The organism is Dictyobacter formicarum (genome assembly GCF_016587435.1).
This window is the reverse complement of the sequence record NZ_BNJJ01000010.1, coordinates 1-230,686: the sequence shown is the minus strand read 5'-3', so window position 1 is coordinate 230,686 and position 230,686 is coordinate 1. Positions and strand designations below refer to the sequence as shown.

Genomic DNA, 230,686 nt, shown 5'->3' with positions numbered 1-230,686 from the left:
TTCGTTCGTGCTGCTGGCCGACCATACCGTTATCTGCCACGTGGCGGTCCCCTGGAAGATCATTCAGCATGAGGGCGAAAGCTACAAAGTGTTTGGCCTGAACGAGGTCATGACGCGTCCCGCCTATCGTCATCAGGGTCTTGGTCTGCGTCTGGTTAAGGGGGCGGCCGACTTTATCGAACAGAGTGAGGCGGACCTGAGTATCTTCACCTGTCAACCACCACTGGTGTCGTTCTACCACCAGGGCGGCTGGGAACAGGCCAGCCACACCAACCTCATCGGTGGCACGCGTGAGAAGCCGTTTCGCAGCAATACGCTGGGACTGGCTACCATGATCCGCTTCTTTTCACCCAGGGCCCGACAACACCGTTCAGACTTTACCCGAGCGGACGTTTATCTTGAGCTGGGCGAAAATATGCTCTGGTGATTCCTCCTACTTGTTCCTGCCTGCGTTTAGAATAGGGATGCTCCGCCGGATCTCGAAGCGCAAACACTGGTGGGATTGCCGAATGGCGGCTTCGACGTCCGCTGATGTAGCGCCGCGTGCGAAGATGAATCCCAGGTAGCTAGCCCCTTCCGGTAAAGGAGTGAGCTGGTTATTGAGCTGCGCAGTAATTTCGACACCGGTGATCAAGGGAACAGCCATGGCCGCTTCGACTCCATGCACGCCTTTGAGGATACCTGCCTCTGGTATGGGGATCATCATAACGCCGGCGGCTTGTTCTTCGCGCTCCAGGGTCGCGACCTCTTCTCCGATCGCGTGGCGCAGAATAAGCTCTTCCAGGCACATGCCCGACCCAAATTCCAGAATCGTTGAGCAGAGTCCGCCAATTGAGCGGCCCGCAATCTCCAGCATCCATGGTCCTTGCTCATTGACGCGCAGTTCGGCGTGGATGGGTCCGGTACGCAGACCCAGTGCCGCGGCGGCGGTCGAGACACAATCGGCAATGGTCTGCTGCGTCTCAGTTGCTAGCCTGGAGGGCGTAACATAGATCGTTTCTTCAAAAAAAGGACCGTCCAGCGGGTCCGGCTTGTCGAACAACGTCAGGACTTTGAGCTGACCATCGGTGAGCAGTCCCTCAAGCGCGACTTCGAAGCCGGGAATGAAATCTTCGACCAGGATGGAGGTTTCGTGCTCGGAGGCTCCTTCAGAGAGCAGCAGGCGCTTGAGGCGCGCAAATGCGACCTTGAATTCAGCGGCGTTGTCGGCCCGTATCACGCCTCGGCTCCCCGAGAGTCGGCGTGGCTTGAGCACGCAGGGATAGCTGACCTGGCTGGCGATGCTGTCTGGATCTTCATGCAGCCAGAAGCTGCGAAAAATGGGACAGGGCGCGCCGCCTGCTGACATGAGCTGGCGCATCAGTAATTTGTCGCGCGCGGCTTCGCTGGCCTGCGGCGAGTTGCTAGCCAGGCCGAGGGCAAGGTTAGCATAGGCAGCCAGTTCGGTCGCACTATCATCTACCGAGAGGATGGCCGCAAACGCTTTCTCCTGCGCATATTCCACAATGGTCTGTACGGAAACCGCAATATTTGAGAAGTCCAGGCCCAGCGGCACATGCCACAACTCCGCCAGCGTTTGCGGCAGATCCAGGCCAACCACTGTGTCCAAGCCCAGTTGCTGCGCAGCCTGTACAAAAGCCCCTGCCCGATAGGTCGCTGGTGACATCAATAACAAAACTCTTTTAGCGTGCTTTTCTACAAGCATAAATACACAAATCCTCCTGCCTCTACTGACCCACATTATATCATGCATACGTGAAGCCCTGCGCTAATCCCAAGCGACCTGACATAAAAAAAAGCAGGGCCAGCGATTATGCAGGCCCTGCCGTACAACCTACAGAATGTATAAAAACCTGAGATGGCGTCGCTTAGAAATTGTGACGCTTCCATTTTTTTGCGAGCTGCACCCTGGCGCGCTTCCATTGTATCGAGACCAGGCTATTTCCAAAGTAGAGCGTAGATACAATGGCAGCCCGTGGCGGCACAAAATCTGGCGGCTCAGGTGGAAGTGGTTCGTAACCAGGATAGAGAGGCTCCTCGTCCTCGGTCTCTTCAAGACGCCCGGCCATCATGGCATTGGCTAGCACGGTAGCGCATCGTGGTACATACTCTGCCCTGTCCTCCAGCTCCCGCAGATGCTGAATACCTTTGGGTAGGATAGCCGCATGACCATCTTTGAGCTGTAGAATGTACGCACTGAAATGCTTACCATTCCCCTGCTTTATAACCTGATGTGACTCATCTTCAATGTATGCCATGCCACACACACTCCTTCAAACGAATAAAACTCTCTTATCTTATATATAAGTGCCTGTGTCAAGCTCATAACTAGAAACCTTGACGGCGCGCAACCTGCGCATCAAATGTCGGTTATCTCCTGGCTGCGCGCTCGTTTTTGCTACTATGATAGCAGCGACCTTGCCAAACAGCTTCCAGTGTCCAACCCTTCCCATGCAGGTCTGCCATCACATACAGCGACTGCATCATCCACCATCTCCTTTCGACTACAACGCCCGGGAACCAGTTACTATCTCCAATTGGCCCCGGACAGGCCATTCATATTGACATGATACAAGAATAAGACAACTTATATCAAGTAGATCATTTCATTAAAAGTTCATGAAAATTTTGAGGTTTTTTAAAATTAAAATGATACATATTGAAACATACTAGCACTCAATACCATTTTTTCATAAAGAAACGCCGGTTTCGCTACTACCAACAATATGATATTGTATACCCATCGGCCTATTACGGCATTTGCTTGTGTTAAGATATGCTTCTAGTTGAAGTAAAAAATAAAGAAAAAGCAGGTGATTGAAACGTATGTTACATATTAGCTACGAGGAACTTTTGAGGCTGGCGGTGTCCTATAAATATTCTGGCATATTTCATGCTGACATCATCATTAACGGACAACCGGGTTTCGTTGAGGTCCTTATTCAGGACGGCCAGACCTTCGATATCCTGACCTCTCCAGCTCCTCGGCAGGGCGAAAACTGGACCACGATGCTTGCCCCTCTTGGACGCCTCCACTGGAAACTCATTGCGCCCGAAACCTCTAATATCGCGGCTCGCAATGCATATCACGCCGCGCTACTTCAGGCCAATCACGCCAGCCGCCAGCTACCGGCGCGCACCCAGGAAGCCCAATTTCACGATGAAGCCATTCCGCACCAAAAAGTACAGCTCCCACCTGAGCAGATTCGTCAGATCCCCCATCGCTACCGCACCATCTACATGCTTATCGATGGGCACCGCACACCCTGGGAGATTGCCAACCTCCTCAACAAAACAATCGAAGAAACCACCCAGGCTCTCGAATTCCTCCACCAACAGGGCATCATCGCTTGAAGCGGGCCGCTCTATTTCCCTCGCCCTATGGTCGAGTCTCCCCAAACACGCAACACAACCCCTTGCCTTATGACTCGGCTTCATCAAACACCCTACGGTTTGATCATGCCCCCGGCATGCTCGCCGTCCACACGCGCACGCCTCATAAACACGATACGTATCCCCCATCATGTGGTCCGGTATCAATAAACACGATACGTATCCCCTGTAGGCGGCATAGAATTGCGGCTTTCTTAACACGTTTATCACACGAAACGAAGCAATTCGGCCTTGTGCATGCCGCCCTGCTGGCGTACGCAATGTTCCTAAAAATCGTTTGTAATATGGCACATTGAAAATGTGGTAGCGAGCATTTCTTACGCGAAGAGGGCGGCACACGCAAAGCCGCCCTGCTGGCGTACGCAATGTTCCTAAAAATCGTTTGTAATATGGCACATTGAAAATGTGGTAGCGAGCATTTCTTACGCGAAGAGAGCGGCACACGCAAGGCCGCACTGCTGCGTTTACATGGAGTAGGCGTGATTAAATAGCCGCAGTGCTGTGCCGCCTACAAGGGTTACGTTTCGTGTTTAAGAGGCATGCTCGCCGTTCATACGCGCATGCCGGGGGCATGATCAAACCGTAGCGTGTTTATTGATACCGGGCCACATAATGCTGGTTGCGTTGCGTGTTTATGGATGCCTCGTGGTGTGGCATGTGATTCTGCTCTGGTCCTTTTATGTTGGGCCGGACCATGTATTTTTACGTTGGTTTGTTTTTCTTACGGGCGTTGATTTTCTTTCGTTTAGCCTTAAAGACGGCCGGGTTATTCAAGATGTATGCCGTTTGCGCGTCGAAGTCTCGTTGGTCTCTGATAATGTGGTCGTAGAAACGTTTTTGCCATAATTTCATCGGGTAGTGTCCGTTGCATTCTTTAACGTAGGCGTACCATGCGTTTGAGACGATGGATTTATAGCCACCAATGATTTCGATAACGCTTTTGACTTCTGGCTGATTGCTCTCAATTATCAAGATGCAATGGAGGTGGTTATGCATAATCATGATGACGCCGGGAATAATGCCTATATAATGCTGTTGGAGATTCTTCCATTCTTTATATAAAATGGCTCGCAAGACGGGATGCTGAAATAGCCAGCGCCGTTTCCATGCGCATATGGTAATCGCATAGGCTCCGGGTTGGCGGTAATCGTAATCGGCCAGGTGTAACGTTTTCGCTCGCTGCATTTCAGCATTATTATTGTTGAGGTTTTCCACAATTCCTCCCTTATCTATCTTCCCCTTCATTTTTCGCTTTCATAAAAACGATACAGTGTGGCTTGTCGAATGCGGAAACTTTCTGGCTTTGTTGTGTGGGGAGGTCGTTAGTTTTTGGGGTGTGGTTTGCAGGAAGGGATGCGTTCTTCCTTGCCTTTCTCCTATAACAATGAAATAATTGCTTATGTTCTATATAGTTACTTCAAATGAACGTGAGCGGCAAATCAGTTGCGGCAGCTAAATCATTGCTCAAACAACAAATTGGGATCGCCAATGTGTTTATTCATATGCAGGGGGATAGTTCAAGCGCTTTACCAGTTAATCCAAACCAGATAAGTATCCAAATTCAAGTTATCCAGAACTTGCTACCAATCAAAGCATAAACCGTTGATACTGAATGCTTGACGAACTACCCTCATTCTTGAGATAAATAAGATAGCAAATCTTTTATCCTGAAAAGGATAACAATCATAAAGGAAATTGAGAAGAAAAACGTGCGAGGATAGAGGGGCAGATCCCTATCCAATTAGGGTGAAACTTCTGCACTACATATACGACATGCCATAGCTAATCGTATAACCTGAATATACGACAAAAATAATCAGCCAGAACAACTCTAGCAACACATATTTATGAGAATACTTTAACTTTGCATAAGCAAACTTATTCTTCTCTTTCCGAATTGATTGGTATAGTGTAAAATGAACGCCATAGGCGAGGAACGCAAATTTATGGCATAGAGGGATGATGGACTATGAGACAGGGTAACGGCACGGATCTGCTGGGAATGAATGACCCTCGAAGTGCAACTATTGGTGTCATCTATGTTTCTCCCACTGACGACCGCAAAAGCGTGCTTCAGGGCATCCTGACGCAGGATAAATTAAATCGCCAACAAATTGTTATTGTTCTTCCCAATCCAAATAAAGCTTTTCAACGTCCACAGGACTTCGACGATTTAAAGAGCGTCCGACGTAAGTTGCAGCGTGAGATGATCTTTATTGCCCCCAGCGGCCCGGGGCCGGCAGAATTTGCGCGCCAGCGGCGCTTCCCTGTCTATGAGTCTCTGGAGGCTTATACACAGGCGTTGCGCGAGGGCGGCGAGGTCGAGCTTCCTGAGGAGGCACCCGCTCCTGAGAAAAAAAGTCGCTTTTTTGGTGGCCGGGGCAAATCACTTGCCACCGGGGCCGTTGCTGGCGCCGCCGCCGGAGCCGCGGCCAGTCGCATGACGCCGCACGATCCACAGTCAACCATGAAATTCGAGGAGCCAGCTGATCCGCAGACGGGCGCTCCTATCGCCAATACGCCTTCGCCACAGGTTCCTTCTACTCCTCGCATGCCAGATACACCTAATCGCGGTACGCTTGATGATGATGATGATCTGGGACCAACAACTGGTCCTGGCGTCGCCGGTGCCGCTGCCCTGGGAGCTGGAGCGGGCATGGCCGCTGATCGTATGCGCCGCCCCGCTCGCTCAACTCCGTTGTCTCACGATCTGGATGATGATGATCTGGACAATGACGCGTCATCGGATCCCTCTACGCGCAATCCTAAAGGTTCGACACAGAATCCCAACGCGACTCAGCAGGGTGGCACGGCTGCAGGGGCCAGCCCCGGCATTATCGATTTGCAGCCCGTCAATCAGCGCACACCAGGGAGCGCCAACGCGAATCGAACGCCAACGCGCAATCCGGGCCGGTCAAACGAGCCGCCAGTCATTGTGCCGACCGAACTGGATGATTCTGATGTGCCACCTCCCACCCATGGTGCGGGACGTCGGCGCTCGGGCGGCATCGGTGCAGCGGCAGGAGCAGCCGGACTGGCAGGAGCAGGCGCAGGCACGGCGGCTGCCGCTGGCAGTACCGGTTCCATCGCCGCGCAACGTCCACCCACTGGAGGACTACCACCACAGCGACCAGGCCAGCGCGGCCAGCGTCCACGCCGGGGCGCGAGCCGGCTGCTGCTACTCTTACTATTGCTCCTCCTCCTGCTGGCTATGGGCTTGATTTCCTATGGCTACATAAATCCCAGCAGCTTCCAGAGCACGATTGTCCAACCAATCTCGAACCTGCTTTCTAATGCAGGCCAGACCACGGCCGCAACTGTGACCATCACGCCGGACAGCCATGTGGTGACGGATAGCTATGTCATGCAGGCCGTGACCAATAATCCTAATCCCCAGCAGCTACAGGTCAGCCTGCATAATTTAAAGGCTACGCCCAACCCGCAGACGCGCCAGGTCACCGCCACCGGACATACTCAGACCGATCCCAAAGCAGCTACCGGAACGCTGACCTTTATTAATGGCTCCAACACATCTGTGACCATCGCCGCGAATACTCCTATCTCGGCACCCAATGGCGTTTCATATGAAGCAAATGGCTCAGTGACCGTGCCAGCAGCTAACCCTGGCGTGAACTTTGGACAAAAGACTGTCGCTGCCCATGCGCTAACGCCTGGTACGCAGGGGAACCTGGGCGCCAGTGCCTTCAAAAAGCCTTGTTGTGTAGCTGGCGTCATCACCGTAACCAATGGCAGCTTCACTGGTGGACAGGACCCGCAGAATTATACGTTTGTGCAACAGAGTGATGTGGATGCGGTGGTCAACCCGTTGATAGCGTCGCTATCGAAGCAGGCTCAGACCGATTTCAGCAAGCAACTGGCTCCCAATGAGCAGTTGATCGGGGAGCCAGATTGTACGAAGGATGTGGCTACTAACAAGGGAGAGATCGGTGATCAGGGCCATAACGTTACGTCGACGTCGGTGACGGTGTCGGCAACCTGTACTGGTATGGCTTATGATCAGAAAGGGACGCAGCAGGTGGCACAGGATCGGCTGCAGAAGAAGGCGGCCAGCGATCCCGGTACCGGATATGCCCTGGTGGGCAACGTTACGTCCCGCGTGGTCAATATTAATCGGCAGAAACAGAATATCTTCTTGCTGGTCAGTGCGCAGGGGACCTGGGTCTATCAGATTGGGGAGGCGCAGAAGGCGCAGCTGGCCCACAATCTGGCGGGCAAGAAGCTGTCGGATGCGCAGGCGTTCTTGAATGCTCAGAAGGGCTTCAAGAGTGCGACGATCAAGCTGAGTGATGATAGCACAACCTTGCCTACTGATCCAGCTCAGATTAAAATTGATGTGGTCGCGATTCCTGGCTCAAAAGGTACACCGGTAGGTAACAATCCTCCGGTCAATGGGCCGGATATCACACCGACACCATCAGGCGCGCGGGGCTTGATTTCGTTTGCTTCATTGAAAGGATAAACGTGCGTAATGCTGTCTCTTGAGGGCAAGCAGCTCGGCAACTATGATATTATCCGCCGCATTCGCGTCGGTGGGATGGGAGCCGTCTATGAAGGGCGGCAGCGCACGGCCTTCGATCGCCGTGTTGCCATTAAGGTGATCCTGGGCGATTATGCCGCTGATCCCGATATGCGGCGACGCTTCGCTCGTGAGGCCAGGACAGTCGCTCGTCTCCAGCATCCCCATATCTTGCCGTTGATCGAGTTTGGGGATGAACAGGGCATTCTGTATCTTGTGATGCCTTTTATCGAGGGTGGGACGCTCACCAGCTATTTACGCCATTATCTCCCCGGACTAGGCGAGGTGTCGGCGATGTATCAACAGTTATTGGATGCAGTCGAGTGCGCGCATGAACATAATTTAATCCATCGCGATATTAAATCCTCGAATGTGCTACTCGAGCTGCGGCGCAACATGCCTCCCTATGCTTATCTGGCCGACTTTGGCCTGGTGCGGGCGATGCGCCCGGGCGATGCCAGCCAGGTAGGCAAACCGATCCCTCTTGAGCAGGTGCCGGGTACACCACATTATATGGCCCCGAGCAAACGATGGGCATCGTGACGCATCTAACCGATATTTATGCCCTGGGTGTGCTGCTGTATCAAATGCTGACCGGTAATCTGCCCTATAATGATCCCGATGAGGTGCGAGTTATCGAGATGCATCTGCATGATCCCATTCCGTCTCCGTGCGAACATGATGCCTCGATTCCAGCCGAGCTGGATACGGTGGTGAAGACAGCAATGGCAAAACAGCCGGAGGAGCGTTATCCGACCGTGGCAGCCTTACGAACGGCCTTTCTGGCCGCGGTGCAGGGACTACCAGCACCACAGGCAATAGCGGAAGAAGTTAAGCCCGTCCGCACACTCAAGTCAACCATTCAGCTGGAACCGGAAGAGCAGCCTCCCCATCCAGCGCAGGCGTCTCCTGCTGAGCCTCGTCCTAAGAAGTATACGGGCCACTTGCGTCGTCCACCCGCTGATCCACCCCGGCCTATCATTATGCATCAGCGACCCCGTGGCGCCGATGGTCCCTCGCCAGTCGCGGTCAGCGATAAAAGCGAGCGACCAGAACAGCTCGAACGTATCACCGGCGAGCGCGCAGACAAGACTGAGCGCCCCTATTCCACAGAGCGTGGTCGTCAACGTGTGCGCATCACTGAAGAACCGTTGAGTACACCTCCGCCCAGGCAGCGCAAGCGCTTCCTCGTGCTCTTGTCCCTGGTTGCCCTACTTTTGCTGGCCATGCTCCTGGTCTCACGCGTGCTGGGAGCCAGTATCTTTCCCGCCGGCGTGCCCTTGCTTGGCGCCTCCAATACGGCGACGGTACGCATCACCCCCAAATCCAGCGCCCTGGAGAATGCTTTCTTGCTGACCGCCTCACCCCAGGTTAAGTCAACCGATCTGAATGCGCGCACTATTCCTGATCGCGTGCTCACCGTCTCGGATAGCAGCGAGACCGTCATTACGACCACCGGCGTCAATAAGACTCAGGGTCAGCAGGCCCGTGGAAACATCCTTTTTGTCAATACTTCTCTCAACCCGATTCCGATCTCAAAAAGCCTCATCCTGAATGCCAGCAATGGTGTCCAGATCCAATTGGCTCAGGATGCCACCGTTCCACCCAAGAAGGATAACCAGCCTGGCCGCATTAGCGTTCCAGCTGTCGCTGTTCAGACGGGTCAGGTGGGCAATATTGCCGCGAATGCGATCAGCGGCACCTGCTGCCGACCCACCCTCTATACCAGCAATCCAGAGCCTTTTGTGGGGGGCGTGAACGATACTACCACCCACTTCTTCTCGCAATCTGACCTGGATGGCGCTAAGAATAATCTGCTCAACAAACTCGAGCAGCAACTCAAAAGCGAACTGCAGAAGCAGCTCAAAGCGGGCGAGATCATGGCAGGCCCTGCCGACTATAAGATAATCGACGTGACCACCAATAATCCAGTTAATGCTAACGCCGACAAAGTACAGATCAGCATCAAAGCCCAGGGGCAGGTGCCGGCATATCAAAAGAGCGTCGCGGAGGCGGCGGCCCTTTCTTTGCTCAACAGCTATGCACAGAAAAAACTTGGCTCCGGCTACCAGCTACAGGGTCAGGCCACCGTCTCCGGGCCCGACAACACCGAAGCTGGCAAGGGAGGAGTAGTCTATCTTACGCTCAAAGCCCGGGGCACCTGGACCTACGTCTTCAGCGACGACCAGATCAAGAAATTACGCCTGCCCATCAAAGGAGCGACCGCCGACGTCGCCAAAACGTACCTGGCTACCCAGCCCGGCGTGGATAGCGTCGACATCCGGCTCCCATTCGGCACCGATCACCTCCCCACCAACACCGACGACATCGACATCCTCCTCACGCCCCGCACCGACTAAATTCCGGCGAGGAGACATGGTCTCTTCGCCAATTGCGGGGTTGCTCTACCTGCCGACCAGGCTCACGACTTCATTCAGGAACCGGCTTCCTCCAACGCCTGTGCATGTTCATTGCTGTGATTGATTGAAGCCAACATCCAATCATGAACCAGCCCTCCATCATTAAAATGGCGCGCATCCAATGCATCCAGCAAACTGATCAAACGCTGATGGGACTGCCTGAGCGCAGCCTCCAGTTGCTCAAACATCTGTCCCTGTGCCTGTGCCAACGCATTGGCGTTAAACTCCGTGGTATCATAATCTTTGCTACTGGCACCGGCCAGCAACGCTGGGATACGCTGTGATCCCTCAACTTCCCAGGCAGCTATGTGCGCGATCACCTCCCATGCGCCCCAGCCGTTGGGCAGGACCACACTGCGCGCAAACGCGTCTTGCGCTGCCCGCAACATTCGATTGTGTGCCCGCTCAAAATCTTGCAGCATCTGCTGTTTCATCGCCGACAATTCCTTTGCTTTGGAATTCTCCGTATCTATACGGAAGGAGAAAAATAATAGCCCTATTATAACGGATCACCAATCAATAGTCTCTACTTACAAGCACGTATTTACCTATGTCGCAAATAACACAACCAATTCTCAATGCGCCTCTCATCCCCCAAAAAAAGAAATTCGTAGGTTTTCCCCTTGTGGGCAATATAATCCATTTATGCAAATGGGAAACAAACCCATCAATAAAAGGGGAACCGAACCTTAAATCCACCGCCCCAACGTCAAAAGAAGAGCTCCACATCTACGTATACGTAGACGTGGAGCTCCTCCATCCCTCACCCGCAAACATCACGCCCGCATTATTTATGGTCGTGGTTGGAAGGTTATGGGCAGCGATTGAATGACGTAGACGATACCGGCGCGTACGACGATGGGCACATCGGGAACGCGCTTGATGTCTTTGAGTTGTTCGAGCATCATCGGTAGCAGGATGCGTGCCTCTAGCCGGGCCAGTGGTGCTCCGATACAGAAATGGATACCGTGACCGAAGGTGAGGTGGCGGTTAGGTTCACGCTTGAGATCAAAGCGGCCAGGCTCGGGAAACTGCTCGGGATCGCGGTTGCCGGAGGCGTTCCAGACCAGGACGAGGGAGTTGGCTGGAATGGTTTTACCACCCAGTTCGACGTCACTGGCAGTGCGGCGGAAGGTAAACCAGACCGGTGGCAGGTAGCGCAGCACTTCTTCGATGGTGGTCGGCATCAGGGCTGGATCTTGCCGCAGGCGTTCCTGTAGCTCTGGATATTCGGTGAAGCAGTACAGGGCGTTGGCAATCAGATTTTTGGTGGTCTCCTGCCCGGCGGCCAGCAGCAGAATACAGAAGCTGACCAGTTCGTTCTCGTTCAAACGCTCGCCGTCGATTTCGGCCACGCTCAAGCTGCTGATCAGGTCCTCGCGCGGCGCGCGGCGACGCTCCTCCAGCAGGTGGGAGAAATAGTCATACATCTGATTTTCCATGGTCTGACGCATCTTCATAGCCTGCTGGGGAGAGTGCGGCTGTTGATCTTGACCATCCTCTGCACCGGCCCAGCGACGGAAAATATCCCAGTCGTTGGCGGGTACACCGAGCAGTTCAGCAATCACTTTCGCCGGAAACGGGAAGGCGATATCCCTGACCACATCCATCTTGCCGGTCGGGAGTACGTCGTCCAGCAGTTCTTGCGCAATCTGCGTCACGCGGCCGGAAAGATGGTTGACGGCGCGTGGTGTGAAGGCCTGGTTGATCAGGTTGCGTAGCTTGCGATGGGCCGGCGGATCTTTCGCGACGATAGTTCCCTTCAAGAAGGTTCCCTCCGAGAAGCCCGGCACGTTCTCAGAAGAAAAATGGGCCGTATCGGTAAGCGCCTGCTTGATATCTTCATAGCGGAAGATATGCCAGGTATGTGACTGCTCATCATGATAAACTGGCTGACTGCTCCTCATCGCATCAAACCAGTTGAAAGCTTGTAGCGTCTGCTCGATTGGCAGCACCTGGAATGGAGAGAACCCCCGGTTCTGGCTTTGCTGTTGCATAGATCGGACCTTTCTATCTACTATTAGCTACTTCTTTGTTTACGAAGAAGGTTATACAAAAGTTCTTCTATCACTATCATAAATTGTTGGCATGGAACACATGAAAGAGATAGAAGTACTCTTCCTGCCGATACCGTCAAATTTGTCATTATTCAAAATAATGTTCTAATTCAGGACCAATTCTTGCCGCAATTCTTGCTATACTCATTTTAGTCAGCAACAGCAATAGAACGCTATCTCAGATGCGTGTGTTGCACAGTAAATCCGTTACAAAGAGACTGATTTTGGAGGAATACGGAAGTATGAAGCATGGTTTTGGTTTGCTCGGCATTTATGTACAGGATATAGAAAAGGCAAAAGCTTTCTATACTGATTTTCTGGGAATGCAAGTGGTGCCAGAGAACTCAAGCTCGACATTTGTCTATCTGAATCCTGTCAAGGGGACCCCGATAGCTCTGCAGGCGGCCTCGACCCTCCCCGAGGGCTTTCCCGCCCGCGCGGGCGCCTACGAGCTTAATCTAGAGGTCGATGATCTGGAGGCTGCCCGGAAGGCATGGGAGGCACAGAACGTAGAAATGCTGACCGACATCCAGGATATGGGGATCGGGCGCTGGTTCCGCGCGAAAGGTCCAGAGGACCAGCTCATCAGTGTCTACCAGATGTATTCCTGAGCGCGCCTTCCATTGATCCATTCTTGATTCATGGGAACCTTTTGCTCATGCCTTGCCGTACTATTGCTACAGAAGCGTTGATTACCAGTGTTTTCTACTGGCACTCTTTAATCTACAATAGCACACGGAAAGGATGAGCACATGACGGTTTATAGAGTATCGTTCTCGATTGCGCAGTTGTTCAAGCAGTTGATCGCCCATCGGGGACATCATCATCATTCCCTTGATGAGTATGGTCAGGACAGGTTTAAGCGATTTACCAGGCGCGCCCGCACGGTACTGAGCCTGGCTCAGGAAGAGGCACAGAGAGCGCGCCAGCGATCGATTGCCACGGGCCATCTTTTGCTTGGACTACTGCGTGAAGGAGATGGCGTGGCGGCCCTTGTGCTCGCCAGTTTCGATGTCGATCTCCAGCGCGCCCGCCAGGTGGTCGAGGAGCGTAGCGGGCACGGCGAAAAACCCATCATCGGCGAAATTGGATTAACCCCAGACGCGAAACACGTGATCGGACTGGCGGTAGCTGAAGCGCAACAACTCAACCACGCCTATCTTGGTACCGAACACCTGCTACTCGGCACCTTGAACGAGCCCGAAGGCATAGCTATCCTTGAACGTCTGGGTCTCAACCCCCAGGAGGTACGCGCGCGCATCCTCTCGAAAATCGCCCCGTAACCGTAGGTTCGACCCTTGCGATCGATTTCTCGCGTCCGATTTAACGTTCATGAAGATGTTTCTTCTCTTCATGAACGCTCGGAGGCCAAAGGAAGCGTGAACCAGAATGTGGATCCCTCACCTTTGATGCTGTGGACTCCCACCTGTCCCCCGTGCCGTTCAATGATCATGCGGCAAAGATAAAGGCCCAGGCCCAGACCTCCTCCTGAGCCATCTTGGACTTCAATGCCCTTAACACGATAGAAGCGTTTCCACACCGCCCGCTGTTCTTGCGTGGTTAGCCCTGGTCCTTGATCCTTCACCGAAACGCGAACTATCTTCCCTTCTTTTGTAATCCAGAGCTCCACCGGTTGATCCGGGACTGAGTACTTCAAGGCATTGCTCAGATAATTGCTCACCACCTGTCCAATACGGTCAGCGTCTGCTGTGATGACAATGATCTTCCTGGGAGGTTCATGAAGCTTGATAGCACGCTCTGGAGCAAGGTATTGGATATCCTGCACCGCATGGTGGACAATCTCCCTAAGATTCGTAGGATGCAGGGTCATCTCTAGCCGGTCTGCGCGGATACGCGAGACATCCAACAAGTCCGAGATCATCCGGTCCTGAGCGGTCGCTCGTGAGATGGCTTCCTCAAGGGGGTGGCGCAAGCGTCGCAGCGTTGTCTCTGTCATCTGTGGTGTGGCCTTCTGCTGAGCGAGTTTCTCCAGGCGACGCAGCACCAGCTGGATGCTGCCACGGATCCCGGTCAGGGGCGTTCTCAGTTCATGGCTGGCCAGACTCAGGAAAGCATCAAAGCGGCAATTGGCTTCGTGCAATGCTAGTTCGCTGGCACGCGTCTGCGCCCAGGCATGCAGCAAGCGCACTCGTTCAAGCACCAGGGCCGCCAATTGGGCCAGCGCCTTCACCAGCTCGATTTCTTCCTTGATGTATTCCTGCTCTGGTAGTCGGTCAATGCCAAATGTTCCAACGAGCTGCCCCTCTAGCAGCATCGGAGCAAGCAGAAAGTTGCGTATGCCGTAGGTGGAACGGCGTACAAATGGCTGCGTGACCAGATCACGGATAACCACTTGATTTGCCCGCAACTGAGCAATGGATGCCTCGTCAAGATAATCGGAGAGGGTGGAGTGCTCCATATCTTGCTGTATATGGGCGGCCATTTCTTGCGAGCACCCACTGATCCCAACAAGGTGCATGTGAGCCTTGGGGCCTTCCACCGCAGCCAGGCCCACCATAGTACAATCCAGCATCTGACAGAGCACCTTAGTGAGATGCTGACCAACAACCGAGAGCGAGACAGCTGCGAAGCCCTCTTCTGTCGTGTGCTGATCTGCTTGCAGAGGGAGAGAGACCATTGTCTCCATCACATGAGACAACGTGTGAAATGCCTTTCGGATGCGGCTCTCCTGGTCATGGCATGCGGTGACATCCCGCAAGATCGAGACCAGACCCGTGAGGTCTCCCTGGTGATCATGCAAGGGCGTAATTGTCAGGTCGAGGTAGCGCTCTCGTCCGGAGGGGAAACGCAGGAGCTGACTGGTCATGCGGTTCTTTGATACCGTTTCTCCCCGCTGCATACGGAGTATGGGAAGTTGCTCCAAGGGAATACGCTGCACAGCTTCATTGTCGACCTGATAGATCTGGTAATCACGGAAAAGTTCAGCAAAAGGCTTGCCAAGGCAATTTTCCTCAGCGCCTAGCTCCAGGAGGGTACGGGCCGCCTCATTGATCTGCAGCACCGTCCCATCAGCGTTATATATGATGATGCCATCCATCACCGTATCGAACACGGTATGCAGGAGACTGCCGAGCGCTAAGGCCTCCTGCTGTGCCTGCTGTAATGCTTTCTGCGCAGCCTGTTCGCGGGCCACAAGCGTAACCCGTTCTTGTTCGAGTTGTCGCTGGAGGGTGAGATCCTCTATCCAGGCGAAGAAATACAGCGGGAATCCCTGGGCGTGCCACACCAACGTGGCGGTCACTTTGAGCCAGAGGATCTGTCCATCAGGGCGTGGATGGGCGATTTCATAAATCACATGCTGCATGTTGCCCGTCAGCATCTGACCCTGGTTCAAGTTGACCATCGTTTGCAGATTGGCCGGTAACACATAATGTAGCCGTCGCCCGATGAGTTCGCTGCGTGAGTAACCTGTGATCTGACAATAGCGCTCGTTGACCTCGATGATGTGTTGATCAAGGGAGAGACAGACTATGCCTAGGGGGGATTGCGTAGCAGCCCCATTGGACAAGAGCAGCTCTGGCGCGATGGAAAGCTCAGCAAGGAACATCGGCTCCCGCTCTCTGCTTACCCAGCTCACCCATCCTTCAAGCTGCCCTGCGTCTTTGAGCAGAGGAACGCAGAGGAGCGTAACGACCTGCTCTTGGTGCTCTGCGGTTCGCAGTCGATACCGAATGGTGAACATCCTGATACTGGTCACTGCCTCCCTCCACGCGCGTTTCACCCGCTCGTGGTCATCAGGATGAACAGCTATCAGCCACCCCCACAGTTGCTCCATCCCCTCGCCCCGCCTGGTAAAGCTCGACCAGAGTGATCGGCTCTCTGGAGCCAGAGCACTTCCGTCATGTGACCAGAGGAGCTGTAGGACCCTGCCTTTCTCCACCTGTGTCATCAATTCCATCGCGTTGTCCCCCTGTTCTCTCGCACACAGCACCTTCTTTTTCTGCAAGTGAACTATGGGTAAATATTTACGTATCGCTGGAAGATCCCACAACAAACTATTAACTGCTGCAGCAACCTGATGACGAGCAAGATCAGGAGATGAAGCAGCAGCTACGTTTCTTGAGGCAGATAATTGCTAGCTACCATTGTTAGACGGCCGCTATAATAGAAAACAGGTAAGTTTTTCATCGGTTCTTTCTTCAAGAGTATGCACCAGTTGAGTATACTCTTAAAGAAAGCCCGTAGCTATTGCAGATTGCTTCACTGCACATTTTGGTCAGAATTTTAGTTCTGTCCGACCTTTTTTTAAAGAGAGGATGATAAGGTAATGACCTACCTTTTCAGAGATACCGATCGGGCGGCCAGGCGCCTGCAGGTGCTGGCCGAGGTCTACACGCCTTCCAGCGAGGCCTTTCTACAAGATATCGTCCATACACAACCCCAATTGGCCCTGGATCTGGGCTGTGGCCCCGGCTATACGACCCACCTGCTGGCCAAAACCACTCGGAGCGCGCAGACCATCGGGCTCGATAGCTCCACGCACTTTATCGAGCTGGCCACAAAGAGCGCCACCGGGCAGATCTCGTTCCTCCAGCACGATGTCACGCAGACACCGTTTCCTGTTGGACCGGCCGATCTGATCTTCTGTCGCATGCTGCTGACCCACCTGCAAGATCCCCAGGCCACCATCGAGCGCTGGCTAACACAGCTAAAGCCCGGTGGCCTTCTGCTGATCGAAGAGGTAGATTGGATCAATACTGATAAGCCTATCCTTCGTGACTACCTGGCGATTGTGGCCGCCATGCTCAAGCAGCAGCACAACCAGCTCTATATCGGCGAGCAGCTCGACGCCCATCAACCCACCGCCAGCGGCATCCAGCGTCCCTTGAGTCGCGTCTACCAGCTCCCGGTCACTACTGCCAATGCCGCCACCATGTTCTATCTGAACATCCAGACCTGGAAAAACCACCCTTTCATCCAACAAAACTATCCCATCACTCAGATCGAACAGATGGAAGATGAGCTCGGCACCTTAACAACCAGTACCTCCACCCACAACGAGATCACCTGGGGCATGCGCCAGATCGCCTACCAGAAGACCTGATCCACGAACCAGGAACATGTCCGCTTTGCCACCTGGGTCCTGCGGCAACGCCCACTCGATGATCCAGAGGTCATGGCAACACTTCAGGCTCTGCATTAGCGCGAGGCGCGCAACATCATTTTTGGACCGTGTGTGTATGTTATGCTTATATCAAAATATGGAAACCCATCAATAGAAAGGAAGCACATGACACGTCGAGGCTGGTTGTTATTCGCGGCCATTTCAATCTTCTGGGGTATCCCCTATTTCTTCATCAAGATCGCAGTCCTGGAACTCGATCCGGCCTTTGTGGTCTTTGCTCGCGTGGGCATTGCGTCTCTCTTGCTGCTGCCGATCGCCATTCACCAACAGGTGCTGAGACCACTGCGCCAGCGCTGGCGTATCCTTTTGCTGCTCACCTGCCTGCAGATCGTGGCCCCGTTCCTCTTGATCAGCTATGGTGAGCAGCATATCGCCTCCTCGCTGACCAGTCTGATTATCGCGGCAGAACCGCTGCTGGTGGCCCTGCTGGCGCTGCTCTTTGATGCGAGCGAACGGGTGGGCGGCCTGCGCCTGGTGGGACTGCTGATCGGGCTCTGGGGCGTGGCGATACTGCTGGGCTTTAATGCCACAGGCGATGAGCAGCGGCTGCTGGGAGTCGCTTTTGTGTTGCTGGCCACGACCTGCTATGCGGCCAGTGCCCTGCTGATGAAGCGGCCGGGCATCGCCTCACTACCCGGTCTGGGCGTCGTCACCTTTGAGTGCGTGGGAGCCACCATCCTGATGATTCCACTGGCCGCGACCCACCTCCCCACCCATCTACCCGACCTGAAGGTGCTGGTCAGCCTGCTCATTCTCGGCCTTATCTGTACCGCCACGGCCTACCTGACGCTCTTCGCCCTGATTGCCGAGGCCGGAGCCAGTCGCGGCACGGTCTTCACATACATCAACCCGGTCGTCTCGGTCATCCTTGGTACTGCCTTGCTCTCCGAGCAGATCAATGTCGCCACCATCGCTGGCTTCCTGCTCATCATTCTTGGCGCCTGGCTCTCCACCGGAGGCAACCCGGCAAAGCTCACAAAATACCTGCGCTCCGTACCAAAAAAACCATAAATACCGTGTTTCTTCTGGCATATATGAAATGGTGCCCCACAAAGGCCCACCTTTTTCTGTAATAAGGTGGGCCTGGCACTATTTCTTTAGCTTAGAGTTGGCCGATTAGCTGGGCCAGTTGCGCGCGCTCGCTGGCGGCATCTTTGACAGGGACCTGCAGCACCAGCAGTTCGTCCAGGCCGCTGGATAGGAGTTCATTAAAGCGGGCGACAATGGCATCGGGAGTGCCAGAGATAACCAGGCTATTGATCAGGTCTTCCGACATCACCCCACCAGGTCCAACCGGGAAGCCAGCATCGGCAAACATATTGGCGTAAAATGGGAGCTTGCCGTAGCGCTCGATCTGTTTGCGCGTGGCGCTCAAGGCTGCCTGGCGGTCATCACTCATGGCAACCAGTACATGGGCCACCACGGGCGGGGCGCTACGGCCATGCCTGGCCGCTGATTGCCGCAGCGCTGGTATCGCTGTCTTCAGTAAGTAGGGCACCGGACACAGCCAGGGAAGCGCGCCGTCGGCGATCTCTCCGGCAAGCTGGAAGGCTCCTACGCGCAGGGTTGAAATCAGGATCGGGATCTCGGCCGTGCGTGGCAGGGTCGCGTTGACGTGGAAAAAGTTGCCCTGGTGCTCGATCTTGCCTTGCCATAAGCCTGCGCGCACGATCTCAACGTACTCACGCAAGTGCTCTAGTGGCTTCACCACCGGGATACCATACATGCCTTCAATGGTTGGTCGGTGGCTGGGACCAATGCCCAGGCGCAGACGGCCGGGCGCCAGGTCATTGATGGCCAGGGCCTGGAGCGCCATCGTCAGCGGGTGGCGTGGGTAGGTCGGGATAATGGCGGTCCCCAGCCGGATACTCGTGGTTGGAATGGCCGCCGCCGCCAGGATTGACAGGGTGTCAGGATTGAGTGGACTCTGTGTCATCCAGATCTGCCGCACCCCTACCTTTTCGGCGGCCACGATGGTCTGAACCGCCTGGGCGGCATTTGAGCCATCGACCACCAGGCCAACGCGCTCGCGTGCCGGCTTCGAGGCAAATGGCGACCCGGAGGGCTGCATTACATGTTCATTTTGCATAGACATTCCACCTTTACGCGCGGAATCGCGTTGTTATACGCCTCCACGCCTCTATTTTTGCTAACGAAAAGCCATGTATCACTACTCACTCTATAACACGTCTCATTAGATGTTTGATTCCCACAATATCAATGCTATAGGTTCGGGCCTTGCGCCCGATTTCCCCCTCCACGCTCGAAAACCTTCCCTCGTAGATTCGGGCCTTGCCCCCGATTTCCCCCCCACGCTGGTGCACGACACCATCCCGGCAGGGATATGTTAGTATTGCGCCGGGGGCAGTCTACGCGACGCACGGAAGAGTTCAAAAAATTGATCTCCTCTAACTACAGTATAATTGGGGCCCAGGTGGTCGGCCACATATTTAATGTCGGTCGGGCTGAGGTTCCAGGAAATGGCCAGGGCCGACAGGAACAGCGGCGAGCGCCCATTCCAGTGGCGAGCGCTCAGGCGAATAGCGTTGAGCATATCCCTGCGATTAGTGGCGGTTACCTGTTTAGAGAGGGGAATCCTCCCTGCCGAGACCGTCGTGTAACTGATGGGATTCCACCAGTTGTAGAGGATGCCGCTGGCATGAGCGTACTCACTATAGGCATTTGAGACATATCTGGGGATGGTGCGTTGATCATCGATGACGAAGATTACATGCAAACCAGCCTTCTGCATGTAGTTGTAGGATTGGTGCATAAAGCTGTTGACGTTGCGAAACAACCAGCTCGAGGGATATGCATAGCCGGCGCCAGAGGGACCCGCTACCAGGTAATCATTGGTGCTGGCGGTCAATTGATAGTAGTTGAGCATGGTGGGAGCGGCATCGTATAACAAAGGGTTGATCGACCAGTTTAAGGGCACCTGCCCGCGCTGCGGGTCCTCCCATAAGTGGCGCATGGCATGCTGGATGTACTGAAAGTTATCGCCCTCGCTCATGGTGAATGTGACATAGATCTTGTTGCGTAGCGGCGGCGTAGGCGCCGTTCTCTGAATCAACGATGGCGCTCGCACGCCAGAAAAAACCGTCAGGTTGGAGAAGAAGTCGGCCGCGATAGTATAGACACCATAACTGGAGGTCAGGCGGACGCCGCGAAACTCTTTGTCATACCAGCCCAGGTAAGGCGTTCCAGGTTTAACGGTCGAGAGTACCTGTCGGAACAGATTAACCTCAGTCGGATTCAACAGTGAAAACCAGAAGACCATGGCGCGATTGGCAACGGCGTAGTCCCGCAGATAACCATAGGTGGTCGCGTGTCCGACCAATCGGCTGGGTGTGGTGGCACGAATCCCGATCAACATGCGGTGCGAGACGTATGGCCAGAGGTGCTGCACCTGCCAGATGTTGGCCTGGAGGTTGCTGGCAAATTTTCCACGCAGATCCGCCAGGACGGGAAGATTATATGGAGCGGCCGTCAACTTCTTCATCAATTGTGGACTGGCCACTACGCCGTCATACAGCCCGGCCATCGTGGTCGCGACATTGACGGTATCGATGATACGTGGATCGTAAACGATGACACCACGCGCCGTGTTAATGTATTTATCAACCACCTCCCAGGGATCGCTATGCAGTATATAGGGAATGTTGAGGCTTTGTAGCCAGGTGTTGGCTCCTTCGGCTGGCATTCCTTCCTGCAAATAGATCTGTGGTCGGCTACGATTCACCAGACCCTGCAGCGTGCCCAGCAACAAGCTCAAGTCGCCCGGCAGATTCGTCACACGGGCCACATCCAATTCCTCTGGACTGGCAAAATTTGGCAGCGCCTGGCCCTGCGGCCAGTAAATTCCATCCATTTCGCTGGTATAGTGCGCGTGGGCAGCCGCGGAGCGCACCGAAGATTGAAAAATGCTATGGTCGACAACGGAGGAGTGGAAAGCAAACAGGTCAATGATAATAATGCAAAAACACAGCAAGAAGCGCGCCAGGTGTTGTATGGGCATAGTACGAGTTCTAGACATCGGGGACTCTCCTCATCGCGGCAAACAGACCCTACAACCTTACATCCGGTCTACCGATACTCCGTCTATGCATACCACTCGGGTCTCCCTGCTGCCAAAAATGGAAATAAGGGTACGAAACAGATATTCATTCCGAACATCGTCATACTTCGTAATCTGGCACGACCATCACGAGCAAACAGCGGAGAAGCTCCCTGACACCTTCATCCCACCCCCCGCATTTGTAGATTCCAGGCACCGTTGAACCGGTATAGCTAGAGTATATATTATTTTAAACCCTTCAATATATTTTTTAGCCTCACCCATAGCCATAAAACACGACCATATCCGTTTTTTGCGCACACCAAAAAACTCATAGAAAATCACAAATTAACCCATAACAAATAGTATTACCGCACTCAAAAATCCTCTCAAACACGCGTCAACACTTTCTTCATATTCTCCCCGTTCTCTACTTTTTAAACAAAAGCATAAAAAGGTGCTATAGTTGGCAAAAATGGCACAGGCATGTTATAAACTAATGCATAAATATATGAAATTAAAGCACATTACTCTAGATGCTTGAGGATTTTCCATGATAGCCCATAACTATCTGCGTACCATAGATCTGGCACAGGCTGGCCAGATAAGCGTGCAACAGGTGCGCAACTATGAAGCCAGTGGCTTTATCCCGCCCGTGGAGCGCAGTCCAAGCGGCTACCGACTCTACACACAGAAGCATCTGGTTGCGCTCCAGACCGCCCGCAGCATGGTCTGCGGCTACACGTGGCAGCAGGCGCGAGCGATCATGCAGGCGGTTCACCAGGGCCAACTATCAGCGGCGCTCGCCCTGATCGATGAGTGCCACGCTGATCTCGCCCGCAAGCGCCTCCAACTTGATCAGACGCTGGCCGCCTTGAGCACGTTGGCCGCGCAATCCCCTCCTCTGGCCAGTACGCGCCATTCACAGCAACTACGCGTGGGAGAGGCGGCAAAGCAAGTAGGGGTACGTGTCTCGGCGCTCCATTTCTGGGAGCAGCAAGGTCTGTTGCATCCTATACGCGACAAGAGCAGCCAGTATCGCCTCTATGACGAGCAGCAAATGCGTCGCCTGCGCGTAGTAGTCCTGCTCAGGGACGCTGGCTACGACTTCAAGGCCATCCACACGGCGCTGGACGAACTGGCGGCCGGGCGGACCGAAAAGGCTATCTCGGCTGTGGAGAAGAGGCGCAGCGAGCTCGCCAAAACAAGCTGGGCCCGGCTCGTAGCCATGTCTTCTTTCCAGGAGTATGTCAGCGAGTTCTGGGCGGAACAGTATGCTTCTTTATAACCTTCGCGGTCCGCAATATTCAACAATGTGCATCCCAACACCATACATAAACAGGTTTTGAGAAACTCACTGCTGATCTCCCAGCGTTCGGTCGACAGCTACCAGGGGTTCGGAAACACGATCATCTGCCAGGGTAATAGGTTCATGTTGCGTCTGGCGTTCTCGTTGCTGGAACCACTTGTCGAGATATGATTTAAGGCCATCCAGGTCCTGCGCCCGGCCACGGTAGGCGAGGTGGCCATCTGGCCGGACCAGGAACAGGCCCGGCTCCTCCACCCCATACAACTTGTGCAGACTCAAATTAGCCACTGATACGGTGTGCAGGTGAACAGGTACCTCGTACGTGGCGAGCAGGGAACGCAGTTGCTCCTCCAGTCCACGCAGGTCAGAGAACGCGGTGTCTGGCTTGCTGCCCGCGAAGAGGAACAGGTGATGATCCATGCCCCTGAGTATGGTAAAGGTGCTCTTTCCGGCGTCTGGCCCGGCCTCGAAGAAACCATAGGGAGCGCGGTCGCCAGCCCTGGGTCCCTGCTTGTCCGACACTGACTGCGTGACCGCCGGACTGCTGCGATAGCTGGTCCAGAGTTGGGAAAAGAGCCAGAAGACGCGCCGCTTGAAAGAAGGTAGCCACGACACGAGGCGGAAGAGTTGGGGCAACACGTACAGCTTGAGCCACCGCAAGATCGGGTTGGTCGCGGCCTGGACTTGAAAACCCCAGTCGGAGCCGCGCAAGATGGCGCGGGCGAACGGGATACGCTCGGCTTCGTAGGAGTCGAGCAGCGTCTCGTGGGCCTGTCCCTTGACGATGAGGGCTAGCTTCCAGGCCAGGTTATAGGCATCACCGATACCGGTGTTCATCCCCTGACCGCCTGCGGGACTATGAATGTGGGCAGCATCCCCCGCCAGGAAGACGCGCCCGACGCGGAAACGCTCAGACATGCGCTGGTGCGTGCGATAGACCGAGATCCAGTTCGCCTTCAGAATATTGACGTGCAGGCCGCTTTGCGTGTCGAGCACGCGCCGCACGTCGTCGAGGATCAGGGTATCCCTGTCGGTCAGGTCCGGAGGAAGTGTCCCGAACAGGCGGAAACGCCCTTCGCCGCGCATTGGCACGAAAAAGAAGAAGCCATGCCACTCCAGGTCCATACCACCCCGATGTGGCCCCAGATCCCACTCCATCTCTAAATCCGCCACGAACAAGGTCATCATATAGGTCTGGCCCGCAAAGCCCAATGACAGAGCGTGCCTTACGGAACTATGCGAGCCGTCGGCGCCAACGATCCACTGCGCCTCAATGGTTTCCTCACTGCCATCGCTAGCGCGAACACGCGCCCGTGCGCTGCCCGGCGTCTGCTCCAGGCTCAGCAGTTCCGTATTCCACTCGACGCGGCCCCCAGCCTCCGCAAAGCTCTGGATCAGAAGATGCTCGGTCTGGTCCTGCCCGTAGATCAGGCCAAAGGGATAGGGCGTGTTCCGCTCCTCTTCATTGTTCAGAAAAGCCAGTTTCCCGAAACGCTTGCCCCGGCTGAGAAGCTGAGCGTTCAGCAGCGGCTCGCCATTCTCAACGGCCTTGTCGGCCAGGTCAAGCCTGTCCAGCAGTTCCAGCGTCTTCGCATGAACCACAACCGCGCGGGTCTCCTCGGTGGGACCGTCCTTTTTGTCCACAATCCTGACCTTCACCCCGCTGCGTGTCAGCAGGTTCGCCATCGTCAGGCCCGTGGGTCCCGCACCCACCACAAGCACATCGGTCATCGTCATTTTCCGCTCCTTTCAGATGCAGGCTGCTCATTCTTCATAATCGCTCGCATAAACAGGTCCACTATCTCCTCGAGCTTCTCCATGCCGGGAAGCTGTGGCCGGCTCGCTGGCCGCAACAAGCCATCGAGCAGGGCATAGCTGAGGAGCGGACCAATGAACAGGCGCGTCATGACCTCTGTGTCGCCTTGCCGGATCGCCACCCCGTTCTCTCGCGCCCGCTCAAGCATAAGAGATACTTCTCCGGCAGCACGCTCAGGAACGGTCGAGCGGAGGGTCTCAGTTAGCTGGGGAAAGCGGTGGGAATCAGCGATAATCGCGCGCATTAGCGCCAGATGCTCGGTCCTCATCATAATGCCTGATATCTTTTCCGCCAGCGTAAGCAGAGCTTTGCGTAACTCCTCCGCGGTACGCGGCTGCAGCCCCCGCACAAAATCAAGCACCCGCGTCTGTGGATTCTCAATCGTCAGCCTGCGCACAACATCGACAAACAGCTCCTCCTTGCCTGGATAATAAGCGTACAACGTGCGCTTGGAGACTCTGGCCTCCTTAGCAAGAGCGTCAGTGCTCGCCGCCGCGAACCCCTCGCGCAAGAACACACGCTGCGCCCCATCCAGTATCTGATCCCGCTTGGCCCGCGCCCGCGCCTCCTCCAATGTCATTTCCATACCCCACCTCGCAAGTAAACTAAACCGTACCGTATACTTAATAAAAGGATAGCGCCACGCCCTGGTGTTGTCAAGAGGCTGGCAAGTTTGCACGATGGAAACGTGCCAGTCTTCAACATGACCATTTAATGACAACATAGGTGGCTTCAATTCACCCTTCTGTCATGTCCTCGCATTAAAGTGTTCAAAGATGTTCCAATTCTCATTGCATGGGTCACCCGGCCGAAGAACCGAGCACCACATAATATTAAAAGAAGCAGAAGGAAGATATATATCATGAAAACTTCATCTCTCTTGCCAGGCGGCAAGAGATTAGCGCCTGGTACGCCTCGCGGCAATCGTTCAATGGTAATGTGGAGCACGGGATTCTGCATGTTGCTCCTGGCTCTTCTGTTCACAATCACAAGCTATACCTTATATGCAACGCTCAACTATCCAGCACTCCTTCTTAGCCAGACACCTTTGGCGAATTCGCTCCCCCTACCGGGAACAATTCTTGCTCTATCAGGCTTTCTTGGTCTGGCGGGAAATGCCATGTTGCTCTTCATAGTCTCACGCCGTCTGGCATCGTCCTTAGAGGAAAAGCCACGCAGACGCGTAATCATTCTCGGAACTATTGCCGGCTCTTTCTGGATCATAGGCTCTGGCCTCGGAATGGTGCTGCTCCTCCTCTGGAATATTGCCATAACAACGGCGGCAGCACCTCTTGCATGGCTCCTGTTCCTTTTGACCGAAATCGGTACGCCACTGGTACTGGCGCTTTGGACGCTGAACGTGGCCTGGCACAACCAGATGCGCCGTGTGCTGGCAACCGTGAGTGCAATTGGCCTCTTCCTGGTCTGTTTACGCTCACTGGTCTGGGGCCTCAATGCACTCTTGCCGATGACAAGTGGCTTCTATACCATGGCAGGGATACTGAACCTCCTCGCCGTGGTGGGAAGTTCCCTCTGGCTGGTCTGGCTCGGAATCGCTGGTATCCAACTCCATTCTCGAGGCAAAAAAAAGAGCGGTCGGGCCCAACCGCTCTCTACCAACAGAGACGTGCTGGTTCCCAAATCCAACCAGCGGCGTAACTTCTTGCGCCTGGGCGTAAAAGTGGGCGTGGGTGTTGCCGGAAGCGGTTTGGTACTGGCGCGCACTGGCCTGGTAACTGCCAATGCGCCGGTAATTGAAAGCGACGATGTGCCTGCGGAGCCCAGTCTGATGGGCACGCTTCTCTATCTAATGGCAGTGATCTTTCAACGGCTGAACTCAAGCAGTGGTGCGGCACCACAACGTCCATCAACACCAGCTAGACCCTCCCTTCCGCCCGGTTTCTCTGTTGAGCGCGTCAATGCGGCAGGGGTATCGGCACTGCTCATTTGCGCTCCAGGAGCAACGAAAAGCCGTGCATTGCTGTATATCCATGGCGGAGCTTTCAGGTTACCAGCCATTGAGGCGCATTATCCATTCGTCGCGCAACTCTCGCGAGAGATCGGGGCATGTGTGCTTATGCCAGACTATCGGCTGGCACCTGAAAATCCCTTTCCAGCTGCTCTCCAGGATTGTGTGGCGGCATACCAATGGTTGCGTTCTCAAGGAATTGCAGCCTCGCGACTCGCGATAGCAGGAGACTCTTCCGGCGGAAATCTGACACTGGCCACAGCGCTCGCGCTACGAGAACAGGGCGAGGCGTTGCCGGCTGCGTTGGTGGCACTCTCACCCGCACTTGACCTGACAACGACCGGCGCGGACCCCATCCTGGGGGAAAATGGGTTAAAAAATGCTTATGCAGCTTATACCAATAATGGTGCGATAGATGCACACCAACCGCTCGTCTCCCCCCTGTATGCAGATGTACATAGATTACCTCCAACTTTCTTGCTTGTTGGAACGCAGGAAGCCTTGCGCAGGGACTCGCTACGTATGGCAGATAAGCTACGCAAGGCAGGAGTCGAAGTCAAGCTGGAGATCTGGCCGGGAATGTGGCATGTCTGGCCCATTTCCTATTTTGGCGATGTGTTCCCTGAAGCACCTCTAACCAGAAAGCATATGACGAAATTTATTCGCCAACGGCTGCAATAACAAGAGGCCTGGAGCGCATAAACATTCACCGATGGATAGCCACGATATTAGATAGGGAAGAGATATCTCTCGCTTGATATTGGTGTTTAGACTAATTTTGCATGAAGCGGCCTGGGAAGAGGACTGAAGCCATTTTGCTATGAATCGTATGAAACCGCTTCCCGCCTGGCTTCACAAGAATTTAGTCTAAACGCCAATTAGAAAGAGAGCGTCCGCGCATGTCCGAGGGAGAACGTTATTGCTCGGAACTTACGCTCCAGCCTTCTAGAAATGGCCCCACCCGTTGTATGCCGTTGTATCCAGGACAGCGAACCAATCGAAATCGGTGAAGCTTTGGGCGCCCAGTGGTTCCGCATAGCTCCTGTTCTTCTTACTGCCAGAGCGAATCGGAAGTGCCGCAATTTCCTCTGCCGGAAGCCCTTGCCCTTGATGGGTGGGAATGAACCGCACCGGCCCGGGAGCGGATGTGAACCGCGCCTCAAGCGTCCCGGCTTCTGGCTGGCCGATCCCGTTGGCTGGCGAGAAGCCTACGGCTGAGCCGATGACGGCATAGCGGCGACCGAACCGTTCATGAAGATGAGATCCAACGGGCCACCAGATCACCGTCTCATTCCCCCATTGCCATTGCACCTTTCCACGCTTGAGATGGCTATTGTGGGCAAAAACCAGGACGTTACCTCGCCCCTGTTCCCGGGAGACGATGTACGCCAGATTCTCTGCCATCATTGCGGCACGTATGCCGAGCAGGATGGCCTGGCGTTTAGCGGACGTTTGCGCTAACGCTGCATGATAGTGCAGGAGCTGCCGAGCTCCCACAGCGTAGTGGATGGCTTCCCGATAGCGGCTCTCGTCGCTCTTTGCGACCAATTCGGGACGGCGCACACACAGCTCTGCAATCAGTTCCTCGGTCTCGATCCGCAATGCGGTTGCCTCTGGTGATCGACCTATCGCTTGCGTCGGGTCGAGCGCGGCAGCCGGATTCTCCCAGGCAGCGTCCTGCCCGAGCAGCGGGTCGATGCGCTTGCGATACTCCTGGCCGAGGGTCTCATCAACTGAGCTAAGGTAATCAAGCGCAACGTGGAGTGTCTGGCGGGGACTATCTGCGGCCACATCGGTCGGGCTATCGAACCCATAGAACTGGAGTTTTCTCTGGTGCGCTGGATCAGCATTGTAGTGCCTCATCCACTCGACCAGTTCTCGATTCGCTTCGAACTTTCCGAAACCGTGGCTCCATCCCGTCTCCTGCACCGCCTCATAGGATGCCGGACCGTGGCCAAGCACGTACTCGTTGATGATGGGTCCCCGAGGAAAACTGCTCTCAACGGCAATGGCGCTGTAGCCATGGGCTTCTACCAGGCGTTGGAAGAGCTGGTTGCGAAGGACCAGCAGTTCTTCCCCTCCATGGAGTGCTTCTCCAAAGCCAAGCAATGCTACCGAATCGCCAAGTGAGTCGATCACCGTATCAACGGCGGCGTCGAAGTCCGGGCCAGAATCGAGCGAGCATGGGATCGCCTCGTATGCCATCCAGTCGTCAAGTGTCGCATATTCTCTTGCTGCGTGCGTCATGAGTCTAACCTCCGTTGTTTTCACTGTAATATTCATCCAATGAGAAATCTTCTCCTTCTGCTGAATCTCACTCCCATGCTCTCGTCTACTGCTCTCGAGAGCATGGGAGCCTGGACAAGTGAGAACACTCTCCTGGCTCAAGCAGATCTCGCAGGAGGCTGCATGCATGCATCTCCGATCCAAGCTGGCCGGGCTTTTCTGGATCACGTCTCTACTGTACAACACAGATGCAATATTAGAGGGTAAAAAGAGAGTCACGAGCGTGTGTATGGACAGAAATGGATCTGATCCTGCTCAATCTACTTGGATTTCTGTGATAAAACGAGGAGTGTATCGCAAAAAGCCTCAACCACGAACTTGGGAGTTTTACATGAAGCTTGGCAATACTTTACGCACTATTGAGTCTTCCCAGGGCTTCTGGAATGAGCGTTGGGTACCCCCCTTTTATTTACAACATTTCCTACTGATACCCTGGATATGGAGTGGCTTCTCAAATGGCGAATGGTTGTGTTGCTCACTCTTCGCGCTGATTGATCACTCGTCACCTCAAAACCTGCCAACTCTTCACCTTATTTACCACAGTGTTTCGAAACCATTGGACTTTTCTCAGGTTCGCCTCAAAACTCGTGCAGATTTGACCTTATTTACTGGTGCAGGTTCAAGAAAGCTCTTGTGCAAAGAGAAAGAAAACATACTTGCTCCAGTAGTAGGCATGCCGACAATAGGTATCACGTGAAGTCCTGAGCGATAGAAGAGATCGGTTTTAGTAAACCCTTCTCTTTATCTCATCGACTGCCGTGAGAAAAGCAAGATGGGAGAAGTTTTTTCTCATCGCGTGTGCTATGTTGAGGCAGCAGACGCGCGCGTGGACGCTCCTGTGCAGGAGACATGCGATCAGTGCTGGGAAGACAACTGCCGAGATGTTCGCGCAGGTACGTCAAGTCAGAAACATGAGGAGCAGTAGTATGAGCATTATCGCTGAGGAAAGAGGGTCGGACTCGCCTTATGTAGAAACGATTACACATGGTCGAACGACGAGTGCTGGTTCTCCTCTCCGTCCCGCCGAGATCTGTTGGCACATGGTTTTGCGCAGACTCAATGGCACGACTTCCCTCCTAGTCGTCGGACCATGGACGAGTGCTGGCGTGATCTCTTACCCCGAAGGCGCTGAGCTTCTTTGGATCAAGTTCAAGCTTGGGACCTTTCTGCCCCATCTGCCCACAAGGCACTTGTTGGATAGAGAGACGATCCTGCCCGCAGCGGCAGGGAAATCCTTCTGGCTCAACGGTTCCACATGGCAATTCCCCGAGTATGAAAATGCGGACACGTTTGTCAATAGGTTGGTGCGCGCTGGTGTGCTGGCATGTGATCCTGTCGTGGACGCGGTGTTACAAGATCACCAGCATGACGTGCCATCCCGCACGGTGCGGCATCGGTTCAGGCAGGCGACAGGCTTGACACAAAGCCACATTCGGCAACTGAAACGCGCCCACCATGCCCAGGCCCTCTTACAGCAAGGGGTTTCTATCCTGGACACCGTTTATGAAGCTGGCTATTTCGATCAGCCACACCTGACCAGATCGCTCAAGCAATTTTTCGGGTACACACCTACCCAGATCATAGGCATGAATAAGCATGAGTAGCTTGCCGTTTCATACAAGGCAGCCTCCTTTTGCCATGGTATCATGCGAATGTCCTCGCAAATATTCAAGAACCAAAGCTAGCAAAAAGGAGCAAAAGCAAGATGGATATGAAACTTGAGCTCGTGCCAATCCCGGTTTCTGATGTTGATCGCGCTAAGGCATTTTACGTTGAGCAGATCGGATTTCACGCTGACCATGATGTACAGCCCGGTAATGGAATGAGAGTTGTCCAGCTCACTCCACCCGGGTCGGCTTGTTCAATCGTCATTGGAACTGGTATGGGCGAAATGTCTGAAATGCGTCCTGGAACGGTCAAGGCGCTGCATTTGGTGGTAGCGGACATCCACAAGGCCCGCGAAGCGCTCGCAGGTCGGGGGGTTAAAGTGGGTGAGGTGGTCGATCTGGGGGGCATAAAGTATGTCCACTTCAGTGATCCTGATGGGAACAGCTGGGCATTGCAGGAAATGCCAGTTCATCGGTAATGGCGGGTTTCAAGCCACCAAAACCGGACAGAGTCCCAGCCTGAAAAGGCAGACGTTCTCCCGGTGGGATGTGCCTCATCCTCCGGATTCGCTACACAGAGGACAGGACGCATTATTGGTGCAACAAAGCGCTGGTTTGTTGCACCAAATTTGTTTTTGATCTCTTACTTTGAGAAGATGCACAACAGAATACTTGATCCTCTTCGCTGATTACAATAGGCTGCTTGCTGTTCTCATCTACATGGCGGCCCATGGTGGATGCGCTGGCAAGCTGCGCCAGAACATGCGCATCAGCATAGGTACCTGTCGTCGGGACATCCAGTCCAAATTTCATGTCTTCCTCCAATATATGTTCGTTCATCGCAAGATACAGATCAGCTCGCTGCAATATAGCACTGCATCTATGACATCTCCTGTCATATTGGCAGCGATCTCTGCTTTCGAAGGAATGCCGACGTGGGGCCTCGTGGAAGTGAAACCAGCTGGGCCCATGGGAGAGGTCCAGCTGGCAGCGCGCTTGCATACGCGAATGAGACTACAATAAAGGCGTTAATAATGCGCGCCTTTAGAAGAACCGATATGACCCAACCACCGTCAACTGTTCAGGGATTGGTGGCTCGGCCATCCAGTTCTTGAGGTTCTCCTGGAACTCTCTAAACTCCGGCAAGGAGGGCAGAGGATTCTCTACTCCCTCGTCGAGTTCCAACAACGCCATATAGGTCACGCCGTCGGAGAGGCGGCATGACGAGTAACGGATGCCATCCGGCTGCGCCTGTTGCAGCGCCGCGAATACGCGCCTGGCCGCCGCTTCGACTTCTGTGACATGTTCAGCTTTAACTTTGGAGCGGATCATTAGAATGCTCATATGGAAATCACCTTTCACTATTACAATTGTTTTCCACCACACTGACGGAACACAACGAAGAAATGTGACCGGCTGAACCCGTTCGTCTTATGCTTTTTTCAGCATATGGTATGATTTATGGCATTGATATAGAAAGTGCCCGTTGCTTGAACGAAAGGATATCGGATGCGCATTGCACTGCTAGCAGATATACATGGTAATCTGGTTGCGCTTGAAACAGTGTTACAGGAACTGGCGCGGGAGCCCATTGATCAGTTTATTTGCCTGGGAGATGTGGCGGCCCTTGGACCGCAGCCACACGAAGTCATTGAACGCTTGCGGCGGCTCGACTGTCCGGTCGTGCTTGGCAATACGGATGCCTGGCTATTAGGGTCCAAAGCATCGGATACGGAGACGCTGCGCATCATCACGTCGTGGTGTGTGGAACAATTGACGCCTGAAGATCGCAGTTACCTCCAATCATTTGTTCCCCGGCTCGAACTTCCTCTCGATGAGGGCAGATCGCTCCTCTGCTATCATGGATCGCCGCGCTCATTTGACGATGTGATTGCTGCGGTTACACCTGATGCGGCGATAGAAGAGATGCTGGCAGGCTACTCGGCGACGGTGATGGTGGGCGGCCATACCCATATCCAGATGATTCGCCGCTATCGAGATGCTCATCTCGTCAACGTCGGCAGTATTGGACTGCCCGGGGTCAATGCTGGCAGTCCAGAGTTGCCAGACAACCATCATGTGCGCTGGTCCGAATATGGCGTGCTGAGCATCGAGCAGGGACGCCTGAGCATTGACCTGCGCCGCACACCACTGAACCTGGCAGCACTACTAGAAGCTTGTAGAAACTCCACAATGCCCTGCCAGGAGTGGTGGATACAAAAGTGGGACAGTAGCAACGAATGTGGTTCTTGACATATTCCTGGCATAAGGCTCCAGAGATTGACCGACAGATAAAGATCATGATAGACTGGCTCTCCCTTAATCGATCTAGAAGAAAGACAGCAGGAGAAAACAATGACAGAAGTCACTAACTCTGATGTGATCAATGCTTATGCTAAATATCCTCAGGATCTCATCGAAAGTTTCGGCGATGAAGGGGACCTGACGCGCCAGCACCTTCTGAATCCCGCCATTTTCTCACTGCTTGGCGATGTGAGGGGCAAAACCATTCTCGATGCAGGCTGCGGTCAGGGCTATCTCTGCCGACTCCTTGCCAGAGCCGGAGCCAGCGTCACCGGCGTCGAGCCGTCGGAAGCCTTCCACACGTATGCTCTGCACCGAGAACAAACAGAACAGCTAGGCATCCACTACGTGCAGGCGGATCTCTCAACCTGGACTCCACCACAGACCTTTGACTTTGTGATTGCCAACATGGTCTTAATGGATATCCCCGACTATGAGCCCGCCCTCAAGAACTGTGTTGCAGCACTGGGAAACCAGGGAGGATTCATCTTTTCCCTCTTGCATCCTTGTTTTGAAGAAGCAGGATCACAGTGGCAGGAAAAAGGCTACGTTGAGGTACGAGACTACTTTCGTGAACGAGCAGTCAAGCAAACGTACGGATATTTCATCCATCGTCCACTCAGCACCTACCTGAACAGCGTCATTGAAGCGGGCTGCACACTCCAAAGGATCATTGAGCCTCAGCTAGAGAAGACAATAGCCGAACTCCACCACGCCGAACGATATTGGTCTGTCCCTGGTTACATCATCATCTTTGCCACAAAGTTTTGTGGCATCGAGTAGAGTACAAGAAGAGCGAAAACCCGTAGGTGCGGCCCTCTGCGGCCGCTTGCCGCCCGCCCATAGGTTCGGGCCTTGCGCCCAATACTTTCAACTTAAGCACTTTTGGGATGTGGTTTGGATGGCACCTTGGATCGTTGTGCGGATTCCTGTTGTTCAGCCAAGTCTCGAACAACAGGAACCACAAACGTGAGATAGGTGTCCGTCTTCTCAAATGGCCGGGGCGCTGGCGTCCCTCGCTTTTTGGGTTTGTGTTTGTGGTAAACTTGCTTGATTTCCCGCCGATTGCTGCGCAAACGCGGGGGAGGCAAGACATGGTCGCCAATCGCTTGCACCATCCGTGTGAGAATGAGCTCTCGGTCTTCCAGACTCCGGGTCGCGACCCGCTCGATGCGGCGGCGCAGGTGCTCAAAGGCGTTCACACAACTCAAGGCCCGAGGATCGTGGCCTGTCCGCTCCCCGGCTTGTACCATCCAAAAACGTAGCGCGTAATGCGCCAGCATCAACCCATACATCTCTTGTTTGACTCCTTCCGGGGTCTGCGATCGCAAGACTTTGATCTGCTCATGCAGCACACATTTGAGCTCCCGGATCATCAGTTCCACCTCCCAGCGTTGCTGATAGAGCTCGATGAGCTCGCTGGCGGGATAGCGCTTTTCGTCGAGCAAGGTGGTGACCAGTCGGTAGACCCGTCCTGGCGTTCCCAATCGGGCATCGGTGATCGTGTACTCAATCACGCGCAGTGTCTGCTTGTCTTTGGCACGAAAGGTGGCGGTGCGGCACGGCTTCAACACCGCCAGGTAGCTGCCATCAGTCAGTCGGGTATAGCCCCGGCGCAGCATATGGCTCGACAAACCACACAGCACATGGGCACCCCGCTCGCGGGCCTCTTGGGTCAGCACCCCGCTGAAGATCCCGCAATCTCCCAGCACCAGCATGCCCTGCTGCAGCCAGCGCACCACCTCTCGCACCCCCTGGGCCTCGGCCCAGCGGTAGCCCCCGAGGGCAGCGGCAATGATGGCATGGCTGGCACATTCCATCAGCATCACCGCTCGCACCTGCGGATAGGCTCCTTTGCCGTGCTGGTTGCTTGATCGACCAAACGCCTGATCATTGGCTGGGGTATCGGGCACATTGAACACCGATCCATCGATGGCCATCACGCGCCAGCCATGAAAAAAAGCAGTTGGGGTGTGCGCTCGATCACACAGGGGGCGGCAACCGCGCTCCAGCAACTGACGAAAGGGGTCGGCACCCATACGGGCGCGTTGCGCTCCCAAGGCCTGGGCAGACATGGTTTCCCGTGACTGTTGCGGATGCAGATCGATCAACCCATCGGTGATCTGCTGCCAGACCTGCTCCTGGGAGAGGCGACGCCACCAGGAGCAACACAATTGAAACAGGATGATGCTGTGTGGGGTACAGTTGCGGATGCGGGCTTGTTGCTGCTGGCCTGCCTTGTTGCACCGGGGAGCTCGCGCAGCGAGAATCTCATCGACGAGCGAAGCGGGAAAACAGGCCTCGAACACATTCATGTCAATCAGGCGGCAGATCTTGTCATTTGGGCTCAGGTGGCGTAAGCTAGGCATGAAGAAGTTCCTTTCATCACAACGAAGAAATCGGTTTGTATTCAGTGTGACGAACAGCGAACTTCTTTTGCTCATTCATCCCTCTTTTGTCTCATTGCTCTTCAAACAACATGCTTAAGTTGAAAGTATTGGGCCTTGCGCCCGATTGGCGGCCCTGTGTCCCCACAAGCATGTACCTTGTGGAATGACCGTTGACATGGGTAACAACCGACTACGAAACTATCCACCCATTAGCGCGCTTCGTTGAAGGCATGCGCCTCGCTCAACACCATGAAGTGGTCACTGTTGAGGAAGCAACGAAGTGGATTGCCTATCTGGAAGAGGCGATGCATACAGGACGCTTCTTCCATTCAGTGACCTATTTTATCACGGCAGGTCGCAAGCCTCTCTAACCAACAAGATGAATGGAATACGACCTTTTTCCCATTTGACATATTTCATAGAAGATGCAGCTTAATCTTTGACGAAGCCATAATAGCTGTGGTAGACTCAGTTTGGTGCAATCAGAAGCAACTTTGTAAGAAAGGAAAGGTATCCAGAGACCCCTGGCCTCGGATGCGGAAAGCGTGCCATGAAAACAAGCGGGTGTCGTGTCATCACACTGCCTAACCAGCTTTTCGCCCAAGGCCGCATTGTGCCCTTTTTGAGGTACCTGCAAACGAGCTTCTGAGTTGAGAGGCTGGAAAAGCACAACCAGACAATGACAGGCTGTGGGCGAGAGATCATGAACGCTCACAGCCTGTTCCTTTTTCCCGTCAGTACAGGCCGTGAGTGCTCGCTCACGGCCTTTTTGTGTTCTGGATAAGGCAGTCACAACACCATATAGAAAGAAAGAAGGAGAACATCGCATGAGTGAAAAAGCTGACCAGACCCTTTTTGATTTCCTCACCAAGGAGTATAATCATCCCTTCAGTGGTTGGGATTTCTCGTATCTGGACGGAAGAAAGACAAGCATCAGGACAACTCCTGCCTGGGATTACACGCACACTGTGACTGCGGCAATGAAACAGGCTCATATCCTGCTTGATATGCACACGGGTGGTGGGGAAGCACTCGCGCAGTTGCTTTCGCACCAACCAGTCCATGAAGTGTATGCCACCGAGTTGTATGCTCCTAACATCATTGCAGCACGGCAACGACTCACGCCGCTTGGCGTCACCGTCTACACGGCTCGCGATGAGTCTTTGCCCTTTCCAGATCATACGCTCGATCTTGTCATTAACCGTCATGGAAGCTACAACCCGGCGGAAGTGTTGCGTGTTCTCAAGCCAGAACACACATTTATTACACAGCAAGTCGGCGATCAGACCAATGCCAGGTTGCATGAGTTGCTTGGGCGTAAAAAGCAATTGGAACACCCATGGAACATCGCCTACGCAGCACGGGAGATGGAAGATGCTGGCGGTCATGTCATCGAGCGCAAAGAAGAATTCTCCATCACGCGCTTTCACGATGTGGGAGCCATTGTCTACTACCTCAAGGCCGTTCCCTGGGAAGTACCCAATTTCTCGATTGAGAAGTATTGGCATCAACTCGTAGAAATCCATCATCTCCTCCAACAGGAAGGATATGTTGATATTCCCTTCCACTCGTTCTTGCTCGTTGCAAAAAAACCTTAGTGCTACCAGGAGGGCTGTGAGCTGCAAGCAACTTCCCATTTCGCAGCCCTCTCAACAATTCTACTGACAAGAAACAAAACAGTGGTCAGCAGATCACAAACAACTTGCCAAAGTAGATCGACTTATTGTAGAGTACCAAAAGATTCAAGTAGATCTCTACAGGAAGAATAACCAATACTGGATAAGTAAAAATATGCCTATAAATGCAGGATAAACGATATGAGTAAAACGAATATGAGTAACATGGATAAACTGTTTCAATCGCTTCATCAGAGAAGAAGGCCAGAAGATGTTGCTCAGTTGATCCTGGAACAGTTGACCGGGCGGCTCAATGGACAGCAGAAAGCAATCCTCCAAAATGCAGCTCAAGGGTCACTCAAACAACGCTTCCTGACCTATACCTCCATGCTAGAAGATTTTGCGAAACCTGTTGGTCTTGCTCGCCAGGTCGCAGTTGCTGGAAACTTATTCAATATTCCTCCCCTTGCCGCGGATCAATGTGATAATCCCACGTTGGTCGAAAATTACATTCATCAGGTAAACCAGCAGATCAAAAAAGATTTTGGGCGGAACGACTTTAAAGCGCATCGATTGAATCATGAGGCGCGTGAAGCTGCGGGCATGGACATTTCGCGACGCCGGTACAACAAGCTCTTCCGTATACTCACGCGCATGGAAGCCAAGCTTCAGACGCTGATTAACGAGTGGAAAAAACTGGAATTAACGAAAATTGGAAAATCTGGCTTTAGCTCCAGGATTACCTGGGAGATGTTCTCCGCAGATAAGAACAGCGCTTGCTTCATTGCCTATTATGTGGCTCGCTGTAACTTGCGAAGTGAGTTCACGATTGCTGGTCAGCAGAGACCATATGATGAGATAGCAGATATGTTATTCTCCCGCTGCCAAAATAGCTCTACAACCAACTGGTGGGCTATCGCACATGTCTATCCAGATCAGAATGTACTGCTGCACCTGAGTGATGAGCAGAAGGGAAATCTCCTCGGGAAATGGTTTTCTGTGTTGCAAGAAATAGCCGGACTGCTTAAGGAGACATGGGAGAAATCAAAGATCAAGAGAGAAACGATGGTTGTTCGGCCCGGGAATGACTCCAGTACCTGGAACACTATGGCAAGTGCATGGAACAGGGCGAGAGACCACTGGGTTGCTTTGATATATGCGCTGGGTATGGAAGAGATACTAGACAAGGTCTGGCCGGGGAAAGTACTCAGGCTTATGGCCGCTGACGTTGTGGCCTGGCATTATAGGTCAGGGGGAAAACTTGATCCCAATACTGACGTCTGGAAAGAGCTCCCCCTCTCCTGGGAAGTGCTGGCGGGAACAAGTACGTGTACACGCCAGATGGTAGAAGAGGTATGCCATAAACATGGCCTCGATCCAGAAAAATCAGGGTGGACAACACCAAGGCCACGAAAAATAGTGGCAAAATTTCGACCTACGCCTGAACTCGTGCATGGGGTTACCATTGAGAATCCCTACCTTGCCACCTTCTTACGGAAAGCAGGGGTCTTTTCAGGAAAACATATCAAAAACCCTCATTTCCATTGACGAGATCTTTGCATAGGAATATAATTGCAATGGTTTCTGGGGTAGCTCAGTGGTAGAGCGGTTGGCTCTGGTTCCGACTGGACGCAGGTTCGAGCCCTGTCCCCAGATTGTTTTAAGGACTGGATAGATATGCCGCTAGCGATATTGCGCCAGATCAAAGTACGGACCAATCTGGAGCCGACCTTTCACGCGCAGCTCATGAGTAGCCCATTGAAGTTTTTGCAGACATTTGATCTGACCGAAGATGAGATGAGGCAGATTATCCTGCCCAACTTTAGCTGGCTAGTTGCCGATAGGCTGGCGGCCATGTCCATCCACACCTCGCACTAAGCCACCACGACACTTCCTACATGCTTACCTGACAGGCAAACTCTACCTCGCCTGACAATCGCCGCGAGCAAGTCCTTACCCCACGATCATTCTGACCTTTTGGACAGGAAAACCCAGTTCTTCTGTACAAAGACGCACGTGCTCTGACCACCTATACTGAGGGAAATGCAGAACTGCTCCTTTACGCGCAATGTAATCGCACGTCGACAGAGCATGAACACAAAAAATCATTTTCGATATAAACAGGAGTATTGATCGATGGCAATGAAATTTGGCCTGGCGCTCCCGCAGGGAACGTTGATGGAGATGGCGGGCATCCAAGATCCGGTGGAGGCGTATGAGACGATGACACAGGCCGCTCTGACGGCCGAGGAGGGGGGCTTCAATTCGCTGTGGCTCTCTGATGCTTTCTGGCCTGCCGATAGCTCTCAGTTCCTCTTCGAATGCTGGACCACGACGGCGGCGCTGGCGCGTGACACGAAGCGCGTGCGCATCGGCCAGATGGTTACCTATAGTGGACTACGCCAGCCGGCGCTGCTGGCCAAGATGGCCAGTACGGTGGATGTGATGAGCCATGGGCGCCTGACGGTGGGCATCGGATCGGGCTATCCTGGCCTCGCGGATCAATTTCGTGCCTATGGCTACGATTTTCCTGACACGCCTGTGCGCTCACAGCAACTGCGTGAAGCGGTACAGGTCCTGCGCGCCATGTGGACGCAGGAGCAGGCCAAATTCGATGGCAAATATTATCAGCCGCATGGCGCGATCAATCAGCCCAAAGGGGTGCAGCAGCCCCATATCCCCTTAATGATCGGCGGCAACGGTGAGCAGGTCACGCTCAAACTGGTAGCTCAGTACGGCGACGCCTGCCACGTCTTTGGCGATCCCACCACCATCGCGCACAAGTTCGCGGTCCTCAAACAGCATTGTGAAACCTTTGGCCGCGACTATGAGAGTATCCGACGGGCAACCATCGCGATCTGCCTGCTGGCCGATAGCGATGAGCAGGCCCAGGCACGCCTGCCCGAAGCCGCCAGAGCCTTCGGTGGCGGCTTGGTTGGAAGTCCCGACACGATTCGCAAGGGGATCGCGGCACTAGAGCAGGCGGGCGTGCAGGAACTGGTGCTCAGATTCCCCATCGTCCGCGACCTGGATGGTTTGCGACGCTTCGCACGGGAATTTATCGCGTAGATTATTGGAATATGCTGAATATTAAGACTATAGGAAACAAAATAATGATGACTCAACAAACCATGCAGGCGATTCGCGTCCATAGCTATGGTGAACCTGAACAGCTTATGCTCGAACAGATAGAGCGTCCACAGCCGCAGGCGGGCCAGGTGCTCTTGCGTGTTCATGCGGCCGGTGTCAATCCGATCGATTGGAAGATCCGGCAGGGTCTGCTAAAAGATTTTATGCCGACGACGTTTCCCTATACCCCTGGTCTTGACGTGGCGGGAGTAGTGGAAGAGATTGGTCCAGGGGTGACAGCATTCGAGATTGGGCAGGCCGTCTTCGGACAGGCCACAAGCGGCTCTTACGCCGAGTATGCTACGGCCTCCATCGATGTCCTCGCGCCCATGCCGCGGACCCTGAACTTTACTGAGGCCGCCAGCGTGCCGGTCGGTGCGGCCACAGCCTGGGCAGCACTCTTTGAATATGGCGGCCTGACCGCTAGCCAGCGAGTATTGATCCAGGGAGCCGCTGGCGGAGTCGGCCTGTTCGCGGTCCAGTTGGCGAAGTGGAAAGGAGCACAGGTAATCGGCACGTCCTCCACGGCGAACCTCGATTTTGTACGTGGGCTGGGCGCGGATACGGTCGTGGACTACACCACAACCCCGGTCGAGAGCGCCGTTCAGGATGTAGACCTCGTACTTGATGGAGTGGGAGAAAAGACACTTACTAGTTCTCTGGCCACCGTCCGACGCGGAGGAACGCTCATCTCGATCGCCACCCCACCATCCCAGGAACACGCTCAGGAGCGCGGTGTACACGCCATGATGATCCACTCCCAACCATCGAGCCTCCTGCTACAGACACTGGCACAACTCATCGACGAAGGCCAGCTCAAAGTACCTGCCATCCCAACATTTCCCTTGAATCAAGCCCAGCAAGCCCAGAATATCAGCCAGAGCGGCCACGGCCGAGGCAGAATCGTGCTCCGCCTCACCACCGAACCCACCCATCACCGCTGAGGATGCCGGGGCATGCTCGCCATGCCCCTCGCATCCTCGCTGGTAAACACGGGAGTTTCGATGCCCTCCTGATCGCGGGCTCGTAGTCGTGGACGAACCCGGTATGCTCGATGGCATTATGACCCCGAGATTGGCGACGGTTCACGCTGCACGACGTACGGGAAGTTCTTGTCTCGGAGCTGCTGGGAGACGGATGGCTTCAGCCCCGAGGGCACAGCCGTGTTCACCACGAGGGACAGCATCGCTTCGGGTGCGTTGTCGGCCAGCGTCCGGCCGTTGCGGGCAGCGAAGCTGTATGTCGCGGGCGTTCCGACCACGTAGTACAGGACGTCGGGGAACAGTAGTTCCAGGGCCACAATCTGGCCGTAGCCCTGGGGGTCATCTGAGGTCCCACTGGCCGACACAACGGCGGCGACCTTGTCGCCAATGTACTTGCCGTCGGCATTGAAGTCTGCGGACGGGTGCCGGGCGTTGGCGGGATTGGTGAACTGGGTGTCGTCAAACCAGAAGATCGGCCACATCATGGGGTGCCCGGCGCGGTTGATCTGCCGCCAGCCGCCGGAGTCCGTGGCAAGTTTCGTGGCGCACCAGACGCCGATGCGGGCACCGGGCCGCAGTTGCGGATGCTGGTGAGAGACCTCCAGCACGATGGATTCGACGGTCGTGCCGGCGAAGCTGTTCTTCGCGTTCTCGGGGCGCCATCCCGACAGGTCGAGTGCGGTCCCGTTTCTCACTGCCGAGTTGACCATACCGAGTAGCGACAGATCGATGTAGAACGGGTCGCCGATGCGCCCTGCCCACAGCCGGGTGTCGGGCCTGGTAGCCGTCTCGCCGGTCCGGCCCTCCAGCACGAGCTCGCCGGCTGCGGAGTCCTCGCGCGCGTCGCCGCCAGTGAGAGCGTGCAACTGCAGGGCCTGTCGTCCGTCTGAGTCCACTTTGCCGAAGGACACCCGGTAAGTCAGGGCTTCGAAATCGGCTCCGTCGAAGTGCACCTTGAACTCGTAGCGCGCCTCCGGATGGAAGCCCCGTTGTACATCGGGTCCGGTGATGGTGGAGTTGACGTCCATGACGAACACAGTGCTGCGGTTGCCGGAAAAGACGTACAGGTCGTTGATATAAAGTTGGCCGTTCTGGCGTGCGAGAGGCGTATCAAGATGATGGGACATGTCAAGGTCCTCCTTGATGGATTGGGTCGAATTAAACCAACAGGGGCAAATAGCTCACTGTTGCCATATGAACAATCATACTTTCGTTTAATATGGACCACAGACGTTTCCCATTCTATGCTTGAGTGTCAAACTGCGCATTGCCTGTTTTATCTTCCAGTGCTTTCTCGTCGCGATGGTCCACCATAGCCGGTAGAACCCATAAGGTATGGACCTGGATTATTCCTCTCAACAACGAATGCCCAAGCCCGCCGCCTGGCTTATCACCTGTAACTGATGCATATCAAGGACTTCGAAGAAGGTCAGCGTTGAACCAGCGAGGCGGTTCACCAATTGGATGCCATGCCGGCCGGCATGGCATCCAGCACTAAAGATTTCAAAATGTGACGTTTTTGTTGCATACTCTTCCCGAGCAAGAACGGCGACGTGCTCGTCGTATGCCGCTTGATCCCGAAAGCATGAGAACTAGACAAACACCTGCTCACACAACAGGTGACTAGCTCTTTGTGCAGAACAGCTCTAGGGGCTGTTCTGTCAGGTGACTTGAGATGCTCTTCATTCTTTGCGACGCGCATCCAGAAAAAGCAGCCATTGCTTGAGGCTGTTGAGGGCAAAAATATCATGCTCCACAAACGGGTCGTGCGCAAACAAGTCAGCCACTTCTTGCTCGTTCTCTGCTTCAACGATCACTAGTGATCCCGTCGCATCGGCAAAGGGGCCACCCAGGACCACCATTCCGTTTTCAAAAAGCGAGTCCATGAAGGTGGCATGTTCCGCCCAATACGGCTGTTCGCGTACGGTCTTGTCCGGAACCCAGGCCGGACCTGGTGCCCAAAGAATTACGAAAGTCTTTTTCATCCTGTTTCCTTTCCGGTGCGATTCCATTGCTGAAACCACGTCCTGCGGTGAAACCAATCGTTGCGTGACTTCCCAGTAATGGATTGGTTGCAACGCGTCTGTTGCATCTTGCTCGTGTGTGCGTATTTCACGTACAATACTCTAGCGAAAATGTGGCTTTATTAAAAGGGCCACTTCTTGCAAAATTGAAATAGCCACATAACGCTTGCTCCTATCGCACATCTCGCACAGTTACGCGGACTGGAAGCAGGTCTACACGTCTATCTTGAACTGGGAGCCTCAGTCTCCGCCACACACGTTGCGCTTCTGGCACAGAAGCGCAATGTCATCGTCACTCCTCTTGATACCTACTATCTTGGTCCCCCTGATCGCTCTGGTCTGCTTTTAGGCTATTCAAGCCTGGAGATCCCTGACATCATCCGAGGCGTCACAGTACTGATGGAAATCATTGAGCAAGTTGCGGCTCTGTCCCATTCTTCTTGAGAGAGGAATCAACAGAACAGAACACTCTAGCTTGATCATGACCCCGGCATGCTCGCTCAGCGTACGAAACGCCACCTTAAAATGCCCAGTCTCCGGTGCTGGAGACAAGTTGTCCCACCCACAACAAAACATAGTTGCGGTTGCGCAGGAGCGCGCTCACACTCTATCGGCTTTCCAGTCAGCGGGACGTCTGGCCGACAGCAGGCGGGCCGAATGCGGTGGCATTTGCTTGAGCGTGATCTCGCCATCGTGCAGGCCGAGGTCAGCACCGCTCCATATGTCGGTCAGCTGCCAGCTACTGCTCAGGGGAACCTGTAAGTCGCGCGGATCATCGTCCCAGTTGAAGAGGTAGAGCCGCAGCTCGCCATTCACCTGGGTGCGCCCGATACACTGGCTCAGATCATCGAAACGGGCAGGCCGGCCAGTGGGCGGCAACAGCTGCCCCAACATGTTCCACTGCTCGTCTGAAAGATTCTCTACCCGATCTCCGGATAGCACCATGCCACCAGAGGCTGCGATGGCGGTGGCATGAAAAAGGATCTCGTCTGGCGTCAGCGTGCTTCCATTCTGGTTGGTCAGGACTACGCAATCTGGATCGTTGATCCATAGTCGTCCGTGCTGCCAGTTGCGCCAGAAGGTTTCTCGCGCGACCGTCTCGACGGTCGACCAGCGGCGGGCGATGTCCCCTGAAACGCGCATAGCGTGGACGGTGCCGAGCGAGGCCCATAGCGGTGCGTTGCAGCCCAGGATCAGGCTGTCATCGCCTGCGCCCCGCTGGAGCGCGGCCATACCCTGCCGGTATGCCTCGATGCGCGTGGCGGCCTGATCGTAGCGTCGTCCGCCCGGCAAGGCGCCCCAGGTGAGGGCGTCGAGCTTGAAGTAGCGGCAGCCCCATTCCTCGCGCATGGTGCGAAACACACGCTCTAGATATGCCTGAGCGCCTGGATGCGTGCCGTCCAGCATATACCAGGGAGGCTTGCGCCAGCCTCCAAACGAAATAGCGGCTGAAGAAAGGGGCTGGCCCGCGTCGTCCTGGACGAACCAGTCGGGATGCTCTTTGAGCACCTGGGACTCCTGTTCGGCGATAAAGGGAGCAACCCAGATGGCCGGCTCAAACCCATGGGCATGTATCCCGCGACATAGCGCTTTGACGCCGCGTGGGAAACGCGTGCCCGGCGTCAGCCAGTCACCCATGTAGCGCTGGTAGCCATCATCAATCTGGATGTATTGTAGATCGGGCAGCGCGGTCCCAATCGCGCGCATAGCCGCCTGGATATTCTGCTCACTGACTTCTGGACCATAACCGTACCAGGAGCACCAGCCGGTGGGTATCCCAGGCCACGTCAGGCGAGGATGGTACTGCTGGATACGCTCCGCCAATCTAGACAATAGCTGCTCCCGATCGGCGCCCATGCCGCACATAAACTCTTCCAGGTTCCAGCGCTGGCCAGGGGCCAGGACCAGCCCTTCAGTCTCCATCACCACTTCAATAGAGCCGGGATTGACACGGAAGAGGCCGCTAAAGCGGCGACAGGAGGTGAAGGCCAGCAGCAGGTGACGCGCAGGCTCAATCTGGAACGTCACCAGGTTATAGGCAGTGAAGAACTCTGGAAGTTGCTCGAGTTTATAGTGCTCGTGGTCGCGATAGCTACCAATGGAACGTGGTTGTTCCAGGCTCCCATTGGTCTGAGACAACATCTGGTACCCTTCGCCATACCATGCGCAGTCCGGGCTCAGGTCGAAGTCGCCATGAAATAAGACCACTTCCCGCACGCGCACGGGGCTTGCATTCTTATTTGTCAGGGTAACCTGGCAGATGTCTTGCTGCCAGCTACGAGACAACTGCATGTTAGCCGCCAGCTCTTCACTGCTCCCAGGCTCAAGGCGTACACTACCCTGCATACCGCGAAGGAATGTATTCTCCATCGTCACTCCTTTGTCCCGTAACTGTCATCTCTCTACAAACAATGCTACATTATATGGCTACGCCGACGCGTTCTTTGATCTCTAGCAGATGCTCCCACTGGTGTTCCAGCATGCGCCGCATCACCTTGCTGGCAGTCTTGATCTGCTGACCATGTGTCGACTGCCGGGCCTGCTCCTCCGCTGGCCATGTGCGAATCTTCTCCAGCTCACGCGCACGCACATATTCCATCCAGTCCAGCAACTCAGCGCGCTGCATCGTCTCCACCGACCCCGGTCCCTTCACCCCATCCAGCTTGCCAAAATAGCCTCGGATGTACGCATACTCGGCCCCAAAGATATGCTGCAGAATCGACCGGATGCTGCGACCCTTCGCTGGCTGCTCAGTCCATTGCTCATCGCTCAACCCATTCACCACGTTTAGCAGCTCCGCACGGATACATTCAGCGCATCGGATATATCTCTCGCGCTTCTCGGCCGTCAATGGCTCCAGATCCGATGGAAACAGCAAACCTGGATCACCGTTGCCCAGCCAGGAACCCTCAGTGATATGCTGAGCAACCTCGATCTGGATATCTTCAGGGCTATCAACTGCTATGTCATGGCGTTGGAGCAGGCGCAGATAACCCTGGATAATAGAGGGCGTACGCTGCAAAGCGTCGGCAGTCGTCGGGCCGGTCACAACACAACCAGGCAGGTCAAGCACATGGACCATAGTCTTCTTCTTCTGCGGCCCCGACTCCAGGTAGAGCGGATAGATCATCGCGACACTCTCTTCTAAACGGCTAAAACGTGATCAATACATATGTTCACACTGTACCTGTATGGCCGACCTGTGTCAAGCTATTGCGGAGAAATACGCCCAAAAATGATCGAGCATCTTACACTCCTCGATGACAAACGCCCCCTATAGGTTCGGAGCTTGCCTCCGATTAGCCCCACCGTTTGTGGGGCCCTGTATCCCTATGACGGAGCTCCTCTCTTGTCAACCATCTTCCACCACGCGGTGCCCAAAAGCGATCTTCGCTTTTGGGCACCGTGTCACGCCACAAGCGACCGAACGACGAACGAGCATGCCGGGGGCATGATCATAACACCGGGCCACCAATCGGGCGCAAGGCCCGAACCTATGGGCGGGCGGCAAGCGGGCGCTGAGGCCCGCACCTACGATATGAACTCTATTTGATGGCTTCAAAGGTCACGGGGCGGATCGGTTTGAGGTTCGCCTCGATCTCTTTGCGATACGGCTCCAGGAATGGCGGCAGGGCCAGCAACTCGCCCAGGTGCTCGGGATCTTCATCGCTGGTGAAGCCTGGTCCGTCGGTCGAGACCTCGAAGAGGACGCCGTTGGGCTCCCTGAAGTAGATGGCGTGGAAGTAGTAGCGCTCGATGACCGGGGTTACGTTGCGTACGACTTCGGCGATGCGGGCGCGCCACTGCTCGTGCTCTTCGTTGTTGGGAGTGCGGAAAGCGACGTGATGGACACCACCGATGCCCGGGTTGCCCCGGTACAGGGTCGGGCGCACATCCAGGTGTACTTCGGCGCCAGGACCACCAGGGCCGACCTCAAAGACGGCGACGGTGTTCTGCTCTTCGGACTGATAGCTATAAGCTGGTCGAAAACCCATGGTTTCGGTCAGTAATCTGGCGGTTGGGGCCAGGTCGCGGATCATCAAGCGTACGCCGTACAGTCCGTGGATGCCCATTTCGGTGGGCACCGGACTCTTGGCCCAGGGCTTACCACCCATGCGACCCTCGTCGTCAACCAACTCCAGTCGCTGTCCCTCGGGATCACGGAAGGCCAGGTAGGCTTTGGCCTGTTCACCGCGCTCCTGAATGCCGTCATGAGACACGCCGAACTCATCGAGACGTTTGACCCACCACTCTAGCGCCTCGCGCCCGGTCACGCCCAGCATGATGGCCGAAATGGTGCCAACTCCCGGACGATTCGGGCCGGACTGCGGCCAATCGAAAAAGGTTAGCTCGGTACCGGCGTGCCCGATCTCGTCGCCATAGAATAGATGATAGGCCGATACATCGTCCTGGTTAACGGTTTTCTTGACGAGGCGCATACCCAACACCTGCGTATAAAAAGCAATATTCTGCGAAACGTTGCCAGTAATGGCGCTGATATGATGGAGTCCACCTAATTGCATAGTCATTATCCTTGAGAATACCTGTAATTGACTGACTACTCTATATTGAGTTTACTTCTAAACTTACAAACAAAAAAAAGAGTGCTTTTAATCCAACGAGTGATCCAACTTACGCAAGAGCAACAACAGCTCGTTCACTTCGTCGGGGGTAAGGCCGTGAAACTGGCGCGCTATCAGTTCTTCCTGGGCGGGCACGACACGCTCATAGAGCTCCTGTCCCTTTGCGGTCAGACTCAAAATATTGCTGCGCCGTTCCTGGCTGCGCGTCAGCAGTCCCTGTTTCTCCATGCGATCCAGCAACTGCGAAACGTTCCCCTTGGTGACCAGCAGGCGATCCGCCAGCTCCTGCTGCGTAATTCCTCTGGCCGCCCCCACCTGGGCCAGAATATCAAACTGGGCCGTACTCAATCCCCACGACCGCAGAAACACATCTGACGCCCGTCCCACCTTCTGAAAGATACGCGAAAGTCGTAGCCAGGCGAACACTGCCGATCGAAGCATCTAGCGTAGCCTCCTTTCATCACTACTCATAGTTTAGCACTAAACTTACCTGGCGTCAAGACCACACCAGGTAAAAGCCGAACAAGATAAGTATACGCTTTTGGCTTCTATGACCCACTTCTGCTATACATGGGCTGTTTTGTTGCCAGTGCGGGAAGACTCTGTTACAGTTTTCTTGTTCCGGGTGGATAGGTCGCGGTGAGCAATAGCTTTTTATAGCATGCACGAGAGATTCATGTAGTGCAAAACCTGGAAGGAATGGTTATGTTAATCAGGCGCCTTTTTTCTCTGGTTGTCGTCTCGCCGGTCTTGTCTGTAGCCGCCGGGCCGCAAACGTGGGTCCCAAAAGTACAGTGGACTTTTAAGGCTGGCATCAGTACTTTCTTGCTTGCCGGTCTACTTACATTATTGACGACCTCCCTGGTCGGGGCGCGACAGTCGTATCGCTCGTGGCGCTTACAGGAGTTGCGGCGTATTCGCACCAGTGGCCTGGTAGCAGCGACCAGTGCGGGACCCGTCGAGTACCAGGTCAGTGGTCAGGGGGTGCCGGTAATCTATGCCCATGGGACGCCCGGGGGCTACGACCAGGGACTCGCCTTTGCACAATTTTTCGATCCGGAACAGTGCATGATGATTTCGCCTTCGCGACCCGGTTACCTGGGTACTCCACAGAGCTCTGGCGCCTCACCAGAGCAGCAGGCTGATATGTATGCGGCCCTGCTCGATGAGCTAGGGATTGAGCAGGCCAGCGTGATCGGTTTCTCAGGCGGTGGACCTTCCGCGATCCAGTTTGCCCTGCGCCATCCTGAGCGCTGCCGCAGCCTGGTGATGATCGGCGCCATCGTGCAACGCTATTGTCCCGCCGAGAGCCTGCTACTGCTGCCCGCATGGAAACGCTATCTGCTGCAGCGGGTCGAACACCTGCTGGTCTCCGACCTCTTCCTCTACTGCATCCTCCCCTTTATCCGCCTCCTGCCAATGGGACACGTCATGGCGGGCATGCTCTGCTCGGGCACCATCTACCATCTGCGCGAGGCTGGCTATCTTAACGATCAGCACTACTTCGCGGCCATCGAGCAATATCCACTCACACAAATCAAGGTCCCCACGCTGATCGTCCACGGCACCGACGATGAAGATGTGCCCTTCGAGGATGCCCGACTGATGGCACGCTCCATCTCTCGCGTCACGCTGGTCGCGCTCAGCAAAGGCAACCATGCCTCCTTCTTCATCCGCGCCCGAACCATCATCCCGATCATCCAGCGCTTTCTCACCCAATCCCACGCAAATACGCTTGAGACGGAATCCATAGTGCTGACGTCGCAAAATAGATGAGAATAGAAAAAGTCGGCGCAACCTCCCATAGGTTCGGGCCTTGCGCCCGATTTCCCTTTTCACGCATGAACACCTTCCCTCGTAGGTTCGAGCCATGCGCCCAATTTCCCTTTTCACGCACGAACACCTTCCCTCGTAGGTTCGAGCCATACGCCCAATTTCCCTTTTCACGCACGAACACCTTCCCCCGTAGCTTCGGGCCTTGCGCCCAATTTCCCCCTATGGCCAACCAGCTCCTGGCGCGGGCGCATGGGTGATGAGTACCTGGCCCGTGTGTGCCTGGTCCATCATGTGTTCAAAACCATGCCACTCGGCGGCCACCATAAACAGCGCTTGCCTATCTCCCCCGCCGAGCATGCAGGCGAAACAGCCACGATCGAGTTGGATCGTCTGTACTACCTCTCCACCTTCTCTCACGCGCGCACAACACTTACCAGGAACAGACGCATACCAGACAGCCCCTTCAACATCGAGACAGATGCCATCCGGAGCAAGGCCCTGGAGGTCGGCCCATACGCGTCGATTCGACAGGCGACCATCCGCGTCGATATCGAAAGCTGTCAGCCTGGTGGCGTAGGACTCAGCAACGATCAGTGTCCTGTTATCGGGCATCACGACCATACCATTTGGAAACGCGAGGCCATCGGCCACCTGGCGCACCGTCCCATCGGGTGTAACCAGTGCGATGACTCCGGGAGCGTCAAAGGCGCCACCGTTGACGTAGATGTTGCCGCGCCCATCCACGACGATCTCGTTCCAGATGGAGGCAAGGCTCGAGAGGGTAGCATGGGTCACCAGTTCCCCATCGGGCTCCCGGCGCAAAAGAAGTCCCTCGCGTCCCGAGACCACGAGCAGGCGCCCATCGGGCAGCCAATCGATGCAAAAAGGAAGCGTGGTCGGCACGCGCACGACTACCTCGCTCTTGCCTTCCAGATCAACGGCAACAACCTCATTCGTACCCCAGTGGGAAAACCACAGACGGCCCTCGTGCCAGCGCGGCGACTCACCAAACGCGAGCCCACTCAACAGGGTTTGCACCTCAGACATGTTGAAGTTCCCTTTCATTACGCGTTTTTCTGCAGGTTCAATTGCCATGAAACGCCATATTTATCGGCAAGCCAGGCAAACTTGCCGATACCTGGATATTCGCCCAGCGGCATAAGCACCTGCCCCCCTTGCGATAACTTCTCGAAGTAGCGCTCGATTTCATCATCAGTTGTACACGTGACATACAATGAGATGGCTGGAGTAAAGGTAAATTCGTGCTTCGTGCTACTATCGATACACATAAACACCTGCCCATAGAGTGAAAATGTAGCGTGCAGCACGCTCCCCTCAGCGCCCCCTTCGTTGGCTCCATAGCGCCGGATACTCAGTATTTCAGCCTGGTCAAAGGTAGCAACATAATAATTCATGGCCTCTTCAGCCTTACCATCGAACATCAAAAATGTGGTAATCTTTTGCTGCGCATTTTCCATCAAGAGCACTCCTTTGCGTATGCTCGATCCGCCAATAGATTATTTGTAGCGTCTACGCATCGCTTCGCTACCAGCGTGTTGTCCATTCATACTCCTTATAATGGACAAACCGAAACGCTACAGATAGCATAACATGCAGAAGCGGAGCAAAACTTCTTCCATCTTGCTCTTTTCCAGGGTGAATACATATTATTGGCAAATGAATAAGTGCTAGCAGCCAGCACGCGCCTTCCATTTGTTGGTCCAGCGGCGCGCGGGGGCAAGTTCGTGTGGCTGCTGCTTGTAGCGCGGCGCCAGGTCATGCTGCATGATAGTTCCGGCCCAGGCATAGAAGGCGGCCATCTCATGTAAACTTCCGCCTGCGCGCTGATAGCCGATGCGCCAGGCCAGGGCGAAGATGCTCAGGGCCAGCCACTGAATCAGAGGTTTGCGCACCAGGGGATCGACGCGCAGGATAGAGATGGTGCGCGCGGCATCGGCCCGTGGATCACCGGCGCGCGCGTTCGTCCAATCGACAATTCCAGTAATCTGCTTGCCGTCGGTCAGGACGTTGCGCAGATGATAGTCCAGGTGCAACAATGCCTGCCTGCCAGAGGATAGCTGACGCAGACGATCTTGCAGGACCGGTTCGTCTGCGCCATGCCAGGCAAGCCATGCCTCCGACTGCTGGCGATGCAGAGCGGGAGCTGGCACCGCGTTGATGGCGGCTTGCGTGCGGCCAAACGCGATGCCCAGCGACCACAGCCGCCAGGGTCGCGCACGTAACTCGTCCTCCAGCGTGCGTCCGGACAGCCAGCTAATCAGCAATGCTGGTCGATCCTGCCAGATACCTGCCCTATGCACCTCGGGCACCGGCAGACCCGCCGCATGGGCAGCCTCCATCACTATCCGCTCGTGCTCACAATCCTCATGCGCCCCGCTCCGAAACACCCGCAACGCATACGTCTGACCCTCATGCTCCACCCTCCACATCGCCATATCGAACCCGCCCCGCAAAGCGCTCACCGTAGGCGTCCCACTCACCCCCAGCGCACGCAGAACCTCCAACACCGGCAACTCAGATAGCATCATGCCCGACTCCTAACAATAGCTTATAGCTCAGGGGACTGTGACCTGAGACTTTGTCCCCTACACCAAATGCAATAATAAATAAAAACAACGAAGCAAGCGTAAGCAACAAGAAACACGAGATCCATAGGTTCGGACCTTGCGTCCGATTTCTCCCTCCTCACACGGAACGTTCCCTACCGGATGCGATCTTCGAGGTGAAAAACCAGATGTATGAAATGTATTGCTCCTTGCGGGAGATTTTATCTCTCATGCTTGAAAAAGAAACAATAATAACGATAGACTCGGACTAAATCGCTCCACAATTTAAAGTATTGGGCCTTGCTCTGGGCGCCAGGAGAGAGGATAGCGCACGGCGCGGCCCGCTGGCAGACGGTGCCGGGCGAGGCGCTGCAACTCTTTGATGGCGTCCTCGGCCATTGTAGCTATAGGAATTTGCAGGGAGGCAATGCCCAGGGCGGGATCTTCGGTCATGGGCAGGCCATCAAAGCTGACCAGCGGGCTCTGCTCTAAAGGAATGCCTTTACCCAGCAGGCCGGTGCGCACACCCAGAGCCAGCCAGTCGTTGGTGACGATGATCCCTCTCCGGGCACTGGTCTGCGTCTCCGCCAGTTCGCGACCCATCTGCAAGCCTGCCTGATAGTTGAGCGAGCAGCTGCGGAAAGCGATCTCGCTACCGGCTTGCTGTGCGGCCTGCTGCGCTCCCTGCCAGCGTTCCCACGAGGCGCTGACCTCCTGCTTACCAATGAAGAGTAGTTGCTGGCAACCAGCGCGCAGCAGAGACGCGGCGGACTCCGCCCCGGCTTCGCGGTCGGCGGTTTGCAAGATGCTGACGCGCGCATGGGACGTTACTTCGCTGGTCAACAGCATGCAGACTATAGGAATTCCAGGCGCGCTGATGCGTTGGATAAGCGCCTGCCCGGCCTGCCCGATCAGGATTGCTCCGTCTCGCAGGCGCAGCGGAGCTTGACCGCTGCTACTGATGCGCTCAATGCTGCACTGCATGTGCTCGGCCTGGATGCTGGCCAGCAACTGGTCCACCAGCAGTGAGATGAAAGGGTCGTCGCCCAGCTTGAGGCTGGCGTCGATCAGCAATGAGATTGAGCGCAACGCTGGTCCCGCCTGCACATTGACCGCATAGGTGCCGCTACCCTGGCGCCGTTGGACGCTGCCCTCTTGCTCCAGAATATCCAGCCAGGCGCGCAATGTTGGTCGCGAAACCTGGAGTTGCTCGGCCAGCTCGCGCTCGCCAGGCAGACGCTGCCCCGCCATGCGGCCGACAAGTTCCCGTAATGCGCTGAATTTCTCTTCCATATGTCTTGACATGCCTCAATTATACATGGTAAGTAATTACCATAGCAAGCATATTGGATAAATTGGTAAACAATTGGTAAACAAGGAGAGGACAACAATGGAGACAGTGCAGCGCCTGGTGCTTCTGCCGGAGGAGCCCATCGGACAGGTCAGCCCCTACATTCACGGTCAGTTCTCTGAACATCTGGGGGATTGTATTTATCCGGGAACGTTTGTGGGCACAGAGAGTCCGCTTCCTAATACGCGCGGCATTCGCCAGGATGTGCTGGAGGCACTACGACCGCTGGAGATTCCGGTCTTGCGCTGGCCCGGTGGCTGTTTCGCGGATAACTATCACTGGCGCGATGGCATTGGTCCGCGCGAGCAACGCCCGACACGTGTCAATACCTACTGGGGCATGGCCGAGGAGTCGAATGCTTTTGGGACGCATGAGTTTATAGACTTCAGTCGTCAGCTGGGAGCCGAGCCGTATTTCGCGGGCAATGTTGGCTCGGCCGCTCCCTCTGAGCTGCGCGATTGGGTGGAATACTGTAATTTCGCGGGCAACTCGTCGCTAGCGGACGAGCGGCGTGCCAATGGCTCGGCGGATCCATTCAAGGTGCAGTTCTGGGGCATCGGCAACGAGAACTGGGGCTGCGGCGGCAACATGAGTCCTGAGGAGTATGCGGCGGCCTTTGCGCGCTATCGCACCTATGTCTTCAACTATCCTGGTAGCGAGGTTCAGGCTATTGCCTGCGGACCCAACAGCCACGATTTTGCCTGGACGCGCCGCTTCTTTGATGCGATGAAGAACCACCATACCTCGTGCCGCCTCAAGCAGGTGCAGGGCTTTGCGGCCCACTACTACTGTGGTACCACCGGTTCCTCAACTGAATACACCGATTCGCAGTGGCTGGAGCTGCTGGCCCGTGGCTATGCCATCGAGGGCATCGTGAGCGGCCATCGCGCGATCATGGATGAGTTCGATAAAAATCGGCGCGTCAAACTGATTGTGGATGAATGGGGTACCTGGCATCCTAGCGGACCCGGAGGAACCTCGCTGGAGGGCTTCCATGGTATCTATATGCAGCAGAATACGCTGCGCGATGCCTGCGTGGCCGCGCTGACGCTGGATGTCTTCAACAACCATGCCGATATCCTGTATATGGCGAATATCGCCCAGCTGATCAATGTACTGCAGTCGCTGCTGCTGGTCGAGGATGATAAGTGTATCAAGACGCCAACCTACCATGTCTTCGACCTCTACAAGCCGCATCGCAACGGACAGGCCATTCGCGTGATCTCGGAGGCCGAGACCATCAGCCACGGAGAGGCTTCCGAGGAGCATTGCCGCTCCTGCTATACCGATCAGCGCACCCTCGATCTGCAGGCGGTCCATAGCTCGGCCACCATCAAGGATGGCGTGCTGTGCATGACGGTCGTCAATACCCACCCGACCCAGCAGGTCGAGCTGGATGTGGAACTGCGGCAGGCCAACTGGTCGGAGCTAGAGATGGTGACACTGACCGCCGATGACATTCATGCCTGCAATACCTTTGCGCAGCCCGAGCGCGTCAAGTTGTCGGCCCCACAGCGTAGCAGCAACGGTGGCAAACATACCCGTATCCAGCTACCAGCCGCCAGCGTGGTCCGCGTCATGGGCACCCTGCACGCATAAAAATCGTTATAGGTGCTGGGCTTGCCCCAGCTTGCCCCACCGTTTGTGGGGCCCTGTTGATCATGTCCCCGACATGCTCGTCGTCGCCGCTCGGTACCTCGTAACATCACACCTCTGCCCACGCGGTGCCCAAAAGCGAACCATCCTTTTGGGCACCGCGTGGGGCGACATGATAATGAAAAGCGGAGCCGCGTCGCAGGGACACAGGGCCGCCACTCTGCGGAGGGCGGCAAGCGGGCGCTGAGGCCCGCACCTACGGCAGATCGAGCTCTTTGGCCATCACGATATTGGTGGCCACATAGCCAAGTTTCTTGTACATTTCCAGGGCGGCGTGATTGTGTCCGAAGACGTGTAAGCCGATCCTGTTGAGTCCGAGCTCGCGCACATTCTTCTCCATCTCGCGGAAGGCTTGCGAGCCATAGCCCTGGTGACGGTAAATCTCTTCGATGCGTATGTCATAAACAAAGGCGCTGCGCCGACCTGCGCGCTCCTCAACCGCAAACCAGAGCATGCCCACCTTGCGTTGCTGGTCGGGGTCAATGATGGTAAAAAGGTATTGATTCGACGAAGCGACCCCGGCGGGCAACAGCTCGACATACTGCTTTTTGGCCTCCGTCAGCGCCTCCTCCTGTGACCAGCGCCCGCTCTTCACGTGCTCCTGCGCATAATCGGCCACCGAGAAATCCAGGTAGCGCTGAAAATCTTCCTCGTTCATCGGCTCTAAAATAATCATCGATGCCATCCTTTCTTGTTGTCTGTGCGGACCTCGCGGCCCGCTTTTCCCTCCGCGATGCGGCGCATTATTTCAGCAGGAATTGCAGGCCATTGGCCAGGGAGCCGCGCCAGCACGCATAATCATGACCACCAGCGAACTCGGCATACTGCAGGTCGTAAGCTTTGTCCTGCAAGACGTTGCGCATATGCCGGTTGGAGAGTACCATAGCTTCATATGGCTCAAACAGGCCGACCTCCAGGTAGAAGCGCAGTGGCAAGCGTTCGCTCGTGAGAAACTGCTGTACCAGCCACTCAGGCATGGGATCTTCTGGATGATCTTTACCCCACCAGTAAGAACCGGATTGCGATAGGACGTTGCCAAAGACCTGGGGCGCCTGCAAGGCGGCGTAGGCCGAGGCCAGACCACCGTAGCTGGATCCTGCGACGATGGTACGAGCGGGGTCGCTGGTGACATGATAGTGCTCGCGCACCCAGAGCAATAACTCCTGCGTCAGAAAATCAACGTGTGGCGCATAGCAGGGCAATTCGCGGTTGCGAGTCTCCTGATTCAAGCTATCGGGTAGCACCACGACCAGCGGTGGGATCTTGCCGGCATGCAGCAAGTTGTCGATGATCGTGGGGGTCGGCACCAGGTCAATATAGGCCGGACCATCAAAACATACCATCAGCGCGTAAGGCTCGTGCTCCACGCAGTAGCCCGGCGGCGTATACACCCAGACGCGGCGCTCATTGTTGAGGATGGCGCTCTCAAAACGCCACATCTTCACTTTACCGGCCGGCACATCATCATGTTGAACAATCCAGGGCTGGGCAGGTGCATCCGGCAACTCGAGCAACGACAAGATCTGTAGAAAATCGTCTGGATCTTCTTCGTCTTTGAAAGACGTCAACTGCCGCGCATTGAGCGGATCTGGCTGAAAGCCGCGAATGCGCGCCCGGTAATCGGTCACATCCTTAAACGGCACCAGTGAGTCATTGGGAGAAAACTGGTATACTGAGCGTAGATCTGAACGCAGTCGATAGGTTTTATACCAGAGATCGCTCTCCAGTAGACGCTCCAATCGATGACCCTCGATCTCGGAGTCCGCTGTGTATCTCGCAAACAAAACGACATTGCGTGTCTCCGCCGTGCCACGCCACACGAAAGTCACCAGGCGCTGAGTGGGATCATCATCGTGGGCAGGCTCGATCAGTGGTGTTTGCTGTTCCTCGGCTTCTCTCCAAAACGCAGCCAGGGCTTCACTGTTGCCAGCTTCCAGCTCGCTCTGCAATTGAGTAATACGCGGACTTCTATCTTCAGGCATCATGCCACCTTTTCTACTAAGGCGCTCAACCATAAGCGCCATACAGCACCTATCTATAATCGAAAGCTCTTCCATTATTTTACCACATCCGTTATCGGGGGCTTACATCAGCGTGGGCCCGCGTCAAGCGAGTGCAGGCTCTTTTTCTGGCATCGCCACTGTCGATAGACCAGCGCCACCGTGGCGATGATCAGTGGGATGGCAATGGAGGTACCGGCGAAGAAGAAGATAGCGAGACACAATAGACAACTGCCGGCCGCAAGCCAGCGGGATAGTCCTGCCAGCAGCCACGCGCCGGCGGCGGTTCCAATAACATAGGTGGCGATGCCCAGCGAGTTCGGAATAATCAGCAGGCTGCTGGCGCTCCAGCCCACCAGGTAGGTCAGGATCAGTCCAAGCAGCGCAACCACTCCAATAAAGAGCAGCGAGCGCCTGGGAATTCCCTGACGATCGAGTTGCTCTAACCAGCCAGGCAAGGCTCGATCACGAGCCAATGCATAACCCAGGCGCGAGCTTGCCGCCACATAGGCGTTCACGGTCCCCAGCGAGATCACCAACGCCATGACAGCGGCGACCGCGCCCGCGCCAATACCCAGTGCATCGCTCAGGAGCCGGGCCACTGAAACGCGATCGAGGGCAGCAGTACCATAGGTGCCGGTCCCAATAGTGGCGATGGCAACACCCAGATAGAGGATCGTCACCAGGCCCACGCTCCATAGTGTGCTGCGCGGCACGTCCCGCTCCGGATGAATAAATTCAGCGGAAAGCTGGGCAATCGCTTCCCAGCCAAAGAAGGCAAAAAAGATCAGCACACCTGCCTGACCGATCGCAGGCAGTCCATGAGGTGCAAAGGGGGTCCAATGAACAGCATGCATGCGTGGAATGGAGACCAGTGTAGCGATCAACAATAGCAGGGCCACACTGGCGCTCAGGAGTAAGGCCAGACGTCCGCTTACGCGCAGACCATAGAGATTGGGGACAATGGCTGCGATCAAGATGGCCGCGGCGATCAGAAAGGTGGCGTCCCGACCCAGGTACAGGGCATCGGCGATATAATACGCTCCCGTCAACGGCACAATAATCTGTCCAACAATCGAGGCGATAAAGTAAAACCAGCCAGTTACCGCCCCCACGGCTGGACCAAAGGCTCGCGTGGTGAAGGTGGCCACGCCACCGGCATCAGGATAGCGACTGGCCAGGGCAGCAAAGGTCAGAGCCAGCGGGATGCCCAGGCAACAGTCAAAGATCCAGGCGAGTATCGAAGCCGGACCAGCCGTGGTCGCGGCCAGTCCGGGCAGTAACAGGACGCCCGCGCCGATAACGGCCGCTACATACAGCGCAATCGCCTGGGGGAGACGGATGGTGCGCACAACGTTTTGCTTCATGCTGACACCTCATCGCCTGACTCGCGTGCGCTCAGGGTTGAGAGGGCCAGCGTTGTCATGGTCGCCTGAACGTCAGGCACGGCACGAATACGATCGATCAGTTCCTGCAACGTCAGCGGCAGGGCCACCCTGACCTTCAGCAGCATACACCATTCGCCGGTAACACGGTGACATTCCTCAATCATACTCTCCTGATTCCCTAACTGCATCAAGATATGACCGATCTCATTGCACTGCGTACCCGAGGTGCGCACCCAGATAAAAGCCGTAATCGGTAATCCCAGCGCCTCCCAATCAATCAATGCCTGGTAGCCACGCAATATGCCCTGTTCCTCCAGGCGCTTGATACGCTCATGCACCGCCGGCCGAGATAAATGCACCTGCTGCGCCAGCGCCTCCTGACTCAATCGCCCGTTACCCTGAAGAAGAGAAACAATCTTCCTGTCAATCGCATCCATTGTATATCCCCGTTTCATTGATCAACACAAACATTCTGTCAATCAAAGTAGACTATGGCATGCGATAAGTCAACAATTTCCAAAAATACCGACGAAACGTCGTATGTTCGGCCCTTGCGGCCGATTTTACCCTTCCCGAACGAAAACGAAACGTCACCCGTTGGTAGCTTTGGTTAAGAATGAGAGGACAGCCTGGTTGAGCTGCTCGGGCTGCTCCATGTTGACCATGTGCGCTACACCTGGGATCACCACCAGCTGGGCGTCAGCGATCTGGTCGGTGAGCTGCTGGCTCAGTTCCAGTTTGTCGGGGATGTCATAGTCGCCGACGACAACCAGTGTCGGCACACGGACCTCTGACAGGCGCGTGATGGCCGGAGGCTGCAATGCCAGATTCTCCGCGCCCTCTGGCACAGGAACGGTGAAGGCATGGCGCTGCATAACGCGTACGCGCTCGCGCACCTGCGCATCGACCTGCTCCGGCGTTCGCTGCGGACCATCTACCCACATGCGCAGATTTAGCTCGGTCGCGGCGTCGAGGTCGCCGCGCTCAAGATAAGCTTCTTCTTCCTCTGCAAACTTCTTCACCAGTTCCGAGGGCTGAGTGCCGCCCACGCTTGGCGCAACCAGCACCAGCGATTTTACCATTTCAGGATGAGTCAGCGTAAAGTCGAGCGCGATCCGGCCGCCGAACGAGATGCCAACGACGTGTGCCTTCTCGATGCCGAGGGATTTGAGGAGCTCTGTAGGATCCTCATAATAGGCAAAAGGCCCGGCGGGATACGGCGACTGGCCAGAGCCGCGCAGGTCGTAGCGTATGGTGCGATAGTGCTGTGCGAATGCGGAAAACTGCTCATCCCACATCCTGTGATCCGCGACCCCGGCATGGATCAGCAGCAATGGCTCGCCCTGACCGGCAACTTCATAGTACAGCGGGGCCCCCTGGGCCTGCAAAAAGCCTGTCTGTGAATGTAATTCTGCCACAAAAATCTCCTTGATAGTATTGTCATGTTGTAGACTGTAGAGCAAAAAAGCAGCGCAAATTTGAGGGCTGAAGCGATACAGTCTCTCAAAAAAGTGGAATCTGAATAGGCTGGTTGGTGGGATTTAAAGAGGCAGAACGTAATTCACTGGCGTGCAGGTGCACAGTTCTGTCTCATCCCCTGTTTGTTGATCAAAATCATCACTGTACACCTCCTTTCTGTTCTTGCGGTAGGTGAACAGTATACCCCAATTGAACAGCTTATGCAACTGGCAAATCTCTCCTGGATGTCATTCAAATTTTTGCAAAAAAGAAACGAGACAAGAAGAGAGAACAAGCCATCGTATTGCAATTGTCCTCTTTTTGTCGTATCTTGTTCATGTTTCGGGATATGCACCTGATGTTGAATGGATGCAATAGTAAGGAAATCAGACATGCAAGTCAAGCGAAAACATGTTTATGTCGGCTGCCGAGCTAATATCAACCGCAGCTTTATATTGGAGCAAATCTTACGCGATAAGATCAACAAAGCATCATTGCCCATAGACATCCGTTCAGGAGGCGTCATGCTGGCAGAAGGATTGCCCAATATGGCTTATTATCCTCAGGGTATTATCGAATTCATTCTGGCTCTGCAAAAGATGGAACTCGATTTTATCATTCCAAGCATCCGTCAACACCGGGCACATGCTTTTACCATTGCAGATATTCAGAATGCCCATCTCATTATGACAATGACACGGAAGCAACGCGACCACCTTAAACAATATGCCCCGCCGACGACTAAGATCATTATGCTCTCGCAACTGCATGATATGGCCCATGAGGAAGATATCTTCGACGCGATGCAGGAACGTAGAATCAGTGTCGAGGCATTTGTGCGGCAAATCGCTCAGATCCAATTTTACCTGGACCTCGAAAAGCTCAAGACATTGCTAGAGATTGCTGACTGAATGTGCTTCCGATTGCTCTTTAAACGATGCCATTCTGGAGTTGTTTCAGAACATCATCTATGCTATACTTGCGGTAATTCTTCAATGTTGCCTCCCGAAGAGAGATTTATAGAAACGAGAAACGTTGTTGGCACAGACGGTAGCAGGTTCAACTGCTAAGCAGTGGACCCCTGAGGCGCAACGCATCTGCATTATCCGGCAGGTCGCCCATGGCCGTACTCTGCCCTTTTTCAGCCCCCATCCATGCTAGAAAATGTCCGCTGAGATATACACAAATCCACCAGCCATGAGCGATCTGTCCGCTGATCCCTCTGGCTTTTTTGTTGTGTTTTCAGCATAAGGAGTTTTCAGCATGCGTTTTTCTGGACGCCTGTCGCCGTCGCGCCATGTGCTGGCCATTGCTAGCATTCGCTGGTTGCTGCTCTCACGCCTGTGCGCGGATCTCTTCTTTTATTCAACGACCATTGTACGCTTCCAGCAGGAACGGGGCCTGAACTTCACGGCTATGTTTGTGATGGAGTCGTTTTTGTCGGCATCGATCTGGTTGGCGGACCTGCCGACCAGCATATGGGCGGATCGCTTTGGCTATCGGCGCATGATTATCCTGGGTCATTTTTGTAGCTTGCTGGGCTTACTCTGTTTCCTGTTTGCCCACGGATTCTGGTGGTTTGCTCTCTCAAATGTCATAGGAGGCCTGGCCATCGCCTGTACCTCTGGCTGCGAGGGTGCGCTGCTCTATCAGAGCTTGCCAGCTGAGCGGCGCGAAACGCTGGGAGGTGCAGCTTTTACGTTGCTGCGCCTGGCCTCCACCTGCGGCTTCTTCCTGGGACTGCTGCCCAGCAGTTGGATCGGCGCCTACAGTCCCGCGCTGGCGGTGGCTCTGAGTTTGATTCCTACGCTCTGCTCGCTGCTGGCCGCCTGGCGCGTTCAGGAGCCTTCGACCCAGGCTGCAACCGCGGATCAGGATCATCATGCGACACCTGTACGGACCAGCATGCTGGAGATCATCAAGCTGGCGCTGAAAACGATTCGCCAGCAGCCTGCGCTGGTCAGCATGAAAATCTTCAGTTCGGCCACCTTTGCCCTGGTCAATGCCGTTTTCTGGTACAATCAGCCCTACTTTAGCCGCGCTGGTCTGCCCGTGGCCTGGTTCGGTCCGGCCATGGCGCTGGCGTTGGCCTGTCAGTTTCTGGTATTGTTCCGCCTTCCCTGGCTCCAACAACGGATCAGTACGCGCATCCTGCTCGCCATCTCATGTGGCGTGCCCGGCCTGGCCTACATCCTGCTGGTTCTGGCCCACCAGCCCCTGCTGGCCATCCTGCTGATTGCCTGTATCGTCGCCTTCTCTGTCTGGCAAGATCCGCTGATCAACCACCAGCTCAACCAGCGCATCCCCGATCAGTCGCGGGCCACCACCCTCTCAGGCCTCTCCCTGATTGGCTCGCTGACCGCCACCTGGCTCAATCCCTGGATCGGTCTGCTGGGCGACCAGGGCCTCAACATTACCGGCCCCGGCCTGGGTGCCAGCCTTCTTCTCCTCGCCGCATTGATACCCCTGCTCATCCAAAGAAACAAGAAAAACGACCCGTAGATTCGACCCTTGCGGTCGATTTTTCGTTCATGAGCGGAGACGCGACATCAGGCTTACGAGCTTACGATTACGTTCCGTTTGAGGGCCATTGAGATATGCTGCAAAGGCTACCTGTTGCAGCCCTGTTCCCAATGTAGGATAGGGATGGATCGTCTTCAGGATGTCGTTAACGGTCAGGTGGTGCTGCATCGCCAGAGCGATTTCGCCCAATAGCTCGCCCGCGCCGGAGCCTACAATATGGGCACCCACAATCTCTTCTTTTTTTTTCCCGGCCATGACCAGCTTGATAAAGCCTCTCCGCTCGCCCGACGTTTGTGCGCGATCAATCGCAGCCCATGGTAACTTGCTGACATGTACATATTTATACTGTCGCAGTGCATCGCTGACTGTCAGTCCCACTCTCGCAACCTCGGGATCGGTGAAAGTACACCAGGGCACGACGCGATAATCCACTTTCTGTTTGAAGATTGGCACCAGCGCATTGCGCACTGCCACACCAGCTTGATATGAGGCAACATGCGTAAACTGGTAGTTACCAATCACATCACCCAGCGCAAAAATATGCGCCGCCGATGTTTGCAGATATTCGTCGACCATAATCCCTTTCTTACTGTAGCGCACGCCGGCTGCCTCCAGGTTCAACCCTCGATATTCTGATCCTGACCGCGCTCCAGTTCCTTGCCGGCTCGTATCGCTATGACCGCCATCAATATTGGGCTCACGACCAAGGGCCAGCAGCAGTTCGTCAGCCTCAAGCCATAACATCTGCTTTTCCTGGTTGGCCACAACAACCTTCTTCGTGCCAGCGCCACGATACGTTTTCACCACGCGCGCATTCGTGATGATCTCAATGCCTTCAGATTTAAGGATGCCTGCAATCGCCTCAGACACCTCAGGATCTTCGCGTGGTAGCAGCCGGCCTGGTCCCTGTATAATCATCACTTTTGTGCCCAGGTGTCCAAATGCCTGCGCCAGTTCTACGCCCACAGGTCCTCCGCCTGCGACAATCATTGAAGCTGGAAGGGCCGTTAGATCAAAAACATCTTCATTGGTCATATAACCCGTTGCCTGCAAACCATCTATCGCTGGTACCGCGGGATGTGAGCCGGTAGCAATCAACACCTTGTCGCTACTGAACTCCTCATCGTTTAAGCGCAGCCTTGTCGGCGAAATGAACGAGACATCCCCATAGCGTACTGTAACCCCTTCTGTATACGCCTTCTCCTCGTCGGCCACACGCGCAATTACATGCTGGATATACGCGCTCACCCTGGCCATATCCACGCCCTCATAGGGCGGGATTAGTCCCAGCCGTACATCCTCTTGCCTCTGCCAGGCCATCCGCGCCACATGGATCAGGCTCTTACTCGGCACACACCCATAATGCAAGCAATCACCACCCAGCCGTTCCTTATCGATCAGTAAAACCTTGCTACCTAGAGCCTGAGCGAGGTGGGCTGCCGTAAGCCCGGCCGATCCACCACCAATAATTGTCAAATCATATTGTGCTCTTACCATCACTTTTAGTTTCCTTTATGCACAACCTTTGGCGACATCCTGCGCGGCAGCATCCTGAGAGCATTCTTTTTCCGATTTACAGCGATTACTGGCACTATTGATCTTCACCCGGCACGCATACGGTCCCAGGTAGGTATCGGGAGAACAACCAACAATACGATCGCACCAGCACTGGAGCGAATGGATCAACTCCGCGTTAAAATCACGTTTTAGCAATTCATCCCAAAACAGCTGATAAGCTGCCTGGATGCTATGCGCCACACCAAGCGCGAAGGTCAAACTCTCTCCTTCGTGCAATAAAAACTGAGCCTGGACAATCGGATGCCATTCCTCAGGATCCTGTACGATCTCCATTGTGAAGGACGGCACCGGGTAGCTATCGGCAAGCGCCAACACTACATGCTGTAACCCGCCGGAAATGAGCGCCCCCATATTATCAGGATAGAGCAAGACCTCGGCTGGCACGGTTGCATAATGCGGAGTCGCTTTGAGTCGCATAGTAACTGACATACTACCGTACGTACATTCAATCATCCGTACCAGGCAACTGCGAGAGCTATGCTTGCTTGCCAGGTTAGCAGCACGCGACCACCCACGTAAGGTCTCGACAGGCATAAAATCGGTCAGTGCTATGACACCTTCCTCGCGCACAAAACGTGTTTGCAGAATGTTTGTCCTGTGCAGATAGCACTGCGAGCCACGCGACGGGCCATCCGTTGGCGCAATCTGGAAGTATCCTCCATGTTCCGCATCCAACAAACGGCACAAGATGGCCGGGCTATCAAAGTCCGGCAGACAGGCCCAGTTTACCGACCCATCTGGCGCTATCAGCACTACCGAATGATAATCTCCAATGGCGCCATACGCATTGATAGATGAATATATTTGGTGAAGTTCGTTCTCCCGCTCCATGTTGTATCTTCTTTCTTCCTGTTCTATAGCCGCTCTATTCCTACCCGGACATGCGATATCACGTACTTCCTTTTTGGCCCACAGCTCTACCAATAACAAGTATCAAGAAGGCACCGAGCAGAATCAGTATCGCTTGCGGAGCAGCCGCGCCAACGTGGACAATCGGGGGCTGCCCCGTGAAAACGGAGCGTACGCCATAGATGAAGGGTATCAGCATCATGACATAGAGCAGTTTATCCAGTACGCGATACCAGAGATCGGCACTCCTATGCTCAAAAGCCAGTTTGAAGGTTCCTCGTACCCCTACTAACAGAAGTGCCGCGATCATCCACAGCGTAAAGCCGGTCGCGTTCCCTTTTATTCCTACCTGGTAGCCATTCGCACCTGACGTCAGATTGGTGTAGCTTCCATACAACATGATGGATAGCCCGATAATCAGAAGAACATCTATTATGAGTTGACACGGGACCCTGCTCAAACCCTGGACGCCCTCAAAGCGTTCTTTCAAACCTTCACGGCCAACAAGGATAAGCATGCCAGGAATGGTAATGCCCAGACAACTGATCCAGTTCCACTGAGGAACCTTGAGCTCGGCCGCCGCTAATTGTGACACGCCAATTCCTAGCAAGAAGGTACCTGTAATCAACTGAACTCCATCGCGCACCATGTCGGGAAACTTGACCACTCCTTGCGGACGCGCAGCTTTGACAGAGCCAGCTAAGGCCAGCGCTCCACAACCAGAGATCAGCCCGACCAGCGCCGTAACGAACTGAGCCAGGGCAATGGTTGGGGTAGCGTAGCCCTGATGAAATGCTGATATAGCGACGCCCAGATAGAGAAATACCGCAGCCAGGGCGACCTCACCCGCCAGCAATACCACCCCTGGCGACTGCCGCGGTGTGAGCATAAGCTCACTCCACATCATCCCGCTGGCCGCCAGCATTGACAGGCTCAAAAAGACTTCAATCCCTTTGATAAGCACACTACTGGACGTCAAAAAGAGCAGTGTCAGCATAGTAATCCCAAGCAAGGTATGTGTGCCCGCACTCACAAAGCCGTATCCCCTCGCTAATCTTTGCTTTGAGGAAGCAATCGGAGTATACTCAGCCGCATCAACCTGAAATGTATTATCCATCGAATATCACCTTCTTCAAGCAAAGTGATCGTATCTAGCCTCCTGGTTGAAAACTGCACTATGACAAACTGAACGGGCTTCACCAGCACTCTGGCTCTAGCATATATCTCGGTTTCTTTTTCCTTCACCTCTCCAGACTGCTTTTTAGCAAAAATATTCCCGAAATCTATTCCATATCGAGACATCAAAGATAAAAGCTCTACATTATAAATAGAAACAAAAATGAGTATAGTGTATGATAATGGCAAAGAGACTCCGAAAACGGAGCAATCTAACAATAGTTCATCTAGAATAGGAGAGACCACCGCTCATAGGAATAAAACAAAGCCAAAGCAAGTCTTTCCTATCAGGAATAAAACTAGTCTCGCCTACGGGAATAAAAGCAGAGAGAAATTAGTCTCTTTTAGAGGAAGGTAAAAAGGCGCGTAAGTGCAACAGCATGACCAACGCTTACGTTTCGAGCAGCTCATCTTACCGCACCTGGATGCAGCATACAATCTAGCGCGCTGGCTCACCCATAATGACCAGGATGCGCAAGATATGGTGCAGGAAGCATGCTTACGAGCCTTTAGATTTTTTCAAGGGTTTCGCGGTGGCGATAGCCGCGTCTGGTTGCTGACAATTGTACGCAATACCTGTTATACCTGGCTACAACAGCGGCGCTTATATGAGCAGACAACGCCGTTTGATGAGGAGCTGCATGATAGAGAAAGTGAAGAGTTTAATCCGGAAGTGTTGCATCTGCGCCGCATCAATCAGCAGAGACTCAGAGAAGCGCTTGAAGCCTTACCCATAGAGTTTCGCGAGGTCATGGTTTTACGGGAATTGGAAGAAATGTCGTACCGGGATATCAGCATTATCGCGCATATCCCTTTAGGCACTGTAATGTCGCGCCTGGCACGGGCCCGCAAACAGCTTCAACACTATCTTGCAAAGCAAACGAATGAAGAAGGAATACGATGAATTGTACAGAAGCGCACCGTTTTTTACACGCCTATATAGATAACGAATTAGATATCGCTCATACTCTCGATATCGAGCGTCATCTAGAAACGTGTGCAGCATGTCTGGAAAATTACAACGAGTATCAGGCGCTGCGAGACGCTATGAGGAGTGACTCTCTGTATTTTACTGCGCCTGAGAAGTTACAAAAAAGTGTGTCGTCAGCGATACGACAGCGAAATCGCGCGACATTCATTGCTCGTGCCGCATCCTGGCGTGGGCTCGGCGTCGCAGCTGCTGCATGCCTTATTGTGGTAGCTCTGGCTGTACTTATGAGCGGTTTCCTGCGTACCACACCTGCCAGCCCACCAGGGCCAGGTACGGCTATACAGCAGCAAGTGTTTGACAGTCATATGCGCTCATTAATGGCCGATCACCTGGTGGATATACGATCTTCTAGTCCCAATAGCATCAAGCCATGGTTCAAGGGCAAACTTGATTACACACCCTATGTCTATGATCTCACCTCTAATGGCTACTCGCTGGTTGGAGGCCGTCTGGATTACCTGGACAATAGAGCCGTGGCCGCGATCGTCTACCAGCGTCAAGGGCATACTATTAACTTCTACCTCTGGCCCACACAGCAAGGCACCACCACTATAGCTATGAGCACCATCCGGGGCTATCACCTGGCTAACTGGAGAGAAGAAAATATGAACTGCTGGGCTATTTCTGACTTAAATCAGAGTGAGATACAAAAATTTGCCAGCTTGCAGTAATCAAAAAGTGACCATTCAGTCGCCTGCATGTACCCACAAGCGCACATGCAGGCGATTGCTGCTATTTCCTGGCAGCTGCGAGAGCCGCGCTGGCGCCATAGAAAGCGGGCTCGAGCCTGGATGGATGAAGCTTGCCGCTCAGCCCAAAAAATTCGCAGAAGCTCATAATCAAAGGATTCCATTTCTCGGGATCGATATAGTGGCCTGTGCCGGGTATCAGTAGCTGCTCATCGATGTGGACGCGCACGATGCGCATTTCAATCGCTTTGATGCTACTGTCTTGCTCATCAAAGCCATGCACCCGTTCAACTAACGCTTCCAGCTGCAGCGGACACTCCGCGACCAGCGGGGCGTTGACCAGGTCCGCTGGCTGTGGCGTGAGTCCGGCCACACCAAATTTATCTGCCTCATAGCGATAGCCAATGCGCTGCTTGTTTTCCGGCACCGGATCGCGCCCGGTAGTCAGAGCCAACCGATCAACGGCGGCCACCAGATCTGCTGAGGGCAGATTGAGTACGCCCTGGCGCTCGCGCAACAAATTCTCAACCGTCTTCGACCTGCCACTCATACCCAGCATGCACGATTGGTTCAGCCACCAGGCCGACGACATCGGGGCCAGATTCGGCGAACCATCTGCATTGCGCGTACTTATCAACACCACCGGAGTCCCAAAGTAGAAGATATGAGGTTCAATCACTTTATGCATCTATGCGCTCCATTCATGCTAGCTGTTCACGCCTAAGCCCGCCATCCTCTCATCATCATCTCCCACTTCATTAGCACAGGCGCGTTGTTTCCCAACAAGACAAGCATAATGCACAAATCGCCAGATAAATATCCGCTTCTTGCTCTCTAAATTAACCTGCCTATCCATTGGCGGTTGACTCATTGAGCAGACCTTTTGAGCTCTTGAATGTGGTGTAAGTTGGTACGCAACCGTTCAAGTACATGCACCATGGCTTCCTGCTCCTCGCGGCTAATGCCATCCAGGAGCTGCGCTTGAAAATCGCCGTGGGCCGCGCTGAGATCAGCAACAATTGAACGCCCGGAATCCGTCAAAGAGACGAGTGTGTAGCGATTATCCCGGGGATCGAGGCGCCGACTAAGCATTCCCTGGGCCTCGAACTGCTTGACCAGCCGGGTGATCATAGCTCCATCAAGCGAAAGCTGCCGCTGCAAAGCAGCATGGCTGATCTCGCCTTTTTGTGCCACCAGTAACAGCAATTGCCGCCGCGTCTGGCTCATTCCAATGGATCGGGTAAAAGATTGTTTGATTTCAGAACAAGCGTACGTCAATTGCTGAAAGAAGGTATCTTCCAAAGCGTTCATAACTGGCTTTGCCTCCTCGTCCCTGTTTGATTTACATGCCTCATGAAGAGGTGGTGGGCACATTTATTTTTACTATCCACTCTTGACAATGTCAATAGATGAAGAGATCAAGAAACCTGAGAATGGATATACCCGATCCTGTTTTATGTGTTGGTGCAACCTGTGCGCAAAGCGCACAGGTTGCACCAACACATAAAAAGATCTATTGAGCGCCATAGGCGCGTAGCGTCCGGGGCCGAAGGCGCGAACCCTCTGGCTTTCAGACATGCTCTTCCAAGAAATAGTGGCATTATAGCATGTATTATGCCAGTATCCCTGATCTTACTAGTGTGTGTATTCAGTCTACGTAACACGATCAGTATTTCCTGTCCTAGTTTGCCGGAGCGCTCGTAGCGCGGAAATGGCGTAATACCCTCAACAGGTCAGATTCTCTCGATCTGACGGTCATGCATGATAATCACCACATATTCTCCCCATTTCAAAATCTAATTCCCGAAGAGATATACACATATTCTAAATGCATAGTTCCTTAAATGCAATATCCAACCATATAAACGTTTCAAGAAAACATTTTGAACGCATATATTCATATAATATATTGGTTAGGAATATACAGTACATTTCACTTAATATCTTTATATGCTACAATTTACAGAATAGAGGTAGACTTTTGCTCAATCAGGAGAACAATAGATAGCAAGCCATGGATACATAGAAGAAAAAACCATGTCCGAAGCACCGACACAATTTAGCCGTTCAAATCACTTTAGGATTGCATTTTCTCTTCAATTGCCGTATGCTTCTTTGAACAGGAAGCATCCCTGAGCATCATTCAACGCGCATGCATAATCACTTTTGAGCTGTCATATCCAGAAGAAACATATGGGCAAGAGCAGGGCCGCTACAGTTTATTTTATATTGACCGCTGTGACGTCGTTGTCGTATTCGATGATCTTTGCCATCGATCTGCCTTATCAGATCGAGACGGTCGGCTTAAATCCACTGCAGTTGACGCTGGTCGCGACGGTGCTGCAGGCTGTGACGTTTTGCTGCCAGGCCCCAACGGGCGTGCTTGCCGATATGTATAGCCGCCGCTGGGCGGTCGTGGCGGGTTGCCTGCTGGTCGGCGTAAACTTTCTGGTTGAGGGACTCTTCCCGTCCTTCCTGGCCATACTGATTGCCCAGATTCTACGCGGTATCGGCGCCACCATGATGAATGGGGCCGACTCCGCCTGGATCGCCGATGAACTGGGGGAGGAGCGTGTAAGTCAGGTCTACATGCGGGCCGCTCAGGTTGGTTCGATTGCATCGCTGCTCGGTATTGTGCTCAGTACGGCGCTGGCGCAGATCAGCCTCAATCTACCCGTGGTGCTGGGTGGCGGCATCTTTGCGGGCCTGAGCATCTTCCTGGCGCTCTTTATGACCGAGCATCATTTTACGCCCGCGCCACGTGGCAAGCGTAGCTCCTGGCAACACCTTGGCTACACGCTGCGGACCAGCCTTCAATTGGTGCGCTCACGCCCCATTTTGCTCACCATCCTGGGCATCGGAGCCTTCTATGGGATTTTCAGCGTCGGCTTTGATCGGCTCTGGCCCTACCACCTGCTGCACCACTTCACTTTCCCGGCGCTGCCAGGAGGACTCAAAGCAGTCGCCTGGTTCGGTATCATCGAAGCCGGTATCGTGGTCACCAACCTCTGTGGAACCGAAATCGTGCGCCGCAGTATCAATACCAACCGCCCACGCGCCGTGGCCTGGACCATGTTTGCCATCGATGGCCTGACGATCGCGGGCATCATCGCCTTCGCCCTGGCTGGCCAGTTCGCCCTGGCCCTGACCGCCTTCTGGCTCATCACCACCGTCCTGGGTCCGCGCATGCCTCTCGAACGCATCTGGCTCAACCAGCACCTCGCCTCCAACGTACGCGCTACCGTCTTCTCCCTGCGTGGCCAGGTTGACGCCCTCGGCCAGATCATCGGTGGCCCCATCCTCGGCGCCATCGCCACGGCCACCACCAGCAGCAACGCCCTGATCAGCGCCAGCCTCATCCTCGTCCCTGCCCTCTTCCTCTACCTCCTCTCGCTGCGCGCCCCCACCCAACAAGCAAACGCCACAATGAACAATCAACAATATATACGATCCCCATAGGTTCGGAGCTTGCCTCCGATTAGCCCCACCGTTTGTGGGGCCCCGTATCCCAGCGTTGAGGTCCCTTCTTGCCCATCACCTCGGCCCACGCGGTGCCCAAAAGGAACCTTCACTTTTGGGCACCGTGTCCACGCCACAAGCGGCCGAACGACGAACGAGCATGCCGGGGGCATGACGAGCATGCCGGGGGCATGACGAGCATGCCGGGGGCATGACGAGCATGCCGGGGGCATGATCATAACACAGGGCCGCCTCGCTGCGGCTCGCGGCAAGCTGGGACAAGCCCAGCACCTACGAATTCGTTTCTCTTGCTGCTTTCGCTTGACGAGCGCGATGGCCTGGGGACCAATGTGTACGATTAAGGTACACATCAGGCCACCGGAGCTTCTACATTGGCATCAGGCGCGGAGCCAGCGGTCGTACCAGCGACGGACGCGCTGGAGCAGGTCGAGCTGGTGGGCGCGCTCTTTGATACCGTGCGGCTCGCGTGGGTAGAGGACCATTTCGGTCGGGACCTGGTAGTGGCGCAGAGCACGGTGGAAGCCGATGGCTTGACTGACAGGTACGCGGGCATCGTTCTCGCCGTGCAGGATCAACACGGGTGTCTTGACCCGGCTGGCGAAGGTGATCGGGCTCAGTTCGCGATGGCGCTGGGCCTCCAGGCCATCCCACGGCGCGGTCCGACCCAGTTCTTGCTCGAAGGCGGGCAGGTCGCTGGTCTGGACCATCAGGCCCCAGTCGGAGACGCCCGCACCCATGATGGCGGCTTTAAAGCAGCTGCTCTGGGTGACGGCCCAGGCCGACATGAAACCTCCCTGGCTCCAGCCTCCGATGCCCAGGCGGTCGGGATCGGCGATGCCACGCTCGATGGCGGCGTCCACGGCCGCCATGACATCTCCGTAGTCGGCCCCTCCGACATCTCCCAGGGCCGCGGCGGCAAATTCTTCGCCGTGTCCGGCTCCGCCACGTGGATTGGGCATCAGGACGGCGTAGCCTGCCAGGACCAGCCATTGGGCCCAGTTGCCCCAGGAGAGATTAAAACCGGCCCCCCAGTTTCCGTACGGACCACCATGCACCAGGACCACCGTGGGGAGCCGCTCGCCCTCGCCAGTTGTGGGGGGTCGCAACAGGAGGCCATCCAGCTTCCAGCCGTCGGGGGCGGTCCAGTAGAAGGCTTCTTGCTGAACAAAGGGGATGCCCGCTAGCTCTTCGTGGTGCGTGGAAAGCTGCCGCAGGTCGCTCAGTGGCTCGTTGGCGCTACCGGTGCCGGCCCATACGTCGGCTGGCTGGAGGCTGCTGGGGCGAGCGAGGACCAGGACGATGCGACCATCCTCCAGGCGACGCGCATCCACCGCGCCAAAGGTCGATTCTTGCTGCCGGGCCTGCTCCTCGGATGGATATATCCTGCTCAGCTCGCCGCTCTGCCCATCCAGGCGATACAGGTGCAACGAGAGCCTCTCGGCGACGGCGATCGCTACCTGCTGCTGATAGTGCAGCGAGAGCAATTGGAGGACACAGTTGGTCTCGCCACCGGCCAGTCTCCGGGGCTCTCCACCTTCGGCGTCGACACAGTAGACAACCATAGAGGACTGCGCTTTTCACCATACACCTGGGCATCATCGCGCTCTTTCTCGCGCCGCTCATCTTCCTCGCTCGGCTCGTCGGCGCTGCTGAAGGCGATCTGACCACCACCTGGCGACCAGGCAAATTGCTTTACCTCCTGCTTGCTCTCTTTATTACCCAGCAGGCGTGCCTCACCACCATCGACCGGCAATGCATACAACTGGGCCGTGCCTCGTCTGGCGCGATCCGAGAGAAAGGCCAGCTGGCGCCCATCGGGCGACCACTGTGGACTGCTATCCTTGCTCTCGCCATTGGTAAACTGCCGGGGCGGAGTAGAGCCATCAACGGGCGCGACCCACAGCGCGCTGACACCATGCTCGTCCTTTTTGCCGCCAGTTTGTAGTACATAGGCGACCCGGCTACCATTGGCAGAAAGTTGTAGCTCTCCAGGAATGGCTATATCGACAACTTGCTCGGCACTCAATTCAGACATGCAACAATCCTTATCTATTATTGATTCCTTGTATTAGTAGCAATCGAAACAATAAAGGCAGCACGACCAGACAAAATCCGATGATTAAAAAGAGCGCACCCATGCCGCCAAAGATCAGCGGAAACAACCAGAGGGAGACAAAATCCGCGATACGCGCATCGCCTGGATGATTGGGATGATAGAGAACCGGCACATTATCTCCTTTATTATATGTGCTAGACGAAATAGAGGAGGTAAAAGTAATTTCCTGACCTGATTGGGTAGTAAAACGGACGTCTGGCCGGCAGGTACTGTTAGCCGTAGCCACATGATTAGAACTGCTATTCGTAGAATATCGACATGACACGATCTGTCCGGTTGCCGAAACGGTACCCCCCAGAAAACTCTGGCTGCTAAACCAGAAAACGATCGCTACGATGCCGAAAATCAGGCCCACCAAAAAGAAAATCAGGCCCACCAGCAGCGGGTTAGCCCGGCGGTAGTAGCGCCTTCTATATGAGAACTGCATCTGCTCGCTTCCTTTCTATGCTATGCCCTGGCCAAGCCAACCAGCACAATGAGCGTTTTGTCGCTTCTCTATAGAAGACGTTGCGTTCGGGCTTTTTTAACTGCCAGCACCTCCCCTGTGCTGATTGCCACGTTTGATATGATAGTGTTGTTGCGTTACGCTGAACACGAACACACTCTCTCACTTCCCGGGAAATAACGATAAAGGATTTTTCTATGTTTGAAGGCAAGAGGCGAGGCCTCCTATTTCTCTTAACTCCTGCGAGCACAGTGATGCAGACCCTGCTGGCGCGCTGGCTGGAGGCACTACCATCCCTGGTGCCGGCGTCGCTGGACGTGGCCACTACCGAGCAGGCTATGCTGGCAGGACAGGATATGCTGGCCCTCTGTGATCCGCGCACGGGTGCCCGCTGGCGCAAAAATTATCCCGACAATGTACGGCTCCTCGCACTGGCGAAGGACACTGAAGAGGCGGCCATTGGCAATTATGTCGATTATCTGCTGGATGCTGACAACCTCTTCGCGCAGGTGCAGGGCATTATCCTGGCCGAACAGAGTCGCCGCCGCGTCATCAATACCCAGAGCAGCGGCCGTCTACGCCATAGCTTTGATTATACGGCGACAGCTTATGTACTGAGTGATGACTATAAGAGTGTGCTGATGATTCTCAAAGCAGATGGGCGCTGGTTCCCGCCCGGTGGCCATATCGACGAGGGCGAGTTTCCACACGAGGCGGTGGCGCGCGAGGTGTTTGAGGAAACTGGCTACCATGTACGCTTTATCCATCAGCCCAATGGCGTGGGCACGAAGCTAGGGGAGGCCGAGATGCTGCCCGTTCCCTACCAGGTTCTGCTGGAAAATATCGACACCCACTACCATCATGACTTTATCTATCTCTGCCATACCGAGGGTGAACGCCAGCATGGCGCGGAGTTTGAGGGCCAATGGATCGAGCTCGCCAGCATCCTGGACCTGCCAGCTCCCGATGACATTCATTTCACCATTCAACAACTGGTTCATCTAGCGGCTTCCCACACCTGAACATATAGAGTGGCTTTTTCGAATAGGAAGCAAGCGCCCGCAAGGAGCGCACCTACGAGTGATTTTTCTGATTGTAGCAGCGCTGATCCTACAAAAAACGTGCCAAAGAGAGGATGATCCTCTCTTCGGCACGTTTTGCCCCCCTCAAACTTTATCGCCACTTGACCGTCTCGTGAATCGCTGAACGGCTTGCTGCGCGTTGCTGACTGAAAAATATTGCTACCAACTTAACCAGGATTCCACAACCTGATCGGTCGGTCGCGTCCCCACGCGCAAAAACCACTCTCTGCGTCGGCGCAAACAGGCATGAATGTCAATTCCCCAATACGCTCCAGAGGCTGAGCACGATTTAAAAAACCAGCCCGCTTCGATGGTCGATAATATTGGGCAAAACGCAGGCGCAGATCTTTATTGCGCTCATACGCCTCCGCCAGCAATGCTCGCGCGCACTGGCCACCTTCAATCGTGGCGTAGCTATTGTACAGCAGAACTCCATGCTCGACGGCACTTGAGTCTAATACAGTCTGCACAGCATTGCGTGCCTCATCCAGACTATCAGCTTGCAAAACGATCATGGTCGATTTGATGTTCAGGACAGGGATCAAATCCTCGTCACCCTTGATCGAGGCCAGACTTATCTCCACTGATGCACGAACAAGTTCTAGAAGCTCAGCACTGACGTCTTCTAATTTAACCAGGTGTTCTCCCATTGATGTTGTCCTTTATTACATTTGTGCTGCATACATTGAACAAAGTTAGTGAAATGTACTATTTTACACCAATAGTAACCATAAATACTCACACCATCCAGGCTCTGAGGGTTTAACAAACAGGAAATGAATATGTATCCAGCAACATATCTCGCAAAGAACGGATATTGTATATGCGGGAAACGCCCTCTCCTTGCCACCCCATTTCATTTCTACACGTTCGAACCCGCCTTTTGGTTGAATACATAGATAGAGGAAAATCTTCCTTCGGGTACATCCCGGTTAAACCTTTTCTTTATCTCATCAGTAGTTATGACGAGATACAATCCCAAAGCATAACACATCATGACCTTTGGCTCACCCAAACGAGATACTTTTTTATAATACTCGCGGCCTTTCAGGTACTATTAGTATTTGTGCGGCCACATGAGTGGCTGGTGGAGATAACATATATGACACTGCATACCCGGACGATGTGCAGCTATGGTGCATACAGCAGATATGAATTGTCAATAGTATAACATCAGTTTTGCTTTATTTTCTCGCCGGTTGGCCGCTACCATAGGGCAGCTCACACTGTAAATGCGCTATAGCGCTTGCGTCTATGCTGGCTCTATAATTAGACTATCTGATATTTATTGAAAAGGACCAAAAAAGCCAATGAGTCTGATACTAACCTGGCTGGTGCGTTTTGTACACGTGACCTGTGCGGTGGCATGGATCGGGGGCTATGCGATGATTGTGCTGGTGATCGTGCCATATATTCGCAAGTGGCCACATGAAAAATTGATCCAGATGACAAACACCATGCTGCGTATTATGACCTATACGGGAACCGTCGCACTGGTGGCCGGGGCCATTCTGGTGGGATTGACGCGGGGCTATGGCGCGATCCTGCATGGCGAATGGGGCGGCCTCGTTATTGTTGGCCTGGTGGTCGCCGTCGCCTTGCTCGGCATCGGTGATAGTGCCCTGCGTCCGGCTCTGCGTCGACTCAAGGAACCCGATAGCAAAGAGGCCAGAAAGCTTCAGATCTGGGCCACCATTGGCCTGGTGCTGGGCCTGATCGCCATTGCCGCCATGACGCGCGCCATCTATGCTTCAGGCTAGCATGATATCACCCACCCACTATTCCATCTATCATAGCCAGAGAGCGACATCCTCTAGATAATGATTGAGGATGTCGCTCTCTGGCACGCCTGTAACCATTATTCTACCAGCACAGCTCCAGCGTCTGGACTCAGCCGTTAGCATCGGGCGCAGCCTGCTGCCACTGACCCTCGAAGACAAAGTCGTTCAGGGGCTTGCGGCTACGGGGCGCCAGTTCGCGCTCACGCAGGACTGGATGCAAAGTGTCAGGAGAACCTGGATAGCCGAGGGCAATCACGGCGACAGGATGCCTACATCCTCCTTGCGGGTAGTCTGGTGGGTAGGTATGCCTATGTTATTTGTGCAAAGGAATGGGGCGCAGGCCGGCCAGCAGTAACTGAATGGATGTCTCCGCCTGGGCGGCCCACTGGAATGCCTGCATATCCACAAAATGCAACAGGGCCAGTCCCTCGTACAGCGCCGCGATCGTGACCGCTGTCGCCTGCGCATCGACGGGCTGGAACTCGCCACGCTCAATGCCGCGCTCGATCAGGCGCGCCAGATCACGTCGATACTCCTGGAAGTACTCCTGCAGAAATTGACGTATCTCACCGTCACGTCCAGCGAGCGCATAGAACTCAAAGGAAATCGGCATCAGATCGATCATTGACTGCATGGTGGCGGAAAACTGGCGCGTGAGCAGCAGCAGTTGTTCAGCCACCGCTTCATCGCGGTTGGCTTCAACGAAGGCGCGCAGATGCTTCATCTCCTGGGTAAAGAAATATTTGAGAAGGGCCACGATCAGCGCATCTTTATTTTTGTAATACAGGTACAGAGCCCCTTTCGAGAGCCCGGCCTGGGTCGCAATATCATCCATTCGGCTCGCATGGAAGCCCAGCCGGGCAAACACCGCGATCGCCGCTTCAAGAATCTGCTGTTTGCGCTCCTCACTCACATCGGGACGGGGAGACATGCCTTACCTCATCATTCTAGTGCGTTCTTTATTATTTATGGACGAAACGCCACTCCTTGCAGACACTGGCTGAGGGCGCGCAATCCTTCCGGGGTACTATCATAAGTATATCCTATCACGCGCATCAGCCCGCGAAATAACCGGGGATGACGCTGCTGGTACTCATCAAGCAGATGTAAGGTCTCTTCAAACGAGAGAATGCGCTGCCGCGGCGCATAGCGCTGCCTCCCAACCTGCACCTCAACGGCTGGCTGGACCTGAATGTTGCGGTACCAATCACTCTTCACTCCATAGCCCGCGATCACGATGCACTCCCGCGTCAAGGGATCATAGCGAACCACTTCAAGCACAGTCTGCCGCCTGTGTCCAGTCTTGCGCCCGATATGCGTAATCATCAGCATTCGATGCCCCAGCAGCCAGCCCATATGCCAGCGGTACAGATACCGTGGTAGCCTGAACCCCAGATACAACAATCCCGTTGGTTTGGATGGTGCATTGATAGTCATAATCTTTCTCCTCCATATCAATGATCTTTGCGCAAAATTTCTGGTGGCACAATAATAACTGACCGGTCAGTTATTATTGTGCCACCAGAAACCCCATCCTGTCAAGAATCTAGTAATGGTGACACTCCGCAGGGGCTAAAGCCCCTGCGGAGTGTCACATGCGATCCTTTTAGCCAAACGCACAGCATACCCAACACACCCAACACACCCACCCATCGATGAATATACCAGAGCCATTGCCAGGATGCAAATAATAGGTTCGGGCCTTGCGCCCGATTTTTTGCTCAACGCACGAAAACGCTCAATCACATGTGATATTCCGGTCCATTGATTCGGGCCTTGCGCCCAATTTTTCATTCGATACACGAGAATCTCTCAATCACATGTGATATTCCGGTCCATTGATTCGGGCCTTGCGCCCGATTTTTTACTCAACGCACGAAAAACTCTCAATTTTGGTGGAACATTCAGGCGACACGGCGTGTTTCAATAAGTGAGACAAAGTAAGCTCACAAGTCAGTATAGAGCACTGCTATTGCACTATAAGAAATGGAGAAGCATAGATGGCACAGCTTGAAACAGCAACATTGGCGAATGGCTGCTTCTGGTGTTCGGAGGCGATCTTTAAACGATTGCGAGGCATCGAGGCGGTCAAGTCTGGTTATACAGCCTCTAAGGTGCCTAATCCGTCATACGAGGCAGTCTGTACCGGGCGCACGGGAGCGGCCGAAGCCGTTCAGATCACCTATGATCCAGACGTCATCTCTTTCGATAAAATCCTGGACATTTTCTGGCATATGCACGATCCAACGACCCTGAATCGCCAGGGCAACGACATCGGCACCCAGTATCGCTCAGGCATCTACTATCAGAACGAAGAGCAGAAACGTGTAGCGGATGCCTCCAAACAAGCACTGGAGGCATCAGGAGCCTATAAAGATCCGATTGTGACCGAGATTCTACCGTTTACCAACTTCTATCCGGCCGAGGACTACCACGACGACTATTACGACCGCAATCCTAATCAGGGCTATTGCCGCCTGATCATTGATCCCAAAGTACAGAAACTTCTGAAGGAGTATCGCAACGATCTCAAACACTCTGTTTGAGATCGTTGTTCCCCCTTGCGGGCGGGCGCGTGTGCGCCCGCCCCTTTTTTATTTGTTGGGGCAAAATCGCGCCGGGCGCGATTTTGCCCCAACAAATGGAAGGGCTTACGACTATATGAATTTTATATGATATTCTTTGAGCCAGGTTTCCAGTTGAATGAGGCGTTCCAGCGGTCCGATGGCAAAGTCCTGTGATAGCACCGGATTGTTCTTGTCGGCGAAAGCTCGATAGGTGTCTACGTTGATGTATGGGCGTACGGCAGCGTTGGGATCGTTGATGATCTGGAGCGCCCAGTCACAGACTCCTTTGATGTAGCTGGGATGCTGGGTCGAGGGGTAGGCGCTCTTGCGGCGCATCCTGGCGTCATCAGGCAAGGTGTCCTGGAATGCCCGGCGCAGAATGCCTTTCTCGATGTTGTCGATGGTCTTCATCTGCCAGGGGATGTTCCAGACATAATCGACCAGGCGATAATCACAGAATGGGACCCGTACTTCGAAGCCGACGGCCATACTCATGCGGTCCTTGCGATCAAGCAAGATGGGCAGCCAGCGCGTCAGGCCCATGTACATGATCTCGCGCCGTTTGGCGGCCTCGGCGTCTTCTCCCTCCAGACGGGGTACCTCCGCCAGGGCCTCCTGGTAGCGGCGCGCGATATATTCCTGTGGATTGGCCTGCCGCATGACGTCATTTGAGAGTAACGACGGCAGCGATCGCATGCTGCCGTTGCGCCCAAACATGGTCAGCCAGGGAAAAGTATTGGTCGTGAGCACCTCGTCATAGTAGTACCAGGGATAGCCGCCAAAGACCTCGTCGGCCGATTCGCCCGAGAGGGCAACGGTCGCCTGCTCTTTCATGGCTTTGAAGATCAGGTAGAGCGAGGTTTCGATCTGCCCCATTGTGGGCACGTCGTGGGCGTAGAGCGGAACCAACAGGTTCTCAAGCAGTTCAGGTGTGTCGACGGTAACCGTATGGTGGCGCGTCATGGCGTGCTCGGACACGCGCGTCACCCATGGTCCATCCAGGCTGGGACGCATATCGTTGCCGGTAAAGTACGCGGCGCTGTCAACAAAGTCAATGGAATACGTGTTGAGCTGCTTGCCCTCGCTCCTGAATTCGCTGGCCGCCAGCGCGGTCAGGCCGCTGGAATCCAGACCGCCCGACAGCATGGACACAACGGGCACGTCGGCGATCAGTTGTCTTTTGACGGTATCTTTGAGCAGAGCTCGAATACGTTGCGCGGTGGTTTCCAGGTCATCGGGATGGGGAGCGCTGCGCAGCGACCAGTACTGGCTGGCGCGCGTGCGTTCACGCTCAAACACTAGCTGATACCCTGGTCGCACTTCATGCACATCATGAAAGTAGCCAAAGCCAGGCGTGTGGATTACGCCAGCCCCGAAAATGTCGGCGATTCCGTCGCGATCTATCTCTGGCTGCACCCGAGGATGAGCGAACAGGGCCTTGAGCTCCGATCCGAAGATGACGGCGCTCCCGCGCTGCGCGTAAAACAGTGGCTTGACGCCCAGGTGATCGCGGGCCAGCAGGAGGCGCTGTCGCTGCTCATCCCACAAACCAAAGGCAAAGATGCCATTCAAATGGCGCGTGAATTCCTCACCCCACTCCACATAGGCATGCAGAATCACCTCGGTATCTGATTTAGTGCCAAACGTATGGCCGCGTGACTCCAGCTCGCTACGTAGCTCGCGAAAGTTATATATTTCTCCATTGTATGTAATAGCATACGTACGCGACCCCGACGTATACACCATCGGCTGCGCCCCACCGGCGGGATCGATAACCATCAGGCGCCGATGGGCAAACGCGGCTCGCGGCGAGAGCCAGATCCCTTTGGCATCTGGCCCTCGATAGCGCAACGTTGCGGCCATCGCTTCAATTACAGCGCTCTGCCGGGTAACATCTTCCTCCCAATCGATCCAACCTGTAATTCCACACATAGGGATACCTACCTTCTACACTAGAATCAAGCACCTGCGCTCGCTTCCTCACACTGATACTATATACTATCAGCGCACCAACGATGCCTCTATATATAAAGCAGCTGTTTCTACTTTACAGCGCCCTGACGAATCTGGAGCGCGATACGATCCAGCTCTGCGCGTGAGGGCTTGACGCTCCAATCGGCGCTGATCGTAAAGTTGTCCCCGCTGAAGCGTGGGAAGACATGCATATGGACATGAAAGATCTCTTGAAAGGCGGCCTCCCTATCGGCCAGAAAGAGGTTGATGCCCTCGCAGCGCAAACCCGACTGACGCAAAACCCTGGCCAGCCGCGTGCTGATGGTAAAGAGATGGGCCCCCGTCTCCTCATCCATGTCGGACAGAAAAGCCGCGTGCTGGTTGGGAATCACCAGCAAATGGCCCGGATTGACAGGACCAATGGTCAGAAAGGCCGATACTATCTCATCCTGGTACACCAGGCTGGCCGGCTCCGTTCCAGCCACAATTGCACAAAAGAGACACTCCTTCGTCATCTATAACTTCCGTTCCTTTTAACTCTGCAACATCCACATAAATATATTATCACACCACACGACCTCAGGCAAAAGCGACATTAACAGCAGCGGCCCCGTTCGTCGTATTGAACGGGGCCGCTGCTGTTTTCGATGATAAGCTATAAGAAAATCAGATCAAAGAGGAAACGCTGTTTCGACGGTTGGCTGCAAGAATGCGTGCAGCGGCAGGGTGAACCAGAAGGTCGAGCCCTCGCCAAGACTGCTGTCAACGCCGACCTCGCCGTGATGCTGCTCAATGATTCCTTTGCAGATGTGCAGGCCGACACCCAGGCTGACGTGAGGTACGCCTGAATTTTGCTGGCTATGGATGCCGGAGACGCGGTAGAAGCGGGTCCAGATGTGCTTTTGTTCTGCTGCGGGCAGGCCGGGGCCCTCGTCGCGCACCAGTAGTTTGACCTTTTCACCATCCTGTTCCAGACGCACAAACACCGGCCGATCGGCCGGGGAATACTTCAAGGCATTAGAGAGATAGTTGGCAATTACCTGCCCGATGCGGTCCGCATCGACACACACAATCAGCCGCTTATCTTCGTCTTCATCCAGCTCAATAACCCGATTGGGAGCGATAGTGCGCAGGTTTTCGACCGCCTGGCGTACAATCTGGTTTAGCTCACATGGCTTCTGTAGCAGGCGCAACTTTTGTCCATGGATACGCGAGGCGTCCAGCAAATCGTTTACCAGCCGGGTCTGGACGGTGGTCTGATCATGCGCGTTGGCCAGCGCTTGCAAGACAGACCTGATGATCTGGTTATTGCGCTCCTGCTGCTCAGGTTGGGAGGGATCGGACTCATAGCGATACAATTTACGCTTCGCCAGTTGTACGCTGCCCTGGGTCCCTGCCAGTGGAGTTTTCAGTTCATGGCTGACCAATCCAATAAAGTCCTCTAGCTTGTGCTGCGCCTCCCTGGCTTCGTCAGCCATCATCTGCGCATGCACGCGGGCCGCTGTGCCTGATTCTGGCGCAGAGGCGACTAAACCGACGGCTTCAGCATATTTGAGATAGGTTTCGACAGATGCAGCGACGACCCTGGCTTCAATAGTCAGAATTTCAATACCTATTAACGAGACCCTGACCCAGGCATCGATGACGATCCCTTTATCAAGAATGCGATCAAGTACGTCTACCAGACTGGATGTTGCTCCAACTTTTTCTACCGGCATCTTTTCCTCCTCTACCACATAAGCATATAACTTTTTAAGTGTCTAATTCTTTTTATCTACACTAGACCTGATGTGTTGTTCAAACTAAAGTTTGAGATTCTATTTGTAAAACCTCAAACTTTCTTGAAATTTTTTATGCATACAACCGCCACTTGGTAATGTCGATGAATGTTGGTTCTTACACACTCTCGGTGAAAGATGAGCTTATCTGGACGAGTGCTCTCTTTTTTTCGAGCACGATACCTATAAGATCCTCCTATTATTGATGTACTTATCACCGAGAGTGTGTAAGAACCGAATGTTGAACACTTTTTAGCGCGAATGTTAGGATTTTGGCTCAACATTCACGCAAACTACCAGGTACTTGACAAGAGAAGCATACTCTAGAAAGAGGACCTCTTCCAGGGTCATTTTTGGAGGTAGTATGGATCCATTTTGGAAAGGTAATTTCTTTCGTCATGACTAAGAGACTCCATCGCGTACCGCAAATTGCGGCAGATATTGCACTTAACCGGGCAGTAAGCATGCCGTTTCCGAAGTTTCTCGCTCGCAGAGGGATTACAAGTAGGCTGGATTAGGGTTAAATATGTTATCCTTAAAGGGCCACAACTTCTAAGTTCAGTGCATCGGCCTGCTACCTTTAGGGACACCTACAGCGCTCAATCTGATCGTAAACTATAACAACCAGGCAGCACAAATATCATCTCTCCAGTCAAAGGTACTATTGATTATTCATTTCGAACTGCTATGTATGGTGAAACCAGCATGCCCCTTGCGCCGTGTTGGTTGATGCAGGTAGCTCCATGCAGCACTGAACAATTCCTTCACATGAAAGGGAGTCAGCCGTTATGGTCGAAGGTACACTTGTCAACAGTAAAGGCAGTCCAGCTCTGGGGCATGGCTTCTTATTTGGACTTATACAAGGAGCTATCCAGATCGTCCTGGGGCTACTGATTACCAATCTCCATCAGCCAGCTTTGACGTTGCCCCTGAGTCTGGTGGGGATACTTCTCGCTTTCTTCTTCTATTTCCTGGCTGGCTTTCAGGCAGCCCAGAGCACTGGTCGTGTGGGTACCGGCGCCTTTGCGGGCCTGTGGACCGCGATCATCAGTGCTCTCATTAGCCTGATCGGGGCGTACGCGCTGGCAACGGTCAATATCGATACGTTTCGACAAGTGGGGCGCGCGGTGCTGGAGGATGCGTCCAGGCGACTCAATCAACCGATGCCCACTACCGCCGATCAGTTTCTGCTGGGGGCCGTCACGATATCGGGCCTGGGTGGCTTCGCCCTTTCTATGATAATTGGCTTGTTGATTGGTGCCCTGGGCGGCCTGCTTGGGCGCGGCAAAACCTCGCGCTATAGTTGCATCTATGATGCCGCGCAACACGATATTCCGGGCATTCCCAAGCACAGTTAATCAGCCATTGTGCCGACGATGCGGCTCGCCTCAGAATTCGAGCGGCAGGTGCCTGACACCGTAGACGGTGCCCCCTTCTACCCATTGCAGTGGTACTCTGCACACCCGCCGCAGGGCAGGCAGCTGGTGTAACAGCAGCGGCAGGGCGATACTCACCTCTAGCCGGGCCAGGGGCGCGCCTAAACAATTGTGTATGCCCTGCCCGAAGGTGAGATGAGGATTGGGGTCGCGCTCGATATTAAAGCGATCGGGACGAAAAAAAATCTCGGCATCGCGATTGGCCGAGGCGATCCAGACGCGAATGTGCTGACCGGCCTCGATGTGCTTCCCACCTACGACGACCTCTCTAGTAGTGCAGCGGGTCACGCCTAGCAGGGGTGGACTATAGCGCAGGATCTCTTCGATAGCCCCGGGCAGCAAAGCGAAATCGTGTCGCAGTCGTTCGGCTTCCTCAGGATGATCATCCAGGCAGAGCACGGCGTTGCCCAGCAGGTTGACGGCCGTCTCATGACCGGCAGCCCAGAACAGGAAGCAGACCCCCACCAGCTGTTGCTCGCTCAGCCGCTTCCCATCGACCTCAGCAACCAGGAGCTGGCTGATCAAATCATCCCGCGGCTTCTGCCGCCGCTGCTGGAGCAGTCGCAGCAGGCTTTCACTCATTGCCTGCCGGGCAGCCAGCGCCTGCTGGTATGGTTCATCCTGCTCGCTCTGACTCTCGGAACGCTCCTGCTGGCGAAAGAACATACAATCGGACCAGCGCCGAAAGGCCGGCCGTTGCTCGAGCGGAATACCCAGCAGTTCACTGATGATCGTCATCGGCAGCGGATAGGCGAAATCTTGAATGGCATCCATATAGCCAGCCGATCGCACTATGTCCAGTAAATTCTGCGCAATCACCCTGATCCTTGGCGCCAACCGGGTAAACGTCTGCTCGGTAAATACCTGCGACACCAGCGCGCGCAGCCACTGATGCTCGGGCGGGTCCTGCGCAATCATCGTTGAGGCCAGCAGGGCCGTCCCGATCGGACCGCCACGCTCCAATGCCGACGAGAAACTGGCCGCATCGTTCAAAACCTGTACAGCGTCCCGGTAGCCGAAGACATGCCACTTATTAGTGGTTGGCTCATACATCACCGGATCAACTGCACGACTGTATTGGAACCAGGCAAATATTTCTTGCGTACCATGCAATGAAGCAGGTAGGATCAAAGAACGCATCGTTTCAGCCTTTCGTATCAACAGGATTTCCCTGCGACAGATTTTCTTCGAATGGCCAGAAATAACTGCATACACAATGACACACATAGATATGTACGCACATCGCAGTGTCAAACGTCAACATGCGCTCTACGAATATGCCTGCTGAAATAGCCATTGTATATTACTTTATTTTTATCTAAAATAAAGTAATATATGCATATATGTAAGAGAGCATCTGACTCCCACACCCATCGTGGTCTCTCTGCCTCACACTACGCTCCTGCGGAGCTCAAAAGAGGTTTTTATATTGGTGCAAAATATGCGCAAAGCGCATATTTTGCACCAATATAAAAAAAGAGATTGAGGGGCGTCAGCGCCCCCAGGCTGGCACATAACGTGAATACCATGATCATGGCGACCAGACGCTCTCTAGTAGAAAGTGATGATCACTATGCTACCATTGAGCATACTACCGTTATTTCTGGCGGCCTCGTGGACGATAAATATTGCCCCCGGCCCCGACATGCTCTATGTCTTGACTCGCAGTGCGGGTATGGGTCGGTTGGCGGGCATCGTTTCGGCCCTGGGAATCGCGGTAGGATGTCTGATCCAGACCGGCATCGTGGCGCTTGGCCTGGCCAGTTTACTGACGGCAGTGCCACTGGTCTACGATTTTATCAAGTATGCTGGCGCCGCCTATCTGATCTATCTGGGTCTGCGCACCCTGCTCACTTCGCGCCATACTTTGATTACACCAACCGTTAAGCCAGCAAGCCTCTGGCGTATCTTTCTCCAGGGAGTTATCACGAACGTGCTCAATCCAAAGGTGGCTCTCTTCTTTCTGGCCTTCCTGCCCCAGTTTACCGATCCCGCCCGTGGGCCGATCCCGCTGCAATTGATCCTGCTAGGTACGCTCTTCAATATTTCGGGCACACTGATCAATAGTGTGGTAGCACTGCTGGCCAGCACGTTCGGCAGCTGGCTCAAACGCAACGCGCGTGCAACAACACTATTAAATTGGCTGAGCGGCGGCATCTTCATCGGCCTCGGGGTGCGCCTGGCCCTGCTGAAGCGCCAGTAAGCATGCTGTAAAAAGCAAGCGGATATCCACAGCCACCACCAGGCATGTAAGCCGCTGACAAGCAGAAAAGACACGCACTCAGCAACAATACCTGAGTGCGTGTCTTTTCTGCTTGTCAAAGTTATGCCAGATGGACTTCAAATGGGAACCGCACCAGCACTGACCACATTGTCTGACAATTATCTACAACTTTTGGCTTTAAGCAGCAAACGCAGCATGGTTAGTCGCGCGCGTCAAATCTGAGAGACAATGCATCGATATGATATATGGGACCCGAGCCCATGTTGAGCGAGTCGTTTGACATACGCTGTATACTTTTGAATTGGTTAAACATCATCGAGAATATGATACGTGCTTCCAGGCGCGCCAGTGGAGCTCCCACGCAAAAGTGAATACCATGGCCAAAGGTCAGATGACGATTGGGGTCACGTAGAATATCGAAATGATCCGGATTGGAAAAGTACGCGCTATCGCGGTTGGCGGAAGCGTTCCAGGCCTGAACAATGGTGTTAGCAGGAATAGACTGGCCCCTCAGCACTGTATCGGTGGTCGTGCGGCGGACACTGATCCAGAACGATGGCAGATAGCGTAGCACTTCTTCGAGCGCGCTGGGAATACTTTCGTGGTGCTGCATAAGGTAGTCCAGCGATGAGGGAAACCTGGTAAAACAATAGAGGGAGTTAACCAGAAGGTTTTGCACCGTCTCCTGACCGGCTACCACTAACAACACGCAAAATTTCAGAATCTCATCGTCGGTCAGGCGGTCGCCATTGACTTCTGCGGTGACCAGGTCGGAAAGAAGATCTTCACGTGGCTCGCGGCGGCGCTCGGCCAGCAGATCCGTGAAGTAAGCGTAGATCTGCTGGCCCATACGATTCTGGGCTTCAATAGATTCCTGACGCGTTCGCGGTGGAGTATCCGCATCCGTGCCTTTGGCCCAGTTACTGACGAGATGCCAATCTTGCTCCGGTACAGAAAGCATGACAGCAATCGCGCGCATCGTTAAAGGGAAGGCGAAATCAGAGACCACCTCGATCTCCTTCTGCTCGCGCATCTGGTCAAACAATGTTTGTGTTAACGGAATAGCATTATTGGCGATGCGAGTAATAGCGGCCCTGGTAAAGGCCTGATTGGCCAGGTAACGCAGCCTGCGGTGAGCGGGTGGATCCAGGGCAACAATTGTCTCACGCAGAAAGGTGTTATGGGAGAAATTTGGGACATTCTCCGAGGAGAAGGTGGTAGGATCGGTAATGATCTGATACACATCCTCATAGCAGAATACATTCCAACTACCTCCCTGCTCATCATAGACAACAGGGTAATTGGCTCTCATATGCGCGAACCATCCAAATCCCTGCCTCATCTCATCCGGTTGAGCCTCGACAGGAGTCTTGAGACTTGTTTTTTTATTCCGTTGTTGCATTAGTCAACCTTTCAGCTTTCAGCTTTTTAAAACTTTTCCTCTTCAAACTACCCATTGATGAGCTTGCCATGTTTGCACTGACAGGCTCACCTGACAACTGAGCAAGGGAAACATCTTGAAAACATGAGTACGAATCACAGTCTGTAGTTCCCCTGGCTAACCCATCCTTATATCATTCTACTAATAGATGCCCTTTTTACAAAATATGTGATAATTTAGTCCTCTAGCTTATCGTTTGCATGAAATATATTTTATACAACACAATACCTATTACCTCTTCCACTTAGAAAGCGCGAGCAGCTAGATAGCGCCTGTAACTTTATGCATAACAACAGTGAGCGCGCTTTGTATCTGCGGAATGCTTGCGGATAATACATTTAAGAACGGAAAAGGAAGCGAAAGCACCAAAAGAAACGAATTCGTAGGTGCGACCCTCGCGGTCGCTTGCCGCCCGCCGCAGCGTGGCGGCCCCGTGCCCTCGTCGTTCGGCCGCTCGTAGCGTGACACGGTGCCCAAAAGGAAGGTTCCTTTTGGGCACCGTGTGGGCCGAGGTGATGGGCAAAAAGGGACCTCAACGCTGGGATACGGGGCCCCACAAACGGTGGGGCAAGCGACCGCGAGGGTCGCACCTACGGGTTTCGTGTTCCTTCTCGCCTAAATGAAATGTGTTGGGCCTTGCGTATGCCGCGTTGCTCTCCGTGCGAAACATCAAATTCTACGCGCCTTCACATGAAGTGCCGCAATCCGGCGCGCCTACAATATGGGTTCAGTAGCCGGCGTGGGTTGCTCGGGTTTGTTGCGACGACGACCACGCTGCGTGAGCAAGAAGATGATCAGGCCATACAGAGGGATCAAACCAATCGTCCAGCCGAGCCACTCTGGCAAAGGGGGTGGGGCGGTGGCTTCGATTGGCACGCTGGCTTCGCCACGGCCCGCCGGACCATTGACAATAATATCCAGGTCCCAGAGACCCTGGACGGTAATCTCGGCGGTTCCCTGGATGCCATTGCGGATCTTCGCGTCGGGGCTCAGGCCGGCGCGTACGGGGGTGGCCGCTACGTCGCCGGGATCAGGCACCGACGAGACATCATAGGAGAGGGTGCCGTTGACGGCTTGCTGCGGCTCGATCGAGAAAGGCAGCGCGTAACTGGCATGGGCAGGATAGGTATACAGGTTGACCGTTAAAGGATAGGGGCCAGCATTGACCTTGACGACCTTGACCGGCGTGCTACCATGCGTGGTAGCGGCGATGGAGTACGCGAGCTCCCCCAGTACCGCCAGCAAGGCCAGCACACCCACGCCGAGCAGCACAAATTGTAATGGTTTGGGCATCTTTATACTTACCTTTCCAGATTGGAGATCGATTCGCCAATATTACGCCCCAGCCGCATCCCTGCATAGGTTGCCAGTACCCCCGGCACAAACGAGACAATCGTGCCCGCCACACCTAATGCAACCAGCAATATCACAAAAAAGGTGGGCCGCAACGCCATGATTGGTAGCATGCTGACCAGGGACGCCAGGGTCAGGAAAAGGGCCTGCTTGCCTGATAACCATTGTTTACGCCGGGCCCGACGCATCACGAGATCGATCAAGATGGCAGCCAGCAGCGGAGCAATGAACCACTCCATCGCAACGACGGCGGTAAGTGGATGGGCCCGGCGATAGGTCAGGCGCTCCACACCGACCAGCCAGTCCGTAGCAGGCTGCACATAGAGTGCCATAATGCCGGCCAGCAGCATGTAAACGCCCGCCACCGCCGTAGCCGACCAGCGCCAGGGCAGCGCATAGGCCGCCGCCACCAGCACAAAGGTGGTCAGCAATCCCGCCAGCAGGGGGAAGAAGTCGAGGAACGCAAAGCCCAGATTGATCGACCGCTGCTCTGAGAGGGAATCAAACAAGAGCAGGGTAAAGATAGCCAGCATGGTGGCCAGCGCGATCACCACTCCGCTGCGCGCGGCAAGCCTGAGACGGATACTGGACGTCACATTGGAGGCCGACGCCAGCATATAGGCCGCGCCAAGCGCGACAATCCCCATGCCCGCCACAAACATCACATGGAAAGGGGCCCAGATTGCCACGTCGATACCATACAAAGCATGCCAGTAGGCATCCAACGGAAAAGCGACCGCCGCATCCAGGGCCGCAAAGCCGACCACGTAGGCGCCCAATGAGCCAGAGAAGATGCTGGCAAAAGAGGTACCGTTCTGAGCCATCTGCGAATTGCGGCGTGCCCATACACTCTCTAATACCACTGCGAGCAGGCCTGAGACGCCACTGATTGCCACACCGCTCAACATCATAATATGTGGAGGAATCAATGTCCGATCGCGTCCCAGAAACGTATGCCACTGAATATCCCAGCTGGTCCCTTCCAGAAAAATGATCGCGCCCAACAACGCGGTAAGCCCGAGTGCCAGGCGGACCACCCCGACCATTTGCAACGAGCGCCCCTGAGATGAAGTACGACCAAAGATGGCGTCCCCATCAAGTGTTTTGGCCATAAGAGTATTCCTTTTCTCTTATATTTGCTGATGTACCTGATCATTGTACGATAAATGCCCCAGAAAAATGGTTTGCTTCTGACATGTCCAAATGAAGCATATCCATAACATGTTACGATACTATGACGGATTTGTTACAGATTAACCATATGTATTACTTGTATCATTTAAGCATCTGCATGTTATAATGTACTCAACTTGATTTGTCTCTGTTATAGTAAATATAGGAATTTCTGGCATGAATCCTGCTCCTATTCTCAATTCTCTTTACCATCTTCCTGTTCGCCTTTTATATCTTCCTCTATAGCGCCGTGATTCCTATCATCTGGATACTCGAGACCCTGCTTCAACGTTATCCGGCTCTTCCACACTGAAGGCCTATCTAAATATCCGAATAGGGAACAACAAGAAAAAGTAAGGAGGAAACAGTATGACAGAAACCAGTGAAATTTGGACTGGCAAAGCCAGCAGCTATGATCGGGCGCGCCCTACGCCGCCATCGGCTTTGCTCGATCTGCTGACACAGTTGATTGACATGCCGCATCCCGCCCTGGTAGTGGATTTGGGCAGCGGGACCGGACTGTCAACCGCGATCTGGGGTGAGCTGGCACAGCAGGTGATTGGGATCGAACCCAATGCCGACATGCGGAAAGAGGCCGTCCACAAAGTCGAGGGCCATCCCTACGCGGCACATATCGAGTATCGAGAGGGAGTTGCTCATCAGACGGGCCTGCCTGATGGGTGCGCTGATATCGTCACTGCTGCCCAATCGTTCCACTGGATGGAACCGACTGCGACCCTGGCCGAGATCGCTCGGATTCTACGACCCGGAGGACTCTTTGCTGCGTATGACTATGATTCACCACCAGCAATCCATTGGGAGCTTGATCGGCTCGCTCAGGAGGGAAGTTTGCGCTTAGTGGAACTTGTCCGGGAGCGCGGGCTGGCTCAGAGCCTCAAGATCTGGCCGAAGAACAAATCTCTCGACCCCCTGCGCGAGAGCTCTCACTTCCGCTTCACCCGCGAGGTGTTCCTTCATCATATCGAGCAAGGAGACGCTGCACGGTTTCTTGAGATGATGCAGAGCAGTGCGCTCAACAGCCAGTTCCAGTTCACCGAACAAGAGATCGGTTTGGATCGCCTCAGACAGGCCGCGCTCCAACATATCGGGTCCAAACCCATTCCCTGGTATTTTAGTTACCGAGTCCGGATCGGGATCAAGTGAATGCGGGGATGTGAAAAAGAAAGCCCATCGTGCTTTGCCCGCATGATGGGCTTTTCTCTCTTCTTTCTTTGAGTTTATCTCGTTGCGCATCCCGTGGGCAGATCGACTCGTCTACCTGAAAACCTGCTCATTTGTCACGCCTATTACCACTAGCTCTCATGCATATTCAATAGCGCAGGCCGGATACGTACCATCAGATCGTGTTGCGTTTACCTCTCTACAAGCCATGTTGACAGTCCTGTACCATTCCAGGTAATCTCTTCCTTAAAACAGACTACTCTTTAATTGTGCGCAATTAAATACCACACAACTCAACGAGGAAATATAGCAACATGACAGCACTGCTGGAAGATAACAAGTTTGCCCGGGTAGTTCAAAAGATTGATCCTCAGGCCACGTTGCTGCGCAGCTGGGAGCTAAAGGGAGGCGTCTCGGCCCAGGTGACGGCGCTTGAGGTGCAGCTTGCTTCAGGCGACAAGAAAATGATGATTGTGCGTCGGCATGGCGAGAATGATCTCCGGCGTAACCCGCAGATAGCGGCTGATGAGTTCAAGCTACTGCAAATCTTACACGCAGGGGGACTGGCGACGCCGGCACCATACTATCTGGATCAATCTGGCGCGATTTTCGCTACCCCCTACGTGGTCATCGAATACATCGAGGGGGAGACGATCTTCGCGCCCGCGCTGGCACCGGTGCTCATTCCCCAGCTCGCGACCCACCTGGCCAGCATTCATGCGCTTGATTGCACACAGCTGGACCTCTCTTTTCTGCCAGATATACAGCAGGCCTATAGCGACAGGTTGCGCGTCCGCCCAGCGACGCCCGATGCCTCACTGAGCGAAGGACGTATTCGAGATGCGCTGGAGGCCTCCTGGCCGCCTCACCAACGTAATACATCGGCATTGCTGCATGGCGATTTCTGGCCCGGCAATATCCTGTGGAAAGATAGACAGCTCGCTGCCATCGTCGACTGGGAGGACGCCGCCCTGGGAGATCCCCTGGCCGATCTCGCCAATAGCCGCCTGGAGATCCTGTGGGCCTTCGGTCGCGAGGCCATGGAGGACTTTACACAGCATTACCAGTCGCTGAATGCCATCGACTACGACAACCTCCCTTACTGGGACCTCTGCGCCGCCCTGCGACCCGCCGGACAACTCTCTACCTGGATCGCCGATATCGATAAAGAACGAGCCCTGTGCGCCAGTCACCACTGGTTTATTACCCAGGCCCTCGCCCAGCTTTGAAGCCCATTTTCAACGTCGTAGATGCAGGAAGCAAGCGGCCGCGAGGGCCGCGCCTACGGTTTTTTGCTTTTCTTATCACTTTTCTTTGAAATCGGGCCGCTATTTGGGAGTTGAATGGCGGCGTATATTCTGGGCTTCAGCCAGAATATCTTCTGTCCCTTCACGGATGCGGGCCACGGTGCGCCGAGACTGCATTTGGGCAACGCCTATGATCAGCGAGAGCCGCTCTTGCATGGTGTCCAATGCTGCTTCGGCTTTTTCTAATGACAGTTGCTGCGCTTCTGCAGGCTGGCCGATCTTTGCTCGCACCTCACCCATTTCAGGGATCCCCCTGGCACGCATCTGCATGCCGAATTGCTGCATACGCTGCGTAGAGCGAGCCGCCAGAACACCGATACGTTCTCCTATACGGTCGAACATGTGCTCGGCCCGTTCTATTTCTGGTGCATGACTCATCAGTGTTATCCTCCTGATCCTTCTGGCTGTGCGGCAGGTTGCTGCTCACCCATCATAGTCCTCGTCTGCCCAAAGCTCCGGCTTACACTGCGAGCAAAAGATGTAATTGTATCGCCTGCCATCAACACCCCGGCCGTTCCATAGACAAGGCCCTGACGAATAACTTTGCGCACACGCGGTGAGAAGAGAGCCGCGATTACGGCGGCGGTCACAGCAACCTCAGGTTCCACAAAATCCTCGGGCTCCATATTATACCTTTCCTTTCATTGGAATAAACAACTAGTCCAGATATTCCAATCGACAGACAAGTATAATTCTCCTCCCTTTTAGAAGGAGTTATACACAAAAATGAAGTTCTGCCACGCGTGATTGAAGCTGACAATGTCCACACGAACCCATAGCAGAAAAAGATACACCGCTGAAGAAGTGCCGGCATATGTGTGTCGCCCGCCGAACTACTGGACTGAGAGGCGGCTGTTTGTGGCTAAAAAAACTCGCTCGGCCGGGGAATCAGGGGGCTAAAAAAGAAACAAAGAACCTCTTTGCTAGAATCTTGACGAACTGGTGGTGGCTCAAACGCTTTCTTGCTTATGAAAAAGCAAGCTTGACTTGTGAGGATTGGTTTTGCATTGTAAATGTATTGAAAATAGCAGAAAATGCAGCCATAGCCAGCTTCATAAACAGATCTGTAAGAAGGTCAATCAGAATATTGATAAGAATTTCTGAAATGATACTCCAAAGCATAGAGTAGCTCCTTTTCTATCATCAAGCGAGATTTCATCATCTACCAGTCGGTATCAATGTGTTACCTCGAACATATAGTCTCTTCATTCACTCGCCATTTTACTAGCCAATTGTTAAGAATAAGTTAACTATGTGTTAATTTCAAATGTAGAATAAAAATTTGAGTAGTGATCAAAGACTCTATTAAAGATTGAGGAAGGCGGTAAGAGCCCTGGCAAGGCTTGTCAACGGGGAGCTTAGAGGACGTGCCGGTGAGAATGGAGATTTGTGTCCGTCGGTAAACTACTTTTATTAAGTATCTTCCTGGCTCCATTCAACACTGACATTGAGAAAAGCCAGGTACATTCAACACTGTATTTACCTGAACAGAAGTAAATAATAGACATCAGGCAAGGTAAGCCTCACCCATAGAGAGAAAACTTCCTGATCAGCAGCTATGTAAAGGAAAGAGGAAAATATGGAACCCGCGGATTTTGTGGAACCTGAAATTGCTGTGACGGCGGCGATCACGGCGGCCATTTGCTCGCCACGTGCGCGCAAAGTTATGCGTAAAGGCCTGGTTTATGGCATGGCCGGCATCCTTACCGCCGGCGACGTGGTGACTACCTTTGCCAGAAGTGTACGCCAGGGAGTCAGGCAAACAGAAGGAAAAGAAGAAACGACAACACCGACCGCTCAGAAGATCGACGAACAGGAGGCGCAGGCGGCAAAGGGAAGTAAAACAGAGCCAGAAACGACCGGGACTCAGCCGCGAAAAACTATGGACAAGAAAGCAACGATAGGAGGGCAGTCCGAATGACACAGACTCGGGAAAGTGACGCTGCCGCGTCGGCGATCAGGCGTGCAGAGCAGATAGCTACCGTTACGGGCGGACAGCTCGGTGCCTGGGTTGGCCTGACCACGCAGCGTTTTCGCCAGGCTACACAGGCGCTGCGCGAGGAAGCCAATCGGTTGGATACGCCCGGGTCAGCCATGGTCAATCAGACCACGGCCGGGAAATCTGCCACCGGCCAGCCTCGGCCGGCACAGGAAAGGGCCGAGGCATTGATAGATCAGCTGGGACAGTGGACCAGGGAAGGCGGTGCGCACATGCAGAGGACGCTGGCTCGCCTGCGGGAAGATGCCGAAGATATGTACGTGGAAGCTCAGGATATGCGCTCCATGTGGAGAGATCATAGAACTACCGTAGTATAATAACAAATAGTGTTTGCTTGTTTACTTGTCTCGTAGTTTCCGATGTACAAGAGAAGGGCGGGAAATTCCATGAGTGTAGCGGGAACGGTTGATGTTCTGCATACCATAACGGGACGTGTGCGTGTACATGTGCCTGGATGGTCGGGGCAAGGGAAGCGCAGCATCGAGATGCAACTTCAGCAGGTGCCAGGGGTAGAACGGAGTCAGGCCAATCCAGTCACAGGCAATATCCTTGTCATATTTGATTCCACTGTTCTCAACGAACAGGCCATTCTTCACACCATACAGGCGCTCGACCTGGAGCAGATCAATAAGCACCCGGTTGAACCTGAACCACCGCCAGTTGCACACGAAAAAGAAGGCAAAACGGTACGCGCGCGCATCGCAGTGCGCGGTCTGGACCGTGATCCCGCGATTGCCAGGCGCGTGATAGAGCGTCTGGAAAAATATCCCGGCGTGCGCGTGCGCGCCAATCCCCTGACTTGTCGTGTGCTGGTAGAGTTTACCGAACATGAACAACAGCTGGAAGACCTGATCGCCGAGGTGGCTGACCTGGAGCTACCCGATCTGGTTGGTGAAGATCGCCCTGCCTATCCACTTGATCCCAGTCCGCTGATCCAGAGTGTCACGCGTATGCTGGGCTCAGCGCTTGGTCTGGGCTTTCTGACCGCCAGACGCCTCATGGGCCTCGAAGAGGCGCTGCCAGGCGCGAGAACGGCCGCTTATGCCGCGGGCGTCATTGGTCTAATACAGGGATTTCCACCGGTGCGCACTGGACTGCGCCACATGTTAGGACGCTCGATAGCCGACCTGCTCCTCTCTATTCCTAATATCATTCTCCTGACGCTTTCCAGCAGTCCACTTGGACTGGCACTCGCCGGAGCTGAGTCGCTTCGCCTCTTTACGGAGGTACAGGAACGCCGCGCGGCCTGGCGTGCTCACGAAAAGCGCATGGAGCAGGCTCCTTCCGCTCAACCAAATGCACTGATCCGCATGGAAAGCGATGAGCGCGTGCCTCTGATGGCATACGTGCACGAAGGCACAGGAACGGCGCTCGGCCTCGATGGTATGCCGCAGCCCGTCTATCCAGGCGCGACAGTACCTCCTGGAGCGCACCTCTATGGTGGTCCATTCGTCTTACAGCTAAGCGGCGAAACCTCGTTTGAGCGCTTTATACCACAGGAACGCCCTGCACCGCCCTCCCCGACGCTCTACGACCAGTATCAGCGTTTCCAGGGGCCCATCTCGCTGATTTACGCCGGCCTGACCGGCTTGCTCACGCGCTCATTCGGGAAGGCATTCACGGCCCTCTTGCTCGTCAATCCGCGCACGGCTCCCATCGGGATGGAAAGCGCCGATCTGCATGCCAATGCGTATGTCCTGCGCGCTGGCGTGACTATTGTTGGCACCCGCCCCTCCAGGAGCATCCGTCTTCCCCAGCTTCTACTATTGGATAACGCTCGCCTGCTCACAGAGAGACTTGAGCTCACCAATGCGTTACCTTTGACCGAGGAAATGGACGCCGCCGAGGCGTTGACGCGTGCCGCGGGCATCGCCGCCGCCGCCGGTTTGCCCTGGGGACCTATCTTCCGTACCGCCAGCATTACCTCGGCCACCAGGGGCAGCTTTGATGGCAAGGTCGCGCGGGCCTTTGTTGATGAGATACAATACACGCTCGGGCCAGTTGAGAACTGGCAAGCTCTGCCAGAGGCTGCGTCTCTGCGCCAGCGGGGCAACTATGTACTGGCCCTGTGGAGGGAGCATGAAGAGAGGCCACTGGCTATTTTCGTACTGCGCCCATGCCTGGCCCCTGAGGTTCCTATCCTGGTGGCTGCCTGCCAGCGCGTTGGCGTTGAGCTGGCACTGCTGTCTCAAGGTGATGAACTGGTGCTGCGCGGACTGGCGCACCGGGCGCATATCGCCTTGATCGAGAGCAATTCTGCGCTCAAGGTCATCGCGGAACGGCAGAAAAAAGGTGATCTGGTGGCGTTCGCCTCGGATAATATGGCCGCGATGGCGGGTTTTGCCGCCTGCGACCTGGCTATCGGTTTGAGCGATGAACGCAGTCGCTTTCTGGCACGTGCCGATCTGCTGGCTCCCGATCTTGCCGCGGTGGCCGCGATCATTGAGGCTGGAGCCAGGCGAGAAGCCACCGTGCGCGACTCCATTGGCCTCGCGACCATCTCTACGATTGCTGGAGTGATCTGGGGCTTGCGCAGCATGCCAGAGGTCAGGATCGCCTCACGTATTGTCTATATTACCGCCCTGGCAGCCATCGCTGATGGCTGGTTACGGCTGCGTGGCGGCAAGCGCACGCAAGCAACCATCACCCGACTGGTTGATCCACAGCCAGAGCGCTGGGGGCGGCAGGGCGTGGATGATGTGCTCGAGGCGCTGCATACGAGTCGGCAGGGATTAACGAAGAAGCAGGCCAGTGAACGCCGACGTGCCGTGCCAACCCTCAAGCAGAAGAATGCGCTGGGGGCGGCGGTACTGGAGCAGCTACATTCTCCCCTGACTGGTATCCTGGCGACCGGCGCAGCTCTCTCCTTCTTGTTTGGCTCGATTGGAGATGTCGTCCTCATTGGAACAACTATTGTCGTCAACACCATGATTGGTGTCTGGCAGGAACACAAGGCCAACCAGGTGGCGGAGGCGTTGCGTCAAATAGGCGTATCACAGGCCCGTGTCTTGCGCGACAATCAGGAGAAAACCATCCCTGCCAATGAAATTGTGCCCGGCGATATCCTATTGCTGGCTTCTGGGGATCGCATCGCGGCCGACGCACGCATTATCGACGCGCTGAACCTGGAGGTGGATGAGGCCGCGCTCACCGGAGAGTCGTTCCCGGTCAGAAAAATGGCGGTGGGAGGGAATGACACCGAGCGCATTGTTCTGGATGGCAGTAACGTGCTGACGGGGACCGGGCACGCGGTTGTGGTGGCGGTTGGTGGAAAGACGAGAATGGGAGCGACCAGGCTCGCGCTGATGGAGGAAAATAAACAACTCAATCCTCTGGGTACACGCCTGAGCCGTATGCTGCGCATTTTCTTACCTGTTTCGGCGGCCGGCGGCGCGCTGGTTATCGCTTCTGGCCTGCTCTGGAAGCAGCCATTTGCCAGTATCCTGGCCATCGGAGCGAGCGTGGCCATGGCTGGTATACCGGAAGGGTTACCATTGCTCGCCAGGGTAGGGGAAACCGGCGTGGCCCATCGGCTGGCCAATCATAGGGCGGTTGTGCGGCGTCTCTCCTCGGTCGAGGCTCTTGGTCGCGTGAACGTTGTCTGCACAGATAAGACGGGTACGATGACCAAAGGACGCCTGCAGCTGAACGTGGTAGCCGACGCCAATCAGGAGGCCCCACTCTCGCAGAGCATGCCGGAGTCGCTGTCTCATGTGCTACTCACGGCCGCGCTGGCCAGCCCGCACCCCGACACGCAGGGCGCCCAGGCCCATCCTACCGACGTCGCAGTTGTCCAGGGAGCAATAGAGGCCGGACTGGGAGAACAGGTGAGTCTCAAACATGAGGTAGAGCTCTCCTTCGATCCGGTACGGTCTTTCTCGGTTACCGTTGTCCAGGACAAACTCTGTATCAAGGGGGCGCCAGAAGCGATCCTTTCACGCTGCAGTTCCCTGCTACAGGATGGTGTGCAAAAGCCCCTGGACGAAGTCGGTCGGGACATCCTTTCGAACCGCTCCCTGCAACTGGCGGAAAAAGGACTGCGGGTATTGATGGTTGCCGAGGGCGCAAAGGGGGGCCCTCTCGATGATCCCCAGGATCTCACCGCCCTTGGCTTTGTGGGTATCAGTGATCCCCTGCGCCCTACAGTGGTGGAGGCCGTCAGACATTGTCAGGAGGCGGGTATACGGGTGATAATGATCACTGGCGACCATCCGGTGACTGCGCGCGCGATCGCACAGGAGGCTGGCCTGCTGCAGGACCATGAAGAAGTGCTGAACGCGACCACCATCGCGGATTTGCAGAATGGTGATCTTGATCGGCTCATAGCAAAGGCCGCGGTCATTGCGCGGGCGACGCCGCTCGATAAATTGCGTATCATTGAAAGCCTGCATCGACAGGGACATACGGTGGCGATGACTGGCGATGGCGTCAATGATGCTCCAGCCTTGCGGCTGGCGGATATTGGTATTGCCATGGGGAAGAGCGGCACAGAAGTGGCGCGCCAGACGGCGGACGTGGTGATTACCGATGACGACTTCTCGACGCTGGTCCAGGGCTGCGTCGAGGGCCGCAGCTTCTGGCGTAATATGCGTCGTTCGCTAGGCCTGTTGCTCGGTGGGAACCTGGGCGAACTGGGCCTGGTGGTGGGCGCCAGTTTGCTGGGAGCAAACATGCCGTTAACGGTGGCCCAGATCCTGGCCGTGAATGCGATTACGGATATCCTGCCCGCGCTGGCGGTCATCTTGCAGCAACCCGAGCATCGCAACCTGACACGGCTCCGACGCGAAGGTACGGCGGCATTGGGTGCGCCGCTACGCAACGAGATCATACGCCGAGGACTGGCGACGACGCTTCCCTCGCTGGGGGCTTACCTCCTCACGCGTGGCATGGCATCGCTACCCCAGGCGCGCTCGGTGGCCTTCGCGAGCATCGTCACCACGCAACTGGCACAAACACTGATGGCCGGTCGTTCCGAAGGCCACCTGACACGCCCCGTGCTTGGAGCCGTAGGTGGCTCGCTCGGCGTATTGCTGGCAGCATTCGCCATCCCCTCGCTGCGCCGCATCCTCAGCCTGGTCACCCTCTCGCCATCGGCCCTACTACTGATCGCGGCCAGCGCGCTATCCTCTGTCCTCCTCAATAGCCTGTTCAGCAGAACCAACCTGCTGAGCAGCCACCCCCGGGCGAGTTTCAAACTAGCATACCAGGCATAAAAACAGAAACCGGTCGCCGGCTGGCGACCGGTTTCCCCCACGCAACGGTTAATCATGCCCCAGACATGCTCGCCCTCCTGGCGTACGCCACCTCCCTACTACACGCATTTTCATAAAACCACTTCCTAATGGCTTGCCCTGGCAAGCAGCTGATCAACAACTTCACGGAGATCAGCCCCAACGACATCAGGGCGTGCGGCAGATGGATCAAGCACCATACCTGGACGCGCAATAAAGGCAGCCGAGCATCCAGCCTTGAGCGCACCTGCGATGTCCCAGGTATGGGCGGCAACCAGGCAAAGATCGGCCAGCGATACACCAAGTTCTCGCGCCACCATCTGATACGGCTCGGGTGCAGGTTTGAGCCTGCGCACGGTATCGGCCGAAAATTGTCTCTCAAAGTAACTCGCCAGACCAGCATGAGCTAACTGCGCTTGAGAAACAGCCATCGTGGAATTCGTCAAACTAACCAGCCGTAGCCCTGCCTTACGCAGACGTTTCAGACTCTCCTCAACCTCGGGATGGGGCGGCAATCGTCGTAATCCCGCCAGCAAAGCGCTTCGTTTCTCTTCCTTCAAAGAGACGCCGCGTCGAGCGGCAAGCATATCGAGAGCGGCAGCTCCCAGTGTGCCGAAGTCGCGATATTCCTGGATGATCGTTGAGACAAAAGCCAGTTGGAGCATTTGAGAAAACCATTCTCGACGTGCGGCGCTATCTCCAAAGGTCTCTGCGAACAGCGAATCTAAGGCGTGCAGATCGAGTAGTGTTTCATTCACATCGAAAACATAGATACGTGACATACAAAAATCTCCTTTTTCATTGTTCAACGCCAACGTTATCTGCCTGCATCTATTGTATGAGCACGCTATGATGAAGAGCAATGGCCGAAAAACTCTAGCATTGTGGCACATTTGCATGTATGATGTTGCCAGAGGCCAGCTTTATTATTTTGCTAACTTCTATTCATAAATATAAATATAGATAGGGATTTCTATTCAAGATGCAGAAAGCATTCAATTTCCCTCGCTCGCTCTGGGTCGTCTTTGCGGGTACCTTCGTTAATCGTTTTGGCAGCTTTATCAGTGCATTTCTGGTGTTTTATATGATTGCCAAAGGCTATACCGCCGTCCAGACCGGCATGGCTGCCAGTGCCTATGGTATTGGTAGCGTCGGGGCAGCCGTGCTTGGAGGCTATCTGGCTGATTGGCTGGGGCGACGCAATACAATAATGCTCTCGATGTTTTCTTCGGCGGCGACGATGCTGGTGCTTTCGCAGGTGACGCCACTGCCGCTGATTGTGGGGTTGGTTGCCCTGGCGGGTTTGACCACAGAGCTGTATCGGCCAGCCTCAAGCGCGCTAATCGCTGACCTTGTTGAGGCGCAGCAGCGGGTAAGCGCTTTTGCGGTCTACCGGCTGGCCGTCAATCTGGGGGTGACAGCAGGCGCGGCCGTAGCGGGCTTCATTGCCAGCCGTTCGTTCTTGCTGCTCTTCGTGGGCGATGCCTTCACATCGGTCATCTTTGGCCTACTGGTTCTCTTCGCACTCCCCGTGCATATTTCGAAGCACACCAGCCAGCACCATAAAGACAATAGTCTCGGCGGGACGATGTGGTCGGATCGCGGCTTCCTCCTCTTTTTGCTGGCTGGTACCGCCATCGCCTTTGTCTATATGCAACACCTTTCGACGCTTGCCTTACAGGTCAAGGCACTGGGCTTATCGAGTGCGGTCTATGGCTTGCTCATCTCGTTAAATGGTCTTGTCGTTGTGTTTCTCGAATTGCCAATTAGCACCATTACGCAGCGCTTCCCCAGGCAAAGGATGATCGCGGCCGGTTTTCTCTTTATTGCGCTGGGCTTCGGCCTGACCGGGTTTGCACCCACCATTCCCCTCCTCGCGCTCACTGTTATACTCTGGACGTTTGGAGAGATAGTGCAGGCGCCAATCTCGGCAGCCTATGTCGCGGATCTCTCGCCCGCACACTTGCGTGGACGCTATCAGGGGGCCTGGGGGATGACCTGGAGCCTTGGTCTGATTCTGGCACCGCTGCTCGGGACCATTATCTACTCCTGGCATCCAGCCCTTTTCTGGCCGCTCTGCGGGCTGCTGGCAGGCATGGCCGCTGTTCTGGTCCTGTTGATCAAACAGCGCGCGCAACCTTCGCCCATTCAACAGGTACAGCCGTGCTGCGAAGAAGGGAATCCACCTATGCCAACCACCACCCCCAATCTGTCGTAGGCGTTTGTTCTAGTTTTCCAAGGAGTGCGCCGAGATGCTTATTGAAGGGAAAATGGGCCTTTTCCCTTCTACGAGAGTCGCTCAAGAAATGGCCGAAGAACGCCTCTCAGGAGATCTGGCCGTTCGATCCATGGCAGATGCCCAACATTGGGCAACTCTGCGTAACGAGCGAATGGCATGCATTGAGCAAGGTGTCGGGCCACTCTGGCTGGACGCGGATCAAGTGCTCCATGAATGACCAGCGTCGGGATCTGCAAGGCAGCAACCTGTTCAACCATGATCGGCCGCTCAATGAAGTGCCTGCCATCTTTCCCTAGAACCCGATTGACCTGGAAATTGATATGCAGACCATCCACAAAAAGCTGTCGAGCGAATTCCCGAGCATGTGAGCGGTCGGCGATGTCAGTTGACCAGGACAGTTCGCAATACGCTCGCTCAACGGCATCAAACTCAGCTCCCTGCACAACAGAGAGCTGTGCGCCCAGGTCGGCGAGTTGACGTCGCTCTGAAGGCGTGAGCAGCGCATCTCGATTACGGTAATATTCCTCGTGCCATGACGCATCAATGCCTGTACCACAGAGGTAGATCAATGCACGGACGCGGGAGGGATATGCGAGACTGTAAGCAAGCGCCAGCGAGGCTCCCCAGGAATGTCCCAGGATGATCCACTGCGGGAGGTCCCAATGATCGCGTAAGGCATCAAGATCAGCGACAGCCGTTGCCACGTCGTAGGGAGGCCCACCCGTAGATCGGCCACAGGCGCGTTGGTCGTAGCGGTAAACCGTCACCAGATCATCAATCATCTCTGCCACAGGCGCGAGGTAATCCCACAAGCCGGGCCCTCCATGGCAACACACGAGTGCAGGCCCATTCCCCTGATATGCTGTCCAAAGTGAGCAGCCAGGAACACTGACGATCTCATATTTCTGCATGAAGCTACACTGACCTCCCTGAATGCTGAATGAATATCTTCATGAAAAACCGCTTTTGCTAAAGGAGAGCATATCATTATCTCAAGAATGAGGCAAGTTGGGAATGCGCCAATTTACTGCGGCATCACAAATGCTACTTTCTCTCTTATGCCTTTCCCGTCATTTCCAAATGGGGCAGGAACTCGTCTTTTTCTCGTCAGTTGGGTATACTTGTTCTACAGAAACTTATTTGGTACCCTTTCACGTCTCTTCCTGCATTGTGCCATCTCGCAGAGAAATTTGCGTAATCAGATCATTCTTTTTCGCGAAGGGTATATCATTCTTTTCGATCTTCTTCAAAACAAGGGAGGCTTGTTTGTGTTGCCATCAATGAATCTTTCATACGCCATTCAGAACATGCTTGAGGGAACCTTTCATCTTTCAGATTGGAGTATTTCTCGAACCGTTGAAGGACAACAAAAAGAATGCTATGTTGCAAAGACGGAGACCCGCACGGTCTTTATCAAGTTTGACGGCAGTACCCCGATAGCAGTTCTTCAGCGCTTAGGAGAGCTAGGTGTCGCTCCACGTCTATTAGGTACAGGAAACATTGAGGGAAGACGCTATGTGCTTCAAGATTATCTCACTGGTCAACATCCCGGTTGGAGATGGTTCGCTGACCATCTGCCATTGCTCGCGCAGGTCACACACCGCTATCATACAGACAATAAGTTGAAACAACTCTTAACCAGTTCTGCCACCAGGGAATATCATGAACAGATTGCCTCAGAACTTGCCGAGTTAGAAATTCGCATGCTCTCTTTACAGGTAGATACGGAACTCAAGGTAATGTTGAGAGATGTATTTGATGACCTCAAATCGCAGGCCAGGCGACTTCACGCGGTTCCGCTGGCACCCGTACACGATGATCCCAATGGGGCCAATATGTTTCTGATCAACGAAAACGTGATGCTCGTCGATTGGGATGACATGCTGCTATCTGACCCCATGCGTGATGTCAGCCAATGGCTAGGCTGGTATGTTCCCCAGGAGCGCTGGCAACTCTTTTTTAAGGAATATGACCTGTTGCTAGATCAAGCTCTTCTGAATAGGATCTACTGGTGGTCGGCACGGGCATCGTTTGCCAATGTGCTTTGGCATATCGAACATAGTTATGATTATGATGTGTTCCTGCGCGATAGTATCGCCGCCCTGCGTCAAGAAATCCGCCCTCATCAAGTGTTCAAGGAAGATGTTTGATCGTTTCGTCTTCAGTCGTCCCCCTAGCTTTCCCCCCATACGCGAATGTCCCTCAAACACGAAAAAGCAACCACCGTAGGCGGCATAGGATTGCGGACTTCTTTCAACACGCTTCTCGCACGAAACTCCGCAATCCGGCCTCGTGCATGCCGCCCTGTTGGCGTACACAACATTTCTAACTGAGTTTATAACACGTGAGCGTGTTAAGTAGACCGCAGTGCAATGCGACCTACGGGGGGCGTGCACGCGGAGGGAATGATCGACCATTTCGTGTACAGCGACATTGATCCATAAAGCTACAATAGATATAGATTACTAAAAAAGATATATCAGAATATAGCATTCTTTTTTTATCGCGCATACGATCATTGCATCGATTGAAGGAACAATTGTATGTCAAATCAAACCAATCCTCCCTCTGCCATCGATGGCGGGAAGCGTTTTTATCAAGCAAACTCCGTGCAGGAACAGATCCCACCACCATTCCTACCTGGCCCTGATGCTGCTGCCTTGCAACCACTTGCCTTTCCCCTGATACGCAGAGTTTCAGCGCGGCTACAAGTTTTGGGTATGCTATCCTACACTTTACTGCTGATCTTCGCTCTTACAAGTTGCCTGTTTTCATTAAACACACAGCCCCCGGACCATCCAGACGGTTGGTTGGAGCTCGCGTATTTTCTGCAAATCCTGTTTTTGGTCTTCGTGCTTACTCCAGCATCTACCCTCCTCAGTGCTTTATTCTTTGGCAGTTGGCGCGGGACACTGGTCTCATGCATCTCGATCTATGGGAGCATACTGCTCACCCATCTCCTGAATCACCACTTCTGGGACAATATGAGCCCTGAGCGTTTTCTGTTTTTCATTCCGATATTTATCGTGACAGCACTCGTTGGCCTGACCTACGACCTGAGAAAGTACGCGAACCGGGGAACGAGTATCCTCACCATGGTAATCGCGGTTCCCGTCCTGGTTGTCACCTTTGCCTTCAACGCGTTAGACCCAAACGCCAGTCTGGCCATGGATGAAGGCGGAGGAGTCTTTTGTTGCACAATTTTTTTCCTGATCCCTGCCTGGGTACTTTTCGCTATGGGGATTGAAAGTATTATTCAAAAAGTCCTTTTTTCAACTAAACAGAAAATCCACCCATACCAATCGCCTGATCCCGATTAGATGAGAAGTGAGGTCATATAAAACCACCTTCCCGAGGGGTTTCTCTGCTACCCAACATGCTCTAAAAGCGGCCGTCGCCGAGGTAGAGCTGGCGGGGACGCACGATGGCACCCTCGATGGGCGGGGGCTGCAGGTCGCGAATGGCTTCGGCGCACAGGGCGAGGCTCATCAGGAAGTCGTCGTGCCCTTCGGCGGGATCGACATACATGTCGAGGCAGTTTTCGGCCGGGACGCGGTAGCGGGCCAGCCGCAGCTGCTTCCAGTATTCGTCGTAGACATCCACCGGCGCCTCCTCTGGCTGGTAGAGCTTGAGGCGGGCGGAGTTGACCAGGCTGAGGAGATGATAAGTCAGGCGACTCTTGCTGCTGCGACTGAACTTGTAGCCGATGATGCGCTCGGGACCAAATCGGTCGCACAGCAGGCTGACCAGGGCCTCGCCGAGTCCGCTGCTGTCGATGAGCAGGCGGCGGATATTCCATTGCTGCAGGAGGGTGCTGACGCGGGCATACTGGTCGCCGTGGCGCAAGCCAGTCCACCATTGCTGGTGCACGATCTCGATGTGGGGCAGTTCCAGCTCGTTATAGCTGACGCGGCCAATGGTAAGGATGGTGCTATCGCGCTTGTTGTTCACCTGCTGCTCCTGGCCCGGTCGGGGACGTTCTTCGCCACCGACGTCGAGACCGGCGACGTAATAGCCGTCCTGCTCATCTTCTGCGGGATCGGCCAGCCAGGGATGGTTGCCGCGCAGCAGGTGGCGCTGCAGTTCGTTGAACAGGAAGCCGGCACCGCTGATGGGCAGCAGCCGATACTGGGTACGGATCGAGACGTGCTCTTCGCCGAGGCGCCGCATCTCGCCTTCGACAAAGCGGCGGTAGCGCGCATTGATCCGCCCCAGGGTACGCCAGTCGAACTCAAAGTGCCGCTGGATGCCGTCCTGCTCCTGCCGTTCCAGGTTGTGCGCCCGCATGCGCGCCAGCAGCGTGTCATCCGACCAGGCAGTTCCGTACATAACGGTAACAGCGTTGTTGGTGGCGGCCATCGGCTTGAGCTCGACATCATATTTCTCGATCTGCACGTCCTGGGCCTCATCGATCTCCAGTAGTAGGCTGGCGGTGGCCCCGACAATCGAGGATTCGGGTCCGGCCGAAAAGAAGAGGATGCGTGGACCGCTCTGGGCGGCCACCGCTTCGGGCTCGGGAGCCAGGCCGATAATGTAGCCGAAGGATTTCCAGACGCGCTCGCGCAGCATGGGTGCTTCGAGCATATTGAGCAGGCGCATGCGCGAATTGACGATCTGCGGCTTATAGGTGGGCGCGGCCTTGACGATCGATCCTTGCGTATACGCGAAAAGCAGATAGGCTTCAAGGACGGCGCTGAGCTGATTCTTGCCCATCTGGCGCGCGAACATCACGGTAAAGGTGTCCCCGCGCCCCTCACGAATGGCGGCCAGGATGGCGTCGCCGACCTGCTCCTGATAGGGGTAGAGCGGCTTGCCCAGGATGTGGCGTGCGAACCAGCCAATGCCGGGCTGAAACCTCTCCGCTGCTTCCATCTCCATTTAAGCCTCCAATAGCTCTATCGTGACCTCATAGGAGGCGGCCAGGCTTCCACCGCTGGCCAGGGCGCTGACCTGGCTATGCAGGTCAAAGATGCGCTCGCTATAGCCATCGAAGTGTACATTGACGCTGCCATTAATCGGATCGACCAGTAGCAGGGTCGAGCCAAGGCTGCCGCTATAGCTGGCCCGCAGCGCGTCGCGGTAGGCCTGTCCGCTCACGCCGGTCGGCAGGCCATCGTAGCGCAGCAGATCATTCAGGCAGAGCACGACCATCTTCCAGCTGCGCTTGCCGGGTCCCAGATCAACATAGGAAAGCGAGCCATCGGCGCGCACGCTCGCTTTGCGCACCCGGGGCTGCTGCACTTGATAGCTACCGGGCTGCAAAAAGTAACCCGTGCCATCCAGGATCACCTCACAATCAACGCCAATCGTAGCCATCACAGCACCTGCTCTTCCTGAATTCGCGCGGTCGTGCTGGCACCGCTATGGTCGCTGATCGAAACCATATCGCCATCGATGGAGACCGCGATCCCACGGCGGCGCAGGGCCACACAGATGGTATCGATAATCAGGCTCAGCCGCGTATTCTCGGCCTTCATATCCTCCAACCTCGCCCGCATCCCCGTCAACTCACCCTCCAGAGCATCAATCACCCGCTCCTGAATCTCATTCGCCGTCCGCGCCATCCCTCCCCGATACGCCAGCAACCCACCAATAATCCCACCAACCGTCAACACCAGATTCAACACATTCAAAACATCAAACATATAATCACATCCTTTCAATATCAAAATTTACGCATCCCATAGGTTCGGGGCTTGCCCCCGATTTGCCCCACCGTTTGTGGGGCCCCGTATCCCAGCGTTGAGAACCCTTCTTGCCCATCACCTCAGCCCATGCGGTACCCAAAAGGAACCTTCGCTTTTGGGCACCGTGTCACGCCACGAGCGGCCGAACGACGAAGGCACAGGGCCGCCACGCTGCGGCGGGCGGTAATCGGGGACAAGCCCCGAACCTATTATTTATTTATAATCGGGTCCAATAGCGGGGGATGTCGCCCCAATGGAGGCGGGCGGCACTGGCGTAATCGCGCTGCTGCTTGATCTCTTGCAGGCGGGCCTCGAAACGGGCCATGCGCTGCCCGGCGGCGGCAGCCCAGGCGGTGGGAATCTGGGTGTCGTCGAGGCGGTCGTGCAGAGCTCCATCCTGGAAGTCGAAGTTGTCGTTGGTCGGGACCTGGTAGGCCTCCATGGCGTAAGCGCTGGCTCCCGCCACGATCAGGTCGCGATGCACTTCGGGGATGGTTGAGCCGCCGCTGTCGAGCTGGTGCCTGGTGGCATAGAAGATGCGCATCAACAGACTGCTATCCTGCGGCAGCTCTCCACTGGCCAGGTGCAGAGTAAAGGTCGGTTGCTGACTACCAGTGGCGCCGCTGCTCCCTCCGGCTGTTCCCTGGCTGCCCAGATTGCCGCTCGCCGCCAGGGCGACCGCCGAGTCAAACAGATTGGAGAACTCGCTGAATGCGCGCTCAACGGGCGGCCAGCGCATGATCCCGGAAGTGTTGACGGTTGGAGCCTGCGGCTGATTCTGTAAGGCGCTATCCGGCAGAGTGTCGCTGAACGTGCTGCTAACCGTGTCGTGGAGCGTGGCCAGCAGGTAGAGGGTCGAGCCGCCGGACAGCGAGCGATAGAGGGCGCGCCCGATCACGGGATTGCTCATGCCTCCCGGCTGATTATTCCCCAGCGCAATGTTGCTCAGGGTGACATTCTGGTTGCCGCTACTGGTGCTGACACTGGCTATCGGCGAGGGCAGCGTCTCGCCGCCGGCCGTCAAAAAGGTGACGGCATACTGGTAGCTGCCGCTGCTCAGACTGCTCCCGCTGGTGGCACTGGCACTGGGAGCCGTACCGGGAGCCGCCAGGGCGGTGCCGGCGATCTGCAGTGGATAGAGGATGCGCTCGATCCAGAGCACTGGATAGCTGGCGTTCCAGCTAGTTGGATAGGGATAGGTGCGCTGCCAGGGCCGGGTGGGCATGTCGACGTAGGCGATATTGGGATAGTACTCAGAGTAGCGCTCGACGGCTTTGTCGAGCGAGCGATCGATGTCGGCCTGGCTCCAGCGCTGGTTGGGGCCGGCCGGATCAAAGAGATCCAGCCGCACCAGGTTTTCGAGGTCCGTTAACAGCATACGCTTTTTTCTCCTGCCACCTTAACTGCGGGCCGGTTCAGGAAGGGCCGCCTGAACCACCGGCACGACCACCGGGTTGACGCGCGTGGGCGCATCCTGGTAGGGACTACGCGGGCGCTGCGTCTGGCGTACCGCGAAGACGGCGGCCTCCAGGGCGGTGTTGAGCGCGCCCGGCTGCGGCACCGGCAGGTGGAAGGCGTTGAAGAGCTCGATCGCGGCGCGCAGGGCCACCTGCTTCTTTTCCAGCGGACCATAATCGTCGTAGGCCTGCTCCGCCATGGAGACGGCCATCTGGACACATTTCTCTAGCATCTCTTGCTGCTTGCCCGGCAAATGGTGCTCAAAAAATTTGAGACACCAGACGGCAATCACGCACAAAAATGGAAAGGCGTTCAAGAAAATGCTGGTCAATAATTCTGTGTGAGGCATAAAAATTCTCTCTCTTTCTCCCTATATATTCTTTCTCCCTATATATAAGGGATACATAAAGGAACACAATCAAACGGAAATGGTTATATGGAGATGGTTATGCGCCGGTTGCGGGCGCGCTGGTCGCCTGGGCTTGTTGCAGTTGTCGACCCAATTGTTGCACCTGGGCTTTGAGGACATCGCAGGTGACGTTCTCCTGCTGTAGCTGCGCCTTCAGGGTGTCGCGCTCCTTCGTCAATTGACGGCCCAGTTGCTCCAGGGCGATCAGTTCCTGGCCGGTCCAGGCTTCAAACACGGCGTGGGTCGGATTCCACTCCAGAGTGGTGCGGCGGAAGCGCTGGCGACTGCCGCCTCCCAGGCCGGGATTGCCCACTTCGAGCTGTGAAACGCTCTGCTCGGCCTCCAGCGGCAGGTCATCGCTGTCCCAGCCATGCGTGAGGATGTAGCTGCGAAAACCTTTGACGACCGGGTTACCATTGGGGGCGGTCAGGGTGGTGCCGTCATCCTTCCAGCCAGTTGGCACGTGCTCTACCAGCGCGGGCTCCTGCTTGCTGAGGGGCCAGACCTCGTTGTACTTTAAGACCTTGAGCCAGTCGGCATCGCTTTTCGTCACAGGCTGGGCAATATACGGGTCCATCGCCGTCAGGGTGGTGGGGGTGCAGCCATAAAAGGCGATCATATGCGTCCAGTCCAGGGCAGCGTTGACATAGGGGTCCAGTTCAGCGGCCACCACGGGATGTCCCTGGGCCAGTTCAGCGCGGATGCGCGGCAGGAGGGTGGACATCTCGCCATCGATGGTGTGCAGGACAACTCCGTGTTTGGCGACCTCGGCGACATAGTCGCTGACATAGGTGGCTCCGATATAGCTGGCCCCATAGATGCTGTTCTTCAACTGGCTGCCCGTAGTGGACTGCCCGGTCAAAAACTGGATACAGGCAGCGATACTGGTGGCGACACAATCATATTCGCGATTGGCCTGCGTCGGGTCTTCGGTGCGCTGCGATTTCATCGGAAAGTTACTTAATTCCATACTTTTTATACTCCTTCAAGTTCAAGTGTTGTGCTATATGTGGCCTGCTGCGGCTCGTAGACAGAGCTGCTCTGTACGATGCGCACGTTCCCGCTCACAGCGATGCTCGGATCGCTGATGGTAATCACATCCAGTAGCTGATGGGCCGGATTGAGGGGAATCTGAATCTGGTGCTGCAACTGTGCCCGCTGTTCCTGGGCGAGCAGGAAAGCAGCTTTGCTGGCGCACTGGGCCACGGTGAGTAGTTTCTGGTCGACGTGCTGGATCAGGCCTTCCTGCCCGCTCCATTGCATCTGCTGATCGTCGTAGACCTCGGCGGTGGTGAGCGCCATGGCGGTCCCGCCACCGGGCGGCTTACCGGTAACGATAATATGGTTGCCACGCTGCTGGCGCTGTCCCCAGCTGAGCAGCTCCAACTCGGGTTGATAGGACCAGCTGGAGTTGGCGGCTCCGCTGAGGTCGCAGAACTGCAGTACTTCATCCTGGTCCAGGAAGTACTGGATATCATAGATGCGGCACAGCTCGTCCAGGGCCCGGCGATAGGTACCGCCTGCGGGCAGGACGAACAGTGGCACGCTCTGGCTCAGCTGGCTGCTGGCAGGCAGAGAGAGCGCGAACAGTCCGGCTCGGGCGCAAACTTCGCGCAACAGCCAGCCCAGCGCCTGCGCCGTATAGGTCATCTGGAAGCGGTTAACCTGGTCCAGTTGCTGTGTCAGATCAACGCACAGCAGGCGCAGCTGAGATACACCGGGCGAGCGCAGCAGCTGCAGCGTCTGGATGCGGTACGTTCCAACCTTCACCAGCTCGGGCGAGCCCGGCGGGGTGCCGGTACGATAGCCCACACGCAGCACGACCGAACAGTTCGGCCCGATCGGCTGCGTCGCCCCCGGTTGGCTGAGCATCGACCCCAACGCCCCCTGATTATTGTCCAGCACCAGTTCCAGCATGGCCGGTCTGGCCAGCCGCTCTTTCAGGCTATACGAAATTACCCGGTTGGAGCAGTCGAGGTAGTGCTGGCTGTCCTGGCTGTAGATCGGGGCGCGCTGAATACTAGACATGCTGATGAGCAGGTTGGCGCTAAAGGTACTGAGCAGACAGGCCCCATATTGGGCGGACATGCTGTAGATGATGCTGCCTTGCGACCAGTGCTGCAGGTCTGCGCTCTGGCGCATGCGCGGATAGCTGTAGACGGCTCCGGTCAGCTGGCCGCTGTCGGCTTCGATACAGGTCAGGTTGTAGAGTCCGGTGCTGGAGTCGTATTGCAGCCGGGGGGCGCGGCGTGTGATGGCGCTCCCTGTGGCGGGAGCGATGGCCGGATAGCCCTGCCAGCTGTTGCTGGCGGGCGCATAGCTGCTCTCGTACAGGGTGTTGCCGTCGCTGAAGACGAGCCAGTAGAGCGTGCCGTCCCAGTAGGCCGTCAGGCCGGCCCCATACGAGATGGCGGAGAGGGTACTGCTGCGCAGGCTGCTCCAGCTGCCGCCGCTATAGAATGAGCAACCGGTCACAACGCCGCTGGCGAGCTGGTACAGGAAAAAGACGTCGTTGTTGCCGGAGCTGCCGATGCCCAGGATGGTAGCGCTACTGGGCGGGGTGAGCACGGTGGTCGGACTGGCGCTCCAGCTCTGCCCGTTGTCGCTGCTGCTCCAGGTCCACAGGGCGCTTCCGCCACTCCCCTGCTGCACAAAGGCGCGCAGGACGCCGTTGTTGTTGGAGAGCGCGCAGCCGCTGTCCTCAAAGCAGGTGGCGTTGGCCCCGCCCAGCGTGGTCCAGCTGCTCCACTGGCTGGCGTTGCCGGGATCAGTGATGCGCTGCCATTGCAGGGATTGGGCGTAGGCGTTGCTGCCGCGTGTCAGGCGGATGCGCACAATGCTGCCGTCGTTGGCGATGCAGACATCATGCCAGCTGTCGGCTGCCCCTGGACTCTGGTACGGTTGGTAATGCAAAATGTGGTCCTCGATGCTGACGCCGATGGCGGGGACGCGCGTGGAGGCCCGCACGGCGGCGCTGAGGGCGGAACTGATTGCTCTAACCATGCTTACAATAATCTTCTTTCTGTCTCTAACTCATCATCATCCACGCTATTGCTGCCGTCCGGTCCCTCGCCGCGCATCTGTTGCATCAGGTTCTGCAGCCAGATCTGCACGTTGCTGGATGCGGCGGGCGGCGCGTCCAGCTTCTGCTTGATGGACAGGAAATGCTGGATCTGGCTGAGCATTTTGAGCGCGAAGCCGAGGCGCTCTTTCTGGCTCAATTCTTCGATGTCGAGCTCTTCCAGCAGGTGCTGGACCTGGCCTTCCAACCGGGTTACCCACTGCTCGATGCGCTGTTCGGCGCGGGCGACCTGGGGATGGTTGTCATGTTGTTGGTTCATAGTACATATCCATAAGTGTAGAGGGTCAGGGTACAGGTGCCAACAAACGCCTTGATGTCAATGCGTCCCAGGGCGTCCAGGGCCAACAGTCCGCCGCCGTTGACAGCGCTGCCGGCGCTGGCGATATTGCCCAGCGTGGCATAGGCACTCAGATCGCTGGCGCCGTGCGGAGCAAGCTGCACATAGCTGTTGAGGCTGCTACTGCTGAAGTAGGCTTTGTAGAGCACGCCCAGGGCGCTGGTGGGAATACCCGAACTGCCGCCGGTCAGGGTGTAGGTAGCCAGGGTGCCCGCGCTCAACACGTCGCCGTTGATCTGGCGATAGCCGTTGACGAAGGTGATGCGCCCCGGCGCTGGTGTGGGGACCGCCGAGCCGGTGCTGTAGACCGCCAGTACGACGGCATCATTGGCGTTATGCTCATCGAAGAAGAGGACGGCGCACAGCGAGCCGTTGAGCGGCGTACTACTACCGTCCGCCTGAAAGGCGATCGGGATATTGCTGAGCTCGGTCGAGGTGGCCTCCAACAACAAGACCGAAGCGGTATAGGTGGCGGGATTAAAGGCGGTCAGCAGGGCGCGCTTGATAACCTGGGCCATCGGGCACCTCCTCTCTTCGCTGCATGGCTGCTCAGGCGTCGTTGCTGGCCTGGCCGGGATTCCCGATCAGGTCGCCCGCTGACTGCATGTGAAAGCTGGCCGCGCTGTAGTTTGTTCCCAGGACGGCGTTGACGCTGCTGGCGATCACAGCCAGGGTCTGGCTCGCCGAGGCATCGACGCGCACCCAGGTGCCATCTTGCGGCAAAACTCCATCGGCGCTCAATTGCTGGATGGCCAGCGTGCGTGGATTGAGATAGCTGCCAATCGGAGCAGTCTGGCCGCCGTTGTAGCGGCCAAAGGCGAATTCGAGTTGATCTAACATGTGCTTGTCCTTTCTTGGGCAGGGTTTAATATTCGACGTACTTGATAGTGATGGCATAGCTGCCGGCGGCGCTGGTCTCCAGAGTCAGGGTAAGACCATTCGAGCTGCCAGAGGGCAGGTAGAAGCACTGCTCGTTCTGCAGCAGTTCCAGGGCTCCACTGCCGATGTCCACCAGGGCAAACGGACCCACCGGCGCGGTTGAGGTGGTGGTATAGGTGCAACTGGCGGCGATGGCGCTGGCGGCGCCTCCGGCCTTCTGGTTGCTAACCGTGGCCTGGCTGGCATAGGCGGGATCGCTGCTGGTCAGCTTGAGGCGGGCATTGATGGCGCCGCTGCTGGCGGCTACGCGCAGCGAGTAGACCAGAATATTTTTACCGCTGGCGGCCGGATTAAACAGGCTGAGCGGATAATCGTTGGTGCCGGATGCCGAGCTCTGTAGCCCGGTATGTGCGCTGTAGGCGTGACCTTGTAGGATCAGCTGCCGTACCCAGTTCTGCACGCTGGGCACGCCGTTGATGCCGACCGCGCGATCCAGTGAGCTGCCATTGAAGAGAGCTGGACTACTCAATGGGATGTTGGAGCCGGAGCAGCCGTCCTGCGAGGCGGCGCGCACCAGGTAGTAGTTGCCGGCGTTGGGGTCGATGATCACATTGGCGACGGGATCAATGCCGGTAGCCAGCAGTCCATTGAGCAGCGGTCCCTGCGGCGCATAGCCATCCCAAAAAGCACCGGTGTGGTTGGCATAGACGATGCCCGACTGCAAAGGAACCGGATTGCTGCCCGCCACATAGTTACTGGCGGCATACACCACCTCGGTATAGCCCCCACCGACCAGCAGGATAGGTGCTCCGGCGATCAGGCCCACCACCGATGAAAAGGTCACGCTGGTCGAGCCCACGCTGGCTCCGGCGCTGATATTGTTGAAGATGATGCCCTTGCCCTGCAGCTCGCGCTTGCGATCAAAATTGTTGTTGCCGGGCGCACCGTTGTTGAACAGGTAGGCCACGCCGGGTGTAAAGGACTGGCCCACGCCTCCATCGAGGACCGCGCTGCCGGCGGGTGTCGTCTTCAAATTGCCGCTGCCATCGACCTGCAACGCCTGCCCACTCCCCAACGGATTCAACCCGCCCACCAACCCCGAGCCATCCGCATTCATAAAATTCGTCAATCAAATGCTCCTTTCATATCACGAACGCACGTTTTCATGCGTCGAGAGAAAATCGGGGGCAGGCCCCGAACCTATGGGGTAATCGATCGGAGGGATCGATTAAATGCCGCGATATATGCCCCGGTAATCGACAACGGCTCCGCCGTATTCATGGCGGATCTTGTAGGTAATGGCGTCCTGGGTGAAGTTGAGGCCCAGGATCGGCTGGTCCTGGATGAAGAGCGAGGGATTGACTTGCCCGCCCACGAAGCCAATCTCGATGGTGTCAATTTCCCTGGGATCTCCGATCAGGAACCACTGCGTGCTGCTACTGAGCTGCGGCGCGATGATGGGGGTGACATAGCCGAGCATGGGGTTGATATCGTTGTTGGGCGAGCCGGGCACGCCAGCGGATTTGGTGACGACCATGCTGGTCCATTCCAGCTCTGGGGGCACAACCAGGTAGCGGGGACGCAGACCGAGGCGCTTGCCAGCATAGTTGGTCTGTTCGCGCATGGCGGTGATGCCACTCTGCATGGCCGTGGTCGAGAGCGCGGCCGCTCCCAGATTGCTGTGCGGGGCGCCAGCGGTAAACAGATTGGTGGTATCATAGATGACGGGATTGCCGGAAAGAAACGAGTAGACGAACTCGGCCAGGGTATAGGCGGCGGCTACCGCGAGTTTAGTGGGTATCTGCCGGATGGCCTGCAGGTCGTCGTTGAGGATGGTTTCGCGCGAGATGGTGACCAGGTTGCCTCGCTTCTGGGGAACATAGGTGGCGGCCGAGTCGGTCAGGGTCACAGCGCTGTAGGGGGTATCTTCGGCCACGACCGGCAGGCTACCAAAGGCGCCCAGGCGTACGCGCGTCTGCTGCTTGAAGTCTCGGATAGGAGCGATGGTGACGAACTTCTGCCATTCAGCGGGCCAGGCCTGGTAGTCTTTGAGCAGGCGCTTGTTCATGCTGGTGCCGAGCAGGTAGGAGAAGCTGGCGGTGGTGGTGTCGGCCTCGCTGATGCGTCCGATGGGAGCGCTCTCGGCTACCTGAATAGGACCCAGGTGGCTGCCGCTGCTGATGCCGGCGCGCAGCGAGGAGTCGCCGGTGACACGGCTGTAGGCTTCATGGATGCTGACGAAGCCGCGAATGTTGCCGAGCTTGCTGGTGTCGATGTCCAGGTCAAACATGGCGTCGAAGGCAGCCTGCACCTTTTCGGCCTCGGTGACCATGCCTCCAATGGTCGCCTTTTCGTGGCCGTGGCCCCGGATCAGGCCGTCGCGGCTCAACTGGGCCAGCAGGGCCTGGGCGGAACTGATCTCGTTCTCCAATTCTTGCTCCTCGAACAGGCGTCCTTGCAGGCGCTGGCGCACCTGGGACCGTGCGGCTTCGGGCAGGACGCTCTCTTGCAGGCGCCGTTCCAGCAGCAAACTGGCTTTCTGCAGGTTGACTTCGTTCAGCAGGCGCTCGACCTCCTGGCGTTGCTGCTCGATCTGCTGTTGCTGTGTCTGCAGTGGCTCAGCGGACGCCTCGGTCTGTGTGGCTTCTTCAATAGTGTTTTTTGTTCTGGTCATGTGCTGGTAATCTCCTTCTGATGTTGCTTGATAGGTTGAATTTTCAGGGCTGTCGTGGTGGAGGATGCGTCGGAAGCTGCCTCCGGCGCTGGGTCGAGTGACAATGTCGCACGAGTTGAGCTGGATTACGCTGGTAATCTCCTTAGTCTTGTTGGCCTCGTTGAGCTGCCATTGTCCAAAGATGTCGATGGAGAGTCCGATCAGTTCTGGCCGACCCAGGTCGCAGGCTTCTTTGATGATGGACCACAGCCAGTCGGCGGCCTCAAAGATGTGCAGGGTGGCATCCACCCGACCACTGCCGCCCTGCGCGACATAGGCGGCGTCCTGGTAAAACCCGACCACGTCGCGCACCGAGCGGTTGATCTGGTCTTCGTTGGAGCGGGCATGGTCGGCATAGGCCTGAGCGCCCTCGATCAACTGCGCGATCTGGTGCAGCGCAGCCTCATCATAGACATAGCCATTTTTTGAGCGCCCACCCTGAATGATGGTGACGCGCACCGCGTGTCCCTCAGCGGCACTGACTGTGGACAACTGCTCGACGATATGCCCATCAATACGGATCTGCTCTTCGCATGGGGCTACTGTCATTGGCTGCTCTAGCATAGATCCGCCTGCTCCCAGCCAGCAGCCAGCAGGCTCAAATGACGCTCACGCCGGCTCATATACTGCTGCCATGCCTGACCGGCATCTGAATCATCAGGCAGGTTGTCCTGATGATAATCCTGTAATAGGACCGGTACTTCAACGGCCTGATCACCCAGCGGCACCTCAGCCTGCCAGGGCGACGGCATATCCAGGCCAGGTAGCTCAAGATCAAATGGTCGCAGGTCCACCGTGGACCCCATGGTTACATCGATGTTTAAATGCATAAAAAATTCCTTCCTTCATGGTTAATAAGGTGACCATAGGTTCGGGGCTTGCCCCCGATTACCGCCCGCCGCAGCGTGGCGGCCTGTGCCTTCGCCGTTCGGCCCCTCGTGGCATCACATCTCGGCCCACGTGGCGCTCCCATAATCGGGGGCAAGCCCGAACCCATTATTGCAATCGGCGGAGGTAGGCGTAGACGCGGCTACCTCCGGGGGCGATGCCGGTCGGGATCGCTTCGATGAGCTGATATTTTTTGGCTCCCTGGACAGCAGCGGCGCTAGCGGTCGCGGTGTCGGCAATCATGACGAGCCCGGTGAATGAGGTGCCAGGCGGAGCCAGCATCAGCGTGTCGTAGACCGGGCGTGGAAGCTGCCCATCCCTGTCTGGGATCTGGCGCTCGATGCTGGCCTGGGGCCGGAAGATGACGTTGATGGCCTGATAGCTATAGCTGCCGCCGCTCTGATAGACGAAAACGACCGTCTTCTGCCTCCCGGTCAGCGTGCGTGCCTGCAGGTTCTGTATGTGTGCCTGCTTGCGACTATCGAGCGGCATGGGCGCCCTCCTGCGCGTCCCGCTGCGCCTGCTCGATCTTTGCCTGCTCCTCATGCACATCCACCTCAATCCCTACCAGTTGGAACAGCATGCGCATGGCGGTCTCATCGCTGACCCAGCCCTGCTCTTTAGCTGTGGTGAGAGCATTGACCAGGCTCTGCATGGCGCTGGCCAGTGTCTGGTGGTCGGCGCAATCGATCTCGGGGAAGATCACATCGTAGCTGGTGTCGATGGATCTGCTCAGACTGCCGACGCGTTGGGCCTCCAGCAGCACGCGGTCCAGAATGGTGCGTACGATGTACTTGAGGATCTTTTGCCGCCGCTGGAACCTGAGCAGAGCAGGCAGGCCCATCTCGGCGGCGGTGGCCCGGTTGCCCTGCGAGGCATCGCTCAGATAGTGCTCGGGCAACCCGGCACCGACGGCGATCATCAACTTGAGCGCGCGGCCATCTTCTTTGGCGTCGCTGGCATTGATAGCTGGCTGCACCGCTGTCCATTTTTCGGCCTCGTTATGCAGCAGCACGCTGCCCGGCTCCGGTGGATAGCTATATTCCATGCGCTTGCGGTCGATCGTCTTCTTGTCGGCGCCGCTCAACTGGACATCCCACAAAAAGGCGCCTTTATATTTATTGATCCGAACTCTATCGGTCAGCCAGTCCTTGTAGCGCCTCAGCCAGGGCAGCAGCGTCGCCAGGTCCGAGCGCCCGCGTTTGGCGTTGGAGACCTTGTTAATGGCGAACTGCACCACCTCGCTGCCAGCCTGAAACCATTCGCCTTCGCTCTCGATTGCCTCTTCTCTCGACCCGGACTGTACCGCGCTCCCCACCTGGGAAACATTCTGCCCGAGCGGACGGCGATGAAAGCGCAGAGGTGTCTCGACATCCTCTGGATCGGTCTCGATCAGGTCGATCAGCGAGGGATCAATCAGGCGGAGTTTGACGCTGCCATCATAGGGATTGACGAAGAAGCGCACGAAGATCTCTCCGTATAGCGCCAGTTCCTGGCACAGGTCGTAGATGCGCTCGTCCATGCGGTTGGCCGGATCATGCCAGAATTGTTGCAGCAGGCGCTGCACTTTTTTGTGGTTGGCCTCGATGCTGACCCCTTTGCCCAGCACAAAGCTGGTGGTCATCTCGATAATCGCGGACGCCAGCGGGTTGGCGTTCCAGGCTTCATAGCATTGATTATGCAGTTCCAGATACGTTGCGGGCACGATATCTTTCAGGGCAAAGTCATCGCTCAGCCGCCGCCAGTAATAATCCTCCTCTCCACCCAGCACGTTGCGGCCCCAGGTCAGATCTTCCTGCGTCAGCCCGCCTGTCGTCGCGGCCAGGTCCACCTGCTCGGCTATACGCTGCCGCTTACTCTTGCGTCGACTCATAACGCCACCACCACCACCTCTCCACCGGTCCACAGGCTATTTCGCCTTTGGCTGCTTCTCATGGACCTTCGCCACAACCGGCACCTTCGGCTGCTTCGCATGATCCTTCGTGCCAGATGGCGTCAGCAGCTCAGACCGCCGCCCGCCCGCCTTGCTCACTGAAACAATCGGCCGCCCATGGCCCAGGCTGCGACAGGTATGGCACACCAGGCTCTTCTGCTCTCCGGGCACCACCTCTGCCATGACCACGGGATACAACGGGGCCACACTCTCACCACAAAAATCGCACGAACGCGCTCTACGCTGGGAATTACTTTGCATACATGAATACTCCTTCCTTCATCAGGGGTAAGAAGATTGATACGCAGAATCTGTTGTATACCGTACCAATCTTCGAGGTTGAATAAGCAAGTGCCTGTCACCTTGCGAAGAAATCAACAAGGACATCGGCGCGAAAAAACCCATAGGTTCGGACGAGCATGCCGGGGGCATGGTCTCCCTTACAGGTATAGGTTTTTTAGGGGCTGCGCCCCTGTAGCCCCTATGGTGCCGCCTGCGGCGGCACGGAGGGGGGAGAAAGCCGGGGGCACAGCCCCCGGTCCCCCAGTCAAGGGGCTGACCGCCCCTTGCATCCCCGCTTTCCTAACGCCAATTCAAAAAACCTATACTTGCAAGGCATGGTCTCCCCCTCCTTGCCCCCGATTTGCTCCACGCCATCAGTAGTACAGGTCAGCCACCACGCTGCGTACTATACATCTAAATCCCGCAATTGTCAACATAAATACATTCAAACCAATAAAAATCAATAATTATAAGTATTTTCATATGTTGAACCTAAAATTATTTCCGTAAAACATACATTCAAAAAGAATAGAGTGTGCCCTGTAGCACAATTTTTGCGATAAATACCTTTATAAAGTTCCTGAATGCTATATGATTCGCTACTTCTGTCCATGACGGTTCTCTCCTTCGGCGCTCAAAAAATGCATTTCATGGTTGGTACAGCAGGTACACGAATGCGCACCTGCTGTACCAACCATGAAAAAGAGATTGGGGACGCCCGCGTTCCCCAGGCCCAGGGGCGTTCTGATTCCTTACAGGTATAGGTTTTTTGGATTCGCGCCGGAAAAGCGGGGATGCAAGGGGCGGCGAGCCCCTTGACTGGGGGATTGGCGAGCATGCCGGGGGCATGATCAAGCTGTGCCCCCAACTCCTCCTCCCTCTCCGCGCCGCCCGCAGGGCGGCATCAGGGGTCTCAGGGGCTACGCCCCTGAAAAACCTACACCAGTAAGCGTTCTGATTCCTCTGGTGATGGCTTCAGATACATTCTTAGTTTCAATATCTCTACCTGGGGTAGAGGTATCCATTCGCATCTGAAAATCGATACTTTAGCACCAAAAAATCTCAAAAAAATTACAGGAGGGCCACGTTAATAATAAAGATCTTGAATACAAGAATACTGTGACCATGCAAGATCTGTAATAAATGTGACAGAAGAAGGAAGAAAGAAGTTTACCAGCTCCTTTCTTTCAAGGAGGAAGGTAGTCAAGATGACAAGCCGTAGACAGTTCATCAAGCTGGGAGCAGCTATAGGAGTAGGTGTTATTACTGTTGGTGGGGAATCGCTCCTGACCATGTCCAGGGCAGCAGCAAGCAGCATGAGTGCGCAGATACCACTCCCCGCGGCAAATATTCCTCAGTTTGTTGAACCATTACCGACGTTTGCTGGTCAACGGCTGGCCAGCCCGTTTCTTAAAGTCTCTATGCAGGAGTTTCAGCAAAAGATTCTCCCTACCCAACTATACGCGCAGTTACCAGCCCCCTTTAATAAGGGAACGTACCTATGGGGCTACGGGGTTGGACATCAGCCCGTTTCGTACCCTGGATACACTATTGAAGCACGACGTGAGCTTCCCACGATTATTCTCTATAGTAATGAGCTCCCTTCATTTGCCCATTCCCAGCTGGCACCAAAACTGACAGTAGATCAGACCATTCACTGGGCCGATCCATTGAATCAGATGGATATGGCTATGACAGAGCCCTATCAGGGATACTATCCGACAGTACCTCATCTCCATGGGGCAGAGGTTCCTTCCGCCTACGATGGTGGACCAGAGCAGTGGTTTACACGTAATGGTCTGCACGGTAAGGGATATGCCACTCTTGCTCCTACCCCCGAGAATACCGCTCTTTATAAGTATCCCAATACACAGGAGGCTGCGACCCTCTGGATACATGACCATGCGCTTGGGATGACTCGCATCAATGTATTGGGCGGGCTGGCCGCCTTTTACCTGTTACGAGATCAGTATGATACTGGCCTGCCTGACAATCCGTTGCGACTACCTGCCGGCGCGCAAGAGATTGAGTTGTTGATTCAAGATCGGCAGTTTGATACGGAAGGACAATTGCTCTTTCCTGATGGGACGCCAGCATCCAATCCCAACGGTCTCAATGGCCCTCCGCCTAATCCCCGTGCACATCCCTATTGGATTCCGGAGTTCTTTGGTGACGCAATTCTCGTGAATGGGAAAACATGGCCTTACCTGGATGTTGAGCCGCGACGCTATCGCTTCCGCGTCCTGAATGGTTCAAACGCACGTTTTTATCGCTTACGGTTGACCGATACCGTACTGGGATCCAGAGGTCCCGCGATCTGGCAGATTGGTACTGATGGTGGACTACTCGATTACCCGGTACAACTGAGTAGTGATCCAGCATCTTCTACCGCTCTGCTTTTAGCTCCCGGTGAGCGTGCTGATATCATCATTGATTTTACAGGCCTGGATGGTCGCAGCTTTACGGTCTGTAACGATGCACCCGCCCCTTTTCCCGACGGGGACGCACCCGAGCCGGGAACTACCAGCCGGATCATGCAGTTCCGGGTGGGGACATCGCTATCCTCTCCTGATACCACCTACAATCCGGCCATTGGTGCTCCGTTGCGTGGGAATGGTCGTTTACAACCGACGATTGTGCGCCTGGCCGATGCAAAACAGGGGAGCCTGGCGACAGGAGTCAAACCTACGCTAACCCGGCAGCTTACCTTGATCGAGAACGAAGGGCCGGGTGGTCCGCTGGAAGTACTGATTAATAACACTAAATGGTCGGGTATACGGGAAGGTACAAAAACGCCTATTCCAGGCTCGCAGCCCGCTTCAATGGGACAAAAAAACTACCTGACCGAGTTACCACGGGTCGGATCGACGGAAGTCTGGGAGATCATAAATTTGACAGAGGATGCGCATCCCATCCATATCCACCTTGTACAGTTCCAATTGATAAACCGCCAGCAGTTCGACAAAGAAGCGTATTGCGCCACATATAACTCACTCTTCCCCGGGGGCACCTATATGGGGATCACCCCGGATGGGACATTGGGACAGGTGACCTATGCCCCGGGTGTCTACATCCCCGGTTATGGCCCTCCGATGCCCTACACGACCCCAAATAGCAGCGGGGCCATTGGTGGCAATCCGGATGTGACACCATACCTGCAGGGTCCCACCCTACCACCGGACGCCAATGAGGCTGGCTGGAAGGATACCATCAGGGTATTCCCTCGCGAGGTGAGCCGTATCGTCATACGCTGGGCGCCTACCTCTCTTCCGGTTCATGCGGTTCATCCAGGCGAGAACCGCTATGCGTTCGATCCCACCACTGGTCCAGGTTATGTCTGGCACTGCCATATCCTGGATCACGAGGATAACGAGATGATGAGGCCCTATAATCCCATCAGGTAGTGGTTGGGGAGAGGCAAGCAAATCTTCATTCATTGTCCTCTCCTCTATCGACACTCCGCCCAGATAAATCCTGCAGGAAAACCCATGGAAAGGTTCCCCTGAAACAGAATCGTGAGAAGGGCGTCAGCCAATATCGCCGATAGATACGCCGAGATGCTTCTGTAGCCAGGCCTGTCCTTCTCTGGTGACAATGACGGCGCGCGTTCCTTGCTGCTTGACGATCCAACCGTGTTTGACAAATTGAGCCCACAGGGCGGCTCCTAGAGCACCACCTAGATGTGGTCGGCGCTCGGTCCAGTCAAGGCAGGCCAGCGCGAAGCGCCGCCGCTCACGCCGCACCGCAGCGGGATCAATGCCAAGCTCCGTAAATGTCTCCTGAAAACGGGGGCCGGGCTGAATTTCGGCATGGGGCGTTGTTGTCAGCTGGAGCGCGGAGCGCGCGATCAGTGCATCCAGCACCGCGACTCCATAGCGCCCAGCCAGGTGGTCGTAGCAGGTGCGGGCCTCAACCAGTTGAGGCGATTTCCAGATCTTCGGGGGCACCTTCCCGGCAATGCTACTCAACGCTTCAATTAGCTGCGCCACAGAGGCATCGCGCAGACTATACACCATCTGCCGCCCTTCACGTTGCGAGCGCACCAGCTCGCGCTCCCGCAACACGGCCAGGTGGTTTGAGAGTTTGGATTGCGCTTCCCCGGTCACAGCCATCAGTTCCGAGACGGTAGCGGGCCCCTCCATCAGGCGCTGCAACAGCACCAGGCGCAATGGATCGGCCAGCGCCTGCGCCAGCTCCACCAGAATTTCGTTTGTCTCCACGACAATCTCTCCCCTCTTGACACATATCATATTCTGATGATACATTGATTACATCATATCTTTCTGATATATTATTGCGTAGAAATCTATTCTGTCAAGGGTAGGATTATAAAATTACAAACAGGAAAGGTTGTCACTGGAACATGAGCCAGCATACAGCACAGAAAAAACATACTTCGGAGCAGCAGGTCGTTATTCATCCTTCGATCCTCTATGCAGGTAATCCGGTGGCGCTCATCACGACGCTCAATAGCAACGGGGAAACCAATATCTCACCGATGTCTTCTGTGTGGGAACTGGGCGAGCGTCTCGTGCTGGGTATCACCAGCACCAGCCAGGCCTATGACAATCTCCAGCATGAAGGTGAGTGCGTCGTCAACTTTCCGTCGTCGGATCTCTGGGAACAGGTGGAGCGGCTGGCCCGCACGACGGGACGCAATCCGGTGCCAGAGCAGAAAAAGGCCATCGGCTATTACTTCGAGCCTGACAAATTCTCTTGCACAGATTTCACTCCGATTGAGGCTGAGGATGTTAAGCCTCTACGCATAGCTGAATGCCCGCTACAATTTGAGGCCCGGCTGTTAAAGCTACACCAGCCCGCCTCCTTATCACAGGATGATCCTGTGGCGTTCGGCATTTTTGAAATGCAGGTGACACGCGTACACGCCCATGCCACTATCGTGCAAGCCGGCACTAACCACATCGACACCGCAGCCTGGAGCCCTCTGCTCTATGTCTTCCGCCACTACTTCGGCACCGGACCTGACCTTGGACGCACCTTCAAAGCTGAAGCGTAATCCTTTTTTCATTCTGCGATACCAAACAGAACAAAATATATCAAAAGGCCCTGCTTGTTACAGCAGGGCCTTCTTCAAATCTATATCCAACAATTCCGTAGGTGCGCCCCTTGCGGGCTTTTTAACTAAAAGTTGTTGTCCGGGTCACGGTTTGCATCGTAGTTCTCACGTGTGCGCTCTTCCATCGGAACCTCATTTTGATTATCCACGCGAGCTTCTTTACGCCGTAATGTATCACTGGTCCGATCGTCTGCATACGTATTCGCACCCTGATTATATGCCCGGTCATTCTGATAGGTGTTCATACCAGCGTCGGCGTTGTTATACGCACGGTCATTCTGGTACGTGCTTGCTGTGGCATCGTTTGCATCATACGCACTATTATCCGTGGCCATCGTGTCATATGCGCCCTGAGATGCGGCATTCTGGGTGCCATAGATATGAGCTCCATAGCTTTGAAGAATGCTCAACACTTCCGACTCACGTCCATTGGCATGCACTGCCACGATACCATGACCAACACGATGCTGTTGCTGATAATAATCAGCCTCGTCATTTGAAAGACCAAGATCTTTCAGATCGCGCGAGACATTTGTGTTGCCGTTTTCAGTGAATAAGCTTCTGAGACTGGCAAAAAAACCACTTGAACTGGGCCGGCTGGAGTAATAGATCTGGTCTGCTCCAATACCGGCTCTCTCAAGAGCATTGATCGCATCTTCGGCCATGGCGGGTTCATCAAACACACACATCAAGTTTGGTCTTGTCATTGCCATTTGTTTTCTCCTTTTCGCACTCGTTCGCACTCGCAACTCACCAGGATGCTACATTGATATTCCAGTTCAATCCAAATCCTGTCCTTCTCATGATTGTGATCTGTGAGAAGATATACAGTAAAAACATCTTCATATCACCTGACACGTGATTTTCGCGAATAAAGATCCACACCAATTCTAAGAAACGGCAGTGGTTTAATAGACCTGAAACGGTGATTTTTTCAGTAACCAGCCCGCTGCAGTTGTGCTGATTTAAGCACGTCGAGTGACTCCTCCAAAAAGCGATGTATATTCCATTTGCTGAAAAAAATGCATCTTTTTCTTAAGCAATTTTAATCAACAGGTCGATTTTCTTATCTTTTAATGAGCTGCAACGAAGGTCGCTCCTGTCCTCATTTAGAGGTATACTATTAATATCGTGAATAGAAAAGTAATGGCGGACACAAAGATCGATTATGCTTTTCTAGCGGTCTAATCCATGTCAGCTTCAAATCTATTCGTTAAGCTCTTGAAGATGACATGGTAACAGTAAGCACTAAAAACATAGGAAGGGATATGCATTACGATGAGCAATTGGACGAGTGAAAAGGTTAAAGATTGGAACAATCAGGTTGTTGCCGAGTTCCGCGCCAATGGTGGCAAGGTCGGTGGACAGTATGAGAATGGGCATTTGCTGCTGCTGACGACTATTGGAAGAAAAAGTGGTGAGCCGCGCATCACTCCGCTGGCCTATCAGGCCGATGGGGACCGTCTGATCGTGGTCGCTTCCTTTATGGGTTCGCCCCAACATCCCGCCTGGTATCTCAATCTTTTGGCCCATCCCGAGGTTATAGTCGAGGTTGGTAATGAGACATTCAAGGCGATTGCCAGCGACACAGATCCCTCGGAACGTGAGCGCCTGCTGGAGAAGTGGCCGTTTGTGAAACAGCATCAGGAGCTCACCAGCCGCGAAATCCCATTCGTCGCCCTCCGACGCCTCCCATCATAGGTGCTGGGCTTGCCCCAGCTTGCCCCACCGTTTGTGGGGCCCTGTATCCCAGCGTTGAGGACCCTTCTTGCCCATCACCTCGGCCCATGCGGTACCCAAAAGGAACCTTCGCTTTTGGGCACCGTGTCACGCCACGAGCGCCCGAACGACGAACGAGCATGCCGGGGGCATGATCAACACAGGGCCGCCACGCTGCGGCGGGCGGTAATCGGGGGCAAGCCCCGAACCTATAAGTGGGCTTCGGCGGCATAGGCGGCCTCGATCTCTCCACCGGGGGCAAGCACGCTCTGGAACAAACTGGCTTCCGCGGCCTTGCTCGCTTCTTCCAGATCATCCTTGAAAAATACGTTCTCAGTACACTCGATCAGGTCTTGCACGACGCGCTCATAGCGGTAGTAGGTGAGCGCGGTCCAATCGATGTGCGCCGGTCCATACCCCTGAAAAAACGGTGGGAGATCAGACCCGGTTGAGCCGGAACTGGATGGCTCTCCGGCAAAAAGAAAGTCGCGTTCTTTGGGGGCCAGCATTACTTCATCCCAGTCGATCACAAACACGTGTCCGGTGTGATCACGGATCAGGTTGGCAGGATGCAGGTCGGCGTGGCAGATGACGTATGGCCCCGCTTGCCTCTGGAGTATACCAGCCAATTTTTCCATTACGCTCAACGCGCGGTGAATCGTGGGCTGACGCGCCATCCAGCAAGAGAGCAGCGCATGTTCAGAGGCGCTCTGGCCTCCTTCCAAGTGTAGGCGTTGTGCCTCAAAGGTGCGCAGCCAGCGCGCATACGCGCTTGCATCAAAGGCCTCCCGGCGCAGCAACCCAAAACCTGAAGACGGCGGCATGATCTGGTGAATCTGTCTGAAGGTAGCTCCTACGTCCTTCCAGTTCTGCTCCGTCATGCCCGACCAGCTGGTATCTCCCTCAACAAAAGGATACACGACCATGGTCCGCTCACCGAACAGGGCCCACAAAGCATTGCTCCTGGTCGGGATGGGCGCTACCACGGCTGCTACTCCCTGCTCCTTGAGATAGCGAGGGACAAAGTAGCTGGCTTCGTAAAACGCCCTGGTGGTGATTTTGAGCAAATAGCTCGCTCCGTGCTCGCTTACCACACGATACACGGCCGCGTTATAATCAAGTCCCAGCGGAAGAAAAGTCAGCGCCACAGCGCTCAGACCATACTGCTCCTGCAGGCAGGCTCGCAGCGACTCCTCTGCGATGATCGGTTGCTCACGCATAGCTACCCCTCTCTTATCCAGTCTTTCCTTGCCCTGCTGATATCCACAGCAGGTCCGCACTCGTTGCCAGGAACGTTCTCACTGCTCAACCTGGGCTGCGATCAGCACTTCCTCAGTCGTCACAACCTGCGCGAACTCTTCATGTATACTGGCCAGGCTGATGGCATGAATATCCTCTGCTCGATACAGCTTGCCGTCGGGTCCTACGCGGTCAAACGTTGCGGTGGCATCTCCTACCAGGTAGGTGAGAAATCCTAGATTGCCCGCCATGCGTGTGGTGGTCTCGACACAATGGTTGGTCATCAGTCCAACTATGGCCAGAGTTGTGATTTCTTGCTGGCGCAGCAGCTCTTCAAGCCGTGTGCCGATAAATGCACTGTTCACCTGCTTGGTAATCAACGTCTCACCTGCCAGTGGCTGTACCTCTTCTTTCAAAGCATAACCAGGCATCGAAGGATTCAGCGGTGAATCTGCCAGTTGTGACCGATGCTGCACATGAATAACCGGCCAGTTCCGGGCGCGCCAGGCCTGTAGCAGTCTCACAATATTGTCTTCCGCCTCGGGATTATTGCGCCTACCCCAGAACGGATCCTCAAATCCCTGCTGCACATCAATAATTAGTAAAGCCGCATTAGCCAACGAAAGAGTCATAAACCTTCCTCCCTAAATGAATATCTTGGAATAAGCATATATTACCTCAAAAATCCTTTGCGTGTCTCGGACGCCCACAGCTTCTACCTTAGGCGGCATAGCACTGCGGCTTTCTCAACACGTTCACCCCACGTAAACTCAGCAGTACAGCTTTGTGCATGCCGCTCTCTTGGCGTACATAACGTTGCAAAGAATCGATTACGGCATGGCATGGTATAGTAAGATAAATTACCGCAACTCATGGAGATGAAGGAAGTCATGATGAGTCAACAACCAGAAACGCTGGCGTTGGTAAAGCCAGCCCTTGAATATGGCCCCGCATTCCTGGCGATGGTGGATGATCATATCGCCCACGGCGAGCAATATAACTATAACAATGCCGTGCTGGCCCGCGAAGATTTCGCTACCTTTGTACGTGAGCTGAAGGATGAGGCGTACGGCATCGGTCTACCAGAAGGGCTCCCCGCGCAGCAAACCTACTGGCTGCTCAAAGATAGCTCCTTGCTGATCGGCGAGATCCGCTTCCGCCCACACCTTGAGCAGCCATACGAAAAGTTCAATGGACACGTTGGCTACAACATTCGTCCTTCCTACCGTGGACAGGGCTACGGCACGCGTCAGCTCGCCCTGCTCCTGGAAGAAGCGCGCCAGCTAGCCCTCCCCGGCATTTCAATGACCATTGAGGATGAGAATCCGGCCTCCGAACACATTATCGAGAAAAACGGAGGCAAACTTCTCCGCGTCATAGACAACCCATCCTCGCTACGCGTTGAAGAACTAAACGGCTCATGGATCGCCAGGGACATCATCAAAGAAAACAAGCGCTGCGCCCTCTGGTGGATCAACCTGAGCTACAAGCCCCTTCAAAAGGTGTGGCAAAAGCGCTGGTCAGGCACCGCATGATCGCTCACTTTCCATATACTGACCCTTTGTACAGTGATGCTCTCACTCTTCTCTCATATAATGAGGTGGTGGCAATAATAATGAGGTGGTGGCAATAATGGTGAGTTTTGCAAAAAGAATGAGGGATACTAAAGATGACCACTATCATTCCAAAGGAAAAAATACAGATCAATGCAACGGCATATCGGTTCCAAGGCGCTGAGTATGGTGGCGCCCCCGTGTCATTTTTCTGGGTGTTCACATTACCTGGCCGTGGTCCAAGCCTGCACGTTCATCCATATCAAGAGGTCTTTGTGCTGCAGGAGGGCCAGGCAACCTTTACAATTGGAGATGCAACGCACGAGGTGCACGGCGGCGAGATCGTGATTGCACCCGCCAATACGCCCCACAAGTTCACCAATTCGGGCACAGAGCCACTACAGATGATCTCCATCCACCCCCACAAAGAAATCATTCAAGAGTGGCTTGAAGATTAAGTAGGTGCGCCCCTTGCGGGCGCTTCAGCTTGCCCCGCTTCAGATCGTAGGTGCGCCCCTTGCGGGCTTTTGCCTTCCTCGCTTGAAAAAGAACCAATAAGGACATGATGCATCACTTTTTGGGTCCCTTTTCGAGCGGCGTGGGCAAACAAGCACAGACATCACTCATCCAGCTGGCCATCGAGCCAGTTCAAGAACAGATACCACCAATCGGGGTCTGGCTTTTCTTCAGGATTAAAAAGGGTTGTCAAAAATTCTTCTACCGAGAGGCCCAACGGAGCTTCCCAGTCGCCGCCATCAAATTGGAACGCTCTTACCCGGTCGGTGGCCACGTGCCAGACTACTGGACAGCCACCGCCGTCTTCAGCGAGTACCACATGTTGTCCTGGCAGCAGCACATCGCCACGTCTATCCCAATCGCGCAGCAGTTCGAACCACTTACGATTCACCTCGACAAGTTGGGGCAAAGAGGGCCAGTTGAACCAGTTGAAATATCCTCCATCGCAGAGCTGATAGAAGTCTTGTAGTGCCTGGCAACCTGGCAGATGAGAAGGCCAGTGCTCAGCAGAAGGAGGAGAGATAGCCCAGGCACAAAATTCCACTTGTTGTTGAACCAGAGGTGCAATGCGGCTCTTCTGAGCTACCCATCGCTGAATAATATGTCGCCACTCTCTCATAGAGAATACTCCACATCTACTCATCTTTTGCTGGTACTAATGACAGTATATACCTGCACATAAACAGCAATGATACCATGTCCGTCGTTGATAAATCCTTATAAATGCTGGATATTATGTTACAGCAGTTTATCACCTTTTTTATGGCCATGCCACCATACTCAAATCAGCACAAATGGCTTCCTTTTTAGCTGAAAATGCGTCGGCCTTTGCCTTAAATACTCTATTTTTGCCGTAAAGACGCCTGTTGACAGAGCAATCTTCTTACAATAAAACAGGAAATTGCTCTATCAACAGGCGTAGAGAAACGTACCACGACGCTTTTTGACAGGACAGGCACAGAAAAGCATCAGCACAAATGGGCTATTTATCCGACGACAGCAGACGGCCTGGCGGGACTACTGATGGTAGTAAAGTAGCGCTGCAGGGGCTCGGTCGCGATGGGCTGGCTGCGCAGGGCGATATATCCGTCGGGCCGTATCAAGACCAGTCCTTCGTCGGCGATACCGTAGCGTTGGGCCAGGCTACCATCTGGATCATAGTATGCCTGCTCGCCTTCACTATCCAGCTGGCCACGCTGGATGAGATAGACGTCCAGCCAGTCCTGCCACTCACTAAGCGTATTTTGCAATTCGCTACCAATCTCCTTCTGGTGAGCAAAGATCAACAGGACGTGACGATTACCGTTCAATAGCTCATAGAGCCTGCCAGGCGCTTTCGCTGTGCCGATGGTCACAGGGCCGTCAGGGGCGCGATCTCCTGCTTTGACAGGGGAGTGGCCGGACCTGGTCTTTTCACCGTGGTATTCGCTCGTCAAGGGGCTGTGCCGGTATGCGATGCTCAGTTCCGCCATGGTGGCCGTAAATGCCTGCTGTACCTTCTCCAGCCGGGTAACATGGGGTATAATCATATCACGTGCCGCTATGGCCAGTGGCTGATGCATCAGGGCCAACCGGGTCAAAAGACCAGTACGCTGTACGAGCTGTCGTCCAACCTCTTCCCTTTCACTGGCATAGCTCTCCAGCAGGCGCTCAGAAGCTTTGCCTTGCACGACCAGGGCCAGTTTCCAGGCCAGGTTAAATGCGTCCTGCATACCTGTATTCATGCCCTGTCCTCCAACGGGCGAATGAATATGCGCGGCATCGCCGACGAGAACGACGTGCTGCCATACGTAGTGATCTACCCTGCGCTCGTTAATTTGATAGCGCGCCAGCCAGGTTGGATCTGATACACGTGCCCCCTCTGGACCACAGGCATCGATGGCGCGCTGAATTTCATCCAGGGTGATCTCACCTGTTGGTGCGTCCTCTGGTTTATAGGCAATGACAACGCGATGCTGTCCACCGGGAATCGGAAAGTAAGCGATGAGATCGCCACGCTTCAAACACGCAAAAGCCCGGTCAGACGGAACGTTCCAGTGCATGCGCACGTTGCCAGTAGCAAAGCTCTGCTCTAATGTCCTGCCGACAAATGTAGCTCCTACCAGGTGGCGTACTATGCTATGAGCGCCATCACAGCCCACCAGCCAGCGCGTCCTGCTGCGTTCCTCTCTCCCATCGGCATGGCGCAACACCACCTCCACCCCTTCTTCCTGCTGCTCCAGATTGATCAGTTCAACACCGCGCTCAATATTTCCACCCAGCTCAACTACATGCTGCGCCAGGATTTCCTCCGTCATCGGCTGAGGAAGCGTCAAAACATAGGAATAGGCGCTATCGACGTGGTGGGTAAAATCAAAGCATGCCAGTTGCCGCCCCTCGCTGTAGACTCTAAAAGCCGGTACCTTCACTCCTTGCGCGACCATTTCTCCGGCTATACCGGATGGCGTTAAGAGCTCAAGTGTGCGCGTCATTACACCCAGCGCTTTTGTGTTCTGAGAAGCTGCAGCATTTTTCTCGATAATACGTGGCTGGATTCCCCGACGCAACAGCTCATGCGCTAGCGTCAACCCGCAGGGACCGGCGCCCACAATCAACACATCCTTATTTGAAACGGTATCCGCAGACATTGTCATCGTCTCCTTTCATAGAACATCAAAAGAATGCAATGCACAATAAATACGAAACATCCGTAGGTGCGCCCCTTGCGGGCGCTTCCTCCCTTCCCGCTCGAAACAGCGAGGCCTGAAGCGCCCGCAAGGGGCGCACCTACGATACGAATTCTCTCGGCGCCAGGGCCCGTAACATAATCTCGACAACCGCATCAGCCCGCTCCATCGCCAGGGGCGGGGCATCCTCACCCGCGAAAAAAACATCGAGCAGAGCATATGTCAATAGTCCACCCACCAACGCATGGGTAACCGCGTCCACATCCACCTCATCCACCACCTTGTATTCCCTGGCCTGCTGCACCACGGTCATCACAACCGTCAGTCCACGCTTCGGCACAGCCTCCTTAAACATCTGGCCCAGCTGCGGAAAACGTGTGCTCTCGGCGATAATCATGCGCAACAGCGCCAGATAGTCAGGCTGGATCATCACCGATAAAATCTCTCGCGCCACAATTGTCAATGCCCGCCGCAACGACTGCATATCGCGTGGCACAGGCAGATCCGCCAGGGCCGCCGCTGGACGTGCCTGCTCCAACGTCATATGCTCCAGCACATCCACGAACAGCTCCTCCTTACTGGCATAATGACGATAAAGCGTCTCCTTGGAAGCCACGCCAGCCTCAGCCATAATCGCATCCGTACTCGTCCCCACAAAGCCCGACACCAAAAAGAGCCGTTGCCCCGCCTCCCGAAGCTGCTCCCGCGTTCTCCACGACCGCCTGCTTACCTTCTTATCCATCTTAACCACCTCCGTATCGTACCTTACGGTACGATTATAAACCATATCCCACCCAAAATCAACCCCATAAATCACAACATCCCCAAAAATATCAACGTCACCGTAGGTGCGGCCTTCAACGGCCGCTTGCCGCCCGCCGCAGCGTGGCGGCCCTGTGTCCTTGCCGCATAGCCCCTCGTGACATCACACGTCGCCCCACGCGGTGCCCAAAAGGAACCCCTCTTGATAACTAACGTTAGTTACATTATAATAGGTTCGGCGCATAAACAACCTCAAAGAAAAAAGGAACCAACAACAACCATGGCACTCTTTGACGATACCTTGATCGAGGAGATCACAACATTATTGCAGCAGCGCCACCACACCCTGGCTGGTGCACTGGCGATCTCAGTGCGTCCGCTGCTGGAGGGAGAGGCGAGTCCGTTGCGGCGCGATCTGTGGCTGTTGATTGGTATCGCCAATGGCGAGTTTAAGCGGTCGCGTGAAACGGTGCGGGAGGCGGAACTGGCTCTGGCGCGCGTACAGGAGTTGCTGCTGGGCAATGCACTGCATAGCCGGGCGCTGTTCCCGGATAACTTCTGGCAGACGGATATCGGTATTCTGTTTTCACGCGTGCGCTGGTGGATCTCAGTCGACGATTTAATTACGATCAGCAATGCGGCGGCGCTGGCCTTTGGCTCCAATACTCAGGCCAATCGTATGCGCATCGTGCGCGCTATCGATAACGGCATCCTGGAGTCGTTCCCCGATCCTTCGGTGGCTAATCCTCAGCAGAATAAGCGTGTGTTGCGACCACAGGTAGAGCGGTTGCGCGATCAACGCGGTTTGCCCGATGTAGAGTAATAGAAAAGGTATGAACAATGAATCGCAGAAAAGAGCTCTTACAGGCGTATAAAGAGCGTGAAATCGTCGGTGGCATCTATATGATTGAGAATAGCCAGACCGGCCAGTATTTGCTCAACCATACAGCCAATCTGCAGAGTGCGCTCAACCATTTTCAGTTCGCCGTAACGACTGGCTCTACGGTCCATCCCAGGCTGCAGCAGGATTGGGAGGCGCTGGGCGCCGGGGCCTTTACCTTCACGGTGCTTGAAGAACTCACGCAGAAGACGGGTCAGAGCGCGGCCGCCTTTATGGACGATCTGAAAACACTTGAGGATATGTGGCGCGCCAATCTGGATGCGACAAAAACCTATTGATCCATCTGTCGCTCGATTGATAGGCACGCCCTCGCGCTTCGTAATCGTCTATTGTACTTTTCCTCGCGCCGCGACCGGCCAGATGGCTTCGATACGTCCATCGCGGTAGGCATAATAGGTGTCATGCAGGTTGATGGTGGTGTCGATATGGCTGGGAATCAACTCGACGCGGTCACCGATCTGGAGTGGTAGTTCACCGACTGCGTTCTCGTTCCGCCAGCTTAACGCTCCATGTTCATCTCCCTTTGGCTGATAGGCGATCTGCGCCAGCCCCTTGGGCTCGGCCATGCCGCTATCGGTCGAGAGCGATTTGAGTCCGGCGTCGATGATGACGCAGTCGGGCGAGGGACGGCTGATGACGGTTGATAGGATGGTCAACGCATTGGAGTAGACTGGCCCCAGAGCGTTGCGGTAATCGGTGTCCATGAACACGAATGAGCCGGGCTGCACTTCGGTGATGCCGTCAAAGTCGGCACAGAACTCGGCCGTTCCGGTGCCCCCGGTGGTGACGATCTGGATGGGGAAGCCGGCTGTGCGCAGGTGTTCGGCGGTCTCGGTGAGGGCCCGCATGGCCTGCTGGCAGCGCTGCTGGCGCTCCTGCTGATCGTGGATGTGCTGCAGATGTCCTTCGTATCCCTGCACACCGATCAGTTGCAGGTGCTCCATGTCGCCAATCTGCCGGGCCAGGTCCAGTGCCTCAGCACCTGGCGTGGCGCCACAGCGGTTCTGCCCCACATTCAGGTCGAGCAGCACATTGGCCTCCAATCCAGCTGCTCCGACCGCTGCGTTGAGCTCCCGCGCCCCAACCACGCTATCCACAACTACCTTGATCAGCGGATGTGCTTGCAGCAGGTCCACCAGCCGGGCCAGCTTGGGCTTGCCAACGATCTCGGTCGTGATCAGCAGGTCCTCGATGCCCCCCTCAACCATCACTTCAGCCTCGCTCACCTTGGCCACGCAGCCACCGATAGCGCCGGCCGCCAACAGGCGCAGAGCCAGATCAGGGCTCTTCACCGTCTTGAGATGCGGCCGTACCTGCACGTTTCGTGCCCGGAAACGCTTCATCAAGCTGGCAATATTTCCCTCCATCAGTGCCAGATCCACAATCATCGCCGGCGTATCAAGAACGTCGAGAGAATCACCTACCTGTGGTTGATACATAAACCCATACACCTCTTCTCATATGTACATTTTCCAGCATTCTAACATATGTTCGGATCTTGCGTCCGAGTTCTTTTAAAAATCAAGCTCAAATTCCTTTCTAAAGCCACATTGTAAGTTCAGCTTTACTCAACCATTCTGAGCATTCTCTCTCTAGTTAACGCATAGTATTGATGTGCTATTTTAGCAAATTGGGTATTGTATTATTGGGACGATTAGTGTAAAATTGGCAAATAGTTATATGTCAATATTTATATAACTTCCAAAGAACATAAGGTAGAAAGAAGGCTTCCAAAAAAACAAGGAAACCATGCATTCAGTATGTACACGCGGGTGCCTGCGCTGTACAATTTTTTTCCCACTAAAACTGATTGAATTTATTGTTCGCACATGAGGAGCTATTTCATGAGGAAATACCTGCGTTCTATTCGCTTTGTTAGCGCTGCTATCGCAATCCTTACTGTGTTAGCCCTGGCCGTTGGGGCTTTCTATTTTCAAAACAGCACTGCACATGCTGCCCCTCCTACTGATGATGGCCTGGGCACACCACAGTACGCCACCGATGGGGGCGTGACAAATTTCTCGGCGCGTGCCAATACGATTCCTTACTTCCGTTCCTCTTTCACCGATCCGACCAATAAAGTTACCTACCCTTATACCATGGTGGGCACTAATCCCAATGCAGGTGATGCGACCACCACTATTCCTACTGTGATCATTCCCTTCCGCTTCACGTTTGTGAAGTCAGTGGACGCCAACAATGTGCTCGATGGCACAGATAGGGTATCAGCAACCGTTCAGTCACCGGTCTTCCAGAAAGCAGACATTGGTGCCGCCGCTGATTCCACAGCCAGTGCGCCACCCAGTCAGTCTGGAGTAGCTCCGGCCAATGCACGTCCAGTTCAGGAGCCCAGCGATGTAACACAGTTGGGCGATGCTATCTATCGCGCACAGTGGGGCAAGAGTAACTCTGGTTATCATGTGCTGTTGGGTCAGCCAACTGTACTTCCGACCGTTTCCTACAGTGTCCCTGCCAACCAGGGCCAGATCACCGTTGGTTCACGATCACATGCCCGCATTGGTCTGATGGACTATAACTGGTTCTCAAGCCGACTGCACGAGACCCTGAACAATCTGCATATCAGTTCACAAGTCTTGCCAATCTTCCTGGTGGACAATACTTTCCTGTATGAGGGCAATAATACTGCCAACTGTTGTGTGCTTGGCTATCATGGTGCTTTTTCTTCACTGAATGGCAATGGTCAGCAGCAGGTGCAAACATATATGTTTGCCTCTTACAGCTCACCCGGAATCTTCCGCACCAACCCTGGCGATACAACGTCCTACGTCCAGGATATTCATGGTCTGAGCCACGAGGTTCAGGAGTGGATGGATGACCCGTTCGTTAATAACTCCATCAACCCCTGGCTGACACCAACTGCTCCACAGTATGGCTGTACCTCAGACCTTGAGACCGGTGACCCGGTTGTTGGCTTTGGCTTCACTGTCCATATGCCCAATGGCGTGGATTACCATCCTGAGGATGAGGTACATTACTCCTGGTTTGCCCGCGAGTCACCATCGCGCGCAGCTGAGGGCTACTATACATATCTGAACAACTTCGCTGGCGTTGCCAAGGGCTGCTAGCTCAATTAAGAGGAGTCGGCATCGACACTGACTCCTCAATCGTTCAGCCGTAAAACAGATGAGAGGCTCGCTGGTGCTTTCCAGTGAGCCTCTTTTGATCCGACCTCACAGCTCTCAATAACCACTTTATAACTACTTTCCACCTCACGCCTGCAAAAGCACCTCTCCATGCACCTGTTACGCACTGCGTAAAAAATCCTTGAAACTTGTTCTTCCCCTCTTGACAATCTATCTCCTGTATGTTAAGTATTACTTGCTCATATAACAATTGGCTTTATTTACTATAACAATAAGCAATAAAAAAACAAAGCAAGGAGTGCTTTATGAAATTCAGCGGGTACGCTGGCTGGCTGGTCTGTGGAGGACTGGTCGCTCTATTGCTCTGTCTATCTCTTATGACAATGGTGCCGCCTGCTCAAGCTGCAGCCTCTACCACCCAGAAAGCGAACGATGATGTTACCGCGTGGATTCGCCAGCATGCGGTGCCTTTTAAGACTGCGGAACCTGGTGGCTCGGATGCCGATTTGCGACCTCTGCAGCAGATGATTGGAACGGCTCAAATTGTGGGCCTGGGGGAAGAGACGCATGGCACCCATGAGTTTTTCGCCATGAAGGCACGCATTATAGAATATATGGTGCAGCATATGGGCGTTACGGCCTTCGCGATGGAGGATGACTGGGGGATGGGCAAGGAGGTCGATAGCTATATTAATGGCGGCTCCAACAATATATGGAGCGTTCTCCTCAATGACCTCTTTATTACCTGGCGTACCCAGGAGATAAAAAGTCTGCTGGAATGGCTGCGCGCCTATAATGCCGATCCAGCTCATACCCATAAGGTCCATTTCTATGGCATCGATATGCAGGCATTGGAACGCCCAACTGTAGATGGCGTGCTCAACTATTTGCATAAGGTGGACCCATCGCAGGAGAAACAGGCACACACAATCTATCAGAAATTTATCAGCGATAATCAGGGCATTGGCGGAATGAGTCAGTATAAGAATCTGGATCAGGCCGGCAAGCAGCGTTATACAGATGATGCACAGCGAGTCTACAATGTGTTGCAAACACACCAGGCAGCTTATATACAGCGTTCGTCGCCACAGGCCTTTGCCAGGGCATTGCAGGATGCGCGCGTCGTGGTGCAGTACTCAGTGATTGCACCCAATCGTGTTGTGCAGTACTATTCACTGTTTACACCTGATCATGTTCCGCCACCCACCGATGCGTCATCTTCTTACTGGTTCCTGCAGCGCGACGTGTATATGGCTGAAAATGTGAACTGGCTTGAGCAACATAATGTCGGACGCATGGTGCTCTGGGCCCATGACGGTCATATCGCCAATAATGCAGCGCTCTACCACGTGAACGGGGTAACCATTGAAGGCAACATGGGATTCTACCTGCGACGCTGGTTGGGCACTCGCTACCTCTCGCTGGGCATGACCTTCTCCAGCGGAAGTTTTAATGCTGGCTTCGCCCTCTCCCCTACCACTTATACGATTTCTACTCCTAACCCGTACAGTCTCAATGGCACTCTAGGTAGCGTCAATCTTCCGCGCTACATGCTCGACTTGCGCCAGGGCCCGAAGCACGGTACGGTCGCTGACTGGCTCGATACGGGACGGCCGCTGCGTATCGCCGGGATGGATCCAGGTGAAGGAATTGATCAAATCTATACACCTCGTCAGGCATTTGATATCATCATCCATTTTCAGAAGACGCATGCCTCGCAGATGCTCTCTAGCCAGGCCTCCTTCTTCGGCACCCTGTCCGATGACCTGGGATATATCATCATGGGCATCGTTCTGTTCATCGCTCTGATTGCTGGCCTGGTGGTAGTGCTGCGCTGGCGCTATCTCACCACTCAGGCGGCAAAGACAAAATAAATGACACCAGATCTTGTCAAAGCGCATGACTTCGAGTTATATTACATGCAGATATATTACTTCAAGTCATATAACGACTACAGAATAGAGAGTACTCTATTCTGTAGTCTTAAAAAGCGAGGTGACATTATGAGACCGATCGAGGTAAAGGCTGCCGCTATTCTCGATGCACCTTCGGAAGATGTCTATGCGACGATTGCAGACTATCGCCAGGGGCACCCACAGATTCTGCCGAAAGGAAGCCTGTATAATCTACAGGTTGAGCAGGGAGGCTACGGTGATGGCACCATTATCCGCTTTAAGGCGCGTGCACTCGGCGTGGTGCGTTCCTTTTATCAACGTGTGAGCGAACCAGTGCCGGGCACGGTATTGGTCGAACAGGATATTGACCCGATCCACAATGTCGTCACGACCTTTACGGTGACCTCTATGGAGCAGGCCCAGATGTCGCATGTGGAGATTCTTCACACGGAGAATGCCAGCCCAGGCCTCCAGGGCTTTATCGAGCGCCTCATCAATCCCCTGGTTATGACACCCATCTTGCGTAAGGAACTGCAACTGCTCGAAAGCGTTGCCCGCCAAAGGGCGTCTCTGGAGAAAACCTCAACTAAGCAGTGAATCGGGGCTGCTTAGTTGAGGAAGGCTTCGCCACACCAGCATATTCTATGTAAAAAAAGCAAGATCGAAGAAGTTTTTTTGTCTTCCTTGGTATATGCTGTTTTTACCTGACATTTCAAACAGCATAGCATACGCAAAGATTTGGAGCACTCTATGGGAAAAGTTATGTTTGGCCTTTCGGTATCACTGGATGGATTTATCGCCGATAAAAATGATGATGTATCGGAGGTATTCGCCTGGTTTTCCAATGCATGGGACAGGCTATACGAAGTAGCGGGCGATCCGCTTAACGAGACGGGCGCGGTGATCATGGGACACCGAAGCTTCAATATGATTGACAATGACAATGGGTGGGTCTTTCCCGATGGCACAGCTCCCGAGTGGCCTGTAATTGTCTTGCAATCGCAGGCACGCGAGCCCGTGAAAAAAGGCAAGACACAATTCTACTTTGTCACCGATGGCATTGAAAGTGCAATACAAAAAGCACAGGAGCTCGCGGGCGAGAAACAGGTTGCTCTGCATGGTGCAAGCGCGGTCCAACAAGCCTTGAAGGCCGGCCTACTCGACGAGATCAACATGGCTGTTGCCCATATCCTTCTGGGTGAAGGCGTCCGCCTCTTCGATCACCTGGGCTCCAAGTCTATCCACTTGGAGCACATACGAACACTTGAAACACCAGGGGCCACCCATCTCTCGTTCCGCGTCGTGAAATAAGTGCGCCCCTTGCGGGCGCTTCCCGCCTCGCCGCACGTCAATGCTGCGGCGGGGGTTATGACTATAAGACAAGCTCCCAGGTTTCTCCAATCAGGTCGTGGCCGAAGCTATGGTGGGCTTCTTCTGCGACCAGTTTGAAGCCAGCCTTCTGGTAGATGTGCCGCGCCGCGAGCAGTACGCTGTTGGTCCAGAGCTGTATCTTTTGATAGCCGTGCTGGCGAGCGAAGCGGATGCAGGCTTCGACCAGGTGGCTACCCAGACCCAGACCACGGGCGTTTGGTTCGACCAGCAGCAATCTGAGCTTGGCCATGCTATCACTGGCCCGGACTAAAAAGACGGAGCCGACGATCTCCCCTTGCATCTCGGCGATCCAGCAATGTTCGTGGGCGGGATCATAGTTGTTGACGAAACCCGCTACAATCTGGGCAACGAGCGCTTCGAAGCGCTCGTCCCAGCCATATTCCCTGGCGTAGAGCACGCCATGCCGATGCGTGACCCAGCCCATGTCTCCCGGCTGGTGCGGGCGCAGAAAAAATGGCTCGGAAAACTTGAAGCTCTTTGTGAGAATACCTTCGATGTCCTGCATCGCTTTTATGAGGCGCTGCTGCTCCCCCTCACTCAACGCGTTGAGCATCTCCGCTACTTCATCACGCGAACGCTGATCAAGCAGTTGTGCGGCCTCCCGGCCTTCAGCCGTCAGCGACAACAAATACTGCCGTCCATCATTGTCAGAGCGCCTCTTCTCGGTCAAACCACGCTGCTCCAACTGCGCCAGGATACGGCTAAGGTAGCCCGGGTCCAGCCCCAGTTCGCGCCCCAGCTGCGAAGCCGTGGTCTGCTCGCGGTGCGCCAGCTCAAATATGATGCGAGCCTCAGTCAAAGTATAGGGACTGTGCAACAGACCCTCGCGTAACACACCAATCTGCCGTGTGAACGAACGATTAAAATGCCGCACAATACTGATTCTCTCATCAATATCCTCGAGTACCATACTTCACCTCATTACTTGACAAAAGCAACTACATACTTGCTATTATCAATCAACTAATTGCTTTTGTCAAGCATATTTGCCGAAAGATACATAATCGACAAACAATATTTTGGCACCCGATTTCCCCACCCCTCACGACAACGAAAAAATAAACACGACAACAATAGGTTCGGGCGAGGATGTTGGGAACATCATCTCCTTGCCCCCGATTTCTCCCTCGACGTACGTAAACGTTCCCCCCATACGTTCGGTCCTCGCGCCCAATTTTCTTCATTGACGAGAACATGTTACCTCTAATACCACCATAGCACAAATCTCGTTTTTTGTCTGTAATGGTATTTACAGTTTCTATACGCGCATTCACCTATACTCTCTAGTGGACACCCGTTCGAAGCTATCTTGGCATTCGTGCTTGGATGAATGCTAATTGCAGAAAGGTTTGCTTGCTGGATGACTACATATACCGCTACCCCACAGAAACTCTATCTTTTACCTGTGTCGTACTCGACCGTCCCTGCTGCTGGTCGCACGCTAGAGATGGTGATGGGCTGCTATCTTGTCGAGATGAGCGATGGCACGCATGTCTTGATCGATAGCGGCTTTCCGGCCGATGTTCCCCGGCCTGCAGGGACGCCGCCTCCACAACAGGAGAAAAATGTGCTGGCGCACCTGGCCGATCTTGGCCTGTCCCCGGCCAACATTGATGTTCTGATCTGTACCCATTTCGATGTCGATCATGCTGGCTATCATGATGCCTTTACGCAGGCGGAACTGGTTGTCCAGCGCTCCCACTATGAGCTGGCGCGCGGTGGACATCCACGTTTTGCGGCGGCCCGCTCTCACTGGGACCACCCAAACCTGCGTTACCAGATGGTCGATGGCGATACCGAGCTTATGCCCGGACTAACACTCCTGGAGACGAGCGGCCATACCACCGGTCATCAATCGGTACTGCTCCGTCTGCCACAAACGGGTCCGGTCCTGCTGACCATCGATGCGGTCCTGATGCAGTTTGCCTTTACGCCCGATCGACCAGCCTGGCCAATGGATGAGAATGAGGAGCAGGTGCGCGCCAGTACGCGTAAACTGCTGACCCTGACCGAACAAGAACATGTATCCCTGGTCATCTTTGGCCACGACGGTGGACAGTGGAAAACCCTCAAAACGGCACCCGCTTATTATGCTTAGTAGCCAGCCTCCTGAAATTTCCAGGAGGCTGGCTACCTTTAGTTTTCGATCTATAGGGTTGTCTATCTACAGGTCGATGGCTGGCAGTCCATGCATGCCAAGGACGAACGAGAGTTCGCCGCCGTGATGCAGGTCGTGCTCGATTAAATGCCAGATGACCCACTGGCGTGTAAAGGTCTCGTCATTGCCATCGTCATCAGTATCATGCAGGATGTCCTCCATATCGGCGCTTGTCCAGCGCTGCAAGCCATCCTGGAGCACCTGCCACGTTACCTTCAACCCGTGCGCCAGTTCTTCACCCGACCTGGCAGGCTGATCAGCATCATCCCACTTACTCAGCGGCCAAAGTTCCGCTCGCTTCTCTTTAAGAAGCACATAATTGAGCCAGCGCGCGCGCGCACCAATCATATGCCTGGCAATCATCCCAGCGGGACGGAGATTTGAAGAGGCCTCTACGTTTAGCTGTTCCGTCGTCAACGGAGCCAGCGCATGCACCAGGTGCTGCTGATACTTGTCCCAACCATTGTAGAAAGTGGCCAGTGTATGTGTCTGTCCTTGCATCTATTTTCTCTTTTCTTGCTTACAAAAAATCATTCAGCACCCCGGGAACACAAACTCTCCCGGGCCAGTTATCTTGCGGTTGTAGTAGATGAGCGATGAGAGGGGAGGCACACAGAAGTAGATAGCTTGCAAACTATCCATCAATCAGCGAAGAAACGCGAGTAACCATTAAATCACTATAAGAACTACACGCGTCAGGTTAAACATGTAGCTCCTCACCACGTCTATAGCTGAAAGGATGCACAGCCCTCATTACATTAAATTCTTTATTCATACATATCCTCCTTCCAGCTACTAAAAAACATCATATAACACATTGAGTATACCAGAGTGGCAGCCATAAGGCAAACACAAATCTACATATATACGATTATTTACACGATAAAAACTCAAAATTTGTTCCTTTCCTTATACTCTTAGTGATGCTATAACATAGCAACTACAAAAATTGTGTGCTGTTACATGTGAGATGCGCGCAATTTTTTCGCTCATTCACACATTTTCATGGCAAAGGAGGTACGCACTATGGGCTATGGAGCTTTCATGACGGTCAAAAATGAGTTACCGACCCCGCTGCAATTATTTGTCGAGGATACACAATGTATGTATGACGGTGGGCAGGAGGGGTCAAATCTTTCGCTCTTCAACGATGTTGTCTTACAGTCAAACCAGATACTTCCTGCCAGCGGGCGGCAGTACATTGAGGCGAAAGCAAGTGGTGGATGCTTCCTCGAACCATCGTCCTTTACCCTTAACGCGTCGAATATCGGTAAGGTTACTATCGTCGAGAGCGGTAACAATTACTATGCTAACGATAATACGAATCCCGATTCTCTGAGCATCAATATCAACAACAGCGGCGATCAGGCTGTCATTACAGTTATCGTTCACATGTAATTCGGACTCTATACCATCTGGTATAGGGATAGTAAAGAAAAAGATAGAACATAATAGGAGTAAAATAGCATGAAAACGGCAACTCAGGATATCTCCTGCGCACTTGGCACCTCAACTGGCGGTAATTACTTGACTGATACTGTCAAGCAAGGCATCATGACGGCTGCTCAAGGTGGCGAGCACACTGCGGCCTATTTCAATAATCAGTTTACGGTTGGCAATTTCATAAACTGGCTGAACTCCGAGGGCGATAGTGCCTGGGTGATGGAAAATGACAAGGATGGTAATCCTGTGATCTGGGCGGCTCAACTGGGTGCCGCTCCCACCAATAATAAGGCGGGACGTCAGCAGCCAAAAAATTTGAAGGGGCTCAAGCTGGAGCAGGTCCTGGCGACGCCAAATGCAATCAGTATGGTGCTTCGCCCCATTGAGAACAAAAATGTGATCAGTGGCAAGGATCAACCATCTCAGTTTAACTGGAACGGCAAGAACTATAATGTGGTCGGCTCGATTACAGGTACGCTTAGCTATGATCAGCAGCCGCTCTGGTATGTTGATGTGCCTGTGGGCGTAATCGAGTTGGTTCCGATGAGTGCCTTAGCAAAGATTGCCTGGCCTGCTTTTGTCAAACCACTCCTTCAGGGCTTCTGGCGCGGCGTTAAATCATGCTTCTCAGGTGCACCCAAAGCCGCTGATCTAGCAGATATCGCTGGAGATGCAGAGGAGAGCGGTGAGGCGGCCGCCGTCGATAGCGAAGCTGTTGCCGAGGACGCTACGGTGAGCATGGGGGCCGGGGCCGCCGCTTTCTCATGCATGCTTGTCCTGGCGGCGATTCCTTTTATTATTGAAATTTTGTCCCACCCTTCCTACCATACTTTCAAGGTCTATAACCTCACCGACTACGATGTCAACTGGACGCCTCCTACTATTGATGAGGGGGCCATGAATGCGGCTCCGGTGAAATCTAGGGACTCCAGTGATTTTAACACGGTCATTCCCGCGCAGTCCTGGTTTTCGCCCGATCCTGATATAATCCCTCCTGTGCTCGTTGTGCACGAGGCTGACTTCAGTTTTGCCAGTGCCAGCGAATTTCATGGCCTGGAATATGCTATGAAATTCACGCTGACCAATCCTAAAAATAAAGATGCCGTTGTCGCTACGTCTGCGGTCGTCTTTGAGGTGCCGCTCAACACGCCAAACCAGCTTAACGTGACGTTCTCCCCTCCGAGTGACCTATCTGATCTCTTCGATCAACCCCGCTACCAGAAAACCCAGATGCAGGTGCAGAATAGCGGTGTGACACTTACGATCACCTTTGACTATCTCACTGGCCAGCATCCTACTCCCAGTGGGCAAAACGCCTATACCTATAATTCACTCGTCGTCTTCTCGTGATGCCGCTAGCTCGCAAAGGATGAATACAGAATCATGACAATGACGATTCCGTGTGTACTCGGTTCAGCCAGGCAAGGATTGCCGCTGACCGACCGTACAAATGTTATGTTGATGCAGGCCTTGTCCGGGGGCTCTAATACCGCCTCGTACTTTCAGAAGCAATATGCCCTTAAGCGCTTTGTCGCCTGGGTCAACGCTGGTGGCGCTGCTGTCTGGACAGCCGGTACGGATAATCAGGGTAATCCTATCTTCAGTGCGCAGCAGCCAAACAGTCCTCTGCGTATGCAGCTCTCGACGCTACCCGCGCAGCAAGTCTTGCACGGCCAGCAACCGCCACACCAGTTCACCTTTCAAGGACAAAGCTATAATGTTGTGGGGTCGCTCACTGGTACACTTTCCTACTCAACAGATCCATTATGGTACGTGGAGGTTCCTCTGGGGGTTGCGGAGGCTGTTCCTATCAGTCAGCTCGCCAGTATTGCCTGGGCGGGCCTGGTCAGGCCTCTTTTGCAAGGCTTCTTAAATGGTATCCGCTCCTGCTTTACTGCGCTAACTGAGGCAGGCGAAGTGACTGCTGAGATTACCGCTGATGCCGCCGCTGCGGCCGCTGAAGAGGCGTCAGTAGACGCGGTAGTGGTCGAAGATGTGGCGGTCAGTATGACGGCGGGCGTGGCTGCTTTCGCCGGCATTGCTCTGCTGGCTGCTATTCCCATTATCATCGAGCTGCTTGCGCACTCTTCCTACCACAGCATCAAGCTGTACAATCTTACCGACTATGACATCATCTGGTCGCCACCTTATCTCGATGAGGGTGTTCTTAATGCCGCGCCTGTCACTGCTCAGGGGGCGAGCAGCTACAATTTCGTTATCCCGGCCCGCTCGCTCTATTCTCCCGATCCGACTATTCCTCCCGTGCCGGTTGTACATGAGGCCGACTTTAGTTTTGTCAGTACCAGCGACTTCAAGGGTATTGGATACGCCATGCCGTTCACCTTTACTCCTCCCGCTCAACCTGGAAATATGTTGGCCACAACTTCTCTACTCTTCGATATTCCCTGGGCGGGCGACAATTCGCTCTACGTTACCTTTACGCCCCAACAGAGCCTGGCGCGCTTCTATAGCGAGTTCGAGGGCAAAAATACCCTGACACAGATGCGGTCACTACATAGTGTTCAGGGGCAACCGATTATCGCCACTCTTACCTACGATTACCTCAACTCTGAACATCCCGGACCCGATGGGCAGAGTGGCTACATCTACAACTCCCTCGTTGTTTTTGCGCCACTCGCGACATAATAGGTTCGGACAAACGTACCGGGAGCATAACCTCGTCTCCGATTTGTGCCCCCACCATGGGTTCGGACGAGCATGCCGGGGGCATGATCTCCTCGTCTCCGATTTGCGCCCCCATCATAGGTTCGGAGCTTGCCTCCGATTTGCTGCGTTACGCCCTATCTTGCGCTACCAGGCATAGCTTGATAGGGCGTAGAACATCTCTTGCAGCCCATGTGGATAGGCGTCGTCATAGTACCAGTCCGGTCCCTGTCCATGCCCATCGGAGAAGGCACAGTCGTTGCTGAATACATTGCTGGTATCGCAATAGCTGGCCTGAGCATTCTGCACGGTCGAGGGGTCGTGAATTGCGCCGCCGTGGTTATAGCAGGCTACACTGGATGAGCCTTCGTACCAGACTTTGTGGTTGGCGCTCATCATGAGCGAGCTATTGCCGACCAGGGTGTCACAGTGACTGCCGACAACGGTCCAGTCGGTATTGCCGCCGCTATTGGGATGCTGGGCGTGGGCACTCAGGTCGCGCATGAAACCGCTGTTCCAGTTCATTTCCTGTCCCTGCGTGCAGTTGGCACAGGCTAGCGAGGCTCCGAAAACTCCGTTGTGGGGAGTATTAAATGTGATGGCGTCAGTGACGGTGCCGATGGTGGTGGGCATCCAGGGCATATGCTGCTCTGCCAGTTCCATCGTGTGCCTGATGATCAGTCCACCCATGCTATGCCCGACCAGGATCTCTGACCAGTTGCGCTGCCCAAAATTATAGAAGAGGTACCAGGCAAACAGACAGCCGAGGTGGTCGAGGCTCTCATTATTGGTGCCGTCGTTGGTGTTGGCCATGCTGACGCAGTGGACATGGTAGAGGGGATCGTGCAGGTCTGCCGTATAATGGCTGATGGAGTTTTGTTCGTTCCCGTTGCTGGCACACTCGGAACCATCCGGCTTCACCTCTTTATTATAGTAGCTGATCTGTCGGAAGTCGCCTCGCCAACGAGCGGCCAGAAAACTGGCGGCGTCTCGCCAGTAGCTATCACACGCCGGCATCGTTCCGCTGCCGTTGGGAGCTGAACCAAACAGACCATCCCCTCCGTTCAATCCATGCACAAACACCACACTGGTCCCGTTATACATAGCACGCGGCGCCGTGGTCTGTGCTTTCTCCTTCAATTGCACATGCATTGGACCCACAGTACTGGCATGAGGCTTCTGTGTGGCCGGTGCGCTCGCCCTGGCCTGCGCGGCCCCGGACGAACTGTTCGCCCCCCACAACACTGAAACAACACACACCAGAGCTACCAGAAAAAAAATAACGCGGAAGCGAGCAGGGCTGGCAAATAAAGCTTTTAAGTGGCGCATAATGATCAGAAATCCTTTCTGTCCCATTTAAATGCAAAGCTTATACAGTACAAAAAACGGGAATTGTTCAGGTTTTTGCGCCATCCCTTGATGTGAAAAAACACAATCCGGACGAAGTTTTTCCGCTTTTGGTGGTAGAGTAGGCATAGATATATATTGAAGGCGTAATGTTTGAGAACCAGGTACGAAAGGATAAAACATCATGGATAAAGCTACTTTTGTAACCACGCTGGTGGAGCAGCGCGGGGAGTGGGAGGCGCTGCTGGCGCGCTTCGATGTGGAGACGATGCGGCTGTCCGGAGCGGCCGGGAAGTGGTCGGTCAAAGATGTGGTGGCACACGTGGCGTGGAGCGAACACGAGATGGTGCCCGTCATGCAGTCGCATGTGCTATCGGGCTCGGAACTATGGAACGTATCAGAGGATGAGCGCAATGAGGTCGTCTATCAGCAAAATGAGGCTCGCTCGCTGCAAGAGGTGGTAGCGGATGAGCAAAAGATCTATGCTCAATTTCTCCAGGCGGTTCAGGAGCTAAGCGAGGAGGATTTTCACGATCCCCGGCGCTTCAAATATATGCCCGCCGACTGGGTGCCCTGGCAAATCTTTGCGGGCTGCTCTTTCAAGCACTACGAGGACCACATGCCCTCACTCCAGGCCTGGCTGGTGCGCCGTGGTCCGGCTTCTTCCGAGGAGTAGCAGCTCTGTGCTTGCGCTCCCGCTTAAAGTCAAGCATAATTGGAAAACCATAAAGTAGGAGCATAGATTTCCTGGCCTGACACGCAGCTCCTATTGTCGCGGCCCGCGTGTGGTGGTTCCACACGCGGACTTTTATCGAACTCCTCCGTCTCCAAGCTCGTCCCGAAAAATTCGGGGCGTCTCATGTTGGGCTCTCCGTTATACACCACTCAAGGAAAGCGATGGCGAACAACGCTGACTATTACCACGAACCGTCGCGATCAGTGATCGGGGTTGGCCAGAATTCGGGGGCGATCACGTAGACGGTGCCGTTCGAGGCGTTCAACCAGAGTTGCTGGAAGATCGCACGCGGATAGACAATCTCCACACCTGCATCACTCGTAGTACCCCCCATAGCTGGATCGTTGGCGATCACATCACCCTTGGAGGTGAAGCCACGCACAACCATCAGGTGGCCCTGAGTGCTGTAGGTAGCGCCGGGCAGTTGGCCGGGGCCAAAGGCAATACTGATGACAATCGGCACGCCAAGTTTGACCCACTGCTCGATCTGGCTCAATGAGTACATACGCGTCACAAAGGCGTGGATGTTCCCGAACTCGGAGGCATACGCCGTGTTATTCGGCCAGTTACCCGTTCCCTGATACGTGAAGTCGTACGTGCCCTTCGCTGCATCTGGTACGGTCTGCGTCAGATTTTGCTGATGCAGAATAGTGGACCAGTAGGCCATAACCATGCTGGTCGACGTCGGGCTGCACCAGACGTCGCCGCCGCCGCCATAGCCCAGATTCCGGTACTGGTCCAGGTTCTGTGAACGCTGCGGCACCGCCAGATTGATGCCCCAGGTGGACGTATCGGGAGCGATGTCTGGCACGTGGGTGGAGTTGGGTGCATCATAGTCGGCGATTACGCCAAAGTGATGGATCACCGGGCTCACGCCGGGCTTCGTCGTGAAGAGCGTGATCCCAATCTGATAGGCAGTAGCGACGGTCTGCGCGTAGAACGTATCGGTCGCCACGCCACCGGTTTTGTCGAACTGCCCATCAACGCTGTGGCGCTGAATTGTGCTGAAGTCGCTGGCCCAGATTGGCAGATCGTACCAGTGTGTCCATTGGCCACGCTCCAGAATGCGCACGTGGACTTCCATCCAGGTGCCATCCTGTGTCGTCGCATCCCAAGAAGCGATAATCGTCGTGACAGGATTCGTCGTCGTGTGAACCGGCGAAACAAACGTGCCATAGGAGAAGCTACCACCGTTGTAGTAGTTCATCCCGCCATTGTAGGTGCCCGCAGCCATCGGATCTCTGCCGGAGCAGAGCTTTGTCTGAGCGTCGTAGCTGGTCGCACCGCCATCGATGTCGCTGGCAGCACAGGTGAGATTGGCGTGCGGATCAAGCTGGACCCGCGAGCCAAAGGGAGCGGGGTAAGCAGCAACGCCATTATTCGTCCAGCCCTGAAAATCCCCGAAGTTGTTTAGCGCCCAGAACTCGTTATACTGCTGGTGCGGATCAACGGTCGCGGCATGCGCGTCAGGTGTAGTCTGCTGTACGCAGAGCGTCACGCCGCACAGTATGAGGAGCAGACATAACGAAAGAGCACCACGGAAATACGTTCGCCTGCCGAGCCGCGGGGAGGAAAAGTGGACCATCCTTAGTCCTTCCTTTCTCAAGAAGAAATGGTAACGAGAGAACATCCATTGACCTATAATAGATAGTGTTACCATCTATACATGTTCATAAGTATACTATGTATTACTCGCGGTAATCTAGTGACCCATTGAAAAGAGGGTGGTATACGGGGTGGCCTGCACGGGAGGCAGCTTCGTGATGAACGTCGTTGACGGATCGTCGAGCGTAAAGTCGAGATAAGACGTCTCATGAACTCAAACGGTTCCTTGCAGAAACATGACATTTTTGTTTGCTTGTTGACTTTTAGAGTACAGATAGATATTCTTTGAAATGGAGCATTGATGAGCTGAATTAAGTCCTTTCTTTCGGAGTTGATTGCATGTCGAGCCGCCACAACCGCAGCTGGCCATACAACGGTTCCCGTAACGGTGGCAACCGCACTGGCCTGGCCCAGGGGATTACTATGCCCTTTTTAGCTGCGTGTGCCTGCCTGCCGACTGTCTCTCTGAACTCGCTGTGCTTCGAGCGATAAGTTAAACCGCGACTCCCACCGGCATACGCACTGGGCGTAGCCGGTGATGAGATATGTGGAATTGCTTCTTCCCCGATGCAATAGAGCTTCTCCCGCGCCATCTTTTCACATAACGGCTTCGCCTCAGCTGTTTTTTTGTCCAGCTAATGAAAACAGAGGAGGAAACGATGACTCTCCGACAACTCTTGCGCTCACTGCGAGCGCGCAATTCACCTGAGCAGGTGAATTGGCGGCAGTATATGGTCCTCTGGCGTACTTACCTGGGTCCACAGCGTTTGAGGGTGGCCCTGATGGCGCTCTTCCTGCTGGCCAGTATTGCTCTGCAGTTGCTGGGGCCGCAGCTCATTCGCCTGTTTATCGATACGTTTCAACAGCATGCGGGCCAGCAGGTGCTGGCGTTGATCGCCCTGGGCTATCTTGGCATCGCAATTGGCGGTCGCCTGGTATCGGCGCTGGCCAGCTATCTTTGCGAGGATGTGGGCTGGCGCGCGACCAATCGGCTGCGTGAGGATCTGGCGCAGCACTGTCTGCAGCTCGACCGCTCCTTTCACGGTCAGCACACGCCAGGCGAGCTCCTTGAGCGCATCGATAGCGATGTTGATGTGCTAGCCAACTTCTTCTCACAGTTCGTTATCCAGGTCATCGGTAGCGGCATCCTCATGCTGGGCATCCTGATTCTGATGGGACGCGAGAACCTGTGGTTTGGCCTGATTTTAGGTGCCTACATTGTATTGAGTATCTTCGTTTTTGCGCGCATCCAGCGCCTCTCCCGGGCACCCTACAAGCGGCATCGGCAGGCCCAGGCAGCCCTGAGCGGCTTCTGGGGCGAGGTGTTGCAGAGCCTGGAGGATATCGCTGCCAGTGGAGCCGCGCGCTACATTCTGCTTCGCTATTTCAGTCTGCAGCGCCAGGAGAACCGCGCCGAGCTGACCAGCATCTATTGGTGGGCAGGCCTTGAGACTGTGGGGATAGCAATTGAGCTGTTGAGTACGCTGCTTATGCTGGTACTGTGCGGCTACTTTTTTGTGCGGGGCGCGCTCACGGCTGGCACATTGGTCTTGCTTTTGAGCTATACCGCCCAGTTGTTGGATCGTACATTTGACCTGACCGATCAATTTGGTTCGCTGCAGGAGGTAACGGCCAGCATTGAGCGCATCAACGAGATCTATCACACAACGAGCCGGGTTCAGGATGGGCCGGGCGTGGTTTTTCCGGCCGGAGCGCTCGCCATTGCCTTTGAGTCCGTGGCCTTTCAGTATGAGCCAGATCGACCAGTCTTGCACGACATCTCGTTTGAGGTTGCGCCAGGCGAAGTTGTCGGCTTGATCGGGCGCAGCGGTAGCGGGAAATCTACGCTGATCCGGCTGCTGTTGCGCTTCTATGATCCAGAGACTGGCAGCGTGCGGGTGGGAGGGAACGACCTGCGGCAGGCGAAGCTAGATGAGTTGCGCGGCCGTGTGGGATTGGTGACGCAGGAGGTGCAGCTTTTCCGCGCCAGCTTGCGCGCGAACCTGACCTTCTTCGACGACGCTATTGCGGATCAGCGCATCCTTGCAGCTATCGAGGAGCTGGGCATCATGCCATGGTATACGCGCCTGCCGAGAGGACTGGATACCGAGCTGGCAGGCAATGGCTCCGATTTCTCCGCTGGCGAGTCTCAATTACTGGCCTGCATCCGCGTCTTCCTTAAGGACCCGCAACTCATCATTCTAGACGAGGCAACCTCGCGGCTGGATCCTCTGACCGAGCAGTTGATTACACAGGCGATCGAGAAATTGTTGATCGGACGTACTGCGATCATTATCGCCCATCGCCTGCAAACAGTGGAGCGGGTGGACCGCATTATGGTTCTCGAAGCCGGGCACATCGTGGAGTACGACCAGCGCAGCGTGTTGCGCAATCGGCCGGACTCACGCTATGCCCAACTACTCACAATGTCCCATCCGGAGGAGATGCTGGCATGAAAACATACACCTTTCTGGCGCGCCTGATCCGAGCCTCACGGGGCAGCTATCTACTGGCGATCCTGCTGCAGTTTCCCCGACGCCTCTTGCTTCTGGCACCTGGCCTTATTATCCAGCAGATCATCGATGGCCTGACGCATGGTATGCAGCTTGACCTGCACTTCTGGACGCTCATCGGGCTGTTCTTCGGCCTCATGCTGACGCGCATGGCTGCCTTGATGCTGGTCCAGATCAGTGAGCGCTTCCCGATCTTTACCATCGAGCGTCTCCTGCGCAAGAATTTGCTGGAACACCTGCTACGCCTGCCAGGAGTTGGCCGCCTTCCCTATGCAGCAGGCGACATCGTGAATCGCCTGCAGGAAGAACCCGCCAGCCTGGGACACTTTCTGGTAATGGGTGCCTTTGTGGCTGGCATGATGGTCGAAACAGTAGTGGCCCTGACTATTATGGCTCGCATCAACCTCCAGCTGACCGTGATCGCGGTTCTACCCTTGCTGCTCGGGAACGTTGTGGTCAACGCCTTCGGCGGACGCATCGAGCACTATCGACGCCTCAACCGCGCGGCGGCCAGCGACGTCAGCAGCTATCTGCTAGAGATGCTGGGGACCGTGCAGGCCATCCAGGTTGCCGGGTCTACAGCCAGCGTCGTCAACCACTTTCGCTCTTTAAACCAGCGACGACGCCAGGCCTCGCTGCGCGAGAACATCCTCAGCAACACGGTCCTGGGCATTTTCGGTAGCGGCATCTCAAATGTCGGGATCGGCCTGATCCTCTTGCTGGCCGGCAGCGCCCTGCAGAGTGGACACTTCACCATCGGCGATTTCACCTTGTTTGTTGCCTATATGAGGAACCTGACTCGCTTCAGTAGCGAGGTCATTGGGATGATCGCCGGCTACCGGCGCGCCGGGGTGGCTCAACAACGGCTCACTGAATTGATGATCGGTGGCACGCCCGAACAACTGCTGCAGCCTGGCCCGCTCTACCAGCGCGGCCCCCTGCCAGAGGTCCCGCCTATTGTCCGCCGCAGCGAAGATCGTTTGGAGCAGTTGGAGATCCGCAACCTCAGCTACTACTATCCCGGAACTACCCACGGCATCAGTGGCATCAACCTGACCATTCGGCGCGGCCAGATTGTTGTCATCACGGGGCGCATCGGGTCGGGGAAGACCACGCTACTGCGTGCCCTGCTCGGGCTGTTACCGGGACAGGAGGGCGAGATTTATTGGAATGGCCAGCTGGTCGCTGATCCAACCAGCTTCTTTGTGCCACCCCGTAGCGCCTATACCCCTCAGTCACCCGGATTGTTCAGCGCCAGCCTGCGGGAAAACATCACCCTGGGCCTGCCTCTGGATGACGAGGAAGTTCGCGCTGCCTTACACCGGGCCGTCATGGAGCACGACGTAGAGAAGCTACCACAAGGCTGGGATACGCTGGTAGGGCCGCGAGGATTGAAGCTATCGGGCGGCCAGGTTCAGCGCACTGCTGCCGCCCGCATGTTCGCACGCCAGGCTGAACTGCTGGTCATCGACGATCTCTCAAGTGCACTGGATATAGAGACCGAACGCCTGCTCTGGCAGCGCCTCTTCTCCGACCGCTCAACCACCTGCCTGATCGTCTCGCACCGCCAGCACGTCCTGCGCCAGGCCGACCACCTGCTCGTCCTTAAAGACGGCCAGATCGAAACCCAATACAACCCCACAACCGACGCCCTCCCACCCCCACCCCCATAGGTTCGGAGCTTGCCTCCGATTTGCCCCACCGTGTGTGGGGCACGTACCCGGGCGTTCCGTCCCTCGTGGTAAAACACCTCCCCATATGCCGTACCCAAATGCAACCTTCCCCCGTACGGTATCGCCTTCAATAGAACGTTATCATACGGGAAGGAAAATCGGAGGCAAGCTCCGAACCTATGGGGTTTTCCGTGTTTCATGCGGCTTCGCAGTTATGCCTGCTTGTTTTCTGCCAGGAAGGGAGTAAGCGCTGGCAGCAGTAGATCAGTGCGGAAATTAATGTTGTAATGAGTACCCCCTGGCAAGATGGCGAGTTGCGATGGGATCATATTTGCGCCGTCCCAGCCAGCGTCTTTCAAGCCGCCGCCAAGGAGGTTGAAAAACTCTACCGCATGCGCGGGAGGCATCCCATCAGAGTCGCCGGCAATTATCAGGATGGGCGACTTCAAAGCAGCAACCGATGCACTCCAATCATAGTCCTGACCCAGGGCCCCATTCATCTGAGAGACCAGGCGCGTAAAATCTTCTGGTTTTGGCGCAACGCTTACATAGGCATCATAGAGGGGCGTATTGCGCAAGAACTCAGCAGAGTTGGACTTCATGCCCACCTGCATCTCGGGATGCCAGCCCGCACGCTTGAACGGCGCGGAGATAAGCACGAGCTTGTTGACGCGCTCTGGATGGCGAATGGCGGTCTGCAGGGCGACAGCACCACCAAGAGAGAAGCCAAGGACATCGGCCTTTTCGAGTCCGAGATATTCAATCAGGCCAGCGATATCGTCGGCCATGGACTCAAAGCTCATGGGGCGATCGGTCAGGGCGGTTCGTCCATGTCCATACATATCTACACCGATCACCTGGTGGTTCGCCGTCAGCGCGGAAGAGAGAGCAGCAAACATCGTGGCAAAGGTGCCAAAGCCACCGTGCAGCATGACCAAAGGCTTACCAGTGCCATGCACCTCATAGTACAGATTGATACCGTTTACAGCAGCGTATTTCCCTGCAGGCTGATTCGCATTGGTCGTCATAATAAATACCCCTTCAATTTTAATTTTGTAAACCCTACTTATCTACCTATTCTTTTTGAGCTGAGAAAAAGCGGAAAAGCACAGCCTCTCAATTGACAATTGCTGATTCTTCAGGTACTGTTTCTTCAAATATTGCATATCTAGTAAGGACCCATACCGAGCAACATTCCAGCAAGCAACTCGAGGATATATCAGCCCTGTTTACACTGGGGAAAGGTGGTCAATCATGGTCAATCTGAAAGTGCTTTTTGCCCAACTGGTCTATCTCGTTTTGTTTTTTAGTGTGCCCCTGTTCCTCGCGGCGGGTACCATCGCCTGGCCTGCTGGCTGGACCTTTCTCGTGCTCTTCTTCGCGTTCGTGTTCTCCCTGACTTACTGGCTCTACAGGCACAATCCCGGCCTGCTTACCGAACGCATGACGGTGAGCAGGTCCGATCAAAAATCCTGGGATAAGATAGGCATGACGTTCTTGTATGCCGCCTTCCTGGGTTGGTTGATCCTGATGCCGCTGGATGCGGTGCGCTTCCGCTGGTCGCATGTGCCAACCTGGCTCCAGGTCGCGGGCGCGCTCATGCTGATTGGTTCCTTCTGGCTCTTCTATGCCACCTTCCGCGAAAACTCCTACCTCTCGCCCATGGTGCGCATCCAGAGCGATCGCGGCCAGACCGTCGTCTCAACCGGACCCTACCACTACGTGCGCCATCCCATGTATGCCGCCGCCCTCTGCTTCCTACTTGGCGGCGCCCTCCTGCTAGGCTCCTGGTTCGGCCTGCTGGCGGCACTGCTCCTCATCATCATGATCGCCATCCGAGCCGTATTTGAGGAACGCACCCTCCAACAAGAACTGCAGGGCTATTCCGACTACAAAACACACGTCAAATACCGCCTCATCCCCTACATCTGGTAACCAACATGTGCCTGGGCCGCCTGGGCGCATGCGGTGGAACTCCCACCGCATGCGCCCACGAACATTTACACTGGCCGTATACTCAATATGCTAGGGATGCGTCCACGTATACCAACTGGTATCGTATTGCAGCCCTGCCTTCTGGTAGGTGAACGAGTACTGGAGCGTCTGGCCTGCGTTCAGGCCGTTCACGGTATACTCCCAGCGCGCGGTGCCGCTATTATATGTCATCTGGACATTCTGCTGTACCTGGCCGGGAACGATATAGTGCAAGATAACGTAGCCAGCTGTCCAGCCGCAGGGTTGGAACCAGGGTAGGGCCGTGCTGGACCCGGTGCTAACGACGTTCTGCGTGAAGGTGCCGGAGCAGCCTGAGGGCGTCGGGGACGGCGTCGGCGTCGGCGTCGGAGTTGTGCCATTGAGCGTGTAGACACGGACGTAGTCAATCAGCATGGGGACACCGGACTGCGTGGAAGCCGTTGGATTCCCGGGCCAGCCACCACCCATGGCGACGTCGTAGATGATGAAGAAGCCGTGATCGATGGCGTTGGCCCAGGTGGTGGGATCCATGCCCGGATCGTTGGAGTTGACGTGCCAGAACTCTACACCGTCCAGGTACCAGCGTACCTGCTCGGGCGAGGTGCGGCGATCGATCTCGGTACGGTACGTGTGGTACGCGGCCTGGCAGGTCGTGGGCGTACAGGGCGTGTGGCCGCCGCGACCAGAGCTCTCGTTACAGGGACCGCCGGGATTGACGCCGCAGTGTAGCGTGCCATACTCCATGTTGGTGCCGTTGATGCTTTCCATGAAGTCGATCTCGCCGACGCTCGGCCAGGTGCCGCCGCTGCGGAAGGGCGCGCCCAGCGACCAGAAGGCGGGCCAGTAGCCCTGAGCCGCCGCGCCCGTGACGTTGGGCAACTGGATCGAGGACTCGAAGGCCACCTCGCCACCAACGGGCGCCGCGAAGTTCGAGGGCTGCGTCTCAATGCGCCCCGAGGTCCAGTTTCCATTGCCATCGCGGATAGGCTTGATCGCCAGGTGCCCGTTGCCATCCAGATAGACATTGTTGGTGCTATTCGTCATCGTCTCAATCTCGCCCGTCCCCCAACCTGTGCCTGTATCGTATTTCCAGTTTGTGGTATTGACACCTGTACCAGCAGCGCCATTGAATTCATCGCTCCAGGTGAGATTCCAGGACGCGGCCCTGGCGCTTGGAATGGCGCTTGATGGCGCAAAACTCAGGGCGGCCAGCCCCAACATGACAATAACGAACAGCGTGGTGAACAAGAGGAGGCGCCGCTTGCGCGACAGCAGGGAGTCATTGACCGGTTCCCTATGTGGAAAGATCTGCATTGATCGCTCCTTTCAGATCAACTACCTCAAAATATAAAAGCACACAACTCTTACTCATCAAGACAAAAAGATAGCCTGACAACAGTATGTATACTCTTCAGTAAGCAAATCGTCTCTGTTGTCTGTGGTCTAATTCGGTCGTAAACGCTGGCTAAAAAGAGCCACTAAGGGCTGCTGATAGGCTGCTGGTTGAGAACACGACTCGATGCTCTCTGTACAAGGGTGGTTGCTAGCTGAATACAGGGTGGATCGGCGAAATAATCCTGTGTCGGGGCACCTCCTGATGTCTGCCGCCCATTTTTCGGCGGCTGCTTCTCATTCTTTCTATCAATCATGGTTAAGAGCAGGTCGATAGCTGTACGCCCTATGTCGGTGAACGGCTGGCGAATAGTGGTGAGCGGGGGACTCGTGTGGGCTGAGATGATGTAATCATCAAAGCCGACAACAGCAATATCTTCTGGAATGCTGACTCCCTGCTCTTGCGCAACTTCCAGGAAGCCATAGGCCATCTCATCGTTACTAATAAAGATGGCGGTCGGCCAGGTGCTTCTGTCGCGCGCGAAAAGCAGGCTGGCGCAGTGGCAGCCACCACTCTGTTTAAAGTTGCCATGGAAGAGTAGATTGGAATCGGGAGTGATGCTGGCATCGTGCAGAGCCTGGCAATAGCCCTGATAGCGTTCAGCCGCACAATGATAGCTGGCAGGTCCCTGGATATGCGCGATGCGTGTGTGACCGCACTCCAGCAGATGTTTGGTTGCTTCATATGCGCTGACCAGATTATCAATGCCAACCCACGGCGTGCCCGCTGGCTCCTCCTGGTCGTCGATCATCACCAGGGGCAGACCCTGCTGAAAATGAGCGACCAGCTGCCGCGCCAGCCCACCAGGAAAAATTGCCAGCAGGCCCGAGATCATGCGCATCGCCAGGATACGGTTCAGCACATCGGCATGATTGCGTTGATTGCCGATGCAATAAAGGACGATTTCATAGGGTGAGTCTTCGAGGTATTCAGCCACGCCGCGCATGATTTCAGGCATCGCCGGCCAGTTCAATGGGGGAGCCAGCACGCCAATCAGCTGCGTGCGGCCACCGGCCAGCACCGTCGCGGTAATGTTGGGAACGAAATTGTACTCCTGCACCACTCTCATCACCCGCTCACCCAGCACCGGATCAACGGACGGATTGCGATTCAGGACACGCGAAACGGTAGCCTTGGAAACACCCGCGAGCCGTGCAATATCCTGGATAGTCAGCCTTCCCTGCATCTCTCCTGGCATACGACGCTCCTGCATCATTGCTATGTAGGTGCGCCCCTTGTGAGCGCTTATAACTAAAATTCACCTCAATAGCCAAGAACCAGTTTTGCACAAAAAACGTAACATAGAAACCGGTTTCTGTCAAGGTCGCCGCTCGACAATGCTCCCCATAGGTTCGGCCCTTGCGGCCGATTTCTCCCTCGCCGCTCGACAATGCTCCCCCGTAGGTTCGGCCCTTGCGGCCGATTTCTCCCTCGCCACACGCTCACGCTCCAGAAGACGCGCAATCAAAAATATTCCCTTTCAAACGGTTGCAGCACATCGATGACAATCAGCACTACAAGTATGCATATGGGAAAGACGAGAGCGGTCAAGGCGAGCCGTAGTTCAAGGACGCCACCGCAGATAGCGCCGATCAAATAAGATATCCACAGGCCGCTTAGTAGGAAGAAGTGGCGCGCTGATGCCTGGTGCACCGGTGTGCGTATGACTTGCAGCACAGACTGCTCCGCTAGCTGCTGGCGCAGCCAGGGCAGGTATTGGGCCAGGGCGTTGGCCCAATTGCTCAACACACCCGTCACAAAAGTTGTACTGATGTGCTCGCCCCTGGCCCGCCGTACAGTTGCCGTCTGCAAACCCATCGCCAGCGTAAGCAGGGTCGTGCAGACATAAAAGATCCATGAATCGAGGGGGCGCACACTCCCACCCTGAAAAGAGCGGCTACCAACCAGAAGAAAAGCCAGCAGAAAGATCACTTCCAGAGCAAAAATGATGGCGAAGGGGGAGCGAATGTGCCAGGGCCTTGTCAGCGTCAGCATGAGGAAGCCCAGCATATTACCTACGAAGAACATAATAATTGGGAACCCGCTATGCAGCGCGGCAGGCCAATCCAAACGGCCCAGGGCTACGCCGGTCGCCATGCTATTGCCGCTCATAAACGAGGCCCCCAGCTGTTGCAGAACCAGGAAACCAATCGCGTCGCTGAATGCGGCCACCCAGGCCAGCAGAAATGCTGCCCATATACGCTCGAACCTTACATGTTGCTGCATAGTTCTCTCCATCGACACAGCTTGACACGCCACTATCAAAGCAAGTGGTCATCCCTTTTCCAGATTTTGGCAGCGTCAATAGAATACGCTAACAATAGCACTATTTTTGATTGAGAAAGGTTCTACAAATGGAGAAACGTGCGACTTTTATTGCCATGATACGCCCCACCCGCTCCGGCTTTACGGAAGAAATGTTGCCCGCAGAGGCAGAGGCAATGCAAGCGCATTTTGCCTTCATGGACCAGGCAGTCCAGGAAAGAAAATTCTATCTGATCGGACCCTGCCTCGACCGCGCCTTTGGCATCTCGATCTTTGAGGCGGCGTCGTTAGAAGAAGCCCATGAAATGATGCAGCACGACCCCTGCGTCACGCGTGGCGTCATGAGCTATGAGGTTCACCCCTACCACATCAGCTACTTCGACGGCGCCGAAGTCACGGAAACCCCTTGATCGCGCCCCTCTTATTTTGTTGACAGGCATGGACACTCTATGGTAAAATATGCCCATGAAGTTAAGCCAGTATGCCAAACAACACGGCATCTCCTACAAAACGGCATGGAGATGGTATAAAGCAGGACACCTCGATGCCTATCAAACAGCAACGGGGACCGTGATCGTGCGCGATCAACCAGCGGTCGCTCCCCCGACGGGGCGTATTGCTTTGTATGCGCGGGTGTCCTCTGCTGATCACAAAGAAGATCTGGCGCGTCAGATGGAGCGTTTACGCACCTATGCGCTCGCACGTGGGTATCAGGTCGCCAAAGAAGTGACAGAGATCGCCTCCGGGCTCAACGATCAGCGCCCGAAGTTGAGCAAGCTCTTGCAAGATCAGAGCCTGGGGACGATTGTGATTGAGCACCGTGATCGCCTGACGCGCTTTGGCTATCACTATATTGAACAGTTACTGGCCAATGAAGGCAGGCGCGTCGAAGTCATTTTCCCTGGCGACACCACCGATGATCTGGTCGATGATTTTGTGAGCGTGATCACCAGTATGGCTGCCCGCATCTATGGTCGGGGCAACAGCAAACGTCGGGCGGCGCAGATCAAAGCCTGTATTGAGAAGCAGATGGAGGAAGAAGAAGCATGACGCTCGTCGTGCGCGGGTACCAAACGGAGCTCAAGCTCAACAATGCGCAAAGGACCGCCTGCCTCAAGCATGCGGGTGCTGCCCGCTATGCATACAATTGGGGCCTGCGCCGCTATCAAGAAGAGCGGGCGGCCGGGCGCAAAGCGCCCAACGCGATGAGCCTGCATAAAGAACTCAATGCCCTCAAGCAAACAGAACTGCCCTGGATGTATGAGGTCAGCAAGGCCGCGCCTCAAGAAAGCTTGCGAGATCTGGAGAAAGCGTTTCGACACTTCTGGAAGCGCTGTCAACGCAAGAAGCAGGGGACGTTTCGTGGCAAGCTCGGCTTTCCTCGCTTCAAGTCGAAAAAACGCGGCATTGGCAGTTTCCGCTTGACTGGTGCCATTCATATCGGTGAGAACTGGATACAACTCCCACGCTTAGGCACGCTCCGTCTCAAAGAACGCGGCTATCTTCCCACCACAGCGGTGAACATTCTCTCTGCCACCGTGTCGGAACGGGCCGGGCGCTGGTATGTCTCGGTACAACTTGAAGAGGAACACGCCGAGCCAGGGATCGCACTCGGAGAGACGATCGGGATCGATGTAGGGATCAAAGCGCTGGCGACGCTCTCGGATGGTCGTGTGTTTCCCAACCCGAAAGCGCTCGGATCGCATCTCAAGCAACTCAAACGGCGCTGCCGTCAGCATGCTCGTAAACAGCAGGGCAGCAAAAATCGGCAGAAAGCGGCGCGCAAGCTCGCTCGGTTGCATGCCCATATTGCCAACCTCCGCAAAGACACGTTGCACCAGGTGACCTCGCTGATTGTCGCGAAAACCAAGCCAGATCAGGAGCGCCCGACGTGTATCGTGCTGGAGGATCTACAGGTGAGTGGCATGGTCAAAAATGGGAAGTTGAGCAGAGCCATCACGGACGTGGGATGGTCCGAGTTTCGCAGGCAACTAGCATATAAAGCGAAACAGGTGGGCTCGCTGGTCTACACCGTGTCTCGATGGGAGCCTTCGAGCAAGACGTGTTCGTGGTGTGGCTGGATTGACGAGGATCTCATGCTGTCCGATCGCCTCTTCCATTGTGCGGAGTGCGGCTACGTGATCGATCGCGACTTGAACGCTGCCATCAATCTCGCACTCAAGGCGGCAGGATAACGAAGAGGAGTACGGCAAGTTCTGCCGGAATGCAAGCCTGTGGACAGAGGAGCGCTGGCTTGCTCGTGAGAGCAAGTGAAACTGCCCTGGATGAAGCAGGAAATGAACGCTGAGTATGGCGTGTCCATATTTGGGTAAGTTTCATAGAACGGCTATCACTTCCCGTTCTTTACGATTCTGAGCCTCATGAAAGTATAAAAAAACTGTAGCAATTTTCGGGCCAGGTATGCGATTTATAAAACAAAAAAACGAAGAAGGTCAGCATATGGCTGACCTTCTTCGTTTTTTTGAACGTTTGCTTTATTCTGCTGGATAGCGGAACTTAGTAGCGCTCACTCCGATAGTTCGAGTTCGAGTATCGGTCTCTGCGCTGGAAACCTCGGCCTCCCGACGTCTGGCGCTCACGCGCCTCGCTGACAGTGATCGTGCGGTTTCCTACCATGGTTCCATTCAGGCGCTCAATGGCATATTGTCCATCTTCAGTGGAACCCATTTCGACAAAACCAAAGCCTTTGCTGCGCCCTGTCTCACGATCGATAATGACCGTGGCCTCGACAACTTGTCCGGCCTGTGAAAAAATGTCTACAAGTTCTTGCTCGGTTGTTTGATAGGGAAGTCCCCCAACATATAATCTCATACTTATTTACTCCTGTGTGGACATCTTTCTACTCATTGTTGCCCGGAGAAACCATTTCCCACAGAAGCGATCCAATTCTTTGCGATGTCATATACTTATATAAACACGCAGGCCAGATGGCTTATTCCCCACATCTTCAAATGTAATGCACTTGGCAAACCTGGCGCGGAAGAGTATCCTTGTGACAAAAAAAGAGGGACAGATTATGATGATCCAGACCGGTCTCTGGCAGGCACAGGCTATTCAAGATCTGGTGGCTTTGTTCGAGGCGCATGAGGCGGTTCGGGCCCTGCTGTTGAAAGGCTCCTGCGCCAATCCTACGATCGAGGCAGATACGTGGAGCGACGTCGATGTCACCATTGTGGTGGCGGATGGGACCCTGGGGGAGTTCTTCCCCTCCCTGCACTGGCTGGCGCCGCTGGGCGAGGTGTACACGTTTAGCCAGTCGTCTAACGGCTATATGAATACCACACGCGTATGCTTTACCGATTTCCGGCGCTTCGATTGCGCGTTTGTGGAGGAGTCGGCCTTCGAGGCTCATCCCCTCCAGAGTGAGGCGCTCCGACCGCTCTTTTCGCGTTCATCCCTGGTAGACGAGGCGCTGGACAGGGCTACGTTCGGACCACTGCCAGCTTCGGAACTGACGCAGGAGCAGTTTGAGCAGATGTGCAACGATTTCTGGTTCAAGGGCATGCTGACGACCAGCAAGGTTATGCGCGGTGATCTGTTGATCGCGACCCACCTGGCTCTGGAGCTGCTGCAGGATACCTGTGTGCTGGCGATGGTGTTGCGTGATCGAGCTACCGGCACCAGCCATCATCGCGCTGGCGGACAAGGAAACGCCTTCATCGCTCAACTGGATGCCGCACCGCCACATCCCTTTACCGCCGCTGGCATCCTCGACAGCGTCCAACAAAGTTGCGTGCTCTTTGACGACCTGGGCCAACAATGGTCACCGGATTACCACGAGCAGCGTCATCCTCTGCTCGCCTGGATCAGCTTTGCCCGCGAGATGCTGGCAGGGCGCGCCGAATAGCAGCCACTATGGCGCCTCGCCTCGGTTGCCACGCACCAACATCTCAATCGTGCAACTGTGTTTGTTTAAGGCTATACGAAATCAGCGTGCTTCGGCTTCGCTGACTCCGGATTGCTCGGTCGGCTGCCAGGTAGCCAGGTCAACCTCCTGCTGCTGGCCGGTTACCATGTTCTTGACTTCGTGCCCTTTTTCGCCATAGGGTAAGAACCAGGCGTATGGGATGCCTTTGCGTGAGGCGTAGCGCAGTTGCTGCGCCTGCTTGATTGGCGTTGGATACATTTCGACGTTGAGGCCACGCTCACGCAGTGTTCTGGCGGCCTGGACCGCTTCGGCGCGCCGCTCTTCCGAGGGAAAAACGACCAGCACCTGCGTGGGACTCTTTGGCCCGATCTGTAATTTCTGTTCGGCCAGCAGTTTGGCCAGAAGACGCGTCAGGCCGATGGAGATACCAACACCGGGCAGTTTGCGGCTGATAAATGAGCCGGTCAGGTCGTCGTAGCGTCCCCCCGAACAAATGGTGCCAAATGCGGGGAAATCCGCTAGCTTGCCTTCGTAGACGGTTCCGGTGTAGTAGTCGAGGCCACGAGCGATCGACAGGTCGGCCAGCATGACGCCTTCAGGAACATGTCTCAACTCGTTCATGACGAACTGGAGCTCTTCCAGTCCCTGGTCGAGTAGCTCGGATTGCACTCCTAGCTCGCGCACGCGCTCTACAAAAGAGAGGTCGGACGTGCAGATCTTGCCAATCGCCAGGCAGCGCTCCGCCAACTCTTCCGACATGCCAAGCTGCTCCTGCAGCTGTACCCGGACTCCGTCATGGCCGATTTTATCGAGCTTGTCGACGATGCGGAGTACAGGAATAGTGTCCTCAATGCCTAGACCCTCGAAGTATCCTTGCAGCACTTTGCGATTATTGATGTGCATCTGAAAATTCTGGACGCCCAGGCGCTTGAATATCTCATACACAATCACTGGCATTTCGGCATCGAAGTGCTGGGGAACGGTATTGTTGTTGATGACATCGATGTCGCACTGATAGAACTCGCGGTAGCGCCCCTCCTGTGGCCGCTCGCCGCGCCAGACGCGCTGGATCTGGTAGCGCTTGAAAGGGAATACCAGGTCATTGTAGTGCTCAGCCACGTAGCGCGCCAGGGGAACCGTGAGATCGTAATGCAGTCCGAGACGCGCCTCGCTCTTGTCTCCCTCGCCTTGCAGCCGCTTGATGACATATATCTCTTTGTCCGTTTCGCCCTTGGCTAAGAGGGCGTCGATCTCTTCTACGGATGGAGTCTCGATTGAGCAGAATCCGTAACTCTCAAAAGTTCGTCGAATCTCGTCCAGCCATTGCAGTTCGACTATGCGTTGCTCCGGCAACCACTCGACGAAGCCACTCACTTTGGTCATACCACTACCTCTATGCTCTATGTATTTTTGAGCCTATTCTAGACCGTTTACTGCTTCCTGGCAAGATAGGTATGTTATCTCTACCTTACACGTTACGCACAAATATTTTTGTGGTAGAAAAAGAAAGAAAAATGCATCCATCTATGAGAACAACAACCTGCCGATCATTTCCCCACCTTGACAAATGCAGGTAGATCGAATACTCTATGTCTATTAGACGTACTAATAGAACGTGTAAGTGGCCCGATCATTTACGTAGGATTTTTTGCGGCTTGGTTTGAGCGTGATGCGCATTTTTCATTCTTGCTATCACAAGAAGGAGCGTGGCCATGTCATCTTCGTCGTTACATATCATTGTGATTGGTGGTGGAATCGGTGGTTTATGTCTGGCCCAGGGTTTAAAGGGCGCTGGCGTCAGTGTGGCGGTTTATGAGCGCAATCCCACCCCGACCGATTGGTTACGGGGCTATCGTATCCATATCGATGCGGTGGGGAGCCGCTCGCTGCATGAGTGCCTGCCTCCAGTGCTGTGGGAGGCCTTTCTGGCTACGGCTGGCAGGTCGAGTGCTGGCTTTGGCTTTATCACCGAGCAGTTAAAGGATCTACTGGTCGTCTCGGAAGCTCGCCTGGCCGGGAAGGACGCCAATCCGGTCAATGGACAGTATCCGGTGAGCCGCATTGCCTTGCGCCATCTGTTGCTGGCTGGCCTGGATGATGTGGTGCATTTCGATAAGACCTTTGAGCGCTACGAGTTGCAACCGGAGGGCAAGGTGACGGCCTTCTTTAGCGATGGCAGCTCGGCCACAGGAGATGTGCTGGTGGGGGCGGATGGCGCGAATTCCAGGGTGTGCAAACAGTATCTGCCTCAGACGCGCCGCATTGAGACGGATGCGCTGGCCGTTGGTGGTAAGCTGATGCTGACGCCTGAGACGCGGGCCTGGCTCCCGCAGCCGTTGCGGACGCGCATGAATATCGTTATGCCCCCTAAAAAATATTTCATGTTCAATGCGGTCTTTGACCACACATATGCCTCTCGAGACGAATTAAGTGGCGTGGGCAGCAACCTGCAAGCCGCTGGCCTGGACCCCGAGCTGCTCTTTGCCGATACCAGCAACTATATCCTGTGGGCCTTTATTGCTCATGTAAATGCTTATCCCGCGGGCACACAGGAGCTGACCGGTTTGCCCCTGCAGAAGCAGGTTCTACAAATGATCAAAGGCTGGCATCCCGATCTGCGCCGACTGGTCTCTGATTCAGACCCGGCCAATGTGGCGCCGCTCAGGCTCAAGTCTTCGGTCCCGATTGAGCCCTGGGAAAGTTCGCGCGTGACCGTGCTGGGCGATGCCCTCCACAACATGACTCCGGTAGGAGGTCTGGGGGCAAACATGGCTTTGCGCGATGCGAGCTCGCTCGCAAGCACGCTGGCGGCCGTGCAGCGCGGCGAGGTCCAGCTGCTGCCTGGCATCCATGACTACGAGGCTGGCATGATCAAGCATGGCTTTGACGCGGTCCGTGAGACGCTGGGCAATACCCGGCGTGCCACTGCCGACAGCCGTCTCGAGCGCGGCGCGGCCCGGACCTGGTTCCGGCTCTGTAGCGCGGTCCCCTTCTTCAAGCAAAAAATGTTTGGCACTCACGAGCCAGAGTAGAGCGGGACTTCCACGCACTGATAACAAAAAGGATGCGTTCCTTATTAACCACACTCAGGAGCGCATCCCTGCTAGACCGCATGTACAACAACTTCTCGCTTCAACTTCTGAGCCTGCACTTCGTAGCGCCAGATGGGCACGTCGCGCCACTCCCAGGGAGACAGGACCAGGGTTTCCAATGGGATGTCGCTACACCAGTAGGCAAGCCCATATTTGGTGGCGCGATGCCCGATCACAGCAACCGCTTTACCATCGTATTCGCGCATCAGCTCACGCAAGAAGGATCCCACGCGCTGCACCACCATCAACACGCTCTCGCCGCCCGGAAAAGGCTCCGTAATGTACCGGCTGAATCCCTCATCGATCTGGGCGACCGGATACTGCGTCATGCTGCCATAATCACACTCGCGCAGTCGCGCATCCAGCACAATTGGCAGCCCACGTCTCCCAAAGGCAATCGCCGAGGTCACCGCCGCCCGCTGTAGATCCGAGCAAAACACTGCATCCAACTTTTCAGCCGCATAGTGCCGTCCCAACTCAGCCGCCTGCGTACGCCCCGCCACCGAAAGCGGCACATCAGCAAAACCCGATCCGCGTCCAAGCTCATTATCAACACTCCTGGCATGAGGAGAATAAAATAAAGTTAACATATGCTCATTCCTACCCTCAATCTCAAAAAATATACCCAAACACACCCGGCTTCAATTCCGCATATTACAACCATTTTAATACAAAGAAAATAAAACAACAAGAAAATGCTGGGTGTATAGATTATTGCTGTTCTCGATAACTGACCATTTGGACAGATCTTTTGCCGCTTGCTTCTGCTATAGTAAAGCTGCTCGCCACGCCGGTCGATGACAGCAATGGCGACATATATAGTCGATATAGAATCCTGCCCGTTGAAGCACAATTGCACCTACAAATCATTTTTCTTGTTGCTTTCGATGGCTTGTTTCGTGCCTACGCTCTCGATCTGGGCGATCACCAGCGTGCGCAACTGCGTGACCCAATCCACTTCGACCTGCCAGAGCTGTTCGCGGTGCTGCATGGATTGCAGGGCCAGCTCGCGGAAAACAGCGTGGTCTTCCTCGATCTCGTGCATCAGGTTGCCTGCATGGGTCTTCAGGTGCAGGATGCAGGCCTGGCAGTAATTAAGGTAGTGATTCAAGAGGTGCAGGCGCTCGCGCGCTTGCAGCAGGTCCAGGTAAGGCACCTTGAGGTGAAATATGCGCTGGTAGTCTCCGATGTTGGAGGAGGTGTCCATCATGACCTGGTAGAAGCGTTTGCGCCCGGACTCGGTGATCGTAAATGTGCGCGCCTGCTGCTCGCTCTGCCCATTATGAGGAGATTGCGCGTCGCTTGTACGCGCGATCAAGCCGGTCTGCTCCAGGCGGTTCAGCAAAGGATACAGCGTGCCGTTGCTGATCTTTGCCCACGGCCCGATCATGTCATTGGCGATTTGCGCAATCAGATAGCCATGCAGCGGAAAACGCATCAGCAGGGATAGCACAATTAATTCATACATTCCAACGCCCCCCGGACAGTATTTCTCACAGACCTGATAAAACCTGTCTGCACCTGTATGAAACTTATTATAGAAATGCCACGCGTGAGCGTCAAGCTCATTGGCGCTATCCCTCTTGATTTACTTCTCGCGTTGTACCCATCCATAGCCACAGGCGCAGAGTGCAGCGAGACCTAACAATAGGGCACTGCTGGCAATACCGGCCTGCAAGCCCAGCCAGCCAATAACAAGGCCACCCAGCAAGGGACCAAGGATCTGGCCAGTGGCGAAGAGGGCTGTGAGCGTGCTGTAGCTGATAGCATATGCGCTATCTGGCACGGCACGCTTGAGCAGAACCGTGATCATCAGCGGTGGACCCAGCAGGGCCGAGAGCCCGACCAGTGCCGCTCCTATGTATTCGATCAGTGGCATATTCGTCAGTACGACCAGCGATCCTAGCACACCCAGTGCGAGAGGAAGCGCCAGCGTGAAACCGCTTGGCCGGCGATCAAGCAAGCGACCCCAGATCCAGGAGCTCACGGACGCCGCCAGGCCAATCGCGGCCCACACAAAACCAGCGTAAAGGGTAGGGACACCTTGCTGAGTCAACAAGGAAATAAAAAACGTAAAGTAGGTGATATAGCCACCGCCAAATCCCAGAAAGGTCAGGGAGAGCCAGAGCAAACGCCGGGGGAGAAAGAGCGGCCGTAGGGTCAGCCAGATAGACGTCTTTTCTGCACTCACTACACTGCTATCCATGCCTTTAATGACCGGGCGCCGCATCGTTTGTCGACTCCTCGCCATATAGAAGCCCAGCGCCGCGATAATGCCTGCGCTACCCATTACCAGCCACACCAATCGCCAGCCCAGCGTGGTCCCAGCCGCAATGATGGGTGGGGCAATCAAACCAGAAAGCATCAGTCCTAGCGCGCCTCCCATCCAGATCATACCAGAGGCCTGCCCACGCTCACGTGGATAGATGCATTCCAGCGAGAGCGTCATCGTCAATACGGTGGCAATGGCAGCAAACAGGCCATTGCACAGTCGCCAGGCACCTAGTTGCCAGCTATTCATACTCAAGGCGGCGCCAACCATCGTGACCTGAGTCCCCAGCAAAGCCAGCAGGTTCAACCGCTGCTGATTCCTGATGCGCGCCAGCAACCACGGCATCCCTAGCGTCCCTAGTAGATAGCCAACAAAATTCAAGGTCGCCACCCCACTCAGTGTGCTATATGTGACATGTAGATCCGCCTTTAGCGCGGGCAACAGCAATCCATAGGACAGCCGGGCAAAGCCGAGCAGCGTAGCAAAGACAAAAGCAGCCCAGCCCGTAAACCAGCTTAACGCGTGCTGATACCTCGTCGCCTCTTCCTCAGTCGCCTGGCCTTGTTGTTCCGGAAGGCTTTTTGCAAAGCTAAACATCCTTATTTCTCCTCTTAAGCGCATTCCTGAAATACACTGAACCATTGAGAGCTTGCTGATTGCGCTCATTGGTGCTATACTCATATCACGAGACAGAACAGTTCTGTCTCCTTACAAAGCAAATGATACAAGACAGTTCTGTTCCGTGTCAAGAGAGGGAAAAAAATGACTGCGGCTCCATCGTCTGCACGCCAGCGTATTCTGGATGTGGCAACGGATTTGTTTTATCGAGAAGGTATTCGGGCGATCGGTGTTGATACCATTGTTGAGCAATCAGGCGTAGGGAAGGCGACGCTCTATCGGCATTTTCCCACCAAAGAGGATTTGATTACAGCCTACCTGGATGAAAAAGAACATGATTACTGGCAGCAGTATGATGAGGTCCTGGTGCAGCACGAAGGGTCGCCCCGGGAACAGTTGCTGGCGTTTGTGGATACCGTTGTCGCCAGGCTGCTGCAACCCGACTACCGTGGCTGTACATTCTTAAATGCGCTGGCTGAGTTTTCTGACAAAGAGCATTCTGTCCACCGTCATGCGGTTGAGCACAAGCTTGCCCTCAAAAAACGTCTCTTGCAGCTAAGCCAGCAGGCTGGTGCCAGCGACCCCGAAATGTTAGCCGATCAATTGATGCTCCTGATCAACGGCGCGCTGGCTTCCGTTTCCACATTCGGCGCGACGGGCCCCACCTCCCAACTCAAACCCCTGGCTACCCAACTCATCGACCAACAAATCCAGCCTTAACGATTTTCAATCGAGGGCGCACTGGGAGACAAAAGCCTGAACACAAGTCTCCAGAGGCCCATGACTTTAATCCGCTCCAGGTCGCCTGCTATGCCAACGGCGACCTGCTTCGTCAAAGGGGGCGCTACTGTGCAGGACCGTATGTTGATCCGCTTTTTTTTGATTATACATTGCGCCTTGAGCTTACCTGGGGCTCAGCACTTGCATCCCAGAAGATAATGCGCGTGGGAGTAATACGTATCAAAGCGGGACTCATACCGGCACGCAGGACCGGTCCACCTTCGGGGATGGCCTCGGCATGCCCGCGTATCTCCAGGCTCCGCGTCTTCCATGGCGGCAATACGTCGTCTACCAGAAAAGATGCCAGACCGTTGCGTGCGATATTGCGAAACTTCTGCGACGTCTCCATGTCGTAGCCGCCAATATCAATGGTATCGAGCTCCGCATTATAACGGAAGCCGACCGCTGCGACCTGTGGCTCGCCACGCTGATTCACAGTCGCTAGCCTACCCAGCTTTTGTGACTGCAAATACGCTAACTCTGTCTCTGAAAACTTACTCAATGTTCACCTCGCTACTCTATAACTATGCATCATCTCGCCATACTCCATCTGGCGAAACCTTTGCGATCCTGTATTTCTATTTTTAATGCTTCTTACTTACCACCATATAGCTAATCTGGTATGTGCTATTGCCCACCAAAAACGCTAAGCAACCCTTGTACTGTGAAGTATAGCCTGCTACTTCTGCATAAACACTGCTCATTAGCACAGCATAGGGCCTGTCCATCCGGGCAGTCGAGCTTGCGTTCGTCTAGTCCCCTGGTTGTCGTGGACCACGCATCATGGACCAGAACGGGATCAGGCTGCCCGGATCTTTGCCGGAAGCCACAATCTGAAAACCATGATGCTGATAGAATCGGACGTTATCAGCCACAAAGGTTTCTAGATAACAGGGTAGCCTCACTTGTTTGTGGTGGTATCCACACCGCGACTCCATTGATCTGTCCACTGGTCGTATACACCACACTCGCGGCACGCACCAGTTGCGTAAAAAGCCAGTTAAACAGGGTGCGACGCGTGGCGGGATCGGGAATGGTATATACATTCAGAGGATCATTGGCAAACGCTTGCTCCAATATCTCGCCTGCCACAACAGTATCCTCTTTTTGCAGCACTATAATTTCTGGAGTTTTAGACAATATTCCGCTCTCCTCGATACTATAGTCTCGCTATACACATACAGCTTGATCTATTATAGATCATTATGCTCCTACTGTATGCTCCAACCTTTCGCATGCTTATAAGCGAGCAAATAAAACGTTCCATTATTCGGCATAGACAACTAATGTAAAATTCCCCTTAACCTCTTCCCGATAAAGTGTTATAGTACAATCGGTAACATATATTCTGTTATTTGACCTATGTATTATTTTGATCTATATGGACTACATAGAGGGACACAAATACTATGAATATGACGACCAGTGAGCAGGCCCAACATGTCGTTGGATTGCTGGCGCAGGGGCAATTTCCGCAGGTGGAGGCTTTGGCGGCAGAATCGATAAAACCGTTTTTACTGGCTGCTCAGCTGGCAGCAAACTGGCGCTCTCTTGAGCAGCAACTGGGCGCGTTTCAGCAGCAAATGTTCATTCACACCGTACAGACACCCCAGATGTCCGTTGAGGTAGTGACCTGTGCGTTCGCGAAGATGCCATTCGATATTAACCTGATCTTCAATCCTGAAATGAAAATCATTGGCCTGACGATGACGCCTGTGGGGACGCTGGAGCAGCAAGCCAACCCGCAGTATACGCCGCCGCCATACGCCACAGTTGATCGCTTCATGGAGCAAGAGGTCCAGATTGGCTCCGGCGAGTGGGCCTTGCCCGGCACGCTGACGCTGCCGACCGGCCCGGGGCCTTTCCCTGCCGTGGTGCTGGTGCATGGCTCTGGTCCTCATGATCGCGATGAGACAACCCCGCCCAACAAGCCTTTCCGCGATCTGGCCTGGGGACTGGCCTCCAACGGCATTGCGGTCCTGCGCTATGATAAGCGTACGAAAGTATATGCTGCGGAAATCTCCCCTCTGGCCTCTACGTTTACGGTGCAGCAGGAGGTCATTGAGGATGTTTTGTTGGCACTCGATCTATTATGCGAGCGCCCTGAGATAGATGGCCAGCAGCTCTTCGTGCTTGGTCATAGCCTGGGTGGCTATCTGCTGCCACGCATCTTGAGTGCTCCAGCCGCCTCCATGGTATGCGGGGGGATCATCATGGCCGGCCCAGCGCGTCCGCTCGAAGATATCATGCTAGACCTGGTAACCTATATTGCCTCGCTCAGTGACCAGACACCAGGACAACAGCAACAACTGGAGAAGTTGGCCAGGAAGGTGGCCCGTGTCAAAGATCCCCAGCTCACACCAGCCACGCCCGCCTCGGATCTGCCCCTGAACGTGGCGGCCGCCTACTGGCTCGACCTGCGCAACTACCATCCCGCAGAGGTAGCCCGCCATCTTCCCCAGCCGCTCTTGATCTTGCAGGCCGGAAACGACTATCAGGTGACACAGGCGGATTTCCATCTATGGCAACAAGCGCTCAGCCAGCGCACCGACGTAACCTTCAAAGCATATCCCGACCTCTACCACCTCTTTATGCCCTCTGAACCCGGTCACAAAGCCACGCCCGTCGCCTACACAATCGCCAACCACGTCACCACCCAGGTCATCAACGACATCAGCACCTGGATCAAACAACATCAATAACCACAAAAACCATATGAAAAATGACTCGTAAAAGCGCCCCTTGCGGGCGCTTTTACGAGTGGGAAGGACAAATGCACTATAATGTCTGACCGCTATCGACGGTGATGATCTGGCCGGTCATTATTTCTTGTTCGAGGGCCGAGCAAATCATGTGGGCGATATCTTCGGGGGTAGCGATGCGCTGCAGCAGCAGGTTGCTGCTCAGGCGCTGCATCTGTTCTTCGCGGCCAGCCCACCAGCGAGTCGCGACAGCCCCGGGTGCCACGCTATTCACCCTGATCTCCGGTGCCAGCGCTCGGGCCAGCGATTTGGTCAGACCATGCACGGCCGCTTTGGAGACGGCGTATGGTAGTGAGGAGCCGGCCCCGGAGAGGCCGGCGATACTGCCAACGTTGACGATGGCTCCCTGCTTCTTCTGCTTCATCAGTGGCGCCACCGCCCGCGCGCAGTAAAACATGCCTTTGACATTGATCCCATACAGCTCATCCCAGACCTCTTCAGTGGCCGACTCCAGATCATTCATTGGGATGTGGCGCGTGATGCTGGCATTATTAACCAGCAGATCGATGGTTCCAAATTGCTGCGTGATCTGCTCGACCATGCTGCGTACCTCTTCGTCCCGAGCCACATCGGCCCGGATGGCTATGGCGCGCCCGCCCGCCTCTTTGATAGTCTGCACTGTTTCATCGGCCTCGGCTTGCGAACGCGAATAGTTCACGATGACGATGGCTCTCCGCTGTGCCAGCGCGATAGAGGTTGCCCGACCAATTCCGGTCCCTCCACCAGTCACCAGCACTACCTTGTTGGTCAAATCCATGCTTGTCTCCTCCTTTTCTTCACTACCACAAGCATACCAGGACACAATATATTGATCAATATAAATTAAATGAATATATCATTCATTATTTCTGATATATCGCCTGTGAACATTTAGGAGGAGATAAACATAAAATGTATTGCCCCTTGCGGGCGCCTTTCACCCTTCCATCTGATGACCAAGCAATGGCCCGACGATCTGTACAAAGCGGGCGGCGGTTTGCGCGCCCCAGGGAAGGCGAAGCAGCGGCCGGAGGCGCCTCAATAGTTCATGCACAAATTGCAGGAGCTCTTTGGTCTTGTGCGCGTCATCACTCAGATCCTGTAACCAGAACAATACCAGGGCCAGTTGCAGGCCATAGAGGATAGTAGCCACATCATCTATCTGTGTGGCACGGGGAGCATCCCTGGCACCAATAATCAAGGCGCAATAGCTTGCCCGGGCGCGGCGGCGCACCTCTGCTCCTTCGACTCCAAAGACTCCCGCCCGCGAGAGGGGATTTAAGGCTGCCCCAGACAGGGCGGTCAGGGTCAGCCGATGCGGCGCCATTACCACTAACAGCTCATGCATGAGGATATTAAAACGGTCGGCGATGGATACTGCTGGCAACAGATTTACCTGCTCTTCCAGTTGCTGCGCCAGCCAGCGATAGAGTTCCAGAACCAGATCTTCTTTGCTGGCGAAATAGCGATAGGTAAGTCCAAGCGAGCATTCAGCCGACGCCGCGATGTCCCGCATGGTTGTCTTTTCATAGCCGTTGCTGGCAAAGAGCTGCAGGGCCGTATCAATGATGCGTTGCCGCGTCAGGGCCGCTTTTTGAGTGAGCCGAGCTGGCTCAGAAGATTTCATCCGCACGGTACAGCACGTGCTGCGGCGGTTCCCGGTCTTCCCCCTGCCAGCTTTTGCCTTGCACGTTTTGCTAGGAGAATTGTCAAGCGTAGTGCTGGATAGCCAGCACCTGTTACCTCAGCGTCTAACTGGTGCGCACTTCCTATTCGCCTATACCCAACTCGACCAGGCGCTCCACCACTTGCTACACAGGCCAAACATCCACACAGCCAGGTAGCGTAGCACACACTATCCTGACCGTTGCCCTATTGACAAAAGAAAACTGCTAGCCGTATAATTAATAGAAAGACCATCTATTTATTAATTCAAGGAGAAGCAATGGCCCGAACCGTCAAACCTGAAGAATTTGCTGCGAAGCGCGGAGAAATTCTGGATGCAGCCCAACGCCTGGTGCTTACCAAGGGATACGAGCAAATGTCGATCCAGGATATCCTGGACTATGTGCGCATTTCCAGTGGAGCATTCCATCACTACTTCGACTCGCGCCGGGCGCTACTGGACGCGCTCATTGAGCGAATTCAGCAAGAGTCGGAAAAGCCGCTTCTCCCCATCATCCATGATCCCCAACTGAATGCCATCGAAAAGCTCCAGGGCTTCTTCGATACGCTGGACCGTTTGAGAAGCGCCAGAAAGGCCGATGTAGTCAAGCTGGTGCGAGTCTGGTACAACGACGACAACGCTATCGTCCGCCAGAAAGTGGACGATGCGGTGCTCGCACAGCGCGCGCCGCTGCTCACCAAAATCGTCCGCCAAGGAATCCAGGAAGGCATCTTCACCATCAGCCATCCAGACAAGGCTGGCGAAGTCATCCTGTCCCTGCTGCAGGGCATGGGCAATACCCACGCCAGACTACTCCTCTCATTAGAGCATGAAGCCAACGAGCAGCGCAACGTCGAAGAAATCGTCTCTACCCATGCTGCCTATATGGAGGCGATAGAGCGCGTGTTGGGCGCGCCCCCCAATTCCTTACATCGCACCGACGCCGCAGCGGTGAAAGTCTGGATAGAGGCGATACGAGAGAACAGCGACCATGCATAAGGCAGCCAGGATGGCCCTGATCATAAATTCATCGAAAACGACTCGTAGAAGCGCCCTCTCGGGGTGATTCTATCCTTCATGATCGAAAAATGAATAATTTGACCGATATGCTACTCGACATAGCGAGCCAGCTTCTCCAGTGACGACTGCGTGCCAACCTCATTGTCCTCGGGTCGAATGCCCGACGGAAGGTCCTTGAATAAGATAGACACTGTTGTTCCGTCGTTTTCGGCCTCCAATGTGACCACCATGATCATCTCTCCTGCGAGGGCCGGGTCGACCGAATCAAAGGTTATCGCTTCAACGATTCTTTCAGGTGGCGTAAGTTCCACGAACCGTGCAGTATATCTATCTTCTCTCTCTGAGGTCTTGCCGCGAATGGTTTTTTCGGATGAAGGATAGTACAGCGACATCTGATAACCTCCACCAACTCTGTAGTCGAAACTATGGACCTCGCCGGTCATATCTCCAGGTACAAGCCAGACAGCCAGGGCTGCAGGATCGGTAAAGGCTCGATAGAGCGCTTCAGGCGTCGCCTTGATAAATTTCGAGTTTCGCGTGCTGGCACGCGAGTGCGCATCTGTCATGGGTGTATCCTTTCGCAATCTAGTCGGGAGTAGCACTCAATCATCATACGGGCGTTTACAGCCTACCATAGATGCCTGGGAGACCATACCCGCCGAGGGCTAAGGAGAGCTCTCCTCCGTGGTGAATCTCGTGTTCGAGCACATGCCAGATAATCCACTGCCTCGTGAACGAGGGAAAGTGCTCCCGCTCTTCTTCTCTCAAGGCTGCTGGAGGTTGGAAAACATGCCCAAGATCGGCGGCAGTCCAGCGGGCAAGGGCCTCGGCAATCATGCCCCAGGTGGACTCAAGCCCGGCAACCAGTTCAGCGGCCCCAAGCTCGGGCTGCTCCACTTCATCCGCAGGGTCCCAGTGCGCGATGGGGGCAAGATAGGGACTTCCCTCACCCATCCACACCTGGAACCACCAGACCCGGTTGGCGATTATATGTTGGGCCACCATCCCGATCGTCCATTGATGCGATGCGGCGGGTAACGCCAGTTGTTCGGGAGTAAGAGGCGCGGTGGTTTCGATAAGGCTCTGTTGATAGGTCTTCCAACCTGTGTAGAATGTCATAAGTGAGGGTGTTTGTTCCATCATGTGCTACTCCATGCTATGATGATGTACCACCATGAGTAGTGGCATAATCATCATAACATGGAACGCAGGCACAAAACTTCTCCTATCTTGCGCAGATTTTCCATGCAGGCTTTTACTGATGTGTTTATTCGCCACCAAAAGTAGACCAGATTCTTTCATCTCCTATCCTCTCATGATCAAATAGGAATCATTCACCTATATAGAGATTTCTGTTTACTTTGGTGGCTTTCTGCCTGCTTTCTACGAAGTAATTATGATAAGATGGGAGAAACGCGTTTGGAATGGTTTCCTGGTGTTCGCCACATACTGCTGCTGACTAATGAGAGAAAGCAAGAAAGATGTTAAAATCGCCTCATCCTCCTTAACACCATAGTTGGTGTATTAAGGAGAATAAATAGAAGCTTACTGCAGCAGAATTTAAGCACGCCTCAATTCTGCTGCAGTAAGCTTTGCACGAGAGAGTAGACTGGATAAATGAGCAAAAAACAACGTTTTTTAGCAGACCCCAACCTCCGTCTCACTGATTTTGCCTACTTGTTCCTGGTGCGATGTCCCCGCTGCCAGCGGTGTGCGCGCGTCGTGCCAGAGCCAGATACCACAAGAGAGATTATCAGCCCGTACTTTGTCAAACGCGTACGCTTGCTCTGCTCATCTTGTGGTGCCATCAGAGAAAAGGATAAATGTACCCGCATGCAAGTGGGAGGCCCTTGCGATTGGTATTTCTACCTCCCTCTTTACTTGCAAATTCCCTGCTGCGGACATGTACTGTGGGCTCTCAACCTTGAGCACTTATGCTATCTTGAAGAATATATTCAGGCTGACGTACGAGAAGGTCCCACTATAAGAAGTATCCACGTAACAACTACATATGATATAAATATGACTGCCAGGCTCCCCAAATGGATGAAAAGCGCAAAGAACAGAAAAGAAATTATCAAATGCATTCACAAATTGAGGGATTCCATTATCTCATGATCACTCCCTACCTATCTATGCCAATAAGTGATCATCGACGCTGACATACACAGATATAGACATAGACAAAATGGTGATATTCCTTGCGCGAAACATCCTGGCATGATAGGATGGGCACATGGCTTGTCTCAATTGTATTTAAGGAATTTAGAGGTAGATGATTACGTTTATTAAACGATTATTCAATATGCGCATTGTCCGCTATGGGCTGGTGGGCGGCGTTGGAATACCTGTAAATGTTCTGGCGCTCTTCGTTTTTCAACATCTCCTGGGAATTTTTCACCTCACTGTCAACTTCTCCTTCATTGGTTACCACTCGACAGTTAATCTGCTCTATGCCCTGGCCTCGGCATGTGCGTTTGAAGTAAGCACCACTATCAATTTCCTGCTCAATCAAATTTTTACGTATGGCGAGCAAAAACTTCAGGGATGGAGCTGGGTTCAGCGCGCACTGAAAGCTCAGTTAACCAGCCTTTCAGCACTGTTACTCTCCTTTACAATCGGCCTGGTACTCGTCTATGGGCTTCATGTTAACGAATATATCGCTAACCCGATCGGCATTATTGTCGTCTTTATCTACAACTTCTTCATCTCGAAGCGATTCGTTTACCGGCCAACCACGACGGTCGTCGCTGAGTTGCTGGACGCAGAAGATCAAGATTCAGGCAAAGTAGCCATCGCTACGTCATACAGCGATCAACAATAACAACGAAAAAACGTAGGTGCGGGCCTCAGCGCCCGCTTCCTTCCCCCACTGCCCATGCCTTCAACCCATAACGCTCACCCCCTAATACCAAAGTGCGTTCTGTGATAGATTAAAGAAGTGTGCCTTCAAAACAAACAGGGAAGTCGAGAGATATGGAACAGGAACTTCAAGATCAGCTTCTCAGAGTGCTTGAGAAAAGCGATGCGTATCAGGCTCTTCGCCAGGTGGTGCTCGCATGGAAAGCATCCGGGATGAAGCAGCAAGCCGTGTTAAACGTATTTGAGCAGGTTCGCCAGCGCGTAGTCGAGCAAGAGGCGAAAGAGGACGTCCTGCTGGATGTCATGGATTGTATCGTCGGCTATTGTGCTTCTGAGGCGCGCTTATTTGAGTCCACAGAGGACTGACCATTCTTTTCCAGTAACGACTCCGTTCTATGATGTTTTTTCCGCATTTCAGAATTAGTACTTAGAACGCAACTTGGTATCTAACATCTCTCTGTACGGAAAGTTTCGCCTGTTATTATTGCGATACCAATGGCTCGCGCACCTTCAAGCTCTGTCGCAAGGCGTTGATGGCCAGGCATAGCGCCAGAACCATGGCACCGAGAGCCAGGATGACCCAGGTGAGGTTGCCCATGCTCAGGCCGGCATCGCTCATGGTAAATTGGGGGACGCTACTCCACAACGCGGCTATCCAGTATATGGTTGCGCCGAAGGAGATGCCCATGCTTAGTAGCGTCGCTGCCATAAAGATGCGCACTATATGGAATACGCGTGGACCAGTGTCACTGCGCGAGACGGCGAGCGCGATCATGGTGCTGACTAGCAGGATCACGAATGTGAAGAGTGCTGACCCGACGAAGACACCTGCCATGGCGATCAGCAACGCCAACCAGAGAGGCTGGTCCGCAATGTGTGGTGGACTACCAACGATGAAGCCGAAGAATACAATGTAGAGCGTCAGGCACAGCGCTATCAGCAGCGTGCCAACCACCAGCATACCCATGTGTCGCTTCGTGGGCAGGAACAGTTTGATCAGGTTGTGTTCGCTGGCACGGGCGTATTTGACAATGCTATAGAACACCAGGCCGCCGCCCAGCAGCGTCGCCAGCGCGACGATGTTCATGCTGATCGAGATTATTCGATAAGCGATCCCGACCTGCGGGTGGGCCTGGGCTACAGTATTGAAAGGAGCGACTGGATCGCTGGTACGCATGAGCGTGAGGTAGCCAAGGGCAAAGAGCACAAAGGCGCAATAGGTCAGGATCGTCGAGCGGCGCATGATGATGCCTCCTCCTTCCATGGACAGTTGCTCGGCCACCATATCTACAATAGCCCGCGTAAACAGAGCTGGCCACAGGCGCAATACACCGACGGTACCATGTTGTACGTACTCCTCCTGACAGCATTGACGCAAAGTGCGCAGAACCTCATCCTCATATTCCCGGCGAAACACCGCCGGCCCCAGACACAACAGCCAGCGATACAGATACACCGAGAGCCGAACAATCCCGGGCTGTATAGACGACGACTTTGATACTCGTGACATATATTTATGCTCCCCCAAACATCGGTTTTATCGCGGCGTCACCTAGCAAGGGCTTTTTGCGCGCTACCTCCACTGCCTGTGCCAGGCGTTGCACCTCGGCCTGCGTCACCTGCAAACCCAATGCCGTTAATCGATAGTAGCGTCTCCGCTCGTCATCCAAAGCCGGATCAGGCCGCTCCTCCGTTTCCTCAATCAGACCATCCTCCAACATACGCTTAATCGAACGATAGAGCGTCGTAGGACCAATGCGCAGCTTCCCTTCGGTCTGCGCCGCAATCTCCTGCATAATGCTATAGCCATGGCGTTCACCATCGGCCAGCGCTAATAAGATATGAAACACCGCCGGAGTCAACGGTAATCTGACCTCCGACGCCTCTCCACCTGTGCTCATCTCATCGATCCCTCTCTCAAACATCGTGTTTTTTCACTTGACTATACCCAATATGGGTATATTAATTTAAAAACCACCTATTGTCAAGCGTTACCACAGCACACAGGCATCAAATGTGGAGCACGCATATTCGCTACCTGGCTGGTAAATTGACTCAAGGGTGGTCAGATTTTGAACTGAAGGATGGGAAATTGACGCGAATCATGGGAATCATCGGTTTACGTCCAGGCAGTGTCGCTCCCGATTTGGCTTCCTCCATCGATACCTTGTAAATTGGCTTCCTTTGTCAGGTTGGCACGAACCCTCTGGTACCTCTTTTTTGCTCCTCCTGTCCGCAAAATCCAAGCCGGGCTGCTTTCCATTCGAATGGAAAGCAGCCCGGAAAACAGAAAAACTTCGAAAAGATCCTTTAAAACTAGATCCTATTCCCAGGTGATTTTCTTGATGACCGGCTTGCCATCCTGAAAAGCCGGTCCTTCAATGCCGCTACTCCAGGAGACCTTCGGCGTAATCACAATATATGTGCCAGGACCCCGGAATCCCTCCTCAAGTTGCAGAATCTCGGCCTCTCCATGAAGCTTGATCGAGCGTGGCTCCAGGGGATCGAGCGAGCGTAGTTCATCAATAAGGAGCGACACCTTGCTCTGTCCGGCAGCGATATGTTTATACTTGCGGGTGCGTTCGAGAAAATACCCGCCAATATAGAAGCGCCCGTTCTCAAAGGCGAAGCCGACCGCGTCCGCATCAGGCTGACCAGTGACGGCCACCGTTGCCAGTCTGGCGAGTGGTTGTGTGTGCAAAAACGCGAGTTCTTGTTCTGAAAACATCTTTTTCCTCTTTCTCACAATATTTCTCTGCGAATATTTCTTGATAAAGGTTATTTTATTTCTTGATAAAGGTTATTTCACAAAATGTATGCCATGCCCTTTACGCGCGAAGGCAAAGATGAGACCGACGATAAGGGCCAGAGCAACCACCATCCCCGAACCAAGCCAATCCAACTTCAAGACCATCATGATAACTGCGCCCAACGCGACCAGGCCCGGGATGGGTGCGTAAATCCGCAGTACAGGGTTAGAGATGACCTTTCTTAGAGCGGGAGGGATCTCTCCCGCGGGTGCTGCTTGCGCTGCCACATGAATCGCCTTCATGCGAGGTCCGTTGATCACGGGTCCCAGGATACCCAGGAGAACGAGCAAGCCCAACGAAAGTTCGATCCAGGCATGCCCCCATCCCCATACCGAAAATGTCAGCACGAGGCCGCTGATGAGGATGAATACAGCGGAGACTGGCAGAACCAGGTCAATCACGCGGCTGAGCGTGAGCCATTCATGGACCTGGGTAGTCGTCTTCGCCGCTCGTAAGCGAAACATAACAGCTAACTCCAGGCTGAGAGCGATAAACAGGCCGATCACGCCTACAATGTGTAGCAAAAGTATATAAGGATAGAGTGTCATGATGTCCATCTCCTAAATGAGTGATGTTGCTTACCTTTGTTTGTTTGGTGACCTTTGGTAAGTTAAATGTATAATTTCACACAAGTTCGCTAGGGATGTGACGAACCTGGAGAGAGGCTACATGTTCGAAGGGGAGGCCGGACGGGCGGTACCCGCCTCCTGTTCCCAGGCCAGCAGCATGTCTTGAAACGCTCGTTCGAATAATTGTGTTGCCTGCGCCTGCCCGCCGCGAATGCGGTCTGTCAGCGTGAGAGTGACCAGCCCATGCGCGGTCCCCCAGAGAATATTCACCTGATCGGCCAGGTGCTCTGTTGACCAGCCATGAGAATCAAGCACATCTTTGACGGTCCGTGCCACCACATCTTCTATTTGGAGTCCCTCCTTCTCGGGCTCTGAGATGCTGAAAGTGACACCGTCCAGGCCATACATCAGGCGGTAGAGCTCGGGATAGCGCCAGGCGAATCCGAAATAGCCATGAGCGATGAACCGCATCGCCTCCTCTGGATCATGAGCTTGTGCTCGGGCTCGCTTCATATCTGCCTCCAGCAGGCGAAAGCCCTCATGCACGAGCTCTAAGAGAAGCACATCTTTGTTTTCAAAGTAGTCATAAATGGCGGCATGGCTGTACTCAACGCGATCAGCGATCTTGCGCATCGTCACATTGCTCCACCCTTCGGCCAGAGCGATTGCTCGTGCCGCCTCCAACATATTCTGCTTGAGCTCTTGCTGATCTCGCAGTCGTCGTTCTTTCCTTCCCATAAATTTACCTTTGTTATTTTTAGTTACCAATGGTTGCTAATAGCGTAACAGAAAAAGAAGGGGATGTCAAGCCTTTTTCTGGACGGTTGCGATGGTGGGCTTATTTACAAGGTGTCGATGGAGGAAGCCAGATCGGGAGCGACACTGCCTGGACGTAAACCGATGATTCCCATGATTCACGTCAATTTCCTATCCTTCAGTTCAAAATCTGACCACCCTTGAGTCAATTTACCAGAAAAAGCGCGAGCATTTAACGGCCTTTGGTTTATTGAGATGCGGAAATTTCTCGCTCGAGTATTTCGTAAAATGTATCCTGAGCGTGCCTTTCTTCCCAAGGGGTGTGGCCACATTTGTCGAGTATGATCATATGGAAATCTTTCAGGTTGGCAGCTAACGGTCTCCGTATGCCTTCGGCGGGGTGGGGATCACAGTCACCGTGGATAGCGACTACGGGACACTGAATTGTAGCCACACGCCTCAGTAGTTCTCCTGTTTCTCGTAGTGCAGCGGCTTTGGGCCAGACTCCCTGGTACATCTTGCCTGGATCAACGAGTCCGGAGAGGTCCGTGGTGTCGTTTGGTATCTCAATGGGATCATAGCAATCGGCCTTGTGCGCCAGTTCACCGAGGCGTTGCAGGGCCATGTCAGCACCCTCAGAAGCAGTTGGTCCGTTGAGCATATCGACGATCTGAAGAAATTCTTCCCGCTCGCGCGGACGAAGCCGCTTGAGTCGGTTTTCTGCGATCTGGGGCACATACTTGTCTTCAAATGGACCACTGCTAACCAGAATCAGCTTGCGCACCAGGTCGGGATAGGCGGCGGTGACGAGCGCGCAGAGCCATGCTCCCCACGAGTGTCCGATGAAAATGACGGGCGTGGTAGCGTTTTGCTCGATTACCTGGCGCAGCTCTTCGATCTGCCCCTCCAGTGTGTAAGCGGTTTGGAGCGGCTCCAGGACGCCCCTTGTCTGGCCGATTTCGCGGGCAACGGGGGCGACCGTGCCTACAGCGCCCGGTCCACCATGGACAACAACGATGTGGAAAGGCTCATTACCATACGTTCTGAACATTACCTTCACTCAATACCAACCAGGTGAGCGGTATTACCCACGGTAACGACGTCGACGCTGCGCTCGGGGTAGATGGGGGCATGGCCCAGGCGCATCTCTGGCGGGATCAGACTAACCTGGCTGATGGAGGCGAAGTCGATTTTGAAGAAGCTAAAGGTGTCGGCAGGTATGCCTAAGAGGGCATGGAAAATATAGGAGATAATACCGCCATGCGCCACCAGTACGACGGTGTCGTTGGGTCCGAAGTTGCTCTCTAACTTTTGCGCCACTTGCTGGCTGCGCTGCAAAAGGCTCTCCCGGGTGTCGGCTGGATAGAGGAGACTTTCGGCTTCCATCTCTTTTGGAAACCAGGCCAATGGAAATCGAGACCGTAATTCCTCGGCCCCATAACCGGTCATCTCATTGAAGAGACCCTCGCGCAGTTCTGGCCAGACCTCTACCGGCATGTCTTCACAGGCGCGAGCGATCACATGGGCCGTTCCCAGGGCTCGCACCAGCGGACTACTGATTACACCGGTTACGGGTAACTGGGAAAAATAGCGCCCGGTGGCCAGGGCCTGCTCCTCGCCACGGGCCGTCAGAAAATCATTGCCCGACGTACGGCCCATTTCTCCGTGCCGTACCATAAAAACTTCCATGTTTGCCTTACTCTCCCCTCAATTATTTTCAGAGCTTTACATTCTTTGTATAGCGCAAACACTTTTTTGTATGAATGTATCAATATACCACTCTATTGTATCACCTGCCTTTCTCTGACTGGCGCACCTATGCTATCCCATCAGGCATGCGCAACACCAACGATCAGTGCTGCCGTATATTTTTGGAACTTGCAGCTGGCTCACGCTTGCCCATGTTTGATCCAGGAGCAGCCTGCCAGCAAGCGCTACTGGTATCCATCGGCTGGTTTTGATGCGTAGTACAGACAGGGCTATCAGCACTATACAAGGAGTATTGTTATGTCAAACACAATCCATTCAGACCGCTATTCGCTGTCAACTATTCGTACATTTGTGTCGAACCAGCAGGATATCGCGGAGTCAGCACCGTTGATAGAACAACAGGTCCGGCCAGAAGAGATTTTCACGGATGCGTCCAATCAGCCTTCGGGCCCGATTGATCTGCTTTATCGCTTTACCAACGATTTTCAAAAGCCTGCGTTGGGCTTCCAGCAGGTCGATAGCGAGCAGGATGAAGAGGAGATGTATTCACTGGTCTATATCGATCCAAGCCTGTCAGAGGCCTGGCAGAGCCATGTGAGCCGCTAAATGCAGATCTATCTGTAGGTGCGCTGCTTGTCTCGCATGCGCTCTTTCCTGACAGATTATGTTATACAATGGTGCTAAACATTATATTCATCTGTCTAAAAAGGGACGAGTAGCATGCGGCCTATCAAACAGAAGGTTTTTGCTTATATTACCCATCAGCGGCGCGTCCTGCTCTTCACACATACCTTTTCGCCAGAAGCAGGCATCCAGGTTCCGGCGGGAACGCTGGAACCTGGCGAAAGGATTTGAGGTATGAACATCGCTTTCTTTGGCGATACTCACGGACAAGTCTACCACCTCCTGGCAGCCGTCCTTACCTGGCAGAAGCGAACCGATACTGCACTAGACATGGTGATTCAAATCGGTGATTTTGGGGCCGAACGCCTGGAGAAAATGACTCAAAATATCGATGTCTTCTTACGCTATACAGCAAACAATCCTGCTGAGTTCGACTTCTTGAGAGTGCTCTATGCACAGAATCAGCTTGCCAACCACCTCAGAGAGAAACGTCAGCAGATCCAGCAACCTATCTACTTCCTGCGTGGAGATCATGATGAAGCAGTGTGGCTACTCCAGTTGTCACAGGATAAGCAGGACAAGACGATCCCCGTTGATTCCTTTGATCTATTTCACTACATTCCTGATGGAACGATTATTCATTGTGGTGGAATGAGGCTGGCTTTCTTTGGTGGCGTCGAGCATCCAGAACGTGGGAAAGAAGGAACTGAGCACGATCCAACAGCATTCAACACTCTGCTTTTCACCAAACGTGATGAGGTGGATGTGCTTATTACTCATGAGCCACCCTACGGTAGTAGCACCGGATTTTATGGTCAGACACAAGGTTCATCACAAGTCAGTAAGCTGATTGAGACGATCCAACCTCGTTATCACGTTGCCGGACACCTGCACACGATGATTGGCCCAAAACAGTATGGTCCAACAACCTCATTGGGACTAAATCAGCTCGGCGGCCTGCTCAAACCAGGGCAGCGTGAGACATTACATACACTGCAACAAGGAACAATGGCCCTTCTGAATACAGACACAGGTGTCCTTGAATTCGTGACTGGTGATTGGTTGGCTGAGTTCAATCAAGAATGCGAAGCGGTCGTCGAACCTCTTGCAGCTTGCCTATATTAGGGGACCTACCTCCAGGGCTCGTTCGCGGTGGGCGACTTCGATCTGCATAGCGATGTCGATTTTATCGTTGTAACCAAAGAAGATCTCTCACCTCAGGAAGTTGATGGTTTGCAGCAGGTGCACGAGCGCATCTATTATCTCGACATCCCATGGGCTCAGCATCTGGAAGGCTCCTACTTTCCACAAGACGTTCTGCGCTCCCATGATCGCCTCGATGAGCAACTCTGGTATCTCGACCACGGCAGTCGCTCACTTATACGCTCCACGCACTGCCTACGGGATGCGCAATGAGCTTGTAGCAAGCTCACACCGAATTTCGCTTTATTTACTAGAACGCCGGTCAACTAATGGGAAAAGATAAAGCGAATAGGCACTGCTCTTCTTTCTCAATTCTCTCTACGTCTCCAGTCTCTTCATGCTTCCCCCAACAGCGGCTTGAACGCCAGGCAGGGCCAATTGCTCAAAGATGCGCTCCATCTCTTCAGGGGAAGAGGGCATGTCGGCTGAGAGCCACCATTTGAGCAGGCCGAGGAAGGCTTCCGAGAGGTACTGCGCGATCATGGGCAGAGGAATCGAGAGAGCCTCTGGATCAGGGCAGACCAATGGAAGGGCTTGTTCAAGCGATTGTTTCAGACACTCTTGGGCAGTTTCCCATACGATCTCCCCCGCGTGCTCTCGCAGCAGTGCATGCAGCAATGGATAATGCTCCTGAAAATGCTCAAAGAATTCCAGAGCCGGTATGAGATGCTGTCCTGCCTCCCTGCGGGAGAAGCGCTGACTGATAAGAACACTCTGCTGCTTCACCAGATCTGCCAACACATCCTCTTTATCAAAATAGTGGCTGTAAAAGGTGGAACGGCCTATGTTCGCTCTCTCCAACAGGTCACCCACGGTGATCTGATCATAGCGTTTCTGGCTCAAGAGAGCCATCATGGCGGTCGTGACCAGGCTGCGGGTGCGCTGGGAACGGCGATCGTGTTTTTCCTGCTTCATCGACTTTCCTCTGCTTGCCTAAACAATTTTGCTCAGATGTTCACTAGTGAACATTTATTCCCTTTTGCTTCTTGACGGGGGCTATCCATTCCCTTTGTAATAGAAAGGAATCAAGTGTTCATTACAGAATAACGGATTTATCTGAAAGGAGCAAGAGCGATGTGCTCATCATTTTATTGTCAACAGATTATCCAGGATCAGGGTCGGTTTCCGGAACGCCATGGTGCTGTGAGAGGTACCCAAAATGGAGAAAGGGAGCACGTTGTATGAAATACCTGCACCCCATTCGTCGGGTCGATCCTTCGAGTCTTGTTGGCCAGGTCTACACGCAGATCAGGCATGATTTTGGCGTGGTCAGTGATCCTTTCAAGCTTCATGCCCCTATCCCAGAACTGCTGGCTGGCTTGTGGGCGATTGTGCGGGAAACGACGCTGGTGGGGCAAGTTCCCTGGGCCCTCAAAGAAGCCGTGGCTGCAGCGGTTTCCCAGACGAATGCCTGTCCCTACTGCGTGGAGATTCATGCCTCAGCGGCTCGCCTACCCTCCCCCTCCTCACTTGCTGATCTGCTCAAACAGGGCCGGACGCAGGACATCTCTGACCCTGCTGTGCGCTCCATCGTCACCTGGGCCCTCTCCTCGAGCCAAGCCTCCACCATCAAGACGTTGCCTGCATCCTTCTCGGCACCAGAAGCCGCAGAACTCCTCGGCGTGGTGGTGACCTATCACTACATTAATCGTCTGGTGAATGTGTTTTTGCCAGAGAGTCTGCTCCCGTCCCTTGTGCGAGGAGGCTGGCTTGGCAAGCAGGTATGGAAGCAAGTCGGGCACAAGTTGGCGCAAGGAAGAAATGAGCACAAGCCGGCGGGCACTTCCCTGCGCTTGCTGCCAGAAGCGGAGTTACCTGCTGAGCTGTCCTGGGCCGCTGCTTCCCCCACCATCAGCCACGCGTTTGCCGGCTGGGCCGCCCGGCTGGAAGAGAAGGGCGCCGAAATCCTCTCGCCCCAGGTGCGCCTGGTAGTGAATGAGCAACTCGCGCGTTGGTCTGGTGGAGTGCCTGCCTTGGGTCGCGGCTGGGTCGAGAAGGTCATTGCGGATCTGAAAGGGGCAGACAAGGGAGCTGGAAGGCTGGCATTACTGGTCGCGCTGGCCTCTTTTCAGATCGATGAGCGCGTCATCGAGGACTTCCACGCCTCATACCCGACGGATGCCCAACTGGTGGGGGCCGCCGCCTGGGCAAGTGGTGCAGCTGCACGCAGGGTAGCAAGCTTTCTTGCTCCGGCTCTTGCGAGCCTCCCCCTCTCCCATCCAAGCTAGAGGTCTGAACAGATGAGTCCCAGCTCGCAGCTTGAGCGTTGATAATCGGTGAGGACAGAGACGCGAGGAGACGATTGGATCATCTCCGCTCACCTCTCTGTGTTTTTCCTGCCGACGCTCCTGGGGCGTCGGCAGGAAAAACATGCAATGATTGTCACCAAATGTTCTCCCGAGATATTTCGTGTGAGCCGAGAAGCTCCACAAGGAAAGAACCGATGCAACCAGAAGTCTGGCAACCCCCAATCGCTCTCTCAACACAAGAGGAGCAGATCGTGACTCGCATTCGTCGAGCCAAACTCTTTGTCTTCCTGCGAAAGCACCAACATGTGCTCTTCGATGAAGCGTTTCAGCGGGAGTTAGCAAACCTCTATGATGACAGCTTGCGTCATGGTCGCAAAAGCCGCAGTGTGCGTGTGGATGGGTACAAACGCCATGTTCTCCAGGATTTGGACACCAACCTCATCCGAGCGGTAGGGAGTGACTCCAGCAAATGTCCCTGAAGCCAGCGTCACCGAAGCTATCAGCGAGGATTTAGCCCACCAAGCGGTTCGCTTGACAGAACTGCATATCGACCGTGCCTATTTGAGCAGCCATTTGGTCCGCAAACGGAGCGACGACCTGAAAGTACACTGCAAAGCCTGGCCAGTTCGCGACGGCAAACACTTTCACAAACAAGCCTTTCTCCTGGATTGGGAACGAGAGACAATTCGATGTCCGGCCAAGCAGGAAATGCCTTTTGTTCCTGGCGGTGTGGTCCATTTCCCCACAGAAATATGCGCTCACTGCCCCCTGAAAGCCCGATGTACTACCAGTTCCAAAGGACGCAGTGTGAGCATTCATCCCGATGAAGCCTTGTTTATCGAGTTACGAGAGCGCCAACAGACGCCAGAAGGGCGGGCGAAACTGCGTGAACGAGTCGCTGTCGAACATACCCTCGCTCATGTCGGTCAGTGGCAAGGACGGCGCGCACGTTATCGTTATCGTGAGCTACGGAAGAATCTTTTCGATCTCCGTCGCTGCGCCGTCGTTCACAACTTGCATGTCCTGGCCCGCTCCCAAGCACTTTCGCCCGAGCTTCAAACCGTCGCTTGATTACTTGACCGGTGCTCTAGAGCTCCTCCACCTCATATAACATGGACCGCACTTGAGCATAGCGGGCTAAATTGGCAACGTCTTGTGAGACTGCTTGGCCTTGGGGAGATTGGGATGCCTTCTGGCGCGCATCCATGGTGTCCCACTCTAACTCGGCTATCCAGTAATAGGGTTCGCCTCGAATCGCAGTCGCGTGACGGCCAGCCGTGTAGCGTCGCAGGCCGGGTAATTGCTTGGCCAATGGAATATGCACCTCGCGATAGTGGCGCTCAAACGCGACGGGATCTGTCGGGGTATCCCAGAGTATGAGAAATTTGACCATAGTGTCCTCGCTTTCAGATGGTTTTCTATGAAAGTGTTCTACCAATAAAACTATTGGAAAGAGCAAAACTGTGCGGTCTGACAGGGATGTTTTCTGCTTCCTGCCTTACGCGGTCCAAACAGGTGCAGACTGCTTGAACCAATGGCAAAGAACCAGCACCATGTGGTAGAATGAGCGTATTTGAGACATCAGGCCAGCACCAGTGGCCCTGATACGTTTTTCGACGAACAAGGAAAGAGCAGTAAGAAGAAAGACATGCAGCGTGAGAGGGAAATACCGACAGGCTGATCGTGTACATGAAGCTCCAATCACAGGTCAGACGAGTCCAGGTCGCTCGAAGACGGGTCCGTTGATCGAAACTTATCGCCAGGAACTGCTCTTGCACTGTTATCATCTCCTGGGGTCGCTCCATGATGCCGAGGATGCCGTGCAAGAGGCGATGCTGCGCGCCTGGCGTCACGTTGACACGTTCAAAGAGCAGGGTCCGGGATCGCTGCGCGCCTGGCTGTACAAGATTGCGACCAATACTAGCCTGGACCTCCTCAAGAAACGCTCGCTGCGCTCGCTGCCGACCGCAACCTCTGCTGCATGGGACCCGCACAGGCCGCTTGCCGAGAGGGAGGCGGAGGCGCTCTGGCTTGAGCCGTTTCCTACCAGTTGGCTGGCGGAGGCGGCGGAGAACCCAGAAGCCCGCTATGGCAGACGTGAAAGTGTTTCCCTGGCCTTTCTCACCGCCCTCCAGTTGCTTCCGCCTCGCCAGCGGGCCATTTTGCTCCTCTCAGATGTGCTAGACTGGCGCGCCGTCGAGATTGCGCGCTTGCTTGAGATCTCGGTAGCAGCGGTGAACAGCGCTTTACACCGAGCGCGGGCGACGCTTGAGAAACACTATCCAGCCTCGCAGCGAGAGATGGCGCAGGTGGGTCATGTGGATGGGGCCACGAACACGTTGCTTGCACGCTATCTCCAGGCGTGGGAAACCGACGACGTGGATGGGTTCGTGGCCTTGTTGAAAGAAGACGCGACGTTCTCCATGCCACCGGTCCCTTCATGGTATCAAGGAAAAGAAGCGATTCGCGCTTTCTCCCTGGCGGTCCTCTTTCCCTCTGGTGTGCAGAAACGGTGGCGTTTATCCCCGGCGAGTGCCAATGGACAGCCGGCATTTGTTGTGTATCGAGCGGACGAAGCAACCAGAGCCTACCGAGCGTTCGCGATCCAGGTCGTCACCCTTGAGGCGACGCTCCGCGATCTGCCGCAGATCGCCTCTATAACAGCCTTCGTTGAGCCAGAACTGGTCACCTCCTTCGGCTTCCCGCTTCAACGCCCCCACTAAAGGCACGATCCCGCGCTTGCACTCATGGTTGCCAGGGCACAGCATTTCTTGACCGGTTCTCTAGTTCTCGTCCAGCGCGCACCACCCTGTCCACCACATCAGTCCCCCTCGGCCACCAGCGAGCCGTCATCCGCACCAACAGATCGATCGACACCTCTTCCTCTTCCACCCCGGCTTGTCGCGCAATTTCGTGCTGTAACCCATGAAAGATCTGCGCCAGCAGCAGCACCGCCCGGATTTGCACCTGAATGACCGACCACTTGGCAGCAGCACCATCACATGCAGTGGATGGCGATGAATCCGTACAGGAAGCAGCGGGAGGGTCTGACCATACAGGGGATGGGTCGGATCAGTGATTGTGACCTCGCCACAGACCTTGTCTAATAGTGGGGTATCTTGTTGGGTTTGATTATATAAGGCAGGCATTCAACCATTCCTGCATATCCATTGTGCCGTCAAACACGAGAGGAGACTCGTCGGGTCCTGGTCGCTCAAATTGCTCGATAACTGGATAGAAAACATCATCAGGCAGATGGTTTCTTTCCTTGGAGTGCCGAACCTGCTCTCTCCTTCTTTCTAGCTCTGCCAGAGGAATGTCCACAAAAATGAGGGTCGTAGGATATTGGTGTTTTTGGGCAAGCTGACGAACGCGGTCCCTGAGCCAGCGAAAATTATTTGTGTCGTCCAATACAATGGAAGTCTGCTCCTGCATGAGCGCATCCATGCGTTGCCTACAGATCTCATGGGCCTTGCCCCATTCCTCCACCGGTTGGAGCTGCGAGAGGTCTCGCCCGCGCTCCCTCATGATATCATCCAGGCTCAAATACTGGCTATTGGTCTGTCTTGCCAGCAAGCGAGCAAGAGTCGATTTGCCGGAGAAAGGAGCTCCGCACATCAAATACATCATCTTCTCCATGACCACGATTATAACATAAAGTAACAATAAACACGACATACATAGGTTCGGAGCTTGCCTCCGATTTCTCCCTTCCCTCACGTAACGTCCCCCGTATGTTCGGCCCTTGCGGCCGATTTCTCCCTCCTCTCGTATAACATCCCCCGTAGGTTCAAACCTCGCCTCCGATTTCCGCTCGCCGCCCGATAGCGTTTCTTTTGAAGGTGATACGTATGGGATGAATGACTGAAAAAGAGCCTTTCATCTTTCTAAGCCGTTGACAGTTAAAATCAGTGTACTCCCCCTCCGCACGTCCCCAGGTGCATGTTCTCCCGCACCTGTATCGCTCACAACCGTCCTCAGCGGCCATCTTGCAGAGCACGCTCATCCACCTGCTCGCTTCCCCGGATGCAATACTCACCTGGTTGAGTAGTCTGCGCTAGCGAAGAGGCAATTCCATCACCAGCGGAGGATCAGTCAGGCGCGGTGGGCGCAGCATAACATTACGCTCGCCGGAAATATGACCATTGATGATGACGAGCGGACTCTCGTGCTTGTGAACCAGGATATTCTCGCCTGGGAGCAGGTATGATCGTAGATCTGTGGTCAGGGGGAAAGCGGCGGCCAGCAGATAATAGATGCCATCAGGAACACCACTCAGGCGGTAGGGACCGGGCGCTGTCAGCCTGGTACAACGTACGGGCGCACCCTGGGGAATAGGCCTGGTAAACAGTCCAATGTTGATCACGCCTCGAAAGGTGGCGGGAGCGCTCACCTGTCCGCTAAAGGTGTTCTTTAGCGGGATAGGCTCGGGCTTCGTGGGTAGGCGCTCACCGTTATCTGGCATGGGCAAGGTGAACTCCTGCGCCCTGCGGCGTAAGAGACGTGGGGAGAGACCAACCAGCTGGGTGAAGCGGGTAGTAAAAGAGCCAGGACTGCTATAGCCTACTTCGAAACAAATATCGGTGACGCTGAGCGAGGTGGTCAAAAGAAGATGCCGGGCCGCCTGGAGGCGGAGCGCAGTAAGATATTCACCCGGCGGAATACCTACCAGGCGGCGAAAAACACGATTAAAGTGAAAAGGACTGAGACAGGCAACGTCGGCAAGGTCTGCCAGGGTCAGAAATTCATGAAGGTGGGTATGCATAACCTGAACAGCGCTTTCAACGGCCTGCATATGAGCATCCTGAGTGACCTGGCACCTTTCATCTTCCCTGGAACCAAGGGTCATTGTTCGCATTGTATGCCTTCCTTCTACAACTGAACTTTCTTCTTATGGCTATTCTTTTCCTCCTGTTCTGAAACGGCAAATTATATATTCCTCTTACCTGCTTAAAGCATTAAAGGCGCTCTTAAGGAACTTGCGATGTCTCTTAAGAGCGTCCCCATAAGACCAGGCACAAAATCCTATTTTTTATGTAGATGCGCCCCTTGCGGGCGCTTTTTTGCTTTCTGTCCAAAAACGCACCAGGAACATAATCAGGAGCATTTTGATCTGATGCATGGCATTATCGCTTTCGTTAATTACCGGTCGGTTGTTTGATGCGTTTTTATAATGTGTATAGGTGCCAGTTACGAGAACATGTTTGAAACATAATGAGGGCCTAAAAACGATAGATATACTGCAAAAAGCTATTAATGCGAATATCAGGCGCGCCATTCGTTGATAGGACCTCAAAAAAGGAATGCCTGGTACCAGTAGATTTATAACCTTTGCACTATGCAAAGCGAAAGGACAGTTCCATGCAAGATAAGATTAAAACTGCGACATACTCTCTAACTAGCGAAGAACTCTCTGCCTCAACCGACGCTCGTGAACTGACCGACGCCGATCTGGAACAGGTCACCGGTGCTGCAGGTATGCTTCGTGGCCGTTTCCCTGGTTATGGCTATGGCTACGGTTATGGTTATGGCTATGGTGGTGGCTGGTTCCCCGGTGGTTGGATCCCTGGTGGTTGGAACTACGGCGGTTGGCTCCCCGGTGGTTGGAACTACGGGAACGGCGGTTGGAACTACGGTAGCGGTCCGGTTGCTGGCATCCACCCCGACCGTGACTGATCTTACTCTTCTATAAATCTAGCAAATTTTACTCTTTAGTTATAGAGTATAAAAAATGTTCTTAAGGGGCCATCATAATCCCCTTAAGAACACCATAGGGGCAGGCGCCGGCTCCTATGCCTATATAATTAGTATTTTTTCTTGCAGGTACTGATTTCCTTCTCAAGGTAGAAGCGCCTATTTTCGCTTCCACGGGGAGAATAGCCTTTCTCCTGGCCGCTGCCAGGGAAAGGAGCTATTCTCCCCTTTATTTATTTGCCGTCTTCTCCTACTCTGGTAGAAAACCAGACGAGCCACCCGGCTACTCTGCCAGTTGGCTGGCTTCGTGGGCCAGTACAGCCATCAGGGGAGCATCCCGCTGCGCATCGGCCAGCGGCAGATAAGGGTCGACGTTATAGTAGTTGTCGGACCAATCAGCGAGCCCCCAGATGTTGCTGCCAGCGCCTCCGGCCCCGTAGAGCGTATCCAGCATATCCTTGTACCATGCGACGCGCGCAGCCGTATAGGCTGCATCTTTTGGCTGGATCAGCTTGCCGGACTGGTCGTAGACGGGCTGGGTGCGGTCGATGCCGTATTCTTCCATTACGACTGGCTTGCCGGCCTGCAAACCTGCTTTGGTGATGCCGGTGATGAGTTGCCGTGTCTGGTCAAGCGTCAGGTGAGCCCACGAGGCGTTGGGATATGGATGGAAGTCAAAGAAATCGATGCCAGCCACATCTTGCGCCATAATCGGCGAATTCCCGTTCCCTTCCTCGGTACCACCCCACTGAATTCCCTGGCCGTTGGGGCCAGTTGGGACAAAGCTGTGTCCCTCGAAGCCGGCTGTTACCATGTGTTGCGGGTCCAGACCTTTGATGTATTTGCTCATCGTATCGACCCAGGTGCGCAAAGTGTTGCCGCTGGCATCACAATATTGATGCGTGGGGGTCGGATCATCACGACAATCCATCCGTGGCTCGTTCATCAATTCCCAGGCAAACACACTGGGATCATTTTTGTAGGCGACGCCGGTAACGGTGTTCACCCGGTTAACCAGGTGCGCAACATACTTTTCGTAGAGCGCTTTCGCCTGCGGATCAGTGAAGAACTGTAACTTGTTCGCCAGGCCCAGCCATTTAGCGTCCTGCTGAATGCCGCCGTAATCTCCCCAATAGTTCTCCATGGTCACGATAACACGCATATGGTGGCGCTGCGCGCTGGCCATGATGTAGTCAAGCTTCTGGAAGGTGGACTCGTTATACTGGCCGGGGCCGGTCTGGAAGGCATATGAATCCGCACTATTATCAAAGGCCCAGGTGCGCAGGACCGTTAGACCGTTGCGCTCAGCCTCCATCATCTGGCGATCAATCTGCTGCCGCCAGGGAATAACTGTGCCTTTGAGTATGATGTTGCCTTCAATGGTCTGCTCGTTGTGGGCGACCGTCTGATCGAGGCGAGTGAAAAGGTCGTATTCGTTCCAGCCGACGTAGCGGAATGGGGTGTGACCATCCACGAACTGAGTCGTATTGGCATGTACGATGTTCGCCGGGCGGGCATGATTCTCCACCAGCACGTCCACCAGGTCACTGACCGTAAACTGTGCATCGCGAGCGACTACTTTGAGCGTCTGTACGCCTTCTTGCAAGCCATACGTATTGAGTTCGGCACTATACGCGCCTGATGCATTCGCCGCCATGCTTACCGTTTGTCCTGCCGCCTGCAAGGTTACAGACTTCAAGGCAAAGCGTGAGTCCGCCTTCACCTGCGCGCTAACGGTAACTTTCCCCTTCAGTTGCTGATCGAAAGTAGGGGTAGAGATATGCACTTGCATCTGGCTATTCTGTATCAGTACACTCGTCTGGCTGGTCGTGGTCGCTCCAGTTGAGTCGGTGGCGCTGACCGTCAACGTCTTCAGCCCATCACCCTCTTTCCACAAATCCCATGCGCCAGTGTAGACGTTGTTGGCGCTATCGAAAGTCAGGGTACCAGACTGCGTGGCCGTTTTAAAGGTTACACTGCTGATCTGCCGTCCGGCAGAGGGTGTGACATGGGCCTGGATCGCGTAGGTCTGCCCCTGAGGGATTGAAAGAACATCATCCGCCTTGGGTGCGACCATATGAATAACGGGCTGCGTGGTAGAAATAAAGCGCACATTATCAAAATAGACGGGTCCACTATAGGTGGCCCCTTGACCAATGGCACGCAACAGAAATTCTCTGGCGGTCGTGAAATAATTGCCTGCGTTTGGGAAGTCCTGGCTGGTCGGACCGATGTCGAAGGTGACCGTGTTCCAGCCTACCTTGAGCGGTTTGGGATTAGCCGGTGGCAACCAGGGGTCATTGAACACCAGGTCGGTCACTACATTGGGAACCGGCGTATAGACATCATAGGTGATTGCCGAGTAGCCCGTAAGGTCAACCGGGTTATAATTATCAATGACCTTATCCACGCCCGCCTGGTCCCAGCTTCCACCAATAAAATTCACGGGTAAAGCCAGGCTATTCGCCCCTTCAGAATGCTGGGCGGAACTTTGCGTCGGCTGCCCGGCATTAGCACCAAGCCAACTGGGCGCGGTGAAACCGTCGCTGCCATCCTCAAAACCATAAAATAGAGTGGGATCTGCATGCGCTGATCTTGTCTGCCCAAACAGGCTTGCCCCAAGCAATGCCAATCCACAGACAAGCACACAGAACATACTACCAATATGGCGCCGTTGCTTCATGCTCTTGAACTCCTTTCACTGAGCCTTCACAAATACCAAGACAGGCTCCATAGGATCGTGCAAACGCTGCACATGGTAAAGTCGATTTCAACCAGGAAATCATGTAGAGCGTAATACATGGAAAACTCTCAAACCATAGCCGCCCATTTACAACCATGCGAGAACAACCATAGCTAGAGATATGCGCCAGAAATACATAGCGTTCACCGCATTCAATGAATTTAATAGCAATATTCATTGAGAAATGCGCAATGAAACAATAATTATTTCATTTTACAATTAATAGTAAGCTAAAGTATCATAATAAGTCAAGTGCCAATTTTGCCCTATGAACATCCTCTACTTTCAATATTTTTCCGACACCTTTAAACATAATGCCATTATAAATCACCCAGATTACCATATCTCGCAATGAACGCATCAATCATTCATTGAAACGCCCATGCGCATATGCATGCCCACCCCCAAAAATTACGATAACCTGCGGAGGAAACGCTTTTGGGATAGATTCGGGCTTTGCACCCAATACATTTATGAGAACATCGAAGAGCCAAACGCAACAAAAAAAGAGGACCCCCGTAGGTGCGGGCCTTCAACGGCCCGCCGCAGCGTGGCGGCAAAGCGACCGCGAGGGTCTCACCTACGGATGCATTTCTTCTTGCCTATATGAATTCACGTCTGGCTTTTTTTGTTTGCGCGGCTACTCACCTCGAATGGTGAGCCCTTCTTTTTCTATCTTCCTATGTTGTTGCTGCCCTGGGCAATAAGGGTCCAGCCTTTTTGGACATTGGGCACGGTAGGTCTCCAGCTGGTCACTTCACGGAAACGGCGATTGGAGACGCGCTGGCTGCGCATTATTAGATCAACGGCAACTCCCGATAGCATTTTAATGACGCCGTTGGGGATACGGAACAGGCGGCGCTTCCCGACGCTTTGCGCTAAAGCGGCCACGAATTCGTCGCGCGTGGCTGGCTTTTATCCAACATCAATTGGAACAACAAACACACACAATTTGATACAATATACATATAAATATCGCATATGTCGTAGGTGCGCCCCTTGCGGGCGCTTGGTACCCGCACATGCACGTTCCTTTCACACGTGACGCTTGCCAACACGTCCTCGCTCGACGTGCATGTCCCCCAGAAAAGGCGTAATCCTGCGGAGGGAAGGTCCGCTTTTGGGCACCGCGTGGAGCGAGGTGTTCTGCTACGAGGCACCTCGTCATTGGGACCCAGGGCCCCACAAACGGTGGGGCAAGCGCCCGCGGGGAGGCGCAGGCTACGAGTTCCGAATGTTCAATCCTTGCTTTTCTATTTTCTCGCGCAATTTGAGGATACCTTCAATGAGGGCCTCAGGGCGGGGAGGGCAACCGGGCACATAGATGTCGACCGGAACAACGGTGTCGACGCCCTGGACTGTATAATAACTGTCATAAAACTCTCCTCCCGAGTTGGCGCACTGCCCCATGCTCAGAACCCATTTGGGGTCGGGCATCTGCTCCCAGAGTAGTCGCAAGCGGGGAGCCATCTTGACCGAGAGGGTCCCGGCTACAATCATCAGATCTGCCTGGCGTGGGCTGGCCCGGAAGACTTCGGAACCAAAGCGAGCCAGGTCGTGCTGCGGCGATGAGGCGCTAGCCATCATCTCGATGCCGCAACAGGCCAGGGCATACATGAAGGGCCAGACGGAACGAGAGCGGGCCCAGTTCTGCGTCCATTGAAGCATATCCTTGACAGTTGTCAGTACGACCGGGGCTTCCTGCTGGCCAGGTTGATATTCGGCCGGATTCGTAGCCATGGTAAGAGGTATAGGCTTACGTGCTGATTGTTTCTCAAGCATGGATCAATCTCCTCATAATGAATACAATGGATGTTTGTCCTTCTTCGCCCCTCCCACCTCCCTCAACATTTCTGAAAAGAAGACAAAACAGTGGGCGAGAATGTGACACATTCCCTAGAGGTGTTCCCGGAAGAAGATGGAGAGGTCACAGTCAAGGTCCATCTGAAAGGGTAGTTAACACTTCTTTTTGGTTGCGCTCACGTTGTTTTTGCTGTCTGTGTTTGCGTATCCGTGCAGAGAGGATGGCCCAGAGCAACAAGCCCCCAGAAAACCGTAGCGCACAAGAGGGCTGATCACCAGGAATTGCTCAATGGATACGGTCAAGGCCAGAAGCACACGTACGGCACATTCGAGGAGCAGGCCGATGCCCACGACCGCCGTGATGACGGTGAAAAACGATCGTGTACCAGATTCTTGCCAGCGCTGCATGAGTTGCTGGCTCTGGGCAGGTGCGGCATTGGCAAGGACGCTCCCAATGAGTCTCATGATCAACGGTGATCCTGTGAGCAGCGAGGCCAGCATGAGTACACCATAAACAGCTGTGATCAGAGAGTCGCTAACCAGGACCAATCGGGCGTCCTTGAGCACCAACGCAATCAAAATTTTGAGTGTAATCGCGATCAGCGAGAAGATTCCAATCAGGTTGAGGCGATGGCGGCGCACAAGGGAATATCCGATACGAATGATCGGCAGCCCAGAAGCCAAAAGAAGTGCATAGGTTGTGGGCATGTGTGGAGCTGCCAATTGATAGATGAGCACAGGACCGACAATGGAGATGATCAGATCTGGAACCACAGCAGCTCGAATCTGATTCATATTGATCTCCGGACGACTTGACATACTTATGTCCTTTCGTTTTGTCGTGATGATATCTATTTACGGCCAGTAACAGAAGGGAAAAAAGGCACTATGGTTTGAGCAGGCGCAGAATAATCCTGGCATCAGGCACATGCTTGTGAAACCGTTCAGGATCACGCAAAGCCAACCGAAATATCCCATCAAGACACGCGAAGATGTGAGTCATCAGTTGATCTGGATCGTCTCCTGCGACCTCGCCGGTGGCCTGGCCCTCGATGATCAACTGTCTCACCATATCTCGCAGCGGCTGCCCTTGCCTGACGACAATTTCACGCAGATGATCCGGTATCTCCTCTGAACTTTGCATCTGGGAGAGGAGTTGGACGAACTCAACAAGCTCAAGATGCTTGTGACGACCTTTCACTATTCTGGAAAGCAGAAAATCAAGGCGCTCTCCTGGCGTCCCCGGCATCTCCACAACACGCTGCATGAGTGTATGGGTGGATTGCATCACCTGCTCGATTAACGCTTGAAAGAGTGCCTCCTTGTTGGCAAAGTAGCGATAGGCCAACCCCTGACTAACCCCGGCCTCAGTGGCAACATCAGCCATAGTAGCCACTCTGCCCTTACGTGCAAAAACTTTGCGGGCCCCTTCCAGGATCTTCTCGCGTTGCTCTTCGCGAATACGCTGATTCGCTTCTTCTGTCCGAGGCATGGATGTATGCTCCTTATCAATGAATGAACGGTTTATTCATTGATAAATATAGCTGCTCAGCTCAAGGTTGTCAAGTGTTCGATAGGGGGAAACGATATATTATGGTATCTTTCAAAACGTTTCGATGACGACTTTGTTGCTTGACAACCAAAGGATGAGATACTACACTATCACTATAGTAGTTGCATTTTTCTACTTAATTCTTGTAAAGGAGTTCATTCGGTATTTTAGTATTCTTATAGATGAGATTATATATGATCTCATACTGGCACTCGATGTGTGCTGCGAACCAGGTATTTCGACGGTCAAGCTATGCATAATTGATGATGTTTACTATCACTTTTCACGCTGGCAACAGCAAAAGTCTACGCTGCCTAAACTTTCCTTAGCTGATGGTAACCTTCCTTACTGATGGTGATTTCCGCATCAAGGTGCTGAACATCACTATTTCTGTGGTATCTCCTTTGGAATAACTAGTTCACACGCTCTCCGTTTGGCCTACAACTATACTCATTTACGCCCGAAATCTATTGAAAAATACCCTGCCATGCGCTGATATATGTTTAAAGACATGTATCTTTAGATCAATGTATGTTCGTGGGATACCAGCCTTAGTCACCGCTGCCAGGCACACTGTGTTTCCATACGAATGCATACATAACGAAGGAGTTACAGTCATGATAGGTACCCCTCTAGGTCGACGTGACTTCTTGAAGCTCGGGGCCGGTGCGCTTGCCGGCGTCGCCGCCCTCGGGCTATCAGGTTGCGGAAGTGGATCAGATGCACAGTCTGGAGCTTCATCGCTTCAGTTCTCATTCTGGGGCTCATCTGTGCGTGCTGGTCTGACCACTAAAGCTGTTAAGTTATATGAGCAAAGCCATCCCCATGTGAAGATCTCTACATGGTTTACGAGCTTTGGCTCCTACTGGCCAAAGCTGGCCACACAAATCTCCGGCGGCAGTGCTCCCGATCTCATCCAGATGGACATGCGCTATGTCGATCAATATGTGCGCAAGGGATTGCTGCTCGATCTATCAAAATTTATCCCGCAGACGATTGATCTGCATGATTTCAATCAGCCGTTGCTTAAGGGTAGCGAGGCTCACGGCCAGGTTTATGGCATTCCCTTCGGCGGCAATTTCACCAGTATTTTCTACAATACGTCCCTTTTTGAGAAGGTTGGCTATCAACTTCCGGACAATTTCAATGATTGGACCTGGGATGAGCTGAAACGGGTGACGCAGCAGATTATGAAGGCTGCGCCTGGCGTCTATGGTGTGGATGATGCCAGCAGTAATATCGGTGCCTTCGAGGTCTTTATCCGGCAGCGTGGGAAAGAGTTATTTACCGAGGATGGGCAGCGCGCTTTCAATAAGCAGGATGCGCTCGAGTGGTTTAGTTATTGGAGCGATCTTCGTCGATCCAACATCTGCATTCCGCCCGATCTAGCGGTGCAATATAGCGGGGCTACTCCCGCGATGACGACGATTGTGGCGGGCAAGGCCGCCATTAATATTAGTACCTCCAATCAGATACAGGCGTTCCAGGCTGCGACACCCACGAAGCTGGGATTGTATTCGACGCCATCCACGACAGGCGTTAAGGACACTGGAAATTACCTCAAGGCTTCAATGCTGCTGAGCGCCTCTGCTTCAACCAAAAATCCGGATGCAGTGACGCAGTTCATTAACGCGATCTTTAACGATCCGACTATCGTCAAGGCGTTAAAAATCGAGCGTGGCATTCCAGGATCGGCCAGGGCGCAGGCGTTGCTCAAGCCGAAGCTGAAGCCGTCGGACCTGCAACAACTGCAGATGGTCAACCAGCTCGCCGCTATTACGCGTCCCAAGATGGTGCTTGATCCTCCTGGTGCCGGTGAGGTGGGCGATTTGCTGGTTCTTATTGCTCAGGGCCTGGGGTTTGGCAAGATGAGTGTTGACGAGGCGGCCAACACTCTTGTTGTGCAAACCGATAAGGCGCTAGAAAGGGATGGTGTATAATTATGAGCAGCATTGTACAGCCACAGCAGACAACAAAGACGACGCAAACCAGGCAACCCAGAAGAAAGATCACATCCAGCCGGGCGCGCAAAGAGAACCTGGTTGGCTACCTCTTTATGTTGCCCTGGTTCGTGGGCTTGATTGCCCTGACGCTGGGACCGATGCTCGGCTCGCTCTACCTTTCCTTTACCAGCTACGACTTGCTGTCGGCACCCCGCTGGATCGGCTTGCAGAACTTCGGCGCCATGCTCTCGGATATCCGCTTTCTCGATGCGATCAAGGTTACGGCCATCTATGTGCTGCTCTCGGTTCCGCTCAAGCTTATTTTCGCCCTGCTCGTGGCCATGTTCCTGAACAAAGGACTGCGCGGGCTCGCCCTGTACCGCTCTATCTATTATGTCCCCTCGCTCCTCGGTGGCAGTGTGACGATCGCCATTCTGTGGCAGCAGATCTTTGGTAAGGATGGAATCGTGAATGCAGGCCTGGGACTGCTCGGCATCCATAACCTGGGGAGCTGGGTGGCCAATCCCAATACGGCGCTCTTCACGTTGATCGTGCTGGCTATCTGGCAGTTTGGCTCGCCAATGCTCATCTTTCTGGCCGGACTCAAACAGATTCCCCAGGAGATGTATGAGGCCGCCAATATCGATGGCGCGGGCGCTATGAAGCGCTTCTTCCGCATCACTCTGCCGATGCTGAGTCCGATTATCTTCTTCAACCTGGTGTTGCAGATGATCAGCGCGTTCCAGGCGTTTACGCCCGCCTTTATCGTGAGTAACGGCAATGGCGGACCATACGATTCCACCCTGTTCTATACGCTCTACATTTACTTGCAGGGCTTTGGCTACTTCCACATGGGCTATGCCTCGGCGATGGCATGGGTGCTCCTGCTCATCATTGCTATCTTTACGGCTGTAGCGTTCCGTTCATCCAAACTCTGGGTGTTCTATCAGGATGAGAGGTAGGTACGTGATGAAAAGCTATTCCGTTGAGCGCCGCTCTGGCAACTGGTCCAGGCTCTTGCTGCATGTCATCCTCATTATCGGGGCCGTACTGATGCTGTATCCGCTGGTGTGGATGTTGAGCGCTTCATTTAAACCGAACAACCTTATCTTCAGTAATGCGAGCTTGCTGCCGCAGCAATTTACGCTCAAGAACTATACAATCGGCTGGACGGCACTGAGCATGCCATTCAGTATCTTCTTCTTAAATTCGCTGCTGGTATGTATCGGTGCCGTCATCGGCAACCTCATTTCCTGTTCGATGGTCGCCTATGCCTTTGCGCGTCTGAACTTTAAGTTTAAGTCGATCTGGTTCGCCATTATGCTCAGCACGATCATGTTGCCCTACCACGCCATTGTAGTGCCGCAATATATTCTCTTCAAGAGTATCGGCTGGATCAACACGTTCCTGCCCTTAATCGTGCCCAAGTTCCTGGCGACCGACGCCTTCTTCATCTTTCTGCTCGTCCAGTTCATTCGTGCACTGCCATCCGAACTGGATGAATCAGCCCAGATCGACGGCTGCGGACCCGTCCAGCTCTTCTGGCGCATCATCCTGCCGCTGGCCCGGCCAGCGCTGGCAACGACCGCCATCTTCACCTTCATCTGGACGTGGGGAGACTTCTTCCCCCAGCTGATTTTCCTGAACAACCAGAGCAGCTTCACGCTCCCCGTTGCCCTCAACGCCTTCCTCGATAGCACAGGGGTATCGCAGTATGGAGCGCTCTTCGCCATGTCCCTGCTGGCACTGGTCCCTATCATCATCTTCTTCCTGCTCTTCCAACGCCTCCTCACCGAAGGCATCAGCACCACTGGCCTAAAGGGATAAAAAAAACACGTTGTACCGACTGCAATTGTATTGCACACAATATAATTGCATATAACGTAAAAGCACCGGCGGGGTGTAACCAATCTGAAGAAGGTCGGCTACACCCCGCCGGTTGCGTCCAAATTCAACCGACAGCGGAAACATGACATCGTCTCTTGAACATGTTCACGCGTGAGCGAAAAATCGGGCGCAAGACCCGAACCTATGGGTGTCAATCTTGGGCTTGAACATCCTCTCTGCGAGGGGACGGTATCGCTTGTCAAGGGAATAAATCGGGCGCAAGGCCCGAACCTATAGGTGCCATGTTTTTTGATGCGTTTCGATTATCCACGTGATAAAACCTTCAACAACCATGATTCCAATAGGTTCGGGCCTTGCGCCCGATTTTTCGCTCACGCATGAATATGTTCAAGAAATGATATCATGTTTCCATTCATCAAATGGAGCCAGCAATCAAATAGCACAGGTGAAGCAAAAGCTTGTGCAGCTACAAGCCATCTGGCACCACTATCAGAACACGAATCTCTTCTTTGAAGACGGACAAATCAGTGCCGTGATCGACTGGGATCAATCCTACGTGGCACCGCGCGCCTGGGAGGTTGTACGCACCCTCCATTATGTTTGCAAGCTGGATGGCCCACTTTGCCGCATCTTTCTCACAGCCTATCGCGATGTCCTCCCGCTCCCACCAGAAGAATTAGATCTGGCTGCCGCCGTCTATGGATGGATGCGAGGACACGACCTGTGGCACTACGAGGCCATCTACCTGGAAGGAAACCAGCGCGTACGCGCCTTCCTGCAACCAGGACCCTACATACCTTTTGCCCAAAAATGGGCCACCCTGCGAGCTTACCTGTAATGCAGGGGCGGCGCCGCCCCTGCATTACAGGTAAGCTCGCTTCTCGCTCGAAAACGATTTAAAAACGTAGCAGAAGAGAACCGAACGGTATAAGAGAAGAAGAAACCCGTAGGTTCGAGGCTTGCCCTCGATTGCCCCACCGTTTGTGGGGCAATCGAGGGCAAGCCTCGAACCTACGTATCATGTTTCTTCTCACCTAAATGAAATGTATTGCCCCTTGCGGGCGCTTGTTTCCTTGTTTATCTCCGGTGGAGCACCATGGGCAGGCCGCCTTTGGGGCGCAGTGTGATCAGGGGCTCGGTCTGGACGTGGTGTCCAGGCAGCAGGCGAGCGCGCCAGCGTTGGGCCAGGGTGGCCAGGGCTAACTCTCCTTCCATCCAGGCGAAGGCTTCGCCGATGCAGAGGCGTGGTCCACCCCCAAAGGGGAAGTAGGCATACTTTGGTCGGTTGACCCGCGCCTCGGGTGTCCAGCGCTCGGGATCAAAGCGGAACGGGTCGGGATACCAGTGTGGGTCGTGATGCACGACGTACTGGCTCATGATCAGCAGCGAGTTGGCGGGAATGGTGTACTGGCGCACGCGATACTCGTCCACTGTGCGGCGACCAATGATCCAGGCCGGTGGATAGAGGCGCATGGCCTCGGTCAGGACCATCTCGGTGTAGGTCAGCCGTGGCACGTCTTCCACACCCGGCAGGCGACCGGCCAGAACGGTGTCGAGCTCGCGCTGCAGCTTTTCTTCGACCTCGGGATGCTGCGAGAGCAGGTACCACGTCCAGGATAGGGCGTTGGCCGTTGTCTCGTGCCCGGCAACGAACAGAGTCATCACCTCGTCGTGCAACTGGGCGTCGTCCATGCCGCTGCCGTTACCTTCCTCGTCGCGTGCCAGCAGGAGCATCGAGAGCAGGTCACCTTGATCCTCGCCGGAGGCGCGCCGCTCGCTGATAATGCGATAGACGATGGCGTCTAGCCGGACCCGTGCTTCAATGCGCCTCTTCTTGCTCGGCAGGGGCAGGTATTCAAGCAGCGCGTTCAACGGATCAAGCCGACTGGCCCCGCCCATTTGTAGCAACGGCGTCAGCGCCTCGCGTACAGCTGCGGTGTCGTCCTCGACCCGGGCGCCAAACATGGTCTGAGCAATAATAGCCAGCGTCAGACCCATCATCTCCTGCGCCATATCCACCTGCATGCCGTCCTGCCAGCGACCACTAAGGCGCTGCGTATACTCAACCATGGTCTGGGCATAGCTCGCGATGCGCTGACGATGGAAAGCTGGCTGGATCAGGCGCCGCTGCTGTTTGTGGAACTCCCCCTCGCTGCGCAGCAAACCATTGCCTCCCAGCGGCTGGCGCAGAGCCCCTGGCTTACGCATCTGCTGTTGGTGCACCACCAGTACATCCCGAATATTGTCTGGATGACTTAATAGATAGGCATCCTGCTTGCCAAACTTCATATGGGCCACATCCCCATAGGTCCGGGCCAGGTCCTGGAACGCGCTGAGCGGATCAAGCCTCATACGCACCAAAAAGCGTCCATTCTCGGGAAATTGTAGTCCTGGTATCTTCTCTTGAGTGCTCTGCTGTACCATAAACAAATCTCCTCTATCGCCTCAAATGCTCCCTTGAACTACCGCAGACATGTGTACGTTCGTGAATACTACTCCCAGGCAGCGTCAATGGATCGCATATGCTATACTACCCATGAATAGAATATTTTTAGGTTCTTTCCCCTAAACACGATGAAAGTATAGGTTCTTTCCCCTAATTTGTCAAGCTAAGCAAGAAGGTAGATGGAGATATGCAGGCATCAGCAGGTTCTCGTGCCCGGCGCCAGGGCGGAGAGAGGCGCAAGAAGACACGCGATTTGATCCTTGAGGCTGCGCGCACGCTATTCAATGAGCAGGGAACAGCCAATGTGACGCTGGCCCATATTGGAGAACACCTGGGCATCAGCGAAGGCAATGTCTGGTATCATTTCCACACCAAGCATGATTTGATCGTGGCCCTCTTTGCTGAGTTGCAGGCCAGCGTCCAGGCCAACCAGCAAATGGACCTCGACGAGCTGGGTGCGGCCAGCAATCTACGCGGGCTGCTGGTGCGCGGCTTTCAACTGATGTGGGAATACCGCTTCCTCTTCCGCGATCACATTAACTGGGCCACGGCTCAGCACGAGGTCTATGAGCAGCTGGTTACCCTGACCACCCAGGGACACGACTTCATTGAGCGCGTGCTTGAAAGAATGCGCCAGCTCGAACTGCTCCAGATTCAGCCGCAGCAAATCCCTATCCTGGCCACCAACATCTGGATTATCAATCGCTACTGGATCGACTATTGCCAGAGCCGCAACATCCACCACCAGATCACCGAACAGGAGATCCAGGCCGGAATCGAACAGGTGCGCGCACTCATCCTACCCTACTTTACACCCGCCGCCTACCATCTCCTCGCGGACCCGCCACCAACTCCGAATGACACCCCTACGGGGAACAGTATGCCCAGATACTTTTAATGATATGTATATTCGTCAGAAGAATGCCTTTTAGGAGCGAGAATGAGCATGCAATCTCCACAGGTTCCGCCACAAGCTGTAGAGCATGACCGGCTTACGGCTCCACTGCTCTATCTTTCTAGCGAGGAGGTGGGTTGGGAAGGCCTGGTGGCGCAGGCCTTCCATGAGCCAGTGCAGCTAGAGGGTTGGATGGCACCGGCAATACCCGATATTTCTCTGATCCTGTTTGCCGGTGGGGCTATGCGCATGGAGCAGCGTCCCATCAATGGCGCCTGGAGAACACAGTACATTCACCAGGAGGAGCTGATCCTGCGTCCAGACGCGGATATACCCTATGAGGTGCGCTGGCAGGGGCTTTCTGCGACGCCCACGCGGACCCTTCATCTGCAGTTAAGCGCGCAGCTGCTGGCTCGCACTGCCGCAGAGGTAGCGGACGGTGATCCTGCTCATCTGTCGCTGGTGGCGCGCTCGGGCTTTAAGGATCCGCTGCTGACGCAGATCGGTTTGACTCTCTGGCAAGAGTTGGAGCAATGCTCTCCTGCCGGGACCGTCTATGCCCAAACCGCTGCTCAGCTGCTTGCTGTTCACCTTTTGCGTCACTATACGGCGGCGCAGAAAACAATCAAGGAACCGAAATATGGGCTGACGGATCGGCAAATCGGGCGCGTGCGCGATTACATTCAGGCTCACCTCGACCAGGATCTTTCGCTTGAGGCGCTGGCTCAACAGGTGGGCTTCAGCCCTTATCACTTTGCGCGCCTGTTCCGCCGGACTACCGGCGAGAGTCCGCATCAATTCGTTGTGCGCCAGCAGATCGAGCAGGCGCAGCGCCTGTTCAAGGAGACCACTATGCCCCTGGCCCAGGTTGCGCTGGCGTGTGGCTTTGCCAATCAGAGCCACCTGACCCGGGCCTTCAAGCGCTATCTTGGTCTGACGCCGCGCGCTTTTCGGCAGGAGCACACACTTCGCGCAGATTTATGACAAAATAGCACAAATATACAAGATTGTTCCCGTTCCTTCCCGCTATCATACCAATATGATATTGCTAACAACGATGCATAGGCATGTATCGTCAAAAAGGAAAGGAACTGCATCATGGCACTCAACCTCTACATGCTTGGCCTGGTCCCCCAGAATATGGAAAAATCGCTGGCCTTCTATCGTCTGCTCGGCCTGGCGATTCCCGAAGGGAGCGAGGGGCAGCCACACGTCCGGGTGAAAATGAAGGGCGACCTGACCTTCTTCCTCAACAACGGCAAACCATTAAACCTCAATGGCAAATCGGGCGTGATCCTCGAATTCTATGTCAAGGATCGTGCTATAGTGGATGCTAAATATGCCGAGCTCACCGACCTGGGTCACCGGAGCTACCTGCCACCCAATTTCGTCCCAGCCATCAACGCCTACTTTGCCATGATCAATGATCCCGATGGCAACATCGTCATGCTCACCGCCGATTAAACAACCGCAAGGTCAATAATTTCATTTATGAGAACATCGAAGAACCAAACGCACCAAGACGTAGGTTCGACCGCAAGGGTCGAATCTACGGGCCGTACCGGCGGGTCGTGCATTTGTCGCTGTGCCTGTGCTCGTACATGACGACGATGTCACGAATGGCCTGGATAACGCTGGTGGGCTGGTTGATCTGGATAAAGTGGCCGCTCTGGTTGATGATGCGCAGGCTGCTTTCAGGGGAGAGCTGCGCCTGTTCGGTCTGGAGTTGGAGCCAGAGTTGCTGCAGGGTGCCGCTAGAGCTGTTGCCGGCGGCCAAAACTATCAGGGGGACCAGAGGGAAGGCGGGAGCGGCCCGTAATTCGGCCTCGCTCCGCTCAATTGCTCTGGCTTCTCCTAACGTCCAGTCAAAGGCGCTGGAGCGCAGACGCAGCGCTTCAGCGATCGGCTGTACGGTAGAGGGATAACGTGAGGGTCCCGTTTTGGGACGCTGCAGGCGCTTCTGGATACGCACAATACCAAGTCTGGCAAGCAGCGGACTGCTCCAGCAGAAGAGCTGCCAGCGCAGCTGTTGCAGTAGCCATTTTTTGCGGGCTGGCCCGGGCACGCGCTGGCGCTGGTCAAACGGGGAGGCGTCCACCAGGACCACGCCAGCGACTAGCTCTGGATGCTGGCGCGCAAAGAGTTGCATGTGCAGGCCGCCCAGAGAATGCCCCACCAGTATGTAGGGTCCGGGGATGTTGGCGCGCGTCAGCAGGGTCAGCAGTTCATCGACGATGCGCTGAGCACTGCGTGGCTTTGGACCAGGCTCACTCCAACCGTAGCCGGCGCGATCATAAGCGCAAACGCGCGTGAAGCGCGCCACCTCTGGCTGGATATAGCACCAGTCCAGCATCGAACAGCCCAGACCCGAGTCCAGGATCACCGTTGGGCCGCCCTTGCCCATATCGAGATAGTGCAGACGATGGCCGCCGACATCAGCCAACGTACCGGGAGGTGGATAGCGCCGCTGCTCCTGCGCCTCCGATAGCGCCTGATATAGTGTACCTGCGCCCACCGCCATCAAGCCCAGTCCGATCGCCGATCCCATTAACGGCCCAATCCATGACGCAACCCCACGCCTGACTTCAACTTCTTTCAATAGCATAAAGAGCGGCTCCTTCATCCAGCGCACCAGCATGACAATAATCTACAAACAGCGGATCTGTATAATGATACACATCTATCTACAATGCGTTTTCAACTCTAAAACAACTATGATCCATTCTTAGTATACCTTGCCACCCACAAATAGTTCGGCTTCAACCATTTTTTACCACCCCCGTTTTCCTATCGAGGTTAAGAAGAGCTAATATAACAGATTTGTCCATTGTCAGCTGAACTGGCTTTTGCTACGATACACACAAATATAGCCTTTGAAGAGGAAATGTATACATATGGAAACACTATCGATTGAGCTTGTGCGGCCAGAGGATGGGCCGCAGCTGCTGCCGGAATTGATCAGGTTGTTGCAGGAGACCGTGGCTAGCGGCGCTTCGGTCGGTTTCTTGCCGCCATTGGAGGTGGAAGAGGCCCGCCAATACTGGCTGGCAACGTTGCGCGATGTCGCCGACAACTCGCAGGTGCTGCTGGTGGCGAAGAATGATCATGGTCAGTTGCTGGGCTCAGTTCAGCTGGCGCTGGCCATGAAGCCCAATGGACGGCATCGAGCGGAGGTACAAAAGCTCTTTGTCGATCCGTCTCAACGTCGTCGCGGCATCGGGCGGGCCTTGATGCAGGCGATTGAAGAGGCGGCCCGCGCCCAGGGTCGTACCCTGCTCGTGCTCGATACGCGCGAAGGCGATGCGGCAGAACAGCTCTATCGTCGGGCAGGCTATATCGAGGCCGGCCGCATTCCTGCCTATGCCATCAGCGCCGCTGGCACCCTGGATGGCACCATCTACTTCTACAAAGTCCTACCCAGCTTGTAGAGCCATCATGCAAAAAAAGCAAGCTGTGAGTAAAAACGCGGCAAAAAGAAGGAGGCCCGGCCATTCGGCTGAGCCTCCTTCTAACTAAGTCCTACCTGGACTGATCAGGTGTTGATAGAGACGGTTGCAGTCATACCTTGAAAGAGGGCGTTGGAACCAACACTACTACCATCAATGGCTATGACGACAGGATATCTGATGCTCGTCTGCATACCAGGATAACCGACGCCATTGGGAGCAATCAGGATAACGCTGCCCGAGAATTGGTGATTGCCATAGGCTTTAAGGGTAAAACTGACTTTCTGCCCGACGCGCACTTTGCTAATATCAGCTTCGTCTACATAGGTTAGAACCCGGCTTACGTTGCTTGCATCCGTGAGCTGAATAAAGGTGAGACCACCATGCTCACTTTGAAGTTCGATGCCACCGGCGGGAACAAAGTTGGTTAGCGCGCCAGGCTGACCACCAACGCTTCCGATAACCGCAGTCACGACTCCAGGGTGGGGTGCCCTCAAGTCTAGCAGATATAGCTCCTTTTCATGAACGAGCAACGTTGCCAGCGCGGTACGATACACGAACTCGTCAATCGTCAGGTCACGAACGGCACGTGCTATTTCGGGATCAGTCCTGGCTACGTCAATGTTATCAGCAGCCTCAACGATCAATCCGTTGTTGGCAGTCAGGGCTACGTCGGCGTTGGCTTTTGCCTGCCGTAGCGCCGCTCGATCTTTTTCAACCGTACCTTGTGCTGTTATCACTGCCTGGTTGGCAGCTGTCTCCGCCGCCCGAAATGCATCCTGAGCAGCTTTGATACACGAAGCTTCCGTACTACTCACCGAGTCCCCGTTGTCATTATTACTAGATGACGCGTTGTCATCACTACTAGACGACGTATCGCTAGCTGAAGGCGACGAGGTCGAGCTTGATGCAGCTGCCTGGCAAGCGGCGATCGCATTGCTTTCCGTTTGTCTGGCCGATCTTATCGCGGCTTCGGAAGCTTTCATCACGGCATCTAGCGTCTCCTCATCCTCCTGCAGTGTAACCTCGGCAAAATGGATATTCGCCGCCGCCTGTTCTCTTAAGGCCCGGCGATTGTTTTGTTCTGCCCTCAGCGTGTCCTGAGCCAAAAGTACCCTGAAATGGGTGTTCGTAATCGCAGTCGCTAAACGCGCCTGGCCAGCATTCACCTCAACGCGAGCGGCATCGACGGCGACCTGAGCCTCACGGACCTGCTCGGGAATGTTATTGTAGCCCAGGTGGGACAGCACCTGATTTGCCACTACATGCTGACCTAGATTGACATAGATGTCACTGATCAAGCCACTGACAGTTGAGCTGAAAACCAGGTTATACACCGGCGCCTGCAGAAATCCTGGTGCACTGACCGGTGCAGCTAATATACCTCTCGATCCCTCCCTTCCTTGAAACCCTGAAGCCCAATGCAATGGCCCCAATAGGATGCCGATCAGAAGAACGCCAAAAAGGATCACGGAGATCCCGATGACCTTTTTAGGATCTCTCCATCTGTGTCGTCGCACGGGTACTTCGTTCGTGGGTACTATCTGTTCAGTTGCCACATCTGGTGCTGAACTTGTTGGTTTAGTAGGTGTTTGTATCATGCACCGATCATCTCCTTATTGAAAAAGTTGTCACCCTGGCAAGAAAATGACCTCTTGTACGACAGACAAACGCATAAACAGAAAACTATATAAATGGCGTACAGTGCGGCATTTCAGCTTTAGTATATAGAGGCCCTGAATTGACCCCCCTGGATGCACGCTCTGGCAATACATTTCATTTATGTAAAAAGAAACACGAAACCCATAGGTTCGGGGCTTGCCCCCGATTGCCGCCCGCCGCAGCGTGGCGGCCCTGTGCCATCGTCGTTCGGCCGCTCGTGGCGTGACATGGTGCCCAAAAAGGAATCTTCGCTTTTGGGCACCGCGTGGGCCGAGGTGATGGGCAAGAAGGGACCTCAACGCTGGGATACGGGGCCCCACAAACGGTGGGGCAAATCGGAGGCAAGCTCCGAACCTATGGGTTTCGTGTTTCTTCTTGCATAAAAGAAATGTATTGCTTCTTACGGGCGCATCTACGTGTTTTATTTACGCCTTTCCCATGGGATAGGGGGATTGCATCGATGAGATAAAATAAAGAACATATCTCACATTCTACTAGTTAAGTCTATCTCTGCGGCATACATGCGCTGATAATATATTTGCGCTCTTGTACGTGTATTGATTATGTTCCAAATGTAGGCACATGCAATGGTTCTAGACCATTATGAGAGAAGAGCAGGTAGCAATGTTAGAAACACTGGATTCTATTCCCTGGCAACAGCTCCAGCACGCCTATGGAGACGCCAGCGAGGTGCCTGGTTGGATTAAGGATCTTTCCTCTCCCAATAAAGAGATTCGCCAGCAGGCATACAACCATCTGGGGAGCAGCGTCTATCACCAGGGCACGGTGTATAGCTCAACGGCCTCGATCGTTCCGTTCTTTTGCGAGTTATTGGATGATGAGCAGGTGGTGCAGAAGATCTGGCTCTTACAGTTGTTGGTCTCGATCGCCCATGGCTCGTCTTATCTGGATGTCCATTATCGCCGCCCGGAGGAGCGCAATACGCCAGAGTTCCGGGCCCGGCTGGCTGAGGAGATCAAGTGGGTCAGGGCGGCTAAGGAGGCGGTGAGCGCGGGCTATCCGACCTATCTGAACCTGTTGCACACCGATCAACCTAAACTGCGCGCTATGGCGGCCTGGACCCTGTCATGCTGCCGCTCTCATGCGGATGAGGTGATTCCAACCCTCAAGGATCGCTTGAAGCATGAGGATAAACAGTCGGTGCGCGCCTCCATTATGATGACGCTGGGCCGGTTGATGCCGGCCATTAAGGAGACGCACGATTACTTTATGCATCTGCTCAAAAAGCAGAAGAAACCGATGCTGGTGATCACGGCGGCCCTGGCCTACGCTTTGCTGGCGGAAGAAGATACGCCACGCCAGGTGGTGCATACCTTGCTTGAAAGCTATGAGCAACCGCTCGAGGCCAAAGCGAAATTCGCGGCCCTCCCTTTCACTGATGTCAACATAGATGCCACGATCAGCCGGGCCTTTTGCGCCATCGGCTTCTCTATTGCCCCTCTGGTCATTCCAACGCTGATCAAAGCGCTACCCCACTGCGATGCCCTGAGTAGCGTGGTCCTGGTCGATAACCTGCTCTACCTGGCCCTGGAGGGACGCACCCTCAGAAAAGAGACTACTATCGATAACCTCTCTGATATGCAGAAAGAGGTGTTGATCGCGCTCGTCAAAAACAAACATATCTGGGAAAGCGGCAACATGTGCCTTACAGTTGGTCATTACTTCCCGCCACAGAACGGCCTGGAATTCTCGATGTGGAAACGCGAAGATATCGCGCGCTTCCTCAAAGGTAAGTCCATCTCCTCCAACGAAAAAGACCTTGAGCAAACTGATCAGCACCCTTCAAATTTCCATATTTGAGGAGCGAAGCAAGAAAGAATCAGAAGAGGCTGACTGGCGGCATTCCTCCCACCCCATGGTCCTTCTGGGGTATGCCATGCGAGCGCGCGGGCTCACCTGCGCGCTCGCATTTGACACGATGTCGCGGTCCGTCCGTAGATGCGCTCGCAAGGGGCGCATCTACCTTTCACCCGAAAAGAACACGGCGTGGCATCAGGCATTAAGCAGGGATAGAGTAAACCAGAAGGTTGATCCTTGTTTGGGTTCACTCTCGATGCCAACCAGGCCATGATGCATAAAGCTCACCCACAAAGACGGCTTGCTAGGGAATATTTAATAGCCGCGCCGCCAGGTGCTATAGAGGCCGGCGCAGCCCAGGATGATGGCGCAGATACCAACAAGGCTAAACAGGCATTCATTGGTGAAAGTATACAATACCGCGACCCTCGGGAGCGTATAGCCGATAATGTATATTGCCAGAACAACTAGCACAAAAACAATCAAGATATTCTCGTTCGGCCAACGTTGGAACATGGTCTCTATCCTTCTACTGTTATCCACGCCAATATGCTTGCTCTATCTATTCTTCTGTTAATACGCGAACAACCATATTTTCGCTTCACTGCGAGCACTTCTTCATCGTATCACTTTTCCCACCTATCAACCGGCGTATGTCTATGCACCTCCACGCAGGAAAAGATAGTGCACACCGGCAGCTGATTTCTCGCAGCACCTATTGCTCTAACTTATTCACGTTGAGATCTCCACAATGGTGACAATTACAGTCACTCGATTGGTACAGGCGATCGCCCCCAGATCCGGACGCGATCAGGCCAGGAGAGCATATGCGTTTTGACATCTCTGCGATTTTATGACATTCTTGTAGACAGAAAAGCATATCAATACTGAACTCATCACAGGAGCAAACATTGGGCAATTCCTTTATAAGGTAGCATCTTCTGGTTCTGGCCGGTCAGCAATACTGCACGCCGGCATACGCTTCTACATGCGCCACGTTCGGCTGGCGTTCTTTCTCGTGCCCGTGCCCCCCCTCGACTCCGTCCGGCGAAACTTCTCTGTTGCACGAAAAGCTTTGTTTGGAAGGGGCATTCTCTCATGGGTCAAATCCGTATCACGCCAGAAAAGGGTTCGGCGACTCAAGCTGCCCGGCCGCTATGGCGCAACTTCGATTTCTTGCTGCTCTGGAGCGGGCAGCTCATATCGACGCTGGGCACCAATATCTCGCATCTGGCGCTCCCTCTGCTGATACTGGCACTTACGCATTCGCCGGTGCAGGCTGGACTGTTCGCGGCCGTGCGCCAGTTGCCCTATTTGCTGATCAGCCTGCCCGCAGGGGCGCTGGTTGATCGTTGGGATCGCAAGCGAACGATGATTTGCTGCGACCTGCTGCGCTGGCTCGTGATGGGTTCGGTGCCGCTGGCCTTTGCTCTGGGCCATCTGACGCTGCTTCAACTCTACCTGGTGACCTTGATCGAAGGAACCGCCTATGTGCTCTTTAGCCTGGCGCAGATCTCTGCGCTGCCCCACGTGGTGACGCCGGAGCAACTGCCGCGCGCATACGCGCTGGATACCACAACCGAGTACACAGGCACGCTGCTCGGTCCCAGCCTGGGCGCCTTCATCATCGGCCTGGCACCGGTCGTGCAGGTCGGAGCCATCATCGGCTACCTGGTTGATAGCTTCTCTTACCTGCTCTCAGGACTCTCGCTGCTGCGTGTGCGCGCCTCATTCCAGGTCGAACGCGCCAGGAACAGGGCGCCGCGCCGGCTCTATCACGAGATTGCCGAGGGGCTGCGCTTCCTCTGGCAGCAGCGCGCGCTGCGTCTGATGGCCTTGCTTACGGCGCTGGTCAATTTCTTGCAGAGCCCACTGGATCTCGCGCTGATCATCCTGGCGCAGAACCGGCTGCATCTCAGCGTACAGTTCATCGGCCTGATTTTCAGCGCCGGAGGCGTTGGTGGCATTCTGGGCGGCCTGCTCGCTCCCTGGCTGCATGAGCGCCTGCGCAACGGGCAGATCCTCTCTGCCTCTCTGGTGGTCTGGATCTGCGCGGCGCTGTTGCTGGCGCTCGCACCCTGGTCCGCCGCGCTTCTGATCGGCAAGTTTCTGTTCAGCGTTAGCTGGCCAACCTATGCAGTGGCGGTCGTCGCTTATCGTCTCCGCCAGACGCCCGACGAACTACAGGGACGCGTCAATAGCGCGTTCCGCAACATTACGTATGGCAGCGAACCGTTCGGCTCAGCGGTAGGCGGACTCCTGCTGGTCGCGCTCAGCGCCCAGGCCATATTTGGCTTGATGGTTGCTGGCCTGGCTGGTGGTCTGCTGCTCGCATGCTGCACCCGACTGCGCAAGATCTAAGCGCCAGGGCTTTAAGGGAGATGCCCACCATTGATCCGATGGGCGCCTCCCTCAAAAGTTTATGGTCGATAGGGGAACTTTTTTCTATGTTCATTCGTCTTCTCTATGTAAGGAGAATGCGATGATGTCAAACAACCGTTCTGTAATAATTTCTATCATGATCTTGCTGTGTCTAAGCATGCTGGCCGCCTGCGGCAACGCGAACCAGAACAGCCAGAAGGCTTCGCAGCAGCCTCCTCAGGGTCCGACAAAGCCGACGCCGGTCCCTCGTAAACGACCGCCGCATCGCAAGATTCTGGTTGACCCGACACCGACGCCGCAACCCAATCCACAGCCGGGGCAGACGCCGACGCCCGGCAATCCCAACCCGAACACACTTCAGCTCGCTATCGACAAAACCAGCTATACACGATCAGATGCGATTACTGTAACCATCACCAATGGCCTGGGGCACAACATCTACCTCACCACCCCCAGAACAAGCTGTACCCTTGTCCAGCTAGAGATGCTGGCCAATGGAATCTGGAACCCGGTCGGACGCTGCGTCGATGTCGCGGCCACGCCCACCCTACAACTACCAGCCGGCGGCACGACTCGCCAGATCATCCAGCCCCAAAACTCCTATGGCCTGCGTCACAGCGTCACCAGCTGGCAACCAGGCACCTACCGCCTCAGTATCAGCTACAACCCGACCTATGATCCCGACACCGTTGGCGGAACCCAAAACGCAACATCAACCATCTTCACCATCACATAACCAACCATAATTGATAAAAATATCAAAAACTCCATATGATAGCCAACGTTATCGCTCGTGAAATAAAAAATCGGGCGCAAGGCCCGAACCTATTGATATCATGTTTTTTGATTCATTTTCGAGAAATATGCATACACGTGCCAATGATGGATTATTTTTTAAAAATTTATGATATAAAACGTACAATATATATGATAACAATAGGTTCGGGCCTTGCGCCCGATTTATATATCCTTGGCGAGCGAAAGTGCTCCCTTGCCTCGATATGTTCCGCATGATACACCTTCCCCAAACACGAAACGTATCCCCGTAGGCGGCATAGGATTGCGGCCTTTCTAAACACCTTTATCTCATGAAACGCAGCAATCCGGCCTTGCGCATGCCGCCCTGTTGGCGTACGCCTGGTTCCTAAAACACGTCAAACGCCAGGATTTCCAAAAACTCTTGCTCCATGCTGCAACGTTTCTTACGTGAACAGGGCGGCACGCGCAAGGCCGGATTGCTGCTGAGTTTATCCCGTTTGGTTGACGAAAAGACCGCAATCCTGTGCCGCCTACGGGATACGTTTCATGTTTCGGGCACGTCCCATCATGCCGGGATACATTTCATGCTATTGGTACATTTCATCATATTGATATTATTTTCGTGTGATGTGAACATTACATAATGTAGCGATATTTTTCGTTTTTCATGCATATTACATCATGCGGTGATACCTTGTCGTGTTTGGGGCATATTGTATCACGTCCGGGGACACATTTTCGTGTTGCAGGAGCCTTCATATGATGTGCATTTTTTCCACTTCACCATATTGACAATGATTTATGTCCATATTTGTGCTTTGGTTTACCCATACAGAACATAAATGATCTTCGTTGACGACCAAAAAAGGTAGCAAATTAGCAAAAGTTACATAATCGTATATCCTTTGGAGTAGGGAAATTCTATTGACAATTCGTGATTATATTGACTTTTATGAATTAACAATGTATGCTTAGAGACGCGTGAGTATTTACGGTGCTTTGTGCCAGGGGCACCCTTACCATTGTTGCTGTCGCGCTTCCCTTACCGATTGATGCGTCGGGGGATAGCATCAGTCACTCTATGATTAGTTTTTGTGACGCGCGTTTTTCAAATTATAAGCTGACATGCGTACATCTCCTTGTAATCATGTTAGTTTCTGTGTCAGATCAATAGATAATAATCAATATATACTTGACCTGTCTGCCTGTGTTCGCCAAGCATGGCAGAGACATCAGGTAATAGCGGTTATTTAGAAATATGCCGGCGCACAGCAATATCTATCCCCTCCATTTTCAAACCGCAGGTTCGGAAACGAAAACACGGAGGTTATGACTCGCATGGCTCGTTCCTCTCTATTACGCCGGTATAGTATCTTTGGCATTTGTGCTGTGGCAATGCTGGGGATCTCGGCCTTTCTGATTCCATCGGCGGCTGCCTACCCCATTCAGCCGAACTTTAATCACTTTCTGTATACCAATCATGACGATTTTCTGTATGACGATAATGCGCAGCCGGGGACCGAAGGGGCTGCGCTGGCACAGCAGGCGTACGATGATCGTGCCTATCCACACAAGTTTATTGATGCAACGCAGGTTAACAATGCCTACAACGCTAACCAGGCGCTCGCAACCCATCCGGTCCCGGTTGATTCGCCCGATCGCCGCGGCCGTTCCTGGCAGTTTGCCGGTCCTTCGGATCCCGAGGCGGTAAGCCAGGCGACCTATACAGGTCACCCAACGACGGTTTCTGGTCGTGTGACGGCGATTGTGGTCGCCAACGATTGTAATGCCACGGTCTGCCGCATCTGGCTGGGCGCTGCGGGCGGCGGCATCTGGCGTACAGACAACGCTCTGGCCGCCAAACCGACCTGGAAGTCGGTCAACAATGGCATTCGCTCCAATGCTATCGGCTCGCTGGCCCTGGATCCCAATGATCAAAGTGGTCGGACGATCTACGCTGGTACGGGCGAGGAAAATGGTTCCAGCGACTCCGAGGCCGGTGTCGGTCTGTACAAATCCACTGACTTTGGTGAGCACTGGCAGCTGGTGCCTGGTAGCTTCCCGGCCGCCAAGGATCGTTCGATCGGCTCGGTGGCGATCGATCCTACCAACGCGAACCATATCTATATCGGAACCGATGTTGCCCGTCACGGATCATCAGCTTCGAATGGTGGTCGCTACTCTCCTCCCGGCGCTCCTGTGATTGGTCTGTACGAATCTAAGGATGGTGGTCTCACCTTCTCGCTGGTCTTCAGCAAAGAATCAGATGTAGTCAATCCAAATAGCCCGAATGGCAGCGACTTCTTCCGTGGCGGCGTGAGCAAGATCCAATTCAGCAGCACCGGCCTGCCGGCTGGCGTTGCCCCACAGGTCTACTTCTCGGTGTTTGATTATGGCGTCTATCGCTCGGCCAATGGTTCGTTTGAGCAGATTTTTGCTTCAGCGGGCGGCGGCACCGTAGCGAATAGCTTAAGCGCACGCACTGAGTTCTCTCTGGCTCCGATGGGCCAGAAACTGCGCATCTATGTCGGCGATACTGGCGCTTCTCCAGCGGATTTCTACCGTGTCGATAACGCCAATGTCCCGGCCGCGACCCTGACCAATGGCACGAGCAATCCTGGCTGGATCAAGCTGTCCAATCCGGTACCTGGCACACCTGGCTTCGCTTCCTACGATTATTGTAGCGGCCAGTGTTCCTATGATATGCCGGTCGCCTCACCTCCAGGACGTCCCGATGATGTCTGGATCGGTGGTCAGTTCCAGTATGGTGAAATCACTCCGACTGGCGCGCCTTCCAATGGTCGCGCGGTCCAGCGTTCAACCAACGCCGGCGCGAGCTTCACCGATATGACCAACGACAACACCCAGTCACCACCACTGGGCATGCACCCGGATCAGCATGCGATCGCCTTTGATCCTAACAATCCCGACATCGCCTTCCTGGGCTCTGATGGCGGCCTGGTCCGCACCAGCGGCCAGTTTGCCGACGCCAGCAGCGAATGTGCCAGCCGTGGCCTGACCGGCGCCAACCTGATAGATTGTCAGATGTGGCTCAAGGCCATCCCAACTCGCATCTTCAGCCTGAACAATGGCCTGGGAACAATCCAGTTCCAGAGCCTGACAATCAATCCACAGGATCCCAAACACGATGTGATTGGTGGCACTCAGGATAACGGTACCTTCAACACCACCTCCGATCCTATGACCTGGACGCAGAACGTCGGCGGCGATGGGGGTCAGTCCGTGATCGATGCAGGCAATCCCAATATTCGTATGCATACCTACTATGGCCCACAGGGTGATGTCAACTTTAAGAAGAACGATCCCTCAGGCTGGGATTGGTGGGGTGATCCGCTGATCACCAGTAACGAGGCTGCCTCCTTCTATGTGCCGCTGATTGGCGATCCCAAGATCAGTCAGACCATGTTTGTTGGCATGGAACATGTCTGGCGCACTCAGGACAGTGGTGGTCCGCAGGCTTACCTGGATAAGCACTGTAACGAGTATACCGGCGACTTTACAGTCACCTGTGGCGACTGGGTGCCGATAGGCAACAACCTGGTGAACTCCACCTATGGGACCGATAAGTCCGGTAGCTATGTGGTTGCCATTACGCGCGCGCCCAGCGATAACCAGACCATGTGGACCGCGACCCGCCGTGGACGTCTGTTCATTTCCTTGAATGCGAATGACGCTGCCAGTGCGGTGGCCTTTACCCGTCTGGATACGTCAGCACAGCCCACTCGCTTTATCAGTGGCATCGCCGTTGATCCCAAGGATAAATATCATGCCTATGTAACCTATTCCGGTTACAATGCCTATACGCCCACGACGACCGGTCACGTCTTCGACGTACACTACAATCCAACCACCAAAACCGCGACGTGGAAGGATATCAGCTATGACCTGGGCGATCAGCCCATCACAGGTGTAGCGTACGACAGCGTCACCGGTGACCTGTATGTCGCCACCGACTTTGGTGTTGGCCGCCTGAAATCCGGTCACAACCACTGGCGCCCGGCGGCTAACGGTCTGCCGATCGTCGCTGTCTACAGCCTGACCATTTCCGATTCCGGCCGAGTCCTCTACGCCGCCACCCATGGTCGCGGCGCCTGGCGCCTCGACCTCTAACCCGGCACCTGGCACCACAATACTCATCGGGCCCCGACTCAACGTTGAGCCGGGGCCCTCTTTCTTCTCTATAACCCTTCCCACAAAACACGCAATGAAATCGACCAGAAGGATGCTTGACACATGTTGTTAGCATCCCTTGCGCATCAGGTAGCCTTCGTTCAGCCAATTCTCTGTTGATTCCTCTTTAAGAGCTCTTGCTGGCGTGAACGGTGAGGTCTGTTGGAAGATGAGCCGAAGCTCGATAAGCAGCCTCGATGTGGACGTTGTCCTTCGCCAGGATCACATCAAGCAACTGGAGGGCCTCCATCCGACTTTCTTCTCCCCAATCGTCCCTGAAACACACGTTGTGGGCACACTCAATCAGATCTTGCACGACCCGCTCCCAGAGGAAGTAGGTGAGCGCCATCCAATCGATCTCCACCTGTCCGTACCCCTGAAAAAACGCAGCGGCGTGTGGGTTCCTGACAAAAATGAAATCGCGCTCTTTGGGTACCAGCATCACCTCATCCCAATCGATCACAAACACCCGGCCCGCTCGATCACGGATCATATTTCTTGCGTGCAGGTCGCCGTGACAGATGACGAAGGGCAAGGTTCGCGACCGCAGCACCTCTGCCAGCTTTTCCAGCGAGGTCAGCACCGTGTGGATCATGGATTGATGCGCTATCCAAGAAGAGCGAAGAGCCCGCTGAGAGGCACTTCCACGGCTCGACTCCTGGACGTGTTGTGCCTCAAAGGTCCGTACCCATCGGGTATACCCGCTGGGATCAAAGCTCTCCTTGCGCAGTGACTCAAAGCCGACAGGTGGCAGCATGACCTGGTGGATCCGTTGGAAGATGGTTCCCACCTCCCTCCACTGCTCGTCCGTCATCCCCGTCAAGCTGCTATCTCCCTCGTGAAAGGGGTACAGGATCACGGTCCAATCCGAGAGCACGGTCCACAAAGCAGCGCTTCTGGTAGGAATGGGAGCCACGACGGATGTGATCTCTTGATCGTAGAGATAGCGAGGAACCAGATACCGTGGTTCGTAGTGCGGTCTCGACGTGGCTTTGAGCAAATAGCCCGTTCCCTGCTCGCTCACTGCACGATACACCCCGGCGTCATAATCATGTCCCAGAGGAAGAAATTCAAGTGTGACGGGGTTCAGATTATACTGGTCGTGCAAACAGGCTCGAAGCTGTTCCTCTAGAATCCTCGGAGATTTACGCATAGTTCGGCTCGTCCTATTCTATCTTTTCTTTCAGTACTGCTCAAAGCAATAGATGTTCCCTCTTTAGGGGAACGGAGATCTATTTCTATATTACAATACATGAGTCTTAGTGAGCCACGCAAAGTTTTTCGTACAAAGGGGATGAATTAGCTATGTCCACAAAATGAGGTATTGAGATTGCCCGCAACACGTCACGTAACTCCCTCCATGATATTACTTTATATAATCGTTCAATTGTAAACTATTGCGTTGTCCACCATGCTCATATTATTATTAATATATGTACGAAAATCACGTTCAATGGAATGGCACGTGATTATATTAGGAGGAACCTGAATATGGCTAAGAAAGTCATCTACTCTCTCCTCGCCTGTTGTCTCCTCTATTTTTTGCTCCAGTCAGTACAGCCTAACGTTGTCCATGCCAGTTCCAACGACAATAACGTCGAATGGAATGGCCTATTTAGCGACCAGGGTCCGTTGTACGATAGTGCGCTTGAACCTACATGCTCAACCGCAATTACGCTCTCAATGAGAACCTTTCACCAGGACATTACGAGCGCGAATATCAAGTATTATGATACCGCTGATAGTAGCTTCCACTGGGTTCCGATGAGCTGGTCCAATAATGATGCGACGATGCGTTTTGACATCTGGAAGGGAACGATCCCGGCCAGTTGCTCGATCAAGTATTATCGTTTTCAGATCAATGATGGTACGGCCACGGCCTGGTATAACGCTGCCGGCCCTTCTTCGAGCGAGCCGTCCAGCAGCGATTTCTATATCTTACCAAACTTCTCGACGCCACAGTGGGCCAAGAATGCCGTGATGTATCAGATCTTCCCTGATCGCTTCTACAATGGCAATACCAGCAACGATGTCCAGACCAACCAGTATAGCTATCTGGGATACCCAACCGAGCACAAAGCGTGGGGATCGAGTCCGGTCGCCGATAGTGGTTATTCAAATAGTACGGTCTTCTTCGGCGGCGATCTACAGGGTGTGGATCAAAAGCTTAGCTACATCAAAAATACGCTGGGCGCCAATACCATTTATCTCAATCCAATCTTCACCTCGCCTTCCAACCACAAGTACGATACTCAGGACTACAACAATGTCGATCCCTCGCTGGGCGGCAATGCGGCCTTCAGCCAGCTGGTCAGTGATATTCATAGCAGCTCCAATGGTCCGGCCGGTCATGTAGTGCTGGATGGCGTATTCAACCATACCGGGACCTGGGACCAGTGGTTCAATGAGTACAATACCTATCCTGGCGTCACCGGCGCCTACCAGAGCCAGAGCAGCCCCTACTACCATTACTATACGTTCCAGCAATGGCCCAACCAGTACTCCACTTTCCTTGGCTATAGTAGCCTGCCCAAACTGGATTATGGCTCAAGTGGTTCAGCAGTGCGCAATGCGATCTATGGCACGACCAGCTCGATCGCGCAGAACTGGATTCGCCAGTATGGAGTGGATGGCTGGCGCCTGGATGCGGCACAGTATGCCGATGCTGGTGGCAACAATGGTAGCGACTCCACTGATCACCAGATCTGGCAGGAGTTCCGCAATGGCGTCAAAAGCGCGAACTCGAATGCTCTGATCTTCGGCGAGTACTGGGGCAACGCCAATGCATGGACCAATGGTAGTCCCTCGCAGTGGGATAGCGCCACCAATTACGATGGCTTTACCCAGCCTGTCTCTGAATGGATTACAGGACAGGATTACAATGGCAATGCCGCCTCGATCGGCGTATCGCAGCTCGATAGCTGGCTCCATGGCACCCGCGCCAACTATCCGACGCCGGTGCAGGAAGTAATGCCGAACTTCCTGTCGAGCCATGATATTACGCGCTTCGGGCAGCGCGCCGGCGGCGACATCTGGAAGACCTACCTGGCCGCCTTCATCCAGATGACCTATGTTGGCCTCCCGACCGTCTACTACGGCGATGAATATGGCATGCAGGGTGGTGCCGACCCCGATGATCGCCGTACATTTGATTGGAGCCAGGGCAGCACAAGCAACTCGGCCGTCGCCCTCTTCCAAAAACTGATCTCGATCCGCAACAGCTACCCGGCGTTGCGCACAGGATCATTCATTACCCTGGCGACCGATGATGCGAACAAGATCTATTCATTTGGACGTATGGACCAGACCAACCGCATCGCCGTCGTACTCAACAACGACACAACCACGCATACCGAAACCATCCCCGTCTATCAGTTAAGCGTCACGGACGGCAGCCAGCTCACCGACAAAGTCAGTGGCCAGGTCTACACCGTCCAGAACGGCCAGGTCACCGTATCCGTCCAGGGACACTATGGCGCCATCCTGGTGCAATAGACGTTCTCCTCATCTAACAAAGCTTCCCGTGCGTTTCCGCGCGGGAAGCTTCCCTAACATCCCAATTTTCACAACCACAGCGCTAGCGCGTCCGCCCTACGTTTTTGTCAAAAGGATGCGGCTTCTCTGGCGGGCGCAGCGCCGCTTGCCACTTCTCGTCCGCGACGTATGTGGCGCCTCTCAATCTCTCTTGCCAGGTACATCGCTCCGATTCCCAGCAGCAGGTGCACTATCTGAACCAGCCAGTGCAGATTGCCCACAAAGATTGACGCTTGCACCAACCCAAACGCTGGAAAAATGAACGCATAGAGTATGCCAGCAGCGGCCAGCCACCGGGTCCCGGGACTGAAAATTACTACCGCCCCCAGCGCGAGCAATAAGATGGCGCCTATGGCACCAAGCAACTGGTGAACATCGCGAAAGATTATCTCAACCATGCTATTCACATGTACACTGATCACGCTGATCTGCATTATCCATATCATCAGACCAAGCACCATAGCGGCCATCAGGGCCAGCCGCCCAATCAACGAGATGATGTGAACTACCTTCATAATGATTTATCCCCTTTTAAGCGCGATATGCATTTTAATCGACAACAAGCCCCAATACATTTCATTTATGCAAAAAGAAACACGAAACCCATAGGTGCTGGCGAGGATGTTGGGAACATCATCTCCTTGCCCCAGCTTGCCGCCCGCCGCAGCGTGGCGACCCTGTGTTATGATCATGCCCCCGGCATGCTCGTCATGCCCCCGGCATGCTCGTTCGTCGTTCGGCCGCTCGTGGCGTGACACGGTGCCCAAAAGCGAAGGTTTCTTTTGGGCACCACGTGGGCCAAGGTGATGGGCAAAAAGGGACCTCAACTCTGTGATACAGGGCCCACAAACGGTGGGGCTAATCGGAGGCAAGCTCCGAACCTATGCATCGTGTTTCTTTTTTGGTGCTTTTGCCTATATATTGCATTTATAAATGAAATACATTTTCCGCAAGGGACGCACCTATAGCCTGCTGTACTCTACAAGGAAACGCCGTACGCCTGACATCATGTGTTCCTCGAAATGGACCTCCTGGAGGCCATGCTGGAGGAACTGGTCAAGCTCAGTGCGCGCCAGGTACCAGGGAGGGCCATCAGTCGGCTCGTCCGGCTGACGACCATAGCAGATGATCAGCAGTGTGCCACCGGGCGCGACGCACTCAGCGATGGCCGCGATGGCATCCGCGTGCATGTGTGGCGGAATCGATTGAATCGTGAGGGCATCAAAGACGAGGTCAAAAGCCTGCCGAAAAGTGGCGGGCAGTTGAAAGAGATCGGCCACCTGGTAATCAACGGCGGATGAGGGGAAACGCTGGCGACACCAGGCAATGGCGCGCGGCGAAATGTCGAAGGCCGTCACCTGGAGATCCCGCCGGGCCAGCATCTCCGCATCATCACCCAGACCACACCCAACGACCAGCGTACGCTGGTGGACGCGCAACTGCTGCTCTAACCAGGGCATCAACAGCGGATTGTTGGTCTGCCTGGCCCAGGGCACATTGTTGATATCGTCTCCAGCATGTGTATAGACAGCCTCGAACCAGGTCGCAGGCGAATCGAAAGGACGACGTACGGCGGGATTGACCGACCGGCGGTCGGTTGGCTTCGTATTAGTATCCATACTATTAAATTTTCATTTCCTTCACTATGGCTCTCCAACCAGAAGCGTGAAGAGCCTGCTAATGATCAAACAGATTGATAGTGTCTTGCAGGAGCGCATATAACTTGTTACAATGAATTTAACATAGTATATGTGAAGAAAACAAGTACGCAAATTTTACTGACATAGTCATAAAAATCATACTATTGAGGAAAAGGCCACATGAAGCAATTACAGAGCATCGTCTGCCCGGTCGAAGTAACTCTCTCGATCGTGGGAGGAAAATGGAAACCTCTCATTGTCTGGTATTTGCTCAGTGCAACCAGGCGCTTCGGCGAATTACGGCGGCTCATGCCCGATGTCACCCAGCAAATGCTCACCATGCAGTTGCGCGAACTAGAGCAGGCAGGAATACTCCACCGAGAAGTCTATGCGCAGGTACCTCCCAAAGTCGAATATTCCCTCACCGAGCTCGGACGCAGCCTGGAGCCCGTCATACTCCAGCTAGCTACCTGGGGCGGATGGTACTGCGCCCAACAAGACAAAAAATGTCATCACCCCGATACCGACCCGGCACACGTTTCTTAAACACGTATTTTACCGCGCTAAAGCGCTGTATTTATCGAGATCTCGAGGTGAGATTTTTCACAATTTCAATAGGTATACTGCTATTCAATTGACAAGCACCTATTTAATAGATTATACTCCGTTTATGAAACAATCAACGAGATCAAAGGAAGAAAAGCGCTCATATCGTTCGCCGATGCGTCAACGCCAGGCTGAGGAGACGCGGCAGCGCATCCTGGGGACAGCCCGCAGTTTACTGGCCCGTCAGGGCTATGCGGGGATGACCATTGAGGCTATCGCGGAGGCAGCTGAAGTCTCGCCAAAAACGGTGACGGCGGTCATCGGCTCTAAGCGGGAACTGCTCGCTGAACTTGTGCGGCCAGAAGCGTTTGATGAGCCGATACAGCAACTACTCACCCGGTTGCGCACTATCGAAGATCCGAGACAGCGCGTCGAGCTGGTGGTTACGATTTCCAGGAGCGTCTATGAATCCCTGATGCAGGAATTTGAATTGCTGCGCACGGCAGGTGTTGTAGCCGCCGAACTGGCAGAACTGGCACGCCACATCGAGACGCGACGTCGAGGACGCCAATCCTATTTGATTACAGATCTGCACAAGCGTAACGCACTACGCACAGGTCTGACATCAGAAGAGGCCCTGGATGTTCTGTGGTCGCTGACCAGCTACGACATGTACCGCCTGCTGGTAGTAGAACAACGCTGGTCCACAGCACGCTACGAAACCTGGTTGAGTACTCTTTTGATCGACCAACTGCTACAACCTATCAATGGATGACACAGTCAGCCAACGCTGAGACGGCATGGGGCCGCACAAACTCTGTGTTCTATGTTCATAGTTCAGGAGGAACACCTATGACTACAATGGCTACAGAAAGAGAAAGTACGCAACCAGGGGCAGCGTCGCTAACGAGGATATTGCTGCTCTGCGGAGCCATCGCCGGTCCATTGTTTCTCTTTATCGTGCTCATTCAAGACTACACCCGTCCTGGTTTCGACCCGCGACTCGAACCGCTTAGCCTCCTCTCGCTTGGTGACTGGGGATGGGTTCAGATTGTGAACTTTGCACTGGCTGGCGTGCTGAATCTGCTCTATGCCGTTGGCCTCTGGAGGCGATTACACCCCGGAAGGGCCGGAACATGGGGGCCAATCTTGATCGGTGCATATGGACTCGGCCTTATTTTGGTCAGTGTCTTTAGAACCGACCCCTCCAATGGGTTTCCGCCTGGAGTTACGGCAGCAACACACCCTTCCTGGCACGGTGCAATCCATGCCCTTGGCGGCCTCTTTGTCTTCGTTATGCTTGCGGCAGCGCTAGCAGTATTCGTTCGGCTATTCCTGGCATGGAAACAGCGTTGGTGGGCTTTCTATTGCCTGGCGAGCGCCGTGCTTATTCTATTCATTTTTTTTACGGGTTTTACTAATGCAGCATTTATGGCGCGAACCTTACGGCTTGCAACGTTCATCGGCTGGATGGCCGCATCCATGATCGCCATTAAGATTTTATACACCCCGGCCACTACTGATGAGCGGAAACATGACATCGTCTCTTGAACCTTTTCATGCTTGAGCAAAAAATCGGGCGCAAGGCCCGAACCTACGAGGGAAGGTGTTCGTGCGTGGAGGAGAAATCGGGCGCAAGGCCCAATACTTTCAACTTAAGCACTTTTGGGATGTGGTTTGGATGGCACCTTGGATCGTTGTGCGGATTCCTGTTGTTCAGCCAAGTCTCGAACAACAGGAACCACAAACGTGAGATAGGTGTCCGTCTTCTCAAATGGCCGGGGCGCTGGCGTCCCTCGCTTTTTGGGTTTGTGTTTGTGGTAAACTTGCTTGATTTCCCGCCGATTGCTGCGCAAACGCGGGGGAGGCAAGACATGGTCGCCAATCGCTTGCACCATCCGTGTGAGAATGAGCTCTCGGTCTTCCAGACTCCGGGTCGCGACCCGCTCGATGCGGCGGCGCAGGTGCTCAAAGGCGTTCACACAACTCAAGGCCCGAGGATCGTGGCCTGTCCGCTCCCCGGCTTGTACCATCCAAAAACGTAGCGCGTAATGCGCCAGCATCAACCCATACATCTCTTGTTTGACTCCTTCCGGGGTCTGCGATCGCAAGACTTTGATCTGCTCATGCAGCACACATTTGAGCTCCCGGATCATCAGTTCCACCTCCCAGCGTTGCTGATAGAGCTCGATGAGCTCGCTGGCGGGATAGCGCTTTTCGTCGAGCAAGGTGGTGACCAGTCGGT

Annotated in this window: 221 protein-coding genes, 1 tRNA gene and 2 pseudogenes (1 of these 224 cut by a window edge); 103 read left to right on the top strand and 121 right to left on the bottom strand. The window is 54.5% G+C overall.

From position 1 onward, the window contains the following. Positions 1-427 carry the 3' portion of a GNAT family N-acetyltransferase gene (locus tag JMI88_RS19110; protein WP_201363532.1) on the top strand. 155 nt of this gene lie to the left of the window's left edge, so the window shows 427 of its 582 coding nt (coding positions 156-582); its start codon lies off the left edge, out of view; it ends in the stop codon at positions 425-427. Between the two features lie 6 nt (positions 428-433). Here the strand turns inward: JMI88_RS19110 and JMI88_RS19105 are convergent, their stop codons facing one another. Beyond that, a complete protein-coding gene (locus JMI88_RS19105; RefSeq protein WP_236022969.1) occupies positions 434-1,666 on the bottom strand; it encodes an ATP-grasp domain-containing protein in 1,233 nt (410 codons plus the stop codon). A gap of 202 nt (positions 1,667-1,868) precedes the next feature. Further along, positions 1,869-2,258 carry a hypothetical protein gene (locus JMI88_RS19100; protein WP_201363530.1) on the bottom strand — a complete coding sequence of 130 codons (390 nt, stop codon included), beginning with the start codon at positions 2,256-2,258 and terminating at the stop codon, positions 1,869-1,871. A 568-nt stretch (positions 2,259-2,826) separates the two neighbouring features. Here JMI88_RS19100 and JMI88_RS19095 point away from each other — a divergent pair. Further along, complete coding sequence (locus JMI88_RS19095; protein ID WP_201363529.1) at positions 2,827-3,354, top strand: hypothetical protein; 528 nt, start codon at positions 2,827-2,829, stop codon at positions 3,352-3,354. Positions 3,355-4,095: 741 nt separating this feature from the next. Here the strand turns inward: JMI88_RS19095 and JMI88_RS19090 are convergent. Then, entirely contained in the window at positions 4,096-4,608 is a 513-nt protein-coding gene (locus JMI88_RS19090) for a transposase (RefSeq protein ID WP_201363528.1), read from the bottom strand. 754 nt (positions 4,609-5,362) lie between these two features. Between JMI88_RS19090 and JMI88_RS19085 the strand changes: the two genes are divergently transcribed. Genes JMI88_RS19085 through JMI88_RS19075 form a run of 3 tightly spaced genes read left to right on the top strand, consistent with a single transcriptional unit; the run spans position 5,363 to position 10,290 of the window. Further along, on the top strand, positions 5,363-7,873 hold the full coding sequence (locus JMI88_RS19085; RefSeq protein ID WP_201363527.1) for a baseplate J/gp47 family protein: 2,511 nt from the start codon (positions 5,363-5,365) through the stop codon (positions 7,871-7,873). 9 nt (positions 7,874-7,882) lie between these two features. Further along, complete coding sequence (locus JMI88_RS19080) at positions 7,883-8,473, top strand: serine/threonine-protein kinase (protein WP_201363526.1); 591 nt, start codon at positions 7,883-7,885, stop codon at positions 8,471-8,473. After that, positions 8,470-10,290 carry a serine/threonine protein kinase gene (locus tag JMI88_RS19075; RefSeq protein ID WP_201363525.1) on the top strand — a complete coding sequence of 607 codons (1,821 nt, stop codon included), beginning with the start codon at positions 8,470-8,472 and terminating at the stop codon, positions 10,288-10,290. The genes JMI88_RS19080 and JMI88_RS19075 overlap by 4 nt, the downstream gene beginning before the upstream one ends. Before the next feature lie 74 nt (positions 10,291-10,364). Here the strand turns inward: JMI88_RS19075 and JMI88_RS19070 are convergent, their stop codons facing one another. Beyond that, positions 10,365-10,784 carry a DinB family protein gene (locus JMI88_RS19070; RefSeq protein ID WP_201363524.1) on the bottom strand — a complete coding sequence of 140 codons (420 nt, stop codon included), beginning with the start codon at positions 10,782-10,784 and terminating at the stop codon, positions 10,365-10,367. A 357-nt stretch (positions 10,785-11,141) separates the two neighbouring features. Beyond that, complete coding sequence (locus JMI88_RS19065) at positions 11,142-12,347, bottom strand: cytochrome P450 (RefSeq protein WP_201363523.1); 1,206 nt, start codon at positions 12,345-12,347, stop codon at positions 11,142-11,144. A 302-nt stretch (positions 12,348-12,649) separates the two neighbouring features. Between JMI88_RS19065 and JMI88_RS19060 the strand changes: the two genes are divergently transcribed. Further along, positions 12,650-13,018, top strand: coding sequence for a VOC family protein (locus JMI88_RS19060; protein ID WP_201363522.1), 369 nt, complete (start codon positions 12,650-12,652; stop codon positions 13,016-13,018). A gap of 141 nt (positions 13,019-13,159) precedes the next feature. Then, the gene (locus JMI88_RS19055; RefSeq protein ID WP_201363521.1) at positions 13,160-13,690 is read left to right on the top strand and encodes a Clp protease N-terminal domain-containing protein; all 531 of its coding nucleotides are present in this window, start codon (positions 13,160-13,162) and stop codon (positions 13,688-13,690) included. Between the two features lie 68 nt (positions 13,691-13,758). Here the strand turns inward: JMI88_RS19055 and JMI88_RS19050 are convergent, their stop codons facing one another. After that, complete coding sequence (locus JMI88_RS19050; protein WP_201363520.1) at positions 13,759-16,326, bottom strand: sensor histidine kinase; 2,568 nt, start codon at positions 16,324-16,326, stop codon at positions 13,759-13,761. 369 nt (positions 16,327-16,695) lie between these two features. Between JMI88_RS19050 and JMI88_RS19045 the strand changes: the two genes are divergently transcribed. Continuing rightward, entirely contained in the window at positions 16,696-17,472 is a 777-nt protein-coding gene (locus JMI88_RS19045) for a class I SAM-dependent methyltransferase (protein ID WP_201363519.1), read from the top strand. A 186-nt stretch (positions 17,473-17,658) separates the two neighbouring features. Further along, a complete protein-coding gene (locus JMI88_RS19040; protein ID WP_236022968.1) occupies positions 17,659-18,564 on the top strand; it encodes a DMT family transporter in 906 nt (301 codons plus the stop codon). Between the two features lie 91 nt (positions 18,565-18,655). On the opposite strand, the gene JMI88_RS19035 is transcribed toward JMI88_RS19040, so the two are convergent. After that, positions 18,656-19,642: an LLM class flavin-dependent oxidoreductase gene (locus tag JMI88_RS19035; RefSeq protein ID WP_236022967.1), complete on the bottom strand. Its 987-nt coding sequence runs from the start codon at positions 19,640-19,642 to the stop codon at positions 18,656-18,658. 258 nt (positions 19,643-19,900) lie between these two features. After that, positions 19,901-21,589: a GxGYxYP domain-containing protein gene (locus JMI88_RS19030; RefSeq protein WP_201363517.1), complete on the bottom strand. Its 1,689-nt coding sequence runs from the start codon at positions 21,587-21,589 to the stop codon at positions 19,901-19,903. A 574-nt stretch (positions 21,590-22,163) separates the two neighbouring features. On the opposite strand from JMI88_RS19030, the gene JMI88_RS19025 reads away from it, so the two are divergent. After that, the gene (locus tag JMI88_RS19025) at positions 22,164-22,898 is read left to right on the top strand and encodes a MerR family transcriptional regulator (protein ID WP_201363516.1); all 735 of its coding nucleotides are present in this window, start codon (positions 22,164-22,166) and stop codon (positions 22,896-22,898) included. A 66-nt stretch (positions 22,899-22,964) separates the two neighbouring features. Here the strand turns inward: JMI88_RS19025 and JMI88_RS19020 are convergent, their stop codons facing one another. Next, on the bottom strand, positions 22,965-24,605 hold the full coding sequence (locus JMI88_RS19020; RefSeq protein ID WP_236022975.1) for an FAD-dependent monooxygenase: 1,641 nt from the start codon (positions 24,603-24,605) through the stop codon (positions 22,965-22,967). A gap of 47 nt (positions 24,606-24,652) precedes the next feature. After that, positions 24,653-25,321, bottom strand: coding sequence for a TetR/AcrR family transcriptional regulator (locus JMI88_RS19015; protein ID WP_201363514.1), 669 nt, complete (start codon positions 25,319-25,321; stop codon positions 24,653-24,655). Positions 25,322-25,597: 276 nt separating this feature from the next. Here JMI88_RS19015 and JMI88_RS19010 point away from each other — a divergent pair, with 276 nt between their 5' ends. Next, entirely contained in the window at positions 25,598-27,385 is a 1,788-nt protein-coding gene (locus JMI88_RS19010; RefSeq protein ID WP_201363513.1) for an alpha/beta hydrolase, read from the top strand. 264 nt (positions 27,386-27,649) lie between these two features. Here JMI88_RS19010 and JMI88_RS19005 read toward each other — a convergent pair whose 3' ends face one another. Further along, complete coding sequence (locus tag JMI88_RS19005; protein ID WP_201363512.1) at positions 27,650-28,951, bottom strand: erythromycin esterase family protein; 1,302 nt, start codon at positions 28,949-28,951, stop codon at positions 27,650-27,652. Positions 28,952-29,916: 965 nt separating this feature from the next. On the opposite strand from JMI88_RS19005, the gene JMI88_RS19000 reads away from it, so the two are divergent. Further along, the gene (locus JMI88_RS19000; protein ID WP_201363511.1) at positions 29,917-30,594 is read left to right on the top strand and encodes a helix-turn-helix domain-containing protein; all 678 of its coding nucleotides are present in this window, start codon (positions 29,917-29,919) and stop codon (positions 30,592-30,594) included. Between the two features lie 101 nt (positions 30,595-30,695). Beyond that, positions 30,696-31,076 carry a VOC family protein gene (locus tag JMI88_RS18995; RefSeq protein ID WP_201363510.1) on the top strand — a complete coding sequence of 127 codons (381 nt, stop codon included), beginning with the start codon at positions 30,696-30,698 and terminating at the stop codon, positions 31,074-31,076. Between the two features lie 112 nt (positions 31,077-31,188). Here JMI88_RS18995 and JMI88_RS18990 read toward each other — a convergent pair whose 3' ends face one another. Together JMI88_RS18990 and JMI88_RS18985 are read right to left on the bottom strand one after the other, a co-directional pair. Further along, entirely contained in the window at positions 31,189-31,410 is a 222-nt protein-coding gene (locus tag JMI88_RS18990; protein WP_201363509.1) for a hypothetical protein, read from the bottom strand. Positions 31,411-31,641: 231 nt separating this feature from the next. After that, positions 31,642-31,941, bottom strand: coding sequence for a hypothetical protein (locus tag JMI88_RS18985; RefSeq protein ID WP_201363508.1), 300 nt, complete (start codon positions 31,939-31,941; stop codon positions 31,642-31,644). Between the two features lie 165 nt (positions 31,942-32,106). On the opposite strand from JMI88_RS18985, the gene JMI88_RS18980 reads away from it, so the two are divergent. Beyond that, the gene (locus JMI88_RS18980) at positions 32,107-32,850 is read left to right on the top strand and encodes a metallophosphoesterase family protein (RefSeq protein ID WP_201363507.1); all 744 of its coding nucleotides are present in this window, start codon (positions 32,107-32,109) and stop codon (positions 32,848-32,850) included. A gap of 102 nt (positions 32,851-32,952) precedes the next feature. Further along, positions 32,953-33,684: a class I SAM-dependent methyltransferase gene (locus JMI88_RS18975; protein WP_201363506.1), complete on the top strand. Its 732-nt coding sequence runs from the start codon at positions 32,953-32,955 to the stop codon at positions 33,682-33,684. A 92-nt stretch (positions 33,685-33,776) separates the two neighbouring features. Here JMI88_RS18975 and JMI88_RS18970 read toward each other — a convergent pair whose 3' ends face one another. Next, the gene (locus JMI88_RS18970) at positions 33,777-35,270 is read right to left on the bottom strand and encodes an IS4 family transposase (RefSeq protein WP_201361435.1); all 1,494 of its coding nucleotides are present in this window, start codon (positions 35,268-35,270) and stop codon (positions 33,777-33,779) included. Positions 35,271-35,461: 191 nt separating this feature from the next. On the opposite strand from JMI88_RS18970, the gene JMI88_RS18965 reads away from it, so the two are divergent. The 7 genes from JMI88_RS18965 (at position 35,462) to JMI88_RS18935 (ending at position 40,980) form a co-directional block, all read left to right on the top strand. Continuing rightward, the gene (locus JMI88_RS18965) at positions 35,462-35,662 is read left to right on the top strand and encodes a methyltransferase domain-containing protein (RefSeq protein WP_201363505.1); all 201 of its coding nucleotides are present in this window, start codon (positions 35,462-35,464) and stop codon (positions 35,660-35,662) included. 456 nt (positions 35,663-36,118) lie between these two features. Next, positions 36,119-36,889 (top strand): class I SAM-dependent methyltransferase, encoded by a 771-nt coding sequence (locus JMI88_RS18960; protein WP_201363504.1) that lies wholly within the window; start codon positions 36,119-36,121, stop codon positions 36,887-36,889. Positions 36,890-37,108: 219 nt separating this feature from the next. After that, positions 37,109-38,455 (top strand): hypothetical protein, encoded by a 1,347-nt coding sequence (locus JMI88_RS18955; protein ID WP_201363503.1) that lies wholly within the window; start codon positions 37,109-37,111, stop codon positions 38,453-38,455. A 35-nt stretch (positions 38,456-38,490) separates the two neighbouring features. Further along, positions 38,491-38,563: transfer RNA gene (locus tag JMI88_RS18950), tRNA-Gln, on the top strand. A 21-nt stretch (positions 38,564-38,584) separates the two neighbouring features. After that, on the top strand, positions 38,585-38,785 hold the full coding sequence (locus JMI88_RS18945) for a hypothetical protein (protein ID WP_201363502.1): 201 nt from the start codon (positions 38,585-38,587) through the stop codon (positions 38,783-38,785). 258 nt (positions 38,786-39,043) lie between these two features. Continuing rightward, positions 39,044-39,976, top strand: coding sequence for a TIGR03560 family F420-dependent LLM class oxidoreductase (locus JMI88_RS18940; protein ID WP_201363501.1), 933 nt, complete (start codon positions 39,044-39,046; stop codon positions 39,974-39,976). A gap of 44 nt (positions 39,977-40,020) precedes the next feature. Continuing rightward, the gene (locus tag JMI88_RS18935) at positions 40,021-40,980 is read left to right on the top strand and encodes an NADP-dependent oxidoreductase (RefSeq protein ID WP_236022965.1); all 960 of its coding nucleotides are present in this window, start codon (positions 40,021-40,023) and stop codon (positions 40,978-40,980) included. Between the two features lie 116 nt (positions 40,981-41,096). Here the strand turns inward: JMI88_RS18935 and JMI88_RS18930 are convergent, their stop codons facing one another. The 6 genes from JMI88_RS18930 to JMI88_RS18905 form a co-directional block, all read right to left on the bottom strand. Next, the gene (locus JMI88_RS18930) at positions 41,097-42,146 is read right to left on the bottom strand and encodes a DUF4331 family protein (RefSeq protein WP_201363500.1); all 1,050 of its coding nucleotides are present in this window, start codon (positions 42,144-42,146) and stop codon (positions 41,097-41,099) included. A gap of 555 nt (positions 42,147-42,701) precedes the next feature. Further along, a complete protein-coding gene (locus tag JMI88_RS18925; protein ID WP_201363499.1) occupies positions 42,702-43,004 on the bottom strand; it encodes a YciI family protein in 303 nt (100 codons plus the stop codon). A gap of 639 nt (positions 43,005-43,643) precedes the next feature. Beyond that, entirely contained in the window at positions 43,644-45,413 is a 1,770-nt protein-coding gene (locus JMI88_RS18920; protein WP_201363498.1) for a glycoside hydrolase family 36 protein, read from the bottom strand. Between the two features lie 49 nt (positions 45,414-45,462). Then, the gene (locus JMI88_RS18915) at positions 45,463-46,173 is read right to left on the bottom strand and encodes a DinB family protein (RefSeq protein WP_201363497.1); all 711 of its coding nucleotides are present in this window, start codon (positions 46,171-46,173) and stop codon (positions 45,463-45,465) included. A 415-nt stretch (positions 46,174-46,588) separates the two neighbouring features. Next, entirely contained in the window at positions 46,589-47,566 is a 978-nt protein-coding gene (locus JMI88_RS18910; RefSeq protein WP_201363496.1) for a ring-cleaving dioxygenase, read from the bottom strand. A gap of 87 nt (positions 47,567-47,653) precedes the next feature. Next, the gene (locus tag JMI88_RS18905) at positions 47,654-48,067 is read right to left on the bottom strand and encodes a MarR family winged helix-turn-helix transcriptional regulator (RefSeq protein ID WP_201363495.1); all 414 of its coding nucleotides are present in this window, start codon (positions 48,065-48,067) and stop codon (positions 47,654-47,656) included. Positions 48,068-48,331: 264 nt separating this feature from the next. Between JMI88_RS18905 and JMI88_RS18900 the strand changes: the two genes are divergently transcribed. After that, entirely contained in the window at positions 48,332-49,402 is a 1,071-nt protein-coding gene (locus JMI88_RS18900) for an alpha/beta fold hydrolase (protein ID WP_201363494.1), read from the top strand. A 219-nt stretch (positions 49,403-49,621) separates the two neighbouring features. Here JMI88_RS18900 and JMI88_RS18895 read toward each other — a convergent pair whose 3' ends face one another. From JMI88_RS18895 to JMI88_RS18880, 4 genes are all read right to left on the bottom strand, one after another. Continuing rightward, positions 49,622-50,449 carry an SMP-30/gluconolactonase/LRE family protein gene (locus JMI88_RS18895; protein WP_201363493.1) on the bottom strand — a complete coding sequence of 276 codons (828 nt, stop codon included), beginning with the start codon at positions 50,447-50,449 and terminating at the stop codon, positions 49,622-49,624. A gap of 17 nt (positions 50,450-50,466) precedes the next feature. Next, positions 50,467-50,880, bottom strand: coding sequence for a VOC family protein (locus tag JMI88_RS18890; RefSeq protein WP_201363492.1), 414 nt, complete (start codon positions 50,878-50,880; stop codon positions 50,467-50,469). A 210-nt stretch (positions 50,881-51,090) separates the two neighbouring features. After that, positions 51,091-51,951 (bottom strand): phosphotransferase family protein, encoded by an 861-nt coding sequence (locus JMI88_RS18885; protein WP_201363491.1) that lies wholly within the window; start codon positions 51,949-51,951, stop codon positions 51,091-51,093. Between the two features lie 303 nt (positions 51,952-52,254). Then, positions 52,255-53,262, bottom strand: a complete 1,008-nt coding sequence (locus JMI88_RS18880) for a GntR family transcriptional regulator (RefSeq protein WP_201363490.1) — start codon at positions 53,260-53,262, stop codon at positions 52,255-52,257. 97 nt (positions 53,263-53,359) lie between these two features. On the opposite strand from JMI88_RS18880, the gene JMI88_RS18875 reads away from it, so the two are divergent. Then, positions 53,360-54,919 (top strand): alpha-N-arabinofuranosidase, encoded by a 1,560-nt coding sequence (locus tag JMI88_RS18875; protein WP_201363489.1) that lies wholly within the window; start codon positions 53,360-53,362, stop codon positions 54,917-54,919. Between the two features lie 253 nt (positions 54,920-55,172). On the opposite strand, the gene JMI88_RS18870 is transcribed toward JMI88_RS18875, so the two are convergent. From JMI88_RS18870 to JMI88_RS18850, 5 genes are all read right to left on the bottom strand, one after another. After that, positions 55,173-55,652, bottom strand: a complete 480-nt coding sequence (locus tag JMI88_RS18870; protein ID WP_201363488.1) for a GNAT family N-acetyltransferase — start codon at positions 55,650-55,652, stop codon at positions 55,173-55,175. 67 nt (positions 55,653-55,719) lie between these two features. Beyond that, positions 55,720-56,961, bottom strand: a complete 1,242-nt coding sequence (gene fes, locus JMI88_RS18865) for an enterochelin esterase (RefSeq protein ID WP_236022964.1) — start codon at positions 56,959-56,961, stop codon at positions 55,720-55,722. Between the two features lie 104 nt (positions 56,962-57,065). Further along, positions 57,066-58,343, bottom strand: coding sequence for an APC family permease (locus JMI88_RS18860; protein WP_201363487.1), 1,278 nt, complete (start codon positions 58,341-58,343; stop codon positions 57,066-57,068). Further along, entirely contained in the window at positions 58,340-58,801 is a 462-nt protein-coding gene (locus tag JMI88_RS18855) for an Lrp/AsnC family transcriptional regulator (RefSeq protein ID WP_201363486.1), read from the bottom strand. The genes JMI88_RS18860 and JMI88_RS18855 overlap by 4 nt, the downstream gene beginning before the upstream one ends. Positions 58,802-58,954: 153 nt before the next feature. Then, complete coding sequence (locus tag JMI88_RS18850) at positions 58,955-59,782, bottom strand: alpha/beta fold hydrolase (RefSeq protein WP_201363485.1); 828 nt, start codon at positions 59,780-59,782, stop codon at positions 58,955-58,957. A 432-nt stretch (positions 59,783-60,214) separates the two neighbouring features. On the opposite strand from JMI88_RS18850, the gene JMI88_RS18845 reads away from it, so the two are divergent. Together JMI88_RS18845 and JMI88_RS18840 are read left to right on the top strand one after the other, a co-directional pair. Further along, positions 60,215-60,733 carry a low molecular weight phosphatase family protein gene (locus tag JMI88_RS18845; RefSeq protein WP_201363484.1) on the top strand — a complete coding sequence of 173 codons (519 nt, stop codon included), beginning with the start codon at positions 60,215-60,217 and terminating at the stop codon, positions 60,731-60,733. A gap of 352 nt (positions 60,734-61,085) precedes the next feature. Next, positions 61,086-62,324, top strand: a complete 1,239-nt coding sequence (locus JMI88_RS18840) for an MFS transporter (RefSeq protein ID WP_201363483.1) — start codon at positions 61,086-61,088, stop codon at positions 62,322-62,324. 27 nt (positions 62,325-62,351) lie between these two features. On the opposite strand, the gene JMI88_RS18835 is transcribed toward JMI88_RS18840, so the two are convergent. From JMI88_RS18835 to JMI88_RS18825, 3 genes are read right to left on the bottom strand one after another with little or no spacing between them, the layout of a single operon-like run. Further along, on the bottom strand, positions 62,352-63,842 hold the full coding sequence (locus JMI88_RS18835) for a dihydrolipoyl dehydrogenase family protein (protein WP_201363482.1): 1,491 nt from the start codon (positions 63,840-63,842) through the stop codon (positions 62,352-62,354). A gap of 15 nt (positions 63,843-63,857) precedes the next feature. After that, a complete protein-coding gene (locus tag JMI88_RS18830) occupies positions 63,858-64,754 on the bottom strand; it encodes a trehalase-like domain-containing protein (protein ID WP_201363481.1) in 897 nt (298 codons plus the stop codon). A 58-nt stretch (positions 64,755-64,812) separates the two neighbouring features. Further along, positions 64,813-65,889, bottom strand: coding sequence for a hypothetical protein (locus JMI88_RS18825; RefSeq protein ID WP_201363480.1), 1,077 nt, complete (start codon positions 65,887-65,889; stop codon positions 64,813-64,815). A gap of 429 nt (positions 65,890-66,318) precedes the next feature. On the opposite strand from JMI88_RS18825, the gene JMI88_RS18820 reads away from it, so the two are divergent. Both JMI88_RS18820 and JMI88_RS18815 read left to right on the top strand, forming a co-directional pair. Then, the gene (locus JMI88_RS18820; protein WP_201363479.1) at positions 66,319-66,852 is read left to right on the top strand and encodes a sigma-70 family RNA polymerase sigma factor; all 534 of its coding nucleotides are present in this window, start codon (positions 66,319-66,321) and stop codon (positions 66,850-66,852) included. After that, the gene (locus JMI88_RS18815; protein ID WP_201363478.1) at positions 66,849-67,610 is read left to right on the top strand and encodes an anti-sigma factor family protein; all 762 of its coding nucleotides are present in this window, start codon (positions 66,849-66,851) and stop codon (positions 67,608-67,610) included. The genes JMI88_RS18820 and JMI88_RS18815 overlap by 4 nt, the downstream gene beginning before the upstream one ends. Before the next feature lie 61 nt (positions 67,611-67,671). On the opposite strand, the gene JMI88_RS18810 is transcribed toward JMI88_RS18815, so the two are convergent. Then, a complete protein-coding gene (locus JMI88_RS18810; protein WP_201363477.1) occupies positions 67,672-68,316 on the bottom strand; it encodes a flavin reductase family protein in 645 nt (214 codons plus the stop codon). A gap of 179 nt (positions 68,317-68,495) precedes the next feature. Next, positions 68,496-68,939 carry a MarR family winged helix-turn-helix transcriptional regulator gene (locus tag JMI88_RS18805; RefSeq protein WP_201363476.1) on the bottom strand — a complete coding sequence of 148 codons (444 nt, stop codon included), beginning with the start codon at positions 68,937-68,939 and terminating at the stop codon, positions 68,496-68,498. Positions 68,940-69,821: 882 nt separating this feature from the next. On the opposite strand from JMI88_RS18805, the gene JMI88_RS18800 reads away from it, so the two are divergent. Continuing rightward, the gene (locus tag JMI88_RS18800) at positions 69,822-71,087 is read left to right on the top strand and encodes an MFS transporter (RefSeq protein ID WP_201363475.1); all 1,266 of its coding nucleotides are present in this window, start codon (positions 69,822-69,824) and stop codon (positions 71,085-71,087) included. Between the two features lie 398 nt (positions 71,088-71,485). Here JMI88_RS18800 and JMI88_RS18795 read toward each other — a convergent pair whose 3' ends face one another. From JMI88_RS18795 to JMI88_RS18785, 3 genes are read right to left on the bottom strand one after another with little or no spacing between them, the layout of a single operon-like run. After that, positions 71,486-72,670, bottom strand: coding sequence for an alpha/beta hydrolase family protein (locus JMI88_RS18795; RefSeq protein ID WP_201363474.1), 1,185 nt, complete (start codon positions 72,668-72,670; stop codon positions 71,486-71,488). Beyond that, the gene (locus JMI88_RS18790) at positions 72,562-73,143 is read right to left on the bottom strand and encodes a TolB family protein (protein ID WP_201363473.1); all 582 of its coding nucleotides are present in this window, start codon (positions 73,141-73,143) and stop codon (positions 72,562-72,564) included. Before JMI88_RS18790 ends, JMI88_RS18795 begins: the two co-directional genes overlap by 109 nt. Before the next feature lie 10 nt (positions 73,144-73,153). After that, entirely contained in the window at positions 73,154-73,651 is a 498-nt protein-coding gene (locus tag JMI88_RS18785) for a DUF3592 domain-containing protein (RefSeq protein ID WP_201363472.1), read from the bottom strand. A gap of 215 nt (positions 73,652-73,866) precedes the next feature. Here JMI88_RS18785 and JMI88_RS18780 point away from each other — a divergent pair, with 215 nt between their 5' ends. Next, positions 73,867-74,691, top strand: a complete 825-nt coding sequence (locus JMI88_RS18780; RefSeq protein WP_201363471.1) for an NUDIX hydrolase — start codon at positions 73,867-73,869, stop codon at positions 74,689-74,691. 227 nt (positions 74,692-74,918) lie between these two features. Here the strand turns inward: JMI88_RS18780 and JMI88_RS18775 are convergent, their stop codons facing one another. Next, the gene (locus tag JMI88_RS18775) at positions 74,919-75,401 is read right to left on the bottom strand and encodes a hypothetical protein (RefSeq protein ID WP_201363470.1); all 483 of its coding nucleotides are present in this window, start codon (positions 75,399-75,401) and stop codon (positions 74,919-74,921) included. Between the two features lie 660 nt (positions 75,402-76,061). Here JMI88_RS18775 and JMI88_RS18770 point away from each other — a divergent pair. Continuing rightward, positions 76,062-76,511, top strand: coding sequence for a CopD family protein (locus tag JMI88_RS18770; protein ID WP_201363469.1), 450 nt, complete (start codon positions 76,062-76,064; stop codon positions 76,509-76,511). A gap of 70 nt (positions 76,512-76,581) precedes the next feature. Continuing rightward, complete coding sequence (locus JMI88_RS18765; RefSeq protein WP_201363468.1) at positions 76,582-76,887, top strand: hypothetical protein; 306 nt, start codon at positions 76,582-76,584, stop codon at positions 76,885-76,887. Here JMI88_RS18765 and JMI88_RS18760 read toward each other — a convergent pair. Further along, entirely contained in the window at positions 76,846-77,463 is a 618-nt protein-coding gene (locus JMI88_RS18760; RefSeq protein ID WP_201363467.1) for a TetR/AcrR family transcriptional regulator, read from the bottom strand. The genes JMI88_RS18765 and JMI88_RS18760 overlap by 42 nt on opposite strands. A 35-nt stretch (positions 77,464-77,498) precedes the next feature. Beyond that, positions 77,499-77,969: a nitroreductase family deazaflavin-dependent oxidoreductase gene (locus JMI88_RS18755; protein ID WP_201363466.1), complete on the bottom strand. Its 471-nt coding sequence runs from the start codon at positions 77,967-77,969 to the stop codon at positions 77,499-77,501. Between the two features lie 563 nt (positions 77,970-78,532). Here JMI88_RS18755 and msrA point away from each other — a divergent pair. After that, the gene (gene msrA / locus JMI88_RS18750; protein ID WP_201363465.1) at positions 78,533-79,078 is read left to right on the top strand and encodes a peptide-methionine (S)-S-oxide reductase MsrA; all 546 of its coding nucleotides are present in this window, start codon (positions 78,533-78,535) and stop codon (positions 79,076-79,078) included. 111 nt (positions 79,079-79,189) lie between these two features. Here msrA and asnB read toward each other — a convergent pair whose 3' ends face one another. The 3 genes from asnB to gvpJ form a co-directional block, all read right to left on the bottom strand. Further along, on the bottom strand, positions 79,190-81,031 hold the full coding sequence (asnB, locus tag JMI88_RS18745) for an asparagine synthase (glutamine-hydrolyzing) (RefSeq protein ID WP_201363464.1): 1,842 nt from the start codon (positions 81,029-81,031) through the stop codon (positions 79,190-79,192). Positions 81,032-81,141: 110 nt separating this feature from the next. Next, on the bottom strand, positions 81,142-81,567 hold the full coding sequence (locus tag JMI88_RS18740; protein ID WP_201363463.1) for an HIT family protein: 426 nt from the start codon (positions 81,565-81,567) through the stop codon (positions 81,142-81,144). 156 nt (positions 81,568-81,723) lie between these two features. Beyond that, positions 81,724-82,770: a sensor histidine kinase gene (gene gvpJ, locus JMI88_RS18735; RefSeq protein ID WP_201363462.1), complete on the bottom strand. Its 1,047-nt coding sequence runs from the start codon at positions 82,768-82,770 to the stop codon at positions 81,724-81,726. Between the two features lie 848 nt (positions 82,771-83,618). Between gvpJ and JMI88_RS18730 the strand changes: the two genes are divergently transcribed. Beyond that, positions 83,619-84,188, top strand: coding sequence for a hypothetical protein (locus JMI88_RS18730; protein ID WP_201363461.1), 570 nt, complete (start codon positions 83,619-83,621; stop codon positions 84,186-84,188). Positions 84,189-84,218: 30 nt separating this feature from the next. On the opposite strand, the gene JMI88_RS18725 is transcribed toward JMI88_RS18730, so the two are convergent. Then, positions 84,219-85,406 carry a cytochrome P450 gene (locus JMI88_RS18725; RefSeq protein ID WP_201363460.1) on the bottom strand — a complete coding sequence of 396 codons (1,188 nt, stop codon included), beginning with the start codon at positions 85,404-85,406 and terminating at the stop codon, positions 84,219-84,221. A gap of 433 nt (positions 85,407-85,839) precedes the next feature. Between JMI88_RS18725 and JMI88_RS18720 the strand changes: the two genes are divergently transcribed. Further along, the gene (locus JMI88_RS18720) at positions 85,840-86,469 is read left to right on the top strand and encodes a LysE family translocator (protein WP_201363459.1); all 630 of its coding nucleotides are present in this window, start codon (positions 85,840-85,842) and stop codon (positions 86,467-86,469) included. Positions 86,470-86,689: 220 nt separating this feature from the next. Here JMI88_RS18720 and JMI88_RS18715 read toward each other — a convergent pair whose 3' ends face one another. The 3 genes from JMI88_RS18715 to JMI88_RS18705 all read right to left on the bottom strand — a co-directional run bounded on the left by JMI88_RS18715 (position 86,690) and on the right by JMI88_RS18705 (position 90,396). Next, entirely contained in the window at positions 86,690-87,892 is a 1,203-nt protein-coding gene (locus JMI88_RS18715) for a cytochrome P450 (protein ID WP_201363458.1), read from the bottom strand. A 753-nt stretch (positions 87,893-88,645) separates the two neighbouring features. After that, entirely contained in the window at positions 88,646-89,224 is a 579-nt protein-coding gene (locus JMI88_RS18710; RefSeq protein WP_201363457.1) for a hypothetical protein, read from the bottom strand. A gap of 8 nt (positions 89,225-89,232) precedes the next feature. Next, positions 89,233-90,396: a hypothetical protein gene (locus JMI88_RS18705; RefSeq protein ID WP_201363456.1), complete on the bottom strand. Its 1,164-nt coding sequence runs from the start codon at positions 90,394-90,396 to the stop codon at positions 89,233-89,235. Positions 90,397-90,826: 430 nt separating this feature from the next. On the opposite strand from JMI88_RS18705, the gene JMI88_RS18700 reads away from it, so the two are divergent. Together JMI88_RS18700 and JMI88_RS18695 are read left to right on the top strand one after the other, a co-directional pair. Further along, entirely contained in the window at positions 90,827-91,621 is a 795-nt protein-coding gene (locus JMI88_RS18700; protein WP_201363455.1) for a class I SAM-dependent methyltransferase, read from the top strand. A gap of 332 nt (positions 91,622-91,953) precedes the next feature. Then, positions 91,954-92,868, top strand: a complete 915-nt coding sequence (locus tag JMI88_RS18695; protein ID WP_201363454.1) for a phosphotransferase — start codon at positions 91,954-91,956, stop codon at positions 92,866-92,868. Between the two features lie 99 nt (positions 92,869-92,967). Here JMI88_RS18695 and JMI88_RS18690 read toward each other — a convergent pair whose 3' ends face one another. The 3 genes from JMI88_RS18690 to JMI88_RS18680 form a co-directional block, all read right to left on the bottom strand. Next, entirely contained in the window at positions 92,968-93,324 is a 357-nt protein-coding gene (locus JMI88_RS18690; RefSeq protein ID WP_201363453.1) for a hypothetical protein, read from the bottom strand. A gap of 5 nt (positions 93,325-93,329) precedes the next feature. Next, complete coding sequence (locus tag JMI88_RS18685; RefSeq protein WP_201363452.1) at positions 93,330-93,572, bottom strand: hypothetical protein; 243 nt, start codon at positions 93,570-93,572, stop codon at positions 93,330-93,332. 340 nt (positions 93,573-93,912) lie between these two features. After that, positions 93,913-94,068, bottom strand: coding sequence for a hypothetical protein (locus tag JMI88_RS18680; RefSeq protein ID WP_201363451.1), 156 nt, complete (start codon positions 94,066-94,068; stop codon positions 93,913-93,915). A 457-nt stretch (positions 94,069-94,525) separates the two neighbouring features. On the opposite strand from JMI88_RS18680, the gene JMI88_RS18675 reads away from it, so the two are divergent. The 3 genes from JMI88_RS18675 to JMI88_RS18665 all read left to right on the top strand — a co-directional run bounded on the left by JMI88_RS18675 (position 94,526) and on the right by JMI88_RS18665 (position 100,158). Then, the gene (locus tag JMI88_RS18675; RefSeq protein ID WP_201363450.1) at positions 94,526-94,867 is read left to right on the top strand and encodes a hypothetical protein; all 342 of its coding nucleotides are present in this window, start codon (positions 94,526-94,528) and stop codon (positions 94,865-94,867) included. After that, positions 94,864-95,262 (top strand): hypothetical protein, encoded by a 399-nt coding sequence (locus tag JMI88_RS18670; RefSeq protein WP_201363449.1) that lies wholly within the window; start codon positions 94,864-94,866, stop codon positions 95,260-95,262. The genes JMI88_RS18675 and JMI88_RS18670 overlap by 4 nt, the downstream gene beginning before the upstream one ends. Before the next feature lie 69 nt (positions 95,263-95,331). Next, positions 95,332-100,158, top strand: a complete 4,827-nt coding sequence (locus JMI88_RS18665; RefSeq protein ID WP_236022963.1) for a cation-translocating P-type ATPase — start codon at positions 95,332-95,334, stop codon at positions 100,156-100,158. A gap of 125 nt (positions 100,159-100,283) precedes the next feature. Here JMI88_RS18665 and JMI88_RS18660 read toward each other — a convergent pair whose 3' ends face one another. Then, a complete protein-coding gene (locus tag JMI88_RS18660) occupies positions 100,284-100,958 on the bottom strand; it encodes a haloacid dehalogenase type II (RefSeq protein ID WP_201363447.1) in 675 nt (224 codons plus the stop codon). Between the two features lie 200 nt (positions 100,959-101,158). Here JMI88_RS18660 and JMI88_RS18655 point away from each other — a divergent pair, with 200 nt between their 5' ends. After that, the gene (locus tag JMI88_RS18655) at positions 101,159-102,394 is read left to right on the top strand and encodes an MDR family MFS transporter (protein WP_201363446.1); all 1,236 of its coding nucleotides are present in this window, start codon (positions 101,159-101,161) and stop codon (positions 102,392-102,394) included. Positions 102,395-102,462: 68 nt separating this feature from the next. On the opposite strand, the gene JMI88_RS18650 is transcribed toward JMI88_RS18655, so the two are convergent. Then, positions 102,463-103,326: an alpha/beta fold hydrolase gene (locus tag JMI88_RS18650; RefSeq protein WP_201363445.1), complete on the bottom strand. Its 864-nt coding sequence runs from the start codon at positions 103,324-103,326 to the stop codon at positions 102,463-102,465. A gap of 357 nt (positions 103,327-103,683) precedes the next feature. Here JMI88_RS18650 and JMI88_RS18645 point away from each other — a divergent pair, with 357 nt between their 5' ends. After that, on the top strand, positions 103,684-104,565 hold the full coding sequence (locus JMI88_RS18645) for a phosphotransferase (protein WP_201363444.1): 882 nt from the start codon (positions 103,684-103,686) through the stop codon (positions 104,563-104,565). A gap of 393 nt (positions 104,566-104,958) precedes the next feature. Then, positions 104,959-105,735: a hypothetical protein gene (locus tag JMI88_RS18640; RefSeq protein WP_201363443.1), complete on the top strand. Its 777-nt coding sequence runs from the start codon at positions 104,959-104,961 to the stop codon at positions 105,733-105,735. A gap of 61 nt (positions 105,736-105,796) precedes the next feature. Here the strand turns inward: JMI88_RS18640 and JMI88_RS18635 are convergent, their stop codons facing one another. From JMI88_RS18635 to JMI88_RS18605, 7 genes are all read right to left on the bottom strand, one after another. After that, a complete protein-coding gene (locus JMI88_RS18635; RefSeq protein ID WP_201363442.1) occupies positions 105,797-107,293 on the bottom strand; it encodes a hypothetical protein in 1,497 nt (498 codons plus the stop codon). Continuing rightward, positions 107,294-107,734 carry a hypothetical protein gene (locus JMI88_RS18630; RefSeq protein WP_201363441.1) on the bottom strand — a complete coding sequence of 147 codons (441 nt, stop codon included), beginning with the start codon at positions 107,732-107,734 and terminating at the stop codon, positions 107,294-107,296. It lies immediately after the preceding gene. Further along, a complete protein-coding gene (locus JMI88_RS18625; protein ID WP_201363440.1) occupies positions 107,731-108,060 on the bottom strand; it encodes a hypothetical protein in 330 nt (109 codons plus the stop codon). The genes JMI88_RS18630 and JMI88_RS18625 overlap by 4 nt, the downstream gene beginning before the upstream one ends. Positions 108,061-108,319: 259 nt before the next feature. Next, positions 108,320-109,480, bottom strand: a complete 1,161-nt coding sequence (locus JMI88_RS18620) for a hypothetical protein (RefSeq protein ID WP_201363439.1) — start codon at positions 109,478-109,480, stop codon at positions 108,320-108,322. A gap of 21 nt (positions 109,481-109,501) precedes the next feature. Next, positions 109,502-109,909 carry a phage holin, LLH family gene (locus JMI88_RS18615; RefSeq protein ID WP_201363438.1) on the bottom strand — a complete coding sequence of 136 codons (408 nt, stop codon included), beginning with the start codon at positions 109,907-109,909 and terminating at the stop codon, positions 109,502-109,504. 97 nt (positions 109,910-110,006) lie between these two features. Beyond that, positions 110,007-110,939 (bottom strand): C39 family peptidase, encoded by a 933-nt coding sequence (locus JMI88_RS18610; protein WP_201363437.1) that lies wholly within the window; start codon positions 110,937-110,939, stop codon positions 110,007-110,009. 5 nt (positions 110,940-110,944) lie between these two features. Next, the gene (locus JMI88_RS18605; protein ID WP_201363436.1) at positions 110,945-112,057 is read right to left on the bottom strand and encodes a hypothetical protein; all 1,113 of its coding nucleotides are present in this window, start codon (positions 112,055-112,057) and stop codon (positions 110,945-110,947) included. On the opposite strand from JMI88_RS18605, the gene JMI88_RS18600 reads away from it, so the two are divergent. Next, a complete protein-coding gene (locus JMI88_RS18600; RefSeq protein ID WP_201363435.1) occupies positions 112,046-112,432 on the top strand; it encodes a hypothetical protein in 387 nt (128 codons plus the stop codon). The two genes, JMI88_RS18605 and JMI88_RS18600, sit on opposite strands and share 12 nt — an antisense overlap. A 67-nt stretch (positions 112,433-112,499) precedes the next feature. Continuing rightward, positions 112,500-112,772: a hypothetical protein gene (locus JMI88_RS18595; protein WP_201363434.1), complete on the top strand. Its 273-nt coding sequence runs from the start codon at positions 112,500-112,502 to the stop codon at positions 112,770-112,772. Between the two features lie 202 nt (positions 112,773-112,974). On the opposite strand, the gene JMI88_RS18590 is transcribed toward JMI88_RS18595, so the two are convergent. The 9 genes from JMI88_RS18590 to JMI88_RS18550 form a co-directional block, all read right to left on the bottom strand. Then, positions 112,975-113,310, bottom strand: a complete 336-nt coding sequence (locus tag JMI88_RS18590; RefSeq protein ID WP_201363433.1) for a hypothetical protein — start codon at positions 113,308-113,310, stop codon at positions 112,975-112,977. Further along, a complete protein-coding gene (locus tag JMI88_RS18585; RefSeq protein WP_201363432.1) occupies positions 113,307-113,906 on the bottom strand; it encodes a hypothetical protein in 600 nt (199 codons plus the stop codon). Before JMI88_RS18585 ends, JMI88_RS18590 begins: the two co-directional genes overlap by 4 nt. 31 nt (positions 113,907-113,937) lie before the next feature. Then, positions 113,938-114,228, bottom strand: a complete 291-nt coding sequence (locus tag JMI88_RS18580; protein WP_201363431.1) for a hypothetical protein — start codon at positions 114,226-114,228, stop codon at positions 113,938-113,940. A 25-nt stretch (positions 114,229-114,253) separates the two neighbouring features. Continuing rightward, positions 114,254-115,396, bottom strand: a complete 1,143-nt coding sequence (locus JMI88_RS18575) for a hypothetical protein (protein WP_201363430.1) — start codon at positions 115,394-115,396, stop codon at positions 114,254-114,256. 99 nt (positions 115,397-115,495) lie between these two features. Next, a complete protein-coding gene (locus JMI88_RS18570; protein WP_201363429.1) occupies positions 115,496-117,544 on the bottom strand; it encodes a phage major capsid protein in 2,049 nt (682 codons plus the stop codon). Further along, positions 117,538-117,810, bottom strand: coding sequence for a hypothetical protein (locus JMI88_RS18565; RefSeq protein ID WP_201363428.1), 273 nt, complete (start codon positions 117,808-117,810; stop codon positions 117,538-117,540). The genes JMI88_RS18570 and JMI88_RS18565 overlap by 7 nt, the downstream gene beginning before the upstream one ends. A 166-nt stretch (positions 117,811-117,976) precedes the next feature. Continuing rightward, complete coding sequence (locus tag JMI88_RS18560) at positions 117,977-118,414, bottom strand: hypothetical protein (RefSeq protein WP_201363427.1); 438 nt, start codon at positions 118,412-118,414, stop codon at positions 117,977-117,979. Beyond that, a complete protein-coding gene (locus tag JMI88_RS18555) occupies positions 118,347-119,741 on the bottom strand; it encodes a hypothetical protein (RefSeq protein ID WP_201363426.1) in 1,395 nt (464 codons plus the stop codon). The genes JMI88_RS18560 and JMI88_RS18555 overlap by 68 nt, the downstream gene beginning before the upstream one ends. Before the next feature lie 36 nt (positions 119,742-119,777). After that, the gene (locus JMI88_RS18550) at positions 119,778-120,062 is read right to left on the bottom strand and encodes a hypothetical protein (RefSeq protein WP_201363425.1); all 285 of its coding nucleotides are present in this window, start codon (positions 120,060-120,062) and stop codon (positions 119,778-119,780) included. 1,229 nt (positions 120,063-121,291) lie between these two features. Between JMI88_RS18550 and JMI88_RS18545 the strand changes: the two genes are divergently transcribed. After that, positions 121,292-123,487 (top strand): multicopper oxidase family protein, encoded by a 2,196-nt coding sequence (locus tag JMI88_RS18545; RefSeq protein ID WP_201363424.1) that lies wholly within the window; start codon positions 121,292-121,294, stop codon positions 123,485-123,487. Between the two features lie 123 nt (positions 123,488-123,610). Here JMI88_RS18545 and JMI88_RS18540 read toward each other — a convergent pair whose 3' ends face one another. Beyond that, positions 123,611-124,303, bottom strand: a complete 693-nt coding sequence (locus tag JMI88_RS18540) for an ArsR/SmtB family transcription factor (protein ID WP_201363423.1) — start codon at positions 124,301-124,303, stop codon at positions 123,611-123,613. A gap of 143 nt (positions 124,304-124,446) precedes the next feature. Between JMI88_RS18540 and JMI88_RS18535 the strand changes: the two genes are divergently transcribed. Continuing rightward, entirely contained in the window at positions 124,447-125,100 is a 654-nt protein-coding gene (locus JMI88_RS18535) for a flavin reductase family protein (RefSeq protein WP_201363422.1), read from the top strand. Between the two features lie 125 nt (positions 125,101-125,225). Here JMI88_RS18535 and JMI88_RS18530 read toward each other — a convergent pair whose 3' ends face one another. Beyond that, positions 125,226-125,873, bottom strand: coding sequence for a hypothetical protein (locus JMI88_RS18530; protein WP_201363421.1), 648 nt, complete (start codon positions 125,871-125,873; stop codon positions 125,226-125,228). A gap of 565 nt (positions 125,874-126,438) precedes the next feature. Between JMI88_RS18530 and JMI88_RS18525 the strand changes: the two genes are divergently transcribed. Beyond that, the gene (locus JMI88_RS18525) at positions 126,439-126,861 is read left to right on the top strand and encodes a nitroreductase family deazaflavin-dependent oxidoreductase (protein ID WP_201363420.1); all 423 of its coding nucleotides are present in this window, start codon (positions 126,439-126,441) and stop codon (positions 126,859-126,861) included. 114 nt (positions 126,862-126,975) lie between these two features. Beyond that, positions 126,976-127,113, top strand: coding sequence for a hypothetical protein (locus JMI88_RS18520; protein ID WP_201363419.1), 138 nt, complete (start codon positions 126,976-126,978; stop codon positions 127,111-127,113). On the opposite strand, the gene JMI88_RS18515 is transcribed toward JMI88_RS18520, so the two are convergent. Together JMI88_RS18515 and JMI88_RS18510 are read right to left on the bottom strand one after the other, a co-directional pair. Further along, complete coding sequence (locus tag JMI88_RS18515) at positions 127,089-128,099, bottom strand: phosphotransferase (protein ID WP_201363418.1); 1,011 nt, start codon at positions 128,097-128,099, stop codon at positions 127,089-127,091. The two genes, JMI88_RS18520 and JMI88_RS18515, sit on opposite strands and share 25 nt — an antisense overlap. A 78-nt stretch (positions 128,100-128,177) precedes the next feature. Continuing rightward, positions 128,178-128,750, bottom strand: coding sequence for a cysteine hydrolase family protein (locus tag JMI88_RS18510; protein WP_201363417.1), 573 nt, complete (start codon positions 128,748-128,750; stop codon positions 128,178-128,180). A 258-nt stretch (positions 128,751-129,008) separates the two neighbouring features. Between JMI88_RS18510 and JMI88_RS18505 the strand changes: the two genes are divergently transcribed. Together JMI88_RS18505 and JMI88_RS18500 are read left to right on the top strand one after the other, a co-directional pair. Then, positions 129,009-129,653: a GNAT family N-acetyltransferase gene (locus tag JMI88_RS18505; protein WP_201363416.1), complete on the top strand. Its 645-nt coding sequence runs from the start codon at positions 129,009-129,011 to the stop codon at positions 129,651-129,653. Between the two features lie 134 nt (positions 129,654-129,787). Then, on the top strand, positions 129,788-130,129 hold the full coding sequence (locus JMI88_RS18500; RefSeq protein ID WP_201363415.1) for a cupin domain-containing protein: 342 nt from the start codon (positions 129,788-129,790) through the stop codon (positions 130,127-130,129). A 161-nt stretch (positions 130,130-130,290) separates the two neighbouring features. On the opposite strand, the gene JMI88_RS18495 is transcribed toward JMI88_RS18500, so the two are convergent. The 3 genes from JMI88_RS18495 to JMI88_RS18485 all read right to left on the bottom strand — a co-directional run bounded on the left by JMI88_RS18495 (position 130,291) and on the right by JMI88_RS18485 (position 133,595). Further along, positions 130,291-130,806 carry an SMI1/KNR4 family protein gene (locus tag JMI88_RS18495; protein ID WP_201363414.1) on the bottom strand — a complete coding sequence of 172 codons (516 nt, stop codon included), beginning with the start codon at positions 130,804-130,806 and terminating at the stop codon, positions 130,291-130,293. A 367-nt stretch (positions 130,807-131,173) separates the two neighbouring features. After that, on the bottom strand, positions 131,174-132,814 hold the full coding sequence (locus JMI88_RS18490) for an FAD-dependent monooxygenase (protein WP_201363413.1): 1,641 nt from the start codon (positions 132,812-132,814) through the stop codon (positions 131,174-131,176). Between the two features lie 139 nt (positions 132,815-132,953). Further along, positions 132,954-133,595, bottom strand: a complete 642-nt coding sequence (locus tag JMI88_RS18485; RefSeq protein ID WP_201363412.1) for a TetR/AcrR family transcriptional regulator — start codon at positions 133,593-133,595, stop codon at positions 132,954-132,956. A 300-nt stretch (positions 133,596-133,895) separates the two neighbouring features. On the opposite strand from JMI88_RS18485, the gene JMI88_RS18480 reads away from it, so the two are divergent. Both JMI88_RS18480 and JMI88_RS18475 read left to right on the top strand, forming a co-directional pair. Beyond that, the gene (locus JMI88_RS18480) at positions 133,896-134,438 is read left to right on the top strand and encodes a hypothetical protein (RefSeq protein WP_201363411.1); all 543 of its coding nucleotides are present in this window, start codon (positions 133,896-133,898) and stop codon (positions 134,436-134,438) included. A 17-nt stretch (positions 134,439-134,455) separates the two neighbouring features. Beyond that, positions 134,456-134,794 carry a GIY-YIG nuclease family protein gene (locus tag JMI88_RS18475; protein ID WP_201363410.1) on the top strand — a complete coding sequence of 113 codons (339 nt, stop codon included), beginning with the start codon at positions 134,456-134,458 and terminating at the stop codon, positions 134,792-134,794. A 48-nt stretch (positions 134,795-134,842) separates the two neighbouring features. Here the strand turns inward: JMI88_RS18475 and JMI88_RS18470 are convergent, their stop codons facing one another. Then, positions 134,843-135,967, bottom strand: a complete 1,125-nt coding sequence (locus JMI88_RS18470) for a DSD1 family PLP-dependent enzyme (RefSeq protein ID WP_201363409.1) — start codon at positions 135,965-135,967, stop codon at positions 134,843-134,845. A gap of 393 nt (positions 135,968-136,360) precedes the next feature. Here JMI88_RS18470 and JMI88_RS18465 point away from each other — a divergent pair, with 393 nt between their 5' ends. The 4 genes from JMI88_RS18465 to JMI88_RS18450 all read left to right on the top strand — a co-directional run bounded on the left by JMI88_RS18465 (position 136,361) and on the right by JMI88_RS18450 (position 140,826). Then, on the top strand, positions 136,361-137,602 hold the full coding sequence (locus tag JMI88_RS18465; protein ID WP_201363408.1) for a hypothetical protein: 1,242 nt from the start codon (positions 136,361-136,363) through the stop codon (positions 137,600-137,602). Between the two features lie 323 nt (positions 137,603-137,925). Continuing rightward, complete coding sequence (locus JMI88_RS18460; protein ID WP_201363407.1) at positions 137,926-139,494, top strand: erythromycin esterase family protein; 1,569 nt, start codon at positions 137,926-137,928, stop codon at positions 139,492-139,494. A gap of 129 nt (positions 139,495-139,623) precedes the next feature. After that, positions 139,624-140,112: an SRPBCC family protein gene (locus JMI88_RS18455; protein WP_201363406.1), complete on the top strand. Its 489-nt coding sequence runs from the start codon at positions 139,624-139,626 to the stop codon at positions 140,110-140,112. A gap of 153 nt (positions 140,113-140,265) precedes the next feature. Continuing rightward, complete coding sequence (locus JMI88_RS18450) at positions 140,266-140,826, top strand: dihydrofolate reductase family protein (RefSeq protein WP_201363405.1); 561 nt, start codon at positions 140,266-140,268, stop codon at positions 140,824-140,826. Between the two features lie 61 nt (positions 140,827-140,887). Here JMI88_RS18450 and JMI88_RS18445 read toward each other — a convergent pair whose 3' ends face one another. Beyond that, complete coding sequence (locus JMI88_RS18445; protein ID WP_201363404.1) at positions 140,888-141,817, bottom strand: bifunctional helix-turn-helix transcriptional regulator/GNAT family N-acetyltransferase; 930 nt, start codon at positions 141,815-141,817, stop codon at positions 140,888-140,890. 450 nt (positions 141,818-142,267) lie between these two features. Here JMI88_RS18445 and JMI88_RS18440 point away from each other — a divergent pair, with 450 nt between their 5' ends. Further along, positions 142,268-143,005, top strand: coding sequence for an N-acyl homoserine lactonase family protein (locus JMI88_RS18440; protein WP_201363403.1), 738 nt, complete (start codon positions 142,268-142,270; stop codon positions 143,003-143,005). A 66-nt stretch (positions 143,006-143,071) separates the two neighbouring features. Here JMI88_RS18440 and JMI88_RS18435 read toward each other — a convergent pair whose 3' ends face one another. After that, a complete protein-coding gene (locus tag JMI88_RS18435) occupies positions 143,072-143,566 on the bottom strand; it encodes a DinB family protein (protein ID WP_201363402.1) in 495 nt (164 codons plus the stop codon). Between the two features lie 525 nt (positions 143,567-144,091). Here JMI88_RS18435 and JMI88_RS18430 point away from each other — a divergent pair. The 3 genes from JMI88_RS18430 to JMI88_RS18420 all read left to right on the top strand — a co-directional run bounded on the left by JMI88_RS18430 (position 144,092) and on the right by JMI88_RS18420 (position 147,154). After that, positions 144,092-144,463 carry a hypothetical protein gene (locus JMI88_RS18430; RefSeq protein ID WP_201363401.1) on the top strand — a complete coding sequence of 124 codons (372 nt, stop codon included), beginning with the start codon at positions 144,092-144,094 and terminating at the stop codon, positions 144,461-144,463. A 69-nt stretch (positions 144,464-144,532) separates the two neighbouring features. Continuing rightward, the gene (locus JMI88_RS18425; RefSeq protein ID WP_201363400.1) at positions 144,533-145,858 is read left to right on the top strand and encodes a hypothetical protein; all 1,326 of its coding nucleotides are present in this window, start codon (positions 144,533-144,535) and stop codon (positions 145,856-145,858) included. A 33-nt stretch (positions 145,859-145,891) separates the two neighbouring features. Continuing rightward, positions 145,892-147,154, top strand: coding sequence for a hypothetical protein (locus tag JMI88_RS18420; RefSeq protein ID WP_201363399.1), 1,263 nt, complete (start codon positions 145,892-145,894; stop codon positions 147,152-147,154). Positions 147,155-147,319: 165 nt separating this feature from the next. Here JMI88_RS18420 and JMI88_RS18415 read toward each other — a convergent pair whose 3' ends face one another. Further along, complete coding sequence (locus JMI88_RS18415; RefSeq protein WP_201363398.1) at positions 147,320-148,501, bottom strand: alpha/beta hydrolase; 1,182 nt, start codon at positions 148,499-148,501, stop codon at positions 147,320-147,322. Between the two features lie 202 nt (positions 148,502-148,703). Between JMI88_RS18415 and JMI88_RS18410 the strand changes: the two genes are divergently transcribed. Then, on the top strand, positions 148,704-149,195 hold the full coding sequence (locus tag JMI88_RS18410; RefSeq protein ID WP_201363397.1) for a DinB family protein: 492 nt from the start codon (positions 148,704-148,706) through the stop codon (positions 149,193-149,195). 241 nt (positions 149,196-149,436) lie between these two features. Here the strand turns inward: JMI88_RS18410 and JMI88_RS18405 are convergent, their stop codons facing one another. Then, positions 149,437-150,840: a C39 family peptidase gene (locus tag JMI88_RS18405; RefSeq protein ID WP_201363396.1), complete on the bottom strand. Its 1,404-nt coding sequence runs from the start codon at positions 150,838-150,840 to the stop codon at positions 149,437-149,439. Between the two features lie 359 nt (positions 150,841-151,199). On the opposite strand from JMI88_RS18405, the gene JMI88_RS18400 reads away from it, so the two are divergent. From JMI88_RS18400 to JMI88_RS18390, 3 genes are all read left to right on the top strand, one after another. Then, positions 151,200-151,352 (top strand): hypothetical protein, encoded by a 153-nt coding sequence (locus JMI88_RS18400; RefSeq protein WP_201363395.1) that lies wholly within the window; start codon positions 151,200-151,202, stop codon positions 151,350-151,352. A gap of 167 nt (positions 151,353-151,519) precedes the next feature. Further along, positions 151,520-153,316 carry an ABC transporter ATP-binding protein gene (locus JMI88_RS18395; protein WP_201363394.1) on the top strand — a complete coding sequence of 599 codons (1,797 nt, stop codon included), beginning with the start codon at positions 151,520-151,522 and terminating at the stop codon, positions 153,314-153,316. Further along, positions 153,313-155,046 (top strand): ABC transporter ATP-binding protein, encoded by a 1,734-nt coding sequence (locus JMI88_RS18390; protein WP_201363393.1) that lies wholly within the window; start codon positions 153,313-153,315, stop codon positions 155,044-155,046. Before JMI88_RS18395 ends, JMI88_RS18390 begins: the two co-directional genes overlap by 4 nt. A 212-nt stretch (positions 155,047-155,258) precedes the next feature. Here the strand turns inward: JMI88_RS18390 and JMI88_RS18385 are convergent, their stop codons facing one another. Beyond that, positions 155,259-156,074, bottom strand: a complete 816-nt coding sequence (locus JMI88_RS18385; protein ID WP_201363392.1) for an alpha/beta fold hydrolase — start codon at positions 156,072-156,074, stop codon at positions 155,259-155,261. A gap of 226 nt (positions 156,075-156,300) precedes the next feature. Here JMI88_RS18385 and JMI88_RS18380 point away from each other — a divergent pair, with 226 nt between their 5' ends. Then, complete coding sequence (locus JMI88_RS18380) at positions 156,301-156,981, top strand: methyltransferase family protein (protein ID WP_201363391.1); 681 nt, start codon at positions 156,301-156,303, stop codon at positions 156,979-156,981. A gap of 90 nt (positions 156,982-157,071) precedes the next feature. Here the strand turns inward: JMI88_RS18380 and JMI88_RS18375 are convergent, their stop codons facing one another. The 3 genes from JMI88_RS18375 to JMI88_RS18365 form a co-directional block, all read right to left on the bottom strand. Further along, complete coding sequence (locus JMI88_RS18375) at positions 157,072-158,334, bottom strand: glycoside hydrolase family 16 protein (RefSeq protein WP_201363390.1); 1,263 nt, start codon at positions 158,332-158,334, stop codon at positions 157,072-157,074. Positions 158,335-158,498: 164 nt separating this feature from the next. After that, positions 158,499-159,611: a LacI family DNA-binding transcriptional regulator gene (locus tag JMI88_RS18370; RefSeq protein WP_201363389.1), complete on the bottom strand. Its 1,113-nt coding sequence runs from the start codon at positions 159,609-159,611 to the stop codon at positions 158,499-158,501. Positions 159,612-159,877: 266 nt separating this feature from the next. Beyond that, a complete protein-coding gene (locus tag JMI88_RS18365; RefSeq protein WP_201363388.1) occupies positions 159,878-160,639 on the bottom strand; it encodes a YoaK family protein in 762 nt (253 codons plus the stop codon). A 128-nt stretch (positions 160,640-160,767) separates the two neighbouring features. On the opposite strand from JMI88_RS18365, the gene JMI88_RS18360 reads away from it, so the two are divergent. From JMI88_RS18360 to JMI88_RS18350, 3 genes are read left to right on the top strand one after another with little or no spacing between them, the layout of a single operon-like run. Further along, positions 160,768-161,088 carry a YciI family protein gene (locus JMI88_RS18360; protein WP_201363387.1) on the top strand — a complete coding sequence of 107 codons (321 nt, stop codon included), beginning with the start codon at positions 160,768-160,770 and terminating at the stop codon, positions 161,086-161,088. Positions 161,089-161,143: 55 nt separating this feature from the next. Further along, complete coding sequence (locus JMI88_RS18355) at positions 161,144-161,728, top strand: IS607 family transposase (protein WP_236022962.1); 585 nt, start codon at positions 161,144-161,146, stop codon at positions 161,726-161,728. Beyond that, entirely contained in the window at positions 161,725-162,873 is a 1,149-nt protein-coding gene (locus tag JMI88_RS18350) for an RNA-guided endonuclease InsQ/TnpB family protein (RefSeq protein ID WP_201363385.1), read from the top strand. The genes JMI88_RS18355 and JMI88_RS18350 overlap by 4 nt, the downstream gene beginning before the upstream one ends. 322 nt (positions 162,874-163,195) lie before the next feature. Here JMI88_RS18350 and JMI88_RS18345 read toward each other — a convergent pair whose 3' ends face one another. Next, on the bottom strand, positions 163,196-163,510 hold the full coding sequence (locus JMI88_RS18345) for an RNA recognition motif domain-containing protein (protein ID WP_201363384.1): 315 nt from the start codon (positions 163,508-163,510) through the stop codon (positions 163,196-163,198). Between the two features lie 181 nt (positions 163,511-163,691). Here JMI88_RS18345 and JMI88_RS18340 point away from each other — a divergent pair, with 181 nt between their 5' ends. Then, entirely contained in the window at positions 163,692-164,546 is an 855-nt protein-coding gene (locus JMI88_RS18340) for an aminoglycoside 6-adenylyltransferase (RefSeq protein ID WP_201363383.1), read from the top strand. 81 nt (positions 164,547-164,627) lie between these two features. On the opposite strand, the gene hisS is transcribed toward JMI88_RS18340, so the two are convergent. Beyond that, positions 164,628-165,950, bottom strand: coding sequence for a histidine--tRNA ligase (gene hisS, locus JMI88_RS18335; protein ID WP_201363382.1), 1,323 nt, complete (start codon positions 165,948-165,950; stop codon positions 164,628-164,630). A gap of 329 nt (positions 165,951-166,279) precedes the next feature. Here hisS and JMI88_RS18330 point away from each other — a divergent pair, with 329 nt between their 5' ends. Further along, on the top strand, positions 166,280-167,599 hold the full coding sequence (locus JMI88_RS18330; protein WP_201363381.1) for an FAD-dependent oxidoreductase: 1,320 nt from the start codon (positions 166,280-166,282) through the stop codon (positions 167,597-167,599). Between the two features lie 71 nt (positions 167,600-167,670). Here JMI88_RS18330 and JMI88_RS18325 read toward each other — a convergent pair whose 3' ends face one another. The 3 genes from JMI88_RS18325 to JMI88_RS18315 form a co-directional block, all read right to left on the bottom strand. Then, positions 167,671-168,249 carry a histidine phosphatase family protein gene (locus JMI88_RS18325; protein ID WP_201363380.1) on the bottom strand — a complete coding sequence of 193 codons (579 nt, stop codon included), beginning with the start codon at positions 168,247-168,249 and terminating at the stop codon, positions 167,671-167,673. Between the two features lie 269 nt (positions 168,250-168,518). Further along, positions 168,519-169,127: a PadR family transcriptional regulator gene (locus JMI88_RS18320; protein WP_201363379.1), complete on the bottom strand. Its 609-nt coding sequence runs from the start codon at positions 169,125-169,127 to the stop codon at positions 168,519-168,521. Between the two features lie 120 nt (positions 169,128-169,247). After that, entirely contained in the window at positions 169,248-170,528 is a 1,281-nt protein-coding gene (locus tag JMI88_RS18315; RefSeq protein WP_201363378.1) for a YbfB/YjiJ family MFS transporter, read from the bottom strand. Positions 170,529-170,693: 165 nt separating this feature from the next. Between JMI88_RS18315 and JMI88_RS18310 the strand changes: the two genes are divergently transcribed. Next, positions 170,694-171,269: a TetR/AcrR family transcriptional regulator gene (locus JMI88_RS18310; RefSeq protein WP_201363377.1), complete on the top strand. Its 576-nt coding sequence runs from the start codon at positions 170,694-170,696 to the stop codon at positions 171,267-171,269. Between the two features lie 163 nt (positions 171,270-171,432). On the opposite strand, the gene JMI88_RS18305 is transcribed toward JMI88_RS18310, so the two are convergent. From JMI88_RS18305 to JMI88_RS18300, 3 genes are all read right to left on the bottom strand, one after another. Next, positions 171,433-171,831, bottom strand: coding sequence for a PPOX class F420-dependent oxidoreductase (locus JMI88_RS18305; protein WP_201363376.1), 399 nt, complete (start codon positions 171,829-171,831; stop codon positions 171,433-171,435). 250 nt (positions 171,832-172,081) lie between these two features. Further along, positions 172,082-172,204, bottom strand: coding sequence for a hypothetical protein (locus tag JMI88_RS40140; RefSeq protein WP_268906002.1), 123 nt, complete (start codon positions 172,202-172,204; stop codon positions 172,082-172,084). Next, positions 172,197-172,469, bottom strand: coding sequence for a hypothetical protein (locus tag JMI88_RS18300; RefSeq protein ID WP_201363375.1), 273 nt, complete (start codon positions 172,467-172,469; stop codon positions 172,197-172,199). The genes JMI88_RS40140 and JMI88_RS18300 overlap by 8 nt, the downstream gene beginning before the upstream one ends. A 269-nt stretch (positions 172,470-172,738) precedes the next feature. Here JMI88_RS18300 and JMI88_RS18295 point away from each other — a divergent pair, with 269 nt between their 5' ends. Then, on the top strand, positions 172,739-174,031 hold the full coding sequence (locus JMI88_RS18295; RefSeq protein ID WP_201363374.1) for an alpha/beta hydrolase: 1,293 nt from the start codon (positions 172,739-172,741) through the stop codon (positions 174,029-174,031). Between the two features lie 76 nt (positions 174,032-174,107). Here the strand turns inward: JMI88_RS18295 and JMI88_RS18290 are convergent, their stop codons facing one another. Continuing rightward, positions 174,108-174,848, bottom strand: coding sequence for an SDR family NAD(P)-dependent oxidoreductase (locus JMI88_RS18290; protein ID WP_201363373.1), 741 nt, complete (start codon positions 174,846-174,848; stop codon positions 174,108-174,110). 159 nt (positions 174,849-175,007) lie between these two features. Beyond that, positions 175,008-175,697: a TetR/AcrR family transcriptional regulator gene (locus JMI88_RS18285; protein ID WP_201363372.1), complete on the bottom strand. Its 690-nt coding sequence runs from the start codon at positions 175,695-175,697 to the stop codon at positions 175,008-175,010. Between JMI88_RS18285 and JMI88_RS40725 the strand changes: the two genes are divergently transcribed. Both JMI88_RS40725 and JMI88_RS18275 read left to right on the top strand, forming a co-directional pair. After that, positions 175,669-175,914, top strand: coding sequence for a DUF1731 domain-containing protein (locus tag JMI88_RS40725; RefSeq protein ID WP_373323886.1), 246 nt, complete (start codon positions 175,669-175,671; stop codon positions 175,912-175,914). The two genes, JMI88_RS18285 and JMI88_RS40725, sit on opposite strands and share 29 nt — an antisense overlap. Before the next feature lie 101 nt (positions 175,915-176,015). Further along, the gene (locus JMI88_RS18275; RefSeq protein ID WP_201363370.1) at positions 176,016-176,735 is read left to right on the top strand and encodes a TetR/AcrR family transcriptional regulator; all 720 of its coding nucleotides are present in this window, start codon (positions 176,016-176,018) and stop codon (positions 176,733-176,735) included. 110 nt (positions 176,736-176,845) lie between these two features. On the opposite strand, the gene JMI88_RS18270 is transcribed toward JMI88_RS18275, so the two are convergent. Both JMI88_RS18270 and JMI88_RS18265 read right to left on the bottom strand, forming a co-directional pair. Continuing rightward, positions 176,846-177,322, bottom strand: a complete 477-nt coding sequence (locus tag JMI88_RS18270) for an SRPBCC family protein (protein WP_201363369.1) — start codon at positions 177,320-177,322, stop codon at positions 176,846-176,848. Between the two features lie 55 nt (positions 177,323-177,377). Then, positions 177,378-177,899, bottom strand: a complete 522-nt coding sequence (locus tag JMI88_RS18265; protein WP_201363368.1) for a DinB family protein — start codon at positions 177,897-177,899, stop codon at positions 177,378-177,380. A 1,132-nt stretch (positions 177,900-179,031) separates the two neighbouring features. Between JMI88_RS18265 and JMI88_RS18260 the strand changes: the two genes are divergently transcribed. Then, positions 179,032-179,580 (top strand): GtrA family protein, encoded by a 549-nt coding sequence (locus JMI88_RS18260; RefSeq protein ID WP_201363367.1) that lies wholly within the window; start codon positions 179,032-179,034, stop codon positions 179,578-179,580. A gap of 152 nt (positions 179,581-179,732) precedes the next feature. Continuing rightward, positions 179,733-179,984, top strand: a complete 252-nt coding sequence (locus JMI88_RS18255; protein ID WP_201363366.1) for a hypothetical protein — start codon at positions 179,733-179,735, stop codon at positions 179,982-179,984. A gap of 115 nt (positions 179,985-180,099) precedes the next feature. Here JMI88_RS18255 and JMI88_RS18250 read toward each other — a convergent pair whose 3' ends face one another. Both JMI88_RS18250 and JMI88_RS18245 read right to left on the bottom strand, forming a co-directional pair. Next, complete coding sequence (locus JMI88_RS18250) at positions 180,100-181,128, bottom strand: hypothetical protein (RefSeq protein WP_201363365.1); 1,029 nt, start codon at positions 181,126-181,128, stop codon at positions 180,100-180,102. Positions 181,129-181,132: 4 nt separating this feature from the next. Further along, on the bottom strand, positions 181,133-181,519 hold the full coding sequence (locus tag JMI88_RS18245) for a PadR family transcriptional regulator (RefSeq protein WP_201363364.1): 387 nt from the start codon (positions 181,517-181,519) through the stop codon (positions 181,133-181,135). Between the two features lie 113 nt (positions 181,520-181,632). On the opposite strand from JMI88_RS18245, the gene JMI88_RS18240 reads away from it, so the two are divergent. Then, a complete protein-coding gene (locus JMI88_RS18240; RefSeq protein ID WP_201363363.1) occupies positions 181,633-181,791 on the top strand; it encodes a hypothetical protein in 159 nt (52 codons plus the stop codon). A gap of 150 nt (positions 181,792-181,941) precedes the next feature. Here JMI88_RS18240 and JMI88_RS18235 read toward each other — a convergent pair whose 3' ends face one another. The 5 genes from JMI88_RS18235 to JMI88_RS18215 form a co-directional block, all read right to left on the bottom strand. After that, positions 181,942-182,346, bottom strand: coding sequence for a PPOX class F420-dependent oxidoreductase (locus JMI88_RS18235; protein ID WP_201363362.1), 405 nt, complete (start codon positions 182,344-182,346; stop codon positions 181,942-181,944). Positions 182,347-182,418: 72 nt separating this feature from the next. After that, positions 182,419-182,976, bottom strand: coding sequence for a DUF2269 family protein (locus JMI88_RS18230; protein ID WP_201363361.1), 558 nt, complete (start codon positions 182,974-182,976; stop codon positions 182,419-182,421). 117 nt (positions 182,977-183,093) lie between these two features. Then, complete coding sequence (locus JMI88_RS18225) at positions 183,094-183,735, bottom strand: TetR/AcrR family transcriptional regulator (protein WP_201363360.1); 642 nt, start codon at positions 183,733-183,735, stop codon at positions 183,094-183,096. A gap of 265 nt (positions 183,736-184,000) precedes the next feature. After that, on the bottom strand, positions 184,001-184,804 hold the full coding sequence (locus JMI88_RS18220) for an alpha/beta fold hydrolase (protein WP_201363359.1): 804 nt from the start codon (positions 184,802-184,804) through the stop codon (positions 184,001-184,003). A 5-nt stretch (positions 184,805-184,809) separates the two neighbouring features. Continuing rightward, the gene (locus tag JMI88_RS18215) at positions 184,810-185,442 is read right to left on the bottom strand and encodes a histidine phosphatase family protein (RefSeq protein WP_201363358.1); all 633 of its coding nucleotides are present in this window, start codon (positions 185,440-185,442) and stop codon (positions 184,810-184,812) included. A gap of 74 nt (positions 185,443-185,516) precedes the next feature. Here JMI88_RS18215 and JMI88_RS18210 point away from each other — a divergent pair, with 74 nt between their 5' ends. The 5 genes and pseudogenes from JMI88_RS18210 to JMI88_RS18195 all read left to right on the top strand — a co-directional run. After that, positions 185,517-185,714, top strand: coding sequence for a hypothetical protein (locus JMI88_RS18210; RefSeq protein WP_201363357.1), 198 nt, complete (start codon positions 185,517-185,519; stop codon positions 185,712-185,714). A gap of 46 nt (positions 185,715-185,760) precedes the next feature. Next, positions 185,761-186,069, top strand: coding sequence for a hypothetical protein (locus JMI88_RS18205; protein ID WP_201363356.1), 309 nt, complete (start codon positions 185,761-185,763; stop codon positions 186,067-186,069). Between the two features lie 114 nt (positions 186,070-186,183). Further along, positions 186,184-186,318, top strand: a complete 135-nt coding sequence (locus JMI88_RS40135; RefSeq protein WP_268906001.1) for an NUDIX hydrolase — start codon at positions 186,184-186,186, stop codon at positions 186,316-186,318. A 3-nt stretch (positions 186,319-186,321) separates the two neighbouring features. Further along, the gene (locus JMI88_RS18200; RefSeq protein WP_201363355.1) at positions 186,322-187,212 is read left to right on the top strand and encodes a metallophosphoesterase family protein; all 891 of its coding nucleotides are present in this window, start codon (positions 186,322-186,324) and stop codon (positions 187,210-187,212) included. An 18-nt stretch (positions 187,213-187,230) separates the two neighbouring features. After that, positions 187,231-187,503 (top strand): annotated as a pseudogene (locus tag JMI88_RS18195) (nucleotidyltransferase family protein); the annotation flags it as partial. 105 nt (positions 187,504-187,608) lie between these two features. On the opposite strand, the gene JMI88_RS18190 reads toward JMI88_RS18195, so the two are convergent. Further along, positions 187,609-188,205 carry a TetR/AcrR family transcriptional regulator gene (locus tag JMI88_RS18190; RefSeq protein ID WP_201363353.1) on the bottom strand — a complete coding sequence of 199 codons (597 nt, stop codon included), beginning with the start codon at positions 188,203-188,205 and terminating at the stop codon, positions 187,609-187,611. A 266-nt stretch (positions 188,206-188,471) separates the two neighbouring features. Here JMI88_RS18190 and JMI88_RS18185 point away from each other — a divergent pair, with 266 nt between their 5' ends. Both JMI88_RS18185 and JMI88_RS18175 read left to right on the top strand, forming a co-directional pair. Continuing rightward, positions 188,472-189,518, top strand: coding sequence for a carboxymuconolactone decarboxylase family protein (locus JMI88_RS18185; RefSeq protein WP_201363352.1), 1,047 nt, complete (start codon positions 188,472-188,474; stop codon positions 189,516-189,518). Between the two features lie 320 nt (positions 189,519-189,838). Then, positions 189,839-190,610 (top strand): annotated as a pseudogene (locus tag JMI88_RS18175) (transposase); the annotation flags it as partial. A gap of 16 nt (positions 190,611-190,626) precedes the next feature. Here JMI88_RS18175 and JMI88_RS18170 read toward each other — a convergent pair. Next, positions 190,627-190,932 carry an EthD family reductase gene (locus tag JMI88_RS18170; RefSeq protein WP_201363349.1) on the bottom strand — a complete coding sequence of 102 codons (306 nt, stop codon included), beginning with the start codon at positions 190,930-190,932 and terminating at the stop codon, positions 190,627-190,629. Positions 190,933-191,194: 262 nt separating this feature from the next. Here JMI88_RS18170 and JMI88_RS18165 point away from each other — a divergent pair, with 262 nt between their 5' ends. Beyond that, positions 191,195-192,262 (top strand): RNA polymerase subunit sigma-70, encoded by a 1,068-nt coding sequence (locus JMI88_RS18165; protein WP_201363348.1) that lies wholly within the window; start codon positions 191,195-191,197, stop codon positions 192,260-192,262. A 22-nt stretch (positions 192,263-192,284) separates the two neighbouring features. Here JMI88_RS18165 and JMI88_RS18160 read toward each other — a convergent pair whose 3' ends face one another. From JMI88_RS18160 to JMI88_RS18150, 3 genes are all read right to left on the bottom strand, one after another. Continuing rightward, complete coding sequence (locus JMI88_RS18160; protein WP_201363347.1) at positions 192,285-192,506, bottom strand: hypothetical protein; 222 nt, start codon at positions 192,504-192,506, stop codon at positions 192,285-192,287. A gap of 165 nt (positions 192,507-192,671) precedes the next feature. Further along, positions 192,672-193,169, bottom strand: a complete 498-nt coding sequence (locus tag JMI88_RS18155) for a P-loop nucleotide/nucleoside kinase family protein (RefSeq protein WP_201363346.1) — start codon at positions 193,167-193,169, stop codon at positions 192,672-192,674. A 427-nt stretch (positions 193,170-193,596) separates the two neighbouring features. After that, positions 193,597-194,397: a helix-turn-helix domain-containing protein gene (locus JMI88_RS18150; RefSeq protein WP_201363345.1), complete on the bottom strand. Its 801-nt coding sequence runs from the start codon at positions 194,395-194,397 to the stop codon at positions 193,597-193,599. 503 nt (positions 194,398-194,900) lie between these two features. Here JMI88_RS18150 and JMI88_RS18145 point away from each other — a divergent pair. After that, the gene (locus tag JMI88_RS18145) at positions 194,901-195,215 is read left to right on the top strand and encodes a hypothetical protein (RefSeq protein WP_201363344.1); all 315 of its coding nucleotides are present in this window, start codon (positions 194,901-194,903) and stop codon (positions 195,213-195,215) included. 301 nt (positions 195,216-195,516) lie between these two features. On the opposite strand, the gene JMI88_RS18140 is transcribed toward JMI88_RS18145, so the two are convergent. The 5 genes from JMI88_RS18140 to JMI88_RS18120 form a co-directional block, all read right to left on the bottom strand. Next, the gene (locus JMI88_RS18140) at positions 195,517-197,916 is read right to left on the bottom strand and encodes a cellulase family glycosylhydrolase (protein ID WP_201363343.1); all 2,400 of its coding nucleotides are present in this window, start codon (positions 197,914-197,916) and stop codon (positions 195,517-195,519) included. A 732-nt stretch (positions 197,917-198,648) separates the two neighbouring features. After that, positions 198,649-198,867, bottom strand: coding sequence for a hypothetical protein (locus tag JMI88_RS18135; RefSeq protein ID WP_201363342.1), 219 nt, complete (start codon positions 198,865-198,867; stop codon positions 198,649-198,651). A gap of 330 nt (positions 198,868-199,197) precedes the next feature. Then, positions 199,198-199,716, bottom strand: a complete 519-nt coding sequence (locus JMI88_RS18130) for an NADH-quinone oxidoreductase subunit B (RefSeq protein WP_201363616.1) — start codon at positions 199,714-199,716, stop codon at positions 199,198-199,200. A 216-nt stretch (positions 199,717-199,932) separates the two neighbouring features. Continuing rightward, positions 199,933-200,598 (bottom strand): VC0807 family protein, encoded by a 666-nt coding sequence (locus JMI88_RS18125; RefSeq protein WP_201363341.1) that lies wholly within the window; start codon positions 200,596-200,598, stop codon positions 199,933-199,935. Between the two features lie 67 nt (positions 200,599-200,665). Continuing rightward, complete coding sequence (locus JMI88_RS18120) at positions 200,666-201,271, bottom strand: TetR/AcrR family transcriptional regulator (protein WP_201363340.1); 606 nt, start codon at positions 201,269-201,271, stop codon at positions 200,666-200,668. A gap of 677 nt (positions 201,272-201,948) precedes the next feature. Between JMI88_RS18120 and JMI88_RS18115 the strand changes: the two genes are divergently transcribed. The 4 genes from JMI88_RS18115 (at position 201,949) to JMI88_RS18100 (ending at position 205,960) form a co-directional block, all read left to right on the top strand. Continuing rightward, positions 201,949-203,271, top strand: a complete 1,323-nt coding sequence (locus JMI88_RS18115; protein WP_201363339.1) for an ABC transporter substrate-binding protein — start codon at positions 201,949-201,951, stop codon at positions 203,269-203,271. Positions 203,272-203,273: 2 nt separating this feature from the next. Next, a complete protein-coding gene (locus JMI88_RS18110) occupies positions 203,274-204,236 on the top strand; it encodes a carbohydrate ABC transporter permease (protein ID WP_201363338.1) in 963 nt (320 codons plus the stop codon). A gap of 7 nt (positions 204,237-204,243) precedes the next feature. Further along, a complete protein-coding gene (locus JMI88_RS18105; protein ID WP_236022961.1) occupies positions 204,244-205,101 on the top strand; it encodes a carbohydrate ABC transporter permease in 858 nt (285 codons plus the stop codon). Positions 205,102-205,582: 481 nt separating this feature from the next. Continuing rightward, on the top strand, positions 205,583-205,960 hold the full coding sequence (locus JMI88_RS18100) for a phosphotransferase (protein WP_201363337.1): 378 nt from the start codon (positions 205,583-205,585) through the stop codon (positions 205,958-205,960). Between the two features lie 239 nt (positions 205,961-206,199). Here JMI88_RS18100 and JMI88_RS18095 read toward each other — a convergent pair whose 3' ends face one another. Next, positions 206,200-207,546: a cytochrome P450 gene (locus JMI88_RS18095; protein ID WP_201363336.1), complete on the bottom strand. Its 1,347-nt coding sequence runs from the start codon at positions 207,544-207,546 to the stop codon at positions 206,200-206,202. A 209-nt stretch (positions 207,547-207,755) separates the two neighbouring features. On the opposite strand from JMI88_RS18095, the gene JMI88_RS18090 reads away from it, so the two are divergent. From JMI88_RS18090 to JMI88_RS18080, 3 genes are all read left to right on the top strand, one after another. Further along, a complete protein-coding gene (locus JMI88_RS18090; protein ID WP_201363335.1) occupies positions 207,756-208,466 on the top strand; it encodes a TetR/AcrR family transcriptional regulator in 711 nt (236 codons plus the stop codon). Positions 208,467-208,508: 42 nt separating this feature from the next. Continuing rightward, positions 208,509-209,447, top strand: coding sequence for an AraC family transcriptional regulator (locus JMI88_RS18085; protein ID WP_201363334.1), 939 nt, complete (start codon positions 208,509-208,511; stop codon positions 209,445-209,447). A 114-nt stretch (positions 209,448-209,561) separates the two neighbouring features. Continuing rightward, complete coding sequence (locus JMI88_RS18080) at positions 209,562-209,927, top strand: VOC family protein (protein ID WP_201363333.1); 366 nt, start codon at positions 209,562-209,564, stop codon at positions 209,925-209,927. 85 nt (positions 209,928-210,012) lie between these two features. Here JMI88_RS18080 and JMI88_RS18075 read toward each other — a convergent pair whose 3' ends face one another. Next, positions 210,013-211,068, bottom strand: a complete 1,056-nt coding sequence (locus JMI88_RS18075) for an alpha/beta hydrolase (protein ID WP_201363332.1) — start codon at positions 211,066-211,068, stop codon at positions 210,013-210,015. Positions 211,069-211,372: 304 nt separating this feature from the next. On the opposite strand from JMI88_RS18075, the gene JMI88_RS18070 reads away from it, so the two are divergent. Then, entirely contained in the window at positions 211,373-211,891 is a 519-nt protein-coding gene (locus tag JMI88_RS18070) for a GNAT family N-acetyltransferase (RefSeq protein WP_373323896.1), read from the top strand. Positions 211,892-211,995: 104 nt separating this feature from the next. On the opposite strand, the gene JMI88_RS18065 is transcribed toward JMI88_RS18070, so the two are convergent. Then, positions 211,996-213,510, bottom strand: coding sequence for an HlyD family secretion protein (locus JMI88_RS18065; protein WP_201363330.1), 1,515 nt, complete (start codon positions 213,508-213,510; stop codon positions 211,996-211,998). A 685-nt stretch (positions 213,511-214,195) separates the two neighbouring features. Here JMI88_RS18065 and JMI88_RS18060 point away from each other — a divergent pair. Next, positions 214,196-215,392, top strand: a complete 1,197-nt coding sequence (locus JMI88_RS18060; protein ID WP_201363329.1) for a HEAT repeat domain-containing protein — start codon at positions 214,196-214,198, stop codon at positions 215,390-215,392. A gap of 312 nt (positions 215,393-215,704) precedes the next feature. Here JMI88_RS18060 and JMI88_RS18055 read toward each other — a convergent pair whose 3' ends face one another. Beyond that, entirely contained in the window at positions 215,705-215,905 is a 201-nt protein-coding gene (locus tag JMI88_RS18055; RefSeq protein ID WP_201363328.1) for a hypothetical protein, read from the bottom strand. A 582-nt stretch (positions 215,906-216,487) separates the two neighbouring features. On the opposite strand from JMI88_RS18055, the gene JMI88_RS18050 reads away from it, so the two are divergent. The 3 genes from JMI88_RS18050 (at position 216,488) to JMI88_RS18040 (ending at position 222,661) form a co-directional block, all read left to right on the top strand. Then, positions 216,488-217,750, top strand: coding sequence for an MFS transporter (locus tag JMI88_RS18050; protein WP_201363327.1), 1,263 nt, complete (start codon positions 216,488-216,490; stop codon positions 217,748-217,750). A 121-nt stretch (positions 217,751-217,871) separates the two neighbouring features. Then, complete coding sequence (locus tag JMI88_RS18045) at positions 217,872-218,507, top strand: hypothetical protein (RefSeq protein ID WP_201363326.1); 636 nt, start codon at positions 217,872-217,874, stop codon at positions 218,505-218,507. A 1,361-nt stretch (positions 218,508-219,868) separates the two neighbouring features. Beyond that, complete coding sequence (locus tag JMI88_RS18040; protein WP_201363325.1) at positions 219,869-222,661, top strand: WD40/YVTN/BNR-like repeat-containing protein; 2,793 nt, start codon at positions 219,869-219,871, stop codon at positions 222,659-222,661. A 187-nt stretch (positions 222,662-222,848) separates the two neighbouring features. Here the strand turns inward: JMI88_RS18040 and JMI88_RS18035 are convergent, their stop codons facing one another. Continuing rightward, positions 222,849-223,874: a phosphotransferase enzyme family protein gene (locus JMI88_RS18035; protein ID WP_201363324.1), complete on the bottom strand. Its 1,026-nt coding sequence runs from the start codon at positions 223,872-223,874 to the stop codon at positions 222,849-222,851. A gap of 338 nt (positions 223,875-224,212) precedes the next feature. Between JMI88_RS18035 and JMI88_RS18030 the strand changes: the two genes are divergently transcribed. Next, positions 224,213-226,216, top strand: coding sequence for a glycoside hydrolase family 13 protein (locus tag JMI88_RS18030; RefSeq protein ID WP_201363323.1), 2,004 nt, complete (start codon positions 224,213-224,215; stop codon positions 226,214-226,216). Between the two features lie 107 nt (positions 226,217-226,323). Here JMI88_RS18030 and JMI88_RS18025 read toward each other — a convergent pair whose 3' ends face one another. Continuing rightward, positions 226,324-226,770 (bottom strand): hypothetical protein, encoded by a 447-nt coding sequence (locus JMI88_RS18025; protein ID WP_201363322.1) that lies wholly within the window; start codon positions 226,768-226,770, stop codon positions 226,324-226,326. A 447-nt stretch (positions 226,771-227,217) separates the two neighbouring features. After that, a complete protein-coding gene (locus tag JMI88_RS18020) occupies positions 227,218-227,874 on the bottom strand; it encodes a class I SAM-dependent methyltransferase (protein ID WP_201363321.1) in 657 nt (218 codons plus the stop codon). A gap of 201 nt (positions 227,875-228,075) precedes the next feature. Here JMI88_RS18020 and JMI88_RS18015 point away from each other — a divergent pair, with 201 nt between their 5' ends. The 3 genes from JMI88_RS18015 (at position 228,076) to JMI88_RS18005 (ending at position 229,992) form a co-directional block, all read left to right on the top strand. Further along, the gene (locus JMI88_RS18015; protein WP_201363320.1) at positions 228,076-228,441 is read left to right on the top strand and encodes a winged helix-turn-helix transcriptional regulator; all 366 of its coding nucleotides are present in this window, start codon (positions 228,076-228,078) and stop codon (positions 228,439-228,441) included. A gap of 124 nt (positions 228,442-228,565) precedes the next feature. Next, positions 228,566-229,216 carry a TetR/AcrR family transcriptional regulator gene (locus tag JMI88_RS18010; protein ID WP_201363319.1) on the top strand — a complete coding sequence of 217 codons (651 nt, stop codon included), beginning with the start codon at positions 228,566-228,568 and terminating at the stop codon, positions 229,214-229,216. 77 nt (positions 229,217-229,293) lie between these two features. Next, positions 229,294-229,992: a DUF998 domain-containing protein gene (locus JMI88_RS18005; RefSeq protein WP_201363318.1), complete on the top strand. Its 699-nt coding sequence runs from the start codon at positions 229,294-229,296 to the stop codon at positions 229,990-229,992. A 104-nt stretch (positions 229,993-230,096) separates the two neighbouring features. On the opposite strand, the gene JMI88_RS18000 is transcribed toward JMI88_RS18005, so the two are convergent. Further along, positions 230,097-230,686, bottom strand: a 590-nt coding sequence (locus JMI88_RS18000; protein WP_201363317.1) for a transposase, incomplete at its 5' end; no start/stop codon positions are given.

Coding starts and splice junctions, on each gene's coding strand:
- JMI88_RS19105 (WP_236022969.1), bottom strand. CDS start 1,666: ATGTCACCAGCGACCTATCGGGCAGGGGCTTTTGTACAGGCTGCGCAG.
- JMI88_RS19100 (WP_201363530.1), bottom strand. CDS start 2,258: ATGGCATACATTGAAGATGAGTCACATCAGGTTATAAAGCAGGGGAAT.
- JMI88_RS19095 (WP_201363529.1), top strand. CDS start 2,827: ATGTTACATATTAGCTACGAGGAACTTTTGAGGCTGGCGGTGTCCTAT.
- JMI88_RS19085 (WP_201363527.1), top strand. CDS start 5,363: ATGAGACAGGGTAACGGCACGGATCTGCTGGGAATGAATGACCCTCGA.
- JMI88_RS19080 (WP_201363526.1), top strand. CDS start 7,883: ATGCTGTCTCTTGAGGGCAAGCAGCTCGGCAACTATGATATTATCCGC.
- JMI88_RS19070 (WP_201363524.1), bottom strand. CDS start 10,784: ATGAAACAGCAGATGCTGCAAGATTTTGAGCGGGCACACAATCGAATG.
- JMI88_RS19065 (WP_201363523.1), bottom strand. CDS start 12,347: ATGCAACAGCAAAGCCAGAACCGGGGGTTCTCTCCATTCCAGGTGCTG.
- JMI88_RS19060 (WP_201363522.1), top strand. CDS start 12,650: ATGAAGCATGGTTTTGGTTTGCTCGGCATTTATGTACAGGATATAGAA.
- JMI88_RS19055 (WP_201363521.1), top strand. CDS start 13,160: ATGACGGTTTATAGAGTATCGTTCTCGATTGCGCAGTTGTTCAAGCAG.
- JMI88_RS19050 (WP_201363520.1), bottom strand. CDS start 16,326: ATGGAATTGATGACACAGGTGGAGAAAGGCAGGGTCCTACAGCTCCTC.
- JMI88_RS19045 (WP_201363519.1), top strand. CDS start 16,696: ATGACCTACCTTTTCAGAGATACCGATCGGGCGGCCAGGCGCCTGCAG.
- JMI88_RS19040 (WP_236022968.1), top strand. CDS start 17,659: ATGACACGTCGAGGCTGGTTGTTATTCGCGGCCATTTCAATCTTCTGG.
- JMI88_RS19035 (WP_236022967.1), bottom strand. CDS start 19,642: ATGCAAAATGAACATGTAATGCAGCCCTCCGGGTCGCCATTTGCCTCG.
- JMI88_RS19030 (WP_201363517.1), bottom strand. CDS start 21,589: ATGTCTAGAACTCGTACTATGCCCATACAACACCTGGCGCGCTTCTTG.
- JMI88_RS19025 (WP_201363516.1), top strand. CDS start 22,164: ATGATAGCCCATAACTATCTGCGTACCATAGATCTGGCACAGGCTGGC.
- JMI88_RS19020 (WP_236022975.1), bottom strand. CDS start 24,605: ATGGCGAACCTGCTGACACGCAGCGGGGTGAAGGTCAGGATTGTGGAC.
- JMI88_RS19015 (WP_201363514.1), bottom strand. CDS start 25,321: ATGGAAATGACATTGGAGGAGGCGCGGGCGCGGGCCAAGCGGGATCAG.
- JMI88_RS19010 (WP_201363513.1), top strand. CDS start 25,598: ATGAAAACTTCATCTCTCTTGCCAGGCGGCAAGAGATTAGCGCCTGGT.
- JMI88_RS19005 (WP_201363512.1), bottom strand. CDS start 28,951: ATGACGCACGCAGCAAGAGAATATGCGACACTTGACGACTGGATGGCA.
- JMI88_RS19000 (WP_201363511.1), top strand. CDS start 29,917: ATGAGCATTATCGCTGAGGAAAGAGGGTCGGACTCGCCTTATGTAGAA.
- JMI88_RS18995 (WP_201363510.1), top strand. CDS start 30,696: ATGGATATGAAACTTGAGCTCGTGCCAATCCCGGTTTCTGATGTTGAT.
- JMI88_RS18990 (WP_201363509.1), bottom strand. CDS start 31,410: ATGAAATTTGGACTGGATGTCCCGACGACAGGTACCTATGCTGATGCG.
- JMI88_RS18985 (WP_201363508.1), bottom strand. CDS start 31,941: ATGAGCATTCTAATGATCCGCTCCAAAGTTAAAGCTGAACATGTCACA.
- JMI88_RS18980 (WP_201363507.1), top strand. CDS start 32,107: ATGCGCATTGCACTGCTAGCAGATATACATGGTAATCTGGTTGCGCTT.
- JMI88_RS18975 (WP_201363506.1), top strand. CDS start 32,953: ATGACAGAAGTCACTAACTCTGATGTGATCAATGCTTATGCTAAATAT.
- JMI88_RS18970 (WP_201361435.1), bottom strand. CDS start 35,270: ATGCCTAGCTTACGCCACCTGAGCCCAAATGACAAGATCTGCCGCCTG.
- JMI88_RS18960 (WP_201363504.1), top strand. CDS start 36,119: ATGAGTGAAAAAGCTGACCAGACCCTTTTTGATTTCCTCACCAAGGAG.
- JMI88_RS18955 (WP_201363503.1), top strand. CDS start 37,109: ATGAGTAAAACGAATATGAGTAACATGGATAAACTGTTTCAATCGCTT.
- JMI88_RS18945 (WP_201363502.1), top strand. CDS start 38,585: ATGCCGCTAGCGATATTGCGCCAGATCAAAGTACGGACCAATCTGGAG.
- JMI88_RS18940 (WP_201363501.1), top strand. CDS start 39,044: ATGGCAATGAAATTTGGCCTGGCGCTCCCGCAGGGAACGTTGATGGAG.
- JMI88_RS18935 (WP_236022965.1), top strand. CDS start 40,021: ATGATGACTCAACAAACCATGCAGGCGATTCGCGTCCATAGCTATGGT.
- JMI88_RS18930 (WP_201363500.1), bottom strand. CDS start 42,146: ATGTCCCATCATCTTGATACGCCTCTCGCACGCCAGAACGGCCAACTT.
- JMI88_RS18925 (WP_201363499.1), bottom strand. CDS start 43,004: ATGAAAAAGACTTTCGTAATTCTTTGGGCACCAGGTCCGGCCTGGGTT.
- JMI88_RS18920 (WP_201363498.1), bottom strand. CDS start 45,413: ATGGAGAATACATTCCTTCGCGGTATGCAGGGTAGTGTACGCCTTGAG.
- JMI88_RS18915 (WP_201363497.1), bottom strand. CDS start 46,173: ATGATCTATCCGCTCTACCTGGAGTCGGGGCCGCAGAAGAAGAAGACT.
- JMI88_RS18910 (WP_201363496.1), bottom strand. CDS start 47,566: ATGCAATTAGGTGGACTCCATCATATCAGCGCCATTACTGGCAACGTT.
- JMI88_RS18905 (WP_201363495.1), bottom strand. CDS start 48,067: ATGCTTCGATCGGCAGTGTTCGCCTGGCTACGACTTTCGCGTATCTTT.
- JMI88_RS18900 (WP_201363494.1), top strand. CDS start 48,332: ATGTTAATCAGGCGCCTTTTTTCTCTGGTTGTCGTCTCGCCGGTCTTG.
- JMI88_RS18895 (WP_201363493.1), bottom strand. CDS start 50,449: ATGTCTGAGGTGCAAACCCTGTTGAGTGGGCTCGCGTTTGGTGAGTCG.
- JMI88_RS18890 (WP_201363492.1), bottom strand. CDS start 50,880: ATGGAAAATGCGCAGCAAAAGATTACCACATTTTTGATGTTCGATGGT.
- JMI88_RS18885 (WP_201363491.1), bottom strand. CDS start 51,951: ATGATGCTATCTGAGTTGCCGGTGTTGGAGGTTCTGCGTGCGCTGGGG.
- JMI88_RS18880 (WP_201363490.1), bottom strand. CDS start 53,262: ATGGAAGAGAAATTCAGCGCATTACGGGAACTTGTCGGCCGCATGGCG.
- JMI88_RS18875 (WP_201363489.1), top strand. CDS start 53,360: ATGGAGACAGTGCAGCGCCTGGTGCTTCTGCCGGAGGAGCCCATCGGA.
- JMI88_RS18870 (WP_201363488.1), bottom strand. CDS start 55,652: ATGATTATTTTAGAGCCGATGAACGAGGAAGATTTTCAGCGCTACCTG.
- fes (WP_236022964.1), bottom strand. CDS start 56,961: ATGATGCCTGAAGATAGAAGTCCGCGTATTACTCAATTGCAGAGCGAG.
- JMI88_RS18860 (WP_201363487.1), bottom strand. CDS start 58,343: ATGAAGCAAAACGTTGTGCGCACCATCCGTCTCCCCCAGGCGATTGCG.
- JMI88_RS18855 (WP_201363486.1), bottom strand. CDS start 58,801: ATGGATGCGATTGACAGGAAGATTGTTTCTCTTCTTCAGGGTAACGGG.
- JMI88_RS18845 (WP_201363484.1), top strand. CDS start 60,215: ATGCAAGTCAAGCGAAAACATGTTTATGTCGGCTGCCGAGCTAATATC.
- JMI88_RS18840 (WP_201363483.1), top strand. CDS start 61,086: ATGCGTTTTTCTGGACGCCTGTCGCCGTCGCGCCATGTGCTGGCCATT.
- JMI88_RS18835 (WP_201363482.1), bottom strand. CDS start 63,842: ATGGTAAGAGCACAATATGATTTGACAATTATTGGTGGTGGATCGGCC.
- JMI88_RS18830 (WP_201363481.1), bottom strand. CDS start 64,754: ATGGAGCGGGAGAACGAACTTCACCAAATATATTCATCTATCAATGCG.
- JMI88_RS18825 (WP_201363480.1), bottom strand. CDS start 65,889: ATGGATAATACATTTCAGGTTGATGCGGCTGAGTATACTCCGATTGCT.
- JMI88_RS18815 (WP_201363478.1), top strand. CDS start 66,849: ATGAATTGTACAGAAGCGCACCGTTTTTTACACGCCTATATAGATAAC.
- JMI88_RS18810 (WP_201363477.1), bottom strand. CDS start 68,316: ATGCATAAAGTGATTGAACCTCATATCTTCTACTTTGGGACTCCGGTG.
- JMI88_RS18805 (WP_201363476.1), bottom strand. CDS start 68,939: ATGAACGCTTTGGAAGATACCTTCTTTCAGCAATTGACGTACGCTTGT.
- JMI88_RS18800 (WP_201363475.1), top strand. CDS start 69,822: ATGGGCAAGAGCAGGGCCGCTACAGTTTATTTTATATTGACCGCTGTG.
- JMI88_RS18795 (WP_201363474.1), bottom strand. CDS start 72,670: ATGGTTGTCTACTGTGTCGACGCCGAAGGTGGAGAGCCCCGGAGACTG.
- JMI88_RS18790 (WP_201363473.1), bottom strand. CDS start 73,143: ATGTCTGAATTGAGTGCCGAGCAAGTTGTCGATATAGCCATTCCTGGA.
- JMI88_RS18785 (WP_201363472.1), bottom strand. CDS start 73,651: ATGCAGTTCTCATATAGAAGGCGCTACTACCGCCGGGCTAACCCGCTG.
- JMI88_RS18780 (WP_201363471.1), top strand. CDS start 73,867: ATGTTTGAAGGCAAGAGGCGAGGCCTCCTATTTCTCTTAACTCCTGCG.
- JMI88_RS18775 (WP_201363470.1), bottom strand. CDS start 75,401: ATGGGAGAACACCTGGTTAAATTAGAAGACGTCAGTGCTGAGCTTCTA.
- JMI88_RS18770 (WP_201363469.1), top strand. CDS start 76,062: ATGAGTCTGATACTAACCTGGCTGGTGCGTTTTGTACACGTGACCTGT.
- JMI88_RS18765 (WP_201363468.1), top strand. CDS start 76,582: ATGTCGCTCTCTGGCACGCCTGTAACCATTATTCTACCAGCACAGCTC.
- JMI88_RS18760 (WP_201363467.1), bottom strand. CDS start 77,463: ATGTCTCCCCGTCCCGATGTGAGTGAGGAGCGCAAACAGCAGATTCTT.
- JMI88_RS18755 (WP_201363466.1), bottom strand. CDS start 77,969: ATGACTATCAATGCACCATCCAAACCAACGGGATTGTTGTATCTGGGG.
- msrA (WP_201363465.1), top strand. CDS start 78,533: ATGGCACAGCTTGAAACAGCAACATTGGCGAATGGCTGCTTCTGGTGT.
- asnB (WP_201363464.1), bottom strand. CDS start 81,031: ATGTGTGGAATTACAGGTTGGATCGATTGGGAGGAAGATGTTACCCGG.
- JMI88_RS18740 (WP_201363463.1), bottom strand. CDS start 81,567: ATGACGAAGGAGTGTCTCTTTTGTGCAATTGTGGCTGGAACGGAGCCG.
- gvpJ (WP_201363462.1), bottom strand. CDS start 82,770: ATGCCGGTAGAAAAAGTTGGAGCAACATCCAGTCTGGTAGACGTACTT.
- JMI88_RS18730 (WP_201363461.1), top strand. CDS start 83,619: ATGGTCGAAGGTACACTTGTCAACAGTAAAGGCAGTCCAGCTCTGGGG.
- JMI88_RS18725 (WP_201363460.1), bottom strand. CDS start 85,406: ATGCGTTCTTTGATCCTACCTGCTTCATTGCATGGTACGCAAGAAATA.
- JMI88_RS18720 (WP_201363459.1), top strand. CDS start 85,840: ATGCTACCATTGAGCATACTACCGTTATTTCTGGCGGCCTCGTGGACG.
- JMI88_RS18715 (WP_201363458.1), bottom strand. CDS start 87,892: ATGCAACAACGGAATAAAAAAACAAGTCTCAAGACTCCTGTCGAGGCT.
- JMI88_RS18710 (WP_201363457.1), bottom strand. CDS start 89,224: ATGCCCAAACCATTACAATTTGTGCTGCTCGGCGTGGGTGTGCTGGCC.
- JMI88_RS18705 (WP_201363456.1), bottom strand. CDS start 90,396: ATGGCCAAAACACTTGATGGGGACGCCATCTTTGGTCGTACTTCATCT.
- JMI88_RS18700 (WP_201363455.1), top strand. CDS start 90,827: ATGACAGAAACCAGTGAAATTTGGACTGGCAAAGCCAGCAGCTATGAT.
- JMI88_RS18695 (WP_201363454.1), top strand. CDS start 91,954: ATGACAGCACTGCTGGAAGATAACAAGTTTGCCCGGGTAGTTCAAAAG.
- JMI88_RS18690 (WP_201363453.1), bottom strand. CDS start 93,324: ATGAGTCATGCACCAGAAATAGAACGGGCCGAGCACATGTTCGACCGT.
- JMI88_RS18685 (WP_201363452.1), bottom strand. CDS start 93,572: ATGGAGCCCGAGGATTTTGTGGAACCTGAGGTTGCTGTGACCGCCGCC.
- JMI88_RS18680 (WP_201363451.1), bottom strand. CDS start 94,068: ATGCTTTGGAGTATCATTTCAGAAATTCTTATCAATATTCTGATTGAC.
- JMI88_RS18675 (WP_201363450.1), top strand. CDS start 94,526: ATGGAACCCGCGGATTTTGTGGAACCTGAAATTGCTGTGACGGCGGCG.
- JMI88_RS18670 (WP_201363449.1), top strand. CDS start 94,864: ATGACACAGACTCGGGAAAGTGACGCTGCCGCGTCGGCGATCAGGCGT.
- JMI88_RS18665 (WP_236022963.1), top strand. CDS start 95,332: ATGAGTGTAGCGGGAACGGTTGATGTTCTGCATACCATAACGGGACGT.
- JMI88_RS18660 (WP_201363447.1), bottom strand. CDS start 100,958: ATGTCACGTATCTATGTTTTCGATGTGAATGAAACACTACTCGATCTG.
- JMI88_RS18655 (WP_201363446.1), top strand. CDS start 101,159: ATGCAGAAAGCATTCAATTTCCCTCGCTCGCTCTGGGTCGTCTTTGCG.
- JMI88_RS18650 (WP_201363445.1), bottom strand. CDS start 103,326: ATGCAGAAATATGAGATCGTCAGTGTTCCTGGCTGCTCACTTTGGACA.
- JMI88_RS18640 (WP_201363443.1), top strand. CDS start 104,959: ATGTCAAATCAAACCAATCCTCCCTCTGCCATCGATGGCGGGAAGCGT.
- JMI88_RS18635 (WP_201363442.1), bottom strand. CDS start 107,293: ATGGAGATGGAAGCAGCGGAGAGGTTTCAGCCCGGCATTGGCTGGTTC.
- JMI88_RS18625 (WP_201363440.1), bottom strand. CDS start 108,060: ATGTTTGATGTTTTGAATGTGTTGAATCTGGTGTTGACGGTTGGTGGG.
- JMI88_RS18620 (WP_201363439.1), bottom strand. CDS start 109,480: ATGCTGTTAACGGACCTCGAAAACCTGGTGCGGCTGGATCTCTTTGAT.
- JMI88_RS18615 (WP_201363438.1), bottom strand. CDS start 109,909: ATGCCTCACACAGAATTATTGACCAGCATTTTCTTGAACGCCTTTCCA.
- JMI88_RS18610 (WP_201363437.1), bottom strand. CDS start 110,939: ATGGAATTAAGTAACTTTCCGATGAAATCGCAGCGCACCGAAGACCCG.
- JMI88_RS18605 (WP_201363436.1), bottom strand. CDS start 112,057: ATGTCCGCCCAATATGGGGCCTGTCTGCTCAGTACCTTTAGCGCCAAC.
- JMI88_RS18595 (WP_201363434.1), top strand. CDS start 112,500: ATGCCCAGGATGGTAGCGCTACTGGGCGGGGTGAGCACGGTGGTCGGA.
- JMI88_RS18590 (WP_201363433.1), bottom strand. CDS start 113,310: ATGAACCAACAACATGACAACCATCCCCAGGTCGCCCGCGCCGAACAG.
- JMI88_RS18585 (WP_201363432.1), bottom strand. CDS start 113,906: ATGGCCCAGGTTATCAAGCGCGCCCTGCTGACCGCCTTTAATCCCGCC.
- JMI88_RS18580 (WP_201363431.1), bottom strand. CDS start 114,228: ATGTTAGATCAACTCGAATTCGCCTTTGGCCGCTACAACGGCGGCCAG.
- JMI88_RS18570 (WP_201363429.1), bottom strand. CDS start 117,544: ATGCTAGAGCAGCCAATGACAGTAGCCCCATGCGAAGAGCAGATCCGT.
- JMI88_RS18565 (WP_201363428.1), bottom strand. CDS start 117,810: ATGCATTTAAACATCGATGTAACCATGGGGTCCACGGTGGACCTGCGA.
- JMI88_RS18560 (WP_201363427.1), bottom strand. CDS start 118,414: ATGAGGAGCAGGCAAAGATCGAGCAGGCGCAGCGGGACGCGCAGGAGG.
- JMI88_RS18555 (WP_201363426.1), bottom strand. CDS start 119,741: ATGAGTCGACGCAAGAGTAAGCGGCAGCGTATAGCCGAGCAGGTGGAC.
- JMI88_RS18550 (WP_201363425.1), bottom strand. CDS start 120,062: ATGCAAAGTAATTCCCAGCGTAGAGCGCGTTCGTGCGATTTTTGTGGT.
- JMI88_RS18545 (WP_201363424.1), top strand. CDS start 121,292: ATGACAAGCCGTAGACAGTTCATCAAGCTGGGAGCAGCTATAGGAGTA.
- JMI88_RS18535 (WP_201363422.1), top strand. CDS start 124,447: ATGAGCCAGCATACAGCACAGAAAAAACATACTTCGGAGCAGCAGGTC.
- JMI88_RS18530 (WP_201363421.1), bottom strand. CDS start 125,873: ATGGCAATGACAAGACCAAACTTGATGTGTGTGTTTGATGAACCCGCC.
- JMI88_RS18525 (WP_201363420.1), top strand. CDS start 126,439: ATGAGCAATTGGACGAGTGAAAAGGTTAAAGATTGGAACAATCAGGTT.
- JMI88_RS18515 (WP_201363418.1), bottom strand. CDS start 128,099: ATGCGTGAGCAACCGATCATCGCAGAGGAGTCGCTGCGAGCCTGCCTG.
- JMI88_RS18510 (WP_201363417.1), bottom strand. CDS start 128,750: ATGACTCTTTCGTTGGCTAATGCGGCTTTACTAATTATTGATGTGCAG.
- JMI88_RS18505 (WP_201363416.1), top strand. CDS start 129,009: ATGATGAGTCAACAACCAGAAACGCTGGCGTTGGTAAAGCCAGCCCTT.
- JMI88_RS18500 (WP_201363415.1), top strand. CDS start 129,788: ATGACCACTATCATTCCAAAGGAAAAAATACAGATCAATGCAACGGCA.
- JMI88_RS18495 (WP_201363414.1), bottom strand. CDS start 130,806: ATGAGAGAGTGGCGACATATTATTCAGCGATGGGTAGCTCAGAAGAGC.
- JMI88_RS18490 (WP_201363413.1), bottom strand. CDS start 132,814: ATGTCTGCGGATACCGTTTCAAATAAGGATGTGTTGATTGTGGGCGCC.
- JMI88_RS18485 (WP_201363412.1), bottom strand. CDS start 133,595: ATGGATAAGAAGGTAAGCAGGCGGTCGTGGAGAACGCGGGAGCAGCTT.
- JMI88_RS18480 (WP_201363411.1), top strand. CDS start 133,896: ATGGCACTCTTTGACGATACCTTGATCGAGGAGATCACAACATTATTG.
- JMI88_RS18475 (WP_201363410.1), top strand. CDS start 134,456: ATGAATCGCAGAAAAGAGCTCTTACAGGCGTATAAAGAGCGTGAAATC.
- JMI88_RS18465 (WP_201363408.1), top strand. CDS start 136,361: ATGAGGAAATACCTGCGTTCTATTCGCTTTGTTAGCGCTGCTATCGCA.
- JMI88_RS18460 (WP_201363407.1), top strand. CDS start 137,926: ATGAAATTCAGCGGGTACGCTGGCTGGCTGGTCTGTGGAGGACTGGTC.
- JMI88_RS18455 (WP_201363406.1), top strand. CDS start 139,624: ATGAGACCGATCGAGGTAAAGGCTGCCGCTATTCTCGATGCACCTTCG.
- JMI88_RS18450 (WP_201363405.1), top strand. CDS start 140,266: ATGGGAAAAGTTATGTTTGGCCTTTCGGTATCACTGGATGGATTTATC.
- JMI88_RS18445 (WP_201363404.1), bottom strand. CDS start 141,817: ATGGTACTCGAGGATATTGATGAGAGAATCAGTATTGTGCGGCATTTT.
- JMI88_RS18440 (WP_201363403.1), top strand. CDS start 142,268: ATGACTACATATACCGCTACCCCACAGAAACTCTATCTTTTACCTGTG.
- JMI88_RS18435 (WP_201363402.1), bottom strand. CDS start 143,566: ATGCAAGGACAGACACATACACTGGCCACTTTCTACAATGGTTGGGAC.
- JMI88_RS18430 (WP_201363401.1), top strand. CDS start 144,092: ATGGGCTATGGAGCTTTCATGACGGTCAAAAATGAGTTACCGACCCCG.
- JMI88_RS18425 (WP_201363400.1), top strand. CDS start 144,533: ATGAAAACGGCAACTCAGGATATCTCCTGCGCACTTGGCACCTCAACT.
- JMI88_RS18420 (WP_201363399.1), top strand. CDS start 145,892: ATGACAATGACGATTCCGTGTGTACTCGGTTCAGCCAGGCAAGGATTG.
- JMI88_RS18415 (WP_201363398.1), bottom strand. CDS start 148,501: ATGCGCCACTTAAAAGCTTTATTTGCCAGCCCTGCTCGCTTCCGCGTT.
- JMI88_RS18410 (WP_201363397.1), top strand. CDS start 148,704: ATGGATAAAGCTACTTTTGTAACCACGCTGGTGGAGCAGCGCGGGGAG.
- JMI88_RS18405 (WP_201363396.1), bottom strand. CDS start 150,840: ATGGTCCACTTTTCCTCCCCGCGGCTCGGCAGGCGAACGTATTTCCGT.
- JMI88_RS18400 (WP_201363395.1), top strand. CDS start 151,200: ATGTCGAGCCGCCACAACCGCAGCTGGCCATACAACGGTTCCCGTAAC.
- JMI88_RS18395 (WP_201363394.1), top strand. CDS start 151,520: ATGACTCTCCGACAACTCTTGCGCTCACTGCGAGCGCGCAATTCACCT.
- JMI88_RS18390 (WP_201363393.1), top strand. CDS start 153,313: ATGAAAACATACACCTTTCTGGCGCGCCTGATCCGAGCCTCACGGGGC.
- JMI88_RS18385 (WP_201363392.1), bottom strand. CDS start 156,074: ATGACGACCAATGCGAATCAGCCTGCAGGGAAATACGCTGCTGTAAAC.
- JMI88_RS18380 (WP_201363391.1), top strand. CDS start 156,301: ATGGTCAATCTGAAAGTGCTTTTTGCCCAACTGGTCTATCTCGTTTTG.
- JMI88_RS18375 (WP_201363390.1), bottom strand. CDS start 158,334: ATGCAGATCTTTCCACATAGGGAACCGGTCAATGACTCCCTGCTGTCG.
- JMI88_RS18370 (WP_201363389.1), bottom strand. CDS start 159,611: ATGCCAGGAGAGATGCAGGGAAGGCTGACTATCCAGGATATTGCACGG.
- JMI88_RS18365 (WP_201363388.1), bottom strand. CDS start 160,639: ATGCAGCAACATGTAAGGTTCGAGCGTATATGGGCAGCATTTCTGCTG.
- JMI88_RS18360 (WP_201363387.1), top strand. CDS start 160,768: ATGGAGAAACGTGCGACTTTTATTGCCATGATACGCCCCACCCGCTCC.
- JMI88_RS18355 (WP_236022962.1), top strand. CDS start 161,144: ATGAAGTTAAGCCAGTATGCCAAACAACACGGCATCTCCTACAAAACG.
- JMI88_RS18350 (WP_201363385.1), top strand. CDS start 161,725: ATGACGCTCGTCGTGCGCGGGTACCAAACGGAGCTCAAGCTCAACAAT.
- JMI88_RS18345 (WP_201363384.1), bottom strand. CDS start 163,510: ATGAGATTATATGTTGGGGGACTTCCCTATCAAACAACCGAGCAAGAA.
- hisS (WP_201363382.1), bottom strand. CDS start 165,950: ATGACCAAAGTGAGTGGCTTCGTCGAGTGGTTGCCGGAGCAACGCATA.
- JMI88_RS18330 (WP_201363381.1), top strand. CDS start 166,280: ATGTCATCTTCGTCGTTACATATCATTGTGATTGGTGGTGGAATCGGT.
- JMI88_RS18325 (WP_201363380.1), bottom strand. CDS start 168,249: ATGTTAACTTTATTTTATTCTCCTCATGCCAGGAGTGTTGATAATGAG.
- JMI88_RS18320 (WP_201363379.1), bottom strand. CDS start 169,127: ATGTATGAATTAATTGTGCTATCCCTGCTGATGCGTTTTCCGCTGCAT.
- JMI88_RS18315 (WP_201363378.1), bottom strand. CDS start 170,528: ATGTTTAGCTTTGCAAAAAGCCTTCCGGAACAACAAGGCCAGGCGACT.
- JMI88_RS18310 (WP_201363377.1), top strand. CDS start 170,694: ATGACTGCGGCTCCATCGTCTGCACGCCAGCGTATTCTGGATGTGGCA.
- JMI88_RS18295 (WP_201363374.1), top strand. CDS start 172,739: ATGAATATGACGACCAGTGAGCAGGCCCAACATGTCGTTGGATTGCTG.
- JMI88_RS18290 (WP_201363373.1), bottom strand. CDS start 174,848: ATGGATTTGACCAACAAGGTAGTGCTGGTGACTGGTGGAGGGACCGGA.
- JMI88_RS18285 (WP_201363372.1), bottom strand. CDS start 175,697: ATGAAATCTTCTGAGCCAGCTCGGCTCACTCAAAAAGCGGCCCTGACG.
- JMI88_RS18275 (WP_201363370.1), top strand. CDS start 176,016: ATGGCCCGAACCGTCAAACCTGAAGAATTTGCTGCGAAGCGCGGAGAA.
- JMI88_RS18270 (WP_201363369.1), bottom strand. CDS start 177,322: ATGACAGATGCGCACTCGCGTGCCAGCACGCGAAACTCGAAATTTATC.
- JMI88_RS18265 (WP_201363368.1), bottom strand. CDS start 177,899: ATGATGGAACAAACACCCTCACTTATGACATTCTACACAGGTTGGAAG.
- JMI88_RS18260 (WP_201363367.1), top strand. CDS start 179,032: ATGATTACGTTTATTAAACGATTATTCAATATGCGCATTGTCCGCTAT.
- JMI88_RS18255 (WP_201363366.1), top strand. CDS start 179,733: ATGGAACAGGAACTTCAAGATCAGCTTCTCAGAGTGCTTGAGAAAAGC.
- JMI88_RS18250 (WP_201363365.1), bottom strand. CDS start 181,128: ATGTCACGAGTATCAAAGTCGTCGTCTATACAGCCCGGGATTGTTCGG.
- JMI88_RS18245 (WP_201363364.1), bottom strand. CDS start 181,519: ATGAGCACAGGTGGAGAGGCGTCGGAGGTCAGATTACCGTTGACTCCG.
- JMI88_RS18240 (WP_201363363.1), top strand. CDS start 181,633: ATGTGGAGCACGCATATTCGCTACCTGGCTGGTAAATTGACTCAAGGG.
- JMI88_RS18235 (WP_201363362.1), bottom strand. CDS start 182,346: ATGTTTTCAGAACAAGAACTCGCGTTTTTGCACACACAACCACTCGCC.
- JMI88_RS18230 (WP_201363361.1), bottom strand. CDS start 182,976: ATGACACTCTATCCTTATATACTTTTGCTACACATTGTAGGCGTGATC.
- JMI88_RS18225 (WP_201363360.1), bottom strand. CDS start 183,735: ATGGGAAGGAAAGAACGACGACTGCGAGATCAGCAAGAGCTCAAGCAG.
- JMI88_RS18220 (WP_201363359.1), bottom strand. CDS start 184,804: ATGTTCAGAACGTATGGTAATGAGCCTTTCCACATCGTTGTTGTCCAT.
- JMI88_RS18215 (WP_201363358.1), bottom strand. CDS start 185,442: ATGGAAGTTTTTATGGTACGGCACGGAGAAATGGGCCGTACGTCGGGC.
- JMI88_RS18210 (WP_201363357.1), top strand. CDS start 185,517: ATGTATCAATATACCACTCTATTGTATCACCTGCCTTTCTCTGACTGG.
- JMI88_RS18205 (WP_201363356.1), top strand. CDS start 185,761: ATGTCAAACACAATCCATTCAGACCGCTATTCGCTGTCAACTATTCGT.
- JMI88_RS40135 (WP_268906001.1), top strand. CDS start 186,184: ATGCGGCCTATCAAACAGAAGGTTTTTGCTTATATTACCCATCAGCGG.
- JMI88_RS18200 (WP_201363355.1), top strand. CDS start 186,322: ATGAACATCGCTTTCTTTGGCGATACTCACGGACAAGTCTACCACCTC.
- JMI88_RS18190 (WP_201363353.1), bottom strand. CDS start 188,205: ATGAAGCAGGAAAAACACGATCGCCGTTCCCAGCGCACCCGCAGCCTG.
- JMI88_RS18185 (WP_201363352.1), top strand. CDS start 188,472: ATGAAATACCTGCACCCCATTCGTCGGGTCGATCCTTCGAGTCTTGTT.
- JMI88_RS18170 (WP_201363349.1), bottom strand. CDS start 190,932: ATGGTCAAATTTCTCATACTCTGGGATACCCCGACAGATCCCGTCGCG.
- JMI88_RS18155 (WP_201363346.1), bottom strand. CDS start 193,169: ATGATGTATTTGATGTGCGGAGCTCCTTTCTCCGGCAAATCGACTCTT.
- JMI88_RS18150 (WP_201363345.1), bottom strand. CDS start 194,397: ATGCGAACAATGACCCTTGGTTCCAGGGAAGATGAAAGGTGCCAGGTC.
- JMI88_RS18145 (WP_201363344.1), top strand. CDS start 194,901: ATGCAAGATAAGATTAAAACTGCGACATACTCTCTAACTAGCGAAGAA.
- JMI88_RS18140 (WP_201363343.1), bottom strand. CDS start 197,916: ATGAAGCAACGGCGCCATATTGGTAGTATGTTCTGTGTGCTTGTCTGT.
- JMI88_RS18130 (WP_201363616.1), bottom strand. CDS start 199,716: ATGGCTACGAATCCGGCCGAATATCAACCTGGCCAGCAGGAAGCCCCG.
- JMI88_RS18125 (WP_201363341.1), bottom strand. CDS start 200,598: ATGTCAAGTCGTCCGGAGATCAATATGAATCAGATTCGAGCTGCTGTG.
- JMI88_RS18120 (WP_201363340.1), bottom strand. CDS start 201,271: ATGCCTCGGACAGAAGAAGCGAATCAGCGTATTCGCGAAGAGCAACGC.
- JMI88_RS18115 (WP_201363339.1), top strand. CDS start 201,949: ATGATAGGTACCCCTCTAGGTCGACGTGACTTCTTGAAGCTCGGGGCC.
- JMI88_RS18110 (WP_201363338.1), top strand. CDS start 203,274: ATGAGCAGCATTGTACAGCCACAGCAGACAACAAAGACGACGCAAACC.
- JMI88_RS18105 (WP_236022961.1), top strand. CDS start 204,244: ATGAAAAGCTATTCCGTTGAGCGCCGCTCTGGCAACTGGTCCAGGCTC.
- JMI88_RS18095 (WP_201363336.1), bottom strand. CDS start 207,546: ATGGTACAGCAGAGCACTCAAGAGAAGATACCAGGACTACAATTTCCC.
- JMI88_RS18090 (WP_201363335.1), top strand. CDS start 207,756: ATGCAGGCATCAGCAGGTTCTCGTGCCCGGCGCCAGGGCGGAGAGAGG.
- JMI88_RS18085 (WP_201363334.1), top strand. CDS start 208,509: ATGAGCATGCAATCTCCACAGGTTCCGCCACAAGCTGTAGAGCATGAC.
- JMI88_RS18080 (WP_201363333.1), top strand. CDS start 209,562: ATGGCACTCAACCTCTACATGCTTGGCCTGGTCCCCCAGAATATGGAA.
- JMI88_RS18075 (WP_201363332.1), bottom strand. CDS start 211,068: ATGCTATTGAAAGAAGTTGAAGTCAGGCGTGGGGTTGCGTCATGGATT.
- JMI88_RS18065 (WP_201363330.1), bottom strand. CDS start 213,510: ATGATACAAACACCTACTAAACCAACAAGTTCAGCACCAGATGTGGCA.
- JMI88_RS18060 (WP_201363329.1), top strand. CDS start 214,196: ATGTTAGAAACACTGGATTCTATTCCCTGGCAACAGCTCCAGCACGCC.
- JMI88_RS18055 (WP_201363328.1), bottom strand. CDS start 215,905: ATGTTCCAACGTTGGCCGAACGAGAATATCTTGATTGTTTTTGTGCTA.
- JMI88_RS18050 (WP_201363327.1), top strand. CDS start 216,488: ATGGGTCAAATCCGTATCACGCCAGAAAAGGGTTCGGCGACTCAAGCT.
- JMI88_RS18045 (WP_201363326.1), top strand. CDS start 217,872: ATGATGTCAAACAACCGTTCTGTAATAATTTCTATCATGATCTTGCTG.
- JMI88_RS18040 (WP_201363325.1), top strand. CDS start 219,869: ATGGCTCGTTCCTCTCTATTACGCCGGTATAGTATCTTTGGCATTTGT.
- JMI88_RS18035 (WP_201363324.1), bottom strand. CDS start 223,874: ATGCGTAAATCTCCGAGGATTCTAGAGGAACAGCTTCGAGCCTGTTTG.
- JMI88_RS18030 (WP_201363323.1), top strand. CDS start 224,213: ATGGCTAAGAAAGTCATCTACTCTCTCCTCGCCTGTTGTCTCCTCTAT.
- JMI88_RS18025 (WP_201363322.1), bottom strand. CDS start 226,770: ATGAAGGTAGTTCACATCATCTCGTTGATTGGGCGGCTGGCCCTGATG.
- JMI88_RS18020 (WP_201363321.1), bottom strand. CDS start 227,874: ATGGATACTAATACGAAGCCAACCGACCGCCGGTCGGTCAATCCCGCC.
- JMI88_RS18015 (WP_201363320.1), top strand. CDS start 228,076: ATGAAGCAATTACAGAGCATCGTCTGCCCGGTCGAAGTAACTCTCTCG.
- JMI88_RS18010 (WP_201363319.1), top strand. CDS start 228,566: ATGAAACAATCAACGAGATCAAAGGAAGAAAAGCGCTCATATCGTTCG.
- JMI88_RS18005 (WP_201363318.1), top strand. CDS start 229,294: ATGACTACAATGGCTACAGAAAGAGAAAGTACGCAACCAGGGGCAGCG.